This window comes from Flavobacteriales bacterium (assembly GCA_016715895.1).
Taxonomy (GTDB): Bacteria; Bacteroidota; Bacteroidia; order Flavobacteriales_F; family PHOS-HE28; genus PHOS-HE28.
On the sequence record JADJXH010000004.1, the window covers coordinates 459,811 to 690,496 of the forward strand.

A 230,686-nucleotide genomic window follows, 5' to 3' on the forward strand; every position below is an offset into this window, starting at 1 on the left:
CCGTCCTCGACGACACCGCCCACACCGGCACCACCCTCACCGTGGCCGGCTGGGTGCGCACCTTCCGCAACGACCGCTTCATCGCCCTCAACGACGGCAGCACCATCCGCAACCTGCAGTGCGTGATCGACCAGCAGAAGGTCGATGCCGACACGCGCGCCCGCTTCACCACCAGCGCCGCCGTGCAGTGCACGGGCCTCATCGTGGAGAGCAAGGGCAGCGGCCAGCGCGTGGAGATGCAGGTGACCGCCGTGGAGGTGCTGGGCGACAGCGATGCGGAGAAGTACCCCATCCAGCCCAAGAAGCACAGCCTGGAGTTCCTGCGCGAGAACGCCCACCTGCGCTTCCGCACCAACACCTACAGCGCCATCTTCCGCATCCGCCACCAGGTGAGCTTCGGCATCCACGAGTACTTCGACCAGCAGGGCTACAACTACTTCCACAGCCCCATCATCACCGCCAGCGATGCCGAGGGAGCGGGGGAGATGTTCCGCGTGAGCACGCTGGACCCGAAGGCCCCACCGCTGAACGAGGCGGGTGAAGTGGACTTCAAGGAGGACTTCTTCGGCGCCGAAAGCCGCCTCACCGTGAGCGGTCAGCTGCAGGCCGAACTGGCCGCGCTGGCCCTGGGCAAGGTCTACACCTTCGGCCCCACCTTCCGCGCCGAGAACAGCAACACCGCGCGCCACCTGGCCGAGTTCTGGATGATCGAACCCGAGGCCGCCTTCATGGACCTCGCGGGCGACATGGACCTCGCCGAAGGCCTGTGCAAGCACCTCATCGCCCGCGTGCTGAAGAACAGCTTGGACGATCTGCAGTTCCTGGATGCGCGGCTGAAGGAGGAGGAGGCCCAGAAGCCGAAGGAGCAGCGCAGCGAGCTCGGCCTCATCGACCGCCTGAAGTTCGTGCTGGAGAACCCTTTCGAGCGGATCACCTACACGGACGCCATCGACATCCTGCTGAAGAGCAAGCCCAACCAGAAAAAGCAGTTCCAGTTCCCGGTGGAATGGGGCATCGACCTGCAGAGCGAGCACGAACGCTACCTGGTGGAGAAGCACTTCAAGAAGCCGGTGATCGTCACGGGCTATCCGGGGAAGATCAAGGCCTTTTACATGCGCACCAACGGCCCCGGCGACTTCGGCTACAGCGACAAGGGCACCACCGTGGCTGCCATGGACGTGCTCTTCCCCGGCATCGGCGAGATCATCGGCGGCAGCCAGCGCGAGGAGCGCCTCGATGTGCTGGAAGCGCGCATGAAGGAGATGCATGTGCCCGCCGAAGAGCTCTGGTGGTACCTGGACACACGCCGCTTCGGCACAGTACCGCACGCCGGCTTTGGCCTGGGCCTTGAGCGCTTCGTGCTGTTCGTCACAGGCATGGGCAACATCCGCGATGTGATCCCCTTTCCGCGGACGCCGAAGAGCGCGGCGTTCTGAGAAAGATCGACCGTGCCGAACGCGATGGCTTCACAAGCACCCTCTCCTGCCCGCATGGTGCGCCCTGTCCGCTGGGTGCTCGTGCTCTGCTTGGGGGCTGGCGCTCTCGGGCCGGTCGAAGCGCAGCATCACCAGGGGTCCGAGCCGCCCAACGCATACCGGCAGGACGACAGCACGCGGTGGGACCGGGCCATGCTGGCGAACGACCTGCAGTACAAGGGGCTCCTGGGTTCGTTGGACTTCCCATTGGCGGTGGGGGTGTGGCCGGTGGAGCCCTACGAAACACCCGGGAACGGCAGCACCCTGGTGGAGTGCTTCGTGGAAGGGCAACGGGTGGTGGGTCGTGCGCTGCACGTGGGCCGAGGACCCCATAATGAGGCCGCCTTCGGGAACAGCGACCTGCAGGACGAGGTCGTGGCCGTGATCCTCGTGGCCACGGACACCCCGGACGACGAGCATCGTTCCATCGCCATCTCACGCAACCACCCGAACTATCTGGCCGAAGGCCGCTTCACCACCACCACGGCCGGGAACATCGACTGGATCACCATGCACCTGGCGGATCGCAGCGCCTACGCCATCGTGAACATGCGTTTCTTCGATCTGCACGCGGGCCGCCTGATCCTTGTCGCCCCGCGCCCCGATGGGACGCTTCGGTTCCTGCAGCGCGAACTGTCGATGCTCTCGCACACCCAGGTGGAGGCGTTCGTGGCGGGGCTTTCGGAGGCCCCGGAGCTGGTCTCGTTCTTCCGTTGACCGACCCATCCGGTGCACCTTGTTGGTCACCAGCATGCGGAACATCCGCGTTCGGATCCCCCTTCGAGAAGAATGGGTCCACATGCGGGCTGGCACTGGTTCTCGTGCGTGGGTGATCGGGGCCCAGCGCAGAGCCGGAGTGACCAGCCGGCCTGACCGCCTGACGATCAAGGGGTAACATCCAGGGTCCCGCCGCCACGAGGCCATGGTCGCCTGGCGTCATACCATGGTCTCGCGGCGTCATACCATGGTCTCACGGTTTCACACCATGGTCTCACGGCGCTATAACATGGTCTCACGGCGTCACACCATGGTCTCATGGCTTCATACCATGGTCTCACGGCATCATACCATGGTCTCACGGCATCACACCATGGTCTCACGGCATCACACTATGGTCTCACGGCGTCACACCATGGTCTCACGGCATCATACCATGGTCTCACGGCGTCATACCATGGTCTCGTGGCGTCACACCATGGTCTCACGGCATCATACCATGGTCTCACAGCGTCACACCATGGACTCGCGGCGTCGCACCATGGACTCACGGCATCATACCATGGACTCGGGGCGTCACACCATGGTCTCATGGCATCATACCATGGTCACATGGCGTTGTCCTATGGTACAACGAGGAAGCAGCACCAGCCATCTGCCCGGCCCGGCCTGACCTCCCTACCACGCACCGACCGACCAGCAGACCCACAAACCCAACGCGGCCCGGACCAAGGACCCGGAACCCAGGGCCATTCGGCCGCCGGAGGCGGAGGGGTCAGCAGGTCAAAAGGCCTGGTGGTCGGCTGAGGCTACATGGTCTTGGGCTGGGGCTCCCGGTCCTTGGCCGCCGGAGGCGGAGGGGTCCGGGTAGCGCCGGCTCACCGATCACACCCGATATGGAAGACACGGGATCCCTGTCCAAGGCGCTGCTTCCTCCTACTTTCACCCCGTGCCCCGTGCCGAACCCGCCCAGCTCCAGGCCTTCCTCACCAAATGGGAGGCCTCCGGCGCCGCCGAGCGCGCCAACGCCCAGCTCTTCCTGGCCGAGCTGTGCGATGTGCTCGGGGTGGACCGCCCCCAGCCCAAGACCCCGGACGAACGCGCCAACGCTTACGTGTTCGAGAAGGTGCTGGTGACGGCCAGCGGCAGCTCCAACTTCATCGACCTCTACAAGCGCGGGTGCTTCGTGCTGGAGACCAAGCAGGGCGCCGACAAGGACAAGGGCACCGCCTTCAGCGCCGAAGGAGAGGAACGCCTGAAACAGCGCAAGACCGGCCACGGCATCCGCGGCACCAAGGGCTGGGACGTGGCCCTGTTCAAGGCCAAGGAACAAGCCCAGCGCTACGCCCGCTCCTTGCCGAAGGAGGAGGTGACCGATGGGCGTCCGCCCTTCCTGGTGGTGGTGGACGTGGGGCACAGCTTCGCCCTGTACACGGACTGGAGCCGGATGGGCGGGGAGTACGTGCCCTTCCCCGATCCCAGCAGCTACCGCATCCGCCTGCGTGACCTGGTGCGCCCCGAGGTGCGCGAGCTGCTGCACACGGTGTGGACCGATCCGCTGGCCCTGGACCCCGGACGCCGCAGCGCCAAGGTCACACGCGACATTGCCGACCGCCTGGCCAAGCTGGCCCGCAGCCTGGAGGGCAAGCACCCGCCCGAGGCCGTGGGCGCCTTCCTGATGCGCTGCCTGTTCACCATGTTCAGCGAGGACGTGGACCTGTTGCCGCATGGCAGCTTCACCGCCCTACTGGGGAGGCTGAAGGAGGACCCCAGCACCTTCGCCCCGGCGCTGGAGAACCTGTGGGGCACCATGAACACGGGCGGCCTCAGTCCCATCCTGCTGAAGAAGCTGCCCCGCTTCAACGGGGGCCTCTTCGCCCATGCCGATGCCATCGCGCTGGACGCCGACCAGATCCAACTGCTGATCGAGGCCAGCACCGCCAACTGGAAGGATGTGGAACCGGCCATCTTCGGCACCTTGCTGGAGCGTGCCCTGGACCCGCGCGAACGGCACAAGCTGGGCGCCCACTACACGCCACGCGCCTACGTGGAGCGGCTGGTGAACCCCACCGTGATCGAACCCCTGCGGGAGCAGTGGAAGGGCGTACAGGTGGCCGCGTTGCAACTGGCCGACGAAGGCAAGGACAAGCAGGCCCTCCAGGAAGTGGAGGCCTTCCTGCACCACCTGGCCACCGTGAAGGTGCTGGACCCCGCCTGCGGCAGCGGGAACTTCCTCTATGTGACGCTGGAACTGCTGAAGCGCCTGGAGGGCGAGGTGCTGAACACCCTGCACGATCTGGGTGGCACCGCCAAGCTGGAGTTGGAAGGCGTGATGGTGACCCCCGCCAACTTCTTCGGCATCGAGCTGAACCCGCGCGCCGCGGCCATCGCCGAGCAGGTGCTGTGGATCGGCTTCCTTCAGTGGCACCTGAAGACCCACGGCAACTTGCAGAACCTGCCCGAACCCATCATCAAGGACCTGCACAACATCGAGAACCGGGACGCCGTGCTGGAGTACGACAGCAAGGCCGAGCAGCGCGATGCCAGCGGCCAGGTGATGACGCGATGGGACGGACGCACCACCAAGCCGCACCCCGTGACCGGTGAGGAGGTGCCCGACCCCGAGGCCCGTGTGCCGGTGTACAGCTACGCCAACCCACGCCCGGCCCAATGGCCCACTGTGGACTACATCGTGGGGAACCCCCCGTTTATTGGCACAGCGCGCATGCGCGAAGCCTTGGGGGATGGGTACACGGAAGCCCTGCGCGCCGTTTACCCGAACGTGCCGGACAGTGCGGATTTCGTGCTGTTCTGGTGGGACAAGGCCGCCGAACTGGTGCGCACCGGCAAGGCCAAGCGCTTCGGCTTCATCACCACCAACAGCCTGCGGCAGACCTTCAACCGCAAGGTGATCCAGCACCACATGGGGCAGAAGAAGCCCATCGCCCTGGCCTTCGCCATCCCGGACCACCCGTGGGTGGACAGTGCCGACGGCGCCGCCGTGCGTGTGGCCATGACGGTGGGCGTGCCGGGCACCGGCCATGGTATGCTCCAGCGCATCGTGAAGGAAGTTGCAGTGGATGTGGACGAAGCAGCGGAAGTGATCCTATCGCAGCAAGTGGGGAAGGTGTTTGCCGATTTAACGATTGGTGCTGATGTGGCAAATGCCTTACCCCTCCGCTCCAATGCGGGTATATCAAATCGAGGTGTCTTGCTAGTGGGGGATGGTTTTGTGGTTACTCCTGAGGCAGCAAAGGAATTAGGGCTGGAAAGAAGACCCGGCCTTGATCATTACATCCGTCCATATTTCACTGGCAGGGACTTGGCCCAACGGCCCAAAGGCAATTTGGTTATAGACCTCTATGGACTATCGCGCGAGGATGTCTTCACATTATACCCTGAAGTGTATCAACGGCTTGACCAATTGGTGAGACCAAGTAGGGAGCAGAACAGAGATAAGTTCCGTCGGGAGAACTGGTGGATGTTTGGACGAACCCATGAAGCATTGAGGCATTCCATCAATGGGCTGAACCGGATTATCGTCACGGCGCGCACGGCTCGCCATAGAGTATTTCAGTTCTTGCCCGGTGGATCACGACCTGAAAGTGAAGTTGTTGTCATCGCCACTGGGGATGCCTGGATATTGGGCGTATTGTCTTCAAATATTCACGGACCATGGGCACTTGCAGCTGGCGGATGGATGGGAATGGGGAATGATCCACGCTACACGCACTCAAAGTGCTTTGTTCCATTCCCATTCCCCGCCTGCCCCCCCGCCCAACAGGCCACCATCCGCGACCTGGCCGAGCAGCTGGATGCGCACCGCAAGCGCCAGCAGGCCCTGCACCCCACGCTCACCCTCACCGGCATGTACAACGTGCTGGAACGGGTGCGTGCCATGGAGGAGCGCAACGCAGGGCCGCAGAGCCGCAAAGGCACGCAAAGCGGGGGGGGGGGGGGGGGGGGGGGGGGGCCCCCCCCCCCCAAGGAGAAGCAGATCTACGAGCAAGGGCTGGTGGGCATCCTCAAGGAGCTGCACGACCAACTGGACGCCGCTGTGGCCGATGCCTACGGCTGGCCCGCCGACCTATCCACGGACGAGATCCTGCACCGGTTGGTGGAGCTGAACGCCGAGCGCGCCGCCGAGGAAGCGCGCGGGCTGGTTCGTTGGTTGCGGCCGGAGTACCAAAGCCCAGACGCAGGCGCAGGGGCAAGCGGCAGGCAAGAGGTGATGGAGGTGGAGGAGGATGCTCCAGCTCCTGCCCCTGCGCCTGCCTTGCAACCATGGCCCAAGGAGCTGCCCGCCCAAGCGGCCGTGCTCACCACCGTGCTGGCCACCCTCACCACACCGGCCACCGTGGCGGAGATCGCCGCCCGCTTCGAGGGCAAGGCCACGAAGAAGCGGCTGGAGGAGGTGGGTCGGTTGCTGGAGACATTGGAGGCCTTGGGACGCGCCAGGCGCGAAGGCGAGCGGTGGTGCGGGGTGCAGTGAACGCTTCCCGGAAAGCGGGCGGTGCGCAGCACCGGGGTCCCTGCGCGTCAGACCCGTTCAAGTAACTTGCGACCATGATCAAGAAGGTGCACATCCGCAACTTCAAGACGCTGAAGGACCTGGCCTTTCCGTGCACCCGGATGAACGTGTTCATTGGTGACACCAGCACGGGGAAGTCCAACATCCTGGAGGCGCTCACCTTCTTTTCCCGGGGCGCTTTGAACGGAAACAAGTTCGATCAACGGTTGATCCGTTACGAGAAGCCGGAGGACCTCTTCGCCATGCACGACCTTTCGGAGCCTGTTGTAGTGGATATCGGGGCGCTTCGGATGGAGCTGGGCTATTCCATGGGCACATTCCACTTGGGGTTCTCCGAGCTCAAGCGCCCCGGAACCAAACTCAAGCCCTTGCCAGGTTCAACCATGGATGGCTTCGGAAACTTACCAGCACGCTCACCCCTTCAATTCAGGACACCGGTCCGCCGCTACGAGTACGTGGCCGATGCGCCGTTCGGCCCGAACATGTTCAAGGAGCTCGAGCCGCCGTACGGGTCCAACCTGCCCGGCCTGCTGGCGGCGAACAAGCCGCTCCGAACGGACATCAACAACCTGCTTGCCCCTACGGGCATGCGGTTGAAGGTGAACCTGACGGACACTACGCTGATGGTGGTGCGCACCGTGGACGAGGATGTGGAAGAGCAGCTGCCCTACCGCATCGTATCGGACACCTTGAAGCGCTATTTGTTCCTGTACACCATCCTGGCCACGCACAAGGGCTACACCCTGCTGCTGGACGAGCCCGAACAGAACGCCTTTCCATTCTATGTGAAGCACACCGGGGAGATGATGGGCTTCGACAAGGACAACCAGTACTTCGTCACCACCCACAACCCGTACCTCTTCCGGTCCATCGTGGAGAAGACCCCCATGAAGGAGCTGTCCGTCCTCATCACCCACATCGGCCCTGACGGGTATACCCGGCTGAAGCGGCTCACCCCCACCGAGCTTGGCCAGCTGCTGGACATGGACGTGTTCTTCAACCTGGATCGGTTCGTGAAGCCATGAGCCCGGTGATCGTGGTGGAATGCGACAACGATGAGCTGTTGCTCCGGCTCCTGGGCGTGCCGCGCAAACGCATCCGGCACGAGGGCAACCGCGAAGAGGTGGTGAAGCATGTGCTCAAGCAGGACCCGAAGCTGTTCGTAGGGTTGATCGACGAGGACCCGGGCACCACGCACGGGCACCAGCGGCGCAGTTTCAAGAACGGTGTGGACCGGTACGGGGTGCTTCGCGCCGCGCACGGCGAACGCCAGCTGGTGGTGCTGCGGCCCACCTTGGAAGGCTGGCTGATCGCTGCGGTGCATGCCTGCGGCGGCCGGATGAGCGCGTTGGACAAGGGCCTCAGCGACGATCGGTACCAGCTTCACCGGCAGTTCTCTCCCCGGGGCGATCAGCGGATGAAGAAGGTGGTGGCGTACTTGCAGAAGAAGGGCTCCAAGCACCTGGTGGAGCTGCGCAAGGCACTGGCGAAGGATTGATGGCCACCTTCCTCACCGCCACCGACAGCAGCGCCGCCATCGAGCGTGTGATCCGCGAGGCGAGCGGTGCGCTCACCCTGATCAGTGCGTTCGTCTTTCCCCGCATTGTACACCTGCAGCGCTTGCAGGATGCTGCGGAGAGCGGCGTGGAGATCACCATCCTCTTCGGCAAGAAACCCATGGACCAGGGCGTGTTCCGCGATCTGCGCGAACTGCCGAACATGCGGCTCTACTTCCTGAAGGAGCTGCATGCCAAGTGCTACTTCAACGAGCAGGAGGGCGTGGTCACCAGTTTGAACCTGCTGGGCGGCTCCGAGCGGAACAACCGCGAAATGGGCGTGCTGCTGCGGGCGGATGCCGATGCAGAGGCTTACGCGGCCATGTGCAAGGAGGCGCGCAGCATCGTACGCGTGGCGGACCTCATCCACAGCACCGTTCCGGACCGCAAGTTGGAGGCGCCACGCAAGGAATGGGACCAACGCGTACAGGCCATACCCGCTTCGCTCGATGCCGAGGGGCAGGCGTTGAGCAGCATCGACAAGGTGCGTCGCAAGCATCCACGGGCCTACCAGCGCTGGACCCCAGAGGAGGATGCGCTGATCCTGGAGATGTTGGACAAGGGCATGGCGCGGCTCGCGATCAGTGAGGTCCTGCAGCGGCAGCCGTCGGCGATCGCGTACCGGATCCAGCGGTTGCGGCCGTGAGCTTGAACCGGGCGCCCCCCGCACAACCCCTCCTCGCCGGTCGTTACTTGGCACCGCTGTGCGCCATGCCCGCTGTTGACCCCCACCCCGCCCTCGCCGCCGCCGCGGCCTACATCCGCACCCTGGTCGACCCCGACGAGGAGAGCCTGCGCGGCCTGATGGACCGCTGTGCGGTGCGCACCGTGCCACGCCGTCACTACCTGAGCCGCAGTGGCGACAGCATCGACGAGGTCCACTACATCCACCAGGGACTTGTGCGCGTGGTGCTGGTGGACCGCGGCGGAACGGAGCACACCAGCCACCTGGCCTACGAAGGCCTGCGGTTCGCGGAGTACACCGCCTACCTCACCCGCACCCCGGCGGCCTACGAGCTGCAAGCCCTGGAGGACACCACGGTGGTGGCGATGCCGCGCGCGGCGATCGAATGGGGCTACGCCCACATGCGCGGCGGTGAGCGGCTGGGCCGGCTGGTGGCCGAGCAGTACTTCATCTACCTGGACCGGCGGGTGCGCGGCCTGCTCACCGTGCCGCCGCAGGAGCGCTATGCCGAGCTCACCCGCATCTTCCCCGGCGTGCACGCCCGGGTGCCGCAGCACATGCTGGCCAGCTACCTGGGCATCACCCCCGAATACCTGAGCCGGATGAAGCGCGCCGCCCTGGGCCGATCCTGAACCTAGGTCAACGTTCCGCGGGGCACCGCCGCCGGTGCTTTGCGGCATGCAACACCCGACCGCCCCCCGCCCCTTGTGCCTGCTCACCGGTGCCTCCTCGGGCATCGGCAGGGAACTGGCCGCTGCACTCGCCGCACGCGGCATCGACCTCATCCTGGTGGCCCGCCGTCGCGACCGGCTGGAGGAACTGGCCACCGCCTTGCGCGCGCAGCACGGCATCGCTGTGCATGTACGCCCCGCCGACCTCAGCGACCCGCACAACGCCGAGGCCCTGTACCGCGCGGTGTCCGCCGAAGGCCTGCAGCCGGAGCTGCTGGTGAACAACGCCGGCATGGGCCTGCACGGCCCGTTCGTGGACACCGACCTGGAGGCCGAGCTGCGCATAGTGCGGCTGAACATGGGGTCGCTGGTGGTGCTCACCAAGCTGGCGGTCGCCGACATGCGGGCGGCGGGTCGCGGCCGCATCATGAATCTGGCCTCGCTGGTGGCGTTCTGGCCCTTCCCGCGCTTCACGGTGTACGCGGCCACGAAGGCCTTCGTGCTCAGCTTCTCGGAGGCCCTGCGCGCGGAGCTGGCGGGCAGCGGCGTCAGCGTCACCGCCCTGTGCCCGGGCACGGCGGACACCGAGTTCACCACGCCCGCCATGGCGGCCACCAACGCCTACAGCGCCAACCCGCCGATGGATCCGAAGGTGATCGCCGCACGCGGGGCCGAAGCCCTGCTGCAGGGCGAGGGCACCGTGGTGGTGGGCCTGCGCAACCAGCTCATCGCACAGACGCCCCGCTTCACACCCCGTGACCTGATGGTGCGCATCACGGGCCACCTGAGCAGCCCGCGATGACGGCGCATGGACCGCACCATTTCGCGGGAACGGTGTTCACTTTGCCGCGCCCACCCATCCGGCGAACACGACCATGATGAAGATCTACCACCTGGCCACCTGCACCACCTGCCAGCGCATCCTGAAGGAGATCCCCAGGCTCAAGCGCTTCGAGCTGCAGGACATCAAGACGCAGCCCATCACGGCCAGGCAGCTCGACGAACTGAAGAAGATGGCGGGCAGCTACGAGGCGCTGTTCAGCCGCGTGGCGCTCAAGTACCGCGCGCTCGGCCTGAACACCATGACGCTCACCGAGAAGGACTACCGCGCATACATCCTGCAGGAGTACACCTTCCTGAAGCGCCCCGTGGTGGTGATCGGGAAGGACATCTTCATCGGCAACGCACCGAAGGTGGTGCAGGCGATGGTGGCTGCGAGCGCCGAAGCCAGGTAGACGGGTTCGTTGCGTCCGTGGCAACGGGCGTGGCGGATGCGCAAGGCGGCGAAGACCCGGGGTTGACGCGGACGGGAGACCTGTGATCCCGCGCCACACGACCACCGCGGCTCACTGGTCGCATACGCACCGCACCGACATGCCGTACTCCCGTTCGATGTTGTTGCGCAGCACTCCGGTCTGCGTATGGTTCAAGCCGCGATACCAGGCCTCCGGCGTGCCCTGGTCCGTGGCCGTCCACATGACGAACTGCTCACTGAGCGTGGTACCGAAGGCACCGAGCGAGCGCAGCGAACCGGGCCGGGCGTCGAACCCCGTGGCGCCGAACAAGGGATGACCGGTGAGCGCATCAGGGGACCAGAGCTGAACCGAACCCGCCAACCTGCTTCCCTGGCCCTGGGAGCCCCGATAGCCCACTGCGTCCGCCTGGGACGACGACATGCCCAGGAAGCGCTCCATCCGCTTCACCTCCTCGTCGCTGGGCAGGTGCCATCCGTCCGGGCACACCCCTTGAACGCCGCTCGGGTCCGCAGCGCTGCCCGCGGCACCCTGCATGGCGGCCGGCCAGTTGTACAGCACTCCGTAGTTCTGGTACTCCGCTGTGCCCATGGCGGCGTTCACATCCGTGCCCATGTATCCATGCACGTAATAATACCAACCCGTGGTGCTTCCGGCGTTGCCGGGATACACGATCGGCAGGTAGCGCAGGTTCCCGGCCATCCAGCACTGATCGCCGATCATCACGGCCGTATAGGTGTTGCCGTCCCGCGCATCCTCGAAGGTCCACGTGGTGAGGGGGGCGATGTGGGCCGTGTCGATCGTGCTCAGCTCAAGGCTCTCGACCGTACCGTCCATGAGGCGGATGTGCATGGCGGGCGACATCCCCTGTTCGAAGCTGATGCTGTCGATGGTGGTGGTGGGATGGGCGACCACGCCGCCCCCGAGGAGGTGGACGCGGTGCTCATGCTGTGCGACGGCGACGATGCCGGCCAGGGCGATCGCTGCGGAAGTGGTGGTCCAACGGAGATTCATTGCACAAGGATCGACGTGGTGAGCACAAGATCGCGGCCGGTGGCCCGGAAGAGGAACAGGCCGGCGCCCAGGTGATGCGGATCGTAGACGAGGGTGCTGCCGGCGTCGGGCTGGTCCGGCAGGCGGTCCACCACACGCCCCTGGGCATCCAGCACCTCCACGATGAAGGGCGCACCCCCATCGGGCAGGGCCACGAGCACAGGCCCGTCCGCCGGATTGGGATGGATGGTGAGCGCACCGCGCGCCGGCCGATCGGCCAGCCCCGTGTTGATGTCCGTGAACGCGTAGGAGCGCACGTCCACGAACGCGTGCGACACGGTGGTCCCATTGAGCAGGTGGATCTTCATCGTCGCCCCATCGAACTTGATGCTCCGGATGTCCGGGGTCGGGTACAGCTCCACGGTGCCGTTCATCAGCTGGAGAACAAGGTCCTGCGCGCGGCCTGTGCGCGGCACGAGCGCCAGGGCGAACAACAGGACGATCAAGAGGGTGCGGGTCTTCATCGCGGATGGCTTCGCGCCAAAGATGGGGCATGGGGACGCATCCGGCACCCCGGCCGCGTGCGCCTTCAGCACACCTGCCCACGGCGATCATCGACATCCGCAGCTGTCGCACCAAGGGCGGTGATGGTGCGTTCCACCGGCCGGCGATCACCCGTCAGGGTCCCAGCATCCGCTCGATCGCCGCCTTCGTCCCCTCATAGTCCGCATCGTCGCGCGCATAGGCGTCCTGCAGCTCCCGCGCACGCATCAGCAGGGACCGTGCCGCCGCGGGATCACGTTCCAGCAGAGCCTCTCCCAGCCAGGCGTGAAAGGAATACTCGTTCGGATAGAACGTGATGGCCTGGCGCAACAAGGCGATCACGTGATCCGGGTGGCCGCCGTTCTCCAGGCGGGACAGCAGTCCATTGGCCTCGGCAAGGTCCCATGGCAGGGTGCCGCCCAGGAAGGACCACGAAGCCTCCAGCTCCTTCACCAATTGCGCCGGTGGCGGCGGCACATGCAGCAGCGCGTAGTTCTCGTCCACCGGCGCCAGGGAATCGCGCAGTGCGTAGGGCCTGAAGAGCGTGGCCAGCAGGTCGGGGAAGGCGATGATGGGCAGGGAGGTATGGCCCGCGCTCGGGTACTCCTTGAAGAACACCCGGTCGCCCGCGCGGGTGGGAAGCGCATCGTGCATGGCCCTCGTCAGGCCCGCATGGTGACCGCCATCCTTGAACCGTTCCGGTCCCCCGACGGCCAGCAGCACCCGCTCATCCTTCGCGTGTTGCAGGCGCTCCATCACCAGGGGCAGCGAACGGTCCACCTGGTGCAACGGCGACAAGGCGATCACCGCATCGAACGCCGCGGGTGCCGCCAGGTAGGCGTAAAGAGCGAAACTGGCCGAGAAGGAGTGCCCCACCAGTACGGTGATGTCGCCCGGGTGATAGGGCGTCAGCAGCCCGGGCAGCTCCTGCGTGAGCATGGTGAGCAAAGGCGTGGTCGGCTGCGTGATGCTGTCCGGCGCGCACTCCTTCACGCGGTCGGCGTGGGGCACGGTGATCACGATGGCCTGGGGCACCTCGTGGGTGTACTGCAGGAAGCGGATGTCGTTCAGGGCCGGGCCGATGAACCACTCGTGCTGCCCATCGAGCAGGATGAACACCGGCATGCGGACCTCAGGACCCGCGAGCCGGTGGAACTCGGGCAGGTGCACCAGCACGGTGCGCTCGGTACCGAAGGCTTCCGAAGTGAAACGGAGGGTGTCCGTACGCTGGGCCGGTGCCAGGTTACAGGCCCCGGCGAGCAGCAGGACGATCGACCAGCGCATGGCGCAAAGTTGCACCGATGCCCGGCCCCCAACGGTTCCACCGCCCGTAAATTCGCCCCGCGATGTTGAAGCAAGGCCTTTTCCAGAAGCTGCAGCAGAAGCTGAGCCCGCAGCAGATCCAGCTGATGAAGCTGCTGCAGGTGCCGACGGCCGAGCTGGAGCAACGCATCAAGCAGGAGATGGAGGAGAACCCGGCCCTGGAGGAGGGCGAGGACGGCGCCGACGAGGAGATGCCCACCGAGGAGCAGGCCATCGCCGAGAACGAGGACAGCGCCATCGACGGCGAGGAGGCGGGCACCGACGACCGGGACGAGATCGACCTGAGCGACTACTTCCCGGACGACGACACGCCGGACTACAAGCTGCAGGTGAACAACCGCAGCGCCGACGACGAGGAACGTGAGGTGCCGCTGGCCGGAGGCACATCCTTCCAGGAGGCCCTGATGCAGCAGCTGGCCCTGCGCGACATCGACGAGCGCACCGAGCTGCTGGGGCAGCACCTCATCGGCAACCTGGACGAGGACGGCTACCTGCGGCGCGACCTGGCCAGCATCGTGAACGACCTGGCCTTCACCCTGAACATGAGCACGGACACCGCGGAGCTGGAGCGGGCGCTGCGCGAGGTGCAGGCCCTGGACCCCGCGGGGATCGGCGCGCGCGACCTGCGCGAGTGCCTGCTGCTGCAACTGGAACGGCTCCCGCGCGAGGTGGACACCATCACCGCCCGCGAGGTGATCGCCAGGCACTTCGAGGCCTTCAGCAAGAAGCACTACGACCGCATCGTGGAGCGCATGGAGATCACCGAGGAGGACCTGAAGGCCGCCGTGGACGTGATCGTGCACCTGAACCCCAAGCCCGGCAACACCGCGCGCGACACGACCAAGCCTACGCAGGAGATCGTGCCCGACTTCCAGGTGCTGTCCATCGACGGGCAGCTGGAGCTCACCCTCAACGGGCGCAACGCGCCCGAGCTGCGCATCAGCCGGCAGTACCGCGACATGATCGCCGAGTACCAGCGGCACAAGAAGGACAAGGAGCAGCGCGAGGCCCTGCAGTTCATCAAGCAGAAGCTCGACGCCGCCAAGTGGTTCATCGACGCCATCAAGCAGCGCCAGCACACCCTGCTGGTGACCATGGAGGCCATCATGGAGCACCAGCGCGACTACTTCCTCACCGGCGACGAGACCAAGCTGCGGCCCATGATCCTGAAGGACATCGCCGAGAAGGTGCACCTGGACATCAGCACGGTGAGCCGCGTGGCCAACAGCAAGTACGTGCAGACGAACTACGGCACGCTGCCGCTGAAGTACTTCTTCAGCGAAAGCCTGAGCACCGAGAGCGGCGAGGAGGTGAGCACCCGCGAGGTGAAGAAGATCCTGCAGGATGCCATCGATGCCGAGGAGAAGCGCAAACCACTGACGGACGACGAGCTCACCGCCCTGCTGAAGGAGAAGGGATACAACATCGCGCGCCGCACCGTGGCCAAGTACCGCGAACAGCTCAACATTCCGGTCGCCAGGCTGAGGAAGGAGCTATGAGTGGCGAGATCCGAGCAGCGAGTGCCGTGTGGAATGCCGCCCTGAGCAGAGTCGAAGGGCGCATTTCCACTCGCCACTCGTCACTCGCCACTCACCCCTGACCCATGCGCACCCTCGCCCAGGTCCTCTCCATCGTGCTCCACCCGGTGGTGATGCCCCTGCTCACCCTGGTGCTCGCCTTCCGGCTCGACCCGCACATCAGCTTCTTCCTGCCCCCGCCCGTGCAGTGGTTCACCTTCGGCATGGTGGCGGTGATGACGGTGGTGTTCCCCGTGTCCAGCACCGTGCTGCTGTGGCGCAGCGGGGCCATCAGCGGGCTCACCATGCCGCTGCGGGAGGAGCGCGTGGTGCCGCTGTTGATGACGATGCTCTACCTGGGCATGTGCCTGTACCTGCTGCACCGGGGGCCGCATCATCCGGCCACCTACGCGCTGTTCACCGGCGTGCTGCTCGCCGTGGCCCTCACGCTGGTGGTGACGCTGCGTTGGCGGATCAGCGCGCACATGGTCGGCATCGGTGGTCTGCTCGGCGCGCTCAGCGGCCTGCAGATGCTGCATGGCACCTTCGCGCCGTTGGAGCTCGCGGTGCTCATCGTGCTGGCGGGTGCGCTGGGCTCGGCGCGTCTGTTGGTGGGCGGCCATACCGCGGGCCAGGTGGCCGCAGGCACGGTGCTCGGCTTTCTGAGCACGTGGACCTGCGTGGTGCTGGGGATCCAGCTCTAGTCGTCGATCAGCGCCAGCTGCGAAGGCGGTGCCCCTTCATCGCGTACCACCCGATGAACAGGTAGCACGGCACCAGCAGCACGTAGGCCAGGCGATCGCCGAGCACGGGCGCATCGGCCGGTCCCACCAGCGACCCGTACACCTTGGGAAGCAGCGCACCGCCCGCGATCGCCATGATCAGCAGGGCCGAGGCGGTCTTCGTGTGCCGGCCCACCCCCTCGATGGCCAGCGGCCAGATCGCCGGCCACATGAGCGCATTGGCCAGGCCCAGCAGCGCCACGAACAACACGCTCAGATACCCCGACGTCAGCACCACCAGCAGGCTCATCCCCACACCGGTGATGGCCGAAAGGGTGAGCGCCGTGGACTGCGACAACAGCCTCGGGATCGTGGCGATGCCGATCAGATAGCCCAGCACCATGGCGCTGAGGGTGAAGGCCGGGAAGTACTTCGCCCGGTCCAGCGGAATGCCCTGGCTCTGTCCGTAGGTGGCGATGGTGTCGGCCGCGATCACCTCCACCCCCACGTACAGGAAGAGGGCCAGCACGCCCAGGACCAGCTGCGGATAGGCCAGCACGCTCGCATGGCCCGGCGTCCCTTCGGCATGCGTGGCCTCCTCCTCGGAGGCGATCTCCGGCAGCGGCGACCACCGCACCAGCACCGCCAGCAGCAGCAGCACGAGGGCCATCACCGTGTAGGGCATCACCACCCGGCCGCTGAGGGCCGCGAGCTCCAGGGCCCGGGCCGCGTCATCCATGCCCGCCAGCCGCGCGATCAGCGCGTCCGCGTCCTTCAGCACGATGGCGGCGAGCACCACGGGGCCCAGCACACCGGCCACCTTGTTGCAGATGCCCATGATGCTCATCCGCTTCGCCGCGCTCTCGATCGGTCCCACGATGGTCACGTACGGGTTCACGGCGGTCTGCAGCAGCGTAAGGCCCGTGCCGATGATGAAGAGGCCGGTGAGGAAAAGGCCATAGGCGCGCGTGTGGGCGGCCGGGATGAAGAGCAGCGCGCCGGCGGCCATCACGAGGAGACCCGTGATCATGCCGCCCTTGAAGCCGGTGCGCTTCAGCACCCAGGAGGAGGGCAGCGCCATCACCGTATAGGCGAGGTAGAAGGCCATGGTGACCCAGAAGGCCTGGTCAAGCGTGAGCTCACAGGCGATCTTCAGGTAGGGGATCAGCACGCTGTTGAGCCAGGTGACCGCTCCGAAGACGGCGTAGAACACGCCGAGCAGCACGACGAGCTGGGTGGCATTGCGCGGTTGCGACATGGGGTCGGGGGATGAGGACGAAGGTGCCGGGAGGCTGCGTGGCGCCCACGGCGAAGCGCGGGCAGTTGTCCACCGCACGGCCCGGATAACCGGTCAGGACCGGTCACTGGCCGGCAGGGTCCGCTGCCAGCGCCAGGCATCGGCCAGGGCCTCCTGCAGCGTGCGCTCCGCCTTCCAGCCCAGCACGGAGACGGCCTTGCGCGGGTCGGCATAGACCTCGGGCACATCGCCCGCCCGGCGCGGGCCCAGGGTGTGCGGGAGCGGCCGGCCGGTGACCGCCTCCAGCCCGCGCACCACCTCCAGCACACTGCTGCCACGGCCGGTGCCCAGGTTGAACACCTCGCAGGTGGCCTCCTGCCGGGCTTTCGCCCAGGCCAGCGCCTTCACATGGGCCTGCGCCAGATCCACCACATGGATGTAGTCGCGGATGCAGGAGCCATCGGGCGTGGGGTAGTCCGTTCCATGGATCACCAGCCGGTCGCGCAGCCCGGCGGCCACCTGCGTGGCGAAGGGCACCAGGTTGTTCGGCACGCCCAGGGGAAGCTCACCGATCAAGGCACTGGGATGCGCGCCGATGGGATTGAAGTACCGCAGCAGCACCACGCGCCATGCGGGCTCGCTCGCGACCAGGTCGCGCAGGATCCGCTCACCGATCACCTTCGTGGAACCATAGGGGGACAGGGCGTTGTCGTCGGGCGCATCCTCGCCGACCGGAAGCTGGTCCGGTTGGCCGTACACGGTGCAGGAGCTGGAGAACACCAGCGTGCGCACGGCATGGTCACGCATCACCTGCAACAGGGCCACCAGCGATCCCACGTTGTTCGCGTAGTACTTCAGGGGATCATGCACGCTCTCCCCCACGGCCTTGTCCGCGGCGAAGTGCACCACGCCATCCACGGGGCCCTCCGCGCGGAACACCGCGTCCAGCGCCTGCCGGTCCGTGCAGTCCACCCGGTGGCAGGTGGGGCGGGACCCGATGAGCTTCGCCAGTCCGTCGAGCACGCGCGCTTCGGAGTTCCGCAGATCGTCCACCAGCACGGGAACATGACCGGCAGCGGCCAGCTCCACCGCGGTGTGCGATCCGATGTAGCCCGCACCGCCGGTGACGATCACTTTACCCATGGGCGCAAGATAGCCGCATGCGCCGCCGCACATTTGCCGCATCATGCCCCTGCCGCGTCCACGGAACAGCACGCTCACGATCGCCGCGCTGATGCTGGTGCTCACCGTGCTCCAGGTGCGGTGGGGGTGGTTCGGCGACAGTGGGTATGAGTGGGAGCGCATGGTGCGCAGCGATGTGCGCGGCTACTATGGGTATCTGCTGGCGGTGTTCATCCGCGGCGATCTGGGGCACGAGCCTGCGGACCCCACGTACGTGCATCACACACCGGACGGCACGCTGAACAAGTACTTCGCCGGCACGGCGGTGATGATGGCGCCATGGTTCGCGGCCGGCCATGCGGTGGCCCTGCTGAGCCCCGACGCGCCCAAGGACGGCCGCAGCGGATGGGAGTACATGGCCATCGGGCTCGGGGGTCTGGTGCACGTCCTGCTCGGCCTGCTGCTGCTGCGCGCGTTGCTCACCGGCCTCGGCGTGCGGGACACGGTGGTCGCGTGGGTGCTCACGGCGACCGTGACGGCCACACCCCTGCTGCAATACGCCACCCTGCAGCCGGGATGGTCCCACGTGCACTCCTTCCTCGCCTTCGCCGCTTTCCTCTACCTGGTCCATCGCCTGGCGGTGGCGCACCGCATGCGCTGGCTGGTCCTGCTCGGCGCGGTCTTCGGGCTCATCGTGCTGATCCGTCCGGTGAACGGACTGGTGCTGCTGGCCGTGCCCATTGTCGCGGGCGACCGCACAATGGCGATGGTCCGTCGCGTCCTGGGCCATCCCCTGCATCTGGTGGCCGCTGCGATCGCGTTCAGCGCGGTGGTGGCCGTTCAGCCGTTGCTGTGGCATGCCCAAACGGGCCATTGGCTCGAGTGGGGCTATCGCGGCGAGGGCTTCCACTGGGACCGTCCGGAGGTGTTCCGCGTGCTGTTCGGCTTCCGCCGGGGCCTGTTCCTCTACGCCCCGGTGCTGCTGCTCGCCGTGGCCGCCCTGTTCGCGCTCCTGCGCCGCTCACCGGTGGTCGCCGGATCCGGCCTGGTCTACTTCGCGGTGAACACCTACGTGATCGCCAGCTGGTGGATCTGGTACTACGGCAGCGGCTTCGGCAGCCGCGTGTACATCGAGCATCTGGCGGTGCTCGCGGTGCCCTGGGCCCTGGCGTTGACGCATGCGGGGCGGCGCGGGTGGGATCTGGCGCGCGCGTTCATGCTGGCCTGCATCCTGCTGCACGGGTTCCAGTACTGGCAATACCGCCATCTCATCCTCCACCATGAAAGCATGGACCGGCACAAATACGCCTGGGCCTTCGGCCGCACCGCACGCGCGGACATGGACCGGCTCGGCGGCAACTACCAGGCCCCGCCCTTCCACCCGAACGGGATGAGCCTTGTGCTGAAGGCCTACACCAACCTCGAGGAACCAAGCCCCCACTGGGTCGGCGGCCGCATCGAAGCGCGGCCCGAGGCGGTCAGCGGCCGGCATGTGTGCGTGTATGATGGGGACGAGCCCGGCATCACCTTCATCGCACGGGCGGGGAGCATTCCCACCGGACGCGCTCTTCATCTGGAAGTGACGGCCATGCGCTACGAGGAACGTGCGGGCGACTCCTTCACCATGCAGGGCGTGATCGCCGTGCAGGGGGCCGGTGGGGTGCCCACCCACTACGAGCCCTTCCGCATGAACCTCCTCCCCGGCGAACACGACCGCACCTGGGCCCGTCTCTGCTATGCGATCCCCCTGCCCCCGTTGCGCGCGGGCGAGGAGGTGCGCTTCTCGTTCCGGGACCCGCACCGCACCGCGCGCATGCTGGTGGATGACCTGCGCGTGAAGGTCTTCGCGGTGGATCCGTATTGAAAGGAAATGCCGCCCCCGCTCCTGGCCGCTCCTCCTGTACGTGTTCGCAGGACCTGTTCGGCCTCTGGTCCTGCCGCCTGATGTCGTGGGCCCAGCAGGATTTGAACCTGCGACCAAGGGATTATGAGTCCCCTGCTCTGACCGCTGAGCTATGGGCCCGATGAGCTCGGCGAATGTACAGGCGCAGCGCTACCATGGCCCGGGTGAATACCTTGCCCGCATGTGGCGGGGAGCGCCGTGGTCACGCCTGATGCTGGTCCTCCTTGGGATACTGCTTGCGGCCGCCTCCGTGCGGTGGCGCATCCTGGGTGACGAAGGGAACGCCTGGAAGGATGTGATCATCAGTGACGGCGCCGGGTATCATGCCCATTGGGCGATGCTCCTCGAACCCGGGGCGCTCCACACCCTCGAAGCGCGGGAAGATCACCTGGTCCCGGCCGGGCACGGAGCGGTGATCAAGTACATGGTGGGCACCCCCCTGATGCAGGCCCCCATGATACTGGTGGCGCACGCGATCGGTCTTGCCGTCCACGCACCGCCCGATGCCCGGGCCTTCCGGTATCAGATCGCCCTGGCGGTGGCGGGCGTGCTCTGGACCCTCATCGGGCTGGCCGCGCTGCGGGCCCTGTTGCTGCGCATGGGCTTCCCGGACGGGGCCGTGGCCATATCGCTGCTCATCGTTCTGGCCGGCACCGGTCTCGTGGTGCACACGGTGATGTCACCCGGCATGTCGCATCCCTGTTCGTTCGCGGCCGTCGCCCTCTTGCTGCTCGGCGCGCACCGCGCCTGGCACGGCTCCAGCGTGCGATGGACCATCGCTTCAGCGGGGCTGTTCGCCTTGGTCGTCCTGGTGCGACCCGTGAACGGCATCGTGCTGCTGGCGCTGCCTGTGGTGACCCTCGGCGGATCGGTCGAGCCGGCGCGGTGGTGGCGCCACGTGGGGCGCAGGGCGCTGCTGCCCGGCATGGCGCTCTTCGCGGCCCTGGCGGCCATCCAGCCCACGGTATGGTGGCTCCAAAGCGGGGCCTGGTTCGTTCGTCCTTACAGCGGCGAAGGGTTCCTCTGGTGGCGGCCACAGGTGTGGAAGAGCCTGGCCGGCGCGCAGAAAGGGCTGTTCTTCCATTGGCCCCTGCTGCTCCTGGGACTGCCCGGGGCATGGCCGATCTGGCGTTGTTCCCGGCCCGCTGCCATCGCATTGGTCCTGCATGCCGTGGCCATGATCTACCTCACCAGCGCATGGTGGAGCTGGGAGTACGGCGACAGCTACGGGCCGCGACCCTATCTGGATCATCTGGCCATCGCCGCCATCCCCATCACCGCCTTCCTGGGGTCGTTCACCGGCCGCGCCTCACAGCTTGTCCGCTGGTCACTGGTCCCGTTCATCGCGCTGCAGCTCTTCCACGCCTGGCAATACACCGTGGGCATCATCCATCCCTTCAACATGGACCGCGAGAAGTGGAAGGCGATCCGGTTCCGCACGAACAGCCACTGGCGGGGTGCGCTCGGCGGAGACCTGGAACCTCCGCCCTACGCACCGTGCGGCCTGGAGATGCTGACCGGAACCTTTGCCCGGGCGGGGACGCTGGCCTCCCCCTGGGTGGAGCATGCGGCCACCCGTCCGGATGCCGCTGGAAGGACCCGCTTTCTCGTCAGCCCGGAGCACCCGTTCGGCCCCACGTTGCGCGTGGGACCCGAAGCCCTGCCCACCGGACGTGCCTTCCACCTGGAGGTCTCCCTGCGCCGGGGTGAGCCCTTGCCGGGCAGCAGCCACGATGCGTTGGTGGTCACCACGTTGGGCACACCCGGTGCATCTCGGGTCCACTATGCGTTCCGGCTGAACGACCTTCCGTTCGCCTCATCGTGGCGCCACTGGCGCTATGCCTATCGCATGCCGGCCGCGCAGCCCGGCGAACACCTGTCATGGTATGTTTGGCAGCCCGGGAGCGGCGAGTTCCTCCTGGACAGCATCTCCGTTCGGATCATGGCCGTTCGGCCGTGCGAGTGAACATGGACCTTTGCGCGCGATGAGCCGCTCGATCGAGACCGTTCTGCTGGACCTGGGCGGTGTGCTCATCGATGTGGACTACCACCGCACGGCCACCGCGTTCAATGCGCTGGGGTTCGACGGCTTCGAGGCCCTGTACAGCAAGGCGCAACAGGACCACCTGTTCGACGGGTTCGAGGTGGGGGCCCTGTCTCCCGATGGATTCCGGTCGCGCATTCAGGCCCTGCACGGGAAGGGCATCACGGCCGAGCAGGTGGATGCCTGCTGGAACGCCATGCTGGGCCGCATCCCGCAGGAGCGGATCGACCTGCTCCGCCGGTTGCGCGAACGCCACCGCCTGCTGCTGCTCAGCAACACGAACGCCATCCATGTGCCGGCCTTCGAGCGCATCATCTCCACGCACAACGGCATCGCGGACTTCCGAGCGCTCTTCGACGGGGCCTACTACAGCTGCGAGATCGGCCTGCGCAAGCCGGATGCGGCCGCCTTCCACCACGTGCTGGAGCGGCACGGCGCCGATCCGGCGCGCACCCTCTTCATCGACGACAGCATCCAGCACGTGATCGGGGCACGGGCCGCAGGGCTGCACGCGGAGCACCTCGACCTGGGGCGGGAGGACGTGCTCGCGATGGTGGAGCGGTTGGGACTGCTGGCCTAGGTCGGCGGTCTTACAACCGGCGCCATGGGCGATGGGATCCGCCAAGGACCGATCCATGGATCCGCTTTCAAGGCATCGCGATCGATCAAGGCGACGCCATCGATCCGGTCATTCGTAATGGTAGCGACAGGATAAGATGACCACCTTCCTGTCCGCTCGGCCGCCGCTCACCGCGTACACCAGCCTATGCTCGCCATCGATCCGCCGCGACCAGGTGCCCGCGAGTTGATGGCGCAGCGGCTCCGGTTTGCCCAGGCCTTTGAAGGGGTCACGGCGTATGTCCGCGATCAATGCGCGAATGCGCTCCGCCTGTTCCACATCGGCATCGAGCCAATAGCAGAAGTCCTCCCAGCCGTGCGCCGTGAACTCCAGGCGCATCCGCTCAAGAGCGCTTGTTGAATTCCTTGGGCGCCACCACCTCGCCTCGCTTCAACTGGGCCAGGGACTCCTCGAGCCGCTCGCGGTTCTTCTTGGATGATAGCAGGTAATTGGTCTCCACCAGCGCGTTGTACTCCTTCAACGGAAGGATCACCACAGAGTCGTTCTCATCAGCGCTGCGTGAGACCACGATCACCTCGAATGACTTGGTCACACGGTCGAGGTAGGTCTTCATCTTGTCGCGAAGGGTGGTGACCGGAATGGCGATCATGTCGGTGTTCTGTACGTGCAAACGTACGAAATTACGGGATCACGGGCCACGCCCAGGCTCCTCCGCGCGCCAATTACCTGCTCACCTCCTGGCTGCTTTGCGCTTCGCCTTCGGCAGCGGCAGCGCGTCGCCGATACGTAACAGCAGCCCCGGCAGGCTGCGGTCCCCGGTGATGAACTCCTCCGGTACAAGGTAGTAGGGCTTGGAGCCCGGGTAGGCCGGCGCCCGTTCGCACCGTCCCTCCAGCGCAGCGCTCTCCGGCATGATCTTCACGAAGAGCTGATCGTCGCAGATGAAAGCCACCGGCTTGCCGTCGGCGTAGAGCGCGAACTCACCGAACATCGGCCGCACCGTGAACCGCTCGGGGTGACCCAGATGCTCCAGAACGAACGCCGCGGTGTCCTTGCGCGTGGCCATGATCAGCGCTGCTCCTGGCACAGCTCCACGAGCACGCCGTTCGCGTCCCTGGGGTGCACGAAGCAGACCAGCTTGTTGTCCGCGCCGGGCTTGGGCTCATCGCTCAGCAGGGTGAAGCCCTCCGCTTTCAGCCGCGCCATCTCCGCACGGATATCATCCACTTCGAAGGCGACATGGTGGATGCCCTCACCGCGCTTCTCGATGGCTTTGGCAATGGGGCCATCCGGACGCGTGCTCTCCAGCAGCTCGATCTTGTTGGGCCCCACCTGGAAGAAGCTCGTGAGCACGCCCTCGCGCTCCACTTCCTCGCGCTTGTACGGGGTCACGCCCAGCAGCCGGGTGTAGACGGCCTCGGCGGTGGTCAGGTCCTTCACGGCGATGCCGAGGTGCTCGATGCGGATCATGCGTGCTCAGGAATGCGAAAGCCCCCGGAACGGCCGGGGGCTTGAGATCGGAGGGGCCAGCTGTGTCATCGGCGGCATCCCGCTGAAGCGGGACAGGTCCTGCGGAAGGTTCCGCGGTTCAGCGCTTGATGAAGGTCTCGCCCATCTTGTTGTCGTAGTTCAGGTAGTAGAGGTCCTTCTTCAGGGAGGCGATGTCGATCTTGTTGGCGTAGCCGCGCTTCACGATGTTGCCGTACTGGTCGTAGATCTCGTACAGCGTGTTGGCCGAGAAGAGGATCTCCTCCTTGGGCTTGGGCGGGCTCCAAGTGACCACGGCCACCGAGGGGTCAGTGAACTTCACCGCCTCGCTGTAGCGGCTGCGCTTGGACATGTCCACCTGCTTCACGCGGAAGGTGTTCTCGCCGCTGTGCGGGGTCACCTTGAACTCGTACTTGTGCTCGCCGGGGGTGCCGATGCCCATCACCTCGCCCACCTTCACCCACTTGTTCCAGCGCTTCTGTTCCACCACGTAGGGCAGCTCGCCGGTCTCGTTGGTCGCGGTCCAGGTATAGAGCCCTTCCGGGGAGATGGACTGCTGCACGATGTCGAAGGTGCTCTTGGGCTTCAGCACCTCGGGGTTGAGCACCACGGGGGTGCAACCGTCCTTGTGCTTGATCTTCACGGTGATGGCATCGCCGAGCTTCAGCCCGTAGTTGCCCAGGTCCACCTCGAACGCGCTGGAGTTGATCTCGTCGGTGGCGATCTGGTCGTTCACGGTGACCTCGAAGACGCAGAAGCCCACCCCGGCTTCGGAGAAGGGGTTCTGCACGAAGAGGTTCTTGCCCTGGTAGCGGCCTTCCACAACGATGACACCCGCCCAGGAGGGCAGGCAGACCAAGGCGGCCAGGGAGAGGAGGGCGGTGCGCATGTCCGTACGGGTCTGAAGAGCTGACAATGATACGAAGTCCGGCGCGTTCCGGTGCTCCGCGGCCTGTTTACGGCGTCAGCGGCAGGGGGTTACCCCGCTTCAGGAGGCCGGGGCCGGCGCCACGGCGGCCACCATGCGCCGCACGTCCTGCTCGGTGAACCGACCCTCGGGGTCGTCGCCCACCTCGAAGGTCCGGCCCGCCACCCGCACCACCTTCACGAAGTGCACGAACACCAGGTCCTGGTCGGGGTAGCTGCTGCGGTACATCAGGTGGTCGGGGCCCTCCTCCACCACCTCATGCTTCAGCAGCATGTCGCGGTCCAGCGTGGCCTTCACCCGGGACAGGTCGCCTTCGGCCTCCACGATGTCCAGAGCGAAGTGGTCCCCGGCCCGCACCTCCAGGATGCCGGCCTCCTCGTTCCAGCGCACCTGCGGGGCCTGGCCTCCGAGCAGCTGGGCATCCGGCGGGGTCACCAGCAGGGGCACGTCGTGGGCGGAAAGGTCGATCGCGGCCGGTGCCTGCGTGCTATCGACAGCGGGGGGCGTGGCGTCGCCCTGCCCCCCCCGGTCCCCACAGGCGGTGAGCAGGAGCGGGACGATCAACAGGCCGGTCCGGATGTGCTTCATGGTGCGAAGCTACCGGGGCGGCACCTGCGCGTGCCGCCCCGGTGGCTCCGATCTGTCACCGATCGGGTGTGGACCGCGCGCTACGGGATCTGCTCGCTCCGCGTGGCCGTCGGCACCGTGCCCCCGATGTTCACCAGGATGGGATCCCGGTCGTTGGCGCTGCCGGCGTACTTCACCTGGCCGTTCAGGTTCACGTCCTCCGGGTGGTAGCCATTGGCCACGGCCGTGGGCACCGTGCCTCCGATGCGGACCAGGATGGGGTCGCGGTCGTTCGACCCACCGGCGTACTTGATCTGCCGGTTGAAGGTGACATCACCCGCCCAAAGTGCACGGATGGAACCCACGGTCTTGCGCGCATTGGTCCCGAAGGTGCCCGTCGCCGGGGCCGTCAGGTCCACGGTGGTGGCCGTACCGCTCAGGGCGAGCGCAGGCGTGGCCATCGCGCCCAAGTGGTTCCGGTGCCTTACGGCCACGAAGTAGTCGCCCGCCGACAGGGTGAAGCTCACCGGCGACGTGCCGTCGATGGCCACCACATCCCCATCGCGCTGCACCAGGGCCGCCTTGCTGGCCACCACGGTGGCGCTGTTCAGGCTGTTGCGCAGCTCCACCACCACCCAGTCCACGATCGCGTTCGCGTCTGTGACGGCGAGCACCGGCGCCGTGGTGGCGCCGCTCGGGGTGCCCACGAACGGATAGCCCAGGGCCGTGTACGGCTCGTTCAGCGGAAGCAAGCCCGCCGCCCGCAGGTCATCGTTCATCAGGCCCGTGCCGGTGTTGTAGGCGCCCTCCAGGAAGACCCTGGCCGCCACCTTCACGTCAGCCTGCACCAGCGTGGGGATCAGGCACCAACCGTTCAACGTGCCGACATCCTGCGTGGCCACGTCCTGCACACGCAGGATCCAATCGCCCTCGAACACTTCGCCATCAAAGGCCGCCAGCGATTGCGCCGGCACCACGAACAGGTTGTTCATCGGGCAGGTGGTGCCCACGTTGCCGTTCACGCCCGTCTGATCGAACTCCACCACGATGTTGTCGCTGTTGGTGCAGAGGCCGCTGTTGATCAGGTTCACCAAGGTGCCCGCCGGGCTCTCGAGCGACAACCGCAGGTCCGACGAGTAGGTGTGCGTGATGTTCACGAACACGTTGAGGTCGCTCAGCGTGGCACCGCCCTGCGAAGGCACGGTGATCGTATTGCTCACCGTCGCGTTGTCCGTGATGGCCGAGGTGCTCGTGCTGTTGAAGGTGGTGCACGCCGCACCCGGCACGTTGCAGTTGGCCACCACACCGGTGTAGGTCACATTGCACTGGCTGAACTGGTCGTGCACCAGCACCACGGACACGGCGTTGCCGCTGGCATACGGACCGTAGGGCCCGTAGACGCCGGTGGTGGTGGCGTTGCCCACGGTGGCGGGCGGGTTTGGACCGCCGCCATCCGGATCGATCTGCAGGGTGACGCTGGAGGCGCTGCCCAGGGAGCCGAGGTTGATGCTGACGGTGTACTGGGTGCTGCCCTGGCAGGTCGTGCTCAGGGTCGCCGCAGGAGGAGTGCACAAGGGCGGGGTGAACGAGAAGTTGAAGATGCGGGTGGTCCAGGCCGAGGCGGCGTTGTATTGCGCCGTTCCCCAGAAGCCGCCCGTGACCGGGTCCACGTCCAGGGAGTTGTAATCCCCGTAGCGGTTGCTGCTGTTGGCGGCGGCGCCGGCCACGATGGTGGTCTCCGCGAAGGTCATCTGGCCCAGCGGATCGCTGGCGCTGCGCCCCGTGTACCGGATGCCCGGGAACACCGAGCCGCTGCTCACGTTGTAGGCCAGACCGATGTCGCCCGCGGCATTGATGGAGATGCAGCCCATCCAGCGGCTGGTGGCGTCCGGGGAATACGTGCCCTGCTGGTGGATGGCCCAGGGGTTGGCGATGGCGCCCGTGCGACGCAGCTCATACCAGCGCACGCCGGCCCGGTCGGTGCCGGTGACGTCGGTGACGTGGTTGCACACGATGGTCTCGTGCGTGCCGAAGTTGCGGTACTGGGCCCGGTTCATGATCACCTCGCGCAGCGGGTCCAGGTTGGTGTTCGAGCTGGGTTGATCGATGCAGGAGAAGGAGGTGTAGCCGCACAGCTCGGTGTCGAAGGGGTCCGTGAGCATCAACTGCGGCCCGGCCAGCACGCTGTTCGCCGGGGTCGTGAAGTCGAGCGTCAGGGTCCATAGCTCCAGCCGGTCGGCCGGTACGCTGGCGCTCCAGGCATCATCGGCCATGCGCATCACCATCGCCGGGGCGTTCGCCGGGGGTGCGGCCCCGCCCTCAAAGCTGATGGGCGTGGTGGCCTGGAAGCCGATGGTCGGATAGTCCGGTGTGGTGAAGCGCTGCGAGGTGGCGGACAGGCCGGCGAGCATCCGCGTGCGGTCCAGCGCGTAGATCGGGCAGCCCGTGCCCTCGTTGCTGGTGATGATGTAGGCCGTGGGCCATACGCCGTACTTCGGGTAGTCCGGGAAGCTCGGTGCCGTGAAGCTGTAAGCGTACCAGGTGCCCAGCGGGTCGGCCGTGGTGGACACGCACATCACCAACCGGTTGCCGCTGGAGGAGAACTCGCTCATGAGCCAGCGATCGGCCAGCGCATCGTACAGCACGATCGGATCGCCCGCACCGCCGTATGTGGTGATGCCTCCGATGGCGTTGATGAAGTTGTCCAGGTAGGTCTGCGGCCCCAGGGGGTTGCCGCTCTTGTCGTAGATGCGGAAATAGGCGCCCGAACCGCCGTTGATCATCTGGATCACGTGGTTGGGACCCACCTCCAGGCAGGGATCGCTGGGGTTCACGCCCGTATTGCCGATGCCATTGATGGTGAGGTCGAGCGCGCGACCGCTGGTGCGCGAGCCGTCCGCGCGCTGCCACGCGGGGTCCTCGCCGAGCGGCAGGGCCTTGGGGTTCAGGCGTTGGTGCATCCGGGCCTCCTTGGTGCCCTTCGGCTCGGGCCGGATCAGCCAGCCGTTGGCATCGCGCACCGGTTCGTCCGGGAACACGCGCGTGCTGTCCCAATCGCGGTAGGCCATCGTCTCGCCCAGGAACTCCAGCGGGAGCACCTCGGCATTGTGCAGTTCAACGAACTCCTGAGCCGGCACCAGCACGCCAGGAAGGAGGAAGGAGAGGAAGAGAACGGAACGAAGCTTCATGCGCATCAAGTGGGATGGACGGTGAACAAGGGTGCAAAGGTCCGGAACCCGGCCGCCCAGCGCAACGATCCAGGTCACCGTCCGGTTCAGCACATGGGAACGAGCGACCGGTGGGGGATCCGGGACGATGGATCGATGGCGGTCGTAGCGTCATTCCGACACCAGCACCCGCAGGCCCTCGCTGTGGCCACCGAACTCCGGGGCGTACATGCAGGTGGCCGAGGCGATGCCCTGGCTGAAGTCGCCGGCGTGGGTGGCGCGCAGCGCGTAGCTGAACACATGGGTGCCGGCCGGCAGGCGGTCGATGAACAGGTCCATCGCCGCATCGCGGATGCTCTGGTAGTGGCCCAGCCCGCTCTGGACCCGATAGCCGCTCAGCACATCCACCGGCTCCAGGCCGGCCGCACGCAGGTCCTTCACATGCACGAAGTCCAACGGCCGATCGGTGCGCAGCACCAACCGCACCACCAGTTTGTCCCCGGGCCGCACCGCCACGCCCGGTCCGAGCTCCACGAGCTCCGGCCCACGGTCGCCCGGACGCTCCAGCATCACCTGTCGGGTAAGCTGGAAGGGCGAGCTGCCACCGCCGAGGTCCGGCGGCGTCACCCGGTCCATCCGCTCGAAGTACTGCCAGTAGAGGGCACCCCACGAGGGCCGGTCGGCACGCTCGGTGATGGTCACTTCGCCCAGGGCGGGTTTCACGTCCTCCCCGGACCAGGTACGCTCGAAGGTGCCGGTCCCGGCCTCGCGGTGCTGCGCGCCCACCATCTGCCCGCCCACGCGGATCTCCGGGCCTTCACCCTCCTCGAGCCAGGCGTCGCCGGTGAGCAAGAGGGCGTGACAGGCCTCCGCCGTGGCCGTGGTGGTGCCCCAATCGGTGGTGCGCTTCAGCTGCAGCAGGTGCAGGCGCAGGGCGTTCACGCTGGCCGCATCCCCGGCCACCTCGTGGAAGGCCTCGATCATGCGCGCATGCAGCTCGGTCGGGAAGGCCCACGGATCGACCCCGCGGCGGAAGTCGGACCAGTACATGCCGAGCTCATCGCTCTGCACCGCGCGCTGGCGCAGGCTCTCCACGATTCGGGCGGCATCGGTGTGCCGGTCGAAGCGGTGCAGCACCAGGGCCAGCAAGGCTTGGTCGTGCAGCCCGTAGCCCTGCCAGCTGTCCGCGGCACGGTCCAGCAGCCATTGGGCCGCACCACCCGCCGCACCGTCGAGGGCGATGCGATGGAAGAAGCTGCGCGCGTAGAGGTAGTGGAGGTCGCTGTGGTCGGGGCGGTAGGCGGCCAGTGCGTCCTTGTCCAGCTCGCGCTGCCGACGGCGGTGCTCACGCAGCACCTCTTCGTCCAGCCAGTTCACCGCCCGGCCGAGCATCCGTTGCACCGGTCCATCGGCGCGCGGATCGGCGGCGCCCACACGGTCCAGATGGCCCATGCCGGCCACCACATGCTGCGTCACCCAGCGGCTGGGCATCATGCCCGCCCACCAGGGCCAGGCCCCGTTGGGCAGTTGCATCTGCTGCAGGCGGCGCATGGCCTCATCCTCTTCGCGCGCCATGCGGTCCAGGTCGAACAGCTGCGCGATGCGCTGCCGGCGCGTGCGGTCGTCGCGCGCATCCATCACCCACGGCGTCTCCGCCAGCAGCACCTGCTTCAGGTCGGCATTGCGCTCCAGCGCGCTGGCGAACGCATCCGGACCGGCCTGCCGCCAGCGCTCGAACACCTCGCGGATCGCAGGACGCTGGGCCACCACATGGGCCGCGAGCCGGTTGGCGTAGTAGCGGCTGAAAAGCTGTTCGGCGCATTCGTGCGGGAACTCCATCAGGTAGGGCAGCGCCTGCACGGCGAGCCAGGCCGGGTTCGGCGTGTACTGCAGCCGCAGCAGGTGGTTCCGGCGCGTGCTGGTGCGGTCGTTCGGTGTCGCGGTGAAGAGCTTGTTCAGCGTGAACGTGCGCGTGCCGGGGCCCTTCATCCATAGCGGCAGGCGCTCGGTCACCAGCACCTGGTCGGTGAGCACCGGCAGCACGCGCTCCTCCCCGTCCGCCGCCACGATGGTGCTCTGCGGACCCGGGCGGCCGGTGGCGGTGATGCGCACGCCCACCGCGCCCACCCCTTCGGGCACGGCGATGCTCCAGGCCACCACGGCGCTCTCGCCCTGGGAGGCGATGAAGACCTGCTCCGATGCGTCCAGCCCGAAGGCCGTGTTGAGCGGCGCGTTGGTGGCGGGGTCGTAGAGCGCGAGCGCGGCCAGGCCTTCGGCGCGGCCGGGCTCGGTGACGTTCACCTTCGCGGTGAGCACCATGCGGTCCCCGGCGCGCAGGAAGCGGGGCAGGTTGGGCACCACCATCAGCGGCTTCACGGTGCGCACGCTCCGGGCCAGCTGCGCCAGCTGCAGGTCCGGCGTGTGGGCGAGGCCGAGCAGGTTCCACCGGGTGAGCGCATCGGGCACAGTGAAGCGCAGCACCACGCTGCCATCGCGGTCCGTCAGCAGGTCGGGCAGGAAGAAGGCCGTCTCGCGCAGGTCACTGCGCAACGGTGGTGCGTCAGCGGGGCGCTCTCCCCGTGCATCCGTGTCCTTCGGCGCCTCTTCGCCCTTCTGCTCGATCACCCCGCCGCTCACATCCCCGAAGTTGGCCGGCACACCGCCGGTCACTGCCTCGACCTCTTTCATAGCTGCTTCGCTAGTGACCGTCCCTCGCTGCCCTTCATCCCTTTCAATGAGCGCTACTCGATACTGAACGACCTCTACTTCGGCGAGGTCCGCCCATCCTTGATGCCCCGTGAACCCATGGGTCTCCAGCTGCGGGTACACGCGGACGGCACCGGGCGGCGGTGTAAAGGGACGCCACACCTCCACCCCGCCGCTGGTGCCGAAGGGCGTGGTGCGCTGCCAGCCCAGCCGTATGTCGGTGCGGGGGTGCACGTCCATCACCCAATCGTGCGGCACGAAGTGGTCGAGCGAGGCGTCGTACATCGTGGCGAGCAGCTGGGCGGCCACGGCGTTGCCCTTGGCCCCGCGCAGCTTCAGCCGCCACTCCTCCCGATCGCCGGGTCGCAGCTTGTCGCGGAAGCTCATCCACTCCACCTGCAGGTCCTTGTTGGTCCACGGCACATCGATGGGCACGGTGCGGGCGTGCACGCGGCCGCGCTCCACGCACAGCAGGTGCACAGCGAAGCCGCCCCGGTCATCCTCGCGCACGGGCAGTTCCACACGTTGCTGGCCGCGGCTCAGCATCAAGCGTCTGCTCAGGGCTTTCACGCCGTCGCGCTCCACCTCCATCAGCACGCGCGCACCGGGCAGCGCCGAGCTCAGCAGCAGCACGGCCTTCTCTCCGGGCTCGCAGCGCCCCTTCACCACCTCCACGTGGAAGGCTTCCCCGGCGAAACCGGTGTGCTGCACCGCGGGATCGTAGAGCGTCACCACGGAACGCACGCGCACGGTGTCGCCATCCTCGTCCAGGGCCAGCAGCTCGATGCGGTAGGTGCCCACATCCCAGGTGCGTGCGTCGGGCAGGGGCAGTGCGCGTCCGCCCGCGCGGTGGCCGTTGCGTGCGTACACCGCTTCGGCCACGGGCCAGGTGAGCGGGTCGGCCGCATCGCCGAACGCGTCGTCCGGAAAGCGTTGCTCATGCACGGCCCGTTCGAGCAGCGCGCGGTCGGACCGGGGCAGCAGCCGCTCGCGGTACGGCCGCGGCGGGGCCTGCAGGCGTTGGATGCGGATGTCCACCGGCACGTCCACCTCCTGGCCGTTGAGGTTGCGCACGCGCAGGTCGATGCTGTCCAGTGCGCTGCGGTCCACCGCTTCGCCGAGGCGCAGGTCGATGGTGATGCGGCGGTGCGCGAGGTCGAAGGTGGTGCTGCCCTGCTGCGGCTCGCCGGAGCGGTCGGTGACCACGGCCTCCACCGCGAAGTGGAAGGTGGGGTCGGCGTCACGCGGGAAGGCCGGGTCGGCGGGTGCGATGAAGCGTGCGGTGAAGCGGCCCTGCGCGTCACAGGTGGCGGTGCCGGTGGCCACCTGGGTGGCGCGGCCCCACGGCAGCCCGCGCCAACCGAAGCCGCACCACCACGGCATCCGGGGCGTGCGCTGCACGGTCCAGCGCACGGTGGCGCCGTCGAGCGGAACGCCCGCATAGCTCGTCGCCGTGCCCGTGAGCTCCACTTCACCGTTCAGGCGCGGCTGTCCGGCCAGGGGATCGAAGCGCACCTCGAAGGTGGGCCGCTTGTACTCCTCCACGCGCAGCTGCGCCGAGCCGTGCTCCTCCTCGATCCGCATCACCCCGGTGAGCGCTCCGGTGGGCGCGGTGAAGCGCGCGACAACCGCGCCATAGGCATCCGTGGTGAACGGCACCGTGTCCACCACCTCGCCGTTCACATCGTGCAGGCGGAGCACCCCGCGGTGGCCCGCGCGCACCATCACCTCATCACCCCGCTTCACGGTGACGATGCCCTTCACGTGGATCTCCTGCCCCGGGCGGTAGATGGCGCGGTCGGTGAAAAGGAAGGAGCGCAGGCTGTCCATGGACGGAGGATCGCCGTTCCACCAGCGGTACCCCGCATCGGCCATCCAGCGGTCATCGCCCTGCTCCAGCACCAGCACCTGCCGTCCGTTGGCGGGGTTGAACGCGGGCTGTGGCCGTCCATCCGCATCGGTCACCGCTTCGCCGAGCTTCACCGGCGGGTTGGTGCCCGAGCGGTCGCCGTAGAGGCTCACCTTCACCCCCGGGAGCGGCTCACCGGTCCAGCGGTCCATGACCAGCACCTCCTGATCGGGACCGGCGCTGCGCTGGGCCAGCGCGAAGCGGGTCACCTGCACGTGTGTGAACGCGATGCGGTCCTTGCCGGCGGCGAAGCGGGCGCTGTCGCTCACCAGGATGGCGTAACGGCCGGCCGGCAGCCCGTCCACCGGTAGGTCCACGCGGTGCGGGTTCAGGTCGCCGTCATCGGGCAGCGCCAGCGTCCAGCTGCGCACGGGCCGCTGCTGCAGCAGCCACTCCTGGTGGTCGCGCTGCCAGCGTCGGTCGCGACCGGGTTCCTGAGGGTCCTTCACCACCCGCAGCCACACCCGCGGCGTATTGCGGTACCGCAGGCTCAACAGCAGGTCGCGGCCCGGCATCGCGGCCTCCTCGCTGCTGACGTCAAGCTCGTGATCGAGCAGCTGGGCCCGCAGCACGGCGGCGTTGCGCGCGCCGGTCGAGCCCGGGAAGCGCGCCATGGCCTCGTCGCACAGGGCGCGGGCCGTGCGCCGTTCGTCGCGGTGCGCCTCGCTCACCAAGGGGTCGTAGCGGTCGGCGCGGCCGGCGTGCCACTGCGCCATGGCCAGCGTCACCTCGCTCCAGCAGCTGTCCTCGGGCACGCGCGTCCGCAGGGTGTGCAGGGCGTTCAGGTAGAGCGAGTCGGCGTTCGGGAGTGTGCTGTGGGCGCGCACGTGGGCCAGGCGTTCCAGCGTGGCGTCCACCAGCGCGTCCGGATGGTCGTCGCTCATGTGCGCGCGCTCCAGGCGCTGGTGCAGGCGCATGGCCATCAGGCCCCAGGCCCCGGTGTCCGCGTGGACGAAGGGCTTGAACACGAAGTCGTCGAAGAGGGCGAAGTGGCGCGGGTCGTTCAGCTGGAAGGCATCGGCGGGCTCGGCCAGCCGCGTTTCGGGGTTGCGCAGCAGGTCCAGCGCGCGGTGGCCCAGCAGGTCGAAGAGCGTGGGGCGCAGGGCGAGGGCCCCGGCGGTGGCTTCACCCCGGGCGGTGGGCACGGTGCGCAACAGGCCACCGAGGTCGGCGGTGGCGAAGGCCTTCAGGCTGTCCAACGGCTCCAGGGAGCGATGCACATGCCGCAGGATGTGCTGCATGTAGGTGGCCTGCGACCAGGTCTCCGGATCGGCGGGGTCATCGGCGGTGCGCCCGCGCTCCAGCACGCGCCAGCGGTCGTCGCTGTAGGCGTTCCACCAAGCCTCGGCCAGGGCGCTGTGCAGCAGGGGCACCAGGGGCAGCGGGGCGCCGGCGGCCGTGAGGCTGTCGGTGGTGCGGTCCAGGTCCTGCAGCACCTGCAGGCGGGCGGTGCCGGTGATTTGCCGCAGGTAGGCCCGCCGCATGTGCGCGGTGAACTGCAGCAGCGCATCGCCGGATCCCCGGGATTCGGCCAGCAGCCTGTCGGTGGCGGTGAGCGCATCAGCATAGCGCCCCTCGCGCATCAGGGAGTCCACCATCGCCCAGCGGGGGTCGGGGCTTGTGGCGCGGCTGCGCAGGTCGCTGCGGCCGCTGCGGCAGCCGGCGGACCACAGGAACGAGAGGAGCAGAAGAAGCAGCGGGATCCTACGCACGGCGGCCATCAGCGCCGCGGCCACGCTGGTGCGGCGCCGCGGCGCACAAAGGTGGGGACGAAGGTGCAGTGGAAGCCGGATCCGCCTCACGCGAACCGCGCAAGGTCCACCTCGGGATCCAGCGGCTTGCCGTCGAGCAGGTGGTCCAGCAGGTGTTGCGCGCACCAGGGGGCGAGCAGCACGCCTTTGGAGCCGAGGCCGTTGAACGCGGCCTGGTGCGCAGCGACGCGGCCCAACAGGGGTCGGCGGTCGCTGGCGGTGGGCCGCACACCGGACCAGTGGTCCAGCACCTGGAAGGCCTCGACCCCCGCAGGTTCCAAGGGGGTATGCAGCAGGAGTTTGTGCAGGCGGCGCAGCAGGTCGGCCCGTCCGGCGGGGGTGGGCCCGCTCCACACATCGTCCCAGTCGTAGGTGCTGCCCACGCGGTAGTCATCACCGCCCAAGGGCAGGATGAAGCCCCCGCGGTGCACCAGCACGCCGAGGCCCAGTCCAGGCAGGCGCACCGTGAGGCGTTCCCCGCGCACGGGCACCAGGCCCTTGAGCGCGGCGAAGGGCCCGGCGCACCACACCAGGAGCGGTGCGGTATGCCCGAAGAGGTCCGCCCCACCCGCGATGGAGCGCACATCCTCGGGTCCCACGCCACGTTCCTCCAGGATGCCCTGCTCGCGCCAGAGCGCACGCCAGGCGGTGAGCAGGCCGGCCACGTCCACCCAGGCGGCGCGCTTCACCTGGCCGTGGCCGTAGGGCTGGTCCACACGCTGGAGGCCGGGGTCCGTGCAGGTCTCGATGCTCAGGTAGTGGCCCACCTCGGGATCGTTCATGCGCACGCGCCACTCGCCGGCCTCCTTGGCGCTGGGGAAGACCTTCACCAGCGGCAGGGGGTGCCAGAATTCCCGTCCCAGGTGCAGGCCCGCTTCGCGGTAGAAGGCGCCGGCGATGGGCAGCAGTTCCGGGGCGCGCCAGCTGAGCAGGGTGCGGCGCAGGGCCACGGGGTTCACCAGGCCGGCGGCCACCCACGAGGCGCGGCCCTCGCGGGGCTCATCGAACAGGCGCACGCGCAGGCCGCGGCGCAGCGCGGTCTCGGCCAATACCGATCCGGCCAGGCCCTGGCCGACGATGAGCAGGTCGTGGGAGAAGGAGGCGGACAAGCGTACAAAGATGGGGCATCACGCCGCCATCAGCCGCTGCATGCGTTCGAGCAGGAGCTCGTTGTCGCAGGGCTTCTGCACCAGGTCATCGGCGCCGGCGCTCCGCACGGCGGCGATCAGGTGCGGCTGCTCGTAGGCGGTGAGCACCAGCACCGGCACGGTGAGGCCCCGGGCGCGCAGGTCCTCCACCACCGCAAGACCGTCGAGGTGCGGGAGGCCGATGTCCACCACGATCAGGTCGGGAAGGCCGCTTTCGAGCAGCGCGTGCAACCCACGGGCATCGGCCAGGGCGCTCACGCGCCAGCCGTTGCGCAGCATCCGGTGGGTGAGCAGCGTGCGCACCAGCGGATCATCCTCGAGCAGCACGACATGGGGCATGGCAGCGGGTCTTGTGCCCGGTGCTACGCGATGCGGTGGGCGGGTGTTACAGGCGGCCGGTGAGCCACTTCACCACATCGTTGCCGTTGGCGAAGAGGATGAGGCCGAGCAGCAGCACCATGCCCACCATCTGGGCCACCTCCAGCACCTTCTGGTTGGGCGTGCGGCGGAAGACCATCTCGTAGAGCAGGAACACCACGTGGCCGCCGTCGAGCGCGGGGATGGGCAGGATGTTCATGAAGGCGAGGATGATGCTCAGGAAAGCGGTCATGTTCCAGAACACCTGCCAGTCCCAGGTGGGGCTGAAGAGGCCGCCGATGGAGCCGAAGCCGCCCATCTGCTTCACCCCGCTGGCGCTGAAGAGCAGCTTCAGGGAGCTCACATAGCCGCCCAGGGTGTTCCAGCCGTAGGCGATGCCGGCCGGGATGGACTCCAGCAGGCTGTAGCGCTCCTTGGCGAAGGTGAAGTAGGCCTCCGGCGGACGGTTGCCCACGCCGATCAGGCCCTGGTCGCTCACCTGCACCGGCAGCTGCAGGGTGTCGCTGCCGCGCAGCACCCCCAGGGTGGCCTGCTGCCCCTTCAGTTCGCCGACGGCCTCGCGGAACTGGGCGAACCACGGGGTGGGCGTGCCGTTCACGGCGATCAGGCGGTCGCCCTTGCGCAGCTCGCTGTCCTTCGCCGTGCCGTCCGGGAGGATGGTGTCCACGAAGAAGGGCACGCAGGGGGTGAAGAGCGTCTTCTCGTTGCGGTCCAGGATGCGGTCGGCCACATCGGTGCTGAGGGTGATGTCCATGGTCCGGCCCTGCCGGTCGATGGTGAGCGTGCGCGCCTCGTCGATCAGGATGGCCCGGCCGAGCTCCTCGATGGAACGCACGGTGTGCCCTTCCACGGCGAGGATGCGGTCGCCATCGGCCACGCCCTGCTCCTTCATCACGCTGCTGGGATGGAGCCCGTACGTGACGTTCTCCAGCGGCAGGTAGTCACGGCCCCAGGTGAAGAGCACGGCGATGTAGATGAGCATGCCGAGCAGCAGGTTCACGGTGACGCCGCCCACCATGATGATGAGGCGCTGCCAGGCGGGTTTGGCGCGGAACTCCCACGGCTGGGGGGCCTGCGCCATCTGCTCGCGGTCCATGCTCTCATCGATCATGCCGCTGATCTTCACGTAGCCGCCCAGGGGGATCCAGCCGATGCCGAAGACGGTGTCGCCGATCTTGCGCTTCCACAAGGCGAACTTCCAATCGAAGAAGAGGAAGAACTTCTCCACGCGGGTGCCGAAGAGGCGCGCGGGCACGAAGTGACCCAGCTCGTGGAGCGTCACCAGGATGCTGAGGCTCAGGATGAGCTGGCCGGCCTTGATCAGGAATTCCATGCGGGGCTTGCCCAGGTGCGGGCGCTGCGGCGGGTCTCGTCATCGGAGGCCACCAGGTCCTCCAGCGTGGGCCGCGGTACAAAGGTCGCCTTTACGAGCCGTTCCTCGATCAGGTCGCTCATCTCCAGGAAGCCGATGCGGTCCTGCAGGAAGAGCTCCACGGCCACCTCGTTGGCGGCGTTGAGCACGCAGGGCGCGTTGCCACCCCGCGCGAGGGCGTCCAGCGCGAGCGCCAGGTTGCGGAAGGTGCCCAGATCGGGCGGCTCGAAGGTGAGCGCGGGATACTTCGCGAAGTCGAAGCGCGGCCAGGTGGTGCCCAAACGGTCCGGGTGGGCCAGCGCGTACTGGATGGGCAGCTTCATGTCCGGCAGGCCCAGTTGCGCCTTCATGCTGCCATCGTGGAACTGCACCAAGCTGTGGACGATGCTCTGCGGGTGCACCACGATCTCCACCTGCTCGGGCCGCAGGTTGAACAACCACTTGGCCTCGATGGCCTCCAGGCCCTTGTTCATCAGGCTGGCGCTGTCGATGGTGATCTTGGCCCCCATGTCCCAATTGGGGTGCTTTAGCGCCTGCGCCTTGGTGACGGTGGCGAGCTGTTCGCGCGTGCGGCCGCGGAAGGGCCCGCCGCTGGCGGTGAGCACGACCTTCTCGATCGGGTTGTGCCACTCGCCCACCAGGCACTGGAAGATGGCGCTGTGCTCGCTGTCCACCGGCAGGATGTTGACCCCCTTGGCGCGGGCCGCGGTGGTGACGAGCTCGCCGGCCACCACCAGGGTCTCCTTGTTGGCCAGGGCGATGGGCTTGCCGGCCTCGATGGCGGCCAGTGTGGGCTTCAGCCCGGCATAGCCCACCATGGCGGTGAGCACCATGTCGATGTCGGCCATGGCCACGGCCTGAGCGATGGCCTCCTCGCCGCCGTAGACCTTGATGCCCTGCGGGAAGAGGGCATCCTTCACCCGGCCGAGCTGCGCGGTGTCGCCGATCACCACGGCGTTGGGGCGGAAGGCCAGGGCCTGCGCGATGAGCAGGTCGGCGTTGCGGCCGGCGGTGAGCAACTCCACGCCGAAGCGGTCGGGCTGCTCGCGCACCACCTCCAACGCCTGGGTGCCGATGCTGCCCGTGCTGCCCAGAATGGCGATCCGTTTCTTCATCGTTCTGGTCTCCACCGATGTCTGCGCACATGCGCGCATGGCAGATGGTCACATGTGCCCATGGCCTGCTGCGTGGCGCAAAGATCGGGCTTGGGCGCTGCTGGTGCATGCGCGACCTTTGGGAAAACGCTGCACATGCGCCTCCTGCCGATCATCCTGTTCGCATCCATCCTGACGGGCCCACTGCGCGGCCAGGACGCCGCCTACCTGGCGCAGTTCGACGCGTTCCAGAAGGCCAGCGGCACCGAGGCGATGCAGCGCAGCGCCATGGAGGCGATGATGGACGTGCAGGAGCAGGACCCCGATGTGGACAAGGAGTTCCTCAAGCGGTTCCGCAAGGAGGTGCTGGGGCGGCTCGGCGAGCTCAACGCGGAGATCGCGGTGCTGTACTACGAGCGCTTCAGCCTGGAGGAGCTGCAGGAGATGACGCGCTTCTATGAAACCCCGCTGGGCCGCAAGCTCGCCCGTGAGAACCCCGGTCTCGTGGAAGGCTCCACGCGCATAGGCGCGGCCTGGGGCCAGCGGGTGGCCACCGAGGTGCTGGAGGGCATGCGCTGAGGTTCAACGCCCCGCCGCCGCACGCCGCAGCCGGTCGTTGATCGCACGGCCCAATCCTTCCTCCGGAAAACGCTCGGCGACGATCACCTGGCAATCGCTCGTATCCAGCTCGCGCAGCACGGCGAAGAGATGCCGGGCCGCAGCGGCCAGATCGCCCTCCGGCGAAAGCACCTCGCAGCGGTGGGCGGGGTGCTCGCTGCGGAAGCTGATGACGCCCACGGCACGCCCGGCAAAGCGGCGGAGGAGGGCCGGCACGTCACCCACATGCACCGGCTTTCGAGGCGCATAGTGGCTCTCCAACATCCCGGGGGCTTGCGGTCGGGCGTTGGTCGGGGCTTGATGGACGGGACCCACCACCTCCTCGATCGCTTCCACGGGCACACCGCCCGGTCGGTACAACACCCAATTCCCCTGCCAACCCAGGATGGTGCTTTCCACACCCACGGAGCAGGGCCCGCCGTCCAGGATGTAGGGGATGCGTCCACCGAGCTGGTCCAGCACGTGTTGCGCCGTGGTGGGGCTCACGTAGCCGAACGGGTTGGCGCTGGGCGCGGCGAGCGGAGCGTCCAGGGCGTTCAGCAGGGCACGCGTCATCGGGTGAGCGGGCATACGCACGGCCACGGTGTCCAGTCCGCTGGTCACCAGATCGGGCACGCCAGGGCGCTTCGGCAGCACCAGGGTGAGCGGTCCGGGCCAGAAGCGCTCGATGAGGGCCTCGGCTTCAGGGGGTACGTGGGCCACCTGGTCCAGCTGCTGCCGGTCGCGCACATGCACGATCAGGGGATCGAAGGCGGGCCGCTGCTTCACGCTGAAGATGGTGAGCACGGCCTCCTCGTTGAAGGCGTCCGCCGCCAGTCCGTAGACGGTCTCCGTGGGAATGGCCCCTACGCCCCCCTGCTTCAGCAGCTGCGCGGCATGGGCCACATCGGTGCCGATCGTCGTCGTCATCGCGGGGCGAAGTTCCGCACCACCCGGGGAACCGACCGCCCCGTTCGTTGTTCCTTCGTCCGATAGGCCCCCCCGACCCATGCGCACACGCCATCCCCTGTCCTTCCTGCTCGTCGCCATCACGCTCACGGCGCAGGCCCAGGTGCCGGACGACTTCATGCAGTTCAACGCACAGCGCGAACGCACGAGCGCCAGCAGCATGTTGGTGCTGGGCGGCTGGGCGGTGGGCAACCTGGTGGCGGGCGGCGTCGGCATGGCCACCACGCCCTCGGGCAGCGAGGCGTTCCACTTCCACCAGATGAACGCGGCCTGGAACGTGGTGAACCTGGGCATCGCGGTGCCGGCCTACCTGGGCGCGAAGAAGCGGCTGCGCGGTCCGTCGACCTTGGACATCCCCGGCACCTTCGACGCGCAGCGCAAGGTGGAGGCCGTGTACCTCATCAACACCGGGCTCGACCTGGCCTACATGGGCGCCGGGCTGTGGTTGTGGGAGAACGGGCGCGGCGATCCGGCGGCCAAGCGCAGCGAGATGTTCCAGGGCTTCGGCACCTCCTTGCTGCTGCAGGGCGGATTCCTCTTCGTGTACGACCTGGCCAACTACATCGTGCACGCCCGCCATTGGAAACGGTCGCGCGCCGGCCTCTGGCAGCATCTGCAGTTCAACGGCACCAGCATCCGGTACGCCTTCTGAACAGCACGGTCGGTCACCGGGAACACCCTCCGCGACCGCCCCACCGACCCGGCCGAACACCCCGCGTTACCTTGTCCGCACCGACCATGATGCGCCACCTTCTCCTGGCCACTGCGGTGGCCCTGTCCGCCTCGTTGAGTCACGCGCAGCGGAAGCCTGAACGGCCCGCGATCGACACGCTCAAGGCCGACCAGCTCAGCGGCCTGAAGTTCCGCTCCATCGGCCCTGCCTTCATGAGCGGCCGCATCGCCGATGCGGTGATCCACCCGACGAAGCCCAACACCTGGTACGTGGCCGTGGGCTCCGGTGGTGTGTGGAAGACGGTGAACGCCGGCACCACCTGGAGCCCGGTCTTCGACGGGCAGGGCAGCTATTCCATCGGCTGCATCACGCTGGATCCGCAGGACCCCGAGGTGGTGTGGGTGGGCACCGGCGAGAACGTGGGCGGCCGGCACGTGGGCTTCGGCGACGGTGCGTACCGCAGTGCCGACGGCGGCAAGACCTGGAAGAACATGGGGCTGAAGACCAGCGAGCACATCAGCCGCATCGTGGTGCACCCCAACGACCCCAGCACGGTGTGGGTGGCCGCGCAGGGCCCCCTGTGGAGCAAGGGCGGCGAGCGCGGGGTGTACCGCAGCACCGATGGCGGAAAGACGTGGAAGCGCACGCTCGGCGATGACGCGTGGGTGGGCGCCACCGACCTGGTGATCGATCCCCGCGATCCGAAGCTGCTGTACGCGGCCACCTGGCAGCGGCACCGCACCGTGGCCGGCTACATGGGCGGCGGGCCGGGTTCCGCCATCCACCGCAGCACCGACGGCGGAGAGACGTGGACGAAGCTCGAAGGCGGGCTCCCCGGCGGCAACCTCGGCAAGATCGGCCTGGCCCTCTCGCCGCAGAAGCCCGATGTGCTCTACGCCGCCATCGAGTTGGACCGTCGCACCGGCGCCGTGTACCGCAGCGCTGACCGCGGCGCCAGCTGGACGAAGATGTCCGATGCGGTGAGCGGCGGCACCGGCCCGCACTACTACCAGGAGCTCTACGCCTGCCCGCACCAGTTCGACCGGCTGTACCTGGTGAGCAACACCACGCAGACCTCCGACGACGGCGGGAAGACCTTCCGATACATGAACGTGGACACCCGGCACGTGGACGATCACGTGGTGGTGTTCCGCAAGGATGACCCCGAGTACCTGCTCTTCGGCTGCGATGGTGGACTGTACGAGACCTTCGACCGCGGGGCCACCTGGCGCCACATCGGCAACCTGCCCGTGACGCAGTTCTACAAGGTGGCCGTGGACGATGCGCTTCCCTTCTACAACGTGTACGGCGGCACGCAGGACAACAACACCCAGGGCGGCCCGTCGCGCACGGACAACGAGCACGGCATCCGCAACAGCGACTGGAGCGCAGTGATCGGTGGCGATGGGCACCAGCCCGCCACCGAGCCCGGCAACCCCGACATCGTCTACGGCCAGTGGCAACAGGGCAACCTGATGCGGCACGACCGGCGCACCGGCGAGAACGTGTACATCCGTCCGCAGGCCGCACCCGGAGAGCCTTGGGAGCGCAGCAACTGGGACGCGCCCATCGTGGTGAGCCCGCACGATCCCGCCACCATCTACTTCGGCACCTACCGCGTGTGGCGCAGCACCGACCGCGGCGACAGCTGGACCGCGCTCTCCGGCGACCTCACCAGCGGCACCGAACGCATCCGAACCAACTTCTTCGGCACCACGCAGGGCTGGGACAATCCGTGGGACCTCTACGCGATGTCGGAGTACGCCACGATCACCTCGCTCGCCGTGTCGCCCGTGCAGAAGGGTCTCCTCTATGCCGGCACCGACGATGGCGCCATCCAGGTGACCGAGGACGAGGGGAAGAGCTGGCGCCGTGTGCCCCTTGGCGCGCTGCCCGGCCTGCCGGCCACCGCGTTCGTGAACGACATCAAGGCCGACCTCTTCGACGCGAACACGGTGTACGCCGCGTTCGACGACCACAAGAACGGTGTGTACCGGCCCTTCCTCTACCGCAGCACCGACAAGGGCCGCACGTGGACCAGCATCACCGGCGACCTGCCGCAGCGCACGCTCGTGTGGCGCGTGGTGCAGGACGAGGTGAAGCGCGACCTGCTCTTCGCCGGCACCGAGTTCGGCGTGTACGTCACCACTGACGGCGGCAAGCGCTGGCTGCAGTTGAAGGGAGGTCTCCCCACGATCCCCGTGCGCGACCTCGCCATCCAGCGGCGCGAGCACGACCTGGTGGCCGGCACCTTCGGCCGTGGCATCTACATCCTCGACGACTACCGCGCCCTGCGCGAGCTGAACGACGACATGCGCAAGGCCGAGGCCACGCTCTTCGCGCCGCGCACAGCGCACTGGTACAACCCGCGCTCCCCGCTCGGTGGTGGCCGTGCCGGCTCCATGGGCGATGCGTTCTTCACCGCACCCAACCCACCCTTCGGGGCCGAGCTCACCTACCACCTGAAGGACGCCACCAAGAGCCTGAAGGACCAGCGCAAGGAACGCGAGCAGGAACGCACCAAGGCGAAGCAGCCGCTCAGCGTACCCGCGTGGGACTCGCTGGAGACCGAGCTGCGCGCGTTGGACCCCAAGGTGTGGCTGGTGGTGACCGATGCGAAGGGCGAGGTGGTGCGCCGCGTGGAGGCCACCAACGCGAAGGGCTTCCAGCGCGTGGTGTGGGACCTGCGGGCCGCTGCGCGCAACCCGGTGACCCCCGGCAATGCGGAAGGCTCGCCCGCCGGCAGCCTGGTGGCCCCCGGCCTGTACGGTGCACAGCTCTTCAAGCAGGTGGATGGCGCGCTCACGGCCATCAGCGCACGCGTGGACGTGCGGGTGGAACCCTTGATGAAGGGGACCCTGCCCGGAGCGTCGCCCGAGGCCGTGGCCCTGTACGCCCGCGAACAGGATGAGCTGTTCGCCCGCGCCCACCGCATGGAGCAACGCTTCCGCGCGGCACAGGAGCGAAGCACGCTGCTGCTCGCCGCCTATGGTCGGGCACCACGCACCGATGAGGTGCTGCACCGCGAGCTCATCGCCCTGCGCGACACCCTCCAGGCCATCGACATCACGTTGAACGGCAGCAAGGCGCGCGCACAGGTGGGCGAGGAACGGGCAACACCAGGCATGCGCGACTTCCTGTGGAACGCGGCCGGCGGGGCGAGTGCGCTCACCTATGGACCCACGGCCACGCACCGTGCGAGCCGCACGCACGCCGAGAACCTGCTTGCGGACCTTGAACGCCGGGTGAACGAAGCCTATGGCAAGGCCGATGCCCTCGAGCCGCGCGTGCAGGCGCTGGGCGCACCGGCGCTGAAGGAACGGTAGGGCTCACCCAAGGCCCTCCACGTACCGCCGGTCGTTCGCCAGGCGCGGCACCTTGCTCTGCGCGTCGTTCATCCCACGCGCCTTCATCCAGGTGGCGAAGGACCCGCGTGGCCGCGAACGGACCACCAACGGACGCAGCACCTTGCCGGTGATCAGGTCCTTGTAATACGGGTTGCGCTTCTGCAGCGCCTCATCCATGATCGTGGCGAACCGCGCCATGTCCGCAGGCTGTGCGGCGAACTCGATGTGCCACTCGTGGAACGGAAGTCCTTCGGCGGGTGAGAGCTGCGGCGCCACGGTGAACTCCGCCACTTCGCAGGGCACCGCGGCGATGGCGTCCTTCAGCGCGCCCTCCACCTCCTCGGCGATCACGTGCTCACCGAAGGCGCTGGTGAAGTGCTTGGTGCGGCCCGTGACCTTGATGCGCGGTGGCGTGAGCGATACGAACTTCACGGTATCGCCGATCTCGTAACCCCAGAGCCCGGCGTTGGTGTAGAGCACAAGGGCGTACTGCGTATTCAGCGCCACCTCGGCGATGGAGCGCGGTCGGCGGTCGTTGCCCTGCATGGGCACGAAGCCGAAGTAGATGCCGTTGTCGAGCACCAACAGCAGGCCATCGTCGTTGTCGAGGTCCTGGTAGGCGATGAAGCCTTCGCTCGCGGGGAAGAGCTCCACGCTCGGCACGCTGCCACCGATCAGCGCTTCCATGCGGCTGCGGTAGGGCGCGTAGTTCACGCCGCCGTACACGAACAGCGAGAAGTGCGGGAACACCTTCTTCACCGTGGCCTTGCCAGTGCGCGAGAGCAGCCGCTCGAAGTACATCTGCACCCAGGCAGGGATCCCGCTGATCAGACGCATGTCCTCCTGCATCGTCTCGCCCACGATGGCCTCCACCTTCGTCTCCCAGTCGGGGATGCTGTTGGTGGCGAACGAGGGCATCCGGTTCTTCAGCAGGTACTTCGGGACGTGGTTCGCCACGATGCCGCTGAGCCTTCCCATGGGGATCGCGCCCTTGCGGTCGAGCACGGGGCTGCCCTGCAGGAAGATCATCTTCCCGTCCACGAAGTCGGCGCGGCCGCTGTGCGCGATGTAGGCGAGCAGGGCACGGCGCGCGCTGCCGATGTGGTTGGGCAGTGAGTGATGGGTGATGGGGATGTACTTGGCGCCGCTGGTGGTGCCGCTGGTCTTGCACAGGTACAGCGGAAGTCCCGGCCACAGCACGTCCTTGTCCCCGGCGACGATGCGATCGATGTACGGCCGGAAGCCTTCGTAGTCGCGCAGTGGCACGGCTTGCACGAGGCCGGCGTGGTCGTGCACCTGGTGCAGCTTGTGGTCGCGACCGAAGGTCGTGGCCCCGCCGAGCTCCACCAACTGCCGCAGCACACCCAGCTGCGTGGCGACAGGGTCCATGGCGCGTCGCATCACCGCGTTGGTCACGAGGCGGGCGTAGGGCTTGGCGATGGCGCTCTTGAGGCTCATGTCCAGGGACAGGGGAAGGAGCGTGGGATGCAAGCTTCCTGCGCCCGCGCCTTGGTTCTCACTTGAACACCATATAGGCCTGCGGGTCGATGGCCTCCCCATCAAGCCACAGTTCAAAATGCAGGTGAGGTCCGGTGCTGAGCTCCCCACTGTCACCCACGATCGCGACGGCCTCACCGGCCTTCACCTTGTCGCCCACCTTCTTCAGCAGCACGCTGTTGTGCTTGTAGACGCTCACCAGATCACCCCGGTGCTGCAGGTGCAGTACATGGCCGCCGTCGCTGGTCCAGCTGGCGAGCGTCACGGTGCCGTCCAAGCAGGCCTTCACGGCCTCGTCCGCCTTGGTGACCACGTCGATGCCGAAATGGCCCTGCGCCCGGTCGAAGGTGCTGGTGACGATCCCGCGCAGGGGCGGGAAGAAGAACACGCCGGCCAATGCGCGGCGCTCACCCGCCGGACCCGTGGCCTCGGACAGCGCGTAGGCCTCCTCCTCCTTGACCTTGAGGCGGAGCAGGCTGTCCTTCAGCCCCGGACGAAGGTCCTCCGCATTGGGCACCTGCTTCACGGCCCGCAGGCGGAAGCTGGTGTCCGCAGCGACCTCTCCGCGCAGCACGCGTTGCAGGTTGGCGATGTACAGGGCCTGTTCCTCCAGACGGTGATCGAGCGAATCGGCGAGCAGGGTGCTGCGGTAGGCGTTGATCTTGGTTTCCTGGTCCGAATACCCCGGGATGTAGCGCTTGAGCGGAGTGAGCACGATGATGGCCGCCACCATCAGGCCGTGCAGCGTGAAGGCGGCGATGGCCAGCAGCAGCACGTTGAGCCGCGACAGTCGGATGCTGAACCGTTCCTCGAAGGTGCGGTCGTTGATCAGCAGCAGCCGGTACTTGCTCTTCAGCTTGCGCAGCACCTGCTTGCGCGGACGGGGAGCGGTGGGCTCGGCCATGCGGACAAATATCGGCGTGACCAGGGCCCTTCGGTACCTTCAGCGCCGCGATGGACCCCGGACGGAAAGCCCTGATGCTGGTCACCGCGGGCGCATGCGCGTTGCTGCTTCTTCCCGGGCTGGTGCGTGAGGGCATGTTCATGGACGGCATGCTGTACACCGTGGTGGCCCACAACGAGGCCCGCGGCATCGGCACCTTCTGGCAGCCACGCTTCAGCCAGCTGGGCCTGGCGAACATGGACACCTTTCACGAGCACCCACCACTGGGGTTCGGGATGCAGGCCCTGTGGTTCCGGACGTTCGGGAGCGCCTTCTGGGTGGAGCGCGCCTATGCGCTCACCACCGCCCTGCTGATGGTGGCGCTCCTGCTCGGGATCTGGCGCGAGCTCACGCGCGGCGATGCACGCATCCGTGGCCTGGGGGCCTGGCCCGTGCTGTTGTGGGGCATCGTGCCCCAGGTGTTCTGGTGCACGCACAACAACATGTTGGAGAACACCATGGGCCTGTTCACCACGGGCGCCCTGTGGTGTGCGCTGCGCGGCCTGCGCACGGGCTCCATGGCCCTGGCGGTGGGTGCCGGCTCGCTGGTGTTCCTCGCCACGTTCACCAAGGGCGTTCCCGGGCTCTTCCCGCTGGGGGCTCCGTTCCTCTGGTGGCTGTTCACCCGGCAGGGTGGCGTGCGCAGGATGGTGCTGTTCACCGTCGTCCCGGTGGTCACGGTGGTGCTGGTGTACCTCGCCCTCTGGCAATGGCCCGACGCCCGTGCCAACCTTGAGCCTTACGTCGAGGCCCGCCTCATGCACAGGATCGCCGCCAAGCCCACGGTGGAGCACCGCTGGCAGATCCTGCTGGACCTGTTCAACTCACAGCTTGGCCCGATCATGCTGGCCGGGGTGCTGGTGCTTGCCGCTGCACGTGGCGCGTCCGGGCCGGCCACCGGCCGCCCCGCGCTCGCCCTGATGGCCATCGGGTTGTCCGGCGTGGCCCCCATGATGCTCACCCTGGTCCAGAAGTCGTTCTACAGCGTGCCGGCCTTTCCGCCGATCGCCCTGGGCCTGGCCCTCTGGAGCGCGCCGGCACTGGAGCGGCTGCTGGAGCGTATCGCCCTGCGCCGGGGCCTCGCCCGAGGGCTGTCCGTCGCCGGCGGAGCGGCCCTGTTGACCGCTCTGGCGACCTCGGTGCTGCTCTGGGGCCGACCGGGGCGCGATGCGGACATGCTGCACGACGTGGCCCGCATCGGGGCCACCGTACCGCAGGGCACGCTCGTCGGCTGCGCCCCGGAGCTCTGGGAGCAATGGAACCTGCAGGGCTACCTGCTGCGCTACCACGACATCTCCCTGGACCCGCACGGCCGGCCGCACAGCTGGTTCCTCGCGCCGGTGGGGAATGACCTTCCTGGGGAATGCCACCCGGAGGGAACGGCACTGCGCACCCTGCGACTGGCCCGCTGCACGCATGGGTCGGGGGCGATGAAATAACTTCGCCCGTTCGCAGTTGATGCTCCCGTGAAGCGGATCCCCGTCCACCTCGCCGCTCTTGTCGTGCTCCTGGCCCTCCTGGCCGGTGGGTGTTCCAAGGAGAAGGACCGCTTCCTCAACCGGGCTTACCACCGTCTCACCTCCCGGGACAATGGCTGGTTCAACGCCAATGAGAAGCTCAAGGAGACCGTGGACGGCATTGAAAGGGCCTATATCGACGACTTCGACAAGATGCTGCCCCTCTTCGTGTACGGCACCGAGGATCAGGCCAAGGGGGCCGGCGGCGACCTGGAGAAATGCATCGAGAAGTGCTCGCTCGTGATCGAGCGGCACAGCATGGACATCAAGGGCAAGCAGCGCAACAGCTGGATCGACGACGCCTACTTCGTCATCGGCCGCAGCTACTTCTACAAGCGGGCCTGGTTCGATGCCCAGCGCACCTTCGACTACATCGGCCGGCGGTTCAAGGACCAGGACAGGCAGTACGAGGCCAAAGTGTGGCTGGCGCGCACCCTGATGGAGACCGAACAGTACGCCCGGGCCCAAAGCACCCTGGACGAGGTGAAGGAGGTGAAGGAGCTGCCGAAGCGGTTCCCGCATGACGAGCTCGCCGCGGTGCAGGCCGACCTGGACCTCCGGCGCGGCAAGGTGGACGATGCCATCATGAACCTGGAGCGGGCCGTGGACATCACCAAGGACCGGCAGCGTCGGGTGCGGTGGACCTTCATCCTGGCGCAGCTGTACCAGGTGAAGGGCATGGACGACCGCTCGATCGCGGCCTACAAGCAGGTCACGCGGATGAACCCGCCGTACGAGCTGGCCTTTCACGCCCAGGTGTTCCAGGCGCTCGCCTTTGACCGGGGCGACAGCAAGGCCTTGCGCAAGATGCTCAACCGCATGCTGCGCGACGACAAGCACGTGGACCACTTCGACATGATCCACTATGCGCTGGCGGACATCGACCTCAAGGAGAACAAGGACAGCAGCGCCATCGCGCACCTCAAGCGCAGCGCCTATGTCAGCACCAACGACACGCGCCAGAAGGCCAAGACCTGGCTGCGCCTGGCCGACCTGTACTTCGACGACCGTGCCTACCCGGATGCGCAGCTCTACTACGACAGCACGAGCACCCTGCTGGCCGAGGAGCATCCGCGCTTCGAGGAGGTGGCCACACGCGCGGAGGTGCTCGGCGAGCTCGTGGAACAGCTCAACATCATCGCGCGGGAGGACAGCCTGCAACAGCTGGCGGGGATGGACCCCGAGGAGCGCGAGAAAGCCATCAAGCGCCTGATCCGCGAACGCGAGAAGGCCGAGGCGGAGAAGGAGGTCGCCGAACGGGAGGCCCGGGAGGCGGAGGCCGCAGGAACGGCCGCACCGGCGCGCCCCGCCACACCGGCCGGCGGCGGTTCAGGGGCCTGGTACTTCTACAACCCCCAGCAGCTGGGCCGCGGGCTCTCGGAGTTCAAGAAGAAATGGGGCAACCGCCCCTTGGAGGATGACTGGCGCCGCCGCGACAAGAGCGGGTCCGCCATCGCGCAGGAGGAGCCTGAGGAGGCTGGCGAGCCCACCGCCGAGGGCACCGAGGGCGAGGGCAAGGAGGGTGAACCCGAATGGAAGGACCCCGGGTTCTACCTCAAGGACCTGCCCACGAGCGACACCGCCCTGGCCGCTTCCAACGCGAAGATCTGTGAGGCGATGTACCGCAGCGGGATGATCTACAAGGAGAAGCTCAAGGATACCGACAACGCCATCGAGAGCTTCGAGACGCTGATCAACCGCTTCGAGGAGTGCCGCTTCACCCCCGAGAGCCACTATCAGATGTACCGCATCTACCTGGCCCGGGAGAAGAGCGGCAGCTTCATCGATTTCGGAGGCAGCACCTCGCAGGCCTATGCCAACATCATCCTGGAGCGCTGGCCTGACAGCGAGTTCGCCCGGCTGGTGCGCGATCCATCGTTGCTGGAGGGCGGCGAGGCCCGGCGCAAGGTGGAGGCCGCCGAGTACGACCAGCTCTACCGCGAGTTCCGCCAGCGCAACTACCTGCTGGTGATCTCCACCTGCAATCAGGTGATCACCAACGAGCCCCGCAACCACCTGCTGGGCAAGTACCACCTGCTGAAGGCCATGGCCATCGGCGGCACGCGTGAGCTCTCCGCCTTCCGCACCGCACTGCAGGAGGTCAAGGACAAATTCCCCGCCACCGAGGAGGCCAAGGCCGCCGAGGACCTGCTGGCCGTCCTGGACCGCCAGGCCACCTCCGAAGGGGCGCCTGCGGAACAGGGCAAGGCCCCGACGAACGCCAGTTCATTCCGTATGGACCAGGGTCCGCACTACATCGCGCTCATCCACCCCAACAGCGCGGGCGACATCAATACGGTGAAGACGAAGATCAGCGACTTCAACCGGCGCTACTTCCCGGGCCGCAACATCCTCATCGAGAACACCATCCTGGACGCCGAGCAGCAGGTGGTGGTGCTGCGCCTGTTCGATGACAAGGCCGCCGCCATGGCCTACTACCATCAGTTCCTCGGCGACGTGGGCATGTTGGGCGGCATCAATGACCAGGGGCATCCCATCTTCGCCATCAGCCCGGACAATTACGCCCAGCTGTACAAGAACAAGGACGTGGACGCCTACGCGGCCTTCTTCACCCAGAACTACCTGCCCAAGCAGTAGGCTTCGACCGGTGGCTTGGTCGGATCATCTGAGCCGTTAACTTTGTCCCTGACGATCAGGAACCTGTACGCGATGGCCCTTTTCCAACCCGATAAAAAGTCCGAGCCCATGAACAAGGCCGCCGAACCGGTGAACACCGGCAAGATCAACAGCATCATGGAGGGCACCTCCATCGAGGGGGAGATCCGCAGCGACAGCAACCTGCGCATCGACGGCCGGGTGAAGGGCACCATCAACGTGCGCGGCCGGCTCATCGTGGGGCAGACCGGGGTGATCGAGGGCGAAGTGAGCTGCCAGAGCTCCGACATCGAGGGCACCCTGGTCGGCAAGGTCAACTGTCAGGACCTTTTGAGCCTGAAGGCCACCGCCAAACTGCAGGGCGACATCAACACCAAGAAGCTGGCCATCGAGCCGGGGGCGGTGTTCACCGGCAACTGCAGCATGGCCGGGGGTGTGGTGAAGGAGATGGACCCCGTGCGCCTGCGCACCGAGACCGCCCGTCAGGAGGGCGCGCCCGCACAAGCCGTCCGTTGACCGCCCGCCGATGACCCAGGGGCGCCGCACCTCCCCCCTGGTGCCCGTGCTGCTGTTCACCGTGGTCTGTGGCGCGTGCACAGCGCTCGTCGTCCGGCTGGCCGGCCTTTCCTTGCACTGGGGCTATGGAGCCGTCCTCATCTATTTGGGCGGCGTGACCCTGCTGCTTCATCTCTGGCAGGAGCGCGCAATGGTGAATGACCCCAAGGGCTTCGTACGGCGGTTCATGGCGGGCCTCATGCTGAAGATGTTCGTGAGCATCGTGGCGGTGGCCGTGGTCCTGCTCACCCTGCCCCGGGCACAGGCCGTGCCGCTGGCGCTGGCCTTCGCCTTGCTCTACCTGGCCTTCCTGGGCTTCAGCACCGGCCGGCTGGTCCACCTCTCGCGTCGTCAGCCCGCTTCCTGATGGGCACCGCTCCCCGGGGCCGGAGGTCTGACGAGGCGCGCAAAGGGGTCAACGCCTATCTCCGCTACAGCGCGCTCGGCCTGCAGATGGCGGGCATCATCCTAGCGGCCATCTGGGCCGGACGCTGGCTGGACGGGCGCATCGCCCTCCGGTTCCCGGCCTTCACCCTGGCGTTCGCCCTGCTGGGCATCACCGGGGCCATGATCTTCCTCTTCAAGGAGACCCGGCGCTGATGTCGGCCTTCGACTGAATTGCTGCGGATCGCTACCTTCGCGGCCGCAAACGGGACGGACCCCCACGCCTGATGTCGCTGAAACCCTTGCTGCGCCACGCTTTTCTGATCACGGCCACGCTCCTTCTGGGCCGTTCCACCGCGCAGCACAGCTCCCCGGACAGCATCGCGCATCACGCCACGATCACCGTGGACGGTGACGCGCATGCCACCTCCCCGCCCGATGAGGGCCATGGTGCTTCGGAGAAGTTCAACGCCGGAAAGCTCATCATGGACCACATCGGCGATGAGCACGGTTGGCACCTCTGGGGCCACACGAGCCTGCCCCTGCCGGTGATCCTGTACACCAGCGGGCGCGGCCTGAGCCTCTTCAGCAGCAGCCGGTTCGACCACGGGCACAAGACCTACGGCGGGTATGCGCTGCACGAGGGGCAGGTGGTGGCGGTGGATGCACCGGACGGCTCGGACGCGCATCACGCCGGGGTGAACGAGGAGCTGACCGCCGCCACGGTGGACCTGAGCATCACCAAGAACGTGGCCACCCTGCTCATCGTGTCGGCCCTTCTGCTGTGGATCTTCATCAGCGTGGCCCGGGCCTACACCCGCCGCGCCGGCCAAGCGCCGACCGGCCTGCAGAACCTGGTGGAGCCCATCATCCTCTTCGTGCGGGACGACCTGGCCAAGAGCGCCATCGGGCACCGGTACGAGAAGTACCTCCCGTACCTGCTCACCGCCTTCTTCTTCATCTTCTTCAGCAACCTGCTGGGCCTGGTGCCCTTCTTCCCGGGCGGCGCCAACCTCACGGGGAACATCGCCGTCACGGTGGTGCTGGCGGTGATCACCTTCCTGATCGTCACCTTCAGCGGCAACAAGCATTACTGGCATCACATCTTCGCCATGCCGGGTGTGCCGGGCTGGGTGCTGGCGATCCTGACGCCGGTGGAGATCCTGGGCATGTTCCTGAAGCCCTTCGTGCTGGCCATCCGACTGTTCGCCAACATCACGGCGGGCCACATCATCGCGCTGAGCTTCTTCAGCCTGATCTTCGTCTTCGGCGAAACGAGCGCGGGCGCCGGCTATGGCGTGGCCATCGGATCGTGGCTGTTCACCGTGTTCATGTTCATGCTCGAGCTCCTGGTGGCCTTCATCCAGGCGTACGTCTTCACCTTCCTGTCGGCCATGTACATCGGTGCCGCCGTGGAGGAACCCCATCATCACTAGAAACCCGAACTCCCTTAAACCCGCACTCCCATGTTCCTCTCCGTTCTCCTCGACCTCGGCGTTGGTTACGGTATCGCCGCCCTCGGCGCCGGTCTTGCCGCCCTCGGTGCCGGTGTGGGCATCGGCCGCATCGGTGGCGACGCCGTGCAGGCCATGGCCCGTCAGCCGGAAGCCATGAACGACCTGCGCGCCAACATGATCCTCACCGCCGCGCTGGTGGAAGGTGCCGCCTTCTTCGCGATGGTGGTGGGCCTGCTGGTGGTGCTGAAGGAGATGCCGGCCGCCGTTTAAGGCCGCGCCCCGTCGTCCAACCCCGAACCCGCAGCCATGACCGTCCTGGCCAGCCTTGTGAACCCGTCCATCGGCCTCATCTTCTGGATGACGCTGACCTTCGTGACGGTCCTGTTCCTCCTCGCCAAGTTCGCCTGGAAGCCCATCCTCAACGGGCTCAAGGAGCGTGAGGCGTCCATCGCGGACGCCCTCAACGAGGCGAAGCGCGCCCGTGAGGAGATGGCCTCGCTGAACGCGAAGAACGAGGAGCTGATGCGGCAGGCCCGTGAGGAGCGCGAGCTGCTGCTCAAGGAGGCCCGCGACATCCGCGACCGCGAGATCGCCGAGGCCAAGGGCAAGGCGAAGGCCGAGGCGGAGGCCCTGCTCACCAGGGCCCGCGCCGACATCCAGAACGAGAAGAACGCCGCCCTCACCGAAATGAAGAATCAGGTGGCCGAGCTGAGCATCCTGGTGGCCGAGCGCATCCTGCGGGAGAAGCTCGCCGACACCAAGGCCCAGCAGTCCCTGGTGGACAAGGTGATGGCCGAAGCCCAGCTGCGCCGCTCATGAACATCGCACCGGTCGCCTACCGCTATGCACGCTCCGTGATGGAGCTGGCCCTGGAAAAGGGGCAGCTGGACGCGGTGCAGGGCGACATGCGCCTGGTGGCCGGCACGTGCGCAGCGAGCCGCGACCTGCAGGTGCTGTTGAAGAGCCCGGTGGTGAAGCCCGACGCCAAGGGCCGCATCCTCGAGCGGATCTTCGGCGGCAACGTGGGGCCCATCACGTCCAGCTTCATGGGCATCCTGGTGCGCAAGGGCCGGGAGGTACTGCTTCCCCATGTGGCCGAAGCGTTCAACGAGCTCTACAAGCTGCACAAGGGCATCGTCTCGGTTCAGGTGACGAGCGCCGTGCCCCTGGACGACAAGGCCCGGGCACAGGTGCGCGCCATGGCCGAGTCCCGTCACCCCGGGCGCACCATCGACCTGCAGGAGCTGGTCGATGCCGAGCTCATCGGCGGCCTCAACATCCGCATCGGCGACGAGCAGGTGGACGGCACGGTGAGCCGTCGCCTGGCCGATCTGCGCCGCGAATTCTCCAAGAACCCGTACATCCCCGCGATCTAACGCCTCTAGACCCCTCCTCCGCCAAGGCGATGGCGGCATTGACATGGCCGAAGTGAAACCCGCCGAAGTGTCGGCGATCCTCAAGCAAGAACTCGCCGGCTTCCGCTCGGAGGCCGAGCTCGAAGAGGTCGGTACCGTCCTGCAGGTCGGCGACGGCATCGCGCGCATCTACGGACTGAAGGGCGTGCAGAGCGGTGAGCTCATCGAGTTCACCAGCGGGCTGCGCGGCATCGTGCTCAACCTGGAGGAGGACAACGTCGGCGCCGTGCTGCTCGGTCCGAGCGTGGGCATCAAGGAGGGCGACACCGTGAAGCGCACCAAGCGCATCGCCAGCATCCGCGTGGGCGAGCAGATGGTGGGCCGCGTGGTGAACACCCTGGGCGAACCCATCGATGGCAAGGGGCCCATCGGAGGCGAACTGTTCGAGATGCCCCTGGAGCGCCGCGCCCCGGGTGTCATCTTCCGCGAGCCCGTGAAGGAGCCGCTGCAGACGGGCATCAAGGCCGTGGACGCCATGATCCCCATCGGCCGCGGCCAGCGCGAACTGATCATCGGCGACCGCCAGACCGGCAAGAGCACCGTGGCGATCGACACGATCATCAACCAGAAGGAGTTCTTCGAGGCGGGCAAGCCGGTGTACTGCATCTACGTGGCCATCGGCCAGAAGGGCAGCACCGTGGCGGGCACCGTGAAGACCCTGGAGGAGAACGGGGCCATGGCCTACACCACCGTGGTGGCCGCCAACGCCAGCGACCCGGCCCCGATGCAGTTCTACGCGCCCTTCACCGGTGCCGCGATCGGCGAGTACTTCCGCGATACCGGCCGCCCGGCGCTGATCGTGTACGATGACCTCTCCAAGCAGGCCGTGGCCTACCGCGAGGTGTCGCTGCTGCTGCGCCGCCCGCCCGGCCGTGAGGCCTACCCGGGCGACGTGTTCTACCTGCACAGCCGCCTCCTGGAACGCGCGGCCAAGATCACGGGTGACAACAAGGTGGCCGCCCAAATGAACGACCTGCCCGAAAGCCTCAAGGACAAAGTGAAGGGCGGTGGATCGCTCACCGCGCTGCCGATCATCGAGACGCAGGCCGGCGACGTGTCCGCCTACATCCCCACCAACGTGATCTCCATCACCGACGGGCAGATCTTCCTGGAGAGCAACCTCTTCCTGAGCGGTGTGCGCCCCGCCATCAACGTGGGCATCAGCGTGAGCCGCGTGGGCGGCAACGCGCAGATCAAGAGCATGAAGAAGGTGGCCGGTACGCTGAAGCTCGATCAGGCCCAGTACCGTGAGCTGGAGGCCTTCAGCAAATTCGGTTCGGACCTCGACGCCGCCACCAAGGCCGTGCTCGACAAGGGCGCGCGCAACGTGGAGATCCTCAAGCAGGGCCAGAACAGCCCCATGCGCGTGGAGGAGCAGATCGCCATCATCTACTGCGGCACCAAGGGCCTGCTGAGCAAGGTGCCGGTGAAGAACGTGAAGCAGTTCGAGGCCGAGTTCATCACCATGCTGCGCAACAAGCACAGCGACGTGCTGGCCGCGCTGAAGAAGGGGGATTACAACGACCAGATCACCGGCACGCTGGAGAAGGTGGCCGCCGACCTGGTGAAGAGCCTGGACAATTAAATGCAAGTGATGAGTAGCGAGTAGCGAGTGGTGAGTGCTGCCACAGAATGCAGCACTCACCACTCGCTACTCGCCACTCGATACTCCCCGCAACCATGCCCAGCCTGAAGGAGGTACGCAGCCGGATCGTCTCGGTGAACAGCACCAAGCAGATCACCGCCGCCATGAAGATGGTGAGCGCGGCGAAGCTGCGTCGGGCGCAGGACGCCATCCTCCGCATGCGGCCCTATGCCGAGAAGCTGCAGGCCATCCTGGGCAACGTGAGCGCCACGTTGGATGCGAGCGAAGGCCGTTACGCCCAGCAGCGCGAAGTGAAGCGGACACTGCTGGTGGCCATCACCAGCAACCGCGGCCTGGCCGGCGCCTTCAACACGCAGGTCACGCGCGTGGTGCGCCGGCTGGCCAATGAGGCCGGGCACGAGGTGCACGTGCTGTGCGTGGGCAAGAAGGCCCTCGATGCCTTCCGCCGCACGCCGATGAACCGGCCCGAGCTGCCACAGGACCTCGCCGGCCTGTTCGATGGCCTGAGATTCGACAAGGTCGCCCCCGTGGCCGAGCTGCTGATGGAGCGCTTCACCGACGGCACCTACGACAGGGTCGTTCTGGTCTACAACCGCTTCAAGAACGCCGCCACCCAGGTGGTCACCACCGAGCAGTTCCTGCCGGTGCTGCCCACGGCCGCGCCCGCGGATGCGAAGGCCTCCACCGGCGAGTACATCATGGAGCCCGACCGGCGCACCATCGTGGAGGAGATCATTCCCAAGAGCCTGAAGATCCAGCTCTACAAGGCCCTGCTGGACAGCTTCGCCGCCGAGCACGGCGCGCGCATGACGGCCATGCACAAGGCCACCGACAACGCCGATGCGCTGCTGAAGGACCTCAAGCTGTCCTACAACAAGGCCCGCCAGGCGGCGATCACCGGCGAGATCCTGGAGATCGTGGGAGGAGCGGAAGCGCTGAAGGGCTGATCGTTCCGGTCCGGACCCTGACGAAAGCTAGTTCACGGGTTGGAGCTGCCGACGGGCTGATGCCGTTGGGCTCTGTTGTGGATCCCGCACGAACAGGTCAGCACAGCCGTCGGGTACCGTGCTCAGGGCGCCAGGACCAGCAGCTTCGTGCGCTGTGTATCCGCACCATATTCCCACTGAAGAAGGTACACACCCTGACCCGCGAGCAGATCGATCCGCAGTTCCGCACCGGGCCCCGATCTGCTCCTCTGGATCAACTTGCCGTTCATATCCCAAAGGCTCACCTCCATGCCTTCCATGGATGCATTGGAAAGGTCCTTGATCCATACATGGTCGGTCGCAGGGTTCGGAAACGTGATGATCGAGCGGGGAGGCTTCGGAGGCGCCCGTCGGATCACAAGTCCTGCCGCACAGGTTGAATCAAAAGCGCTCTCCAAGATCCGCATGCATCCGCTCTGCGACGGTCCGAACCTGATCCACCCCAGACAATCCCGGTCCCCGCGCTTGATCTTGAACAGGAGGTGATCATACCCCAGCGATGGCGACGAACAGGCCCAACCGGAGCTACCCTCCGGACCAGCCATGTAGAAGGGGGCGGATCCTTGCCAGTGGTACGTGTCACTGATGCTGTCCCCCTCCACGAAGAAGACCTGGGTGCATGGCGCCGTGAAGGAGGAGTCCTGATGGTGGTGGGCGAACAGCAAGCTGTCGTTCGGACTCCCGAAGCCGCGCCAATAATTCCAACAACAACCCTGATGAACCGGGGTGAACCACGTTCTGCAGGAAACAGAGGCGTCCGGTAGTGTGTCCCGGTCCACATCGAGGCCGGTGGAACCAGCTGGATCATTGACGATGATGTCCCTGTTGAAGTAGGTCCAGACCAATTGGGCCGGAGCGTCACGGGACCACATGGATAAGAGCAGTGCGATCAGCATCGGCCCTGCCCACCGGGTGGATGTCAGATGTGGTCCCATCATCCTATGTCCAAGTTAGTGAACAGGAACGCAGGTCGATCGGTGTGGGACGGAGGGCCCATGCGTTGACCGTACGCCTGGTGGGCATCGCTTGACCGATCGCGGGCCGATGCGATCCGCGGGCTTGAACATTCACACCATGCAACGGCGTGCTGCCCAGTGGACCGTTCTGGGCTGTTCGCTCATCGTGTCCCTGTCCACCGGGGCTGGGTTTCCATACGGACCGAGGCAAGCGGCATCGCCTACCGCTGCAGCGGGTTCCAGCGGGTCGCGGGCGCCACGATCCGGGCGGGGGAGACCGGGCCGTAGGCCATCCGACGGACCAGCCCATCCATCGACCAAGGCGCACATTTCATCGACCGGACGGCCGGAACGTTCGTCGGACTTGACACGCGGCCCCGGATCCCGGAACCTTTGTCGAACCTATCCGACGCGGTTGCGTACAAGCGTGCGCGAACGGGAACCCATGACGATCCGCCTATCCACTGTAGGAGTCTTGATGTTGGTCGCCCGTGTCAACGCGCAGACCGGTCCGGGCGGGGTCGGCACCGCGGCCAACAACGTGCTATGGCTGAGCGCCGATGCGGGCGTGAACACCACCGGGGCCGCGGTGAACAGCTGGAACGACCGCTCGGGCAATAACAACCACGCGGCCTATCAGGCGGGGCAGCCTGCGCAGCGTCCTTCCTTGGTCGCATCCTCGCAGAACGGGTATCCAAGCATCGACTTCGACGGGGTGGATGATGAGCTGCTGGTGAACGATGCGGCCTCGCTCGATCTGAACGGCTGGGACTTCTTCCTGGTGAACGCCGTGGACGCCGCCAAGAACAACAACGCCTGGTTCACCAAGAGCACGAGCACCACATGCAATTACGGCTGGTGGAGCACCTCCACCAATGCGATGCAGATGCCGATCTACGACATCTTCACGCTGTTCAATGCCCCCTCCACCGTGGCCAACGTCACCGGTGCGGCCTTCACGCTGGAGCAATACACCAACAATGTGTTCTTCGGGCTCTTCCCCTCGCGCACCGTGTACCGCAACGGCGTCAGCATCTACACGGACCTGAACCTGCTGCAGCTGCCGCAGCACAACAACCAGCCGTTGCGGATCGGCAACGCGGCGGGAGCGACGGGATGGAACCTGGACGGTGATATCGCGGAGCTGGTGCTGTTCAACAGCCGGGTGAACAGCGCCCAGCGCGTCATCATCAGCAACTACCTGGCCGCCAAGTACGGCCTGGTCCTGGGTGCGAATGAAGTGTACCGGATGGACAATGCGGCCTCCGGCGACTACGACCATGAGGTGGCCGGTATCGGCCGCATCGACGCCGGCAACCAGCACACCAGCGCGCGCGGGAGCAGCATCGTGCACATCCATTCCCCGAGCAACCTGGGCAACAACGAATTCCTGATGTGGGGCCACAACAACGACATCCTGGGCACCTGGGGGTCGGTGGACCTGCCGGCCGGGATCCAGGGGCGGTGGTTCCGCGTGTGGCGGGTGAGCGAACTGAGCCCCACGGGCGCTGTTGTGGACGTGGGCAGCGTGACCATGGACTTCGACCTGAACGCCTTCAGCCCCATCGTGGCCGCCGACATCCGGTTGCTGGTGGACACGGACAACGACGGGGTGTTCGCGGACGAGACCCCCATCGGCCCTCCGACCGCCATCGGCGGCGGCATCTACCGGTTCAGTGGCATCACCCAGCTGGCGGACCAACGCCGCTTCACGCTGGGCACGCTCAACACCACGTCCACACCGCTGCCTGTGGAACTGATCGCGTTCGAGGCCGAGGCACACGACCCGGAAGGCATCGCCCTCACCTGGAGCACGGCCACCGAACGCAACAACGCACAGTTCGACATCCTGCGGTCCACGGACGCGGCCAGCTGGCAGGTTCTGGCCCGTGTGGAGGGTGCGGGTGACAGCCAGGAGCAACACGACTACCTGTGGTGGGACACGCGACCCGTGACCGGGATCAACTACTACCGGCTTCGGCAGACGGACCACGATGGCAACGCCACGGACCTTCCGGTGCGAACCGCGTGGTGGTCCACGGGTGCGGGACCGGTGGTCTTCCCCAACCCCACCGATGGCGCGGTGGAGGTGTTGGTCCGGGACGACACGCCCGTGGTGGTGGTGGTGCTTGACCCCCTCGGTCGCGTGGTCCTGCAGCGGACGGCCCCGGGCGCCGGGCGCCTGGGCATGGACCTGGGCGGACTTCGCGACGGCACCTACACGCTGCGCTGCGTGCAGGGCGAGCGGATGAGCGTGCTGCGGGTTGTGCTGCAGCGCTGAGGTGCATCGTACTTTGGCGCGGGCCTTGTGACCCCGGGAGCGCATGCGCCGGATCCTCCTTCCGCTGATGGCCGGGCTGCTCCTGTGCCTGTTACCATGGTGGATCCCCGGACCATCGGAGGACAGCACGCTTGAACATCGGGCCGAACGTCTGCAGCGCCGCATCACCGCGGCCGATGCCGAATTGCAGGCGCAGGTGGAGCAGTTGGCCGCGGACATCGCGCACGAACCCGTGGAGCGCGTGGCGGCCGCACGAGGGTCGCGGTTGGTGGAGCTGGCCGAACACCATGGCATCGAGCTGTACGTCCTGCGGAACGACCGCCTCGTGTGGTGGACCGGCCGGTCCCCGGCGGAACGGAGCGCCCTGGCCCACAACCTGGCGGGCCACCTGCGCCTGCCGGACGGCATCTACCTGCATCGGTCCAACACCCGGGCCGACGTGGAGGTGCACGGCCTTCGGCAGGTGTGGTACGCCCCGCCCATCGAGAACCGCTACCTGGAACGCGGCTTCCATCCAGGACTTGAGGCACCGGCCGGCGTGTGGGCGGAGGCCGGTCCCGGTGTGGGGCCCGTGATCCGCGATGGACGGGAAGCGGTCATGTTCCGCGCGGTGGCCGGTGGAGGCGGATCGCAGGGCGAAGGTTGGCCCCTCGCCCGTTCCCTGGCGGTCGTCCTCGGCATGATCCTGCTGGTGATCGCCGGCCGGCGCCTGGCCGTGCACATCGGGCGATCGCACGGTGCCTGGGCCGGTACGGTCGCGTTCCTCGCCCTGTTGGGGGCGCTGCGGTGGATGGGCATCGCCGTGGGCACCCTGCCCGACCAGGGCCTGTTCATGCTCTTCGACCCGGGACTCTACGCCAGTTCGGCCTGGCTGCGCTCCCTGGGCGACCTACTGATACAGTCCATCCTGCTGCTGCTGGCCGCGGTGCATGTCCGCGATGCGTTCGTACGCGGGCACCTGCCGAAGGGCCTGCGTGGGCGCATGGCCGCGATGGCCCTGGCGTTCGGCCTGCTGTTCCTGGGCGATGAGCTTGCGACCGTGGTGCACAGCGTGGTGAGCGACAGCCGGATCGAACTGGACCTGCGTCACATCGAATCCTTCGACCGGTACAGCCTGCTGGCCCTGGCCGCGGTGGCCCTGTTGTTCGCTGCGTGGTGCCTGTTGGCCGAACTGTGGTCGCGCCTGGTCCGCACGCATTCCTTCGCGCAGAGCCTGGTGGGGCTGGCACTGGCCTTCGCCCTACTTGCCGCCATCCGCGTGCTGGGCCCGCCTCAGAGCCTGCTGGAGGCCATCTGGGCGCTGCCCCTGCTGCTGTTGGCCCTGGCGGTGCGGCATCGAAGGCCCGGGTTCACCGAGGCCGTGCTCACCCTGGCGGTCATCGCGGCGCTGAACGCCCAGGTGATCGGCGATGCGGTGGAGGCCCGCGAGGAACGGACCCGACAGGCGGTGGCCGAGCGGCTCCTCACCCAGGAGGATCCCGTGGTGGAACTGCTCTTCCGTGAGGTGGCCCCCGCCCTCCGCACCGATCCCGCCCTGTATCAGCTGCTCACCGACACGACGACCTGCACGGCGGCCGACCTCGACCGCACGGTCCGGCAGGAGCGCTTCACCGGCTATTGGGAGCGGTATGATGTGCGCCTGTTCGCCTACGGCACGGACGGGCGTCCGCGCTGTGCCACCGACGCCGCCCTGCCCACCGCGGGCGCCGACCCGTTGACCGAAGGGCTCCGGGTGCTCGCTGCTGCGGACATGCCCGACCTGCATCAGGGCACGGACGATGCCGGACGCACCTACCGCCACGCGCGCCTGGCCGTGATGCCGGCGGACACCTTGGAGCCGGCGCAACTGGTGCTGGAGCTCCACCCCCGCCTGGTGCCCGAGGGCCTGGGCTTCCCGGAGCTGCTCCTCGCCGGCCGCGATCCGCTGGACCAACGCGTGGAGCGCTACGAACGCGGCCGCTACAAGAGCGGTCAACTGGTGGAACAGGTGGGCGCGGGCCGCCTGCCGGTGCTGTGGGACAGCCTGCGCACGGTGCCCGATGTCCGCGCCTACGGCGATCCGGCCCGCTCCCTGGTCGTCCTGCGCGTTCCGCCCACGAGCTGGTTGGACCGCGCCACAGGGTTCAGCTACCTCTTCGCCTTCCTCAGCCTGATGCTGGCCGCGGCCATCGTGGTGCGCACACTGGTGCGCAACCAGGGACTTCCCGTGCTCACCATTTCCGGCAAGGTGCGCCTGGCCCTGGTGGGATTCACGCTGCTGGGGCTGGTCTTCTTCGGGCTCGGGGCGCGGCGCCTGCTCGAGCGCTCCTACGAGGAACGCAGCACCACCGCGCTGCTGGAGAAGACCCGCAGCGTACACGCCGAGCTGCAACGCCGATTGGACGGGGTGGGGCCCCTGAAGGGAAGCACCGACGCCTACCTGGACCACCTGCTCGGACGACTGAGCAATGTGTTCTTCACCGACATCCATGTGTACCGCCGCGACGGCCGGCTCCTGTCCTCCTCACGTCCGCAGCTCTTCAACGCGGGCCTGCTGGGCCGCCGCATGGACCCCGCCGCCTACCTGGAGATGGTGCTGGGCGGTGCGAGCGCGTATGTGCATGACGAATCCCTGGGCAAGGCGCTGCACCGCACGGCCTACATGCCGCTGCGCGACGATGAGGGCGTGCTGCTGGGCTATCTGGGTCTGCCCTCCTTCGCCGACCAGGCCCAGCAGGACCGCGAGCGCGCCTCGGTGCTGGTGGCGGTGGTGAACCTCTTCGTGCTGCTCTTCGCTCTGAGCATCGGTGTGGCCGTGTTCATCAGCAACTGGACCACACGCCCGCTGGACCGCCTGAAGGAAAGCCTGGCGCGCGTGGCCCTCACCGGGGCCAACGTACCCCTGCGCTACCGCGGCGAGGATGAGGTGGGCCGCCTGGTGGAGGTGTACAACCGCAAGGTGGAGGAGCTGCGCGCCAATGCCGAGAAGCTGGCGCGCAGTGAGCGCGAAAGCGCCTGGCGGGAGATGGCGCGGCAGGTGGCGCACGAGATCAAGAACCCGCTCACGCCCATGAAGCTCAGCATCCAGCAGTTCCAGCGCAGCTGGGACCCCGCGGCACCCGATGCCCGGGAGAAGCTCGAGAAGCTGAGCACCGGCCTGGTGCAGCAGATCGATGCCCTGAGCGGCGTGGCCAGCGCCTTCAGCCAGTTCGCGCAGATGCCCGCCGCCCGCCCCGAACACCTCGACCTGCGCGAGGTGGTCCGGGCCGCGGTGGAGGTCTTCCACGCCACCCCTGGCACCTCGATCGTGGTGCACGAGGCCCCCGAGCTCATCGTGGAGGCCGATCGCGAACACATGCTGCGTGTGCTGAACAACCTGTTGAAGAACGCCGTGCAGGCCATCCCCGAAGGGCGCGAAGGCCGGATCGAGGTGAGCGCCCGGAGCGTGGATGCTCACGCCGTGCTCGAGGTGCGCGACAACGGGGACGGCATCGCGCACGAGGTGCGCGAACGCATCTTCACCCCCAGCTTCACCACCAAGAGCAGCGGCATGGGCCTGGGCCTGGCCCTGGTGAAGCGCATGGTGGAGCAGGCCGGCGGCCGCGTGTGGTTCGAGAGCGAAGAAGGCGCCGGCGCCAGGTTCTTTGTGGCGCTGCCACTCCTGCGCTAGGCCGGTACATTTGGCCTTCGTCACTCCGGGCCCGACCCGGGATCGTCCCGACCCCAATGAGCTACACCAACCTCCTGGTGTCCGATGCCGAAGGCATCCGCACCATCACCATCAACCGCCCCGACCAGCTCAACGCGCTCAACCGCGCCACCATCGACGAGCTGGACCGCGCGCTGAACGAGGCAGAGGCCGACCGCAGCGTGCGCGTGCTGATCATCACCGGCAGCGGCCCCAAGGCCTTCGTGGCAGGCGCCGACATCAAGGAGTTCGCGCACTTCAGCGTGGAAGAAGGCAAGGCTTTGAGCGCCGATGGTCACACCAAGCTCTTCGACCATGTGGAGCGTCTGAACAAGCCCGTGATCGCCGCGGTGAACGGCTTCGCCCTCGGCGGCGGACTGGAGCTGGCCATGAGCTGCCACTTCCGCGTGGCCAGCGACAACGCCAAGCTGGGCCTGCCCGAGGTGGGCCTCGGGGTGATCCCTGGCTACGGCGGCACGCAACGCCTGGCCCGCCTGGTGGGCAAGGGCAAGGCCATGGAGATGATCTTCCTCGGCGGCGCGGGCATGATCAAGGCCGACGAGGCCCTGCAATGGGGCCTGGTGAACCACGTTGTTCCGCAGGACCAACTGCTCGCCAAGTCCAACGAGCTCGCAGCGACCATCGCGAAGAACAGTCCCACGGCCCTAGGTGCCGCCATCCGCGCCGTGAACGCCGGCTACGAGCCCGGTGCCAACGGCCTGCAACGCGAGATCGAGGAGTTCGGTAAATGCTTCGGCACCGCGGACTTCAAGGAGGGAACGAGCGCGTTCATGGAGAAGCGGAAGGCGAATTTCACGGGGGAGTGATGACACGTGCATTCATTGAACGCGTTCGAAATCGATGGTGGCTTTTCGGAATCGCCGTTTTAGGACTATTCGTGCTTCTGTTCTTGAATTACAAAGGAAAATCTACAATACTCGGAAGCTGGAATGTTGAGAATAGCACAATGGAAATACCAAAAAACAAAATAAGCTTCTATGGCGATGGTCGATTCATTTGGTCATTTTCTCAGAATGGCGATGGGCTGATAATGAGTGGTAATTATCATTTACTCAATGATACCTTAAGATTAAATATTAACTCTCCCAAAACTGAAAATGTTCTCTGGCAAATTGAGTTCTATGATAACAATACAATGATTCTAACTAACAAAGCCAAGCGGTTCCTTTTCACACGAGATTGACCGCCGACCGCATGGCTCGACAAGCTCACTCTGAATCGACCCATGCTTGTTGCCCGCTACCAAAGCATGATATCTTCGAGTTGACTCCCAAGCCATGAGCAAGAACACCTCCATCCTACTGGGCGACCACTTCGAAGCCTTTGTGGCCAGGCAAGTGAAGTCCGGCAAGTACACCTCGCTGAGCGGCGTGATCCGCGCGTCGTTGCGACTGTTCGAGGTGGAGGAAACGAAGAAGGAAAGCCTGATCAAGGAACTGAAGAAAGGAGAGCGCTCCGTCTTCATTGCGGAATTTGATGGGGAGTTGTTCCTGAAAGACCTTCACCGAAAGCACCTCGGATCGGACTGGAACTGAGTGCCCACCGTGTCTGGTGCATGGGGCGCTGATCGAGGCGTTCCTCTGCGATCTATCCCCAGCCCCGCGCTCACAACTTGTCCAAATGGGTAACGTCCATCATCACCGGCATGCGACCTTCGTTTTCGAAGAAGAGTGGACCTGAGCGACATGATGTTCTCCGATCACTCATCTGTGTTCATCCGTGTTCATCTGTGGTTGAACTGACGTGAGCGCCCTCCGCAAACTCGCCGGCCAGACGGCCATCTACGGGCTCAGCAGCATCGTTGCGCGCTTCATCAACTTCCTGCTGGTGCCGCTGTACACCAGCACCTTCGTCTTTGAGCCGGCCGAGTATGGGGTGGTCACCGCGCTGTATGCCTGGACGGCCTTCCTCAACGTGGTGCTCACCTTCGGCATGGAGACCACCTACTTCCGCTTCGCCACGAAGGACCACGTGAAGGACAACCCCGACGGTGGCCGGGTGCTCTACGCCACGGCGACCTATGGACTGCTGCTGCCCGCGCTGCTCTTCATGGCCTTGGGTGGTGTCTTCTCCGGCCCAATCGCCGGCGGGCTCGGTTTCGGTGCCTACGCGAGCTCGGTGCTCGTGCTCGTGTTCATCATCGGCATCGATGCCATCACCACCATCCCCATGGCCCGGCTCCGCCAGCAGGGCAGGCCGTGGAAGTTCGCCGCCATCAACCTGCTCAGCGTGGCGGTGAACGTGGGCCTCAGCGTCTTCTTCATCCTGTACTGCATGAAGCAGTACAACATGGGGCAGAGCAACGCCCTCATCGATGCGGTGTACGACCCCAACCTCGGCGTGGGCTACGTCTTCGCCATCAACCTGGCGGCCACCGCGGTGAAGCTCCTGGTGCTGCTGCCTTCCTTCCCCGTGTTGCGGGCACGGGAGCCGCAGTTGCTGCGGGCCCTGTACGCCTTCGGGGCACCGCTGATGATCGCGGGCCTGGCCGGCATGGTGAACGAGACCGCCGACCGCGTGATCCTCAAGTACCTGCTGCCGGCGGACGTGGCCGATGCGGAGATCGGGATCTACGGCGCGTGCTACAAGCTGGCCGTGCTCATCACGCTCTTCATCCAGGCCTTCCGCATGGGGGCCGAGCCCTTCTTCTTCAGCCACGCCAAGGAGAAGGACAGCAAAGAGACCTTCGCCCGCATCATGAACGTGTTCGTGGCCGTGTGCATGAGCGCCTTCCTGGTGGTGATGCTCTTCATCGACCTGTTCAAGTGGTTCATCCCCAACCCGGCCTACCACGCCGGCCTGCGCGTGGTGCCCATCCTGATGCTCGCCAACGTGTTCCTGGGCATCTATTACAACCAGAGCGTGTGGTACAAGCTCACCGACCGGCCGCGCGTGGGCAGCACCATCAGCATGATCGGCGCGGCCATCACCATCGTGCTGCTCTTCGCGCTGATCCCCTCGCTGGGCTACATGGGTGCGGCCTGGGCCACCTTCATCTGCTACGCGAGCATGGCGGCCATCAGCTATGCCTGGGGCCAGCGGCACTACCCGATCCCCTACAACGTGAGCCGCGTGCTGCTGTACATGGCAGGAGCGGTGGTGTTGTGGTGGGGGGCGGAGCAGGTGCCGCTGGAAGGGGTGTTGAAGTACGCGGTGCGTATTGTGGTGGTGGCCGGATACACCACTATCGGGTGGAGGCTCGAAAGATCGATCGCGTCCAGCAATTGAAACCCGTTAACGACGACGCGGATCTAAACGCCAACCACAGACGTTGTTCCTGTCATCTCCTTCGGGTGCGCCTGCTCTCTCCAGGACCACATCAACGAACGTGATCATCCCCGAGCGTACACTGATGCCAGTGAACTCTTTGCGTTCGTATCCATCAAGCTCTGCAACCAACGTGTACATCCCCGGTGGGACATCGGCGAACTCAAAGCTCCCATCCAGCCCCGATAAAGCGCGCGTCACAACCGAGGAGGTACTGTCCAGCACAACGAGAGTCACGGCATCAAGCAGCTGACCAGTTCGATGCTCTTTGGTCTTCACTCGCAGGCTGCTTGACTGCGCCCAGCTGTTGCCGACAATGAGCCACGCTCCGAGCACTGCACAGATCCTCTGAAAAACCCTCCACGTCCTCATCCCAACGTGCTCCAGTACAGGTCGATCGCTTCCTTGATGTTCTTCATCACCTCCTCCATACTGTCCCCTTGGGAATGACAACCCTTCAGCTCGGGGACATAGGCGAAGTAGCCGTCCTTGTCGTGCTCGATGATGACCTGAAGCGTGTGGTTCACGGCCATCAAAGTTAAGGAGGGCCCAAGGCCACGCGACCTTCGTCTCCCTATCGTTGGATGTGGAACCGGGCCGTGCAAGCACGCTCCGCTCCGGTCATTCGGATGAAGTAACAGCCGTTCACGAGGTCGCGCACGTCGATCCACTGCTCGTTCCCCGCGCTCATCCGCACCTCCCGAAGGGTCCTGCCCAACGCATCCAGGATCAGCAGCCGGTCCGTATTGGGCGTGGCGCCGGCCCAGCGCACGCACAACCGATCATCCGCAGGCACGGGGAAGACTTGCATGGTCGGCGGGACGAGCTCCGATGGGATGCCGGTGAACACCCCGAGCGTATCCCACGTGAGGAAGAGGCGAGGCGGTACCGAGCCGGAGTACATGTCCTTGGTGCCGAAGGCGAGGTAGCCGCCAATGGCTTCCACGATGCTGGAGCCCAGGTCGTTCAACGAGTCGCCGTATGACCGTGACCACAGCGAGTCACCGGTTGCCGAGATCAGCGTGACACAAAGCTCCCGCTTGTTCGGCGATTGCCAGGTGCCGTGCGTGCCCACGGCCAGGTAGGTGCTGTCCGGCAGCGCCAAGACCTGCTGGAAGCGCGTGGCATAAAGCCGGTCCCAGATGACCTGGCCCAACGTGTCCAGGTGGAGCAATCGGCTCTTGGAGAAGTCGGGGCTCAGCAGCATCAAGAGCCCGTTGTCCGGGGTGGTGATGAGATCGAGCGGGGTGCAATAGGAGGTGTCGGTCACGAAGACCACGCTCTGTGGGACCCCGTTCACATCCACCTTCTCCAGTTGCACGAAGAGGCTGTTCTGCCCCACGGTGTCCAATGCCGAGGCCGCGATGTACCGACCTCCATCGAAAGAGGCCGTGCCGTGCTCATAAGTGTAGTACTTGTCCGCCTGGTTATAAGTGGTCACCGCCAGCGTATTACCCAGCGCATCGAGCGTGTAGTGCTCGAACCAGTTGGGCGCGTCGTACCCGATCTGGATGTTCGGCTCCTGCGTATCGAGCGCCAGCAGGTGGATCTCCTGCGAGGGGGTTTCCCACGCATCGGCAAGAATGCGCGAACAGGGTTGATCATACTGATGCCACCACAGCACGTTACCGGCCTGGTCGATCTTGAGCGCGAACACCTGCGGCATGGGTCCGTTCGCATTCGCGAACCCGCAATAGGTCCACGAGGCCGCGGCCGTGCCAGCGACCAGTGTGTTCCCATCCATGAGGTCCACAACATGGGAGATGGCACTGGGAATGATCGCGTCGATGCGGCGGGTCCAAAGCGTGTCGCCCGTGGGGAGCACCTTTACCAGATAGGTGGCGATGGCCCAGTCCTCGAACGGGATGCCGCTGCCCGGCGTCCATTGGCCGTGGATGCTGCCGCACAGCAGCAGGTTACCGTCGCCGGTGCGGTGCATCACGTGGGAGTACACCCGGTGGCCTGGATACGGGTACTGGTTCGACCAATCGACCCACTGGGCCGACACGGGTGCGGCCAGCAGCACAGCGGGAGCAAGGCGGAGCATCGTGCGAAGCAGCGTTCCCATGGGGTCGGTTTTCACGAAGCTACCCGTTGATGGGTCAACTCGTGAAGGGATCCGACGGAACTTTGCAGCACCATGTCCAACACGACCACCGCGACCACCGAGGTCCGCGTGACCAACAAAGGGAGGCACCCCCTGCCCCAGTACGCCACGCCGCATAGCGCCGGCCTCGACCTGCGCGCCAACCTGGATGCGCCGATCACCCTCGCTCCCGGCCAGCGCGCCCTGATCCCCACCGGCCTCTTCCTGGAACTGCCCGAAGGCACCGAGGCCCAGGTGCGGCCCCGCAGCGGACTGGCCTTCAAGCAGGGCATCACCGTGCTCAACAGCCCCGGCACCATCGACGCCGACTACCGCGGTGAAGTGGGCGTCCTGCTCATCAACCACGGTACCGAGCCCTTCACGGTGAACGATGGGGAGCGGATCGCCCAGTTGGTGGTGGCCCGGTACGAGCGGGTGGTGTTAATGGAGGTTACTGACCTGGCCCTGTCGGAACGTGGGGCGGGCGGCTTCGGGCATACTGGGCGGAAATAGGCACCTTCGCGGCCTGAACAGGAGCCCCGGCGAACGGCGGTCGTTCCAACGGGCTCAGCGCGACACTCCAGAGCGGAATGAAGATCATCGTACCGATGGCGGGCATGGGCAAGCGGATGCGCCCGCACACCCACACCACCGCCAAGCCCCTGCTGCCCATCGCGGGCAAGCCCATCGTGCAACGCCTCGTGGAGGACCTGGCCGCCGTGGCCGGCGAGCCCGTGGAGGAGGTGGCCTACATCGTCCATCCCAGCTTCGGGGCCAAGGTGGAGCAGGGCCTGGTGGCCATCGCCGAAGCGATCGGGGCCAAGGGCAGCATCCATTACCAGGAGGTGGCGCACGGCACGGCCCATGCCATCCTCTGCGCGGAGAAGGCCCTGAACGGCCGCATCATCGTGGCCTTCGCCGACACCCTCTTCCGGGCCCAGCTGAAGCTGGACAAGGACTGCGACGGGGTGATCTGGGTGAACAAGGTGGACGACCCGCGGCCCTTCGGCGTGGTGAAGCGCGATGGCGACGGCATCATCACCGAGTTCGTGGAGAAGCCGCAGGAGTTCGTGAGCGACCTGGCCATCATCGGCATCTACTACTTCGCCGATGGCGAGCGCCTGCGCAAGGAGATGCAATACCTCATCGACAACGACATCAAGGAGAAGGGCGAGTACCAGCTCACCAACGCCATGGAGAACATGAAGCGCAAGGGTGCGCGCTTCAAGGCCGGTGCGGTGGACGTGTGGATGGACTGCGGCAACAAGAACGCCATGGTGGACACCAACACCCGGGTGCTCGGCTTCCTGAAGGACGAGAAGGGCCTGGTGAGCCCCCAGCTGAAGAACACCCACAGCGTGGTGATCCCCCCCTGCTTCATCGGCGACGGCGTGGAGCTGGTGAACAGCGTGGTGGGTCCGAACGTCTCCATCGAGGCCGGCTCCTCGGTCACGGGCAGCGTGGTGCGCGATTCGATCCTGCGGGGCGGCGTGCGTGTACAGGACGCCGTGATCGCGAACAGCATGATCGGTGAACGCGCCATGGTGACCGGCCGTGCCATGGACCTGAGCCTCGGGGACGACGCCACGGTGGGGTGACCGGCCGCCGGATGTGCGACCTTTGTACCCCCTGGCGGGATCGATGTCCCCGGCTATCTTGAGCCGGCCACCCCGCATCCGCCACCCCTCGACCCGATCCCGCATGCGCCATCCCCTTCCGATCCTGAGCCTGCTGGTGGCCCTGGCCACGGCCTGTGGGGGTACGCGGCAGGCCACCGTCGCCCCATCGGGCGGCGGCCACGGTGAGCCCGGCGACCACACCCAGGCCAGCGACCAGCGCGCCCGGGTGATGCGCCTGTTCATGGACGCCACGCAGGCCCGGTTGAACGGCCAGCCCGGCAAGGCCATCGCCCTCTTCGAACAATGCATCAAGCTGGACCCCGGCAACCACGCCGCCATGTTCGAGCTGGCCAAGCTGATGCACATGCAGCAGCGGCCCGCAGAGGCGCTCACCTGGGCGAAGAAGGCGCAGGCCGCCGACCCGGAGAACATCTGGTACCGCTTCCTGCTGGCCGACCTCTACGGGCAGTACGGCCAGCTGGACAAGGCGTCCGAGACCTTCCAGGGCATCGTGGACAAGTGGCCGGAGCGGCACGAGGTGCGTTTCCAGCTGGCGCACACCCTCGCCATGGACGGCCGCACCGACGAGGCGCGCAAGGTGTTCAAGGACATCCGCACCCACCTGGGCAACGGCGAGGAGGTGGTGACACAGGAGTACGGCATGCTGGCCAATGCGGGCAAGCTGCAGGAGGCCCGCGAGGTGCTGGAGACCGCGCTGAAGGACGATCCGGACAATGTGGCCTACCTGGGCATGCTCGCCGAGCTCTACGACGAGATGGGCGAGGGCGACAAGGCCCTGGAGCTGTACCGCCGCGTGATGGAGGCCGATCCGGATGACAGCATGACCCGGCTGGCGCTGGCCGAGCACTACTACGCCAAGGGCGAGATGGACCCCGCCTTCGAACAGCTCGGTCTGGCCTTCGGCGACCCCGACCTGGAGGTGGACCCCAAGATGCAGGTGCTGCTCGGCTTCTTCGAGATGACCACCAGCGGCAGCGGAGCCACGGACGACAGCAAGGACCTGGTGCGCCGGGCCTACACGCTGATCGACATCCTGGAGCGCACGCACCCCGAAAGTGGAAAGCCCAGCACCATCCGCGGTGATTTCCTGATGCGCGATGGCAGGATGGCCGAGGCCCGCGACGCCTTCCGCAAGGCCCTGAACTACGAGAAGGACAAGTTCCCCATCTGGATGCAGGTGTTGCAGATGGACCTGCAGGCCGCGGACCATGCCGCGCTGCGCGACGACGCCCGTGCCGCCACCGAGCTCTTCCCCACAAGCCCCGAACCCTGGCTGTACCTGGGCATCGCCGAGGCCCAGTTGAAGGCCTACGACCCGGCCATCGAGGCGCTGGTGACGGGCCGCGACCTGGTGGTGGACAACGACCCGTTGCTGGCCTCGTTCTGGACCAGCCTGGGCGACGCCTACCACAGCGCCGGTCGCCACGACCGCAGCGATGAGGCCTTCGACCAGGCCCTGCGGCTCGACCCGCGCAACGCCACCACGCTGAACAACTACGCCTACTACCTGAGCCTGCGCGGCGAGAAGCTCGAGCGCGCCCGGGAGATGAGCGAACAGAGCAACAAGCTGGCCCCGGGCCAGACCTCCTTCGAGGACACCTACGCCTGGGTGCTGCACCGCATGGGTCGCCACGACGAGGCACGCACCTGGATCGAGAAGGCCCTGGCCAGCGGTGGCGCCACCAGCGGCGAGGTGGTGGAGCACTACGGCGACATCCTCTACGCCCTGGGCGATCATGCCGGCGCGGTGGAACAGTGGCGCAAGGCACTGGCGCTGGGCGGTGCCAGTGAGGCCATCGGCAGCAAGGCGAGCTCCGGCCGGCCCGCCGAATGAACCTGCGGCCCATGTTCCGGCCCGCCGTCCGCCTCCTTCACCGCACCCTCGGCCTTCTGCTGCTCCTCGGCCCGGGCTGTCGCCCGGTGAAGCAGGTGTTCCAGGCCGACCGCGAGCTGCCCCTGCGTTCCGCCGAGAAAGTGGTGGAGAACGCGCTCGCCGCCCTGCCCGCCGAGGTCCGCCACTTCAGCGCCAAGGCCGATGTGGACCTGGTGATGCCCGATGCCTCACGCTCCTTCCGCAGCACGGTGCGGCTCGTGACCGACAGCGCGCTCTGGGTGAGCATCACCCCGGCGCTCGGCATCGAGGTGGCCCGTGCGCTGGTGACCACGGACAGCGTGAAGGTGCTCGATCGCCTGAAGGACACCTACTTCGTGGGCGGGCGGGACAGCGCCTGGGCACGGTTCGGCATCGACCCCGACCTGGACCTGCTGCAGCAGGCGCTGTTGGGACGACCCATCGGACTGGACCCCCGCGAGAAATACCGCGTGGACCGGGAGAACGGGCACTACGTGCTCACGAGCCGGGAGAAACGACGCTTCGTGCGGGCCGCGGAGGACATCCTGCCCGGGGACACCCTGACGGACGACCGGGACATGAAGGAGCGTCGCCTGGAGCGCACCTTGCGCAAGGCGGGCGAGCGTGAGGCGATCGTCTTTCGCTACTGGGTGGAGCCGGACAGCTTCAGGGTGGTGCGTGTGCTGGTGAGCGACCTGGCACGCGATCAACAGGCCGATGTGCGTTATGAGGACATCGGCACGGGGGATGCCCCCCCCTTCCCCCATCGCATCTCCCTTTCTTTGTCGGACCCGGTACGTCATGCCTCAGGCAGCCTTCAGCTCTCCCGGATCGACACCGTCGGGCCGCTCCAGCTCCCGTTCCGGGTGCCGGAGAAGTTCGCTCCGATGCCGTAGGCGCCTGCTGGCGGCCTTGCTGCTGCTGCTGCTGTTGATGCCCGGGGCGGCGCAGGACCGCAGGAAGCTGGAGAAGAAGCGGGATGCGCTGGACAAGCAGATCAGGACCACCAACACCCTGCTGGAGCAGGCGCGCAAGGAGCAGCAGAGCGCCGAGCGGCAGCTGCAGTTGCTGGACCAGCAGCTGCGGACCCGCCAGGAGCTGATCGCCACCCTGGGCGGCGAGGTGCGCGAAGCGGACCAACGGATCGCCGAGGACGAGTCGGTGGTGAAGGCCTTGGAGGAGGACCTCGAGGTGCTGAGCGACGAGTACGGCCGCATGTTGCACTACGCGTATCGCAACCGCAGCGCCTACGACCGCCTCAGCTACCTCTTCGCCGCCGAGAGCTTCCAGCAGGCGTGGAAGCGCAGCCGCTATCTGGACCAGCTCGCCGAGCACCGGCGCCGGCAGGTGGAGCAGATCACCGCCACGCAGACCGACCTGGCCGCGCGGATCGCCGCGCTACGCGAACGGCGCAACGAGAAGACGGCCCTGCTCAGCGAACAGCAGCAGGAGCGCGCGCGGCTCGACCGCGACAAGGACGGCCGTGAAGTGACCCTCGCCCAGCTGCGCAAGGAGGAGAGCCGCCTGAGGAGCACCCTGCGCAAGCAGGAGGGCCAGCGCCGCGACCTGGACGCCGCGATCCGCAAGGCCATCGAGGCCGAGCTGAAGCCGAAGACCGGCGGATCCTCAGGCAAGGGTGGCAAGCTCGACCTCACCCTGACCCCGGAGGCGCGCGAACTGAACGCCGATTTCGAGAAGAACAAGGGACGCCTGCCCTGGCCCGTGGCCAAGGGCGTCATCACCAGCCGCTTCGGCAAGCAGCCCCACCCGGTGCTCAAGGGCATCGTGATCGAGAACAACGGCATCGACATCACCACCGAGAAGGGCGCCTCGGTGAGGGCCTTGTTCCGCGGGGAGGTGAGCAGCGTGATCGTGATCCCCGGTGCCGGCAAGGCGGTGATCGTCACCCACGGCGCCTACCGCACCGTGTACAGCAACCTGCGCGAGGTGTCGGTGGCCAAGGGCCAGAAGGTGGACACCAAGCAGACGCTGGGCTCCGTGCTGAGCGAGGAGGGCACGGCCGTGGCGCACGTGGAGATCTGGAAGGTGACGGCCGACGGCCTGGTGAAGGTGGACCCGTCGCCCTGGCTCGCACAGCCCTGAAGGGAAGCCCCGATCGGGCTACTTTTGCCACGGCCAGCGCCCCACACCACCGGACGCCCGCCCCAACGACCATGAAACTCGGCATGTGGGAGATCATCCTCATCGTTCTGGCGCTGCTGCTGCTGTTCGGCGGCAAGAAGATCCCCGAACTGATGCGCGGGCTGGGCAAGGGCATGAAGGAGTTCAAGGACGCCCAGAAGGGCGACGCACCCTCCGACGAGAAGCGCTGAGCCCACGTTCCCGCTGATGCGCCCCACCCGCACCCTGCGTGAGGCCCGCGAGGCCATGGCCGCCGGGGCCACGGTGCGCGCCCTCACCGAAGCGGCGCTGGCCGAGGCCCGCCGGCAGGCGCACCTCAACGCCTTCCTGGAGCTCTTCGAGGAGAGCGCCCTGGCCCAGGCCGACCGGGTGGATGCGGCGGTGCGCGCAGGCACGGCAGGGCCGCTGGCCGGTCTGATGCTCAGCATCAAGGACAACATCTGCTACAAGGACCATCGGGTGGGGGCGTCCAGCCGCATCCTGGAGGGCTTCACCAGCCTGTACAGCGCCACGGTGGTGGAACGCCTGCTGGCGGCCGGCGCCGTCATCATCGGCCGCACCAATTGCGACGAGTTCGCCATGGGCAGCAGCAACGAGAACAGCGCCTATGGCCCGGTGGCCAACCCCCTGGACCCCAAGCGGGTGCCCGGTGGCTCCAGCGGCGGTGCCGCAGCGAGCGTGGCCGCGGGGATTGTGCATGCCGCCCTGGGCAGTGATACCGGCGGAAGCATCCGCCAGCCCGCCTCCTTCACGGGCACGGTGGGCCTGAAGCCCACCTACGGCCGCGTGAGCCGCTACGGCCTCATCGCCTTCGCCAGCAGCTTCGACCAGATCGGGCCCTTCGCCCGCACCGTGGAGGATGCCACCGCCGTGTACAACGCCATGGCCGGGCAGGACCCCTTGGACAGCACCACCAGCAGCCGCCCCGCCCCGCCCATCACGCTGAGCGAACCAGGGCCGCTTCGCATCGCCTACTACCGCGAATGCGTGGAACGGCCGGGTGTGGCCCCGGCCGTCCGCGAGGCCATGACCGCCCTGGTGGAGCGGCTGCAGGCCGAAGGCCACACGGTGGAGCCGGCCGAGCTGCCGCTGCTGGACCATCAGGTGCCCACCTACTACATCATCGCCACGGCCGAGGCCAGCAGCAACCTGGCCCGCTTCGACGGCATCCACTACGGGCACCGGAGCAAGGCCGCCCAAGGGGTCGAGGAGACCTACCGCCTGAGCCGCAGCGAGGGCTTCGGCCCGGAGGTGCAGCGGCGGATCCTCCTGGGCACCTTCGTGCTGAGCGCCGGGTACTACGATGCCTACTACGCCCAGGCCCAGCGCGTGCGGCGCCTGATCCGTGACGCCACCCTGCGCACCCTCACCGACCACGACCTGATCCTGCTACCCACCTGTCCCATCACGGCGTTCGAGCAGGGAGCCCTGTCGGCCGACCCCATCGCCATGTACCTGCAGGACATCTTCACGGTGCAGGCCAATCTCGCCGGCAACCCGGCCATCAGCGTGCCTTTGGGCACCGATGCCGGGGGGCTGCCGTTCGGGGCCCAGCTCATGGCGGCGCCCTTCGGGGAGGAGGTGCTGCTGCGCGCCGCGTCACACCTGCTGCCACGCTGACCGGCAGGGGGTTATCCACAGCCTGTTGGATCAGGGCCGATCCGCTACATTTGCCCTTCGTTTTTCGGACCACCACACCCTGTGGACGCGCAACGGGAACATACCATCGAGTTCGTCGGGCTGAAGGACGGTCTGCACGACTTCCGGTTCGCGTTGGATGATGCGTTCTTCGCCGCTGCGGCGGACGAGGAGCTGCACGGCGGGGCCTGCACGGTGGACGTGACGCTGGACAAGAGCCCGAACCTGCTGGTGGCCGATTTGCACATCACCGGCACCGTGCGCATGGACTGCGACCATTGCAACGCCCCGCTGGACCAGCCGGTGGACGGCAGGTTGCGGCAGGTGTACCACCTCAACGGCCGCCAGCGCTTCGATGGCGACGATGACGTGATCGGCCTGGACCCGGCCGACCATGCCATCCAGTTGAGCCATCCGATCTACGAATGCCTGCGACTGACGCTGCCGGCCCGGCGGGTGCACGCCCCGGGCGGGTGCGACCCGGCCGTGGACGCCATCCTGAACGAACAGCACGGTGGACCGGCGGGGAACGACCCGCGCTGGTCCGCATTGAACGCCTTGAAAGACAACCGCTGACCTGAACTCCTGAGCCATGCCCAATCCGAAGCGACGCCATTCCAAGACCCGCACCATGAAGCGGCGCACCCACCAGCGCGCCGGCACCCCCACGGTGAGCAAGGACCCCAACACGGGCGAGATGCACCTGCGCCACCGCGCCTACAAGGTGGGCGATGACCTGTACTACCGCGGCAAGGTGGTGGTGAGCGGCTCGGCCGCCGAGTGAACCTTCCGGTGACCATCCTTCGCGCCTGCCGGCCACGATGAGGATCGGACTGGACATCATGGGCAGCGACCATGGGCCGGAGGTGCCCATGAAGGGGGCCGTCATGGCCGCCCGCGAGCTTCCGCCCGACGTGCGCCTGGTGCTGATCGGCGACCCCGAGGCCATCCACACCGGGCTGGCCCGCGAAGGGGCCGACCCCGCCGCGTTCGAGGTGGTGGCCAGCCGCAACGACATCACCATGCAGGACAGCGCCACCAAGGCGCTGCAGACCAAGCCGGAGAGCAGCATCAGCCTGGGCTTCGGGCTGATGAAGGCCGGCCGGCTGGATGCCTTCGCCAGCACGGGCAACACCGGCGCCATGCTGGTGGGCGCCGTGCTGAGCGTGAAACCGATCCCGGGCATCATCCGCCCCTGCATCCCCAGCGTGGTGCCCAAGGAGAACGGCAGCTACGGCATCATGCTCGACGTGGGCGCCAACGCCGACTGCAAACCCGATGTCCTCACCCAGTTCGGCCTCCTGGGCCATCTCCTGGCCAAGCACGTCTACCGCATCGACACCCCCAAGGTGGCCCTGCTCAACATCGGTGAGGAGGACAAGAAGGGCAACGCCACGGCCCTGGCCGCCTATGCCCTCATGAAGGAGCAGTCGCAGTACAACTTCATCGGCAACGTGGAGGGCCGCGACCTGTTCAACGACAAGGCCGATGTGATGGTCACCGATGGCTTCACGGGCAACATCGTCCTGAAGGCCGTGGAGGCCTTCCACGACCTGCTGAAGCTCCGTGGCGTGCACGAGCCCTTCTTCGACCGGTTCGACTACGAGAACTATGGCGGCCTGCCCGTACTGGGCGTCAACGGCAACGTCATCATCGGCCACGGCATCAGCAACGAGGTCACCATCAAGAACATGCTGCTCTTCACCCGCGAGGTGGTGGAGAGCCGCCTGAACGACCGCATCCGCGAAGCGCTGGTATGAGCCGCCGCATCACCGCCGCCGTCACCGCCGTGCATGGCTGGGTGCCCGACCGGGTGGTGAGCAACCACGACCTGGAGCACATGGTGGACACGAACGATGCGTGGATCACCGAACGTACGGGCATCAAGGAGCGCCGCATCATGGACCGCGGCGTGGGCACCTCGGAGGTCGGGGTGCGCAGCGTGCGGGCCCTCTGCGAAAAGCGCGGCATCGACCCCCTGGAGATCGACCTGCTGATCTGCGCCACGGTGACCCCCGACCACCAGTTCCCGGCCACGGCGAACATCATCTGCGACCGGATCGGCGCGAAGAACGCCTGGGGCTTCGACCTGATGGCGGCCTGCAGCGGATTCCTTTACGGCCTGACGGTCGGCGCCCAGTTCATCGAGACCGGCAAATACCGCAAGGTGGTGGTGGTCGGCGCCGACAAGATGAGCAGCATCATCGACTATCAGGACCGGGCCACCTGCATCATCTTCGGGGATGGCGGCGGCGCGGTGCTGCTGGAGCCCAACGAGGAAGGCCTCGGTGTGCTGGACAGCCTGCTGCATGCCGACGGATCGGGCTGCCAGTTCCTGCATCAGAAGGCGGGCGGCTCGGTGAAGCCGGCCACCATCCGAACGGTGGAGGCCCATGAGCACAACGTGTTCCAGGAGGGCAAGTCGGTGTTCAAGTTCGCCGTCACCAACATGGCCGACGTGAGCGCCCAGGTGATGGAGCGCAACGGGCTGACGGCGGCGGACGTGACCTGGCTGGTGCCGCACCAGGCCAACCTGCGCATCATCGACGCCACGGCCCGCCGCATGGGCCTGGACGACAGCAAGGTGATGATCAACATCGGCCGGTACGGCAACACCACGGCGGGCACGCTGCCCCTGTGCCTGTGGGAGTGGGAGCCCCGGTTGAAGAAGGGTGACAACCTGATCCTCAGCGCCTTCGGTGGTGGATTCACCTGGGGGGCGGTGTACCTGAAATGGGCCTACGGGGGGTGAACCCCGGGACGTGATACATTGGCGGTCCTTTGGCGGACGACCGACCGCCGGACCGGTTGAACGAACAATGAGCGAACCGATGAACCTAGCGCAGATCCAGGAGCTGATCAAGTTCGTCGCCAAGAGCGGCGTCAGCGAGGTGGAGATCGAGCAGAAGGACTTCAAGATCACGATCAAGACCCCGGCGGGCAAGAAGGAGGTGCAGGTGATCGCCGCACCGGCCCCGGCCTATGCACCGCCCGCGCCCGTGGCGGCGGCACCCGCTGCGGCACCGGCACCGGCCGCACTCGCGGCGCCCGCACCGGCCAAGGAGGAGAGCCGCTACGTGACGGTGAAGGCGCCCATGATCGGCACCTTCTACCGCGCACCCGGCCCCGGCAAGCCGGTGTTCGTCAACGTGGGCGACACCATCGAAAAGGGCAAGCCCATCTGCATCATCGAGGCCATGAAGCTCTTCAACGAGATCGAGAGCGACGTGAGCGGCAAGATCGTGAAGGTGCTGGTGGACGATGCCAAGCCGGTGGAGTACGACCAGCCGTTGTTCCTGGTGGATCCGTCTTAGTGAGCCGCAGAGGCGCAAAGACGCTGAGAAGTCCATATTGCCTGATGGAACCGCCGATGAGCACGCACTGAGGTCAGCATCCCCCGCGCCTCTGCGCCTCTGCGGCCAATGCCCCCGCTGATGTTCAAGAAGATCCTCATAGCCAACCGCGGCGAGATCGCCCTGCGCGTGATCCGGACCTGCCGGGAGATGGGCATCCGCACGGTGGCCGTCTACAGCACCTCCGACAAGGAGAGCCTGCACGTGCGCTTCGCCGACGAGGCCGTGTGCATCGGCCCGCCGCCCAGCAAGGAGAGCTACCTGAACATGCCGCGCATCATCGCCGCGGCCGAGATCACCAACGCAGATGCCATCCACCCCGGCTATGGCTTCCTGAGCGAGAACGCCAAGTTCAGCAAGCTGTGCCAGAAGCACGGCATCAAGTTCATCGGCGCCACGCCCGAGCAGATCGAGGCCATGGGCGACAAGGCCACCGCCAAGGCCACCATGATCAAGGCTGGTGTTCCGGTGGTGCCCGGCACCGAGGGCCTGGTGACCGACATCGCCGTGGCCAAGAAGGAGGCCAAGCGCATCGGCTACCCGGTGATCCTGAAGGCCACGGCCGGTGGCGGCGGCAAGGGCATGCGCCTGGTGTGGAAGGAGGAGGAGTTCCAGGAGGCCTTCGAGAAGGCCAGCCAGGAGGCGGGCGCCGCCTTCGGCAACCCGGGGATGTACATGGAGAAGTACATCCTGGAGCCCCGCCACATCGAGATCCAGATCGCCGGCGACCAGTACGGCACCTTCTGCCACATGAGCGAGCGCGACTGCTCCATCCAGCGCCGCCACCAGAAGCTCGTGGAGGAGACGCCCAGCCCCTTCATGACCAAGGCGCTGCGCAAGAAGATGGGCGAGGCCGCCATCAAGGCCGCCGCCAGCGTGAACTATGAAGGCGTGGGCACCGTGGAGTTCCTGGTGGACAAGGACCGCAACTTCTACTTCATGGAGATGAACACGCGGATCCAGGTGGAGCACACCATCACCGAGGAGGTGATCGACTACGACCTGATCCGCGAGCAGATCAAGATCGCGGCCGGCATCCCCATCAGCGGCCTCAACTACGAGCCCACGCGCCACAGCATCCAGTGCCGCATCAATGCGGAGGACCCCTTCAACAACTTCCGTCCCACGCCCGGCCGGATCACCAGCTACCACAGCCCCGGCGGCCACGGGGTGCGGGTGGACACCCACGTGTACGCCGGCTACACCATCCCACCGAACTACGACAGCATGATCGGCAAGCTGATCGTGAGCGCGCAGACGCGGGAGGAGGCCATCACCAAGATGGAACGCGCACTGAGCGAGTACGTGATCGAAGGCGTGCACACCACCATTCCCTTCCACCTGCAGCTGATGCAGAACGAGAAGTTCCGCGCCGGGGAGTTCACCACGAAATTCCTGGAGGACTTCGAGATCAAGCGGCCGGGCTGAAGCCCGAAGGAGCGGCATCGTCGGTGCCGGGAACGGCCGTCACCGCCTCGGATGGACGCGCTACTTTCACCGCATGCGGTGGTGGATCCTGCTGATCGCGGCTCACATGTCGGTCGCGCTGTGTGCGCAGGAAGCGGCAGCGGACCGGGTGGAACCCGCCACCATCACCATCGGACCGGGGCTGGGACTTGATTTCGGCGGCCTGGGCGTGCAGTTGAGCGGCCGGCCGGTGCCGATGCTGAACCTGCTGCTGGGTGTGGGCTACAACCTGAACGGGGCCGGCATCAACGCCGGGGTGGCCTGGCGCATGCTGCCCCACAAGCGGTTCTGCCCCTACCTGGTGGGGCTCTACGGCTACAACGCGGTGATCGCGATCCGCGGCGACGAGGACAACACGCGGACCTATTATGGGCCAACGGCCGGGGTGGGCCTGGAGATCCATCCCAAGCGCCGCAGCGGGCACCTGCAGCTCGCGGTGTTCCTGCCCTTCCGCTCGGCGGAGTTCCAGGATGACCTGGACCGCGTGAAGGCCGATCCGGTGATCGACCTGCGCACCGAACCCCTACCGATCGCCTTCTCCCTGGGCTACCACTTCGGGCTGTGAGCCGGGCAGGGACAGGCGGCGGGCGGTGAGCCCATGTGGCGTGGCCTGCAGCAGCAGGGCCCGCGAAGCGCCCAGGTCGCGGAGCACCTGCATGGCGTCGGCCTCATCGGCCACCGGCCGGGTGTTGCGCCGGGCGTACCACTGCAACTGGGGCTCGGAAGGGACCCCCTGCAGGAGCACCACCTCCTCCGGCCGCGCGAGGTGGGCGATCACACGGCCCTGCTCCATCGCCATCGCGTACGGAGCGCCGGTGGCCCGGCCATCGCCGGGGCGGTTGAGCCGGGAGTAGGCGAGAACGCCCAACAGCGCCGTGGCGGCCAGTGGCCAGATGGCCCGTATCCGGTGTTGTTCGGCAAGGCCCAGCAGCCCCCACGCCGCGGCCGTGCACAGCACGAAGCCGAGCTTGAGCAGCGCGAACTCGTGGATGGCGTAGCGCGTGAACACCAGCAGGTAGAGCAGGCCCGGAAGCCCGGTGAGCAGCAGCACAGTGCGCAGGGGCCGCCACTGCGGACGGGTCAGGAAGACCGCGCCACCGAGGAGCAGCAGCAACGGCCCCCAGGCGGTGATCGCGTTGCGGCCCATGTGCTCCAGCCCCTGCCCCACCGTGGCCGAGGCCTCCCCGGGCATCACTCCGCGCTCCGCGTAGCGGTGGAGGTAGTAGGCCCACAGGTCCTCCGCCCCCACCACGGAGGCGTACAGCCCCAGACAGAGCCCGGTGACCAGGGCCGCGATGAGCACCAGGGCCAGCGCGGCGCGCATCCATACGGCCGCACCCTCCCGCTTCCACCGCACGAGCAGCAGGCCGGCCATCACGGGCACCACGAAGGCCGCCACCCATTCGGTGGCCGCCAGGGTGGCGCCAGCCGCCAGCAGCGGCAGGATGTGTCGACCGGAGGGCCGGTCGGCGCGCCACAGCCCCGCGAAGGCATAAAGGCAGCAGGCCCAGGGCAGCTGCGCGGCCATGTCGCTCATGTACACGTTGCCGTGGTACCACAGGGGCGCCGGCATCAGCAGGTAGAGGGTGGCGGCCGAAATGCCCAGCGCCCAGCGCCGCGGATCCGGTGCCCACATGCGCGCCAGGAAGGCCATGAGCAGCCAGGCGGTGAGGGCGTGCAGCGCGAGGTTGAAGGCCTGCAGGGCCAGGGGGGACGGCGTGGTGCCGGTGAACGCGAACACCGCCGCCGGGGCCCAGTAGGCCAGCGGCAGGTGCGATAGGTAGTAGTAGATGCCGTCCTGTTCCGTGAGCGCGTAGTGCAGACCGATCACCCCGCGATCGCCCGGGTTCGGCCAGGTGACGGCGGGGCAGCCCTGGTGCTTCAGGAAACCGTCCTGCCGCCACACCTCCTGGACGATGAGCACGAGCGCCGTGCAGAACTCGTGGTTCTTGCTCAGCGGGCGGTCCAACTGCGGAAGGCGCACCAGCACGCTGAGGAGGACGGCGGCCAGGAAGGCGGGAAGCACCCAGCGTGGGGCCTTCATGCGGGCGGGGCGGGGTCGGTCGGTGCCGCACGCCGGCGGAGCTCCAGCACGTCCAGCAGGTCCTTGGGGCGCCCGCTCTTCACCTTGCTGGCGATCAGGTCGTCGAGGGCCAGGACGTGGTAGCGGGCGACCGGAACACCGGCGATCTCGCCGAACACGCAGCGTTCCCACGCCTCACCGAAGCTGCAACCGGGGTTGAACCGGGTGATCAGCTCGATCTCCTGCTCGGGGGAGATCTTGATGGTGATGTTCTGCTCGGCATCCAGCACCTTCACCGGCAGTTCCTCCACGCCGTAGCCAAGGGTGTGGAGGACCTTGAGCAGGATGTCGAAGTTCGCCTTGGACGGTTCGATCCACAGGTCCACGTCGGCCGAGTGGCGCTTGTAGCCGTGGTGGTTCACGGCAGCCCCGCCGACCAGGATGATCCGCAGGCCGAGGGCGTGGGCCTGGGCCAGGAAGGCGTTCACCTCAGCCTCGAACTTCATGCGAGCGCTTCCGGATGATGAAGTTCCCCTTGGCCTCTCCTCGCTCGTGCTCAGCGGGCGGGTTCCGCTCGATGTCGCGCAGGAAAAGCACCAGACGCTCCCACGGCGTCAGGGCCATGAACTCCCGTTCGCGCCGGGCGTTGCTTTCCTCCTTGGTCTCGAAGCGGATCTCGGGTCTGCCGGGGACGGCCATGGACCCGAAGTTACACGCTCGCCCGCACGCCCTTCTCCCCCAGCATCACCTTCACCGCCGCGATGAGGGCCTTGTCGTCGAAGCCGAACTCGGCATGGAGCTCGGGTGGATGTGTGGCCTGGTTCGGCCGGCGGGTCCGAGCTCAGGTCGGGATCAGCACCCGCTGTTGCTCCACCAAGGCCCGGAAGCCCGGGTTGGTGGTCTTCAGGTCGATCACGTCCACGGCCATGGGCAGATCGCTTTCCGCCAGGTCGTCGCGCAACAAGGCGAGGGTCCGCGGATCGATGGGGGAATCCCCTTCCAAGGCCAGATCGAGGTCGCTGAACGGCCGCGCAGTATCCTTTACCCGCGAACCGAAAGCCCAGGCCTTTGCGTTTGGCACGTGCGCGCTCAGGATGCTGCGCAGCGATCGCAGATGTTGCGGTTCAAGATCAAGCATGTCGCTGCTTCAATTCGGCCAGCAGGTGCCGGGCATCCTCGTTGACCTCCTGTGCATGCAACATCACTGCTGAACCGCATCCTACGAAGGCCAACAGCACATGCAGTTGCAGTCTACCCGAACAACCTGACCTGTATTTCCAGGAGCAGGCCATCACCTAGGGTTACGCGCTCACCCGCACCCCCTTCCGCACGCCCTTCTCCCCCACCATCTCCTTCACCGCCGCGATGAGCGCCTTGTCGTCGAAGCCGCATTCGGCGTAGAGCTCGGGCTGGGTGCCGTGCTCGATCCAGCGGTCGGGGATGCCCAGCCGCTTCACGTGGGCGTGGTAGCCGTGGTCGGCCATGAACTCCAGCACGGCACTGCCCATGCCGCCCTGGATGGCGTGGTCCTCGATGGTGACCACCTGCTTGAACTTGGCGAAGACCTCGTGCAGCAACAGCTCGTCCAGCGGCTTCACGAAGCGCATGTCGTAATGGGCCACGCTATAGCCTTCGGCTTCAAGCGCATCGATGCCCTTGGCGGCGATGTTGCCGATGTGGCCGATGGAGAGCACGGCGATGTCGGTCCCGGAACGCAGCTTCCGCCCGGTGCCCACCTTGATGGCCTTGAAGGGCGTCTTCCACTCGGTCATCACCCCCTCGCCGCGCGGGTAGCGGATGCTGAAGGGGCCCTGGTCTGGCAGCTGGGCGGTGTACATCAGGTCGCGCAGCTCCTCCTCGTTCATCGGGGCGCTCACCACCATGTTGGGGATGCAGCGGAAATAGGCCAGGTCGAAGTTGCCGTGGTGCGTGGGGCCGTCGGCACCCGCCAGACCGCCGCGATCCAGGCAGAACACCACGTTGAGCTTCTGGAGCGCCACATCGTGCACCACCTGGTCGTAGGCGCGCTGCATGAAGGAACTGTAGATGTTGCAGAAGGGCACCATCCCCTGTGTGGCCATGCCGGCGCTGAAGGTGACCGCATGCTGCTCGGCGATGCCCACGTCGAAGGCGCGGTCGGGCATGGCCTTCATCATGATGTTGAGCGAGCAGCCCGTGGGCATGGCGGGCGTCACGCCCACGATCCTCGGGTTCTTTTCGGCCAGCTCCACGATTGTGTGGCCGAAGACATCCTGGTACTTGGGCGGCTGGGGGCTCTTGGGCACCACCTTGATGATCTCGCCGGTCTCCTTGTTGAAGAGCCCGGGCGCGTGCCACACGGTGGCGTTGCCGGCCTCGGCGGGCGCGTAGCCCTTGCCCTTCACGGTGATGGTGTGCAGGATCTTGGGGCCGGGGATGTCCTTCAGGTCGCGCATCACCTTCACCAGCCGCTCCACATCGTGGCCGTCCACCGGGCCGAAGTAGCGGAAGTTGAGGCTCTCGAACAGGTTGCTCTGCTTGAGCAGGGCGCTCTTCACGGCGTTCTCCACCTTCTGCACGATGGCCTGGGCGTTGGGCCCGAACTTGCTGATGCGGCCCAGCAGGTTCCACACCTCGTCCTTCACCTTGTTGTAGGTGTGGCTGGTGGCGATGTCGGTGAGGTACTCCTTGAGCGCACCGACGTTGGGGTCGATGCTCATGCAATTGTCGTTGAGCACCACGAGCATGTCGGTGCCGGCGCCGCCCGCATGGTTCAGCGCCTCGAAGGCCTGGCCGGCGGTCATGGCGCCGTCGCCGATCACGGCCACCACCTGGCGGTCCTGCTCGCCCTTGAGCCTGCTGGCCACGGCCATGCCCAGCGCACCACCGATGCTGGTGCTGCTGTGGCCCACGCCGAAGGTGTCGTACGGGCTCTCGCTGCGCTTGGGGAAGCCGCTGAGGCCCTTGTGGATGCGGTTGGTGTGGAACACCTTGCGCCGGCCGGTGAGGATCTTGTGTCCGTAGGCCTGGTGCCCCACGTCCCACACCAGCTGGTCGTAGGGCGTGTTGAACACGTAGTGCAGGGCCACGGTGAGCTCCACCACGCCCAGGCTGGCGCCGAAGTGGCCGCCCTTGACGCTCACCACGTCGATGATGAATCGGCGCAGCTCATCGCACACCTGCTCCAGCTGGGGCTCGGACAGGGTGCGCAGGTCGGCCGGGAGCTCGATGCGCTCGAGCAGGGGGTAGGTGCCGGGGGGCTGTTCCACGCGGTGGGGGCGATGGGTGAACAACAAAGGTAGCGGAAGGGCTGTTCGCGGGCCGGACCATGAACGGCATGGTGTGGGCGATCGGTATGCGCGGGGATGCGGGTGCGTGCACCGCTCCATACATTAGCGCCCGCTCGACGGAACCCTCCGGCGCCCCACGGATGTCGAACCCCCAGGATTACCTGCCCATCGCGCTGCAGACCCTCATCGCGGTCGGCTTCGTGGTCACCACCCTGCTGCTCACCGGCAAGATCGGCCCCAAGCGGGCCGGCAAGCACAAGGAGGAGAACTTCGAGTGCGGCATCGAGCAGTACGGCAACGCGCGCAGCCCGTTCTCGGTGAAGTACTTCCTGATCGCCATCCTGTTCGTGCTGTTCGACGTGGAGATCATCTTCCTCTACCCGTGGGCGGTGAACTTCAAGGACCTGGGGATCGTTGGCTTCGTGGAGATGGTCCTCTTCATCTTCTTTGTGGTCGCCGGCCTGTTCTACGTGATCCGCAAAGGGGCCCTGGAGTGGGACCGTTGAACCTGGAACCATGAAGCAGGACGCCCTCACCCCCCGCCCCACCCTCGGCAAGCCCACCATCGTGCCCTCGCCCGAGGGCCATTCCGGCCCGGGGTTCATGACGGTCTCCCTGGAGAAGGCCGTGGGCCTGGCGCGCAAGAACAGCATCTGGCCGCTGCCCTTCGCCACCAGCTGCTGCGGCATCGAGTTCATGGCCACCATGGGCGCCAACTACGACCTGGCGCGGTTCGGCATGGAGCGGCTCAGCTTCAGCCCGCGGCAGAGCGACCTGCTGATGGTGATGGGCACCATCGCCAAGAAGATGGCCCCGATCCTGCGCGACGTGTACACGCAGATGGCCGAGCCCAAGTGGGTGCTGAGCGTGGGCGCCTGCGCCAGCAGCGGCGGCATCTTCGACACCTACAGCGTGCTGCAGGGCATCGACCGGGTGATCCCGGTGGACGTGTACGTGCCCGGCTGCCCCCCGCGCCCCGAACAGATCATCGACGGCATCCTGAAGATCCAGGAGCTGGTGGGCCAGGAAGGCATGCGCCGCCGCTACAGCAAGGAGTACGAGGAACTGTTGAAGAAGTACAAGATCGATTGAGCGTGCCCGCCTTCACGATACAGGCCGAACGGGATCAGCTGGTGGTGGACCGGCTGCGGGCCGCCTTCCCCGATGGGATCGTGGCCGATGAGCAGTTCCACGACATGCGCTGCATCACCGTGCGCAAGGATGTGCTGCATCCGGCGCTGCGGTTGCTGCGCGACGAGCTGGACTTCAACTTCCTCACCACCCTGTGCGGCATACACCACCCGGGGGGCGAGGGCGGTGAGGAGCGCCTGGGCCTGGTGGTGCACCTCAACAGCTTCCGCAACCGGCACCGCATCCGCCTGAAGGCCTACACGACGATGAAGGACCCGGTGTTCCCCACCTTCACCGACCTGTGGCCCACCACCAACTGGATGGAGCGCGAGACCTGGGACTTCTTCGGCATCCACTTCACCGGCCACCCCAACCTGAAGCGAATCCTCAACATGGAGGACTTCCCGGCCTTCCCGCTGCGCAAGGACTACCCGCTGGAGGACCCCACGCGCGAGGACAAGGACAACACCATGTTCGGCCGATGAGCACCCCGATGCGCCCCGACCACTGGCAGCACGACCTGGTGAAGGCCGGCGAGCACAAGGAGCTCAACGTCCTGAACCTGGGCCCCACCCACCCCGCCACGCACGGCATCTTCCAGAACGTGCTGACGATGGACGGGGAGTACATCCAGAGCGCCGAACAGACCATCGGCTACATCCACCGCGCCTTCGAGAAGCTGGCCGAGCGCCGGCCCTTCTACCAGATCCCCACCATCACCGACCGGCTCAACTACTGCAGCTCGCCCATCAACAACATGGGCTGGCACATGACGGTGGAGAAGCTGCTGGGGATCCAGACGCCCGAACGGGTGGACTACCTGCGCATCATCGCCATGGAGCTGGCGCGGATCGCCGACCACATCATCTGCAACGCGGTGATCGGGGTGGACACCGGGGCGCTGACGGGCTTCACGTACATCTTCCAGGACCGCGAGCTCATCTACGACATCTACGAGGAGATCTGCGGGGCGCGGCTCACCACCAACATGGGCCGCATCGGCGGTTTCGAGCGCGACTTCAGCGAGGCCGCCTGGCGCAAGATCCGGCACTTCCTGGATCACTTTCCCAAGAAGCTCAAGGAGTTCGAGAGCCTGCTGGTGCGCAACCGCATCTTCATGGACCGCACCATCGGCTGCGGGGCGTTCCCGCTGGAGCGCGCCCTGGCCTACGGCTTCACCGGGCCCAACCTGCGGGCCTGCGGGCTGGACCACGACGTGCGGGTGATGGACCCGTACTGCAGCTACGAGAAGTTCGACTTCACCATCCCCATCGGCACCGGCGGCGACACGTACGACCGCTTCATGGTGCGCCAGCGCGAGATGTGGGAGAGCCTCTCCATCATCCGCCAGGCCGTGGACAAGCTGGACCGGATGTCCGACAAGACCACCTACAAGGCGGACGTGCCCGAGTGGGTGCTGCCGCCCAAGGAGGCCGTGTACAACGAGATGGAGGCCCTCATCTATCACTTCAAGATCGTGATGGGCGAGAGCGCGGTGCCGGTGGGCGAGGTGTACCACTGCGTGGAGGGCGGCAACGGCGAGCTGGGTTTCTACCTGGTGAGCGACGGCGGGCGCACCCCCTTCCGTCTGCACTTCCGCCGCCCCTGCTTCATCTACTACCAGGCCTTCCCCGAGATGGTGAAGGGCATCATGTTGAGCGACGCGATCCTCACCATGAGCAGCATGAACGTGATCGCGGGCGAACTGGACGCATAGGCCCATGCACCGCAACGACGCAGCGGTCGCAACGGAACCGCAACGGACCGTGGAGGAGAACGATCTCGCTACCCGGGTGCTCGACGCGGCGTTCAAGGTCCATCGCGCATTGGGCCCCGGCCTCCTGGAAAGCGCATACGTGCATTGCCTGCTCCATGAACTGAGGATGACCGGGCTGTCGATCCTTCATCAGCATCCGCTGCCCTTGCGTTACGGCGATGTACAGTTGGATGCGGGCTATCGGTTGGACCTGTGGGTGGAGAACAGGCTGGTCGTCGAGGTGAAAGCGGTCGAAGAGCTTCATCCGATCCACACGGCCCAGCTGCTCACCTACCTGAAGCTCACGGGCAACCGGCTCGGATTGCTGATCAACTTCAACGAGAGCCTGCTCAGGGACGGTGTCCGCAGGATCGCCAATGGAATGCCTCAATGAAGCTGCGTTCGTCGTTGCGTCCGCTGCGCCGCTGCGGTGAAAGAACGGGCTCTTCCGGCTGGACCTCGAACGTTTATTTTGTCGCCTAGATGTCGGTCCGCCTCACGCCAGTCACCACCACCGAAGGGGTCGCTCCCTTCACCTTCAGCGAGCACGCGCTGGCCGAGTGCCGCGCCATCATGGCCCGCTACCCCGAGGGCCGCACCAAGAGCGCGCTGATCCCCATCCTGCACATCGCGCAGGCCGGCAACGACGGCTGGCTCAGCGTGCCCGCGATGGACGCGGTGGCCGTCCTGCTGGGCATACAACCCATCGAGGTGTACGAGGTGGCCAGCTTCTACAGCATGTTCAACCTGCGGCCGGTGGGCCGGCACGTGCTGGAGATCTGCCGCACCACCCCGTGCATGCTGCGCGGCGGGGATGCGCTCATCGCCCACGCGGAAAAGAAGCTCGGCATCCATGTGGGGGAGACCACCCGGGACGGGCTCTTCACCCTGAAGGCCGTGGAATGCCTGGGCAGCTGCGGCACGGCACCGATGCTGCAGTGCGGCGCCACCTACCATGAGGACCTCACCCCGGAGGCGTTCGACGCGCTGATCGAGCGGCTGCAGGGAGCCTACACGCGGAGTAATTACACGGACCGATGAACATGCAGTGGCGAGTAGCGAGTGGTGAGTGGCGCGCCTGCCTTGGGCAGCTGCCACTCGTCACTCGCTGCTCATCACTCGCTACTCGATAACCCATGGGCCGCAAGCTGCTGCTTGAACACGAGAACGTCCCGGGCATCCAGGGGCTGGAGGTGTACCGCGCCAAGGGCGGCTACCGCAGTGTGGAGAAGGCGCTGCGCACCATGAGCCCCGAGGCCGTGGTGGAGGAGGTGAAGAAGAGCGGCCTGCGCGGCCGCGGCGGCGCGGGCTTCCCCACGGGCATGAAGTGGAGCTTCCTGGCCAAGCCGCCCGGCGTGCCCCGCTACCTGGTGGTGAACGCTGACGAGAGCGAGCCCGGCACCTTCAAGGACCGCTACCTCATGGAGCGGATCCCGCACCTCCTCATCGAGGGCATGATCACCTCGAGCTTCGCGCTCGGGGCCAACCTCGCCTTCATCTACATCCGTGGCGAGTACTTCTACGTCAGCCGCATCCTGGAGCGGGCCATCGACGAGGCACGCGCCGCCGGATGGCTCGGCCGCAACATCCTGGGCACGGGCTACGACCTGGAGATCCACGTGCAGGTGGGCGCCGGCGCCTACATCTGCGGGGAGGAGACGGCGCTGTTGGAGAGCCTGGAGGGCAAGCGGGGCAACCCGCGCATCAAGCCGCCCTTCCCGGCGGTGAAGGGGCTTTACGAGTGCCCCACGGTGGTGAACAACGTGGAGACCATCGCGGCGGTGGTGCCCATCGTGAACGACGGCGGCGAGGAGTACGCCAAGATCGGCGTGGGCCGCAGCACGGGCACCAAGCTCATCAGCGCCGGCGGCAACATCAGGCGGCCCGGCGTGTACGAGATCGAGCTCGGCGTCAGCTGCGACGAGTTCATCAACAGCGACCAGTGGTGCGGCGGGGTGGACGGCCGGGCCTTCAAGGCGGTGGTGCCGGGCGGCAGCAGCGTGCCCATCGTGCCCTACGAGCTCTTCCTGCGCACGGCCGCCGGGGAGCCGCGCCTGATGACCTATGAGAGCCTGAGCGACGGAGGCTTCGCCACCGGCACCATGCTGGGCTCGGGCGGCTTCTACGCCTACAACGACGCCCAGTGCATCGTGCGCAGCACCTGGAACCACACCCGCTTCTACCGCCACGAGAGCTGCGGCCAGTGCAGCCCCTGCCGCGAGGGCACCGGGTGGATGGAGAAGGTGCTGCACCGCATCGAGCATGGCGAGGGCCGCATGGAGGACATCGACCTGCTGTGGGACATCCAGCGGCGGATCGAGGGCAACACCATCTGTCCGCTGGGCGATGCCGCGGCTTGGCCCGTGGCCAGCGCCATCCGCCACTTCCGCGACGAGTTCGAGTTCCACGTCCGCCACCCGCAGAAGGTGAAGGACCCGCGCCACTTCGAGAAGGAGCCGTTCGTGCGCAAACCCAAGCCCGCAACGGTCTGAGCCATGCCGAAGGTCACCATCGACACCATCGAGATCGAGGTCCCCGAGGGTACCACGATCCTGCAGGCCGCCCGCATGATCGGCGAGCGCGACACCGCGCATCGCCACGTGGTGCCGCCCACGATGTGCTACTACAGCAAGCTGAAGACCAGCGGCGGCTATTGCCGCACCTGCATCGTGAAGGTGACCAAGGGCAGCGACAAGGACCCGCGCCCCATGCCCAAGCCGGTGGCCAGCTGCCGCACGGCCGTGATGGACGGCATGGTGGTGGAGAACACCACCAACCCCGAGCTGCTCGACGCGCGCAAGGGCGTCACCGAGTTCCTGCTGATCAACCACCCGCTGGACTGCCCCATCTGCGACCAGGCGGGGGAGTGCCACCTGCAGGACCTGGGCTATGAGCACGGGCTCAGCAAGAGCCGCTACCAGTTCGAGCGCCGCACCTTCGAGCCCATCGACATCGGCGACACCATCAAGCTGCACATGAACCGCTGCATCCTGTGCTACCGGTGCGTGAAGGTGGCCGAGCAGCTCACCGACGGCCGGGTGCACGGGGTGATCAACCGCGGCGACGTGGCCGAGATCAGCACCTACATCCAGGAGGCGGTGGACAACGACTTCAGCGGCAACATGATCGATGTGTGCCCCGTGGGCGCGCTCACGGACCGCACCTTCCGCTTCGCCAGCCGGGTGTGGTACACCAAGCCGATGGACGCGCACCGCAAATGCCCCACCTGCAGCGGCAAGGCCGTGCTGTGGATGAAGGGCAACGAGGTGCTGCGCGTCACGGGCCGCAAGGACCAGTGGGGCGAGGTGGAGGAGTTCATCTGCAACGCCTGCCGCTTCGACCACAAGGACGTGAAGCACTGGACCGTGGAGGGCCCGCGCACCGTGGACCGCCACAGCGTGATCGGCGCCAACCACTACGAGCTGCAGCTCAAGCAGAAGCTCCTCACCAAGGCCGCCCCGGACAGCACCCCGGTGGGCCGGCCGCAAGAACTCCCCGGCGCATGATCCCCACCGTGATCTTCCTGGTGGCGCTGCTGCTGGTCACCCTCGGGGTGGCCGCCTACGCCACCTACGCCGAGCGCAAGGTGGCCGCCTTCATGCAGGACCGCATCGGACCCGACCGTGCGGGCCCCTTCGGCCTGCTGCAGCCCATCGCTGACGGGGTGAAGATGATCATGAAGGAGGACTTCATGCCGGCCTCGGCCAACCGCTGGCTCTTCTTCCTGGGCCCGGCCATCGCCATGACCACCGCGCTGCTCACCGGCGTGGTGATCCCCTGGGGCGGCACGCTGGACCTGGGCGGCACGGCCTTCAAGCTGCAGGTGGCCGATCCGGACATCGGCATCCTCTACGTGTTCGCCATGGTGAGCATCGGGGTGTACGGCATCATGCTCGGCGGCTGGGCCAGCAACAACAAGTACGCGCTGTACGGCGCCATCCGCGCCGCCAGCCAGATGGTGAGCTACGAGCTCACCATGGGCATGAGCATCGTGGCCCTGGTGATCCTCACCGGCAGCCTCAGCCTCAACGACATCGTGGAGCAGCAGCGGGCCGGGCTGTGGAACATCGTGTACCAGCCGCTGGGCTTCCTGCTGTTCGTGATCTGCGCCTTCGCCGAGTGCAACCGCGCCCCCTTCGACCTGCCGGAGTGCGAGACCGAGCTGGTGGGCGGCTACCACACGGAATACAGCTCCATGAAGCTGGGTTTCTACCTCTTCGCCGAGTACGTCAACATGTTCATCAGCAGCGCGGTGATCAGCACCCTGTTCTTCGGCGGCTACGACGTGCCCTTCCTGGACGGGCTGGGGCTGCCGCAGAACGTGACGGTGATCCTGGGCACGGTGGCGCTCTTCCTGAAGATCACCTTCTTCATCTTCCTGTTCATGTGGGTGCGGTGGACACTGCCGCGCTTCCGCTACGACCAGCTGATGGACCTGGGCTGGAAGAGCCTGATCCCCCTGGCGATCCTCAACGTGCTGCTCACCGGCGTGGGCTACTACCTGAAGAACGGCATCTGAGCCATGGCGACCCCGATCACCCAGCCGCTGACCAAGCGCTCCCAGGTGGTGAGCGAGAAGCGGATGACCCTGATGGAGCGGATCTACCTGCCGGCCATCGTCAAGGGCATGGGCATCACGCTCAAGCACTTCTTCCGCCTGCGGAAGGCCACGGTGAAATACCCCGAGCAGCTGCGGCCCATGAGCCCGGTGTACCGCGGCATGCACGTGCTGAAGCGGGACGAGCAGGGCCGCGAGCGCTGCACCGCCTGCGGCCTGTGCGCGGTGGCCTGCCCGGCGGAGGCCATCACCATGGTGGCCGCCGAGCGGAAAAATGGCGAGGAGAAGCTGTACCGCGAGGAGAAGTACGCGGCGGTGTACGAGATCAACATGCTGCGCTGCATCTTCTGCGGCGACTGCGAGGACGCCTGCCCCAAGGAGGCCATCTTCCTCACGGACCGCCTGGTACCCACGGACTACACGCGCGGCACCTTCGTGTACGGCAAGCAATGGCTGGTGGAGCCGCTGGACCCCGCCCTGCGCGTGGATGTGAGCAAGCGGCAGCCGAAGGCGGTGGCCGAATTCAAGAAAGACCGCAACTTCGCGCACAATCGTTGAGGCGCACGCCGGCATGCTCACGCTCTTCTACCTCTTCGCGGCGATCTCGGTGCTGAGCGCCCTGGTGGTGGTGGCCGCCCGCAGCCCGGTCAACAGCGTGATCGCGCTCATCGTCTGCTTCCTCAGCATCGCCGGCCACTACATCCTGCTGAACGCGCAGTTCCTGGCCGTGGTGCACATCATCGTGTACACCGGCGCCATCATGGTGCTGTTCCTCTTCGTCATCATGCTGCTCAACCTGAACAAGGCCACCGAACCGCAGAAGTCCCTCGCCACCCGCGTGGCGGCGGTGGTGACGGGCGGCCTGGTGCTGCTCACCCTGCTGGCGGCCGTGCGCCACGGCATCAGTGTGGAGCCCGCGAACGGGTTCGACATCGGCACCGGCCTGGTGCGCAGCGTGGGCCGCAGCCTCTTCAATGAATTCCTCCTGCCCTTCGAGGTCAGCAGCGTGCTCTTCCTCAGCGCCATGGTGGGCGCGGTGATGCTGGGGCGGAGGGAGAAGAACCCGCAGGCCGCATGAACGAGGTGGTGAGCGCGATCCGGCTGGTGCCCCTGGAGCATTATGTGATGCTCAGCTTCGCGCTGTTCAGCATCGGCCTCACCGGCGTGCTGTTCCGGCGCAACACCATCATCATCCTCATGTGCCTGGAGCTGATGTTCAACAGCGTGAACCTGCTGCTGACGGCCTTCAGCGCGCACCACAGCGACCCAGGCGGACAGGTGTTCGTCTTCTTCATCATGCTGGTCGCGGCGGCGGAGGTCACCGTAGGCCTGGCCGTGCTGGTGATGATGAAGCGGAACGTGGACAGCGTGGACATCGACCAACTCAACCGCCTGCGATGGTGAGCGCCCAGCTGCTGGCCCCCCTGGTGCCCGCCCTGCCGCTGGCGGGTGCGGTGCTGATCGCCGCGCTGCGCCGCCGCCTGAGCGGCCACACCGCAGGGATGCTGGCCACCGCGCTCATCGGCGGCTCCTTCCTGTGCAGCGTGCTGCTCTTCCTGGGCTTCGACCCGGCCGGCGGCGCGCAGGTGGCCCACCTCTTCGACTGGATCCGGGTGGCCGACATGCGCATCGGCCTCGCCTTCCAGGTGGACGCCCTGAGCCTGACCATGATGCTGATCGTGACGGGCGTGGGCACGCTGATCCACCTCTACAGCATCGGCTACATGCACGACGATCCGCGGCAGAGCACCTTCTTCGCCCTGCTGAACCTGTTCACCTTCGCCATGCTGCTGCTGGTGATGGGGGCCAACTACGCGGTCACCTTCATCGGCTGGGAGGGCGTGGGCCTGTGCAGCTACCTGCTGATCGGCTTCTGGTACACCAACCCCGCCTACAACTACGCCGCGCGCAAGGCCTTCGTGATGAACCGCATCGGCGACGTGGGCTTCGTGCTCGGCCTGGCGCTGGTGTTCCAGGTGTTCGGCACGCTGGACTACACCGCAGTGATGGAGCGGGCGGACGGCTTCGCCACGGGCGCCCCGGCGATCACGGCCATCACCCTGCTGCTCTTCGTGGGCGCCATCGGCAAGAGCGCCCAGCTGCCGCTGTTCACCTGGCTGCCGGACGCGATGGCGGGCCCCACGCCCGTGAGCGCGCTGATCCACGCCGCCACCATGGTCACGGCCGGCATCTTCCTGCTGGTGCGCAGCAGCGCGTTGTTCGTGCTGGCGCCGCTCACGCAGGACGTGGTGCTGGTCACCGGCCTGGTGACCGCCCTCTGCGCCGCCACCATCGGGGTGTTCCAGAACGACATCAAGAAGGTGCTCGCCTACTCCACCGTGAGCCAGCTGGGCTACATGTTCGTGGCACTGGGCCTGGGGGCCTTCAGTGCGGGCCTCTTCCATGTCACCACGCACGCCTTCTTCAAGGCGCTGCTCTTCCTGGGCGCCGGCAGCGTGATCCACGCGCTGGGGGGTGAGCAGGACATCCGGCGGATGGGCGGCCTGCGTAGCAGCACACCCGCCACCTACCGCACCTTCCTGGTGGGCACGCTGGCCATCGCGGGCATCTTCCCCCTCAGCGGCTTCTTCAGCAAGGACGCCATCCTGGCCCATGCCTACCAGTACAGCCCCTGGATCTATGCGCTGCTGGTGGCGGGCGCGGTGCTCACCACCTACTACATGTTCCGCCTGCTCTTCCTGGTCTTCTTCGGCAGCTACCGGGGCCAGGCCCATCCGCACGAGAGCCCTGCGGTGATGACCGCGCCCCTGTGGGTGCTGGCCGTGCTGAGCGTGGTGGGAGGCGCGCTGAACCTGCCGCACGTCTTCGGCGGGCAAGAGCCGATGAAGCACTTCCTGGCCACCGCCGCGTCCGGCGTGGGCCTTGAGCAGCTGCACCTGAGCGCTCTGCTGGAGTGGTCGCTCATGGGCTTCAGCACGGCGGTGGTGCTGCTCACCATCTGGATCGCCTACGGCCGCTTCGCGAAAAAGGCCACCCTGGACCCCGAGGCCGACGCCCTGCCCGTGCCCCAGCGCTGGGCCGCGCGCAAGTGGTACCTGGACGAGCTGTACGAGCGCCTGTTCGAGAAGCCTTACGGCTGGCTGAGCACCAACCTCTCCGCCCTGCTCGAGCAGCGGGTGATGCAGCCATTGATGGTGGGCGTGGGCACCACCACCGAACGCCTGGGCGACCTGCTGCGGCGCGCGCAGACCGGCAACATGAGCACCTACCTGTTCGCCATGGTGGCGGGCCTCCTGATCTTCCTGTTCCTCACCCTCAACGGCCTGTGATGCTGCTCGCCGCGCTGCTGCTGCTCCCCTTCGCCACCGCCACCCTGCTGCTGGTGGCGCGCCCCGAAGCGCAGGCGCGCCTGCTGGCCATGGCCAGCACGCTGGTGACGGCCGTGGTGGTGCTGCTCCTGTGGGCGGGCTACGCCGGCTCCGCCATCACCGTGGTGGACCGCGACTGGGTGCCCGCGATCGGCCTGCGGCTGGTGCTGGGCTACGATGGCATCGCCCTGCTGATGCTGGTGCTCACCGGCCTCATCTTCCCCTTCATCATCGGGGCGGGCTTCAAGCAGCAGCACGACCGCCCCGCCACGGTGAACGCCCTGCTGCTCTACGCACAGAGCTTCCTCTTCGGGGTGTTCGCCGCGCAGAACGCCTTCCTCTTCTACATCTTCTACGAGCTGGCGCTGGTGCCTGTGTTCTTCCTGCTGCTCTTCTGGGGCGGTGAGCAGCGCCGGGCCGTCACGATGCGCTTCTTCATCTACACCCTGCTGGGCGGCCTCAGCCTGCTGTTCGGCCTGGCGTGGTGCGTGCTGCAGACGCCGGCGCCGTACAGCGCCGACTTCACGGCCCTGCACGCGCTGCGACTGGGGAGCGAGGTGCAGGTGTGGCTCTTCTGGGCGCTCTTCCTGGCCTTCGCCATCAAGCTGCCCATCTTCCCCTTCCACAGCTGGCAGCCGGACACCTACACGGTGGCACCGCTGCAGGGCACCATGGTGTTGGGCGGCGTGATGCTGAAGATGGGCCTGTACGGGATCCTGCGCTTCGTGATGCCGATCGTCCCCGAGGGCGTGGTGTTCTGGCGCGACCTGGTGATCGGGCTCAGCCTGGCGGGCGCCCTGTACGCCGGGGCCATCGCCTTCCGCCAGCGCGACCTGAAGCGGTTGGTGGCCTGGAGCTCCCTGAGCCACGTGGGCCTGCTGTGCGCCGGGCTCTTCGCCTTGAACAGCTACGGGGTGAGCGGTGCGTTCTACCAGGCCTTCGCCCATGCGGTGCTGCTGGTGGGCCTGCTGTACCTGGTGGGCGCCATCCACGCCCGCACCGGCACCCACGACCTGGGCGCCATGGGCGGCCTCAAGCTCCGCACCCCGCGCCTGGCCGCGCTCTTCCTGCTGGTGCTGGTGAACGCCGTGGCCCTGCCCCTCACCCAGAGCTTCGTGGGCGAGTGGCTCATGTTCAACGGCCTCTGGCAGCACAACGGCTGGATGGCCTTCGCGGCCGCCTGCACCATCGTGCTGGGCGCCATCTACATGCTGTGGGCCTACCAGCGCGTGATGCTGGGCCCCGACAGCGGGGGCCCCGCCGTGGCGGACGCCGACCAGGACGACCACCTCTACCTGGTGCCGCTCATCGCGATCAGCCTGTTCCTGGGCGTATACCCGGGCCCGGTGCTGGACCTGCTGGAGGCCCCCGTGCAACTGATGCTCAACACCCTCACCGCCCTGAACTGAGATGAGCGCGCTGATCCTGACCTCGGTGCTGGGCGTGCTGCTGCTCTACCTCGGCGTGTTCGGCAACAAGCGGCTGCTGGCCCCGGTGGCCGTGCTGGGCCTGCTGGGCGCCATCGCCCTGATGGCCTCCGGCTGGTACATGGACGTCGCCTTCTTCGCGGACATGGTGCGCTTCGACGGCACGGCCACGGCCTTCAACATGGGCCTCACCGGCCTCACCATCCTCCTCTTCCTCTTCGGCGTGGACTACTACGCCCGGATGGAGCGTGATGTGGCGGAGCACTATGCTTTGATGGTCTTCTCGCTCGTGGGCGCCTACCTGCTCACGAGCTACACCAACCTGCTGGTGCTCTTCCTGGGCATCGAGGTGCTCAGCATCCCGCTCTACATCCTGGCCGGCGGCAAGAAGACCAGCTACCGGAGCGGCGAGGCCAGCTTCAAGTACTTCCTGCTGGGCTCCTTCGCCACGGCGCTTTTCCTGATGGGCATCGCGCTGGTGTACGGCGTCAGCGCCAGTTTCGACCTGGGTCGTGTGCAGGAGGTGGCCGAGGCGCAGGGCAGCGCACCCTCGCCGCTTTTCCTGATGGGCCTGTTCTTCATCGCCATCGGCCTCTCGTTCAAGGTGGCGGCCGTGCCCTTCCACTTCTGGAGCCCCGACGTGTACGAGGGCGCCCCCACGCTGGTCACCGCCTTCATGGCCACGGTGGTGAAGATGGCCGCCTTCGCCGGCTTCTTCCGCCTGGTGCACCTCACCGGCCTGCCGCCCGCGCTGGCCAACACCCTGCTGGCGATGACCGTGCTGACCCTCTTCGTGGGCAACATCGTGGCGCTGCGGCAGACCAACTTCAAGCGCCTGATGGCCTACAGCAGCGTGGCGCACACGGGCTTCCTGCTGCTGGTGGTGCTGGGCAATGCGGCTTCCGGCATCAGCACCCTGTTCTACTACACCCTCACCTACGGCCTGGCCACCGTGGGCCTGTTCGTGGTGATGGTGCTGGTGAAGCGCGCGGCCAACGGCAGCGAGGAGGTGCGCAGCTTCCGCGGACTGTACCAGGCGAAGCCCTGGCTGGCCATCACCGCGCTGCTGCTGCTGCTGAGCCTGGCGGGCATCCCGCTCACCGCCGGCTTCGTGGCCAAGTACCAGGTGTTCCTGCTCGCCCTGCAGGCGGGCTTCCTCAAGACCACCGTGTTCGCCGTGGCCATGGCCTTGGTGGGCATCTACTACTACTTCGTGGTGGTGCGCGAGGCCTTCACCGCGGATGAGCAGCCGCTCGATGTGCAGGTGACCCCGCTCAACGGCCTGGTGGTGGTGCTGTGCGGCATCGCCGTGGTGGCCCTGGGGGTGTGGCCGGTGGTGTTGCCCTAGGGGCGATCAGGTCCTGGGGCGCTGAAACCGCTCCCGGTACGCCTTCTCCAACCCCTCCCGGTGCTCCGGCGCCGCGATGCCGATCAGGGCCCGGGCGCGCTGCTGCAGGTTCTTGCCGTAGAGGTAGGCCACACCGTGCTCGGTGACCACGTAGTGCACGTGGGCCCGGGTGGTGACCACGCCGGCGCCTTGCTTCAGGAAGGGCACGATCTTGCTGGCACCCGTGCCGGTGGTGCTGCACAGGGCGATGATGGGCTTGCCGCCCTCGCTCAGGGCCGCCCCGCGCATGAAGTCCATCTGCCCGCCCACACCGCTGAACTGGTAGGTGCCGATGCTGTCCGCGCACACCTGGCCGGTGAGGTCCACCTCGATGGCGCTGTTGACGGCCACCACCTTGGGGTTCTCGCGGATCACCTTGCCATCGTTGACGTACTGCGCGTCGAGGAAGGCGAAGAAGGGGTTGTCGTCCACCAGGTCGTAGAGGCGGCGGGTGCCGAAAGCGAAGGCGGTGGCCACCTTGCCGCGGTGCTTCTTCTTGTACTTGTTGGTGACCACGCCGTTGCGCACCAGGTCGATGATGCCGTTGGAGCACATCTCGGTGTGGATGCCGAGGTCCTTGTGGCCGCCCAATGCGCCCAGGATGGCGTCGGGGATGGCGCCGATGCCGAGTTGCAGGGTGCTGCCATCCTCCACCATGGCGCTCACCAGCTCGGCCACGCGGCGCTCCTTGGGCCCGATCTGCGCGGCGTAGTCCACCTCGGGCAGCGGGTCGTTCACCTCCACCAGCGCGGCGAAGCGGCTGATGTGCACATGGCCGTCGCCGAGGGTGCGGGGCATGTTCGGGTTCACCTGCGCGATCACGGTGCGGGCGTTGCGCACGGCGCTGCGGGCCACGTCGACGCTCACGCCCAGGGAGCAGAAGCCATGGCGGTCGGGCGGTGACACATGCACCAGGGCCACGTCGAGCGGAAGGATGCCCTTCTCGAACAGGCGGGGGATCTCGCTGAGGAAGACCGGGATGTAGTCGCCGTAGGGGCCGTCCACCATGCCCCGCATGTTGGCGCTGACGAACAAGGCGTTCAGGTTGAACGGGCCCTGCACCTCGGGCCGGTCGAAGCCGAGGTCGCCGAAGGTGCTGATGGCGGTGAGCTCCACGTCATGGAGCTCGGTGTGGCGGTCGAGCAGGGCATGCACCAGGCGCACCGGGGTGGCGGCGCTGCCGTGGATGAAGACGCGGTCGCCGCTGTGTACCAGACGCACGGCCTCGGCGGCGGACATCCAAGGGAGGGACATGCCGCAAAGGTCGGGGTGCGCAGTGGTCCGCGGGCCGGATGATGGTCCGAGGGGTCTCCACGGTCGCTCGCGGTTCCAAGGGTGGGGGTTCCCCTGGCCCTCTATTTATTTTCCATGGAATATATTTGCAGGCGAAATGAACGAAGCCCTCTGGACCGCTGTTCCAGGATCGGGACCGAACACGACAGCACCATGGACCGCAAGGACTTCCTCCGCAAGAGCCTCCTGGGTACCGGCATGTTGGTGGGCGGCAGCGCGGCCGCCAGCCTCATGCAGAACGACATCGACGAACTGCGCCCGCTGGACCCGGTCGGCTTCGACCACCTTCCGCCCACCCCCCCTGAACGCATGGCCAACATGATCCTTCACCGCGCCAGCGAGCGCGGCACCGCCGACCACGGCTGGCTGAAGGCCAACTTCAGCTTCAGCTTCGCGAACTGGTACGACCCCACCCGCATGCACTTCGGTGTGCTGCGCGTGATGAACGACGACATCATCGCGGCGGGCAAGGGCTTCGGCACGCACCCGCACGACAACATGGAGATCATCACGATCCCCCTGAAGGGCGCGCTGCAGCACAAGGACAGCATGGGCAACACCAGCATCATCAACGCCGGCGATGTGCAGGTGATGAGCGCCGGCACGGGCATCCTGCACAGCGAGTTCAACCCCTATGCGGACCGGGATGCGAACACACTGCAGATCTGGCTCTTCCCCAAGAAGCGCCAGGTGACACCGCGCTACCAGCAGTTGACGCTGGACCCCAAGGACCGCGTGAACAACTGGCAGCAGGTGCTAAGCCCCAACCCCGATGATGCCGGTGTGTGGATCCACCAGGATGCCTGGTTCCACATCGGCAACTGGGATGCGGGCCGGAAGACCACCTACGCGGTGAAGCGCACTGGCAACGGCGTGTACGCCTTCGTGATCGAGGGCAGCGCCACCATCGAAGGCCAGCCCCTGGGCAAGCGCGATGCCCTGGGTGTGTGGGACACCGACACCCTGCACATCGAGGCGGGCCCCAACGGCGCGGAGATCCTCCTGCAGGATGTGCCGATGCAACTCTCGTGATCCCTACCGAACAGATCGTACGGGCGGATCATGATCCGCCCTCAACAAACATTGAAACACAACGAAAACCATGGAAACAGCGACCGCCACCACCACCAAGTGGGCCATCGACCCCAGCCACAGCGAGATCCAATTCAAGGTGAAGCACCTGATGATCTCCACCGTCACGGGAAGCTTCAAGGAGTTCGGCGCCGAAGTGGAGCTCGAAGGCGATGACCTCAACAACGCCCAGGTACGCTTCTGGGCGAACACCGACAGCATCTTCACCAACGACGAGAAGCGCGATGGCCACCTGCGCAGCGGCGACTTCTTCGAGAGCGGGAAGTACCCCAAGCTGAGCTTCACGAGCACCCGCATCGAAGGCAGCGGCAGCACCTGGAAGATGACCGGCGACCTCACCATCAAGGATGTGACCAGGCCGGTGACGCTGGACGTGGAGTGGAGCGGCGTGGCCAAGGACCCCTGGGGCAACACCAAGGCCGGCCTGAACCTGAGCGGAAAGCTCGACCGCAAGGAGTTCGGCCTCACCTGGAACGCAGCGCTGGAGGCCGGCGGCGTGCTGGTGAGCGACGAGGTGCGCATCCTGGCCGAAGTGCAACTGGCCAAGCTGGGTTAAGCCCGGACGATCACGATCCGGTGAAAGGCCTGCTCCGGAAGGGGTGGGCCTTTCATTTCGGCATGTCGCCGATCAGGGTATCTCCGTGAGCAACTCCTTGATCTCTCTGTCCGAAAGCGTTGAGCGTTCCCCCTTGTGATATATGCTGAACAGGTAGACGACCTTATCGACCACTTGTACATAGGTCATCACACGGGCGCCACCGGACTTGCCTTTGCCCAATGAGGTTATCGACAGCCTGATCTTGTAGATATCGCCACCCAGCGAGGTGCCAGTGGTGGGTTCTTCCGCGAGTTTCGCGAAGAGCTTCTTGAGGTCGGCTCCCAACGACGGCCACTTCTTGGCCAGGCGTTTAGCCTCACGATCGAAGTTGGGCGTAGTGCGAACGCTATAGCTCATCGAGAAGCTCGCGGGCGGGGCGTCCTTCCAGCTTTCCAGCCTTGATGCGCCTCACTTCCTCGGCACCTTTTCGAATGTTGGTTCGAACCACCTCGTCATCATCACCCAAGTCCTCCACCTTCACGAAGTCGAGCGCGCGGATCAACTCCAGGAAGAAGTTGAGCTTGCTTTCCTTGACCTTGAGGGTGATCTGTTTCATGGATGAGAACTGGTTCTGCCGAAGACCAAAGATAACAGGCCAGTGGTGCGACTGACCGACGAGGTGCGCATCCTGGCCGAAGTGCAACTGGCCAAGCTGGGTTAAGCCCGGACGATCACGATCCGGTGAAAGGCCTGGTCCGGAAGGGGTGGGCCTTTCGCATGGAAGAGCCGTACGGTTCGCATCTTGCAGCATGGCCACCCCGCTGACCACCACGGACGTCCTCGACCTGCGTCGCACACTTCCCCGGGCGACCGGGGAGGAACGGCGCAGCCTGCTGCAGGCCGCCTTGGAACGCCCGATCCGCTCCCCCAAAGCCCTGAAGGAATGGCATGACCTGCTCCTCTTCCTGCTGGCCCATCCGGCCGATGTGGACGAGCACCGCATGGTGGCCACGGCCCTTGCGAAGGTGGGCGGGCAGGGTCCGATCAGCGCGCAGCTGGTGAACAGCGGGCTCGCCGGTGCGCCGACCCAAGGGATCTACAGCCTCTCCCTGGTGCGCTGGATGCTGGCACGGTGGGCCGCACACATGCGGCTCGTCTCCGTGGAACAGGAGCTGGACGACCTGCGCGAGACCCTCCGCCCCCTGCTGCCCCAAGCCGAGCAGGAATCCGTGGACATGCCTGCCGCCGACGGCCCCGACCTGCTGACCGTGCTCTTCGGCCCTGATCCGCGCCGTCAGCTCCGTGCCCTGGTGAGCACCCTGGACGGGCTGCCCGCGACCGAAGCGCTGCGCGAGTCGCTGTGGGCACGGATGATGATCACCGTGGCCGTGGAGGGTGCGCCCGGCCTGGACCTGACCACCGCGCGGGCACCATCGGCCCCGCCGTTCTGCCATCCGCAGGGGTTGAGCAAAGGCGTGGACCTGCAGGCGGAGCTGGCGCGCGCGGTGCCTCCGCCCGTGCGGCTCACACACGCGCAGCAGCAGGGCCTCATCGATACCGCCAGGATCGTGCTGGCCGTGCAGGAACGCGAGACCGACCCGGTGACCTGGGCCGGCGCGGTGGAGCTCTTCGACCTGGGCCGGGGCCTGCGCATCGCGCTCTTCCACCTCGATGTGCCGCACCGCCTGCCCTTCGACAGCTACGTGGGCTTCATGGCCTTTCGCAATGGGGTGCCGCTCGCCTATGGTGGGGCGTGGATCTTCCCCGGCCGCAGCAAGGTGGGCATCAACGTGTTCCCCGCCCTGCGCGGCGGCGAGAGCGCGTGGTTCTTCGCCCAGTTGCTGCGGCTGTACCATCAGCGCTTCGGCGTGGCCTGCTTCGAGGCGGAGAACTACCAGCTGGGGCATGGCAACGCCGATGGCCTCAGGAGCGGCGCCTACTGGTTCTACTACCGGCTGGGCTTCCGGCCGATGACCGCCTCGTTGCGGCGCGTGGCGGAACGCGAGTTCAGGAAGCTCGCATCGCGCAAGGGCCATCCGGTGCCACTGAAGCTGCTCAAGGCGCTGGTGGCCGAGGGCCTCGAACTTCCGGTGGGTGCGCAGGACGGGCCCGTGCTCGACACCGCCTCCCTGTCAGCGGCCCTGCCAGCACATGTGGCCGACCACCATGGCGGCGACCGGGTGCTGGCCATGCGGCGGGCGCTGGAACGGCTGTGCCGGTGCCTGCCGGTGGGCGATCGGAAGGAATGGACACCCGACGAGCGCGCCGCCCTATACCTCGTGGCGCTGCCCTTGGACCTGATCCACGACCTGGAGGACTGGAGCGCCGCGGAACGGAAGGCGTTGGTGGCGCTGATCAAGGCCAAGGGCGAAGCCACGGAAACGCGCCTTCAGCGCCTGTTGCAGCGGCATGCCCGCCTCCGCGCCGCCTGGGCGAAGGTGGCCCGGTGACCGATGTCACTGCTCCCGGGGCGCCCCCGTGCCCAGCTTGGTGGTCCCAAACCCGAGCACCATGGCCAACGCCCACTACGACGTACTGATCATCGGCGGAGGCACGGCCGGCATCATGACGGCCGCGCAGTTGCATCGCAAAGACCGGAAGCTGCGCATCGCCATCCTGGACCCCGCGCGCGACCACTGGTACCAGCCGGCCTGGACCTTGGTGGCCGCAGGAACCTTCGAAATGAAGGACACCCGGCGCGATGAAGCAACGGTGGTGCCCGAAGGGGTGGAGCTCATCCGCGAGGCTGCCGCCGTCTTCGAGCCGGAGGCGAACACGGTGCGCACCACGAACGACAAGGCCTACACCTACGGCCACCTGGTGGTGTGCCCGGGCATCAAGCTGGACCTCGATGGCTTGCCCGGCCTGCGCGAAGCCCTGGCCACGGAGGTGGTCTGCAGCAACTACATCGACCCGGAGAAGACACGGCGCGTAATGCAAGGCTTCAAGGGCGGTGTGGCGGTCTTCACCCAGCCGTCCACACCCATCAAGTGCGGCGGCGCACCACAGAAGGCCGCCTACCTGGCGGACGAGTTCTTCCGCAGGCGCGGCGTGCGCGACAGGACCAAGCTGGTGTTCGCGACGCCCGGTTCGGTGATCTTCGGTGTGCAGCCCTTCCGCGCCGCGCTGGAGGATGTGGTGCGCAAGAAGGAGATCATCCTGAAGACCTTCTACAATCCGATCCGCATCGATCCGGCGAAGCGGGAGATCCATTTCAGGTGGAGCAAGCCCGGCGACAACCACTGCGTGATCACCGAGGAGCAGGGCCTGCCGGAGAAGATCGAGGGCGAGAGCACCATCGTGATGAAGTACGACATGCTGCACCTGGCCCCGCCGCAGAGCGCACCCGACTTCGTTCGGCTTTCGCCGCTGGCCTACGCCGACGGGCCCAACAAAGGCTGGCTGGAGGTGGACATCCACACCCTGCAGCACAAGCGCCACCCGAACATCTTCGGGCTGGGCGACGTGGCCGCGCTGCCCACGGCCAAGACCGGCGCGGCCATCCGCAAGCAGGCCCCCGTGGTGGTGGCCAACATCCTGCAACGCATCAAGGACGGCGCGCTCAGCACCGAGCAGTACAGCGGCTACAGCAGTTGTCCACTGGTGACGGGCTACGGCAAGATGCTCCTGGCCGAGTTCAAGTACGACAACGTGCGCGACAGCGATCCGCTGCTGAGCAGGTTGTTCGACACCAGCAAGCCCTTGTGGAGCATGTGGGTGCTGAAGAAGTACATGCTGCCGTGGCTGTACTGGAACCGGATGCTGAAGGGGACGATGTAACGGTGCAAGCCGCCCGGCTATCTTCGCGGCCCCGTAGAAGGCCGCGATGAACAAGCGTTTCCCGCAGTACGACGAGCTCGACCTGCCCAGGCTCGCCGAGGAGGTGTTGACCCAGTGGGAGGCCGAGGACACCTTCGGTCAAAGCCTGGAGCTACGCAAGGACGCGCCGCCCTTCGTGTTCTACGAGGGTCCGCCCAGCGCCAACGGGCTGCCCGGCATCCACCACGTGATGGCGCGCACCATCAAAGACATCTTCTGCCGCTACCAAACGCAGAAGGGCCACCGCGTGGACCGCAAGGCCGGCTGGGACACCCACGGCCTGCCCATCGAGCTGGGCGTGGAGAAGGAGCTGGGCATCACCAAGGAGGACATCGGCAGGACCATCAGCATCGAGGAGTACAATGCCGCGTGCAAGAAGGCCGTGATGCGCTACACCGATGTGTGGAACGACCTCACCCGGCGCATCGGCTTCTGGCTCGACCTGGAGAAGCCCTACGTCACCTACCACACGAAGTACATCGAGAGCGTGTGGCACCTCTTGAAGCAGCTCCATGACCAGGACCTGCTCTACAAGGGCTACACCATCCAGCCGTATTCCCCCGCAGCGGGCACGGGCCTCAGCAGCCACGAACTGAACCAACCCGGCACCTACAAGCCGGTGAAGGACACCAGCGTGGTGGCGCAGTTCAAGGTGAAGCACGATGCCAATAGCGAGTGGCTCTTCAAGGACGCGTTCGGGGATGTGTTCATCCTCGCGTGGACGACCACGCCGTGGACCCTGCCCAGCAACTGCGCGCTCACCGTGGGCCCCAAGCTGGACTACGTGCGCGTGAAGACCTTCAACCCCTACACGCACGCGCCGCAGACCGTGGTGCTCGCGAAGGCCCGGTTGAACTCGTACTTCAAGGAGGAGAACAAGGTTGAGACCACTGCATTCCCCCCTTCTCCTTGGGAGAAGGGGCCGGGGGATGAGGCCAAGAAGGATGGCAAGAACATCCCGTGGAGCATCCTCGATGAGTTCTTCGGTCACCAACTCGAAGGCATCCGCTACGAGCAGCTGCTCCCGTACGCGGCACCGGAGGGCGGCGACGCGTTCAAGGTGATCGGCGGCGACTTCGTGACCACGGAGGACGGCACCGGCGTGGTGCACACGGCGCCCAGCTTCGGTGCGGACGACCAGCGCGTGGCGCGCCAGCACGGCATCGGTTCACTGACGTTGGTGGACCTCCGCGGCCGCTTCAAGCCCGAAGTGACCGACTTCGCGGGCGAGTACGTGAAGGCCGAATACCTCAGCGCGGAGGAGCAGGCTGCGGAAGCGAAGAAGCAGGGGCGCGACAAGTACCTCAGCGTCGATGAGCGCATCGCCATCAAGCTGAAGACCGAGGGCCGCGCCTTCAAGGTGGAGAAGTACGAGCACAACTACCCGCACTGCTGGCGCACCGACAAACCCGTGCTCTACTACCCGCTCGACAGCTGGTTCGTGCGCGTGACCGCGAAGAAGGACCGGCTCATCGCGCTCAACAAAACCATCACCTGGAAGCCCGAGAGCACCGGCACCGGCCGCTTCGGCAACTGGCTGGAGAACCTGCAGGACTGGAACCTCAGCCGCAGCCGCTACTGGGGCATCCCACTGCCCATCTGGCGTACGGAGGACGGCAGCGAGGAGCTCTGCATCGGTTCGTTGAAGCAACTGAAGGAGGAGATCGCCCGCAGTGTACAGGCAGGCATCCTGCCTGCCGATCCGTACGCTGCCTTCGTTCCCGGCGACATGAGCGATGCCAACTACGACCGCATCGACATCCACCGTCCGTATGTGGACCACATCGTGCTCGTTTCGCCCAGCGGCAAGCCGATGCACCGCGAGACCGACCTGATCGACGTGTGGTTCGACAGCGGCGCGATGCCCTACGCGCAGTGGCACTACCCCTTCGAGAACGAGGCCACCTTCAAGGAAAAGTTCCCCGCCGCCTTCATCGCAGAAGGCGTGGACCAGACGCGCGGCTGGTTCTACACTTTGCACGCCATCGCCACGCTCACGCAGGACAGCGTGGCATACAAGACCGTGGTGAGCAACGGCCTGGTGCTCGACAAGGTGGGCCAGAAGATGAGCAAGCGACTGGGCAACGCCGTTGATCCGTTCAAGACGCTGGACCAGTATGGCGCCGACGCGGTGCGCTGGTACATGATCAGCAACGCCTCGCCCTGGGACAACCTGAAGTTCGACGCGGAGGGCATCACGGAGGTGCAGCGCAAGTTCTTCCGCGCGCTCTTCAACACCTACACCTTCTTCGCGCTCTACGCGAACATCGATGGCTTCTCCCCTTCTCCCCGGGAGAAGGGGTCGGGGGATGAGGGGCATTTCACCGAGAGCGATCGCTGGATCCTCTCGCGCCTCAACAGCGTGCTGAAGCTGGCCGATGCGAGCTACGCCGATTACGAGCCCACCATCGCCGCGCGCGCCATCCAGGACTTCGTCGTGGAGGACCTAAGCAACTGGTACGTGCGCCTCAACCGCCGTCGCTTCTGGAAAGGCGAGCTGGGTGCGGACAAGAACGCCGCGTTCAGCACACTGCACCGCTGCCTGGAAGTGATCGCGATGCTGAGCGCGCCCATAGCGCCCTTCTTCAGCGATCGCCTGTACCGCGACCTGAAGGGCACGAGTGTGCATTTGAGCGATTGGCCGAAGCACGACGAGTCGCTCATCGACACCGAGCTTGAGCAGCGCACCGCGCTCGCGCAGAAGCTCACCTCGCTCGTGCTCAGCATCCGCAAGAAGGAAGGGCACCGCGTGCGCCAGCCCCTGCAGAAGATGCTGGTGCCCGTGACCGATGCGGCGATGCGCACGCGCCTGGAGGCCATCCGCGACCTCGTGCTGAGCGAGGTGAACGTGAAGGAGCTCGTGATCCTCGACGCCAGCGAGAGCAAGCTCACCAAGAAGATCAAGCCCGACTTCAAGAAGCTGGGCGCCCGCATGGGCAAGCTGATGAAGAGCGTGGCCGCGGCGGTGAACGCGTTCTCGCAAGCGCAGATCGCCGAATTGGAGGCGAACGGCCGCATGCAGCTGAGCGTGGAGGGCCAGGAGGTGGAGCTGCTGCGCGACGATGTGGAGATCACCGCTGAGAACGTGCCGGGGCTGAGCGTGGCCAGCGATGGGCCGCTCCCCGTGGCGCTCGACATCACCCTCACGGACGAGCTGGTGCAGGAGGGCATCGCCCGCGAGCTGGTGAGCCGGATCCAGACCCTGCGGAAGGAGAGCGGTTTCGAGGTGACGGACCGGATCCAGATGCGGATCGGGGCTGGTGCGGAGGGGGCGGTCGCCGCCGCCGTGGCGCGTTTCGGGGCCTACATCACGGCCGAGACCCTCGCCTTAACCCCTGTGGCTCAGCTGCTTGACGACCCCGGCGGGTTGCCGGGCGCCGTGGTGCACGCCGTGGACCTGGAGGATGGGGTGGGGTGCCGGATCGCCTTGTCCCGCGTGGCCTCGTAAGCGGCAAGGGGCTTATATTCGCGGATCCTTAAACCGGAGGGTCGCCATGGCCAAGAAACCCACCCCCAAGCCCGCGCCGAAGAAAAAGGCCGCCAAGCCCGCCAAGTCGAAAGGTCCTGCCAAAGCGGGAAAGGCTGCGAAGCCGGCCAGGAAGGCCGCACCGAAGAAGCCGGTGAAGCCGGCCTCCTCCAAGGCTGTGGCGGGCAGGAAGGCCGGCGCCAAGCCGGCGGCGAAGAAAGCCGCGCCGAAAAAGGCCGTGAAGACCGTGGCGAAGAAGGCCGCCCCTTCCAAGAAGGTGAAGCCCGTTGCGAAGAAGGCCGCGCCGGCCAAGAAGGCGAGCGCCAAACCGGCCCCGAAGAAGCCCGTGGCCAAGAGGGTGGTGGCCAAGAAACCCGTTCCTGTGAAGAAAGACCTGACCAAGAAGCCCGCTGCCGCTCCGAAGCCTGCCGCCAAGCCCGCCCCGAAAGCCGCCGTGAAACCGGCGCCCAAGGCGGTGAGCAAGCCTGCACCCGCACCCAAACCGGCCCCGGCCCCGAAGGCCGCACCCGCGCCCAAGCCCGCACCGGTGGCCAAGGCCCCGGCCCCCAAGCCGGCGCCCGCGAAACCCGAACCCAAGACGCGCTCCTCGGCCAAGGCGGCCGCCGTGAAGGAGGAGAGGTCCTCCGCTCCCGTGGTCCGGATGAGCGGAGCCCCCGTGATGCCCAAGGCCGCCCCGATCGTCAAGAAACAAGTGTCCACTTTGGAATCCGCCGACAAGGAGCGCTACAGCGATGAAGAGCTCGAGGAGTTCAAGCAGATCATCCTCAAGAAGCTGGAGGAGGCGCGCAAGGACTACGACCTGCTGAAGCAGACGCTGGCCAACACCGACAACAACGGCACGGACGATACGAGCCCCTCGTTCAAGATGATCGAGGACGGCAGTGAGACGCTGAGCCGCGAGGAGACCGCCCAGCTGGCCGCGCGCCAGGAGAAGTTCATCAAGCACCTGGAGGACGCGCTGCTGCGCATCCGCAACAAGACGTACGGCATCTGCCGCGTCACCGGCCGCTTGATCAGCAAGGAGCGCCTGCGCCTGGTGCCGCACGCCACCCTGAGCATCGAGGCCAAGCAGCAGATGGGCAGCTGATCGCCCGGGCATCAACCCCGAGGGCGTGAAGCGTGCGATGCTGATCACCGCACTGGTCCTTCTGGCGGACCAGGTGCTGAAGGTGTGGGTGAAGCTCACCTTCTACTACGACAGCGCCATCCCCATCCTGGGCAGCAAGGGCTACCTGCACTTCATCGAGAACCGCGGCATGGCCTTCGGGCTGGAGTTCGGCGGCGACACGGGCAAGCTGCTGCTCACGCTCTTCCGCATCGCGGCGGTGGTCGTGATCGCGCTCATCATCCGCAACGCCGTGCGCAAAGGCGCCTCCACCGGGCTGGTGGTGAGCCTGTCGTTGATCCTGGCCGGCGCGCTGGGCAACATCATCGACAGCACCTTCTACGGGGTGCTCTTCAGCGCCAGCACGCCCTTCCAGAAGGCGGTGCTGCTGCCCGAAGGGGGCGGCTACGCGCCGCTGCTCCACGGGGCGGTGGTGGACATGTTCTACTTCCCGCTGTGGGAAGGGCGGTTGCCGGCCTGGCTGCCGGTGTGGGGCGGCCAGCACTTCGTGTTCTTCCGGCCGGTGTTCAACCTGGCCGATGCGGCCATCACGGTGGGCATGGCGCTGTTCATCCTGCAGCAGCGCAAGCCCGCCCACGCAGCGCCGGAAGAGGCCCCGCCCACGTCCGGGCCCGCGCCCGGTGAGCCCCCCGCACCGGAGCGCGCTCAGTAGCTCGTATCGATCCGCAGGCCGAAGAGGCCCTGCATGCCCACGCCGCTGCGCACGCCCACCCCGGGGAGGTCCCAGAAGGTGACCATGGGCCGCAGCTCGTGATAGAGATGCACCATGCGCCAGAAGCCGCGCTTGCGGCCCAGCCGCAGGTCGATGCCCAGCGGGATGTAGCCGCCATACCAGGCCCCGTCACCCTGGGCGTAGCGCTCGCTCCGCGTCTCGTCCGTGAGCTCCTGATAGGCCAGCTCGCCGTAGCCGGAGGCGCTCTCCAGGCCGCGGTCGATGCGCTCCTCCACGGTGATGGCGCTGTTGAAGGCCGCCCCGCCCAGTGCACCGATGCCGCCGAAGAAGGTGACGCGGTTCGTGTTCCGTGTGCGGAAGAGCAGGCTGGCATCGAAGGCGATGAGGCTGGCCTGGAGCCCGGCGGTGAGGGTGCTGGTGCGCACGCTGTCCACGGCATAGGCCTGGCCGGTGACCACGGAGGTGAGCGTGTCGTACGCGGCCCGGTCGGTGCGCGACCAGCTGGTGCCGGTGGTGACGCCCGGCACAAAGACGTAGCCCAGGCGCAGCTCGGGTCCCCGGCGCCGGCCGTCCGCCTTCACCCGCCCGAGCACGAGGCCGAGGTCCATGGCGATGCTCACGGAGCCGTAGCCCTGCACGAGCAGCTGTTCCTGGTGGCCGCTGAGGTCCTGGCCCAGGATCCGCGAGTTGTCCGTGATGCCGCGGAGCTCGGTGAGGGTGAGCGGGGTGAAGGTGCTTCCCAGGCCCCCGATCGCGGCCTGGCCGTAGGCCACCACCGGTGCGTTGGCGCTATCGGGCATCTGGGCCACCACGGGCAGGGCGACGGTGAGCAGGGCGGGCAGGGCGAGGAGGCGGTGCAGCATGGCGGGAAAGCGATGGAACACCAAGGTAGGGCCATCGGTTCGCGGCGCCGATGACGGGCCTCAGGTGGTGACCGGTGTGATCAAGGCGTGGGAACGGGCCTGCCGGCCGCCTCCTGTCGGCGCATCCACCTGGGCTTTCGGGGCGGGCCCCACGTGAACGCATAGCCCATGCGGAAACCGATGTAGGCCAGGTGACCGGAGAAGGTGCCTGTCGAAGGGGAAGGGCCTCCAGCATATATGGAGTACGCTCCCTCCCAATAGGTGGTCCCGGACAACCGACCCTCCAGGGCGACCGTGAGCCGGTCATGGTTGGCGAGGCGGTACGAAGACTTGAGCTCGAGGCCGAACATGGGCCACCAGTCGGCACCGCGCACACCCAGAGCTGCGGAGAACACGTAGATCCTACCCGTATCTGTGAGTGCAGTGTGGCCGATCGAGGTCCCCGTACTGGAACTCACGCCAGGATTGACGCCCAACTCGAACGCCGCATCCAGGCGCCAACGCCTGCCCACGATCACCGGGAGTCCGGCCGTGGCCATACATTCCATGTAAATGATGGCGGCATTGAGCCGTTTCAAACCGGTCAAGCGTGCTGTGTTCGACCCCGGTGGATTGCCATGCGCCGGGTCGTCCACCTGCCCTTCTGCGCCGAAGTAGGGCTGGGTGACATCCACACGTGCACCCAAGGACCAGCCCTTATGCATGAAGTGCTCGTACCCAAGCCCGAAGTTCCACTGACGGAATCGAATGAACCTGGCCGCACGATCCGGACCACTGGTGGAGCTGATCGACGGTGGAAGGGACCAGAACCGGCCCACCGAGATCCCGAGTGCATTGTTGGCCCACATGCCGCGCACCGGATCCTGAGCTGCCGCACCGAGGGACCCCGAAAGAAGGACCGCACAGAGCGCACACCGTAGGGATCGCTGCGATCCGCTCATGGACTTACTCGATATCGCGCAAGTGCCTCGGCACATTGCCCGGACCGAAGCCCATGGCGTAGTGCACCTTCAGGCCGATGTAGTTCAACCCCTGGTTCCACGTGCCCCGGCTTTCACTGGTGGTGCCCGGATAGGCCAGATAGGTACCGCTGTTGAAGTCGTCCACCCACGACCACTGCACGAAGGCCGTCACCCCAAGGCGGTTGGTGTTCCCGAACTGCCACTCCTTGCCCAGCCCCAGGCGCAACAAAGGCACGAAGCCGTTGCGGTGCTCGGAGGTCATCGTGAAGATGTTGTAGCGGATGTCCGGCTGATCGCGGGTTTGAACGCTGCGAGACCCGAAACGCGGATAGAAATCCAAACTGGACCAGCCCAGCCCAAAGCCGACATGAACATAGGGTAGTTGCGGACCTCGCGATAGGCCGAGATCACCGCCGGCCCAGAACACCGCCAACCCCATCCGTTCCGGGGAATAACCTTCCCGTTGTGAAGGATAGTCAACACCATAAACTTCCTTGGCGTTGATCTGCCATCTGAAAGTGAATGGGAGCCGAACGTACTCCAAGTCCACCCCGAGTGCCAGCCTTCCGCTCCAGACCCGTTCCCGAATACCCACGGACAAGCCATAGCCCATAGCGTGGCGGCCGCTCATCAGGTCGTAAGGCCCGCTCTGGTGGTCGAACTGGACCGCGCCGCCATTGAGGACGTTCCCGGAGATCACCACCGCCTTGGAAGGCTCGCTTTGGGCGCAGGCGGTGCCCGGTGCGAGCCCATAGAGCGCCAAGACGGCGCAGGAGATGGACCTCCAACTGAACATCTCTGCCAAGATAATGCAGGGTGGATCAGACCTCGCGCAACCGATCGGCGGACGAACCCCTCAGGTGCCAGGGATGAGAGCGCTCGCACCCCGGTCCGCCAACAGCCCCCGGGCCACCAGCAGCTCCGCGATCTGCACCGCGTTGGTGGCGGCGCCCTTGCGCAGGTTGTCCGCCACGATCCACAGGTTGAGGGTGCGGGGCTGCGTGTCGTCGCGGCGGATGCGGCCCACGAACACCGCGTCGCGGTCGTGCGCCAGCAGCGGCATGGGGTACTCGTCCCTCGCGGGATCATCCAGCACCACCACGCCCGGGGCCTCGCGCAGCAGGCGGCGCACCGCGTCGAGCTCGAACTCACGCGCGAACGCGATGTTCACCGCCTCGCTGTGGCCGCCGGTGACGGGCACGCGCACAGCGGTCGCCGTCACGCGGATCGACGGGTCCAGGATCTTCTTCGTCTCGTTCACCAGCTTCATCTCCTCCTTGGTGTAGCCGTTGTCGGTGAACGCATCGCAGCGCGGGATCACGTTGCGGTCGATCGGGAAGGGATAGGCCATGTCGCCGCGGATGCCCTGGCGCTCGTTCTCGAGCTGCTGCACGGCCTTCATGCCGGTGCCGGTGACGGCCTGGTAGGTGCTCACCACCACGCGCTCCACGCCGTAGGCCCGGTGCAGCGGGGCCAGCGCCATCACCAGCTGGATGGTGCTGCAGTTCGGGTTGGCGATGATGCGGTCATCGGCGCAGAGCACATCGCCATTGACCTCGGGCACCACGAGCTTCTTGTCCGGGAACATGCGCCAGGCGCTGCTGTTGTCGATCACGGTGCAGCCCACCTCGGCGAAGCGCGGGGCCCACTCCAGCGAGGTGGCGCCCCCGGCGGAGAACAGGGCGATGGCGGGGCGGGCGGCGATGGCGGCCTCCATGCCGATCACGGGCACATCCTTGCCGCGGAAGCGGACCGAGCGGCCCGCGCTGCGGTCGCTGGCCACCGCCAGCAGCTCATCCACCGGGAAGCCGCGCTCCTCGAGCACCTTGAGCATCACCCCACCGACCAGGCCGGTGGCACCGACGACCGCGACCTTCATGCTGTTCACTTCACGTTCAACGCGGGTCGAAAGTACTACCTTGCCTCGCACGCTGAAGTCCATGATCCGCGCCACGTTCCGCGCCTTGTCGGGGTCGTTCGCCGCACTGGCGACCTTGGTCGCGTCCGGCCAGTTCACCGACGACTTCAACGACAACGACTTCACCAACGGGCCGGTGTGGAGCGGCGATGCCGCGCTCTTCGTGTGCGTGGGCGGCCAGCTGCGCAGCAACAGCCCCGGCGCGGCCAACTACCACCTGAGCACGCCCAGCACGCAGGCCACGGCGGCGCAGTGGGAGTTCTTCGTGAACCTGAAGTTCAGCACCAGCGGGGCCAACTACGCCGACGTGTACCTGATGAGCAGCGCGGCCGACCTGGCGAGCGGGGTGGACGGCTACTACGTGCGCATCGGCGGCACGGCCGACCGCGTGGAGCTCTTCCGCAGCGATGCGGGCACGGGCACCTCGCTCATCGCCAGCGCGGACGGCATCGTGAACAGCAGCAGCGACAACCCCTTCCGCATCCGGGTGAAGCGCGATGCCGCCGACCTGTGGACGCTGGAGACCGACGACGGCGCCACCGGCACCTACACCCTGGCCGGCAGCGCCACCGACGCCACGCACGGCAGCTGCACGCACTTCGGCATCCGCATCGAGCAGAGCACGGCCGCCAGCCCGGTGAACAACCACTTCTTCGACGACATCAGCGTGGGGCCGATCCCCGTGGACCTGACGCCGCCGTCGATCGTGAGCGTGACGGCCACCAGCGCCACCACCGTGGACGTCTCCTACGACGAACCGCTGAACGGCGCGGCGCTGGGCAGCTTCGACATCCTGCCCGCCATCGGGGTGAGCGCCGCGGTGCTGGACGGACTGGACCCCGCGCTGGTGCACCTGACGCCGGGCAGCCCGCTCACCAGTGGCAGCACCTACACGCTGGCGGCGAACGGGGCCGAGGACCTGGCGGGCAATGCCGCCGGCGCCAGCAGCACGGACTTCAGCTACTTCGTGCCTGATGAGGCGCTGCCGGGCGAGGTGGTGATCAACGAGATCTTCGCCGACCCCACCCCCGCGGTGGGCCTGCCGGAGGCCGAGTTCGTGGAGGTGTTCAACACCAGCACCACCAAGACCTTCGACCTGGGCGGCTGGACCCTGAGCGACGGCGGCACACCGGCGGCCCTGCCGTCCGTGCTGCTGCCCCCCGGCACCTTCGCCATCCTCACGGACGACGCCAGCGCCACCCTCTTCGCCGGCTTCGGCACGGTGGTGCCCATCGCCGGCTTCCCCGCGCTGAACAACGACGGCGATCCGCTGACCCTGCGCGACGACAACGGCCTTTCCATCGACACGGTGACCTACGCGCTGGCCTGGTACGCCGATGCGGTGAAGGACGACGGCGGTTGGAGCCTGGAGCGCCGCGACCCCACCACGCCGTGCAGCAGTGCCGCCAACTGGACGGCCAGCACCGCTCCGCAGGGCGGCACGCCCGGTGGGCAGAACAGCGTGTTCGCCATCGTGCCCGACACGCAGGCTCCGGCGCTGCAGGCGGCCCAGGTGCTCGCGCCGGACCAGGTGCGGCTGCTGTTCAGCGAGCCGATGGACCTGGCCTCCCTGGCCGCCGGCACCTACACGCTGGACCCGCCCGTGGCGGTGACCGCCGTGGTGGTGGAGAACGCGCTGTCCGTGCGGCTGGACCTGGCCACCGCGCTCACCGTGGGCCAGCTGTACACGGTGTCGGCGGCCAACGTGCAGGACTGCCCGGGCAACGCCATCGGCACGGCGAACACCGCGCCATTGGCCCTGCCGGAAACGCCGGCCGCCGGCGATGTGGTGATCAACGAAGTGCTGTACGACCCGCGCACCGGCGGCAGCGACTTCGTGGAGCTCTACAACCGCAGCAGCAAGACCCTGAGCCTGGCCGACCTGGTGCTGGCCAACGAAACGGACGGCCAGATCACCAGCCCGCTGCCGGTGAGCACCCAGCCGGTGCTGCTGCTGCCCGGGCAGTACGTGGTGGTCACCGAGGACCTGCCCTACCTGCTGAACGCGTACCCGCAGACCGTGGCGGAACGGGCGCTGCAGACCGACCTGCCCAGCTACAACAACGGCGAGGGCGTGGTGGTGCTGCTGACCGCCGGGGGCGACACCCTGGAGCGCTTCGCTTACGATGACGACCTGCACTTCGAGCTGCTCAACGACATCGAGGGCGTGAGCCTGGAGCGGGTGGACCCCGCGCGACCGGCGGACGACCGCACCAACTGGCACAGCGCAGCGGAGCTGGCGGGCTGGGCCACGCCGGGCTTCCTCAACAGCCAGTTCAGCGAGGCGCCCCAGGCCTCCGGCACGATCACCATTGAGCCGGCCATCTTCAGCCCGGACAACGACGGCTATCAGAACCTGCTGACGGTGAGCTACCGCTTCGAGCAGCCCGGCTTCACCGGCAGCCTCACGGTGTTCGACCTGGCGGGACGCCCGGTGCGTGAGCTGCTCAACAATGCGCTGCTGGGCGTGGAGGGCGCGGTGAGCTGGGATGGCATCCGCGACGACGGCAGCAAGGCCGGCATCGGCCCCTACGTGGTAGTGCTCGAGGCCTACGACCTGCAGGGCGAGGTGGAGCGCTTCCGCCGCACGGTGACGCTGGCGCACCGGTTGAACTGATCTCCGCGCGCCTTGGTGAACGGAGAGGGTGGTCCGACCCTTCGCCCAGGGCCGAATTGTGGAGACAGGTTATGCCCATGTGACCCGGGCATCAATTTCTTGCCCTGCGCACCTTTTTCCGGGGATCGGACGCGGGAGCATGGGTATGCGCGCTACTTTCGATAACCGCGCGCTACAGGTCACGATCCCGAAGCATATGACCATGAAGATCACCACCTACGCCCTGCTCGTCATTGCACTCTCGGCCGGAGCACCTCCTGTGTACGCTCAGGTCGATTGTTTGGGTGTACTGGGGGGCACTGCGTTGCCAGGCACGCCCTGTGATGACAACGACCCGACCACATCGGATGATATCTGGTACCCGCAGTGCAGCTGCCAAGGTGTTTGCGATCCCGTCGGCCCCGCGTGTGACGATTTTAACCCCTACACAGGGAATGATTGGATGACGACTTGCGGGTGTTTTGGCTACTGCGATACATGGCCATGTGACGACGGGAACCCCTATACCACCGGGGACCAGTATTGGCCGCAATGGTGCTTTTGTGAGGGCTATTGCACAGACCCTGTGGGTTCCCCTTGCAATGATGGAGACCCCTTGACCATTGGCGAGTTCTTGAACGGTTATTGCGAATGCGTCGGCGGCTCGAACATGATCAGCGGCCAGGTCTTCCTCGATCTGGACCTGGACGGCGTATTCAGTGCCGGGGATCAGCCCCTCCCGAACCGCACCATTCAAGTCGGGCCGGGTTACCGGTACACCGTCAGTGATCAGGCCGGGGACTTCTACATCATCGTTCCTTCTGGCAGCTATGCGCTCACGGTATACCCGGGTAGTTTTGATGTGCAAGCCCTGGCGCCGCCTGTGGTCAGTGTGATCGGGCAGGGGCTGATCAGCAACGGCCATGCGCTGGCTATGAACGCCACTTCCCTGGAGCCCGATCTGGCTATATACGGCTGCCTATCACAGCCATCCCCAGGTTTCCCCAGTACAACATACCAGTACGTCCGCAACCTTGGGACCACCCCCACGGATGGTTCCATGACTTTAACTTACGATAACCAATTGACGTACCTGGGTGCCACTGGCGCACCTAGTGTTGTCGCCAACACCGTAACCTGGGGCGTGCCGATACTACAACCTGGAGAGTACCATCTTGAAAAGGCCCATTATCAGACGCCGATCGGAACGCCCTTGGGCACTCCGCTCACCCAGGTGAGCACCGTGCTTACCAATCCTCCTGACAACGTGCCTGGCAATGATCAGAGGACGTGGAACGGGATCGTGACCGGTTCATTCGATCCGAACGACAAGCAGGTCACGCCCTCAGTGCTCACACCACAGGACGTGGACGACGGAACCCGGGTGGAGTACATGATCCGGTTCCAGAATACCGGTACGGCACCGGCGCAGAACGTGCGCATCACCGACGAGCTTCCCCAGCAGGTGAACGCCTCCACCTTCGAGTTCATCGGTAGCAGCCATCCCTGCCACATCAACTTCCAATACGGGGTGCTGGAATTCCTCTTCGACGGCATCATGCTGCCGGACAGCAATGCCAGCGAACCGGATAGTCATGGCTTCGTGCTGTTCAGCATCAAGCCCATGAGCACATTGCTGGCGGGTGATAGCGTGTGGAACCGTGCTTATATCTACTTCGACTTCAACGAACCGGTGATCACCAATGCGGCGACCTTCCGGGTGGAGACCAGCACGATGGTGCAGGAAGTTGAGGCGGGGGGCATGACCGTATGGCCCAATCCGGCGATGGACGTGCTGCAAGTGGCCGCGAACACTTCGCAACCCGTGGACCTCATCATCGTCGACCTGAGCGGCCGTGTGGTCCGGCGTATGGAGGAGGCTGCGGCCAATGGTGTACTCACCGTGCCGCTCGCGGACTTGCCGGATGGGCTCTACACCGTTCGGATATCGAGCAATGGGCGGACGAGCAACGAGCGCTTCGTGAAGATGCGATGACCGCGATAGCCGGCTCGTTGGCCGGATCTTGTTCCACCGGCATTTCAAGTCTTCGACCTGACCGGCCACGCACTGCGGTTATACGGGACGGCAGTGCTGGTTCCACCGGTTGAACTGAACGCCCTACCCGGCCGCAGCCTTCGCCGCCTTCTCCAGTTTCTCCAACCGCTCCACGATCTTCTCCAGGTTGCGGAAGTGGATGTAGCTCTTGCGGTACTTGTTCGCCTCCCACGCCGGTGAACCCATGTAGGCCTCGCCCGCCTTGGTGTCCTTGCTGATGCCGCTCTGCGCCGCGATGATGGTGCCATCGGCGATCTTCAGGTGACCGATGATGCCCACCTGCCCGCTGAACATGCAGTTCTTCCCGATCTTGGTGGAACCGGCCACCACGCCGCCGGCCGCGTAATAGGTGTTCTCGCCCACCTCCACGTTGTGCGCGATGTGGATGAGGTTGTCGAACTTGACGCCCTTGCGAAGGATGGTGCTGCCCAGCGTGGCGCGGTCGATGGCGCAGTTGGCGCCGATCTCCACATCGTCCTCGATCACCACGTTGCCGATCTGCGGGATCTTCTCCGCCGCGTTGGGGCCGGTGGCGAAGCGGAAGCCGTCGCTGCCGATCACCGTGCCGCTGTGGATGATGCAGTTGGCCCCCACCACGCAGTCGGAATAGATGGTCACGTTGGCGAAGACGGTGGTGTTGTCCCCGATGGTGACGTTGTCGCCGATGTAGGCCTGCGGATAGATCTTCACGTTGTGGCCGAGCCGGGCGTTGGCGCCGATGTAGGCCAGCGCGCCGATGTAGCAGTTGTCACCGTGGGTGGCCCCGGGCTCGATCACGGCCTGCGGGGAAATGCCCTTCTTGTCGAGCTTGATCGTGTTGTACATGGCCAGCACCTTGGCGAAGGCCGCCTGTGCATCGGCCACGCGCACCAGGGTGGTCTTCACCGGAGCGGTGAGCGCGAAGGCCTGCCCGATGATCACCACGCTGGCGGTGGTGCCGTACACGTACTGCGTATAGGCCGGGTTGGCCAGGAAGCTCAGTGAGCCCGGTCCGCCCTCCTCGATCTTCGAGAGGCGGCTGACGGTGGCGTTGGGGTCGCCTTCCACGGTGCCGTGAAGGAGCTGGGCGATCTGTGCGGCGGTGAACTGCATGGCGGGATGTGTGGTGCCAAGGTAGGAGGGAGTGGCGAGTGGCCTCCCACAGGACCTGCACACCGAGTGGGGAGTGGCGAGTTCGGCCTTCGGCCTGCGAGTGGCGAGTGGAACGCCCCTTGGCGAAGGGTCTGTTAGATAAAGTGTGTCATCATCGTTATTGCTGATGATGTTGATGTTGTTGGGTTTTGAACGAGGGGGTCCGGGGGAGACTCAGAACCTGTTGATCGGTGTTGATCGCCTGTGGATCGAAGCGTGGGCCGAAGAGCAGGCGTAGCTCGGCGGCTATCTCCTCCAAGCGAAGATGGGCTTGGCGGCCATTTTCTCCACGATGCGCTGCTGGGCCAGATAGAGCAGCTTGAGCAGGGCCATGTCGTTGTCGAAGACGCGCTTGGTCTTGGTGTACTTGCGCAGCTGAGCGTGGAAGCCCTCGATGGGATTGGTGGTGTAGATGAGCCGCCGGATGCGCTCGCTGTAGCGGTACTGGCTGGCCAGCAGCGGCCAGTTGGTGTGCCAGGAGCTCACCGCCTGCGGGTAGCGTTCCCCCCATTTGTCGCTGAAGACCTCCAGGGCATGCAGCGCTTGCTGCTCACCAGGGGCCCGGTAGATGGCCCGCATGTCCTTGACCACCTCCTTGTAGTGCTTGTAGCTGATGTACTTCAGGGTATTGCGCACCTGGTGCACGATGCAGAGCTGGATATCGCTCTGTGGGTACACCAAGGAGATCGCGTCGGAGAAGCCGCTCAGGTTGTCGATGCATGCGATCAGCATGTCCTCCACGCCGCGTTGGCGCAGGTCGCCCAGCACGCCCAGCCAGAACTTGGCCCCTTCGCTCTGCCCCACGTACAGGCCCAGCAGGTCCTTGTGGCCATCGGGGCCAACGCCCAAGGCGGTGTATACGGCCTTGTTCACCACGCGCCCTTCCTGCTTCACCTTGAAGTGGATGGCATCGAGCCACACGATCGCGTAGCGCGCCTCCCAAGGGCCGCTGCCGCCAGGTCTGTACATCGGCGATCACCTGGTCGGTCACCGCGCTGATCGTGGCCTCGCTCACCTCGATGCCGTACAGGTCCCGCACATGGTCGCTTATGTCGCGCTGGCTCATCCCAAGCCCGTAGAGCTTGATGATCTTCATGTCCAGCTCGGCGTTCAGCACGCGCTCGCGCTTGGGCAGCAGCACCGGGTCAAAGGTTCCCTCACGGTCGCGCGGCGTGGCGATCTCCACCTCTCCGTGGGCGGTCTTCACCCGCTTGCGCCCATGTCCGTTGCGCCGGTTACCTCCAGGCGGCTCCTCGGCCAGGTGAGCGCTCAGCTCGCCCCGTAGCGAGGCCTCCATCAGTCGCTTCACCAGCGGGGTCAGCACCCCATCGCTGCCGCTCAAGGGCTTGCCCAGTAGCAATTGCTTCATGGCCTCCTTCTCGAAGGCTTCGTAATCGAACTTGTCCGTCTTGTCCTCCATGGGTCAGGTGTTGAAGTTCGCAATCCGGCCTGACACACTTTACTGAACAGTCTCCCGGAAGGCCCCCGCCCCCGGCATCCCGTGCCCCGGCCCCGCCGGGGCACACCCGGTGGCCCAGGGCCCGGGCCCGTGCACCCGCCGGCCCGCCGCACCCGCCCGGCCTTCAGCCCAGCAGGCCGGCCTGCCGCAGCTCCTCCTCCCGCACCCGCCGCAGCGTGTCGAACAGCCCCAGCGGCACCTCCAGGTACAGCGCGATGCGTTCCATCTCCCAGAAGTACGGCTTGTTCACCCCGTTCTCCAGCTTGCTCAAGCGGCTCTGCTCCATGTCCAGCGCCCGCCAAAGCTGCGTTTGGTTCCAGCCCTTGCACTCGCGCAACAGCCGGATGCGCCCGCCCAATGTGTTGCCCAGTTCCATGCGCCACGGCCCCGGAATGGGATCGGCGGCCGCATTTCAAAGATGGGCGCTGTCGGAAGGCGTTGACAGGCCCGGGCCCTTCCGGTTTCCACCGGCGATCGTGCACAGGCCGCGGAGCGGAGGGGTTCAGGGGCCGCAGGCCTTGGTTTGAACGCCTCTTGGCTGCGCCACCTGGAAGACTTGAACCCTTGTGACCGGACCCTTGATGCTTGTGCCTTGATCCTTGAGGCTTGAAGCTTGAGCCTTGAAGCTTGTACCGGCCGCCGGAGGCGGAGGGGCTTTCAGGTATTCAGGCCCCAGGCCTCTTGGCTGCGCCGCCTTGTCCTTTCTGACCTGGGCCAATGAGGACATGTATCTCGGACTGCTGGATCAGTTGCGATCCTCAGAGAACACGCCATTCAAGATCTGCAACACAGCCTGCACGCTCATCGCCATGCGGTAGGTCCAATGGCCATAACCGCCATTGGCGTTCACCGCATTGCACCACCGCTCAGCTGCGGCCTTCTTGATGTCCTTCAGGTCATCGTGACCCTTGGTCTCGATGATCAGATAGCGCTCCTCTTCGATGTCGAGCCGGATGATGAAGTCGGGCACATACTCGTGCTGCTCGCCGTTGTGGATGTAAGGAATACCGAATCCGAGGCCGGCATTCTTCACCCAGCTCCGAACGACTTGATGCGTATCGATGAAGTAGCCCGCGTTCTGTTCCCAGCGCTTGGTATCCGCCACGAGGTAGTTCACATGGCTTTTCACGGTCTCGCGCACGTCTCGGGCGGTCCAATAGTCCACGTCGGCGGTGGAACCGGGACCGCGAGAATCCTTCAGCAGCGGGAGTTCGGGTGCATCACCGGCCTGTTCATCGCCGTTGAGGTGTTGGTGCAGCACTTCCACCATCCAGCCGTAGTAGGGAGAAAGGAACAAGTCCAGGACACTGGCAGGGGCGACGATCCGCACCTTGTTCTCGATGTACCACAGCACCTCCTTCACCAACTGTGGGAAGAGTTTGTGCGCAGGTAGGTCGGTGTGGCCTTGACCGGCGTAGAGCTTCGTGATCTGTGCGGCCACATCGAAGGCCAGCTCCTGGACGCGCTTGTTGCCGCGGAAAGGGTTCAACGAGATGTCCTTCAACGCGCCTGGGCCGGAGAGGCTCGGTCTTCCACTGTTCGAGGGGATCAGTGCCTTGGCTTGCACCTCGGGAGGGATCTCGCCTGGCCGCAGGACCAGTTGCGGCACGCGGTCCCTATCCAGCACGATGCGGTTGCGGATCTGTTGGATGTAGCCCTCCACCCGCGGGAACGTGATCTTCAGGTGTGCCCGTTCGGGGAGCGCCCGCACATGCTTCTTCTTGGGCTGGGGCTTATCCGATGAACCACCTGTGGCCTTGAACGGCACCACTTGGAAAGGCACACCGAAGATGGTGGCCACCTCTTCGCTCAGGAATCCGTTCTCGTCCACGGCATAGCTCGCGCGCCGCAGCCCACGGCCCACTACTTGCTCGCAGAGCAACTGCGACTGGAAGGGTCGCAGCCCCACGATGTGCGTCACCGTGTTGCAGTCCCAGCCTTCGGTGAGCATGCCCACGCTGACGATGCAGCGCACATCGCGACCGGGCGGATGCAACGGACGGTCCAGCTTGTTCGCGAGCTCCACGAAGCCTTCCGGATAGATGGCCCTGCCCTGTCCGTCCCGCGGCCAATCCACCTTGCCGACCGTGTCAAGGGTGAAGCGCATCCAGCGCTTCTCGTCGCTGTCGCTGTTGTCACTGTCCGTATCGCGCACCACCTTGCTATGGACCACGATGGTGTACTTCGCATCGGCGGTGTTGCGGAATGCATCCAGCTTCGACGAGGGGATCCCTGCCGGGTTCACGCCTTCGCCCAGCCAGGCGCCCACCACATCGGCCAGCTTTGTGTTCTTGCAGACCAAGATGAAGACCGGCGGGCGCAGCTCCTGTGGATCGGCCTGCCATTCCCGCCATTTCTGCTCCCATAGGCCGCCCAGCATGGCGATGGGCGTGTTGGCCCATTTCAGGATGGCCTCCGGTTTGGGATTGGCCCGCTTGCCGCCACGTTCCGTGGCTGACAAGCGACCGGGCGTCAAGATCCAGTCCCAGATGTTGAAGTAGCCGGGCACTTCAGCACCCGTGCTGTCGCGCACGGCGAGCTGTGGGATCTTCACTAAGCCGCTCTCGATCGCATCAATGAGGCCGAAGTCACTGACCACCCACGGGAAGGGGCGGTTGGCATCCTGACCCACACGGTTCAGGTAGTAGGGCGTGGCGCTCAGGTCCACACAGAAATTGATGCCGCGTTGCTTGGCGATGCGGTCCAGGCCGGAAACCCAGGTAGTCGCCTCTTTCTTGCTCTCCTCCCATTCCTCATCCTCCTCGTCGTCGTCATCGAACAAACCGTCCAGCGGCTCTTCCTGCCGGATGCGATAGGCGTGGTGGGCCTCGTCATTGAAGACCAGGATGTTCTGCTTGCCACCCACGCCGCGCAGCACGCGGTTCACCAAGGCGGTGTCGCTCTCCACGTATTTGGTGGAACGGACGCGCAGGGTGCCATCCGTTTCGGGGTCGCCTTCCACCACTTCGAGCAGCCCGTTGCTGATCTGCTGGAACAGGGTCTCACGGGTAAGCCAGCGAGTGCCGCGCTTGGTGTCGTTCTTCTCGCCGATCTTGATTGTTTCGCGTGTCTCCACCTCCACGCCGGCCTTCACCACGCGGCCGCCATCGCCATGCGTTTCCGGTGTGCGGGGCTCGAAGACGTGCCAGTTGGTGTAGATCACCTTGCCCTGGTTGAGAATGGGCATCAGGTGGGCAGGCACCAGGTCGCGCGTTCGATACAGGCTGCTTTCGCCCAACGCAGGATCCAGCTCGCGCAGCCGGTCGCGGATGGTGACGTTGGGACACACCACCAGCACCACATCACTGAAGCGTGCATCGCCCCGGTCGTTCACCTTGTTCAGGATGCTCCATGCGGCCAGCATGCCCATCACCGTGGTCTTGCCGCTGCCAGTAGCCATCTTGCAGCAATAGCGCGTGAAGCCGCTGTAGCCGTTGGCCACTTCCTCCGGGCCGGGCTCATCGCGCGGCACCTCGATGCCTTGGCGGAAGTCCGCGCGGGCCTCCAACAGGAAGATGACGGTCTCGGCCGCTTCCAGCTGCGCGAAGAAGAGGTTCTGCTTGCGGCCTTCGCGGCGCCAGTGTTTCAACAGGTCGTAGGTGGTGCGCGTAACGCCCGGCCAGCCCTGTTCGCGCCAGGCCTTCATGCGCTCGCGGATCAGGTTCACCCGCTTCAGTTCGATGAGCACACCGCCCTCGTGCTGGCTCTTGCCGGGTGGGCGGTACCAGTAAGTGGCCGGGCGCCTCCCGGGCCGTCGCTCCGCAGGCTGACCCTCCAGGATCCACCAATGCTCCTGCGGCTCGTCGTAAGGCCGGTTCAGGATGGGGCTGGCTACCTCGAAGTTGGTCATCGTTCAACGCAGCAACAAGAGGGTGGACAACGGGATGGATATGATTCGGGGATCATCCGATGCCGGGGCATCCTCCAGGGTCACCATCACGCCGAACGGCGCATTGTACACGCTCTTCTCCATGAAGGCCCGAAGACCCTTGGAGTCGGCGTGATCGATGCGATGCCGGTACTTCACTTCCACCGGGATACGCTGCTCGCCGATGGTGAGCACGAAATCCACTTCGGGTTCGACACCGCGTTCGGGGAAGTGCCGGACCGAAAGCCCGTACATGCTGGAGAAGAAATAGCCCGCCACGCTCTCCGCGATGCGTCCGGCAAGGTCGTGCAGGTGCGGACTGGCGCGAAGGCCTTCCGGAGTGAGCGGGATGGATTCGTTGAGCCAGGCAGCGCGCAGTCCGTGGTCGCAAAGGCAAAGCTTGCTCCCCCCACGACGCTTCTTCAGGCGCAGGTCCAAGGGTTCCACCAGCCGCAACAGCAGGGTGCCATCGAGGAATTTCAGATAGTTGAGCACCCGGATCCAGCCGATGGAGCTGTTCATGCTGGCATGGATCTCCTGCAGGTAGGTGCTCTGCTTGGGCGCCTGCCCTACATACACACAAGCCAGGCGGAACACTTCCGCCAGGAGGTGCTCATCGCGCTTCTGGCCTCTCGGCCCCAAGCGCAGGTCGTGCTGGATGGCCCTGCGAACCACGGTCTCTGTGAGGTGCTCGGCCACGCTGTCCCACGGCTCATCCGGATCCAGATGGGCGAAGGGGTAGGCACCCCGTTCGCTGAAGGTGGTAAAGACCTTGTCGCGCAATGCTTTCTGCCGCTCCCCGAGCGAATGCAGGTCCTGCCAAAAGGCCTTTTCCTTCAGCTGGCCGAAGCCGTTCTCCGGAAGCGCAGCTTGTAGTTCGCCCAAGCCGCGCAGGGTTCCGATCTCGCGCAGCAGCAAGGGCCCCATTTCGATCATCCGTATCCGGCCCGCGAGGCTGTCCCGGCCAGCTTCGATGCGGAGGGCTGAACTGCCGGTGACCACCGCCCGCACCTTGCCGATGTCGAGCAGGTGCTTCAGCTGCGGCGCCCAGTCGCCCAGGTTCTGTAGCTCGTCGAGGAAGAGCACGAAGGGCTTCTCCTCCACGGCGGCCTGGTTCATGGTGGTGCCTGCGATGGTGCGTGAGAACCAATGCACCAGGGCGATCAGCGGCATGTCAAACTGCGACAGTGCAGGCAATTCGTCGAACTGCAGGCGCAGGATCCGCGAGGGCTCCACACCGCTCTTTAGCTCGGCGTCGATCAGTTGGTTGAGCAAGGTGCTCTTGCCGATCTGGCGCGGACCGCGCAACACCACGCTGGGCACCACGCCACTGCGCAGGTGCCGTTGGATGCTGTTGAACGCCCAGCGCTTCACGGGGCGCAGGCCGGCAATGCCTTCCCCCCGCCACCACGGGTTCTGGTCGCGAATGGCGATCTCCAGGTCGATGGGCAGGGTGATATCAGGGCCGTGCATGCTCATCGCTTCGCTTCAAGTTCCTTCACCACCAACAATTCATTCCCTCTGGGGTCGATCACCTTCACGGCCACCTGCTTGTGCTCGCCGGCGGGGAACGGCGCGCTGAGGGTGCCGGCCAGGTGGTCCCACACGGTATCGGCGAAGTCGGCGCGCAGGGCCCGCTTCAGGTTATCCCACGCGCCGGTCTTGGGGAAGAAGGCCTGCCGCACGCGGAACACCAGCCCGTTATAGTCCGTGTCCAGCAGCCAGCAGGGCACCTCGCTGCCGTTGATGTGGGCGTTCTCCATGGTCACGGGATCGAAGGTGTCCAGGCCGGAAAGCTCCACCTCGAAGAGCAGCTCCTCGTGCACCTCGCCCTTCTTGGGCTTCACGGGGCGCACCTCGGCATCGGGCAGGCCGCAGAGGCTGAAGACCTGGCTGCTGCGCATGTTCTTCAGCAGGTCGCCCATCTGCAGGTCCATGGTGGCCTGGTGCCAGGTGGCGGGGATGCCCACCTGACCGGCCTTTTCGATGAACTCACGCGCCTTGGGGTCGATGCCGAAGCCGATGACGAATAGCTGGCTGTAGTTCTTCAGCTCGGCCTCGCGCCAAGCCTCGCGCACCAACCGCTCGCTGAGCGGACCGTTCTCGGGGCCGAAGAGGATGGCCACGGGCTTGTCCTCCCCGTTGGGGATGATGGCCTCGGCGCTCAGCGCCATGGTCTTGGCCGGCTCGCGCACGTTCTTCAGCGATACCTTCTTGTTGCCCGGCAGGCTCAGCACCGGTGCGCGGCGCAGCACCTCGATCATGCGCTGTACATAGGTCTGGTGCTGCGCGCTCTGGATGCCCGGTGTCTCCGGATCCTCATCCAAGGCCTCGGCTGTGGGGATGGTGGCCTCCACCGTGAAGGGACCCGTTACGCGCGTGAGGCCGCTGACCTTCTCGGGGCGGTCAACCAGCACTTCCTCCTTCGGCGGCTCGTTGTTGGCGATGCTCTTCAACGTGATGTGCGGCACGATTCCGCCCACCTCTTCGCCCTTTTTGTTCTGCTTGCGCTTGTACACGAAGCCCCCGGCCGGCCCGCGCTGGGCATCCATCAGCTCGTAGAAATCGAAGGTGGCCGTGAGCAAGCGTTGCCGCGCCAAGGCCAGGGGCACCCGGCTGGTATCGATGGTGATCCAGCGCCTTCCCCATTGCTCGGCCACAAAGGCAGTTGAGCCACTTCCGCAGGTGGGGTCGAGGACGAGGTCGCCAGGGTCAGTGGCTAGCTGAACACAACGGCTGATGACCTTGTAACTTGTTTGAACCACATAGATGGGATCGGGGTCCCCGTGAATGTCGTCCCATACATTCGAGAGGGACACAAATGGCCAATCATCCCAAAATACTAATCCGCCCAACGACTGACCTCCGCCATCGAATAACCTGTTCGCTTTGGCGAGTCTCCCCATACCAACTTCTGGGTCAGGATCAAATGTCCAGTGACGGTTCTTGCCGCAAGAGAATTTCTTTCCGTTGAACTCATAGTCCCGACTTCTTTCATTCTCATCCTGACTTACCAAAGGGTAGTTAACCCGCGCCCATCTCCATCCATTGGCCAGCATATTCTCAGCCTCGCCTTCATTGAGTTGAGCGATTCTGCGCATATCCCATTCCGGCGAAATCAGCGTGTTGAATTTGGGATCGCTATCAGGGTTCCGGCGCTTCAGAAAGAGAGGTCGACTCTTAACCCTACTGCGATCACGTGCATACCAGAGGATGTAATCGTTAACGGGATCTGTCGGAGTTGTGGCACTCTTCTTCTTGAACACTATGGTGACGACGCCATTATCCATACCAAACACCTCATCCATCACTTCCCTCACATGGTGCAGGTTTTCATCACTGATCTGCACGAAGATGGAACCGGTGGGGCTGAGCAGGTCGCGGGCCACCTTGAGGCGGTCGCGCAGGTAAGTGAGGTAGCTGTGCAGGCCCAGTTCCCAGGTATCGCGGTAGGCCTGCACCATTTCGGGTTCGCGCGTCAGGCTCTCGTCCTCGTTGTGCTTCACATCGCGCTTGCGCACAAAGGGCTGGAAGTTGCTGCCGAACTTCACCCCGTAGGGCGGGTCCATGTAGATCATCTGCACCTGGCCGGCGAGGTGCTCGTACTGGAGCAGGCTGTTCATCACCACCAGGCTGTCGCCCAGGATCATGCGGTTGGTCCAGTTCTCGGCATGCTCGTAGGCATGCACGGCCTGGTCGGCCAGGCTGCGTTCCTCCACGCCGAAGAGCTGGTCGAAGAGGTCGGTCTGCTGGTCCTTGCGGTGGCCTTTCAGCGTTTTGATGATGGCCTCGGTGCTGAGGCGCTCGTGTACGAAGAGGGGCACGGTGGGCACGCTGAGGCGGGGCTTCTCGGCCTTGCCGGTCCACTCCAGAAAGGGCTGCTGCATGCGGCGCAGCTGGTCCACGGCATCGCGCAGGCCGCGCACCTCGGCCAGCACGCTGCCATCGGCGCCCCGGTATTGCTGGGGATGGGGGAACTGGTGGGGCGGCTCCAAGGCGGCGGCCTCATCAATGCGGGCCATGAGCCATTCGGCCAGTGGGCGGGCGGGGTTCTCGTCCCACTGCAGGGTGGGGGCCAGGCTGCTGTCGTAGCGGTAGGTGGCGGCCTCCTTGCGCTTCTTGAAGTGGGCCTGCACGCCGATCTCAGGCCGCACCAGGTTGCTGCTCTCGGGGTGCTGGTACTTGCTGGTGCCGCTGCTGGACTTGGCGCGGGCGCTCTTGGTCTTTGCTTTCGCAGGTTCCGGCTCGGGGGCGCTGAGGGCGAAATCGGCCTCGGGTTCGGCGGCCGTGCTTTCGCCGTTGCTTCCGGCGGTACGGGCCAAACTTCCGCCCCGTCCGCGGCCGGCCACGGCCACCCCTTTGGCAATGAGCCCGGTCTTGGCCTGCTCGTATCGGGCATCGTCCCAGCCAAGGGTCTGGCGGGCCTTGCCGTTGCCGATGGTGGAGCCGTCGGTGGGGAGGAGTGCGAGGAGGGCTTGTTCGTCGGGTTGCAGATTCGGTTCGGCCATGACGGGGTGAAAATAGGGGTACTGCTTGTCAAAACTTGTCGGCGTGTAGCACCCCGCTGCCGCGGAAATGCGATCCGTTCCATAGCCGTGGATCGCACTACGCGGCATCGTGCTAGTACCATATCCCCACCTAGCCCGCCATCCCTACCATCAGCCCTACGCACAAGGCCAATTGCTACCAAGGCTGAGGGTCTCCAGATCTTCGGATGGGAGGAAGAAGTTGAGCAGGCCGGTGAGGTAGCGTTGCAAGGTGCCCATTGCCTATTGGCCTCCAGGCCTATGGATGGTGGTAGTCGGGGCGATCTAGCCCCTACCATTGGCGAGCTAGCTTGGAGGCATGGCCTAGCTTCGGTAGTCCGGTTGAGCCAGGCAGATGCCTCTCCTATTTTGGCTTGAGGCCTACCGGCCCCAACTGAGCCCCGTAGCGGACAGTCCTCAGAACTACTCGATTGATGGACTTCACTTCAACCAAACCCTGCGCGACTGGCTTACCGAAAAGGGCGATGTTGGGGACTATTTTAGCGCGTTCATTCTCATGCATCTGTGGTATAAGTCGATGGGAGATTCCGTACACGGTTTCAAACGGAATGGCTCCAGTGCGCAATATGCTGAAATACGATGGGAATGCTAAGCCATCAAAGCCAGCGCCTTTGGCAGCCCTGGCGATCCATCGGGTAACGGGATAGGAATGTTCACCGGCGAGGAAGAGCATATGGATCGCGAGGTCGAGACTTTCAAATTCTGATACATTCTCCTCTATCAGGAGTGTCGTTAGATCCAGAAGGTGTAATGTCCGCGACGGTTGGAGAGACGCAACGAATAACTCATCCTCAGCTGCCACTCGACATTCATGTAGGCATAGCTCCATATCCTTGGACGCATACAGCACCGGATGTCCTTTAGAATCAAGTCGACCCGTACCATTATACTCTCTTGGCGCGCTGTCGTACTCAGCCGGATCATCCGGCGTTGGAACATTCTTTCGAACTCGGAACACCATTTCCGATGTGGTTAGGTCAACCCTTGGGTATTCCTTGACAACTCGTTGAACGATTCGCGCTCTCTCTCGCAACCGTTGAAGCGCTTTGAGAGGCTCTATCTCACCGAACATCCAGTAGCGCGGGCCATAGTGGAACAGGCCGATCCCAAGTGTCCTTTCCAGTAGTCGGATGTCCGCATCAAGCCATAGAGGTCCCTTGACAGATGGTTCATGCCTATCATTAAATTGAATTGCTGGATACCCGCCGTACCGAGTGCGCTGTATTGAGCCTCTAACAAAGAAGCGATGTACCAAGGCGATTCCGAGGTCCTGAGTCAGCTTCTTTCCTTTGAATGAGGCACATTGGGGGCAGGCGCGCATGTCAGTTAGACCGATCGCTTGCGCGTCAAGCTTGAGGCCGTGGTCACCGAAACACTCTGAACAGAGAACGACTTGGTTCATAATGCAAAGAGAATATTCCTGTTGTCGATCGACTGCCTTCTGCTCCTTCTGCTGCTTGTGACAGCCAGCGGCGGTGGGCGTGTGCGTCCCGCGTGGCGCCATCCATAGGGCGCTCTCGCCCGTGAGCTCTCCAGGAGCCAAGTCAGGGTTCTTGCTCAGGCGGACCGGAGGCCCCATGGGCACCAATACTCGGAACGGACGTTCTTCCTGTGTTGGCGCTCGGGTCCACCCGAGTCCCAGACGAGCGCTTGGTAGTGCTGCAACTGGCTGGAGCCGAGTATAAACGTCGTGGAACTTGCTCCTCTTCGGGCCTTGTGGTTCGTGTCCGGGATACTGGTGATCACCGGCTACGCCTTCCTGGTTTACTGCGCCGGTACGCGCGATGTGCACTCGGTTGGTGCTGTGCGATAGCGAGGGGAAGGAGCCGTGATCGGTCAGGCACCTTCGTCCCGCGCTTCTGGTCGGCCCACCGCCGGCGGGAGTACCGTGCCGCGATGAAGGGTCGGGGATGGCTTCCTCCATTGGATCACCCCATCTACGGCACGGATGCCCTGCTCGTATGGGAACCACGTGTTCTGCCCGTTGATGGGGTCGTGCCAGATGATCATCGTGTAGGCATGGGAGAACTGGAGCTTCCGCGCGGCCATCTCAGGTTGCATTGCTACGTTCAGTTCCTGAAAGCTCGAGGGGGCGGAGTAATACATGATCCCCTCCACTGGTGCCGTCGGCTCGTAGCCAGCGATCAGGCCGAGCACGCGGTCCGCGTAGTAGTTCGAGATCATGTACTGGCGATGGTTGTCAATCTCCAGCCGCGCGAACGCTTCGGAGAAGAAGGTCAGGTCGTTGTAGGCCTTTTCGTCGTTGATCATCCCACGCACATGCTCGGCCTGCTTCTCGATCTTGTCCATCTGGAAGCGCAGGTTGAGCGCCTTGATCATGTCATTCACCATGAACGACCGCGTGTAATCCACGGGTAGCGGGATCTGGCAGAAGTCGATCGGTGCAATAGCCTTCCACGCACCAACAACGGCCATCGCTGGTTTCCCCGAGAGGATCAGTTCCATGTTCTCACCCTTTGCGTACGTCTCCACGCAGGCCGTGTGAGGGTTGAGGGATCCATAGAAGATGGATTGGTGCCGCTTATTGACGCGCCCGTGTTCGCGGATCAAGTGGAGCTTACCCTTGGGGATCGCATCAATATCGGAAACCTTGCTCCAACGGGACTGATGGGGCTTGACCAGCCTCGCACGGTAGATCCAGTTGATCAAGCTTGTCCCTTGCTTGAACTCGTGGGGTTCGTTCTTGAACAGCCGCTGGTAGATTGGGAGGTTTGGGAAGTAGGCGTTCAGGATGTCGCGGACGGTCTCGTAGGTCACGCCATCGGCGGTAAGGATCTCCCTTATGGCATTCGGGTCGGTGAGACTGGCGATCATCATCTCCAAAGGTACCTCAGCGGAGGGCGGGTATTTTTGCTGTGATGCCCTACCGCCTCACCTCGCGCTCCAACATCTTCAACGCCATCCGCCTATACGTGGACAGGATGGGATGGAACACAAATGGGTTCACGCCTATACAGGTCGCCAACGCCGGCATCTGGCGGAACCCTCGGACCATCATGACGTTCATACCCAAGCACTGCCACACGCCCACGCTCTACTTCCGCCGCGTCAAGAAGGGCGGGGGCTATGTGTACTTCGTCCTCGATCAGTGGATGTTGCGGGTGTGAGGATCATCCGATGAAGCCCGTAATGGCGCACATATTCAGCGCGGGCCGGCCCGAGCGAGAGCAGGCCGGTCTGTTTTTCCTGAACCGGTGCTCGCGTTGGACCATCGGTCAGTTTAGACCTGGCCCTGCCGTGAACGACCGGCGTTGGCGGCGGCACAGGCACCGGGAGAACCGATGGACGGATCAACTCGGGTACACGTGACCCCACGCGAACACAGGGCGCGGGAGCACTGCGCCATGCTACCCGGCGAACCTAGGCTAGCAGCACCGATGCCGCCGCCTGGAACGCGGCGATCAAGGAGCTGCTGGAGGGCGGGCCGGTGGACCGGCAGGGGGTGAAGAAGGGGGCGCGGAATGGGGGGAGGTGAGGGGCATGGAGGCGGCGCAGCAATGGAAACACGGCCTGCACCAGCAGATGGTTGTTCGATGCAGGCCGCCAGGGGTTGTTCGCCGATGGTCGTGTGAGCTGTCATTCCGGGCTTGACCCGGAAGCGCGCAAAAGGCCGGAACGACCACCGGAACAATTCATCGCAATGGCATTGTATCTTGTTATCCTTCAGTAACTTAGCCGCAGGAACAACGACCGGAACGAACACCTGCGGAACCGTGGCCCTGTCCCCAGCATTCTACACCGACCCGGCCGCCATGGAGCCGCTCCATCCGGAGGACCCCAGCGGGGAGTTGGAGGAACTGGCCACCACCTTGATCGTGGAGTCGGCCAAGCTCTCGAGTGCGCTGCATCCGCGCACCCGCGCTGCGATCGCGGAGCTGGTGCGGCCCATGAACAGCTACTACAGCAACCGCATCGAAGGGCACGACACGCACCCCATCGACATCGACCGTGCACTGCGCAACGACTACTCGCAGGACAAGAAGAAGCGCGACCTGCAACAAGAGGCGGTGGCGCACATCAACGTAAGTGCTGCGCTGCGAAGGGGCGAACTGTCGGGGGATCATCTTGACCCATCGAGCACGGCTTTCATCAAAGGGCTGCACAAGGCCTTCTATGGTCACCTGCCCGATAGCTTCCTGACGGTGACCACCAAGGAAGGCGGCACCCGCCAGGTGGTACCCGGTGAATTCCGCACGGAAGAAGTGGAAGTGGCGCGGCATGTGGCACCGGCCAGCGCGCGCATACCCCTGTTCATGGAGCGCTTTGCTGAAGTGTATGACCACCGGGGCAAGTTGAACACATCGCGCACCGAACGCGTGATCGCCATCGCCGCCGCACACCATCGTTTGGCATGGATACACCCCTTCCTCGATGGCAACGGCCGGGTGGTGCGCCTGTATTCCGATGCGTGCTTCATGGCCGAGGACCTGGATGCAGGCGGCATCTGGTCCATTGCGCGTGGCCTGGCCCGCAGCCACGACACGTACTACGAACACCTCGCCAACGCCGATGGTCCCCGCCGGGGTGAACGCGATGGGCGCGGCAACCTGAGCATGGCGGGTCTGGTGGACTTCTGCCGGTACTTCCTGCGAACGGCGATCGACCAGGTGACCTTCATGCACGGTTCGCTCGCGCTCGGCACCCTGGAACGACGGCTGGATGCCTACGTGCACCGCATGGCGGCCGATGGGCGCATGAAGCCGGAGGCCACCTACATCTTGAAGGAACTTTTCCTGCGCGGCAGGCTCACCCGGCCCGATGCCGAACGCATCACTGGCACGTCGGAGAAGACGCTGAAGAAGACCACGGATGAATTGATCGCACTGGAGCTGATGACCGCTCGCAAGGAAGGCATCACCGTGGTGTTCGAGCCCCGCTATCCGCTGCACCTCTCGCCCTACATCCTGCCAAGCCTCTATCCCGAAGGCAAGGAAGCCGAACTGATGGCCGGCTTATGACCACCCGACCCGAAGCCCTCCTCGAAGCCGAGCTGGTGGCCCAGTTGTAAGCACCCCCAGTTCGCACCCCGTGGTGTACTGGAGGTTCGGTTCGGTGTTGGGGACCTCCTCTTGGACCGTGGGGGACGTCCGTGCGTGAGCAAGGGCCAGGTGTGAGGTGGGAACGGCACGCTGTATGGGCGTCACGTTCCCGGTAGCGGAAGCGCCCGTCCCGCACCCCGGTGGTGTCGTGCGCCCCCCGCCATTACCATTCCTTAACACACCCGCCGAACCGATCGCCCATTGGTTCGTTTCATTTGCAACCGTTTCCAACGCAACCATGCCCACCTCGTCCATCGGTTATTGGAGCTCGGTGCTGGCCCACCAGTACTTCGCGCGGCTGCAGGAGAAGCTGGCGCACCTGGACATCAGCAGCTGGTTCTACGTGCTGCTGGTGATCGAGGAGGGGGCGGGCCGCCTGAGCCAGCAGGAGCTGGCCGACCGCCTGCTGCTGGACAAGGTGAGCATGACCCGCGCGCTGGACCACCTGGGGGAGAAGGGCCTGGTGGAGCGCTGCGCCTGCGCGGGCGACCGCCGCAAGTACCTGGTGAAGCTGACGCCCAAGGCGAAGCCCGCCGTGAAGGCCGTGCGCGCCGCCTATGCGGAGCTGAACGAGGAGGCGCTGCAGGGCCTGCCCCAGGCCGCCCGCGCCGCCTTTCTGCGGCAGCTGATGGCCGTGGTGGACAACCTGCGGCCCGAGGGCCCGCCCGTGCCCGTGACCCACAAACGCCTACACGCCTGATGCGACCGGACCCGATGCTGCTTGCCGCGGTGCTGCTGCTACCCGCCTGCGGGCCCAACGAGGAGGCCGCCGGGGGCGGCGGCGCCATGCCCCCCATGGCCGTGGGTGTGCACGTGCTGCGGGGCGAGCCGCTGGACGACGCCCTGGTGGCCACGGGCACCCTGCTGGCCAACGAGGAGGTGCAGCTGGTGAGCGAGCTGGCCGGCCGCATCACCCACATCGGCTTCGAGGAGGGCGGGCGTGTGGACGCCGGGCAGGTGCTCTTGCGCATCAACGACGACGAGCTGCAGGCGCAGCTGCGCAAGGCCGAGGCCGGCCTGCGGCTGGCGGTGGAGGACGAGGCGCGCAAGGCGCAGCTGCTGGCGGTGAACGGCCTGAGCCAGGAGCAGCTCGATGCGGCGCGCACCACCGTGGCCGGGCTGCAGGCCGATGTGGACGACCTGCGCGCGCGCATCGCCAAAAGCGTGATCCGCGCGCCCTTCGGCGGCCGCGTGGGGCTGCGCAGCGTGAGCGAGGGCGGCTTCGTGGCGGCCGGCACGCCCATCGCGCGGCTGCACCAGACCGACCCCATGAAGGTGGAGTTCGCCGTGCCCGAGCGCTACGGGCGCAGCCTGGCGCCCGGCTCCGCCATCACCTTCACCCTGGAGGGCGATACGGCCACCTACACCGGCGCCGTGTACGCGGTGGACCCCAGCGTGGACGCCGCCACCCGCACGGTGAAGGTGCGCGCGCGCACGGGCAACGCCCACGGCCGCCTGATCCCCGGCGCCTTCGCCAGGGTGCAGGTGCGGCTGCAGCGCATCCCCGACGCGCTGGTGATCCCCGCCGAGGCGCTGATCCCCGATATCCAGGGCCAGAAGGTGCTGCTGATGAAGGGCGGCACCGCCGTGAGCGCCCGCGTGCAGCTGGGCCTGCGCACCGCCGAGCGCGTGCAGCTCACCAGCGGTGTGCAGCCGGGCGACTCGGTGATCGTCACCGGCCTGCTGGCCCTGCGCGACGGGGCGGCGGTGCGGCCCTTGGGCGGACAGGCGGAGAAGAAGGCGAATGCGGAGAAGTGAATGGTGAACAGGTGAATGGTGAATGGTGAATGGCGAATGGTGGATGGTGAATAGCGAAAAGGTGAGTGGCGAACAGTCAATGGTGAACAGGGGAGATCGAATGGCGAACGATGAGCATCCAACCGGGGTGGAGACTGTTCAGTAAAGTGTGTCAGGCCGGATTGCGAACTTCAACACCTGACCCATGGAGGACAAGACGGACAAGTTCGATTACGAAGCCTTCGAGAAGGAGGCCATGAAGCAATTGCTACTGGGCAAGCCCTTGAGCGGCAGCGATGGGGTGCTGACCCCGCTGGTGAAGCGACTGATGGAGGCCTCGCTACGGGGCGAGCTGAGCGCTCACCTGGCCGAGGAGCCGCCTGGAGGTAACCGGCGCAACGGACATGGGCGCAAGCGGGTGAAGACCGCCCACGGAGAGGTGGAGATCGCCACGCCGCGCGACCGTGAGGGAACCTTTGACCCGGTGCTGCTGCCCAAGCGCGAGCGCGTGCTGAACGCCGAGCTGGACATGAAGATCATCAAGCTCTACGGGCTTGGGATGAGCCAGCGCGACATAAGCGACCATGTGCGGGACCTGTACGGCATCGAGGTGAGCGAGGCCACGATCAGCGCGGTGACCGACCAGGTGATCGCCGATGTACAGACCTGGCGGCAGCGGCCCTTGGAGGCGCGCTACGCGATCGTGTGGCTCGATGCCATCCACTTCAAGGTGAAGCAGGAAGGGCGCGTGGTGAACAAGGCCGTATACACCGCCTTGGGCGTTGGCCCCGATGGCCACAAGGACCTGCTGGGCCTGTACGTGGGGCAGAGCGAAGGGGCCAAGTTCTGGCTGGGCGTGCTGGGCGACCTGCGCCAACGCGGCGTGGAGGACATGCTGATCGCATGCATCGACAACCTGAGCGGCTTCTCCGACGCGATCTCCTTGGTGTACCCACAGAGCGATATCCAGCTCTGCATCGTGCACCAGGTGCGCAATACCCTGAAGTACATCAGCTACAAGCACTACAAGGAGGTGGTCAAGGACATGCGGGCCATCTACCGGGCCCCTGGTGAGCAGCAAGCGCTGCATGCCCTGGAGGTCTTCAGCGACAAATGGGGGAACGCTACCCGCAGGCGGTGAGCTCCTGGCACACCAACTGGCCGCTGCTGGCCAGCCAGTACCGCTACAGCGAGCGCATCCGGCGGCTCATCTACACCACCAATCCCATCGAGGGCTTCCACGCTCAGCTGCGCAAGTACACCAAGACCAAGCGCGTCTTCGACAACGACATGGCCCTGCTCAAGCTGCTCTATCTGGCCCAGCAGCGCATCGTGGAGAAAATGGCCGCCAAGCCCATCTTCGCTTGGAGGGAGATAGCCGCCGAGCTACGCCTGCTCTTCGGCCCACGCTTCGATCCACAGGCGATCAACACCGATCAACAGGTTCTGAGTCTCCCCCGGACCCCCTCGTTCAAAACCCAACAACATCAACATCATCAGCAATAACGATGATGACACACTTTATCTAACAGACCCCCGGGGTGGGCGAACGGCGCGTAGTCCAAGGAGCCACCATTCACCAACTCCCATTCGCCATTCACCCCGGGACTTTGCACGCATGACCATCAGCTCCATCAGCATCAACAGGCCCGTGCTCGCCACGGTGATCTCGATCCTGATCGTGCTGTTCGGCGGCATCGGCTTCACCTTCCTCGGCGTGCGCGAGTACCCCAGCGTGGACCCGCCCATCATCACCGTCACCACCAACTACGTGGGCGCCAACGCCGATGTGGTGGAGAGCCAGATCACCGAGGTGCTGGAGGAGAGCATCAACGGCATCGCCGGCATCCGCACCCTCACCAGCGTGAGCAGCGACGGCCGCAGCACCATCACCGTGGAGTTCGAGCTGGACGTGGACCTGGAGGCCGCGGCCAACGATGTGCGCGACCGGGTGAGCCGCAGCGTGCGCAACCTGCCCGCCGATGTGGAGCCCCCCATCGTGGCCAAGAGCGATGCGGACAGCAGCCCCATCCTGTCGATGACCATCCAGAGCGACCAGCGCAGCCTGCTGGAGCTCTCGCAGATCGCCAACGACAACTTCAAGGAACGGCTGCAGACCATCCCCGGGGTGAGCGCCATCAACATCTGGGGCGACAAGAAATACAGCATGAAGCTGCTGCTGGACCCCGTGAAGATGGCGGGGCTGGGCATCACCCCGGCGGACGTACGCGCAGCGCTGGACCGCGAGAACGTGGAGCTGCCCGCCGGCCGCATCGAGGGCTTCCGCACCGAGCTCAGCATCCGCACCCTGGGCCGCCTCACCACGCCTGAGCAGTTCAACGACCTGATCCTGCGCGATGCCGGCGGCCGCGTGATCAAGCTCCGGGACGTGGGCGTGGCCGAGCTGCGGCCCGAGAACGAGCGCAGCCTGCTGCGCGGCAACGGCGGCGTGCCCCAGGTGGCCGTGGCCGTCACCCCCCAGCCCGGCAGCAACTACGTGGCCATCGCCGACGAGTTCCACAAGCGCGTGGCGCAGATCAAGAAGGACATGCCCGCCGACCTGCGCTACACCATCGCGCTGGACACCACCGTGGGCATCCGCGCCGCCATCCTGGAGGTGGAGGAGACCATCCTCATCGCCTTCGGCCTGGTGGTGCTCGTCATCTTCCTCTTCCTGCGCGACTGGCGCACCACGCTCATCCCCGTGGTGGCCATCCCCATCTCGCTCATCGGCGCCTTCTTCATCATGTACGTGGCGGGCTTCAGCATCAACATCCTCACGCTGCTCGCCATCGTGCTGGCCACCGGCATCGTGGTGGACGATGCCATCGTGGTGCTGGAGAACATCTACGCCAAGATCGAGGGCGGCATGGACCCGATGCGCGCCGGCCACGAGGGCAGCCGCGAGATCACCTTCGCCATCATCAGTACCACCATCACGCTGGCGGCGGTCTTCCTGCCCATCATCTTCCTCAGCGGGCTCACGGGCCGCCTCTTCCGCGAGTTCGGCATCGTGGTGGCCGGCTCGGTGCTCATCAGCGCGGTGGTCTCCCTCACCCTCACGCCCATGATGAGCGCGCGCATGCTGCGCCGCAAGGAGAAGCACAGCCGCTTCTTCGAGGCCACCGAGCGCTTCTTCGACCGGCTGGCCGCCGCCTATCAGCGCTCGCTTGCGCGCTTCCTGCGCCGCCGCCGCTGGGCCTTCGCCATCATGGGCGCCAGCGGCGCGCTCATCTGGGCCGCGGGCGCCCAGCTGCAGAGCGAACTGGCCCCCATGGAGGACAAGAGCCGCTTCATGGTGCAGAGCACCGCCCCGGAAGGCACCAGCTTCGAACTGATGAACGCCTACCTGGCGAACATCATCGAGGTGGTGGACACCCTGCCCGAGCGCCAGGCCCTCATCAGCGTCACCGCACCCGGCTTCGGCACCGCCAGCAGCACCAACAACGGCTTCGTGCGCGTGGCTTTGGTGCCGCCCGGCGAGCGCAGCCGCACACAGGACGAGCTGGCCAAGGCCGTGATGGCGAAGATCCAGGGCTTCAACCTGGCCCGCAGCTTCGTGATCCAGGAGCCCACCATCGGCGGCTCCCGCTTCACCCGCCTGCCCGTGGAGTACGTGATCCAGGCGCCCGACTTCGAGCGGCTCCGCGCCGTGATCCCCGCCTTCATGGAGAAGGCCGCGCAGGACAAGACCTTCCGCGTGGTGGACCTCAACCTCAAGTTCAACAAGCCCGAACTGAACGTGGAGATCGACCGCGACCGCGCGCGCGCCATGGGCGTCACCATGCAGGACATCGCCGAGACCCTGCAGCTCTACTTCAGCGGCCAGCGCTACGGCTACTTCATCATGAACGGCAAGCAGTACCAGGTGATCGGCCAGGCCACGCGCGACAACCGCGACGCACCCATCGACCTCAGCAGCGCCTACGTGCGCAACGACAAGGGCGAGCTCATCCAGCTGGACAACCTGGTGCGCCTCAGCGACCGCAGCACCCCGCCGCAGCTCTTCCGCTACAACCGCTATGTGAGCGCCACCGTGAGCGCCGACCCCGCCGAGGGCTACACCATCGGCGACGGCATCGCCGCCATGGACCGCATCAAGAAGGAGGTGCTGGACGACAGCTTCAGCACCGCGCTGGGCGGCGTGAGCAAGGAGTTCGCCGAGAGCGGCAGCAGCCTCCTCTTCGCCTTCCTCCTGGCCCTGGTGCTCATCTTCCTCATCCTCGCCGCGCAGTTCGAGAGCTTCATCGACCCGCTGGTGGTGATGCTCACCGTGCCCCTCGCCCTCGCCGGCGCCGTGGTGAGCCTCTGGCTCGGTGGCCACACGCTCAACATCTTCTCGCAGATCGGCATCATCGTGCTGGTGGGCCTGGTCACCAAGAACGGCATCCTCATCGTGGAGTTCGCCAACCAGCGCAAGGAGCAGGGCCTGGGGAAGATGGACGCCGTGCTCGATGCCGCCGTGCAGCGCTTCCGCCCCATCCTCATGACCAGCCTGGCCACCATCCTCGGCGCGCTGCCCATCGCCCTGGGCCTGGGCGCCGCCGCCAGGAGCCGCGTGCCCATGGGCGTGGCCATCATCGGCGGGCTGCTGTTCGCGCTGGTGCTCACCCTCTACGTGGTGCCGGCGCTCTACAGCTACATGAGCCGCGAGCGCAGCGCCGAACCGCCGCAGGCCCCCGCCGCGGACCACGAACACGCACCGCACGCATGAGGGCCCCCGCCACCATCGCCGTCCTCCTCCTCGCCGCCACCGCCGCGGCGCAGGCGCTCACCGCCGAGGAGGCCGTGCGCATCGCCGTGGAGCAGAACCACGGCATCCGCATGGCGCGCCTCGATGCCCGCAGCGCCGAACTGATGAACACCGCCGGCAACGCCGGCATGCTGCCCACCCTCGACGCCGTGGGACAGTACAGCATCGACAACAGCGCCACCACGCAGACCTTCTTCAGCGGCGAGGTGCGCGAGCGCGACAACGCCGACCAGCGCGTGCTCAATGCCGCCGTGCAGCTCAACTGGACCGTCTTCGACGGGCTGGCCATGTGGGCTGCCAAGGACCGGCTGGAGGCCCTGGAGCTGATCGGGCAGACGCAGCTGCGGCAGCGCATCGAGGCCACCGTCTACGAGGCGCTGGCCGCCTACTACCAGCTGGTGCAGCTACGCCGCGCCATCGCCGTGCAGCAGCAGGGCGTGCGCATCAGCCGCGAGCGCCTCGCCATCGCGCAGGCCGCCGAGCGCATCGGCAGCGGCAGCGGCCTGCAGGTGGTGCAGGCGCGGCTCGACCTCAGCGCCGACAGCGCCGCCGTGCTCGACCTGCAGGTGCAGGAGGCTGCGGGCGCCGCCCGCCTCAACGCCCTGCTGGGCCGCGACCCCGCCACCCCCGTGGAGGTGGCCGCCGAGGTGCCCGCCCCCGCGCCCCTGGAGCTGGCCGGGGTGCAGCTGGCCGCCCGGCAGGCCAACAGCGACCTGCAACAGGCCCGGCAGCAGCGCATCGCCGCCGACCTCAGCGTGAAGGAGCTGCGCGGGGCGCTGCTGCCGCAGGTGGACCTCTTCGCCAACTACGGCTACACGCGCAGCACCAGCGCCGTCGGCATCCTGCAGAGCAATCAGGCGCTCGGTCCCGACTACGGCGCGCGCATCCGCATCCCCCTCTTCGCAGGCCTGCAGGGACGCAGTGCGATGCAGGTGGCGAAGGTGGAGCGGGAACGGGCGGAGCTCGGTACCCAGCAGGCGGAGCTTGGCCTGGAGGAGCGCATCCTGACCACTTGGACCGCCTATGCCACGGCCGGCCGGCGCGTGGCCCTGGAGGAGCAGAACCTCGAAGGGGCCCGCACCCAGAGCACCGTCGCCCTGGAGAGCTACCGCCTGGGGGCCATCACCGCCGTGGAGCTGCGCGAGGTGCAGCTCGCGCTGGTGAGCGCCGAGCAGCGCCTGTTGGTGGCCCGCTACGAGGCGAAGCTCGCTGAGCTGCAGCTCCAGTGGCTGGCCGGCAGGCTGGTGTAGGTGGGGTCACACGCTCAGCCAAGTTCCGGTCGAAGCCGTTCGATCCGCTGATCCGCCGATCGTCCCCCGCGGGACGGTGCGCTGCGGCACACCCGCCTCACCCCCGTCCGTGCGTGGCCAGCTTGCGCACCATCTCCTGCGTCAGGGCGGAGGCATCGGGGCCGTAGGCGTTCACGAGGGTGCCCCGGATGCGCCCATCCACGGAGCGGATGGCGTACACGATGCTCTGGTCGTCGGGGTCGTTCATGCCCTCGAAGCGGTGGAACTCATCGATCTCGAAGGCGGCCGGATCGAGGCTGAGGCCATGGGCCGTGCACACGAGGCAGTGGCCGCCCAGGGTCAGGTCGTCCGTGTAGCCGCGGCGCTGCAGGTCGTCCACGGCTTCGGAGAGGGTGGCGTAGGTGGGCATGCGGAAAAGGTACGGCAGGGTGCGGGGGCCTGGGATGCGGGGCGGGCGCGCTTCACGGGGTGGGCTGATGTCCGCTGTGCGGTCCTGCTCGTGTGCGCGCCGCATGGCGACCACGCCCTCCGGCAGCGCCTCGCGGACGCCCGTGATGCTGCCGAAGCGGGTGAGGAGCTTTTGTGCGGTGCCGGGAGAACCGCGCTTCCGTAGCTTTGGGTTCCTCAACACGGCCCGATGAGCACCGACAGCATGCGCCTGGAGTTGATCCGCTGGTTGAGCCAGGTGGACGACAAGGGGCTGTTGGCATCGCTGCTCCACTTCAAGCAGGCCAACGAGGCCCACGACTGGTACGACAGTCTGACGGCCGAGCAGCAGGCGGCCATCGCCGAAGGCGAGGCCGACATCAAGGCCGGCCGTGTACGCTCTTCCGCCGAAGTGTGGAAAAAGTATGGCCGCGCTCCGAAGCGTTGAGTGGACCGCCCGTGCCGAGCGGGACCTGGACCGGTTGTATGCCTTCGTGATCGAATGCTGGAGCCAGCGCGAAGCGGATCACTTGCTGGACATGGTGCAGGAGTTCGAGGCGCTGATCGCCCGCTGGCCGAACGGGTTCAAGCGAAGCCAACGGAACAAGCACTACCGGCTGGGCTTCGTTCACCGGAACACCTCGGCGGTGTACCGCGTTTACCGTGACCGCGTAGTGATCGTGGCCATGTTCGACAACCGGTCGGATGCGACGTGGTAGAACGATCCGATGATCAGAAAATGATCCCTGGGCGATGCACTACCTGAAGACCAAGCATCACGCCCGATCGAAGCGCGCATTGCATTTTCTGATCATATGATCCGCTAATTTTCTGTCCGGGGCCTCGCGCTGGCTATTGCGCGGCGGCAAGCCCTCGCAACACCGCCTCCGCCTTCTTCGCGCCCACCACGGCCGCCACATCCTCCGGCAGGGCCTCGCGGATGCCTTTGATGCTGCCGAAGCGGGTGAGGAGCTTCTGGGCGGTGCCGGGGCCGATGCCGGGGATCTCCTCCAGGCCGGTGCGGATGATGCGCTTGCTGCGCTTGCCCCGGTGGTGCGTGATGCCGAAGCGGTGCGCCTCGTTGCGCATGTGCTGGATCACCTTCAGCGAGGAGCTGCGCTTGTCGATGTGCAGCGGGACGGGGTCGCCGGGGAAAACGATCTCCTCCAGTTTCTTGGCGATGCCGATGATGGCCACCTTGCCGCGCAGGCCCAGCCGTTCCAAGGCGTTGAGCGCGGCGCCCAGCTGGCCCTTGCCGCCATCGATGACGATGAGCTGGGGCAGCGGTTCGCCCTCGGTGATCAGCCGGCTGTAGCGGCGCTCCACGGCCTCCTCCATGCTGGCGAAGTCGTCCGGCCCCTCCACCGTGCGGATGTTGAAGTGGCGGTAGTCCTTCTTGCTGGGCTTGGCGTCCTTGAAGACCACGCAGGCGCTGACGGGGTCGGTGCCCTGGGTGTTGCTGTTGTCGAAGCACTCGATGTGGCGCGGCAGCTCGGTGAGGCGCAGGTCCTGCTGCAGCTGCTCCAGGATGCGGGTGGTGGCCCCCTCGGGGTCGGTGAGCTTCTCCTGCTTCTGCTTGTCCAGCATGAAGTAGCGGGCGTTGCGCTCGCAGAGCTCCAGCAGCTGCTTCTTGTCGCCGCGCTGCGGCACCGTGAAGCGCACACCGGGCACCTCGATCTCCGGCTCGAAGGGCGCGATGGCCTCGGGGGCCAGGCTCTTGTAGCGCTGGCGCAGTTCGGCGATGGCGGCCTGCAGCATCTCCACGTCGCTCTCATCGAGCTTGCGCTTGAGTTCGATGGTGATGCCGTGCACCACCGCGCCGTCGATCACGCGCATGTAGTTGACGTAGGTGCTGGCGGTATCGCTCACCAGCCCGTAGCAATCCACGTCGCCGATGTCGGGGTTCACCACGATGCTCTTGGCGCGGTACTGCTCCAGACGCTCCAGCTTCTGGCGGTAGTCCTCGGCGGCCTCGAACTCGAGCCGCTCGGCGTGATGCTGCATCTGCTCCTTCAACACCTTGATGAGCCCGCTCACGCGCCCCTTCACGATCTGCAGCACCTGTTCCATGTTGGCGTCGTACTCGGCCTGTGATTGCAGCCCTTCGCAGGGCGCCTTGCAGTTGCCGATGTGGTACTCCAGGCAGCGCTTGAACTTCTTCTGTTCGATGTTCCTCGGGGTGAGGTCGTAGCTGCAGGTGCGGAGCTTGTAGAGCTTGTGCACCAGGCCGAGCATGGTCTTCATGGTGCGCACACCGGCGTAGGGGCCGAAGTAGGCGCTGCCGTCGTCCTCGGGGTTGCGCATGCCCTCCACGCGGGGGAAGCGCTCGTTGCGGATGCGGATGAAGGGGAAGCTCTTGTCGTCGCGCAGGTTGATGTTGAAGCGCGGCTGCAGCTCCTTGATGAGGCTGTTCTCCAGCAGCAGCGCCTCGAACTCGGTGGGCACGTGGATCACGCGCAGGTCAGCGATGCGCTTGACCAGCAGGCGCGTCTTGCCATCGGGGTGGTCCTTGGCGAAGTAGCTGCCCACGCGGTGGCGGAGGCTCTTGGCCTTGCCCACGTAGAGGATCTTGCCGTCGGCATCGAAGAACTGGTACACGCCGGGGGTGTGCGGCAGCAGGCGGACCTTCTCGCGGATGTCGATGGACATGCAGGGCGAAGATCGGGAGGAACGAGTGGTGAGTGGCGAGTGGCGAGTGACGAGTGGAATGCCCCCTCTTCCGGCGCGTTTCGCCAAGGGGCGTTCCAGAGACTGTTCAGTAAAGTGTGTCAGGCCGGATTGCGAACTTCAACACCTGACCCATGGAGGACAAGACGGACAAGTTCGATTACGAAGCCTTCGAGAAGGAGGCCATGAAGCAATTGCTACTGGGCAAGCCCTTGAGCGGCAGCGATGGGGTGCTGACCCCGCTGGTGAAGCGACTGATGGAGGCCTCGCTACGGGGCGAGCTGAGCGCTCACCTGGCCGAGGAGCCGCCTGGAGGTAACCGGCGCAACGGACATGGGCGCAAGCGGGTGAAGACCGCCCACGGAGAGGTGGAGATCGCCACGCCGCGCGACCGTGAGGGAACCTTTGACCCGGTGCTGCTGCCCAAGCGCGAGCGCGTGCTGAACGCCGAGCTGGACATGAAGATCATCAAGCTCTACGGGCTTGGGATGAGCCAGCGCGACATAAGCGACCATGTGCGGGACCTGTACGGCATCGAGGTGAGCGAGGCCACGATCAGCGCGGTGACCGACCAGGTGATCGCCGATGTACAGACCTGGCGGCAGCGGCCCTTGGAGGCGCGCTACGCGATCGTGTGGCTCGATGCCATCCACTTCAAGGTGAAGCAGGAAGGGCGCGTGGTGAACAAGGCCGTATACACCGCCTTGGGCGTTGGCCCCGATGGCCACAAGGACCTGCTGGGCCTGTACGTGGGGCAGAGCGAAGGGGCCAAGTTCTGGCTGGGCGTGCTGGGCGACCTGCGCCAACGCGGCGTGGAGGACATGCTGATCGCATGCATCGACAACCTGAGCGGCTTCTCCGACGCGATCTCCTTGGTGTACCCACAGAGCGATATCCAGCTCTGCATCGTGCACCAGGTGCGCAATACCCTGAAGTACATCAGCTACAAGCACTACAAGGAGGTGGTCAAGGACATGCGGGCCATCTACCGGGCCCCTGGTGAGCAGCAAGCGCTGCATGCCCTGGAGGTCTTCAGCGACAAATGGGGGGAACGCTACCCGCAGGCGGTGAGCTCCTGGCACACCAACTGGCCGCTGCTGGCCAGCCAGTACCGCTACAGCGAGCGCATCCGGCGGCTCATCTACACCACCAATCCCATCGAGGGCTTCCACGCTCAGCTGCGCAAGTACACCAAGACCAAGCGCGTCTTCGACAACGACATGGCCCTGCTCAAGCTGCTCTATCTGGCCCAGCAGCGCATCGTGGAGAAAATGGCCGCCAAGCCCATCTTCGCTTGGAGGGAGATAGCCGCCGAGCTACGCCTGCTCTTCGGCCCACGCTTCGATCCACAGGCGATCAACACCGATCAACAGGTTCTGAGTCTCCCCCGGACCCCCTCGTTCAAAACCCAACAACATCAACATCATCAGCAATAACGATGATGACACACTTTATCTAACAGACCCGATGCCGGGGGCGGGGGCCTTCCGGCTCCTCCGCACCGGTGCACTGCACCACCCGCCGGCGAGCTCCACCGCGACAGGTGGGGGCCACCCGGACCACAGCCCTGGCCCTCCACCACGACACGGGTGAACCTCCAGGTCGATCGCCTTCGCCCTCCACCACGACACGGGTGAACCTCCAGGACGATCGCCTTCGCCCTCCACCACGACACGGGTGCACCTCCAGGGCGATCGCCTTCGCCCTCCACCACGACACCGGTGCACCTCCAAGGCGATCGCCTTCGCCCTTCACCACGACAACGGTGCACCTCCAGGACGATCGCCTTCGCCCTCCACCACGACACCGGTGCACCTCCAGGGCGATCGCCTTCGCCCTCCACCACGACACCGGTGCACCTCCAAGGCGATCGCCTTCGCCCTTCACCACGACAACGGTGCACCTCCAGGGCGATCGCCTTCGCCCTCCACCACGACACCGGTGCACCTCCAAGGCGATCGCCTTCGCCCTTCACCACGACAACGGTGCACCTCCAGGACGATCGCCTTCGCCCTCCACCACGACACCAGTGGACCACCGGGACCACCACCTTGGACCCCGCGGAAGAGCGACCCGCCGGGCGGGTGAGGCCACCCGGGCGCGCATCGGGTTACGCCCGGCGCCACTTATTCTTTCGGGCATACGGCGTGCGCAGGCCTGCCATCGACGCCAGCTCCCGAATGTGCGTTCCATGCCATTCCGCATAACCCGCACGAACATGCCCCCTGTACCGATCCCCTGGCGTAACACGGCCCGGATCGCTCACAACAACGGCGTCGCTCCACCGGGTCCACGGAGCGGAACCCATGAAGGCGAACATCAAGTTGAACCTGTTCGATCTGACCCCCCTGCGAGCGCAAGCCCTGCTGCGCAACGTGGCGGAGAAGTTGGACGGGAACGCGAACTTCCCCAGCCCGCCGACGTCGGCGGCGGACCTGGCGGCGAAGGCGGACACGCTGGAGGCGGCCATCCTGGAGGCCATCAATGGCAGCCAGGCGGCACGTGCGGCCCGCGATGCCCGGGTGATGGAGGTGCGGGGCATCCTGCGCAGCGTGGCGGACTATGTGCGGATGGTGGCCCAGGGCGATGCGGCGAAGCTCACCACCAGCGGCTTCGAGCTGGCCAAGCGGCCCGAACCGGTGGGCGTGCCCGGCACGGCGCGGGACATGCGGGTGCGCATGACCAACAGCAAGGGCGCCTTGGAACTGCGCTGGCGCACGGTGCACGGGGCCCGCGGCTACCAGGTGTGGATGACGGCCAGCGACCCCAACGTGGAGGCCAACTGGGAAGCCATCGGCTACACCACCAGGGCCAGCCACCTGGTGACGGACCTGGAGAGCTACAAGGCCTACTGGTTCTGCGTGAGCGCCATCGGTGCCGCGGGCGAAGGCCTGCAGTGCGACCCGGCCATGGGCCGCGCCGCATAAGCGGACCCCCGCGTGGCCCCGCGAGCGGGGGGCCACCCACGCGTCAGGCACAAGGGCCCCGGCTTCGGTCGGGGTCCTTGGCGTTGGGGGGGTGGTGACGAACGGTGATCGCGGTGACGGCGGCGCCACCGCCGCACGCCCCCCCCGGGTAGCTTTGGGCATGGCCGGTGCCGAGCGCTGCCCGTACTGCGAAAGCACGCGCAGCCTGCTGATGGGGCAGGTGTTCTGCTCGCGGCATGCGGGCATCGACATGCGAGCGCTGGAGAGCGGCACGCTGTACATCCGCACCCGCCGGCTGGAGGAATGCGCCGACCACGTGTCGCGCCTCAGCGTGCGGCTGATGCTGAACGGGCGCCAATGGTACCGGGTGGGCGGGGCGGACCGGGTGGTGCACGCGGAGAACTACCTGGTGGTGGACCAGGGGCAGCACTACCGCACGGCCTTCGGCGGCGACCAGGAGCAGGAGATGCTGATGGTGGGCTTCAGGCCCGGGCTGGCGGCCGAGGCGCTGCGCGCGCGGACGGCCACCGCCGAACAGCTGCTGGACGACCCGTGGCACCACGGACCGGACCCGCTGTTCGGCGACGCGCTGCACCCGATGGACGCCACGGTGCACGCGCTGTTCGCGCAGCTGCACGGGCTGGTGCGGGCGCCCGCCGGCACGGTGGACCCCGCCGGGGTGGATCCCCTGCACGAGCGGCTGCTGGAGCATCTGCTGGACCTGCGCACGGGCCAGCGGGCGGCGGCCGACCGGCTGCCGGCGCTGCGGGCCGCCACGCGCCGCGAGCTGTGGCGACGGCTCACCACCGCACGCGACCATGCGCACGCGCACCTCCACGAGCCGCTCACCGTGGCCCAGCTGGCCCGCGTGGCCTGCCTCAGCGAGCACCACTTCAAGCGGCTGTTCCGGCAGGCCTTCGGGCGGCCGCCGCACGCCTACCTGCAACAGCTGCGGCTGGAGCGGGCGCGCCAGCTGCTGCGCGGCACCGACCTGCCGGTGCACGCCGTGGCCACGGCGGTGGGCCTGGCGGACGCCAGCTCCTTTGTGCGCAGCTACCGCCTGCACCACGGGCGCACCCCGGGGGCCGAGCGGCGCTCCGCTGCCTGAACGACCCCGACCGCTGCCCAGACCGCACCCGGGAATAGCACACCCCGCACATGCCCGCCGGCCGCCGATGCGGCACCTTGGCCCCACGCCGGTCCTGAACCCCGGCCCCACACGCGCATGTACGGAACCCGCACCCGACCCACCACCCCTTCGCATCCGCACCTCACCCCCCTGCTGCCCGCGCTGCTGCTGGCCCTGGCCTGGCCCTACCGCGGTCCGGCGCAGACGCTGCTGCCCCAGCAGGCCATTCCCGTGGTGGGCGACACCTTCCGCTGGCACAGCGTGGACGACGACCAGAACGTGATGCCGGGTGCGGCGGGCATGGGGGTGCTGTGGGACCAGAGCGCCCTGCAGCTGGTGCCCACGGCCTACGCGGTGCAGGCCTGCATCGACCCGCAGGACGCCCCGCTGATCGCCGCCTACCCGGCGTGCGACCATGTGATGCGGTGGACCCTGAGCCAGGACCCCGGCTATGAGGTGTTCGAGTACCGCGCCACCACGGACAGCGGCCTGGTGGACCTGGCCGCGCACGGCCCGGTGCTCACCTACGTGCACGACGATCCGGAGCTGAACATCCCCGCCCCGCTGCCCCTGGGCGACACCGTGGCCGACCCCTTCTGCTACACCTCCAGCGGCCTGGGCGTGGCCTACCACTTCTGCGGCATGCGCCGGCACACGGTGGATGGCGAGGGCACCCTGGTGATGCCCTACGGCAGCTTCCCCGGCGCCCTGCGCGTGCACACCTGGGGCTACAGCGTGGCCTACAACGGTCCGGACACCAGCTGGGTGGACACCTACCGGTGGTGGGTGCCCGGGGTGCGCTGGCCGCTGCTGCGCCACAGCACCTTTACAGCGACCAACGGCAGCACCTCGGTCACCGTGAACGCCCTCAACGGGATGGATGCCGTGGGCCTGGTGGAACGACCGGGTGCTGCCGCGCTGGCCGCGCCGAACCCCTTTGCGCACCGGGTGCGCGTGCGGCTGCCCGCCCCCGCCGGCACGGGCGCGCTGCTCACCGTGCGCACACCGGACGGCCGCGCGGTGCACCGCGAGCCCTGGCCCGCCGGCGCCGATGCGCTGGAGCTGGACGGCACCGCCCTGCCCGGCGGCCTGCTGCTGGTGCACATCACCACGCCCCACCGCACCTTCGCCCTGCCCCTGATCCACCACCGCTGATGCCCCTGTTCCGCACCCCCCTGCTCCTCGTTGCGCTGGCGCTGGCCCCGGCCTGCACCGCACAGCCCGCCACCGACCTGCCCCGCCGCGTCTTCCTCGGCATCCGCATGGAGAACCTCACGGACGACCTGCGGCGCATCATGGGCGTGGGCGACACGCGCGCGGTGCTGGTGAGCGAGGTGCTGCCCGGGGGCTCCGGCGAGGCGGCGGGGTGGAAGCGGGGCGACCTGCTGGCGGAGCTGGGGGGCGTGGGCGTGGGCGCCACCGACGCGGGTCTGTTAGATAAAGTGTGTCATCATCGTTATTGCTGATGATGTTGATGTTGTTGGGTTTTGAACGAGGGGGTCCGGGGGAGACTCAGAACCTGTTGATCGGTGTTGATCGCCTGTGGATCGAAGCGTGGGCCGAAGAGCAGGCGTAGCTCGGCGGCTATCTCCCTCCAAGCGAAGATGGGCTTGGCGGCCATTTTCTCCACGATGCGCTGCTGGGCCAGATAGAGCAGCTTGAGCAGGGCCATGTCGTTGTCGAAGACGCGCTTGGTCTTGGTGTACTTGCGCAGCTGAGCGTGGAAGCCCTCGATGGGATTGGTGGTGTAGATGAGCCGCCGGATGCGCTCGCTGTAGCGGTACTGGCTGGCCAGCAGCGGCCAGTTGGTGTGCCAGGAGCTCACCGCCTGCGGGTAGCGTTCCCCCCATTTGTCGCTGAAGACCTCCAGGGCATGCAGCGCTTGCTGCTCACCAGGGGCCCGGTAGATGGCCCGCATGTCCTTGACCACCTCCTTGTAGTGCTTGTAGCTGATGTACTTCAGGGTATTGCGCACCTGGTGCACGATGCAGAGCTGGATATCGCTCTGTGGGTACACCAAGGAGATCGCGTCGGAGAAGCCGCTCAGGTTGTCGATGCATGCGATCAGCATGTCCTCCACGCCGCGTTGGCGCAGGTCGCCCAGCACGCCCAGCCAGAACTTGGCCCCTTCGCTCTGCCCCACGTACAGGCCCAGCAGGTCCTTGTGGCCATCGGGGCCAACGCCCAAGGCGGTGTATACGGCCTTGTTCACCACGCGCCCTTCCTGCTTCACCTTGAAGTGGATGGCATCGAGCCACACGATCGCGTAGCGCGCCTCCAGGGCCGCTGCCGCCAGGTCTGTACATCGGCGATCACCTGGTCGGTCACCGCGCTGATCGTGGCCTCGCTCACCTCGATGCCGTACAGGTCCCGCACATGGTCGCTTATGTCGCGCTGGCTCATCCCAAGCCCGTAGAGCTTGATGATCTTCATGTCCAGCTCGGCGTTCAGCACGCGCTCGCGCTTGGGCAGCAGCACCGGGTCGAAGGTTCCCTCACGGTCGCGCGGCGTGGCGATCTCCACCTCTCCGTGGGCGGTCTTCACCCGCTTGCGCCCATGTCCGTTGCGCCGGTTACCTCCAGGCGGCTCCTCGGCCAGGTGAGCGCTCAGCTCGCCCCGTAGCGAGGCCTCCATCAGTCGCTTCACCAGCGGGGTCAGCACCCCATCGCTGCCGCTCAAGGGCTTGCCCAGTAGCAATTGCTTCATGGCCTCCTTCTCGAAGGCTTCGTAATCGAACTTGTCCGTCTTGTCCTCCATGGGTCAGGTGTTGAAGTTCGCAATCCGGCCTGACACACTTTACTGAACAGTCTCACCGACGCGGTCTTCGCCGAACTGGCGAAACACAGCACCGGCGCCTCGGTGGCCTACCGCCTGCTGCGCGACACCAAGCCGGTGACCGGCACGCTGAAGCTGATGGGCTGGCCGGAGGAGCGCTATGCCGACCTGCGCGTGGAGTACACGGCGCACCCCACGGTGAACGGCACGCAGCGCGCCATCCTCACCCGGCCGCGCACGCGCCAGCTGGACCGCGCGCCGCTCGTGGTCTTCATCGGCGGCATCGGCTGCTACTCGCTGGACGCACCCCTGGACACCGCACGCAGCGAGGTGCAGCTGCTGAACCGCCTGAGCCGCATGGGCTACGCCTGCGCCCGGCTGGAGAAGCCCGGCATCGGCGACGCCGCGCGCAGCAGCACCGCCTGCAGCGCGGTGAGCTTCATGGACGAGATGACGGGCTATGCCGGGATGATCGCCCAGTTGAAGCGCCGCGCGGACATCGACAGCACCGATGTGACCATCATCGGCCACAGCATGGGTGGGCTCTTCGCACCGCTGGTGGCGCAGCGCACCGCCGTGCAGCGCATCGTGGCCTACGGCACCATCGGCAGCCCCTTCCTGGAGTACCTGCTGAAGACGCGGCGCACCATCGGCGAGGCCTACGGCTGGGAGGCCGAACGCACGGACGACTTCATCAAGGCCTATGGCGAATGCGCCACCTGGTACTTCGCCGATGGCCTCAGCACCGAGGCCGTGGAAGCGAAGAAGCCCGGCTGCGGCGAGCTGGTCGGCATCTTCGATGCCCGCTCCCGCGCCTACAACGACGAGCTCTATGCGGTGAACATCCCCTCCGCATGGAAGGGCTTCACCGGGCGCACGCTCCTGCTCTGGGGCGAGGCCGACCACATCGCCGCGAAGCACGACCACGAGCTGCTGCGCGACCTGATCGACGCGAAGAACCCCGGCAGCGTCACCTTCCAGGTGGTGCCCGATGCCGACCATGGCATGAACCAGGCGGACGACTTCCGCGCCGCCGTGGCCGGCGAAGGGCCCTACCAGCCCGGTGTGGGCCGGGTGATCGCCGACTGGATGCGCAGCACGCCATGAGGACCGCGGCGGGCATCGCGGTGCTGGTGGGGTTCACGACCATCGTGCACGCCCAGGCGGGACCGCGTGCCGTGCTGGACGACTTCACCACCGGCCACCTCGCGCTGGCCCCGGAACCCTTCGCGCTGGACCTGCGCGAACGCCTGGCCCTGGTGCCGAGTGACAGCGTGCTGGCGGCGCAGGAGCGCTTCTTCCGCGAACAGCAGCACCGCTTGAGCACGGTGGAAGCGCACGGGGCGACGCAGGAGGAAGGCCTGCTGCTGGACCTCGCCCGGTTCGAGACCGCGCACCAGCTGGAGCGCATCGCGCTGGAGCGGCGCTGGACCGCGGCCGGTCGCCCGATGCCCGTGAACGGCGTGCACGACCTGCCGGACGCGGCGGACTGGTACCGCCTGCTCGTGCGGCGCTTCACCGGCTATGCGCGCACGCCGCAGGAGCTGATCGCGTTCGGCGAAGCGGAGGTGGAACGCTGCCACCGCGCGATCGAACGGCTGCACGCGCAGCTCGGCGGCGCACCCGGGCCCGCGTGGATCACCGACAAGGCGGAGATGCTGTGGCGCTTCGCCCGGCTGGACAGCACCGTGCGCGCGCACCTCGCCCACCTCGTCGGGCCGGTGGAGGTGCCGCCCGTGGCCGCCATGGAATGGCCCGGGGCCGATGCGCACACCCCGCCGGGCATCTACCTCTCCCGCGACGACAATGCCTATGGCGCGGACGTGTTCCAGTTCAACTTCCACCTCGGCCGCTTCGATGCCCGGGCCCTGGACTGGATCTACCTGCACGAGTCCATCCCCGGCCACCACCTGCAATGGAGCCTGCGCCAGGCCACCGCGGCTGACGACCTGCGCGTCCACCTGCTGTACCCCGGCAACTTCGAGGGCTGGGCCTGCTATGTGGAATACGCCGGGAAGGAGCTGGGTGCGTACGCGGATCCCGTGCAGGAGCTCGGCAAATGGGAATGGGACCTGGTGCGTTCCGTGCGTGTGGTGCTCGATGCGGGCATCCACGGCCTTGGGTGGTCCCGTGCGGAAGCGATGGCGTATTGGGAGCGGCACATCCCGGGCCGGCCTGATCTGGCGGAACGGGAGGTGACCCGCGTGACGCACTGGGCGGCGCAGGCCCTGAGCTACAAGGTGGGCGCCGACGCGATCCAGCGCCTGCGCGACCGCCTTGCGGAAGCGCTGGGTCCGCGCTTCGATGCGGCCCGCTTCCACCGCACCTTCCTGGACCTGGGCATGGTGCCGCTGCCCGTCGCCGAGACGCACCTGACCAGGACCCTGAGCCCATGACCATGAGGACCGTGAAGCCCCTGCTCGTGCTGATCCCGTTCGCCGCCTGCGTGTTCCCTGACCGCGGGCCGGCCGCCTCCGATGCGCCGGTGGCGCACCCGGCCGATACCGTGCTGCTGCACGAGGCCGGCGTGGAGAACGCCTATCCCCGGCTCTCGGCGGACGGCCGGCGCATCCTGTACCAGAGCGACCGCACGGGCACCTGGCAACTGTTCATCATGGACCTGGCCACCGGCGCGCAGCAGCGCATCACGCACGATGCCCACAACAACAACTTCGTCGATTGGAGCGCGGACAACGAATGGGTGGCCTTCGTGAGCGACCGCGACGGCAACGAGGAGATCTACCGCATGCGCACCGATGGCAGCGCGCTGGAGCGGCTCACGGACCACGCCGCGCGCGACATCCACCCCTACTTCAGCCCCGATGGGCGGTACCTGCTGTTCAACAGCACGCGAGGGAACGGCTCGCTGGACGTGTACCGCCTCGACCTCGGCTCGCGCGAGGTGTTGCGCCTCACCGACACGCCGATGGAGGAGACCTGTGCGCGGTACGCACCGGACATGAAGCACATCGTGCTCCTGCGCAACGACGCGACCAGCGACGACGTGGTGATCCTCGACCTCACGACCGGGCTGGTGGACAACCTGACGCGCACGCCGACGGTGACCGATGGCTGGCCGATGTACAGTGCGGACGGCCGGTGGATCTACTACAGCACCATGGCGGGCGGCCGGCACAGCATCCACCGCGTGCATCCGGACGGTACGGGGGACGAGACCCTCACACACGCCGCACCAGGCGAGGAGGATGGGCGCGCCTTCATCGGCCGGGATGGGAAGACCCTGATCTACAACAAGCGGCACCACGGCGCGATCGACATCCGCCGGCTGGTCATCGACATCCCCTGAGCCATGAGGATCCCCGTCCTCTCACTGGCCCTGATAGCGGCGCTGACCCTTCAGGGCCAATACAGTGGCGACAATGTGCGCTACATGAACATCGCGCTGGAAGAACTGCCTGACGCGCTCAGAAAGGACCCGGGCAGCCTGCTCCTCGATGTGCGGTCCGTGGCCGAGTTCGGGGACACATGCCCGAATGCCGGTCTGAAGATCGGCCGCTTTCGCGGCGCGGTGAACATCCCGACCGATTCGTTCGCGTCCAACTATGAGCGGCTCATCCCTTACCGCCACCGGACCATCTACGTGTACTGCTCACACGGTCAGCGTAGCCGTCACGTGAGCAACCAGCTGGCGGATAGCGGCTTCACGAAGCTCAAGAACGTCAACGCCGGTCTGAGCCGGTTCTGGCACGAACATCACCACATGAGCGCGGTCCGGTCCCTGGTCGAGCGCGAGCATCCGGACATGCTCATCAGCACCACCGAGCTATGCGCCAAGCTCCAGGAAGGTGCGCTCGTGGTGGACATACGACCAGACTCGGTGTTCCACGGTCTTGGTCCGTACGAGGTTCAACGGGCTCGGGGTCGTGTCCGAGGGGCGCTGCATATCCCGTTCGAGATGCTCGAAGCGCGTGCTGTTGAGCTGCCGCAGGACCGGCCACTGATCTTCATCGATGCGAACGGTGACCACGCACCTTTGGCCGCCAGGCGAATGCGCGAAAGGGGGCACCCCCTGACGCACGCACTGTTCGGCGGGTTCGACGTGTTCCGCAACACAGGCCACGACTATTTTCCGTGCGCGGACAAGATCCTGTTGCGACAGGTTCCATACAAGGTCATCCCGATCGAGGGCCTGGACATGGCCGCGGTAACAGCCAGCGGTGGTGTTGTCTTGGATATCCGTTCGGCCGAGGAGTTCGAGGGCAGGCACGAACGGGTCCGGCTGAACTTGGGTCGACTACGCGGGCCGATCAACGCTCCACTGGATGAGATCCTGGCCGGTCGCGCGCCTGCGGACTTGAACAAGGAAACCCCGGTTCTCGTGATGGGGCGGATGGGTGCTGACACCTACAAAGCGGCCAATGCGCTGCACGCGCGTGGTCACAAGGACGTCACTGTGTTGGACGGAAGCATATGGCACTTGCGCTGGCACGCGCACAACTTCGCGGGCAAAGAACACATGGAGGAGTTGGTCGAGCGGCCACCCTACGGTCCGTGAGACCGCTCCGTGATGGGCCGTGGCTCCAAGAACCTGTCTTGACCGCGCGCTGCCCACGGGTTGGACAGGCACCACCATACCGGCGGATCGAGGGGACCGAGACCACACGCGAGCTTTGCCCCCGTGCCGTCCATCTCCACGCTCCTCCCCTACCACAACGCCGCCGCCACGCTCGACGCCGCCATCGCCAGCATGGCCGCGCAGACCTTCGCCGACCAGGAGCTGCTGCTGATCGACAACGCGAGCACGGATGAAGGCCCCGCCATCGCCCGCCGATGGGCCGATCGCGATCCGCGCATCACGCTGCTGCAGGAGCCCCGCCTCGGCATCGCCTACGCGCTCAACACCGGCCTGGAGCAGGCCCGGGGCCGGTACATCGCCCGCATGGACGCGGACGACATCAGCCACCCCGAACGCCTGGCAAAGCAGCGGGCCCATCTGGAGGCGCACCCGGAGATCGGCGTGCTGGGCACGGCCACGCGCTTCGTCAGCACCATGCCCGAGCACCGCGGCATGCAGGCCTTCGTGCAGTGGCAGAACGCCCTGCTGACCCCGCACGACCACTCCGTGAAGCGCTTCGTGGACGCCCCGCTCGCGCACCCCACGGTGCTGTTCCGCAGGCAGCTGGTGGAACGCCACGGCGCGTACGACACCGGTCCGCTGCCCGAGGACCACGAACTGTGGCTGCGCTGGATGGACGCGGGTGTGCGGATGGCCAAACTACCGGAGGAACTGCTGACGTGGAACGACCATGCCGAACGGCTCAGCCGCACCCACAGCAACTACGGCATCGACGCCTTCTTCGGTACCAAGGTGCGGTGGTTGGCGCGCTGGCTGAAGCGCACCCTGAACGGCCGTGCGGTGATCGTCGCGGGCACAAGCGCCTTGTGCCGGCAGCGCGCGCAGCTGCTCGCCGCCGAGGGCATCGCCATCGCGGCCTTCACCGACGTGAAGGCGCGTGCGGTGCCGGGCCACGCCTTCGTGCCCAGCGATGCGCTGCCGCCCGCGGGGGAGGCCTTCGTGGTGAGCTTCATCAGCCAGCGCGGGGCCGGCGATCGCATCGCGGCGTACCTCGGCTCACGCGGCCTGGTGGAGGGCACGGACTTCGTGCTGGCGGCCTGACGGCCCGCGCGCCGCACGCTGTTCCTTTGCGGCATGGAGGCCACCCCGCACACGCACAGCCTGGACCGCATCGCCGCGCTGCGCACGGCGTTCGAGCGGGGCGTGCTGCGCGATCCGGCGGTGCGCGCGAAGCACCTGCTGCGGCTGGCCGGCGCGCTTCACCGCCACGAGGACGCCGTGCTGGAGGCCATGCGGGCGGACATGGGCAAGCCGGTGATGGAGGCGTACATCGCCGAAGTGGGGGTGCTGGGCGAGGAGCTGCGGAACGCGGCCCATGAGGTGGCCCGGTGGGCCGCGCCGCGCCCGGTGCCCACGCCGTTGAAGCTGCAGGTGAGCAGCAGCACCGTGCACCCCTGTCCCCTGGGCGTGGTGCTGGTGGTGGCGCCCTGGAACTACCCGCTGCTGCTGGTGCTGGGTCCGCTGGCGGCGGCGCTGGCCGCGGGCAACTGCGCGGTGCTCAAACCCAGCGAGGACGCCCCGCGCACGGCGATGCTGGTGGAGCGCCTGGTGCGCGAGGCCGGCCTGCAGGAGCTGGTGCATGTGGTGCAGGGCGCGGGCCGCGAAGTGCTGCCCCCGCTGCTGGACGCCGTGCGCTTCGACCACGTGTTCTTCACCGGCAGCGCCGCCGTGGGCGCGCGCATCGCGGCCCAATGCGCGCCGAAGCTGGTGCCCGTCACCCTGGAGCTGGGCGGCAAGAGCCCCGCCATCGTGGACCGCAGCGCGCACTTGCCGGGCGCGGTGCGCCGCATCGCCTGGAGCAAGTTCTTCAACGCGGGACAGACCTGCGTGAGCGCCGACCATGTGCTGGTGCACGCCGATCGATACGACGCCTTCCTCCAGGCCTTCCGCGCGGAGGTGGAGCGCATGTTCGGTGCCGACCCGCAGCGCAGCCCCCACCTGGCCCGCATCGTGAACGACCGGCGCTGGCAGGTGCTGCGCGGGCACCTGGACCACGGGACGGTGCACCTGGGCGGCGGCCACGACCGCAGCGCGCGCTACATCGCGCCCACGGTGCTCACCGACGTGCCGCTGGACAGCCCGCCGATGCGCGAGGAGATCTTCGGCCCCCTCCTGCCGGTGCTGCCCTGGCGCGACCGCGACGAGCTGGCGGCGCTGACCGCGCGCAACCCCGAGCCGCTGAGCGCCTACCTCTTCGCCCGCGATGCGGGGCTGGAGCGCTGGTTCACGCAGGAGCTGCCCTTCGGCGGTGGCTGCATCAACGACACCATGGTGCACTTCGGCAATGCGCACCTGCCCTTCGGCGGGGTGGGGCGCAGCGGCTTGGGGCGCTACCACGGGCGCGCGGGCTTCGACCGCTTCAGCAACCTGAAGGGCGTGATGCACAGCAACGACCGGCTGGATCCCGGCGTGCGCTACGCGCCCTACCGGCCCTGGCAGCTGAAGGTGCTGCGCCGGCTGTTCCGGTGACATCCGTCACCAGCCGGACCCAACACGCGTCGGGAGCTTTGCGGCATGCTCCACCGCTCCGCCTCCATCCGCCTGTTCGTGCTGTTCCTCACCGGGACCCTGATCCCCGCCACCGATGCACAGATGATCGGAGACCGCATGCTCGCCCTGGAGGAAGTGACGCTGGCCGGAATGCCCGGCCTGCAGTCCTTCGCGTGGGGCACGCACAACGGGGAATGGTTGCTGATCGGCGGCCGCACGGACGGCCTGCATCGTCGCCAGCCGCCGGTCGCCTTCCTGGCGTCGGACAACAACACCAGCGCGTGGGTGGTGGCGCCGGCCACGGGCCAGGTGTGGTCGGCCTCGCTCAGCACCCTGCCCACCGGCCTGTTCGAGCAGCTGCAGAGCACCAACATGGAATACGTGCAACGCGACAGCATGCTCTACATCGTGGGCGGCTATGCGTACAGCGCCACGGCGGGGGATCACATCACGCACGACCGCCTGGCCGCGGTGCATGTGCCCAACGCCATCGCCGCCATCAAGGCCGGGGCGCCGATCGCGCCGCACTTCCGTCAGCTCACCGATGCGCGCATGGCCGTCACCGGCGGCTATCTGGGGCGGCACAACGACCTCTTCCTGCTGGTGGGCGGCCAGCGCTTCATCGGCCGCTACAACCCGATCGGTCCGGACCATGGACCGGGCTTCGTGCAGGAATACACCAACGCCATTCGCCGCTTCCGCATCGCGGACGATGGGGTGGGCTTGGCCATCACCGACTTCAGCGAGACGGTGGACACGGTGAACCTGCACCGCAGGGACTACAACCTGGTGCCGCAGGTGTTCCCGGACGGCACGCACGGCTTCACCGCCTTCAGCGGTGTGTTCCAGTACGTGGACGATGTGCCCTGGCTGAACACCGTGGACATCACCGACAGCGCGTACACGGTGGTGCCCGGCTTCGAGCAATGGCTGAACCAGTACCACACGGCCCACCTGCCGATGCACGACGCCACGGACAACAGCATGCGCACGGTGTTCTTCGGCGGCATCGGCCGCTACCACTACGTGAACGGCGTGCTGGTGGACGACCCCGATGTGCCCTTCGTGAACACCATCAGCCTGGTGACGCGCGCGGCGGACGGCACCATGACCGAGGAGGCCATCGGCACCATGCCGGGCCTGCTGGGCGCCAGCGGGGAACTGATCCCGGCGCCGGGCCTGCCGATGACGGGGCATGACGTGGTGCACCTGGACCAACTGCCGCCGGACAGCGTGCTGCTGGGGCACATCGTGGGCGGCATCGAAAGCACGGGGGAGAACATCTTCTTCATCAACACCGGCGCGGAGAGCGAGGCCAGCACGCGGCTCTTCCGCGTGTGGCTGCTGCCGGTGGCCTCCACGGTGGTGGCGCCGAACGCGCAGGAGGAGCAGGTGTTGCTGCTTCGCCGGGCCGAAGCGGACCGCCTGATCGCGGTGCTGACGATGCCTACCGGGGCGCGCACCGTGGTGGACCTGCTGGACAGCGCCGGGCGGCGGGTGAAGCGGATCGCGGAAGCCCAGCTGCCCAAGGGCCGTCACGAGTTGGCGGTGGACCTGCGCGACCTGGCCCCGGGGGCGTACACCGTGGAGGTGCGCACCACGGACGGTCGGTGGAGCGCCCGCTTCGTGCGCTGACTCAGCCCAGCACCTGTTCGGCGCGCTTGGGCCGCAGGCGGTCGCGCACCAGCCGCAGGTGGGCCTGGTCGCACTCCAGCGTGGCGGTGACGCGCACGGGCAGGCGGGTGACCCAGTGCCGGTGGCCGGTGATGCCCTCGCGCGCGCAGAACTCGTCCACATGATGCAGGAAGTGCTCCGCGGTGGCGGGCGCGTCGGGCCCGAAGAAATCCCAGTGGAAGCGGAGCAGGGGCATTGAGGCGGGTCGGCTACTTTGCGCAAAGGTGGACACGGTGCTCTACTTCCTGGTGGCCGCGGTGGCCAGCTTCATCGGCTCGGTGCAGGCCGGTGTGGTGAACACCGCGGTGCTGGCCCATACCGTGAAGTGGGGGCGTACAGCGGGCCGGCGCATGGCCGTGGGCGGATCCATCCCCGAGTTCGTGTACGCGGCCGTGGCCTTCTGGGGCGCGGGGCGCCTGGTGGAGGCGCTGGGCCTGGGTGCGCGCGGCATCACCCTGGTGATCTCGACCATCCTGCTGGTGCTGGGGCTGTACTTCGTGTTCCTCTTCCACCCGCGGCCCGCAGCGCCGGGCGAGGACAAGCTGACGGGCGACCTGCGGCGGGGCGTGCTGCTGGGCCTGGCCAACCCGCAGTTGCTGCTCTTCTGGTGCGGGGTGCGGCTGATGGTGATCGCCTGGGGAATGACCGGCGAAGGGGTGCTGGACCTGCTGGCCTTCGCGCTGGGGGCCTTCACGGGCGCCATCATCCTGCTCCTGATCCTGGTGCGGCTGGGGGTGAAGGCCCAGGAGAGGCTCTCGCCGAAGGGGCTGCGCGTGCTCTTCCGCAGCATCGGCGCGTTCTTGCTGGCCAGCGGCTGCTATGGCCTGATGCGGGCGGGAGGCTGGGTGCCGTGAGGCGCTACGCCAGCCGGTCGCTCAGCAGCCGCATCTCCATCAGCGGCGCCATACTTACCAGGACGCGGGTTCAGGGAAAAACCTTGTAGATATCTCTGCGGTCCGCGATCCGCGCGAGAACGATCCGGCCACCGGTCAAATAAAACCCGATGCGATGATCACCAACCCGGATCCGAAAGGCGTTCGGCTCCTGTTCAAGCTTCTTCACATGCCTGATCACCTGCGGTGTACGGGCATCCTTCACTTCCTGGATGACACGAGCAATGCGTCTAAGGAGCATCGGGTCCTGAATGCGCTTCAGGTCATTGGCGAAACTCTTGAGGTACTCCACCTCCATCAGCGACGAAGCAGCTTCATCACGGCTTCCTCCGAAACTTTCTTCGTCCGATCGGCCTTCCGCATAAGGATGGCAAGCCCCATGTCGAGCACATCTTCTTCGGAAAGCCGATGGCTTTTCATGCCCATGCGAAGCACCAACCGTTGGAGCAGGTCCGCCTCTTCAGCGTTCTTCGGCCTGATCAACAAGGCCCCATGATCTTTTACCATCGTTCAAAGTTACGCGAGCCGGTCGCTCAGCAGCCGCATCTCCATCAGCGGCGCCATCTTCTCGTACAGCATGCGGTAGGTGGCCTCGGTGATGGGCATGTCCACCTTCACGCGCTGGTTGATCTCGTGCACGCACTTGACGGCGTAGTAGCCCTCGGCCACCATGTTCATCTCGAGCTGGGCGGCGCGCACGCTGTAGCCCTTGCCCACCATGGTGCCGAACTCGCGGTTGCGGCTGAAGGTGCTGTAGGCCGTCACCAGCAGGTCGCCCAGGTAGGCGGGCTCGTTGATGTCGCGGGCGATGGGGTGCACGGCGGCCACGAAGCGCTCGATCTCCTGGATGGCGCGGCTCACGAGCACCGCGCGGAAGTTGTCGCCGTAGCCCAGGCCCACGCTGATGCCGGCGCACACGGCGATCACGTTCTTGAGGATGGCCGCGTACTCGGTGCCGTAGATGTCGTCGCTGAGCGTGGTCTTCATGTAGCGCCCGTTGAGGGCGGCGCCCATGGCCTTCGCCCGCTCCGGGTCCGGACAGGCGATGGTGAGGTAGCTGAGGCGTTCCATGGCCACCTCCTCGGCGTGGCACGGACCGCAGATGACGCCGAAGTCGTGCTCGGCCACGCCCCAGTGCCGGAACAGGTATTCGCCCACGATCTGGTTGGTCTCCGGCACGATGCCCTTCACCGCGCTGAAGAGGGTCTTCCCCTTGAGCTCGGCGGGGTCCAGTTGATCGAGGGTGGCCTTCAGGAAGGCGCTGGGCACCGCGAGCACGAGCACCCCGGCATCGCGCACCACCGCATGGATGTCGCTGTCCATGGCCAGGCGGTCCACCTCGAACTGGGCGGCGCTGATGTAGTCGGGGTTGTGGCCGTATTTGGCGATGTGCGCGATGGTCTCCGGGCGGCGCACCCACCAGCCCACGCGGTCGGCGTTGGCCGAGAGCAGCTTCACCAGGGCGGTGCCCCAGCTGCCGGCGCCGATGACGGCGATGCGTTGCGCGGTGCTCATGCGCGGCGAAGATCGGTCTTGTCCGGCACCCGCAAGGGCGATGCCCCGGCAGCGGGCTCCGTTCAGAAGGTCACGTCCACCACCACCTCCTGCCCCTCGCGCAGCACGGCCACCGGCGCGGTGTCGCCCTTCTTGAACTGGCCCAGGGCCTTCATGTAGCCCATCATGTCGGCGACCTCCACGGCGCCCATGCGCACCACCACGTCACCGGCCTTCAGCCCGGCGGCGGCGGCGGGCTTGCCCTCGCTCACACCATCGATGCGCATGCCCTTGCCGTCGTACATGTAGTCCGGCACCACGCCCAGCGTCACCTTGAAGCGCGGTGTGCTGGCGCTGTCGGCGTCCTGGGTCTTGGTGAAGGCCAGCCGGCCGTCATCGTTCAGCGTGGTGATGAGGCTTTCGATGTAGCGGGTGACGCGCAGCATGCCGTCGTAGTTGATCTTCGCCTCATCGTCGCCGGGCTTGTGGTAGTCACCGTGCGTGCCGGTGAAGAAGTGGATGGCGGGGATGCCCTGCAGGTAGAAGCTGGTGTGGTCGCTGGGGCCGATGCCGCTCGTGGTGGTCTTCATCTTGAGCGCGCCGGCCTGCACGCGGTCCACCTCATCCCAGGCGGGCGAGGTGCCCACGCCGTTGATGCCGATGCTGCTGTCGGCCTCCAACCGGCCCACCATGTCCAGGTTGATCATGTAGTTGAGCTCGGCCAGGGGCACGGTGGGGTGCTTGGTCCAGTAGTTGGATCCGAACAGGCCCTTCTCCTCGCCGCTGAAGGCGATGAAGAGGTAGTCGTTGGCGCGCGCCTCGTCCAGCTCGGCGAGGTCGCGGGCCAGCTGCAGCATCACGGCCACGCCGCTGGCGTTGTCGTCTGCGCCGTTGTGGATGGCGGGCTCGCCGCGGTGCAGGCTGCCCTCGTCACCGAAGCCCAGGTGGTCGTAGTGCGCCCCGATCACCACCACGGTGGGTTTGCCGTTGTCGAGCATCCCCAGCACGTTGTGCCCGGTGCTGGTGGGGCGCTCGATGGTGACGGTGAGCGAGACCGGGTTGCCGTCGCGCACCAGCTCGGTGTGGCGGTCGCCCTTCAGGAACACGACCGGCACGGGCAGCGGCCGGGCCTTGGCGCGCAGCGCGGCCGAAGGGTCCTCCACGGCCTTGTCGTCGTTGTAGAAGAGCACGCAGCTGGCGCCCAGTTCCACGGCCTTGGCGGCGCGGAGCTCCAGGTCGTGGTAGGCCAGGAACTTCGAGTGCGGATGGATGCCATCGGGCGAACCCACGGCGATGGCGGCGCACTTGCCCGTGAGGTCGAGGTCGGCGAAATCGTTGCGCTCCAGTTCGGGCGCGTGGATGCCGTAGCCGCAGCGCACCACGGTGGACAGCACGGCGCCGCTGCCCGAGAAGGACAGCGGGTGATACTGCTCGTTGATCGCGAGCCGTTCGCGGCCCAGCTGGAACACCTGCTTGTCGCCGAGCACGGGCTGTGCGGCGAAGGTGAAGGCCTGGCGGTAGGTGGCGCTGTCGCCGTAGGGCATCAGGCCGATGGAGGCCATCTTCTGCGCGATGTAGTCGCCGGCCAGGCGTTCGCCCTTGGTGCCGGCCTCACGCCCTTCCAGCAGGTCGCTCGCCAGGTACTGGACGTCGTACTTCATCTGGTCGCGCGCCTCCTGGTCGCTGAGCAGCTGGGCGTGCAGCGCGGGAGCGGTGAGGAGGAGCGTGGCGGCGATCGCGAGGCGCATGGGTGGGGAATGGGGCCGCAAAGGTACTGGCACGGCCAGGGGTGCGCACCTTTGCGCCATGCGCCTCCCGATCCTGCCCCTGTTGTTGGCCGCCCTGATGGGGGGCTGTGCGGAGACCACGCCGGAGGACCGCACGGTGCCCACGCCGGGCGGCCGCTGGACCGACGCGCGCCTGCAGGCCGTGCTGGAGGCCCAGGACCATCGGCGCACGGCGGACCTCTGCGCGCTGCTGCAGGACAGCGTGGCCGGTGTGCGCGAGGCGGCGGCGCTGGCCCTGGCGAGCGTGCAGGACAGCGCGGCGCGCCCCTGCCTGCTGGCCGCCCTGCGCGATGCGGATGCGACGGTGCGCGGAGCGGTGGGCCTCGCCCTGAGCGGAGTGGCGGACAGCATGGCGCTGGCCGCCCTGCTGGCGGTGGCGGAACAGGAGCAGGATTCGATGGTGCGGGCCGGGCTGTTCGGCGTCGGGTTCGCCGCGGAGCTGCGCCTGCGGAAGCATGATCCCGACTGGTACATCAGCTACCTGGAAAGCGACCACCGCAGCATCCGCAGGCGCGCCGCACAGACCCTGTCGCGCCTGCCCCGCGAAGTGCTGGCCCCCACGGCCGCCAGCGTGCTGCACGCCGTGCAGGTGGAGCGCGACCCGGCCGTGCGGCAGTTCCTCGTGGCCTCCCTGAAGCACCACGCCACGCGCGGGGTCACCGACACCTTGCGCCGCCTGGCGGAGCACGACAGCATGCCGCAGATCCGCATCGCGGCCGTGCGGGCGCTCGGGGCCAAGGAGGACACGCTGCTGGCACCGCTGCTGCTGGAGCGCGCCACCACCGACCCGGATCCCGGTGTAAGGCAGGTGGCCGTGGAGCAGCTGCAGCGCTATCACGTGCACCTGGACGGCGATGCCATCTGGAAGGCGGCGCAGGAGAGCAGCGACTACCGGGTGAAGCTGCCGCTGTACGGGCTGGTGATGAAGCACGCCGGTCCGGAGACGCGCGTGATCTGCCGCATGCTGATGGAGAGCATGCGCCGGCAGGACCTGGGGCCCTACCTCAACGCGGCCTTGATCACGGCGGTGGGCCCCACGCTGCCGCAGGACACCCTGCTGGCGGTGGTGCTGGGAGACCGGCCCGCCGTGGAACGCCAGGCGGCGCTCACCGCGTCCATGGCGCAGTTCCAGGAGAAGCTCAAGGCCGGCGAGATCGACCAGGCGGGCCGGGACAAGTGGCTGGTGGGGCAGCTGCGGCAGGTGCTGGCCAGCGGGGATGCCGGGCTCATCGCCGCCGTGTGCGACCGGCTGGCCGAGGAACGGCCTGAATTCCTGCGGCAGCTGCTCACGGGGTCCGTGGTGGCCCGTGTGCGCGAGGCGCTGCATCCGGTGCGCGACCTGGAGACGCTGCAGCTGCTGGACCAGGCCCTGGCCCGGCGGGACGGCCGCGAGCCACCCGTGCACGCCGCGCCCCCGTTCAACCACCCGATCGATCGGGCGCGGCTGGGCCTGCTGCGCGATGGCCAGCGCTACCGCATCGTCACGGCCAAGGGCACCATCGTGCTGGCGATCGAGCCGGCCACCGCACCGGGCAGTTGCGTGGCCTTCGACTCGCTGGTCACCGCGGGCTATTACGATGGCAAGGCCTTCCACCGCATCGTGCCCAACTTCGTGGCACAGGGCGGCTGCCCGCGCGGCGACGGCTTCGGCGGCATGCGGTGGACCCTGCGCACCGAGGTGGGGCCGCGGGGCTTCGTGGAGGGCGCGGTGGGCCTGGCCTCCGCGGGACGCGACACGGAGAGCTGCCAGTTCTTCATCATGCTCTCCGCGGCCCCGCACCTGGACGGCCGCTACACGCGGTTCGCGCGGGTGATCAGCGGCTTGGAGGTGGCCCGGCGGCTCGAGGTGGGGGATGTGATGACGAAGGTGGAGCGGGTGCGGTAGGCGCAGTACGGACGATATCAGGGAACGTGGCTCCATCTGCCGCACCTGGTCCGGGCAGTTGACCAGCGGGCGATCATGGCCGATGCTCCACCAACAGCTGGTTCAGGCGATCGGCGAGCTGCTGGTGCCTGAGGCCGTAATTGTCCGGTAGCGCAGCGTGGTAGCCGGTGATGGCGGTGGTCCAGGCCTGCATGCGCGTGTGCTTCGACCGGTGCTTCGATCCCTCCATGAACAGGATGCCCACCATGCGGTGCCGCTGCCGGAACGGGCCGTGCCACTGGGTCCATTCGGCCACCCCGAAGCGTTCGATCTCCGACCAAGCGTAGTGGTGGCTGCGCAGGAAGGTCTTCACGTAAATGCCCCTTGAGGTCGCGACCAAGCGTGCCGAGCCCGGGATCAGCTGGATCAAGGACACCACCGCGCCAAGCCCGAAGAAGATCACGCTGAACCAGCCGACACCGCGCTTGAACGGCTCATCCGCGTGATGCGCCATCCACCAGCCGGCCACAACGAACAGCAGGCAGATGAACAACACGCGCAGCCATTTCCACGGCCGTGGTGTCAACACGAGGAGGGGATGCTCCTGGGAGGACACGGAACGAACACAGGCAGGATGCCTGTGCGACCTTACTCGAACTTCTCCGGCCGCATCTGCGGAAAGAGCAGCACCTCCTGGATCGCAGGGTTGTCCGTGAGCAGCATCACCAGGCGGTCCATGCCGATGCCGATGCCGCTCGTGGGCGGCATGCCGTACTCCAAAGCGCGCAGAAAATCCTGGTCGATGTACATGGCCTCGTCATCACCGCGCTGCTGCAGCTTCAACTGCTCCTCGAAGCGCTCGCGCTGGTCGATGGGGTCGTTGAGCTCGCTGTAGGCGTTGGCCACCTCGAAGCCGGCCACGAAGAGCTCGAAGCGCTCGGTGAGGCGGGGGTCCGTGCGGTGCTTCTTGCACAGCGGGCTCATCTCCACGGGGAAGTCGGTGACGAAGGTGGGCTGGATGAGCTCCGGCTGCACCAGCGCGCTGAACAGCTCGTCGATCAGCTTGCCCTTGCCCATCATGGGCGCCACCTCGATGCCGTGCTGCACGCACAGCCGGCGCACGTCCTCCTCGTCCATCGCCAGCACATCGGCACCGGTCTTCTCCTGGATGCTGCCGCACATGGTGATCCGCTTGAAGGGTCCGGCGAAGCTGATCTCCCTGCCCTGGAAGGTGGCGGCGGGCGCGCCGTTCGCGGCGATGGCGGCACGGCTGAACACGCCTTCGATGAAGTCCATCATCCACCGGTAGTCCTTGTAGGCCACGTACAGCTCCATCACCGTGAACTCCGGGTTGTGGGTGCGGTCCATGCCTTCGTTGCGGAAGTTGCGGCTGAACTCGAACACCCCGTCGAAGCCGCCCACGATGAGGCGCTTGAGGTAGAGCTCGTTGGCGATGCGCAGGAAGAAGGGCACATCGAGCGCGTTGTGGTGCGTGACGAAGGGGCGGGCCGCGGCGCCACCGGGGATGGCCTGCAGCACCGGGGTGTCCACCTCGATGTAGCCGGCCTCCTGAAAGGCGCTGCGCATGGCGTCGAAGATCCGCGCGCGCTTCAGGAAGGTGTTCTTCACGTGGTGGTTCACCACCAGGTCCACGTAGCGCATGCGGTAGCGCTGCTCGGGGTCGGTGAAGGCGTCGTGCACCTGGCCCTGCTCGTCGGTCTTCACCACCGGCAGGGGCCGCAGCGCCTTGCTCAGCACAGTGAGCTGCTTCACGTGCACGGTGATCTCTCCGGTGCGCGTCCTGAACACATGCCCCTGCACCCCGATGAAGTCGCCCAGATGGAGCAGGTGCTTCCACACCTCGTCGTATAGCGTCTTGTCCTCGCCGGGCGACACCTCATCGCGGGCCACGTAGATCTGCTGGTCGCCGGTGTGGTCGCGCAGCACGGCGAAACTGGCCTTGCCCATCACGCGCACGCTCATCAGGCGGCCGGCGATGGTCACCTGGGCGGGTTCCCCCTCCTCGGTGAACAGGCCCTTGACCTGCAGGGCCGTGGCGGTCACCGGGAATTCGGCGGCGGGGAAGGGCTCGATGCCGAGGGCGCGGAGCTTCTGCAGCGCCTCGCGGCGCACGAGCTCCTGATCGGAGAGGGCGTGGGACATGATCGGAAGGAAAGGGCCGCGAAGTTACCGGGTGCGGCCGGACGGTTCAGAGGAGCCGCAAGCCTCTGACCATCCGGAACTCTTTCCGGTTTCTCCTTGCGTGCCAGGCCGACGATGATGCCGGTGTCGATCAATACCGCCGCCATGCGCGCTCCCTGATCTTCTCCAGGTCGATGTCCCGGTCAGCCCAAATGCCCCAGAACTCGTTCAGTGCATCCTTCTTCACCTTGTCCTCCCGATCAATGAACTCGGATATCATCGCGGAGATGCTCGTCTTCCGCCGTTTGCTCAATGCCCGCGCCTTGCGCTTGATGCGTTCATCGACGAGCAGGGTGAGCTTGGTCTTCATGGCACGTACGGATGATCCAATGTACGTACGCGGTATCCAGGGAACAACCCGAGGACCCTGGGAAGCGTATGAGCGGCCTAATTTCGACCCGCCAACGCCACATCATCCCTGCCGGGGACCGGCATTCCACGCATGCACACGCTCATCGACGCTTTTCCGAAGCAACTGAAGGAAGCCCTGGAGATCGGGCGCAAGGCCCAGCTGAGAACCCCGGGCGACCCGTACGGCAACGTGGTGGTCACCGGCCTGGGCGGCAGCGGCATCGGCGGACGCATCGCCGCGCAACTGGTGCACAAGGAGGCCCGGTGCCCCATCGAGGTGTACAACAACTACTACCTGCCGGGCTATGTGGACCACAAGAGCCTGGTGATCGCCTGCAGCTACAGCGGCAACACCGAGGAGACCCTCGCCGCCATGGAGCAGGCCCTGGGCAAGGGCGCGCGCGTGGTGGTGATCACCAGCGGCGGCACCATGCTGGAGACCGCCAAGGCCAAGGGGCTGGACCACATCGTGATCCCCGGCGGCAATCCGCCCCGCACCATGCTGGCCTACTCGCTGGTGCAGCAGTTCTTCGTGCTGCATCACTTCGGCATCATCGGCGACGGCTTCGAGGGCGCGATACGCAGTGCAGCGAGCATGCTCGAGGATGAGAAGGAGGCCATCAAGAAGGCCGCACAGGCCCTCACCGAACAGCTCTTCGGCAAGCGCCTGGTGATCTACAGCGAGGCCTCCACCGAGGCGGTGAGCATCCGCTTCCGGCAGCAGGTGAACGAGAACAGCAAGGAACTGTGCTGGCACCACGCCATCCCCGAGATGAACCACAACGAACTGGTGGGCTGGGCCGGCGGCACAGACGACATCGCGGTGGTGATCTTCCGGCACAAGGAGGACCACGAGCGCAGCCAGATCCGCATGGAGATCAACAAGGAGGTGTTCCGCCGATACACCCCGCACATCCACGACGTGTGGAGCCGGGGCGACACGGCCTTCGCACGGCAGCTGTACCTCATCAACCTGGGCGACTGGGTGAGCTATTACTGGGCGGAGAAGAAGGGCGTGGACCCCACCGAGATCGCGGTGATCAACATGCTGAAGGGGAAGCTGGCGGAGGTGAAGTGAGTGGCGAGCGGCGGCCCACAGGCTGACGCACCGAGTAGCGAGTGGCGAGTGGCGGCCCACAGGCTGACGCACCGAGTGGCGAGTGGATCCCTCCCGGGTTTCACGAGACTGTTCAGTAAAGTGTGTCAGGCCGGATTGCGAACTTCAACACCTGACCCATGGAGGACAAGACGGACAAGTTCGATTACGAAGCCTTCGAGAAGGAGGCCATGAAGCAATTGCTACTGGGCAAGCCCTTGAGCGGCAGCGATGGGGTGCTGACCCCGCTGGTGAAGCGACTGATGGAGGCCTCGCTACGGGGCGAGCTGAGCGCTCACCTGGCCGAGGAGCCGCCTGGAGGTAACCGGCGCAACGGACATGGGCGCAAGCGGGTGAAGACCGCCCACGGAGAGGTGGAGATCGCCACGCCGCGCGACCGTGAGGGAACCTTCGACCCGGTGCTGCTGCCCAAGCGCGAGCGCGTGCTGAACGCCGAGCTGGACATGAAGATCATCAAGCTCTACGGGCTTGGGATGAGCCAGCGCGACATAAGCGACCATGTGCGGGACCTGTACGGCATCGAGGTGAGCGAGGCCACGATCAGCGCGGTGACCGACCAGGTGATCGCCGATGTACAGACCTGGCGGCAGCGGCCCTTGGAGGCGCGCTACGCGATCGTGTGGCTCGATGCCATCCACTTCAAGGTGAAGCAGGAAGGGCGCGTGGTGAACAAGGCCGTATACACCGCCTTGGGCGTTGGCCCCGATGGCCACAAGGACCTGCTGGGCCTGTACGTGGGGCAGAGCGAAGGGGCCAAGTTCTGGCTGGGCGTGCTGGGCGACCTGCGCCAACGCGGCGTGGAGGACATGCTGATCGCATGCATCGACAACCTGAGCGGCTTCTCCGACGCGATCTCCTTGGTGTACCCACAGAGCGATATCCAGCTCTGCATCGTGCACCAGGTGCGCAATACCCTGAAGTACATCAGCTACAAGCACTACAAGGAGGTGGTCAAGGACATGCGGGCCATCTACCGGGCCCCTGGTGAGCAGCAAGCGCTGCATGCCCTGGAGGTCTTCAGCGACAAATGGGGGAACGCTACCCGCAGGCGGTGAGCTCCTGGCACACCAACTGGCCGCTGCTGGCCAGCCAGTACCGCTACAGCGAGCGCATCCGGCGGCTCATCTACACCACCAATCCCATCGAGGGCTTCCACGCTCAGCTGCGCAAGTACACCAAGACCAAGCGCGTCTTCGACAACGACATGGCCCTGCTCAAGCTGCTCTATCTGGCCCAGCAGCGCATCGTGGAGAAAATGGCCGCCAAGCCCATCTTCGCTTGGAGGGAGATAGCCGCCGAGCTACGCCTGCTCTTCGGCCCACGCTTCGATCCACAGGCGATCAACACCGATCAACAGGTTCTGAGTCTCCCCCGGACCCCCTCGTTCAAAACCCAACAACATCAACATCATCAGCAATAACGATGATGACACACTTTATCTAACAGACCCGGTTTCACTCGCTACTCGTCACTCGCTACTCGTCACTCGCTACTCGCCACTCTCACCCCGACCTTTGCCCCTGTGAGACACGTCCACTTCCACGACTTCGGCGTCATCGACTACGCCACGGCGTGGGACCTGCAGAAGCGGCTCTTCCAGGAGACCATCGACATCAAGCTGGCCAACCGCGCGCTGCCTGCGGATGAACAGCGGCCGACCGAGGACCACCTGCTCTTCTGCGAGCACAACCACGTATACACCCTGGGCAAGAGCGGCAAGCAGAGCCACCTCTTACTGAACGAACAGGGCTTGCGCGACAAGGGCGTGCAGTTCTTCCCCATCGACCGCGGCGGCGACATCACCTACCACGGGCCGGGGCAGCTGGTGGGCTACCCCCTCTTCGACCTCGACCATCATTTCACGGACATCCACCGCTTCCTGCGCACGCTGGAGGAGGCCGTGATCGGCACGCTGGAGGCCTATGGCATCAAGGCCGGCCGCCTCGAGGGCCTCACCGGCGTGTGGCTCGATGCGCAGGACCCCTTCAAGGCCCGGAAGATCTGCGCCTTCGGCATCCGCGCCAGCCGCTGGGTCACCATGCACGGCTTCGCCTTCAACGTGAACACGGACCTCAGCTACTTCCAGAACATCGTGCCCTGCGGCATCGCCGACAAGGGTGTCACCAGCCTGGCGCAGGAACTGGGCGGGCCGGTGGACATGGACCAGGTGAAGCAGCGGATGAAGCTGGAGCTGGCCGACCTGTTCGACGTGGAGCTGGTGGGGTGAGCTGCTCCGCGTTCGCGCCGGCCTCGCCCGAGGGCCCTACCTTCGGCCATCCCTGTCCGCCATGCGCCTGTTGAAGAAGATCCTGCTCTGGACCGCCGGTCTTGTCGTGCTGCTCATCGTCCTGGCCTACGCCACCGGCAACGGGCACATCCCCCGCGGTGTGCGCTACACCTACCTCATCGGTCGCACCGCTCCGGAGATCGACGACCGCGACTTCTTCCCCTACAGCACCATCCCGGCCACCGCGCCACAACCCTGGCCCCAAGGCGCACGCTACGGACATCTTTCGCTCAAGCCCGAACAGGAGCAACAGCTCAAGGACCTGTACAGCGTGGGCTTCGCCGTGTTCCAGCACGACAGCCTCATCTTCGAGCAGTACTGGAACGGCTGGGACGCGGACAGCGTGAGCAACAGCTTCAGCGTGGCCAAGAGCTACGTGAGCGTCCTCACCGGCATCGCCCTCAAGGAGGGGGTGATCAGGAGCGTGCAGCAGCCGGTGGGCGACTTCCTGCCCGAGTTCACGGCGATGGACCCCTGCCACGGCGCGATCACGATCGAGCACGTGCTGACCATGAGCACCGGGCTGGACTGGGGCGAGAGCGGCGCCGACCCCTTCAGCGACAATGCCAAGGGCTACTACGGCACCGACGTACGCGCACTGAGCCTCGACCAGCCCTGCCGCATCCCTCCGGGCCGGGAGTTCGACTACATCAGTGGCGCCACACAGATCATGGCCGAGGTGCTGGAGGCCGCCTGGAAGCGGCCCCTCGACGAGCTGGTGGCCGAGAAGCTCTGGGGCCCGCTGGGCTGCGAGCATCCGGCGTACTGGGGCAAGGACAGGGAGGACGGGGACTTCAAGGCTTTCTGCTGCCTCTACGCCACGGCGCGCGACTTCGGCCGCATCGGGCAACTGTACCTGGACAGCGGCATGTGGAAGGGCCGCGAGATCGTGCCACGCGACTTCTTCCTGGCCTCGGTGACCCCCGCCAAGGTGATGGACAAGGGCCGGCCCAACGCGCGCTACGGCTACTTCTGGTGGCTCGCCGAACTGGAAGGGAAGCCCATCCACTACTGCCGCGGCTTCCACGGCGAGTACGTGGTGGTGATCCCGCACGAGGACCTGGTGCTGGTGCGCACCGGCATGAAGCGCGAGGAGGTGAACGAGGAGGGCCACCCGCAGGACGTGTTCCACTGGATCGCCATCGCCCGGGAGCTGGCCGGGCGCAAGGGCTGACGGGCGATGCGCAAGGACATCCATCCCCCCAAGGTCGAAGGCGTGGCCATGGCCGTGGTGCGCGAGCCCGACCCCGAAGGCGTGGAGGGCTGGTACGTGTACCTGGTGAACCGGAACGACTACGCCCTGGAGAACGTGCTGATCAGTTCGCGTGGTTATGGGGAGCTGGCGGGTGAGGCGCGGCGCACCAGTGAGATGCGTCACTTCCTGGACAAGCTCGGCCCGCGAAGCTGGGCACGCATCGAGCCCATCATGGAGGAGCTTTTCGGCCTCAACAATCAGTACTGGCTGAGCTTCTACGCCAACGGGCAGCTGCACGACAAGAAGTACATCTTCCTGCCGGAGAGCATCCAGGAGGCCAACTTCACCCCGCTTCCCCTGATGAAGGTGCGCGGGGTGATGATCGAGTGAGCACCGCACCGATGCCACGCCGCCGCCTGCTGCTCCTGTTCACGCTGCTGCTCGTGGCCCTCGCCGCCGCGCTGGCCCTGCTGCGGCCCGAGGCCGTGAAGCACGAGCTCCGCGACCTGCGCGAGGCCGTGCGCAGGCCCGCAGGCCCCGCCGCCACGGACCTGTCCACCGAACGCACCGCCCCCGTCACATCCGATGGCCGCACGCTCACGACCAACGACCCGGCGCCGTTCGACCGGCCGCTGGCCGCGCGCTCCGGTGCGTCCATCACCCTCGGCGGCCGCACCCTGAGGCCCAACCTGTACTTCGACATGGAGACGTCCGCGGACAGCACCATGCTGGTGAGCACGTTCGCACGGAGCGGCCGGCGGTCGATGCTGTTGAAGGCCTCCGAGGAGTACGGACCCGCCATCCGCCGCCGCGCCGGAGACGTGGGCGCTCCGGTGACCTCCATCGCGGCGGGGCTGTGGTGCCGCACGGACGACCCCGGCCTGGTGATCGTCACCACCGTGCACCGGGGCGACGAACAGCTCGCCTGGTACGGCAAGGAGCTGCGGGCCCACGAACACACCCCCGGCGTGTGGCAGCGCGTGCAGGGCGAATTGTTGCTGCGCGACCTGGAGGTGGCCGATGACGACGTGATCACCATCTACCTCTGGAACAAGCACCGCCACGACACCTGGATCGACGACATGGACGTGGTGTTCCGCAGCGGCGATGTGCTGGGGCGCGACAGCATCCGCGCCCACGACCTGGAGGACAGCGCGCGCACCACACGCCCCCTGCCCTTCGCCGGCGTGGAATGCCTGGGCCCGGTGGATCCCGCGCAGGCGGGCCTTCGTGGAGGGGCCGCGCCTCCGTCCGCGACCGACATCGTCGACCTGCCGACCGGGACCTTGCGGTGGCGCTACCGGCCCGGTGACGGCGTGGCCCGCCTGGTGGACGGCACGGAACAGGCCCGCTATCTGGTGCGCCCCTGGTGCGCCGCCACCGGCGACCTGCTCGGTTACGAGCGGGTGCACGTGGGCACCGAGGCGGGCGCCTTGCGCATCATCGGGTACGACGTGGACATCCTCGAGGACGGAAGCGAGCGCATCGCCAGCACACCCGCCCCGCGCGGCGCCCTGCTGCGCATCACCACCCCATGAACCGCACGCTCCCCGTTCCGCATCGCATCGCCGTGGCCATCGGCGCCGGGATGCTCCTGCTGTTCGGGGCCTGTGGCGTGCGGACCGCGCACGCGCCCGGCGCGCTGCAGGAGTTCGCGGCCCTCACCAACTGGCCGGTGAACGACACCGGTGTGGGTGTGATCACGCTCGACTACACCGATGCCCTCGACAGCGGTTTCGTGGTCCCCAGTCCGCGTCAAGTGCCCGAAGGTCGGTTCACCTTCCGCTTCACCCTTCGCGACACCACCGGCCGTGGCACGCGGTTCCACTACAAGCTCTATTACCTGAACGACAGCTACAAGTTCGCGCACACCGCGCCGGACGGCAGGCAGCATCCCTTGGCGCACGAGAACTTCTACGGCAGCTGGGAGGATGCGGGCGAGGGCTTCCGCCTGAGCCCACCGGCGACCGCCGAGGGCATCACGGTCACCGACGCGTTCCGCATCCGCGGCGACCCGCGCGACCAGCCCGAGCACCGCGACGACCGGGGCCGGCCGGCACGCTGGTCCCGCAATCCGCGTGTGGGCGAGTACGTGTTCATGCTCGTGGTGATGCCCGAGGACGACTTCGCCCGCACCGCACCGGCCGCCGAGGTGCAGGACATCCGCCGCACGGCCGAGGGCCGGCACATGGACCCGTTCTGGTACTGGATCAGCGGGCCGGGGGCGCGCTTGAAGGGGGCCGAGGTGCGCATCGCGGCCCAGCGGTTGAAGGTGGAGGCCCGCCCGCCGCTGGGTGCCGGTGTGCATGTGCGGCCCGAGCATGCCGCCGACCGTTCAGCCTTCTCGGCCACCTGCGGCGACGACCCGGCGCTCGCGGCCCAGGCACCCTTCGAGCAGTTCATCCACTACGTGGACGCGAGCACGCGCTTCGCCAACATCCCGCTGATCGCGGACGTGCTCAACAACGAATACACGCCGGCGGACCACGACCGCTACCGGTGCTTCTTCCCCACGGACCAGCTGGTGGGCCTGCGTCCGATGGTGGCCCGCACCCCGTGCAGCACAGTGCGCAGCGACCCGGAGCGCCACGTGATCGAGCTGCGCAACCCGGCGAGCACCGATGGCGACTGGCGCAAGGAGAACGTGGGCATCCGGTCGCGGCACGGCCTGGCCTATGGACGCTACCGGGTGAAGTGCAAGCTCACGCGGCTGCTCAACGACTCGGACATGTGGGTGGGCCTCACCAACGCCATCTGGCTCATCTACGACGGGGCACCGGGCGGCCTGCGACGGCCCTGCCTGAAGGACGGCTACATGGCCAACTACTACGGCGGCGACAACGACCAGCGCGTGCCCCGTGTGGCCTATTCGGAGATCGATTTCGAGATCCTCAAGACCCCCTCCTACTGCCCCGACCGCGCCTTCCCGCCCACCTACCCGCAGCAGCTGGCCCTGCCGGACGACCGCAACGCCTGGACCTACAGCACCAGCGACACGCGCACCGACGGCCGCGGCATGATCACCGTGGCCTGCACCAACTGGGACATGGCCTGCCACGATGCGGAGGACTTCGATGTGGGCTGCCACGCCATCGAGAAGGACGGCCGCACCTACGTGAACCACCGCTGGGACCACAACTACCGGGCGCTGACCCAGAAGACCGAGGCGCTGGACAGCGAGCTCTTCGGGGGCGACCACTACTGGTTCGAGATCGACTGGCGGCCGCAGGAGATCTTCTGGCGCATCGGCCCCGACCTGGAGAAGCTGCGTACGGTGGCCTACATGAACAACACGGTCACCGAGGTGAGCAACGTGCAGATGCACCTGATCGTGACGCAGGAGTGGCACAACACCCGCTGGTGGCCGGGCACGCCCTTCGACCAGGGCTACATCCCCTTCCCCGCCAGGGACCTGGTGGGCGAGGTGCAGGAGGTGATCATTGATTGAGGGCGGGTGCCTCGCTTGACGCCCGGAAGGCCGGGATCGCATGCAGCGAAGCGGGGTCGATGTCGACCCCGAACCGGTCCCTATCCATGGGGTAGTGCATATCCTGCAGCCAGAAAGGCAATTGCTCCCACGCGGTTCCCTCGGGGATGGGTTCGCACGGGAGCATCATGACCGGAGCTCCACCGTCGGAGGCGCTGATCAACAGCGTTTCGAACGGCACACCCCAATCGCCCACAAGCCCATAAGCGGCCTGGTCCGGTGCGGTGAAGTACCGCACGCCCCCTCCGGAGGACCGGCCATCCTCCACCACCTGTTGCAGCCGGGCAAGGCGATCCTCATAGCGTGCGGCGGCGGTGGCGATCGCACCCGACTTGACGACCAGCACGATCACCAGGATGGCCGTCATCAGCGCTGCGGAACGATCGCCATGTGCTTTTCCGGCATGGCCAAGCACCCAGGGGAGCACCACCAGCAGCGCGGAGGGCATGATGCTCTTGTCCATCATGATCTCCTGCTGGCCATACGGGGATGAAAGGAAGGTCACCACGAGATACGCCGGGAAGGCCGCGGCCGCGACAGCGGCATGCAGGTAGTGGCGGGAACGCAGCAGTGCCATGACCCCCAGGAGCAGGAGCACGACCGGAAGGATGTAGAACTTGCCCGGAAGCAGCAACCCATCCAGGAAGTAACCAGTGGACGCGAGCTCCGGGATCCGACCCAGGTCCGTCAGGCCGTTGCGCAGGTTGGTGCTGAACTCCAGCTCATACGCACTGGGCGGGAACCATGTCCTGTAGTTCATGGCCCAGAGCAGGCAGACCAGCATGGCCGAAACAGGAAGGGGCCACGAGCGCCCGGGCAACAGGAAGGCGAAGAGCGCCATGAACAACACGAAGGCGAACGCCGTGGGATGCACCATCAGCGTGGGGATGAGCAGGACAAGGCCCACAGCCAGGGTCCACGGTCTCCTGCCGACGCCCTTGTTGAACGCCCACTCCCAGAACGCCAACACCAGGAACGGATAGGAAAGCAGGTAGTGGGCCTCCAGCACCATGCCATAGAAGGACGTGTGCATGCAGAGCACGGTGGCCAAAGGCATGGCCATGGCCACCACCAGTGACCGAAGGACATGCACGCCCGTCACGAAAATGAGGTACGGAACAAGGACATGGGCGACGGATGCGACGATCAGCAGGGTTCGGGTTCCCAGACCAAGGCCGGCTCCTGCCTTGACCAGCGCCTGGGGAATGATCGCGGAGTAGCGGTAGGCTTCGATCTTGAACGCCGGGTCGTTCAGCCAGCTGAAGACCTGATAGGCCGAATCGACATGGGCGATGCGCAGGTCCCAGTGCCACCAGGAAAGCAGAAGCAGGAACAGGAACAGGCCATGCCCGACCAACACGACCGGGCTTCCGACCAGCGCGAGCTTCCTGTTCATGGGCGGGCTTGAACGATGACGGTGAATTCCTTCAGCTCCACCACAGCGCCGCCGGGGACCCACCAGTACAGCTGGTCCACGATGCCGTCGCCGCGACGGGGCACGCGGACCGATGTGTTGAACGGACCGCTCCCCAGATCGGCCTGGTGGTAGCGCAGTCTCACCCCTTCCGCATCGGTCTCGGTGAACACCAGATGTGCTGTCGTTCCATCGGGGATCACGAGCTCCCCGGCGATGCGCAGCTCATGAAGCACAGCGCCATCCTCCGGCACCAGGTCGTCCAGGGCAAGTGGATACTCGCCGTGGAGGCAACGCATGCGACCATCCGGGCAGGCGTTGAGCGCATCGCGCAGCCGCTGGGGAAGTTCCTCCGAACGGTCGAGGTCGATGAGCGTATCCGGAACGGGCCATCGTGCGCTGGGTCGGCGCTCGAAGAGGTACACCTCGAAGGGCTGACCACCGGCATGGAAGTGCTCGGGCTCCTGCCGGCTCCACCCGCGCAGCACCGTGAAGCCCGTGTCGCCCATCAACTGGTCAAGCTGTATTCCGCCCTCGTTCGGGCCCATCCGGGAATCCCAGCAGATCAACTCCCCTTCGGCCAGTCCAAGGTCCTTGCGCTCATCGTCCAGCCGCCAGAAGGTGGGCGTCCGCGTGCTGTCGAACAGGTCGCGGTCCAGGGCGAAGGCCAGGTAGGGCTGCGCCAGAGCAAGACGCCGGGCCGTGAGCACATCCGAACGAAGGAACGCGGCGGCCTCATCCATCACCAGTTCGGGCACGGTCTTCCTGACCGGCAGATCGGTGCGATGGTAGGCCTCGGCCAAGGCGGACACGCCCAGCAGCAACACGGCCAGGGACCGCGCGCGGGGCGAAAGCGCGCGAAGCACCGGTGCGGAGCCATCCACGGCCACAAGGACCAGGAAAGGGAGCACGGTGGCCATCACCCGCAGCAGGCCGAAGGAGCCGTTCGTGCCACGCCACCAGATCCACGAGTGGATGAAGGTGATCGCGAGCACGGGCGCCAAGGCCAGGGAGAGGATGAAGATGCTTCGGCGGTGCTCATCCGATCGTTCGCGAAGGGTCAGGGCCAGGGCGATCGAACCGATCGCCGCCGCCACCAGCAGTGGCACACCGGCGATGTCCCGCGCATGCGCCACGTAATGCCAGAACGACCCCTTCCCATAGAAGTCAACACTGTGTTGGTAGGGATGCTCCTTCAACAACCAGAACACATCATGCTTCACAAGGCCACCCAGAAGGCTCATCACCACCGTGCCCGCGGCCAGCCAGGGAAGAGCGCGCCAAGCACCGCACCGGACGAACCAAAGCACCAGAAAAGGAAGAAAGCCAACCCATTCGGGTCGGGCGAAGGGCAGCAACGAGGCCACCAGGGCCGCCGACCTCCATCGGTCCTTCCAGGTGAGCCAGAGCGTCCAGGCCGCCACCGCTCCGAACAGGACCTCGGTCATCCCCGCCACGGTCACCTGCAGGTACATCGGGGCCGGCAACAGCAGGACGGGTACGAGCCAGGAGGCGCCTGGAGATCGCTCGACCGTGATCCGCATCAACGGCCAGGCCGTGAGCGCAAAGAGCAGGGCGTTCAGGAGGGCCATGCCCCATGCACCGAGCTGCGCGAAGGGCATGGCCAGGAAGGTGTAGAGCGGCTTGGCCCACAGGTCGAGCAACACGTGTGGATGCTCCGGAGCGTACCGGGCGAACAGGTAATGGAACACACCATCCCCGGGCTCCGGCGTTGCAGGCAGGAACACACGGAGCAGTACAGCGCCCAGTGCGAGCAGAAGGACCAGGGCCACCGGGCCGAACCCCGGCGTGGGCGGGTCCAAGGTGCGCTCAGAGGCCATACTTGATGATGCACCAGATGGCGCGGAAGCCGTCCTTCCAGCCGATCTTCTTGCCCTCGGCGTAGGTGCGGCCGTAGTAGCTGATGCCCACCTCGTAGATGCGGATGCCCTTCACCCGGGCCAGCTTCGCGGTCACCTCCGGCTCGAAGCCGAAACGCTGCTCACGCAGATCAAGCCCCTTGGCGATGTCGCTGCGGATCAGCTTGTAGCAGGTCTCCATGTCCGTCAGGTTCAAATTGTTGAACGCGTTGGACAGGAAGGTGAGCACCTTGTTGCCGATGCTGTGCCAGAAGAACAGGATGCGGTGGGGATGGTGGCCCATGAAGCGCGAGCCGAACACCACATCGGCGAAGCCCTCCACCACGGGGCGGAGCATCAGGTTGTACTCGCGCGGGTCGTACTCCAGGTCGGCGTCCTGCACGATGAGGTGATCCCCGGTGGCCTCGCGGATGCCCCGGTGGATGGCGGCACCCTTGCCCATGTTGCGCGGCTGCTCGTAGAACCTGATCCCCAGGGACGGATGTTCGTCCATGTAGGCCCGCACGGCGGCGGCCGTTCCGTCGCTGCTGCCGTCGTTCACCACGATCACCTCTTTGCCAATGCCGTGATCCAGCTCCACTGCGCGCACCTTGTCGAGGATGCGGTGGATGGTGCGCTCCTCGTTGTAGGCAGGAATGATGATGGAGAGCACGACCGGCGTCGCGCCGCACCGGGGATCAGAGAACGCAGGTGCCATGATACCGGTGTTCATGGTTCCCTTCTTCCACCGGAAGGCCTCAGCTGCGGTCCGTTCTCGTTACGCGCCCACGGCGCGTCCTCGATCAGTACGATGAACGCGAACATGGGGATCAACCACAGCACTCGTGACTGCAACCGCGGGTCCACCACAGCAAGGGACGATGTGACAGCTGCGTTCGCGACCGCCCACGCGATGATCGCCTTGAAGAGCATACTAAGACTGCGGTGATGCAGCCATTGGTCGCGGCGGAAGTACAGATAAACCAATGAGACCAGGAGGACGAAACCAACAAGCCGGTTCGCCCAGTCAAGATCCTTGAAGTCCTCCCGTTGCTGCCTGCTCATCCGATATCTGGAGAATTCCCGTTTAAAATGGTTCCCGATATGGAAGAACGGGCTGGTGCCCGGTCCATAGCTGTGCAGCCCTACACCCGCATCATACTGGAACAACTGCACGAGCGTGGCGATCAGGGCCGATCGCGCATATCCTTTCATGGCCTGGTGATCCCTGAGGATATCCTGCATCAGCGGTGCAAGAACTGAATCGCCCTGGGACAAGGATAGGCCTTCCCTCGCAAGGATGCCCTTGTCCGACCAAAGCATGGAGCCGGCGTCGGATGGAAGGTCATCCACATAGGGACAGAGCCGGTATGGCCTATCCCCGCAATTTTTCCTGAGGAATCGCTCCATCACACCATCCTCGCACAGCCGTCCCGCCAGGAAGACATTGCCTGCACGCGATAATGCGGGAGGTTTTCCATCCTTCATGTACAATGCAGCAATAAAGATCGGAGCGATCAATGCAAGCAGCGGTGGCGAGTAGATCCTCCAAGAACGCCATTGTCGACGCTCCTTCGGTTGAACGAAGACGATAAGGAGCCATGCGCACCATGAAGCCAACAGAATAAAAATATGCGAGTTGTGACTGATCAGGGATAAAAGAACAATAATATGGAGAAAGACCAAGGCGGGGGTCCGTAAGGGAGTTTCGGAAAAGATCAAGTACGAAGCGAGGAAAAGGACCGGCGTGAGGAAGTCGGCCATGATCTGCACCGTATACCAGGAAAGGGAGGTTCCGACGGCGAGGAGCACCATGAGCAGGTCGTGCTTCCGAAGAAGGTCCCGTGGTTCAGCCATGCTGCTGCGGAGCACCAAAAGAACGAGCCAGCTGACCAAAGCCCCTTGGACGAACGGAACGGTCCACAAGGTCTCCTGCCAGGTAATGGCCCGAAGGAACAACGAGTAACCAAGCGGACGGTCATCCAGTTGTTCCAAGGTGATCGAGGCTCGGACGTAAGCACCGGAATCGGCATACACAAGTGGGTATCCGTTCACGAACGCCAGTGTGGAGAGCACCGCACCCCATGCCAGATGCCGGAGGGTCGGCCGAACGAGAGCGAGGCGCTGACCCATCAATCAACCCTGTTCAGCCAGCTCTCCGTGAATGCTGTGACCACGGAACAGCCCTGCTGTACAAGAACAGGACCGTTCACGGATGAGCGGGACGCTGAAGGTCGGAGGGGTTGGGCCTTGGTGATCATCACAAGGCCAAAGCTGTGCGAAATTGTTGTGCTTGCAAGGTCCTGACCACGCGGGATCCAGTGGTGCGCGTCCAGGATGGCGACCCCGCCCCGGCCACCTCCACCGGCCGATCGAAGCGATGTGCGCGGCTTCGGCGCAGCCTTGGCGGTTCTCATGAGGGCTGTGTGGATCCCGAGGGTCCTCCTGCACGAACATGATCGCGCAATGAACCACGGTGCGTACCAAATGTAGAGGACCGCATCACATGCGCTCCGCTCGCGCCATGGAGCTGAGCGCATGGATGTGGATGCCCTTGTGCCGCCCCAACGGTCGGGTGAGGTAGGGCTTCACCACCGGGTCGTCCAGCCAGCGGTCCTGGGCGAACAGCAGGTAACGGGCCCCGCGTTCATGGAGGCGCTCGAAGGTGCCCGGGTCGCTCCAGTCATGGCCGTAGTTGGTGAACCCTTTGCGCCCCATCAGATACAGGGAGCCATTGATGGTGTGGTCATCCAGGAAGATCACCAAGGCGTCCTTGGGGATGTGCAGGGAATCGAGGACCGGCCCAAGGTCCAGTGTGCCCCGTAGATCGTAGTGGTCCATCGCGCTCCAGAACGGCAGCTCGTGCCTGTGGTGGATGGGCAGGACCTCGGACGGGTCGATGGGCATCCGCTCCGCATAGCGCATCCGCATGTTGTTGGCCGCATAAGCCACGTTGTACACGAGCAGCAAGGCGAACACGGACTTGGTCCGGATGGACCCGAACAGGGCCGCATGATCACGGCGCAGCCACCAGAGAAAGGTGGTCCAGAGCACCAGCGGCAGGATCAGCGGGTTGATGAAGTAGTAGTCGTGGCCGTCCACGGCATGGAACCAAAGGAGGGTGTAGGCGAGCACGCCGGCGAGCATCAGGATGTTCAGCAGGGCCACGGGGCCGGGCAGGCGGCGCACCTGAACGGCCAGCGCCACAAGGGCCGCACCGAGCACCAGCCAGACCGTGGTGTCGAACACCTGGAACACCAGGATCCGCGTGCCGAAGGTCCAGGCGCGATGCACCTCCTCCGGTGTCATGTCCCAAATGGGCCAGATGCTGTTGAACGTGTACCGCCCGTTGTGTCCGTCATTGTAGCTTTCGGCATAGGCGTACCAGGCAAGGACGGCGACCACCGACAGGACCGCCCACGTCCACGCTGGCCAGGCGGCGGGAAACAGCTTTCGGTGTTCGGCGAACCGGGAGGGCATCAGGGTGGCCGCCAGCAGGATGGCCAGGATGGCCACCAGGCTGATGCCGGCGCTCACCTTCAGCAGGGCGGCCAGGGCGAAGGCGCACATCGCCAGGGCCCACCACCGCACGCGTCGTTCCTGGGCGTGCCGCACCACGAAATACCACCCGATCAACACCAGGTCGAGGGCGGGCACATCGGTGAGGAACCCCATGCTGTAGTACACGATGATGGGCGAGGCGAACAGCAGGAGCGCCGAGGCCACGGCCCAGAACGCATCGTCAAGCACGCGGCGCAAGGCCAGGTACAGGGCCCACGTGGCGGCGAAATGCAGCAGGATGCCGAAGAGGCGGTACACGAATTCGTTGGGTCCGGTGACCTTCCACACCTGACCCACGACCCAGTACAGCAGCGGGAACTCCCCCGCGCTGTTCCCGGAGTACCCGTCATCCGCAATGCGCGCATGGATCTCCGGTTCGAGGAACGGCCGCCCTCTCCGGTAGTTCTCCGTGATGGACAGGCAGTCCGTCTGCCGCCACAGGTGGCAGGGTGCGGGACGGGTGTGCAGCACGCGTCCTCCTTCATACACGGAGAACATGAGCAGAAAACCCAACGCCAGCAACCACCCCGGACCGGGTCGCGGACCGCTGGCGAACGGGACCCGCATCGCGCCGCTCCTCACACCGCCATCTCCGGCTCGTTCCCCGTGGCCACCAGCCGGCCCTCCGTCTTGGCGCGGATCTCCTCCACGCTCACCCCCGGGGCCCGCTCACGCAGCACGAACCCCTCGGTGGTGATGTCGAACACGCCCAGGTCGGTCACCACCTTCCTCACGCAGCCCACGCCGGTGAGCGGCAGCGTGCAGCGCTGGAGCAGCTTGCTTTCGCCGGCCTTGTTGGTGTGCAGCATCACCACGATGATGTTCTGCGCGCTGGCCACCAGGTCCATGGCCCCGCCCATGCCCTTCACCATCTTGCCAGGGATCTTCCAGTTGGCGATGTCGCCGTTGTCGGCCACCTCCATGGCGCCCAGCACGGTGAGCTGCACCTTCTGCGCGCGGATCATGGCGAAGCTGGTGGCGCTGTCGAAGATGGCCGCGCCCGCCTTGAGCGTCACCGTCTGCTTGCCCGCGTTGATCAGGTCGGCATCCTCCTCGCCCTCGACGGGGAAGGGCCCCATGCCCAGGATGCCGTTCTCGCTCTGCAGCTCCACGTGGATGCCGGGCGGGATGTAGTTGGCCACGAGGGTGGGGATGCCGATGCCGAGGTTCACGTAGAAGCCGTCGCGCAGCTCGCGGGCGATGCGCTGGGCCATCTGTTCCTTGGTGAGCGCCATGGGGTCAGGGCTGTATGCGGTGGATGTGCACCTGCACGCGGCCGAACTGAACGGGCCTTCGCGGTGCGTTCCAAAAGTAGAGCACATGCCGCACCGCACCGGGCACGGGCCGCAACACACGCCACGCCGTGAAGTGCTCGCCCCGCCAACGCGGTCGCTGCAGCGCGGGGCGCACCTCCTCATGCGCCAGCTCGCGGCCCAGGCTGTCCAGGGCCACGATGGCCAGCACGAGGTCCTGCACCGGTCCTTCTGCGCTCAGCGTGCACGACACCTCCACGGCGCGGGGTTCCGTTCCGACCGGCGTCGACAGCAGGTCGAAGTAGGCCTTCGGACGCAGCGGCGGATCCACCATCAGGCTGTCGACGGGCGTGAGCATCAGTGGCCGCGCACGACGCATCAGATGCAGGCCGGTCCCCTCATGCACGTCCTCCACGACAAAGCCCTGTCGCGCGGCCTCGACATGCCGGCCATCCGCGATGCGGACATCGTGAAGGCCTTCCGGGAAGTCGGTAGTGTGCGGGACCGGCGACCCGAACGGCCGTCCGTTCAGCGGTACGGAGAAGCCGAGCTGGTGATAGGCGCCCACCACCGGCGTGCGGCCCAGCCGCCGTTCGAGGGCCGCGATGCGCGTCAGGAAACGGTCGGGCACGCTCTGCTCGGCCCACAGCGCCGTGTGGTCGAAGTTGAGCCCGGCCAGCGTGCGCAGCGGGAACCACAGCAGCATGATCGCCGCGTAGCGTGCCCGGGGTCGTTGTGCGGACCACACGTCGGCCCCATGTCCGGCGACAAGCAGCCACAGCGGCACCAGATGCAGCCCGGCCCTGTCCTCCGCATGGTTGACATCGAGCAGCTCGGCCATGCCCACACGCATCAAGGCGTCGGCCAGCAGCAGGCCGGTGAGCACGGCCAAGGGGGTCGCCCAGGTGCGGCGGCGCACCACGACCACCGCGGCGACCAACACGACGAGCATCACCGCAGCGCGCCAGGACCATCCGTCAGCCCCGAGCACCCAACGGCAGAGGGAGCCCACGGTGACGGCCACGAAGCCCTCCGTGCTGCCATGGTACAGCAGTCCCTGCGCCCGCAGGTCGAAGGCATGCCGCACAGCGAACAGGAACGGCAGCAGGCCCAGGAGCATCCAAAGGGCCAGCTGAGCGCGGCGTTGCGGTACACCGCAGAGCAGGATGAGGCCCAACGCAGCGAGCACCACGCCCCATAGGGGGATCAGGGCCAGCACCGCCGCGTTGGCCAGCAACAGACCCGCCAGGGCTTGCGTCAGCGCGCTCAAGCTGCGCTCGGGCATCCACCGCAGCAGGCCATCGAGGGCCACGGCGAGGAAGGCCAGCTCCAGCGCATAGCCGCGGAACAGGGCGAAGAACTCGAAGGCGAACGGGCAGGCCAGTAACGCGGTCCAGGTGCACCAGCGCACGGTGCGGTCGCGCAGGCCCCGGCCCAGGCGCCACACGCACCAGGCGTAGAGCGGAAAGGCCAGCAGGCTCCCCAGCCGTGCGGTGAACACGGTGGTGCCGAAGAGCTGCACGACCAGCGTGCCGATGGCCGAGCTCAGGAGGTGGTTGTTGGCATCGGGGTGGGCCTGTGGAGGCAGGAAGATGCCGGGTTCCGCATACCAGTAGAGCGAGGCGCACTCGTCGTGCACGAAGGGCACGGTGGCTGCGCGCACCATCAGGACCGCCCACAGCGCGAGCGTGGCGAGCTGGTAAAGCCGTTCGTCGCGCCGAACGTTCGCCATGCGGCGGGGTTGGCCGGTCAGCCGCGCTTGCGCACGGTGCGCTGTTCGATGCGCTTCTCGTACCGTTCGCCTTGGAAGATGCGGTGCACGAAGATGCCCGGAGTGTGCACGTGGTCGGGCTCCAGCTCGCCGGGCTCCACCAGTTCCTCCACCTCGGCCACGGTGATGGTGCCGGCCATGGCCATCATGGGGTTGAAGTTGCGGGCCGTGTGGCGGTACACGAGGTTGCCGAGGCGGTCGCCTTTCCAGGCCTTCACCAGGGCGAAGTCGGCGCGCAGCCAGCGCTCCATCACGTACATGCGGCCATCGAACTCCCGGGTCTCCTTGCCCTGTGCCACCTCGGTGCCGTAGCCGGCCGGGGTGAAGAAGGCCGGGATGCCCGCCCCTCCGGCGCGGCAGCGTTCGGCCAGGGTGCCTTGCGGGATCAGTTCCACCTCGAGCTCGCCGCTCAGCATCTGGCGCTCGAACTCGTCGTTCTCGCCCACATAGCTGCTGATCATCTTCCGGATCTGCTTGGTCCGCAGCAGCAGGCCGAGGCCGAAGTCGTCCACGCCCGCGTTGTTGCTGATGCAGGTGAGCCCCTTGACGCCGCTGCGTACCAGGGCGGCGATGCAGTTCTCGGGGATGCCGCACAGCCCGAAGCCGCCCACCATCAGGGTCATGTCATCACGGATGCCTTCGAGGGCCGCATCGGCATCGGCCACCACCTTGTTCATGCTCATGGCGCAGGGAATGCGGCGAAGATAGCCGGACGCCCCGGCCTGTCGGGCTCACTCCCACGTGGGGCCATCATGCTCGATGGGGCCCTGTTGCAGCCGTCCGCGGCAGTCGAGCAGCTCGGTGTCGAACCCGGCGGGCCGCTCGAAGTCGGCGGTGGACAGGCCGATGGTGCTGTCGGCGTACACCTTGTTCATGAAGTAGCCATAGATCGGCAGCGCCATGTTGGCGCCCTGACCCTTGTCGGTGCTGCTGAAGCGCACGCTGCGGTCCTCCGCGCCGGTCCACACGCCGGTCACCAGGTCGGGCGTGATGCCGATGAACCAGCCGTCGCTGTTGTTCTGTGTGGTGCCGGTCTTTCCGGCCATCGGCGCCTTGATGTTGGCGTACTTGGCGCGGGCTCCACCGCTGCTGCGGATGCGCATGCCGGTGCCCACCACCTTGCCGGTGCCCCGGTTGTAGGCCCCGTCCACCACGCCCTTCAACAGATTGAGCATGATGTAGGAGGTCTGCTCGTCGAGGGCCTCCTCGGTGCGCGGCACCAGGTCGAAGATGGTGTTGCCGTTCTTGTCCTCCACGCGCGTGAAGAGCACCGGCTCGATGTACACGCCCTTGTTGGCGAAGGCCGCAAAGGCGCTGGTCATCTCCATCAGGGTGAGGTCGGCCACGCCCAGGCAGAGGCTGGGCACGGGCTCCAACGGGCTGTTGACGCCCATGTGCCGCGCCAGCACGGTCACCGCCTCCGGGCTGTACTGCTTCATCAGCCAGGCGGTGATGGTGTTGATGGAATTGGCCAGCGCAAACTTCAGGGTGACCAGGCCGCCGTACTTGGCGTCGCTGTTCTTGGGGCACCAGTCCGGCTGACCCTCGGGCATGTCGAAGCATACCAGCTGGTTGGGCAGCTCCTTGCAGGGGTCGAGGCCCTCGCGGATGGCGGTCGCGTACACGAAGGGCTTGAAGGTGGACCCCACTTGTCGGCGGGCCTGCTCCACGTGGTCGTACTGGAAGTGCTTGAAGTCGATGCCGCCCACCCAGGCCTTCACGAAACCGGTGCCCGGGTCCACGCTCAGCAGACCGCTCTGCAGGAAGCTCTTGTAGTAGCGGATGGAGTCCATGGGGCTCATCACCGTGTCCACCTCGCCATGCCAGCTGAACACACGCATGGGCACGGGCTTGTCGAACAAGGCGGGGATCTCCTTCTCGGGGACCACCGGCCACCAGGTGTCGCAGCCGCCGAGCTCGGGCCGGCAGTGGAATTGCATGTGCCCTTCGTGCATGGTCCGTTCGATCACGCGCGCCGGACGTTCGCAGTTGGGGCACTGTTTGCCCGTGAGGTTCCGGTAGCGCACGCTGCGCTTCATGGCCGCCTCCAGGATGCCGGCGATCTCGTCCTCGCTCACGCGCCAATCGAACGGCCGGTTCTTCTTCTTCGCCAGGTCCTTGAAGAGGTCGGGCTGCAGCTCGCTGCGCAGGTGCTCGGCGAGCGCCCACTCGGCATAGGCCTGCATGCGGGGGTCCAGCGTGGTGTACACCTTCAGGCCATCGGTGTACAGGTCGTAGGCTTTGCCATCGGCCTTGGCGAACCGGAGCTTCCCCTGCTCGTCGGTGGAGGCCAGCAGGGCCTGCAACCTGGAACGCAACACTTCGCGGTAGTATGGGGCCGGACCCTCGGCGTGGTCGATGCGCTGGAACCGCAGGCCCAGGGGCAGGGCCTTCAGGGAGTCGTAGGCCGCGCGGTCGATCATGCCGGCGCGCTCCATCTGGGCGAGCACCACCATGCGGCGGTGCAGGGTGGTGTCCGGTCGGCGCACGGGATTGAAGAGGGCCGGGTTCTTGCACATGCCCACCAACAGGGCGGCCTCCTCGATGCGCAAGCTGTCGGGACCGGTGTTGAAGTACACGTGCGCCGCACTGCGGATGCCCACCGCCTGGTTGATCCAGTCGAAGCGGTTGAGATACATGGCGATGATCTCATCCTTGGTGTACTGGCGCTCCAACCGCACGGCGATGATCCACTCCTGGAACTTCTGGAAGATCCGCCGGAAACTGCTGGCCGGCTTTTCGGTGAACAGCATCTTGGCCAGCTGCTGGGTGATGGTGCTGGCACCGCCCTTGCTGCCCATGTACACCGCGGCGCGGGCCGTGCCGCGCAGGTCGATGCCGCTGTGCGCGCGGAAGCGCTCGTCCTCCGTGGCGATCAGGGCGTTCACCACGTGGGGGCTGATCTGCTCGTACTTCACCGGGATCCGGTTCTCCCGGTAATACTGGCCCATCAACGTGCCATCGCTGAAGAGGATGGCCGTGGCCAGGTCGCTTCTGGGGTTCTCCAGGTCCTCCGTGCCGGGCAGGTCACCGGCACCCGCCAGCAGCAGGGCGGAGACGACGGCGAGGACCGGGCCGACCAGCACCGCCCAGAGCAGGAGGGGCAGCAGGCGGCGCTTGCGCGGAGCGCTCATGGCGGACGAAGTTAGCGGCGGGCCTGAGAGGGGCTGATGCTCACGCCCACATCGAGCACCCCATGAAGGGTGTCATGCCGCATCGCCTGCTCCAGCCGCAGGCAGTAGCGGCCCGAACGCGGAAAGCGGTCGCCCAGGCGGTACAGGATGTGGGCCTGGAACCGGTCGGCGAAGATGTAGCCGGTGCCGCGGCCGTACCACTGGCCCATGGGATCGGCCAGCTGGCACTCCACCGTGTCGCGCAGGACCCGTCCCGTCGGGTCGGTGAGGTCCACGAACAGGTAGAGGTCGTTGTAGGGATAGTCGCCCGTGTGACGCACATCGATGTACACGTCATGCGGGCTCACCGTGTCCGTGATGCCGAAGCAGAAGGTGGGCGCGTACGCGTTGTGCCAGCCGTGGGCAGGGAGCGGCACATCGCTCTGGTAGATCTCCGGCCGGCCGCAGGCCACCAGCGCCACCAGCAGGAGAAGCGGAAAGGCGGCGCGGTTCACGCCTGCGGTGGTTGAGCGGGCGGCGGGCCGCCGGGCTTGTCCGGACGCGGCCCGCGATCGCGGCGTCCGCGCCGGTCACGGCGTCCACCGCGCGCCCCTCCCTCACCCTGGGGGCGGGGGGCCGCCTGACGGGGTTCGGCACTGCCGCCTTCCGGTTTCGCGCGGGAAGGAGCCCCCTCACGGGGCCGGTCGCGCTCCTTTCGCTTCTTGCCACCGCGCTTGCCCGCGCCGCGGGACTTCATCTTCTGGTCGAAGCGGGTGAGCTCGTCCTGGCCAACGACGTTCTCGTAATCGGGCACCTTCTCCTCGGGCACGGCCGGAGCCGCCACCATGTTCAGGTCCACCTCGGGCTCGATGCCCTGTTTGTTCTGCGCCAGAATGTCGCGCACCACCTCCACGGGGAAGGAGGCCATGATGAAGGGCTCTCCCGGGCGCTTGAACCCGTAGAACATGCGCTCGGTGAAGATGTCGGTCTTGATGTGGGTGCCGGTGCCCTGGCGTGTCTTGAGCTTGGCGTTCTGGGAGGGGTAGCTCTTGATCGCCTCGATGTACATGTCCAGCTCGTAGTTCAGACAGCACTTCAGCTTGCCGCACTGGCCGGCGAGCTTCTGGGGATTGAGGGCCAGCTGCTGGTAGCGCGCCGCGCTGGTGGTGACGCTGCGGAAGTCGCTCAACCAGGTGCTGCAGCACAGTTCGCGGCCGCAGCTGCCGATGCCACCGATGCGTCCGGCCTCCTGCCGGGCACCGATCTGCTTCATCTCCACCCGCACGTTGAAGCGGTCGGACAGGCGGCGCACCAGGTCCCGGAAATCGATGCGCTCCTCGGCGGTGTAGTAAAAGGTGGCCTTGGTGCCATCCCCTTGGTACTCCACATCGGTCACCTTCATGTCCAGCCGGGCCTCGCGCGCGATGACCCGGGAGGCGAAGAGCGTTTCGTTCTCCAGGTCGCGGGCGGCATGCCAGCGGTCCAGGTCCTCCTGCGTGGCCTTGCGGACCACCTTGCGCAGCTCGAACGTGTCCTGAGCCTTCTCCTTGCGGGCCATCTGCGCACGCACCAGTTCTCCCACGAGGCTCACCACCCCGATGTCGTGGCCCGGGCTGGCCTCCACCACCACGGCGTCACCGGGCACCACGCCGAGCGAGGGCGGGCAGCGATAGAAGGTCTTCCGCGTGTTCTTGAAGCGCACCTCGACCGCATCGAAGGGCTGCTGGCCCTGGGGCAGCGGTACGCCCGTGAGCCAGTCGAAGACCCCCAGCTTGTTGCAGCCGCTGGTGCTGCAATAGCCATTGCTCTTGCACCCGGCCGGCTTGCCGTCGGCCCCGCTGCTGCAACTTGCACATCCCATTCCTCTGGTGCTCTGATGATCGCGCTGCGGCTCATGGCCGGATGGGCGCGGCACGAAGATAACCGGCGGAGCCGGGTGCGGGCGCCCTCACGCGCGCAACGCGCGATGGACGCTGTAGCTCAGGTCCATGAAGAGCACCTTGGGGTTGGCGTTGCGCTCCAGGTGCTGGTGCGCGGACTCCAGTTCGTGCCGCAGCTCTTCCGCGCGCGGCTCGGACAGCATGGCGGCGAAGCGGCGGATGAACTCCTCCTCCTGGCCCACCGCACGGACCAGTCCGGACGCTCCGGCCGCGTGCAGCAGGCTCATGCGCACCAGGTGCAGCCCATATCGCATCAGGCCCTTCTGCCGCTCCCGACCCATGCGGGCGAAGTGCTCGGCGAACTCGGCCGCCTCGTGGATCTTCAGGCCATAGCAGGCGCGCATCCAATCGCGGAAGAGCACGAAGAGCTCCTCCTCGCTCTTCTCGGCCATGGCCACGGCCTCCAGCAGATCGCCGGCACTGCGCACCGCGCAGGCGCGCGCCTCCTCGGGCTTCAGGTCCGGGTAGCGCTCGGCAAGCGCTTGCGCCACCTCCTCCTCCTGCAAGGCGGGCACTTTCACCAACTGGGCACGGCTCAGGATGGTGGGCAGCACTTGGTCGATGGACGAATCGACGAGTATGATAGCGTTCATCGGCTCAGGCTCCTCCAGTAGTTTAAGTAGTTTGTTCGCACATGTGTCATTCATCCGACTCGCTATCCAGATTAAAACGACCTTATAACCTCCTAGCATAGATTTTCTACTCAAATATTTTGCAATCTCGCTTGATTCATGGTTACCAATAAGACCTTGCTTTTTTTCCCCATCAAGTCTATCATACCAAATATTTTCATCGAGAAATGGTTCTTTATTGACTGCTTCTCGCCACAGTGCAAGCTGAGCTGTCCATTCGCGTAAAAACAATCCAATATTTTCCTTGTCTCTAGCTTTACTTGAAACTATTGAAGGAAACATAGTATATAAATCGGGATGTGACAAATTGTCCACCATTTGGCAACTAGAACAAACCCCGCAACTCTCAACAGGGCCTTTATGCTCACAAAGGAGATACTGGGCATAACCAAGCGCAAGTGGAAGTGCTCCACTTCCACGTGGCCCAAGAAAGAACTGCGCATGTGGTATACGGCCCTCTCGAATGTTCCCAATTAGCTTGGCCTTAAAGTTAGCGTGTCCAACTATTTGACTGAAGCGCATAGGACGAAGGTATGAGGACAGGGTCACCCACGCACAACGGCTTGTCGAGGTCCACCTGAAGCCCACCGCACCAACACAATGAGCAGCCAACTGGCAGAGGTCAATAATTTCGCGCCTTGTTCGCCGAAGCGTCACATCGCGAAGGCGTCAACCATGTTCACCATGGACACCTTCTCCTTCGCCGGCAAGAAAGCCCTCGTGCGCGTGGACCTCAACGTGCCCCAGGACGCCACCGGCAAGGTGACGGACGACACCCGGGCCCGCGCCATCGTGCCCACCGTGAACAAGATCCTGAAGGACGGCGGCAGCGCCATCCTCATGAGCCACCTGGGCCGCCCCAAGGGCAAGGTGAACCCGGCCATGAGCCTGAAGCCCGTGGCCGAACACCTGAGCACCTTGCTCGGCAAGCCCGTGCTCTTCGCCACCGATTGCGTGGGCGCCGATGCCAGGGCCAAGGCCGCAGCACTGAAGCCCGGCGAGGTGCTCGTACTCGAGAACCTGCGCTTCCACCCGGAAGAAGAGGGCGGCGACGAGGCCTTCAGCAAGAGCCTGAGCGAGCTTGGCGATGTGTACGTGAACGACGCCTTCGGCACGGCCCACCGCGCCCACGCCAGCACCACCATCGTGGCGAAGTTCTTCCCCAAGGACAAGCTCTTCGGCTATCTGATGCAGGCCGAGATCGACAGCGTGGGCAAGGTGCTCGGGAACCCTCAGCGCCCCATGACCGCCATCGTGGGCGGCAGCAAGGTGAGCAGCAAGATCGAGGTGCTGCAGAACCTCATCGGCAAATGCGATGAGCTGATCATCGGTGGCGGCATGGCCAACACCTTCGTGAAGGCCATGGGCGGCCAGACCGGCGCCAGCCTCGTGGAGGACGACCTGCTCGACACCGCGCGCGGCATCATCCAGGAGGCCGGGGCCAAGGGCGTGAAGCTCCACATCCCCACGGACGCCGTGGTGGCCGACGCCTTCGCCGAGACCGCCAACACCGACCAGTGCGCGGCCAACGCGGTGCCTGATGGCTGGATGGCCCTGGACATCGGCCCGAAGAGCATCGAGGCCTGCCGCACGGCCATCCTGCGCAGCAGGACGCTGCTGTGGAACGGCCCCATGGGCGTGTTCGAGATGAAGCCCTTCCAGCAGGGCACCATCGCCATCGCGCAAGCCGTGGCGGAGGCCACCAGCAAGGGCGCCTTCAGCCTGGTGGGCGGCGGCGACAGTGTGGCCGCGGTGAACCAGTTCGGCCTGGCCGACCAGATCAGCTACGTGAGCACCGGTGGTGGCGCGATGTTGGAGTACTTGGAGGGGAAAGTATTGCCGGGGATCGCGGCCATACAAGGGTGAGGGAACACCTGTCGCGTGCGAGATGGACATCCGAATGGACCCCATCATCCCCGCGGACATCAAGCACCTCCACTGCGGCCTGTCGCATCCGGAGGTGATCGGCGCAGCCTGATCGATCCCGTTGAAAAAGCTGGTTTCCCAGCTAACCAGCTTCCCGGGTCATGGCCATCCGCGTATCTTCGGGTCATGAAGATGACCTTTGAACTTCCGCCGGACCTCGTGACCCGCCTGAAGCTGAAGGCCGCGCAGGACGGCGCCAAGCTGAAGGACCTGATCGCGGAGGCCTGCCGCCGTCTGCTGGCCGAGGAGGCGAGCCCCCGAAAGCGGAAGCCCCAGGGCAGTCCCTTCCCGGTGATCAAGGGGGGCAAGACGAAGAGTGCCGCTGCCCTGTCGCCGGACAGGGTGGATGAACTGCTCTGGGGTGGTGGCCGATGAGCAAGCCCTTCCTCCCCGATGTGAACGTGTGGCTGGCCTTGAGCCTGGAGGCGCATCCGCTGCACGCGACCGCCATGCGGTGGTTCGATGCGGCCCGGCCCGGTTCCGTGCATTTCTGCCGATACACCCAACAGGGCACCCTGCGCCTATTGACCACGGCGGCGCTCACCACCCCGCTCGGTCTGCGACCGCTCACCAACAAGGCCGCCATCAAGGCGATGAAGGCCATGCTCGATGATCCTCGCATCGCCTTCGCCGAAGAGCCGGTCGGGTTGTACCCCGCTTGGACGGAACTCGCCTCCTCCTCCTCCGCATCACCGAAGCTCTGGATGGACGCCTACCTCGCCGCGTACGCGCGGACCGGTGGCTATGCGCTGGTGACCAACGACCGTGGACTGAAACAGCTCGCGCAAGCGGACGTGTTGTTGCTGAAGTGATCCCGATGATCGCCCTCCACCCCATCACCCCCGCGGACATCACGCACATCCACCGCGGCCTGTCGCACCCGGAGGTGATCCGCCACTACGCCGTGCGCTTCATGACGCTGGAGGCCACGCAGGAGCAGATGGATTGGTATGCCACCATTGAGCGCGAAGGCACCGGGAAGTGGTGGGCGATCCGGTCCACGGCGGATGACACCTTCCTCGGGGCCATCGGCATCAACCACATCCACCCGGAACACCAGCGCTGCGAGCTGGGCTACTGGCTCCTGCCCGAGCACTGGGGCAAGGGCATCATCAGCAAGGCCATCGGCCAGGTGCTTCATCACGCCTTCCACACCCTGGGCCTGCACCGGGTGGTGGCCGAGGTGGAAACGGAGAACCCCGCCAGCGCCCGGGTGCTTGTGAAGAACGGCTTCCGCCACGAAGGCACCCTCCATGAATGCGAAAGGAAGGACGGGCGCTGGATCAGCCTCGACGTGTACGCGAAGCTCGCCCCGGGTCGACCCTGAGGGTGGAAGCGCTATCTTCGTCTCACCCACGGACCCGGCAGCACGCATTGCGCTGTCGATCACCCCACAGGACCAACATCTCCGCATGGCCGATTCGTTCAACAAACGCGAGCAGGAAAAACGCCGTCAACAGAAACAGGAGGAGAAGGAGCGCCGCAAGGCCGAACGCAAGGCCAACAGCGCCGGCGGTGGACTGGACAACATGATCGCGTACGTCGATGAGTTCGGCCGGATCACGGATACACCTCCCGATCCCACGAAACGGCAGGAGATCAAGGCCGAGGACATCGAGCTGGGGGTTCCACGCCGTGAGGATGTGCCCCCCGAGCCGCTCACGGGCCGGTTGGACCGCTTCGACGAGGGGCGGGGGTTCGGCTTCATCCAGGACAACGGCTCGCGTGAACGCTATTTCGTGCACATCAGCGCCATGCTGGAGGAAGTGCGCGTGGGCGATCAGGTCACCTTCGAACTGGAGCGTGGCCCCCGCGGCATGAACGCGGTGCGCGTGAAAAAGACCTGAGTCGCTGGCCGGGCGACCGCGGCGGTCCGACCCCGGGGGGGGTGCCACTCACCGCTCCATGCGCACCTGCTCCTCCACGGTCTCCACGACCCGACCCAGCCATTTGGCCTCGCCCAGCGCGGGGATCACCATCGGAGCGAAAGCACGGAGCGGAGCCGCGAGCACCGATCCATCGAGCGCCTCGCGCACGACGCTCCAGCGCGTGCCCTGCCAGGCGGCCAGCAGGTTGATGAGCACGCTCAGCACGAAGGCCTTGCGCACCAGGGCAAAGGCCATCCCGGCCACCTTGTTCGGCAGGCTGAGCTGCGCCGCATCGATGGCCATGGTGAGCGCCCGGCCGAGCAGATGAACGACGAGGAGCACCAGCAGAAAGGTGACCAGGAAGCTCAACGCCTCCTGAGCGGGATCGAGACCGAGCCGAACGGCCAACTGGTCGTTGAGGTGGATCCCCGCCCAGATGCCCGCCACCCAGGCCAGCAGACCGGCGAGCTCGCGCACGAAGCCATGCAGGAACCCCTGCAGGGCAGCGATCGCCAGCAGCGCCACCAGCACCCAGTCCACCCAGTTCATGCCGTGAATGTGGGGAATGTGACCAAGGTAGCAATGCAGGCGGCCCGATGGCATCTTTGCCCGCCCATCGACCCGGCCGTTCCCCGTTCCCCAACCCTAATCCCTGCCGTGGACCTCACGTTCGAGAAGCGCTGGCGCGATCTGCTCAAGCACATGGAGCAGCGGTTCGGTGCGCCCGTCGACCTCAATGGGCTCATCTTCCTCGTGGGGGTTCAGGAACTGGGGCAGCATGCCCGCGAGTTCAAGAAGGACGAGAAGGTGAACCTGATGCACATCGGCATCTGCGTGCTGCTATTGCCCTACGGGTACTACCGGGAGCTGGGTCGCGATGCGGATGGTTGGCCGCATTTCGAGCGGGCGCGCGACCTGCCGCCGCTCACCGACAAGGAGCAGGAGCGCCTGATGAAAGAGGCGCTGCTGGACTACTTCGACCACTGATCACGGCTGCCGGGCGGTCATTGCGCACAACCACTGTCCACTGTCGCGCGCCGGCCAGCGCCGGGGCACTGTCCACTTACGGCGTCACCGGTACCAGGGTCACCTCCTCCTCGGCGGTCTCCTCCTCCACGATCTTGATGATGCCTTCGCCCACCGCGCTGTCCTTGAAGCTCACGATGTCCAGCACGGCGAAACCGGCCTGGCCCTGCTCGTAGAAGCCGGTGTAATCGAACTCCACCCAGCCATCGTTCCCGGTGAGCTTCTCCTGGGTGAGGCGCGTGGGGTCGCCCAGAGGATACACGGGGTCCGCATAAAGCTTCACATAGGCCTCCGGCACCGCGCTGCCGTTCTGGTCCTGGATCCGGATGCGGGCGATGGTGGGTTTCTCCTTGTTGCAGGAGGGCAGCAGCGGCCAGCAGAGCAGGAGCCCCAGGGTCATCACCGGGACACGGAAGGTCGATCGGCTCATCGCAGTACTTTTGGGCGCCTGGCCAGCCATGGCCCGGCGAACCTCAAAAGTAGCGTCCAAAGCGATGTTCCTGCAAATCAACCCGGCCAAGCTCACTGTCGCGCTCGCGATCCTGATGCTCCCGACCACCCTGTCCGCACAGAACGACAAGGGCACCAAAGGCACCACCAAGCGTCCCCGCGTGGAAGTGCGCACGACCCTGGGGACCATGGTGGTGGAGCTGTATAACGAAACGCCGCAGCACCGCGACAACTTCCTGAAGCTGGTGAAGGAGCACTTCTACGACAGCCTGGTCTTCCACCGGGTGATCCCCGGCTTCATGGTGCAGGGGGGCGACCCGGACAGCAAGCGGGCCGCGGCGGGCATGCCACTGGGCATGGGCGGGCCCGGGTATACCGTGCCGGCCGAGATCCTGCCGGGTCTGTACCACACCAAGGGCACCCTGGCGGCGGCCCGGCAGGGCGACCAGGTGAACCCCACCAAGGCGAGCAGCGGCAGCCAGTTCTACATCGTGCAGGGCCGCACCTACCAACCCCAGGAAATGGACATGATCGCCAAGCGCAACGCCACGATGGGCACACCGGTCACTTATGACGATGCGGCCAAGGCCCGTTACGCGAGCGTGGGTGGCGCCCCGCATCTGGATGGTGCATACACCGTGTTCGGCGAAGTGGTGGAAGGACTTGACGTGGTGGACAAGATCGCGTCCGTGCAGCGCGATGCCCGCGACCGTCCCGCCGAGGACATCCGCATGTGGATGAAGGTGCTGCCATGAACCTTCTGGAGCGCATCACCGCGCTGGAGGCCGAACTGCAGGCCGCCACAGCCGACACGGCCGAGGCGGTGGAGCGCTTCCGCATCGCGTACCTGGGTCGGAACGGTGCCGTCACCGCCCTGTTCGACGACTTCAAGCAACTGGCCGCCGAGGAGAAGAAGGCCCTGGGCCAGCGCCTCAACCAGCTCAAGCAGGCCGCCCAGACCCGGCTGGAGGAGCTGAAACAGGGCGCTGACCATCAACGTGACGAGCGCGCCGGCGTGGACGACCCCACACGGCCGGCGGCGCTCGACCCCGCCGGCAGCCTGCACCCCATCACCCTGGTGCGTCGACGCATCGTGGACATCTTCGCCCACATCGGCTTCACGGTAAGTGAAGGCCCCGAGGTGGAGGACGACCACCACAACTTCGGCGCGCTGAACTTCCCGCCCGAACATCCGGCGCGCGACATGCAGGACACCTTCTTTGTGGAAGGCACCTCCGATGCGACGACCCGCGATGCGTTGGCGCTCCGCACACACACCAGCAGTGTGCAGGTGCGCGTGATGGAAGGTCAGCGTCCGCCCATCCGCACCGTGAGCCCCGGACGCGTGTACCGCAATGAGGCCATCAGCGCCCGCGCGCACTGCATGTTCCACCAGGTGGAGGGACTTTACGTGGACAAGGGCGTGAGCTTCGCCGAGCTGAAGGGCACCCTGGACCACTTCGCCAAGGCCATGTTCGGCCCCGAGGTGGTCATCCGCATGCGTCCCAGCTATTTCCCGTTCACCGAGCCCAGCGCGGAGGTGGACATGAGCTGCACCATCTGCGGCGGCTCGGGCTGCGCGGTGTGCAAGCACAGCGGATGGGTGGAGATCATGGGCTGCGGCATGGTGGACCCCGCCGTCCTCAGCACGTGCGGGATCGATCCGCAGGTGTACAGCGGCTTCGCCTTCGGCATGGGTGTGGAGCGCATCGCCCAGCTCCGTTTCCGGGTCCCCGACCTGCGCCTCTACTGGGAGAACGACGTCCGCTTCCTGGAGCAGTTCAGCGCAGAGGCCTTCCGCCATTAGTGGCTCCGGCATGCAGCCCCCCTCCGGATCCGACGCCCAGGTCAACGGACCGGCCAGCTCCGCCCATGCCACGGACGTGCTGATCGTGGGCGGCGGCCCCGGCGGGTGCACGGCGGCGCTGCGGCTGGCCCGGCACGGGGTGCGCACCATACTGGTGGAGAGGGCGGTGTTCCCGCGGGACAAGGTGTGCGGTGATGCCCTCAGTGGCAAGGTGATGCGGGTGCTGGAGCGCGTCGACCCTGCCCTTGTGGATCGCGTGAACGCCGACGCCCGTCGCCTGCCCAGCTGGGGCGTCACCTTCGTGGCGCCCGGCGGCAAGGCACTGCGCGTGCCCTTCTCCCGCAACACCGGCGTGGGCGAAGCCCCGGGGGCCATCCTGCCCCGGCTGGCGTTCGACGCCATGCTCTTCGATGAGGTCAAGCGCAACGAGGCGGTGCGGGTGCTCGAAGGCGCGCAGGCCACTGCCTATGAACGCAAGGCGGACGGTTGGCAGGTGGAGGTGCGCCGGAACAACGCCGAGCGGTGCACCATCCAGTGTCGCCTGGTGCTGGCCGCCGATGGGGCCAACAGCCAGTTCGCCCGCCACGTGGCCGGCCTGCCCATGGAACCGCGGCACCAGGCGGCGGGTGTCCGTGCCTACTACCAGGGGATCACCGGCCTTGATCCGCAGGGCTTCATCGAACTGCACTTCCTGAAGGAGCTGCTGCCCGGCTATCTGTGGATCTTTCCCCTGCCAGGCGGGAGGGCCAATGTGGGCCTGGGGCTGCGCAGCGATCATGTGCGCACCCGCGAACTGGACCTGAAGGCCGAGCTGCAGCGCCTGGTCTCCACACACCCCACCCTCAGGCACCGCTTCGTGCACGCCCGGATCGAGGGCCCTGTGCAGGGCATGGGGCTGCCCCTGGCCAGCAAGCGCCACCCGTTGAGCGGCAACGGCTATCTGCTGATCGGCGACGCCGGGCACCTGATCGACCCCTTCACCGGGGAGGGCATCAGCCATGCGATGATCAGCGGGTCCCACGCGGCCGACGTGGCGCACGAGGCCCTGCACGCAGGCCGCACGGATGCCGCCTTCCTCAAGAGCTACGATGGGCGCGTGTGGAAAAGGCTGGGCCAGGAGCTCGCCATCAGCACGCGCCTGCAGGACCTGGCGCACCAGGCCTGGCTTTTCGACTTCGTGGTGAAGCGCGCCAACCGCAACCCGGCGCTGGCGGACACCATCAGCAGCATGTTCACCGACCTCGACCTGCGCTCCCGGCTCAAAAAGCCGGGCTTCTACATGGATCTTGTGCTGGGGCGGTCGTTCACGGGATGACCCAGCGCGCCACCCTGCGCTCACCGTTCACCTCCAGCACGGCGAAGTAGCTCCCCGCCAACCATCCGGGCGTATCCAGGCGGATGGTCGATCCGCCCGGCGCGAGCGAGACCCGCTGTTCAAGAAGGCATCGGCCCAGCGCGTCGAAGCAGCGCACGGTGCCCGACCCCGTCATCCGCGTGGCCACCTGGAGCTGCACCGCGTTGGGCAGCACCGTTGCCGCCAGCTCGGTGAGCGGCACCTCGGGCAACTGCACCAGGACGACCTTCTGCCGGTCCGTCGCGCTCAACCCATCCAGATCCGCCGTGCCACCATCCAGGGTGATCACCCACTTCATGTCCTGGGCATAGCTGTTGCCGTTGAACACGGATGAGCCGGGGGCGAAGCGGAGACGCGCTCCCGGACCAAGCCGGGTGTGCAGGTCCTCGCGGGTGGAGGCGCCCGGGCCTTCCATGAGCACCACCGTGCCGTGCATCACCAGCTCCGCCCCGCTGCCCACCACCACATCACTGCCGGCCAACAGGGCGAGCATGCCGCGGCCATCGCGGCCATAGTGCAAGGTCGATCCCGGGGCCACCTCCAGGGTGCTGCCCCGTCGGAACAGGAAACACGAGCGCTGCCCTTCGAACCCCAGGTGGCCGGCCTGGTGCACATAGCGGTCTCCATGCCCCCAGAACAGCTCGACGATCTGCCAGGAGAGGCAGAGGTCGGCCCCGTTGTTCACCACGGTGAGCGGATGGTAGATGCTGTCGTTGTTCAGCACCGGACCGCCACGGAGCTGGGTGAAGGGCTGGAAGTTGAATCCCGTAAATGGCTCCAGGGTGAGTGTGACCGGTGTCGGCTGGCTGACGTTGGGCAGGGGGGTGATGTCCAGATAGCTCACCTGGTCGGCGGAAGGATAGGTGGTGTCCTCGTACATCACCAGGAAGTTGAAGCCGTTCACCGGCCACATGGTGAAGCTCGAAGGACCGGTCTGGAACTGAGGGAGGTCCGCCTCGACCAATTGATCCAGTGCACCTTGTTGCAACAGGTCATTGGCCGATGGCCAGTACAGCCGGTATTGCTGCCCGGGCCCCGGGGATGCGAGCGTGAACTTGAGGACAAGTTCGCGCAGCGCGTTGTCCGCAAAACCCTCCGTAGGCACGCACACGGAGAAGGGTGAGCCGAACTGGCCGGAACCATAGCTGCTCTGATACCAACGCAGGTCGCTTCCCGTACCTGTGCTGTCGGGAATACGCACCGCTGCCCGGATGCCGGTGCACATCCCTTCCGTGCAACCAATGCCCGCATCGACGGTCGTGCCGGGCAACGGGTATCCATCCAGCGCGATCACGTACTCATTGTCCGCCGTCAACGGGATCGCAGTGGTTGAATCCAGCAGCAGACGTAGGAACACCGGCCGCGCAGGGTCGGCGTCATCAAAGTCGATGCGGGCTTCCACACCGCCACCGCTCACGTGGGCCAATGGGATGCAGGCGGTGCTGTCCCGCGGACCATCCCAGGTATCATCCACGGTCTGATACGCCTCCCAGCCGGCATAGCAGAGCAGGCTGACGGAGGTGTCCACCGGGCAGGGTCGTGTCACCGTGTCGCTGGGCTGCAGGCCGGGTATCAGCAACTGTGCCTGCGCAACGAGGGGCAGCAGGACGAGCACACCAGCGGTTCTTCGGCTCATGGGTGTGGAGCTCCTTGAAGATGCGCTCTCGTACCGTATCGCTGCCTGCGATGTTCACCGCACCCGCCGCGCCACCAGGAACCAATCCCAGGGGTACGGGGCGCTCATCCACGCGGGAGGGTCGATGAACTCGGTGTCCCAACCGTACTCGAGCTTCTCCACCACTTCCACCACGAACCCGCGTTCCGCGAGGAGCGCCTCGAGCTCTTCGGCCATGAAGTGCTTGGTGGGCACCCCGTCGATGGGGACGATGCCATGCGCCCATCCGGTGCCCTCCGGCAGGGCCTCCCGCTCGGCCTTTATGGGGTCCATGCCCATCCGCTGGTTGAGCTGCACCTGGCGGAGCGTGGAGAGCAGGGCCGAGCCCAACGCGGGGACCACCAGGACCAGATGGCCACCCCGCTTCACGCTCTGGCAGGTGTTGCGCACGATGCCCGCCCGCATGGCCGCATCGGCATTGAGCCAGGTGTTGATGCAGAGCACCAGATCGCCCTGCGGATACCCCTTGCGGTCCTTCGACAGGTCGGCGTGCACGTAGCGGATGTTGGCATGCGCACCGCAGGCCTCTTCCGCCACCGCGAGACAGGCACTGCTCACGTCAACGGCGTACACCCGACCAAAATGCCCGGCGAGCAGCGGCAGGGTGCGGCCCACACCGCAGCCCAGATCAGTGGCGACCGCGTCGCGGCTGGCGAAGCGTTCCACCGCCTCCGTGATCAGTCCCTTGTGGTCGTTGGCCGGTACGTTGAAGATCTCCTCCTCGAACGTGGTCGCCACCTGGTCCCATTCCTGTTCATGCATGGTGTGCGGTTCCTTGGCAGATCAAGGTACCCTTCATGCATCGGGCGTGCGGGTGGTGGCTCCATCACCTTTCCACGATCGAAGGTGGACGACGGATGGCGACGAGCCCATACCTTGTGAGGAAGATCGTCCGGATGCGCCCGTTTTTTCTTCCGATGCTTGCCCTGGTGTTCGGCGGTCAGCTGATCGCCCAGGGCACGTGGACCACGCTGAACATCCCGCCTTCCGGACGCCACGACGACGTCTTCTTCATCAACGATACGGTGGGCTGGGCGGCGGGCGGACCGGCCGGCACCATCCGACGGACCGAGGACGGTGGCGCCACCTGGACCCTGCAATACACGGCCGGGCAATACCTGCGCAGCATCGAGTTCATCGATGCGCTGCACGGCTACTGCGGGTCGTTGAGCGGTTCCTTGTTCCGCACCGTGGACGGAGGGGCCACATGGACCGATGTGGCCCCGCTGATCAGCCCTCAGCCACCGGGCATTTGTGGGCTCTCAGCACCGACGCCCACCACCATCTACGGGGTGGGGCTGTGGGCCTCGCCGGCCTATGTGGTGAAGAGCAGCGATGGCGGTCTGAGCTGGACATCGATCGACATGAGCGCGCATGCGACGGCATTGGTCGACGTGCATTTCACGAGCGCGGACACCGGCTTCGTCACCGGCACGGCGGCGCCTGCGGGCAACGGCGGCGTCATCCTGTACACCATGGACGGCGGGCTCAGCTGGCAGCCGAGGCATCTCACCGGCGTCGCCTCGGACATCGTGTGGAAGATCCAGCGCCTGGATGCCGACCACTGGTACGCATCGGTGTACAGCGAACCGGTGAACGACGACACACGCCTGCTGCGCAGCACTGATGGCGGCCAGACCTGGAGCACCATCGTGGCGGCCACCAGCTACACCTATGTGGAGGTGGTGGGCTTCATGGACACGCTGCGTGGCTGGGTGGGCGGCGGAAACCTGCTGTACGGCACCACCGATGGTGGGCTCACTTGGGCGCTGGAGAACGTGGGCAACAACTACAACCGCTTCTTCCGCCTCAGCGATTCACTCGCGTACATGTCCGGCACATACATCTACAAATACACGGCGGATGTCAGCACCGGTGTGGTCGATCGGAGCGAAGCACCGGACTACCATGCGCTCAGCGCCTCGCCCACGCTCACCGATGGGACTTTGGTCGTCGATCTGCGCCTGGACCGCAGCACCATCGCGGACCTGATCGTGCTGCGGGCGGACGGCGGTTTGGTGCGGCGCCTGCTGCATGCGCATAGCGCCCTGGGCGAGCACCGCTTCACCGTGGACCTGGCCCGGGAGGCCGCGGGCACCTACACCGTGGTGCTGAGGACCAACGAGGGGCTGCGCTACGTGAAAGTGGTGTTGGTGGAGAGGTAGCGCTATGCCTGACACTGAGTTGTCCGAGGACACCACTATCAGCCTCTACTTTCGTCTTTGAGATACCATCTGTCGTGAAAGCGATCGTCTCTGCCCTGATGGCGCTCATCCTGACTGCATACGGGCATGCACAGATCCCCTCCGTGGGCTGGACACGCTCGCTTGGAAGCGGCTATTCGGACGCCGGGCACTTTATCCATCAGTTGCCCGACAAGAGCTTCTTTCTCGCAGCGACGAGCAATTCCGCAGATGGACAACTCGGCAACACCTCAGGGCCAGCCAACGGGGAGGTGGTATTCATCGGCCTCGACAGCTTGGGACAAATGCAATGGGGAAACCGCATCGGTGACCTCGGCCTCGTTCAAATCATGCATGGCGCCGTGATGCCCGATGGGAACTTTGTCTTCGCCGGTAGCATCTACGATGCAGGGCAGGTGATCATCGATAGCTGGGGCGACGAAGATCTCTGGATCGTGAAGGTCACCCCCGCCGGCTCTGTAATCTGGGAGCGCTTCTATGCTGGCCTTGTGGACCAGAACGACCAGGGGATCCATGTAGCCGCTCGACCGGATGGGGGTTGCTTCGTTTCCGGATTCCGCGGACAAAACGACTGGGAAGCGTGGGTCATCGCCTTGGACAGCGCTGGCACTGAACTCTGGGAGAACACTTATGGCGGCAGCTCCATTGACATTGGTCAATCCATTATAGCTACTGCGGATGGCGGTGCTCTTCTCGCGGGGTGGACCGGATCCAGTGATGGCGACGTGAGCACGCCGCTCTATGGCCAATACGATGGTTGGCTGGTGAAGCTCGATGCGAACGGGGATATCGAATGGGACCGCACGTATGGCGGTTCGGCCGTGGATCAATTCCACGACATCCGTGGCTTGTCGGGCGGGGACTACCTTGTCCTTGGCACATCGAACTCTTCCGATGGAGATCTTCCGCAGAACCACGGTAACTGGGATGTGTGGCTCATGCGCGTGGACGCCACTGGTGCGATCATATGGAGCCGTTCCTACGGCGGAAGCCTTCCGGATAGTCCGTCGGACATAATCCCATATCAAGGAAACTACCTAATCGCGGGAAGCACCACCTCATCCGATGGAGATGTTAGCGTTTGCTACGACGTGTTGGTGAACCAGGCGCCCTATGGTGGCGGGGATGGCTGGCTCCTATTGGTGAACCCTAATGGTGACCTGCTCTGGGAGAAGTCCGTGGGCGGAAGTGATGGAGATCTCCTCTACGCACTTGCGCCTACTGACGATGGCTTCGTCGCGACTGGGATATCAATGTCGGCGGACCATTTCGTTCCTGGGAACGTGGCCTATCAGGACATCTGGACCGTGCGGTTCAACGGAAAGAGCACCCTGCTCTCTGGCACGCTCTACGTGGATGCGGACAACGATACCAGCATCAGTGTTGGTGATCCGCGTATCGGTGGGCGGCTGGTGGAGCTGAGCAACAATGCCGAACTAGCGCTTTCAGAACCCAGCGGCCATTATGAGTTCGCGGTGAACGGCCCGGCCCAGCACACCATCACAGGCCCAACGATCGCGCACTTCACACAAGAGCCAGCCACGCACTCCCCAAGCATTACGGGCAATGAAACAGCAGTGAGCGGCCTCGACTTCCGGTACACGGCCATGGTACCAGCGCAGGATCTCCAGGTCTTCCTCACACCCGTCTCAGCTTTCCGTCCAGGCTTCCCCGTCCGCTACGATGTGCTCTGCCGCAACGTGGGAACGACGAGCGTTGGCGCAGACCTCAGCCTCGCGCTCGATGATGGCCTCGACTTCGACTCCGCGTCGATCGCACCAGGAAGCATCAATGGCAGCATGCTCACATGGGCACTCGGACCGCTGCTTCCGCTGCAGAACATCCAACTCGCCGTGTACTGCACGCAATCCATTGGGGACACACTGGGAAGCCCGGTGACCACCACGGCGGAGATCACGCCCATCGCAGGCGATCTTGTTCCCGGGGACAACACCGTTACCACGAACAACTGGGTCACCGGCTCCTTCGACCCCAACGACATTCTGGTGGAACCGACCGAAATTCTCGTGAGCACATTGGCCGATGCCGTTCTGGACTACACGATCCGGTTCCAGAACACAGGCACCGATACGGCATTCACCGTTGCTGTGGAAAACCACCTGCCAGCGAACGCGTACTTGCCCAGCTTTGAGCTCATCGACGCCTCGCACCCATTGGCGCTGACCTACTACGACTTCGATCACAAGATGCGCTTCCAGTTAGACAACATCCTGCTGCCGGACAACAACGTGAACGAATTGATGAGCCATGGTTTCGTCCGCTACCGCATACGGCCGCGTACCGATCTCCTTGTCGGGGATTCCATCCGGAATACCGCCGCGATCTTCTTCGACCTCAATGCCCCGGTGATCACGAATTCGGCGCGAACAGCGATCATCACCACCCCGGATATCACCGCGGCGGATGCGGTCGCGCAGATGCACCTGATGCCCAATCCGGCGGCTGATCATGTTCTGCTTTCCGTGGAAGAGGACTTGGTCGGTGGCCTGCTCCAAATGCGCGATGCCAGCGGACGCGTGGTATTCCAGGAGAAGATTTTATCAACCCGGCAGACGTTCGATCTCTCCCGCTTGGCCGATGGGCACTACTTGTTGATGGTGCGCGCGGATGGCGCAGCACATTGGTGCAAACTGATCAAACAGACGCGTTAGGCCGGGCTCAGCTTCAGCATGTTCGCCATGCCCTTCTCGGCGATTGGCATGCTGGCGATGTTGATCACCAGATCACCCTTCTGCACCTGGTTGCGGCGGCGCAGCAGGTGCTTGATGTCGGCGATGGTGTGGTCGGTGCTGACGGTCTTGTCGTAGTAGTGGGCCCGCACGCCCCACACCAGGTTCAGCATGCACAGGATGGCGGGGTTGCTGGTGAAGGCGTAGATGTTCGCCTTGGGGCGCATGCTGCTGATCTTGAAGGCGGTGTATCCGCTGTGCGTCATCGTCACGATGGCCTTCACCGGCATGGCCTCGGTCATGCGCACGGCGGCGATGCTGATGGCGTCGCTCACGGTGCGGTCATTGCTCTCCAGCGGCGGGTTGGGCACGTTGTACATGCCGTCGGCCGTCTCCATCTCCACAAGGATGCGGTTCATGGCCTTCACCACCTCCACGGGGTGCCTGCCCACGCTGGTCTCGGCGCTCAGCATCACCGCGTCGGCATGGTCGAGCACGGCGTTCGCCACGTCGTTCACTTCGGCGCGTGTGGGCGTGATGTTGGTGATCATGCTCTCCATCATCTGGGTGGCCACGATCACCGGCCGGTGCATGGCCAGGCAGCGTCGGATCAGGTCCTTCTGCACCAGCGGCACCTTCTCCATGGGGATCTCCACACCCAGGTCGCCGCGGGCCACCATCAGGGCATCGGCCTCCCGGATGATGTCGTCGATCTCCAGCAGGGCTTCGGGCTTCTCGATCTTGGCGATCACGCGGGCGTGCTTGTCCTGGGCACGGATGATGTGCTTGAGCTCGATGATGTCCCGGGCGCTGCGCACGAAGCTCAGGCCCACCCAGTCCACGTTCTGCTCCAGCGCGAAGTCCAGGTCCTTGAGGTCCTTCTCCGTGAGGCAGGGCAGGCTCACCTTGGTGTTGGGCAGGTTGAGGCCCTTGTTGGCGCTGAGCGGACCACCGTGGATCACGCGGGTCGTGACGCGGGAGCGGCCGTCGGTGGCCATCACCTCCAGGCGGATCTTGCCATCGTCCAGCAGCGCGATCTCCCCGGGCTTCACGTCCTGCGGGAACTGGGTGTAGGTGGTGCTCACCAGGCCGGAGCGGCCCTTCACCGGCTCGGTGGTGATCACCAGCTCGCTGCCGTCGGGCAGGTCGATGGCCCCGTTCTCCATCTCGCCCACGCGGAGCTTGGGGCCCTGCAGGTCGGCCAGGATGGCGGTGTTGAGCCCGAGCTCTTCGTTCAGGGCGCGGATGTTGGCGATGAGCTCCCGGTAGAAGTCGTAGGAGCCGTGGCTGAAGTTCAACCGGGCCACGTCCATGCCGGCGCGCATCAGTTCGCGCAGCACCTCCGTGGAAGCACTGGCCGGGCCGATGGTGGCCACGATCTTGGTCTTGGGGTCGTTCGGGGACATCGGTCTCACTGCAGGAGTTTGTGGCCGGCACGCAACTGGTCGAAGGGCACCGGATAGGCGGCCAGAACGAACTCCGCGGCGCGTACGCGCTCCAGCAGCTCCTCGGGCGCCTCGGGCACCTGCTCGTCCACCACCAGGAAATAATCGGCTGAACGCTGGTCCTTGATCAGAAGGCCGGCGCCCCCGCGATTGTTCACCAGGGTGTAGCGCACCTGGGTGTCGGGGTCGTCGTGATCGAAGGCGGCATGGCGCGACGTGCCCTCCGCGGAGCTGTCCAGGATGTCGCGGTCCCGGCGGGCCAGGGCGATCCCCAGGCTCAGGTTGAGGGACCAGCACAACCGGTAGTCGTTCACATGGCTGCTGATGCCGATCACGTGCACCTCGGGATCGGGCTCCACATCAAGGCGGATGCGCGTGGTCTTGGCCATGGACGGTCAAAGGTAGTCCTGCGGCGAAGGGCGGTCCCGGTGAATGCACGAAGGCCTGTGCACCGGCCGCTGTTACTCGTCGCCGCCGACCGTGGCGCGGGGCGCCTTCTGGTCGGTGCCGCTCTCCCGGGGCTTTCTGCCGCGGCCCCGACCGCGGCCCCGGCCACCGCTGCGGCGTTTCTCCATGGCGCGGAAGGCCGCGTCCGCCGCTTCCTGTTCGGCTTTCTTCTTGCTCGGCCCACGACCGCTTCCGCGCACATCGCCATCCACCTTCACCTCGCACAGGTAGGTCTTGCCGCGGCCACCGCGGCCGCCTTCCTCGGTGATGTGGAAATCCACGCGCTTCCTGTGCTTCTGGCCCCACTCCAGCAGGCGGCTCTTGTTGTCGCGGTCCTCCTTCTCCAGCTCGCGCAGGTCGTACTGGCTGGTGATCAGCTTCACGATCGCCTTGCGCGCCCGCTCGAACCCCTGCTCCAGGTAGATGGCTCCGAAGATGGCCTCCAACGCGTTGCCGGGCACGCTGGTCTCGTGCCCCCGGGTGACGTTGCTCTCCATCACCTTGCTGATGTCCACCCGGTGGGCCAGCTCGCTCAGCTGCTGGCGGCTCACGAGCTTGCTGCGCATGCGGGTGAGGAAGCCCTCCCCTTCCTTGGGATAGCGTTCGAACAGCAGGCTGCCGACCACGGCGTCGAGGATGGCATCGCCCAGGAACTCGAGCCGCTCGTTGTCGGGCAGATCGGGCCGGTCCTCGGGCACGGCGCTGCTGTGGCGGAGCGCCTGTTTGTAGAGGGCCAGGTCGGTGGGGCGGAGGCCGAAGGAGCGCTTCACCCAGGCCAAGATCCGCCGGTCCTCGGCAGAGGCGCGGGCACGGAGCAGCAGCGAGCGTATCAAGCGGGCCTAGCGGTACTTGCGGAAGATCACCGCGGTGTTGTGGCCGCCAAAGCCGAAGGTGTTGCTCATGGCGGCGTTCACCGTGCGCTGCTGTGCCGTGTTGAACGTGAAGTTCAGCCGGGCGTCGATCTCGGGATCGTCCGTGAAGTGATTGATGGTGGGCGGCACCGTATCGGTGTGCACGGCCATGATGGCGGCCACGCCCTCCACCGCACCCGCGCCGCCCAGCAGGTGCCCGGTCATGCTCTTGGTGGCGCTGATGTTGAGCGCGTAGGCGTGCTCGCCGAAGAGGCGCTGGATGGCCTTCACCTCCTGCGGGTCGCCGATGGGGGTGCTGGTGCCGTGGGTGTTGATGTAGTCGATGTCGGTGGGTGCGAGGCCGGCGTCCTTCAGCGCGAACTTCATGCACAGCTCGGCACCCAGCCCCTCGGGGTGGGGTGCGGTGATGTGGTACGCATCGCTGCTCATGCCGCCACCGATCACCTCGGCGTAGATCTTGGCGCCCCGCGCCAGCGCGTGCTCCAGGTCCTCCAGCACGATGGCCGCCCCACCCTCGCCCAGCACGAAGCCGTCGCGGTCCTTGTCGTAGGGACGGGAGGCCGTGGCCGGGTCCTCGTTGCGGGTGCTCATGGCGTGCAGCGCATTGAAGCCGCCCACTCCCGCCTCATAGATGGCGGCCTCGGAGCCGCCCGTCACCACGGCCGGGCACAGGCCCAGACGGATGGCGTTGAAGGCGTCGATGAGGGCATTGTTGCTGCTGGCACAGGCGCTGGCCGTCACATAGCTCGGGCCGCGCAGGGTGTGCTTCATGCTGATCAGCCCCGCCGCGCTGTCGGCGATCATCTTCGGGATGAAGAAGGGATTGAAGCGCGGGGTGCCATCGCCCTTGCCGAAGCCGATGCACTCGTCCTGGAAGGTCTTCAGCCCGCCGATGCCACTGCCCCAGATCACCCCTACGCGGTCGCGGTCCAGCGTGTCGGAGAGCAGCCCGCTGTCGGTGATGGCCTCGTCGGCGCACACCAGGGCGAACTGGGCGTAGGGGTCCGTCTTTCGGGCCTCCTTCCGGTCCATGAACGCCTCGGGGTCGAAGCCCTTGACCTCGCAGGCGAAGCGGGTCTTGAACTTCGACGCATCGAAGCGCGTGATGGGCGCGGCGCCGCTCCGGCCGCTCACCAACCCCTCCCAGTAGGCGGCAAGCGTGTTGCCGATGGGGGTGAGCGCGCCCAGACCGGTCACAACAACGCGTCTGAGCTGCATGGGGAGAGCCCGATGGGCCCGGGCTTACTTCGCGTTCTTCTCCACGTAGTCCACGGCCTGACCCACGGTCTGGATCTTCTCGGCCTGGTCATCGGGGATGGCGATGTTGAACTCCTTCTCGAACTCCATGATGAGCTCGACGGTATCGAGGCTGTCAGCGCCAAGGTCGTTGGTGAAGCTCGCCTCCATGGTGACCTCGCCCTGGTCGACCCCGAGCTTGTCCACGATGATCGCGATGACCCTGGATTTGATGTCCGACATGACAGTGTCGTTTAGTTGATGAGGGTGCAAAGGAAACACTTTTTCGATGCGGCCTTCTTCACCGTGGCGAGAGGTAGGGCACCAATACTTCCGTGAGCGGCTTCCGCACCAGGTCCGGCACGCGGCAGTCGGGGGCCGCAAAGCCCATGGGTATCAACAGGTAGGGCCGCTCGTTGGCCGGTCGGTCCAGCAGGCGTGCCAGGAAATTCATGGGGCTGGGCGTGTGCGTCAGGGTCACCAGGCCCGCATGCTGAGCGGCCGCCAGCAGCACCCCGCAGGCCAGCCCCACGCTCTCCTCCACATAGTAGTGCTTGCGGCGCGCGCCATCGGCATCTTGGCCGTGCACCTGCTTGAACACCACCACCAACCAGGGCGCCGTCTCCAGGAAGGGCTTGTGCCAGTCGGTGCCGAGCGGCGCCAGGTCGGCGAGCCATTCATCGGACATGCGGCCATGGTAGCTCGCATGCTCCTCCGCTTCGGCCGCCTCACGGATCCGGCGCTTCAGCTCCGGGTGGCCCACCAGGCAGAAGGTCCACGGTTGCTTGTGCGCGCCGCTCGGGGCTGTGGCGGCCGTGGCGATGAGCTCCGCCATCAGGGCGCGCGGCACCGGCCGGTCGCTGAAATGACGGACGCTGCGTCGGCGGGCCATCAGTTCGTGGAAGGCGACCGCCCTGCGATGCATCTCCTCCATGGGGAGCTCGACCGGGCGATGGGGCACGGTGGGGGGTCCGTCAGGGCTGCTCATGCTCCGAAGGTCGGTGCTGGCCGGGAGTTGCGCACCTTCGCGGGGTGAAGCGCATCGCCATCCTGGCCTCCGGCGGCGGCAGCAACGCTCAGCGGCTCATTGAGCACTTCCAAGGCTCCAGCGCGGCCGAGGTGGTGCTGGTGGCCGGCGATCGACCGGAGGCCGGCGTGTTCACCCGGGCGTGGGAGCTGGGCGTGCCCGGCTACCGCTTCACGCCGGCGCAGTTGCGGGATGGCACGCTGCTGCGCGAACTGCAGGACCTGCACATCGACCTCGTGGTGCTGGCCGGCTTCCTGCGCCTGGTGCCTGCGGACCTGGTGCGTGCCTTTCTGGGTGGGATCGTCAACATCCACCCCGCCCTCCTGCCCCGTCATGGTGGCCGGGGCATGTGGGGCCACCACGTGCATGCGTCGGTGCTGGCGGCCGGCGACGCCGAGAGCGGCATCACGATCCATCTGGTGAACGAGCGCTACGATGAGGGCGAACACCTCTTCCAGGCCCGATGTCCCGTGCTGCCTGGCGACACACCGGAGACCCTGGGCCGGCGCGTCCTGGAGCTGGAGCATGCGCACTATCCCGTGGTCGTGGAGAACCTCGTGAAGGGCCTCGCCTCCTAGCCGGCGGCCGGCGACCGTTCCGTACCGTGCACGGACGGTGGACAAAGGGCGATGGCCCGCGGCGCGTTCCTTTGCGCTCCGGCCCATGTCGGGATGGAACAGATGCAGCTTGACCCCGCCCAGATCGGAAAGGCCTTCCTGGTGCTCTTCGCGGTGATCGACATCGTGGGGGGCATCCCGCTGATCCTGCAGGTGCGGCAGAAGGCCGGGCGCATCTACCCGCTTCGGGCCACCTTGGTGAGCCTGGGCATCATGGTCACCTTCCTCTTCGTCGGTGAAGGCATCCTGCGCGTGGTGGGGGTGGACGTCCGCTCCTTCGCCGTGGCCGGTTCGTTGGTGCTGTTCTTCATCGCCCTGGAAATGACCCTCGGCATCAGGCTCTTCAAGGAGGACACGTCCGCCCCGGGCCTGCCCAGCGACGACCCCAAGGTGTACAGCATCGTGCCGCTGGCCTTCCCGGTCATCGCCGGCGCGGGCACCATCACCACCATCCTGTCCCTGCGGGCCGAATACGCGCCGGTGAACATCCTGGCGGCCATCGTGCTCAACATGGGGCCGGTGCTCCTCGTGCTCTTCCTCACCACCCGCATCGAACGGCTGCTCGGCCGCGTGGGCCTGATCGTCATCCGCAAGGCCTTCGGCGTCATCCTGCTCGCCATCAGCGTAAAGCTCTTCACGGGCAACATCACCTACCTCTTCCCGGTGCGATGAGCGTCCAGGTGACCGCCTACACGGACGGCGCGGCCAGTGGGAATCCCGGCCCGGGCGGCTACGGCGTGGTGCTCGAGAGCGGCAGCCACCGGCGCGAGCTGTGGGGCGGTTACCGCCACACCACCAACAACCGCATGGAGCTGCTGGCCGTCATCGTCGCGCTGGAGGCCCTCAAGCGTCAGGGCATGGAGGTGACCGTGGTGAGCGACAGCAAGTACGTGGTGGACAGCGTGGAGAAGGGCTGGGTGTTCGACTGGGAGAAGAAGGGCTTCGCCAAGCGGAAGAACCCCGACCTGTGGCAGCGCTTCCTCCGGGTGTACCGCCGGCACAAGGTGCGGTTCCACTGGATCCGCGGCCACAACGGACACCCGCAGAACGAGCTGTGCGACCGCCTGGCGGTGGCCGCGCGCGAGCAGCCCGGCCTGCCGGCGGACGAGGTGTACGAGCAGCTTGGCGAAGGCGGTTGAGCCCGGCCTCCCGGCCACACCCTATTTTCGTCCGCCATGCCACGCAAGCTCTACGCCCACATCAACCAGAACAGCACGCCCGTGGTGCTGGAGCGCCGCACACCCGATGGGCCGTGGGTGCCCGAAGGCACGGCCGACCCGGACATCAGCGCGGCGGGAAAAGGCACCTTCAGCGTGCTGGTGGAGGGCCGCTCGGTACGCGCCACGGTGGTGAAGGAGGACCGCGCGGCGGGGCTGGTGAAGCTGCGCATGGGCGGCAAGCTGTACACCGTGCGCGTGGAGGACGAGCGGGCCCGACTGGTGCAGGCCCTCGGGCTGGACAAGGCCCGTGGCGGTGTGGTGCCCGAACTGAAGGCCCCCATGCCCGGACTGGTCCTCAATGTGCTTGTGAAGGTGGGTGATGTGGTGAGGAGGAACGATGCCCTTCTGGTGCTGGAGGCCATGAAGATGGAGAACCTGATCAAGGCCCCGGGCGATGCGGTGGTGACCCAGGTGCATGCCGTGCAGGGCAAGGCCGTGGAGAAAAGCCAGTTGTTGCTCAGCTTCGGCCCCGTGGTCTGACGGAGTTCAGCGACCCATCGACCCGGAGCGATCGGCGCGGTGTTCGCTACGCCGCCCGGCCCGACCTACCTTTCGCTCATGGACCGCAAACGCTTTCTCACCCGCTCGCTGCAGGCTGCCGCCGGCGTGGCCCTGGCCCCGGCCGTGCTGCGCGCCTCGGGATCAATGCCCGGTGGGCTGCTGTTCACCCAGGCGCCCCTGCCCTACCCGTACGAGGCACTGGAGCCGCACATCGACACGCTCACCATGCAGATCCACTACGGGAGGCATCATGCGGCCTACGTGAAGAACGCCAATGAGGCCCTGGCGGCCGAGGCCGTTCCGGCCACCACCGCCGAGCAGCTCTTCGGCACCATCGGCGGGGTGAGCACCAAGCTGCGCAACAACGCCGGCGGGGCCTGGAACCATGACCTGTTCTGGAGCAGCATGGCGCCCGGCAAGGGCGGGGAACCAACGGGCACCGTGGGCGATGCGATCAACGGGGCCTTCGGGTCGTTCGGGAAGTTCAAGGAGGTCTTCGCCGAGGCGGCCATGAAGCGCTTCGGCAGCGGGTGGGCCTGGCTGGTGGTGCGCGAGGGGGAACTGGCCATCGGCAGCACGCCCAACCAGGACAACCCACTGATGGACCTGAGCGAACTGAAGGGCCGACCGCTGCTGGGACTGGACGTCTGGGAGCACGCCTACTACCTCAAGTACCAGAACAAGCGTAACGAGTACGTGGCCGCCTGGTGGAACCTGGTGAACTGGGACGCGGTGGCCGGGCGGATGGGGTGAGGGTGTGCCTCAGTCCTCCACCAGCTCGATGTCGAAGTCGACCAGTTCCACGAACTGCTGCACGCGCTGGTCGATGTCCTCGCGGGTGATCTCCGCCAGACGCTCGATGCCGAACTTCTCGCAGGTGAAGCTGGCCAGCGCACTGCCCACGATGATGGCGCGCTTGAGGTTGTCGAAGCTGTGGTCCTGCGTGCGGGCCAGATAGCCGATGAAGCCACCGGCGAAGGTGTCGCCCGCGCCGGTGGGGTCCACCACGTCCTCCAGCGGCAGGGCCGGCGCGAAGAACACCCGGTCGGGCCCGAAGAGCAGGGCACCGTGCTCCCCCTTTTTCACCACCAGGTACTTGGGGCCCATGGCCAGGATCTTCCCGGCCGCCTTCACCAGGCTGTGCTCCCCGCTCAACTGGCGCGCCTCGGCATCATTGATGGCCAGGATGTCCACCCGCTGGATCACGCGCTTGAGGTCCTCCAGGGCACTGTCCATCCAGAAGTTCATGGTGTCCATCACCACCAGGGCCGGGCGTTCAGCCATCTGGTCCAGCACCTTGGCCTGCACCTTGGGGTCCAGGTTGCCCAGCATCACATACGGAGCCTGGGTGTAGGCGGCGGGCAGCTTGGGGTCCAGGTCCAGCAGCACGTTCAGCCGGGTCTCCAGCGTGTCGCGGCTGTTCATGTCGTAGTGGTAGCGGCCGGCCCAGAAGAAGCTCTCCTTGCCCTCGAGCACCTCCAGGCCGGAGAGGTCCACGCCACGGCGGCGCAGGTCGTCCATCACGGCCGTGGGGAAATCGTCGCCCACCACGCTCACCAGCCCGATCTTCTCCAGAAAGATGCTGGCGGCCAGGGAAATGTAGGTGGCGGCGCCACCCACGGTCTTCTCCGCCACTCCGAACGGGGTCTCAATGCGATCAAAGGCGACGGTGCCAACAGTGACGAGTTGCATGGGGGCTCAGGTTGAAAAGAAGGAAGGCCGCATGATGCGGCCTTCGCTAGCTCCCCGGGCTGGACTTGAACCAGCGACCCCATGATTAACAGTCATGTGCTCTAACCAGCTGAGCTACCAGGGAAGGTCTCCGTTGGAAAACGGAGCGCAAATGTAAGCCGCTCGTCGGCATTGGCCAATAGCTGGCCGCTGTAGCGGGGGAAGGGGGCCTTCCCGCCACTTGCTGACCACCCGCCGCCACTTGCTCATCCCGCCTATGGAAGGCCTGGGGGCCGCGGCAGTTTTGACCCATCGAACGCCAACGACCCCTCCCCATGAACGCCCGCCTCCTTCTCGCCACCGCCGCCACCCTCCTCGCCGCCAGCTGCCTCTTCGCCAGCAAGCAGGTCACCTTCCACGGCAAGATCGAGACCCTCGACGGCGGTGCCCGCCGCACCACCCTCCTGGTGGAGCGCGCCGATGGCTCCCTGGACAGCATGGTGGTGGCCGGCAACGGCACCTTCAAGCTCCGCGTGGAGGCCGACAGCCGGCTCCGCCTCACCTTCCGCCAGAACGGCTACATCACCAAGGTGGTGGAGGTCAACACCCTCAACGCCTTCCCCAAGTTCAAGAACGAGAACGACCGCGAGGTCCGCTTCTCCGTGGAGCTGATGCCCCAAAGCCCCGCCAACGACCTGGCCTTCGCCGCTCCGGTGGGCCACATCACCTTCACCAAGGGCAGCGGCCTCATGAAGGTCCACTACGACCACACGCTGGTGACCCTTCCCGCTGCGGACGTCACCGCGGCGCGCTGATGAACGTTCAGAACGGGACGGGGGTCCTGTGAACGATGGAGGGGCTGCCTGCGGGCGGCCCTTCCGCTTTGGGGGGGGTGTCTGCCTCTGGACGCGTTCCCGCCACTTGCTGACCACCCGCCGCCACTTGCTCATCCAGCCTATGGAAGGCCTGGGGGCCGCGGCAGTTTTGACCCATCGAACGCCAACGACCCCTCCCCATGAACGCCCGCCTCCTCCTCGCCGCCGCCGCCCTCCTCGCCGCCAGCTGCCTCTTCGCCAGCAAGCAGATCACCTTCCACGGCAAGATCGAGACCCTCGACGGCGGTGCCCGCCGCACCACCCTCCTGGTGGAGCGCGCCGACGGCTCCCTGGACAGCTTGGTGGTGGCCGGCAACGGCACCTTCAAGCTCCGCGTGGAGGCCGACAGCCGGCTCCGCCTCACCTTCCGCCAGAACGGCTACATCACCAAGGTGGTGGAGGTCAACACCCTCAACGCCTTCCCCAAGTTCAAGAACGAGAACGACCGCGAGGTCCGCTTCTCCGTGGAGCTGATGCCCCAAAGCCCCGCCAACGACCTGGCCTTCGCCGCTCCGGTGGGCCACATCACCTTCACCAAGGGCAGCGGCCTCATGAAGGTCCACTATGACCACACGCTGGTGACCCTTCCCGCTGCGGACGTCACCGCGGCGCGCTGATCACCTTTCAGAACGGGACGGGGGTCCTGGAACGATGGAGGGGCTGCCTGCGGGCGGCCCTTCCGCTTTGGGGGGAAAGCAACAGGGGCCGCTCCTTTCGGAACGGCCCCCGCCTCGATGGGATGAGGGGTTACGCCGCCTTGGCGCCGGTCGCCAGCAACTGGAAGTCGTTGAGCACGACCTCGCTCACCTGGCGCTTCTGCCCGTCCTTGCCTTCGTAGCTGCGGTGCACCAGGCGCCCTTCGAGCACCACGCCGGTGCCCTTGCGGAGCATGCGCTCCACCATCTCGGCCGTGCGGCCCCAGGCCACCACGGTGTGCCACTGGGTGGTGCTCACACGATCGCCGTTGGCGTTGCGATGGCTGCTGTGGGTGGCCACGCTCATGCGGGCCACTTTGCGTCCTTGCGCGATCTCGCGCACTTCCGGATCGTACCCGAGGTGACCGATCAACTGCACTTTGTTCTTCAGGGTGTTCATGACCTCGTTGGGTGTTTGGGGTGATGAGGGTTCGTTGGATCCTTGGGGAGGGTGATCAGGCGGCGGCCTCCACGGCGGGTTCGCTCTTGTTCACCACCTGGAACTCGCTGAGCACCACTTCCGTGATGTAGCGCTTCTGCCCGTCCTTGCCTTCGTAGCTGCGGTGCACGAGCTTGCCCTGCAGGGCCACGCGGCTGCCCTTGTGCAGCAGGTTGCCCACCTGTTCGGCCTGTGCGCCCCAGGCCACCACCGTGTGCCACTGGGTGTCGGTGATCCGTTCGCCGCTCCGGTTGGTGTAGCTCTCGCTGGTGGCGACGCTCATGCGGGCCATGCGGCGTCCGCCGCTCACTTCCTTGATCTCCGGGTCGTTGCCCAGGTTGCCGATCAGCTGCACAAGGTTCTTCATCGTGTTCATGGTCTCAGGTGTGTTTGAGGGGTTGTGTGTTCGTTCGAGGCCGGCTTGTCGTTGAAGCCGCTGCAAACCTTCACCCCTCGATGACCGGGACTCGGTAAGTCGTCATTTGTATGCGACAGCAGTCGTTTGCCACCGTTTGTTGGACGGCTACTGGTTCGCGAAAAGAGCCTGATCTCCAGTACCTTGCCGGGCATTCGTGCCCGTTGATCCCCCGGCAGGCAGCGGAAGTGCCGATCGGGACGTCAACGGCTAACGGAAACCACCGGACCGGTGCGTGAACTCACCGAGCGCGAGCTGGTGGAAGGCTGCCTGCGCGAGGATCGTCGCTGCCAGGAGGCCCTCTACAAGCGGTATGCACGGCGCATGTACGCCGTGTGCCTGCGCTATGCCCGGCACGAGCTGGAGGCGCAGGACATGATGCAGGAGGGCTTTGTGCGGGTGTTCGACAAGCTCGGTGGCTTCCGCCAGGACGGCTCCCTGGAGGGATGGGTCCGCCGCATCATGGTGCACACGGCCATCAACCAATACCGGCGCAAGTCGTTCCAGCAGGAGCGCATCGGCCTGGAGAAGCTGCCGGAGGACCCTGTGGCGGCCACCGCGTTGGCCGAGCTGGGTGAGCGGGAGCTGCTGGCCCTGGTGGCCGGGCTGCCGGACGGCTACCGGACGGTGTTCAACCTGTTCGCCATCGAGGGCTACGACCACGCGGAGATCGCGGCCATGCTGGGCTGCGGGGAGAGCACCTCGCGCAGCCAGCTGGCCAAGGCGCGCCGCATGCTGCAGGAACGCATTCACGCCATACACCTGACGACCCATGAGGGAAAGGCATCCGATCGATGACATCTTCCGCCGCGGCCTCGCCGCCGCCGAGCAGGAGCCCCCTGCCGCCATCTGGGAGGGGGTGATGCGCCAGCGCGCGGGTCGCCGACGCCTGCTGGTGATCTGGCGACGCATCCGCTGGATCGGCCCGCTGGCCCTGATGGTGGGCGCTCCCGCGCTCTGGTGGGCCCTGTCCGAGGCCCCGACCCCTCCAATTCCGACCCCTGTGCAGGCGTCCGCCGCGCATGCCGGCGCCCCGGATGCACCCGCTGGGCCCAACACGACCCATCCGGGATCACCTGCGCATGAGGCCACGACACCTGCGGCGGAACAGACCCCGGATGCCGCACCCACGGTCCGGTCCGCGACCCACACGCTCTCCCCGGACCCCGGGAAGGAGCCGGCCAGCCGCGGCGATCGGGCCCGGAGGTCCACCGCCCGGCAGGGCTCGGACCTCGCCGGGGCCGCACACCTGAACCCTGGGGACGGCGAGGGGTCATCCGGCGCTCGAACGGTCCATGAGCGTGAGCGGACGTCCTCGACGAGCGCCTTCGGCGGTTCGGTCCGAGGCGCCGTGATCGCTGCGGAGGGCACGAAAGCCGGCGATGCGCAATGGCTGTCGGGACGGCGCTCGGCCTTCGTGCATGGCGTGCCCGTGAGCGCACCGATCGCGCGTGGCGTTCCTGACAGCTACGTGCTGCCTCGCGCGGACTGGTGGGTGGCCGTGATGGCCGGGCGGTTCGACCGGACCCGCCGCTGGCAGGGCACCGACCCCGAACTGGTGGGCGCTCGGGCGGCCGTGGAAGGACACGCCGGAGAATGGCACCTGGGCTTGTGGGCCGGTCGCCGTTGGCGATCGGGCAGCTGGTTCGGCGTGGGGATCGAGCATACCGGAGGTCGCAGCGCTTATGAACGATCCGACCGGAGCCAGCAGGTGAACGCCTTCGTGAACACCAGCATCGCCGTATTCGAGAACACGGTCCTGGCCACACAGAGCGATACGCTGTTCGTGGTACGGGAGCGGTCGGAGACCACGGCGATCACGGGTCGTTCGTCCACCTGGCGCGTGCCCCTGCTGCTTGGATGGGAGGGCGGGGTGCGCCGTTGGATGTTCGGCGCCCACCTTGGGCTGGCCCTGGAATGGCAGCGCATGCGCGATGGATACCTCTTCCTCGAAGAGGTGACCGAAGGGGGCGCGGTGGTGCAGCGGGCCGAGCGTGTGCGCGATGCGGACCGCTCCTTCGGCCTGGTCTCCGCTCAACTGGCACTGGATGGTGGGTTCCAACTCACCGAGCACGTACGGATCATTGCCGGACCGGTCTACCAGACCGGCCTGGGCATGGTCTTCGGACAGGGGGCCGTGCAGGCCCTTCCCACACGCCTTGGCGCACAACTGCGGCTGCGCGTCGATCTTCCCCACCGCCAACGATGAACGGAACACCACGTACGCGCTTGAGGATGGCACTGCTGATAATGGTGCCCCTGCTTGGCGTTCGCAGCCTGGCGCAGCCCCAACCGTGCGGTGCCGATGTCACCGTGCAGGTGACCGCCACCCCCACAGGCCCCAACGCGTGGTCGCTGCTGGCCTCGGTGGACGGGGCGCTGGCCGTGTACACGTTCAACTGGGACGCCGGCGACGGCCAGGGGACCTCGGCGGGGAGCACCACCTTCGACCACACCTTCAGCGCACCGGGCACCTACCTGATGTGCGTGAGCGTGGACGTGCTGGACCAGCAAGGGATCTTCTGCACGGCCACCGGCTGCACGGTGGTCAACAACAGTGGTCTGCCCCCCTCCGTGTGCGACACCACCGATCTGCAATTCGCCGGCAGCTTCGACAACGGCACCTTCACCTTCGCCCTGGAAAGCATCATCACCACCCCCATCACGGGCATCACCTGGGACTTCGGCGATGGCGCGACCGGCTCCGGGACCATGGTCTCGCACACCTTCGCGGGCAACGGGCCGTATGCCGTGTGCATGACCGCCACGTTGCTCGATGCGGTCCTGCAGGACAGCTGCACCGTGCAGACCTGCAATTGGGTGTACTTCGGACCCGATACCATCCCGTGCGGGCAGGTCCTTCAGCCGGATTTCGATCACCTGATCAACGGGAACACCGTGGCCTTCATCAACACCTCGCTGACGTCGGGCGCGCTGCCGGACCTGCTGTGGGACTTCGGCGACGGCACGAGCAGCACGGAGGTCCAGCCGCTCCATACCTACGCACTGCCCGATCTCTACACCGTGTGCCTCACCGTCACCATCGATGGTCCGCTCGCCCCCGACACATGCTCATTGTCCGTGTGCCTGCCCGTGCACCTGATGCCCTTGGTGGGACTCGAAGAGGAGGTCGAACAGGCCTTCAGCGTTTCACCCAACCCCTGTGCGGATGTCCTGATCGTGCGCTCCCCAACGGGTCCGGCTTCGTGGTCCGCCGACGTGCTGGATGCCCAGGGCCGGCGCTGCTGGACCGGAGTTTTGGGCGGTGGCCTGGACCATGTGGATGTCGCACGCCTGGATGCCGGGGCCTACCTGATGCGCCTCACCAACGGCCAACGTGCGCGGACCTTTCACTTCCTGAAGGAGTGACCCCGGGCGCCCCGCACAGCCCTGGCGACGTCATAGCGGTCACAGGTCCTGAAGCCCCCAGTCATGATGTTCCGCCTCCTCGCCGCCGCCCTTCTATCAGCGCCCCTCGTTGCCCAGGCCGGTCCCTGTGACAGCCTCAGCGCCGACTTCCAGTTCACCGCCCAGGGCACCACCGTCATCTTCACCCCCAACGTCTTCGACAACACCTGGGGATACCACTGGGAGTTCGGCGATGGCTCCAGCGACTGGTCGCCCATCTCCACCCACATCTACCCGGGGCCCACCGTCTTCCAGGCCTGCCTTACGGTGTGGACCTGGGACCCCCTGGCCCAGGACAGCTGCTTCGCCACTTCCTGCCAGATCATCGACCTCACCGCCGGCAACCCCTGCGCCCAGCTCCAGGCCGGTTTCTTCGCCAACACCTTCCCACAGGGCGCCCAGTTCTCCAACGCCACCACCGGCACCGGCCTCTCCACCACCTGGAACTGGGACTTCGGCGACGGCAGCACCTCCAGCGACCCGCAGCCCTTGCACAATTATGCCCTGCCCGGCACCTACACCGTCTGCCTCACGGCCATCAGCATCTACCAGCAACCCGGAGGAGGGGTCTTCACCTGCGTGGACACCATCTGTGAGCCCGTGACCGTGCCGGCAGGCGGGGGGTGTGACAGCACGTATGTGGCGACCTTCACGGTCCTTGTGACAGGAAGCGCGGCGTCCTTCTCCGGGGCCAGCACCCTGCCAACCATCGGGTGGCTTTGGGACTTCGGGGATGGGACCACCGGAGGGGGGCAGAACACGCAGCATGTCTTTCCCGGGCCCGGCGCGTACTATACCTGCCTGTCCGCTTGGTATTGGGAGCCCCTGGCGCAGGACACCTGCTGGGCCTCGTATTGCCAATGGGTCAGTATCGCCTCCACCACGGCGTGCGACAGCCTGTTCGCGGTGGACTTTGTCTGGACCGGTGTGGGCACGGCGATCGCGGTACAGAACAGCACCCAGGCCAACGGACCCATCCTGTCGGTGACCTGGGACTTCGGCGATGGCACCGTGGCCACGGGCGGTTCGGCGGCGCATACGTACGCGGCCCCGGGCACCTACCCGGTATGCATGACCGTGGTGGGTCTGGACCCCTGGTCGCAGGACAGCTGCATCGTGACCCATTGCGAGAACGTGCTCGTGGGGGGCCTGGCGATCGGTGATCCCGCGGAGGGTGCGATGCCGACCTTGATGCCACAACCGTTCACCGAACGACTGGTGGTGGCCGGGATCTCAGGCACCCGTGCGGTGGTGGAACTGGTGGATGGCATGGGGCGGATCGTGCTGCGTGGGGTGGGGATGTCGGGTTCCGGACTTGAGCTGAACACCAGCGGGCTTGCTCCCGGGGCCTACACCGTACTGATCACGGTCGATGGCCATACGTGGCGGTCGCGTGCGCTGAAGGCATGGCGTTGACGGCGGGGCTCTCCTATCTTGGCGCCCCAACCGAGACCGCGCCGATGAGCACGCGCAAGACCATCCTGGTCCCCACGGACTTCACCAAAGTGGCCGACTGTGCCATGAACCACGCGCTGAAACTGGCTGAGCGGGTGGATGCCGGAGTGACGCTGTTGCACATCGTGGACAAGGCCGCCCACGCCGATGAGGCCCGGACCAAGCTGGACATGGAGGCCAAGCGCGCCACGCAATGGCGCACCTCCGTGAAGGTGGAGACCCTCGTGCGCGTGGGCAGCGTGTATGAGGACATCGGCGAGGCCGCCGCGGAGATCGGGGCCGCGATGATCATCATGGGCACTCATGGCATGCGCGGCATGCAGTTCATCACCGGAAGCCGGGCGTTGCGGGTGATCACCAACAGCACCGTGCCCTTCATCGTGGTGCAGGAGCGCAACATCAAGTCGGACGGCTACCGGGACATCGTGGTTCCCCTGGACCTGCACAAGGAGAGCCGCCATAAGCTGAGCATGGTGGCCGATATGGCCAGGTACTTCAACAGCAAGGTGCATGTGGTCGTGCCCAAGGAGAGCGACGAGTTCCTGCACAATCAGCTGCACAATCACATCCGCTTCGCCGGCCAGTTCCTGCGCGAGCGGGGCATCGAGCACGAGGCGCACATCCTTCCGGAGGACAGCGATGATTTCGTCAAGGGGGTGATCCGCTACGCGGTGAAGGTGGACGCGGACCTCATCGCCATCGTGAACATGTTGCAGAACAGCCTCTTCGGTGTACTGGGGGTTCCGAACGAACAGGAGATCATCACCAATGAGCCGATGATCCCGGTGATGTGCATGAACCCGCTGAACAACACCACATCGGACATGCCCATCTGGGGGCCCTAGCGGTCAGGCGCGCATCCCGATCACCAGGATGTCGTCCACCTGTTCGTGGGCGCCCTTCCAATCCATGAAGGCTTCGAGCAGGGCGCGCTTCTGCGCCTCCAGCGGTTCGTTGCTGATGGCCACGAGAAGCTCCCGGAACCGGCGGTAGAGGAACTTCTTGCCCTTGGGTCCGCCGAACTGATCGGCGTACCCATCACTGAAGATGTACACGACATCGCCCTCCTGCAGCTGGATGCGGTGGTCGGTGAAGGATTGCCCGTGGAGCTCGAAGCCGCCGATGGGGATCTTGTCCGGGGCGTACTGGATCACGTCGCGATCGCGCACCAGATATAGCGGACAGTTGGCCCCGGCATAGTCGAGCGTGCGCGTTCGGGGGTCGTAGACACAGAGCGCCATGTCCATGCCATCGCGCACCATGGACTGGTCGCGGTCCTTGTGCAGGGCGTCGAAGGCGATGCGGTTCAGCGCACGCAGGATGGCACTGGGGCGCAGGGCATCGCTTTCGCGCACCGCCTGGTTGAGGCCGTTGTGGCCCACCAGGCTCATGAAGGCGCCGGGGACGCCGTGGCCCGTGCAATCCACGGCGGCGAACACTGTGCGGTCGGCGACCCGCTCGAACCAGTAGAAATCGCCAGAAACGATGTCCTTGGGACGGTAGAAGACGAAGGAGCGCGGCAGCAGTTCGCGGATCTTGCGCTCCGGCGGAAGGATGGATTCCTGCAGGCGCTTTGCATAGCGGATGCTGTCGGTGACGTTCTTGTACAGCTCCACCACCTTGCGGCTCTGGCGCTCCACCTCCTCCTTCTGGCGCACCACCTCCTCCGTGCGCTCACGCACCTTCTGTTCCAGAATGCGCTCGCGTTCACCCAGTTCGGCGCGCATCTTCAGCAGCGCGTGGCCCAGGACGTCCTCCTCGCTCAGGGGTTTGTAGTCCGCATCGAAATCGCCGGCGGCCACGGCGTGGCTGAAATCGGTGGTGCGCTTGAGGCCCTCGATCAGGCCCATGAGGGCGCTGGTCATCTCACCGATCTCGTCGTTGCCGGTGCGGATGCGGCCCCGCGGGAACACGCCCCGGCCAAGGCCCAGGAGCACCGTGCGCAATCGCTGAACGGGCCCCACGATGCCCCGGATGATGACCACCGCCACGATGAGGCCGACGGCGATGAGGCCCATGCCCAGATAGAGCACGAAGAACTTCAGCGAGTCAAAGCTCCGGATCATGCCGCTGCTCAGCTGGCGGCGCTTGCTCTCCTGCATGGCCAGCAGCACATCGAGGTCGGCCAGCACCTTGTCGGTCTGCTCGTCCAGGGGCCCGCCCTCCTCGGCCAGGTCGTTGCGCTCCAGGAAGATCAGCGGGTCGCTGTAGCTCTCCATGTCCGGCAGCATCTCCTTGATTCGGGCATGCAGCAGGAACATGGCGTCCATCTCGCCGAACACGCGGTTGGCCAGTTCGACCTCCTCGCGGTCCCAGTTGGCCGACAGGGTGTCGATGCGGTCCAGCAGCGCCGGCAGGTCCTCGCCGGTCACCTCCACCAGGGAGGTCTTCTCGCGGGCGTCCGGGCGGCTCTCCACCAGGGCCCAGTGCTTGACGAGCATGTGGGCGTTCACCACCAGGTTGCGCAACCGCACCAAGGCGTCCACGCTGGGGCTGTACACCTGGTTGATCTCGTCGTTGATCTGCCGGCTGCGCTCCAGGGTGCGGTTGGTGAGCAACAGGACCAGGGCGGCGAAGAAGATGAACAGGCCGAAGCCCATTCCGATCTTCCTGCCGATGGTCATGCGCAGCCTGGCCATGGCGGTCAGCGGTCCTCCTCCGGACCCAGTTCCTCGAAGAGTTTGCGGTAGTGCTCGGAGCGCTCGGCGTCCTGCAGGCTGTAGTAGATCCCCTCCAGACCAAGGAGCGTTTCGCGGCGCCCGGGGTTCATCTGGAAGGCTTTGAGCATGTACGGGAGGGCCTGGAGGAAGAACTCGCGGCTCACCTCCTGGATGCGCTGCAGGCTCGGGATGTCGTACTCGGCCCCCACCCGCTGGATGTTGTACACGCCCCGGTTGTAGTAGAGCGTGGCCAGGTTGTAGTTCGCTCCGTAGTTGCCGGTGTCCATGCGCAGCACGAGCTGGTAGGTGGCCACGGCCTTGTCGTACCACACCAGTTGCTCCCGGTCCTGGTTGTAGAGCTTGGTGTACACCGTACCG

Annotated in this window: 202 protein-coding genes, 2 tRNA genes and 5 pseudogenes (2 of these 209 running past the window's edge); 124 read left to right on the top strand and 85 right to left on the bottom strand. The window is 66.2% G+C overall.

All coding sequences use genetic code 11. The features are described 5' to 3' along the window. The 9 genes from asnS to IPM49_10575 form a co-directional block, all read left to right on the top strand. Positions 1-1,436, top strand: partial view of an asparagine--tRNA ligase gene (asnS, locus tag IPM49_10535; protein MBK9274959.1) — the 3' portion only. Its footprint begins 22 nt before the window's first position; only the last 1,436 of its 1,458 coding nucleotides appear in the window; the start codon falls outside the window, past its left edge; it ends in the stop codon at positions 1,434-1,436. Between the two features lie 54 nt (positions 1,437-1,490). Beyond that, complete coding sequence (locus tag IPM49_10540; GenBank protein MBK9274960.1) at positions 1,491-2,192, top strand: hypothetical protein; 702 nt, start codon at positions 1,491-1,493, stop codon at positions 2,190-2,192. A 910-nt stretch (positions 2,193-3,102) separates the two neighbouring features. Then, entirely contained in the window at positions 3,103-6,684 is a 3,582-nt protein-coding gene (locus tag IPM49_10545; GenBank protein ID MBK9274961.1) for a class I SAM-dependent DNA methyltransferase, read from the top strand. A gap of 74 nt (positions 6,685-6,758) precedes the next feature. Beyond that, on the top strand, positions 6,759-7,748 hold the full coding sequence (locus tag IPM49_10550) for an AAA family ATPase (GenBank protein MBK9274962.1): 990 nt from the start codon (positions 6,759-6,761) through the stop codon (positions 7,746-7,748). Continuing rightward, positions 7,745-8,221 (top strand): hypothetical protein, encoded by a 477-nt coding sequence (locus tag IPM49_10555; protein ID MBK9274963.1) that lies wholly within the window; start codon positions 7,745-7,747, stop codon positions 8,219-8,221. The genes IPM49_10550 and IPM49_10555 overlap by 4 nt, the downstream gene beginning before the upstream one ends. After that, entirely contained in the window at positions 8,221-8,925 is a 705-nt protein-coding gene (locus IPM49_10560) for a hypothetical protein (protein MBK9274964.1), read from the top strand. The genes IPM49_10555 and IPM49_10560 overlap by 1 nt, the downstream gene beginning before the upstream one ends. Positions 8,926-8,990: 65 nt before the next feature. Beyond that, the gene (locus tag IPM49_10565) at positions 8,991-9,596 is read left to right on the top strand and encodes a Crp/Fnr family transcriptional regulator (protein MBK9274965.1); all 606 of its coding nucleotides are present in this window, start codon (positions 8,991-8,993) and stop codon (positions 9,594-9,596) included. Between the two features lie 46 nt (positions 9,597-9,642). After that, complete coding sequence (locus tag IPM49_10570) at positions 9,643-10,437, top strand: SDR family oxidoreductase (protein MBK9274966.1); 795 nt, start codon at positions 9,643-9,645, stop codon at positions 10,435-10,437. Positions 10,438-10,510: 73 nt separating this feature from the next. Beyond that, positions 10,511-10,870 carry a hypothetical protein gene (locus IPM49_10575; GenBank protein ID MBK9274967.1) on the top strand — a complete coding sequence of 120 codons (360 nt, stop codon included), beginning with the start codon at positions 10,511-10,513 and terminating at the stop codon, positions 10,868-10,870. A gap of 111 nt (positions 10,871-10,981) precedes the next feature. On the opposite strand, the gene IPM49_10580 is transcribed toward IPM49_10575, so the two are convergent. From IPM49_10580 to IPM49_10590, 3 genes are all read right to left on the bottom strand, one after another. Beyond that, positions 10,982-11,902 (bottom strand): hypothetical protein, encoded by a 921-nt coding sequence (locus IPM49_10580; GenBank protein MBK9274968.1) that lies wholly within the window; start codon positions 11,900-11,902, stop codon positions 10,982-10,984. Beyond that, positions 11,899-12,405 carry a T9SS type A sorting domain-containing protein gene (locus tag IPM49_10585; protein ID MBK9274969.1) on the bottom strand — a complete coding sequence of 169 codons (507 nt, stop codon included), beginning with the start codon at positions 12,403-12,405 and terminating at the stop codon, positions 11,899-11,901. The genes IPM49_10580 and IPM49_10585 overlap by 4 nt, the downstream gene beginning before the upstream one ends. Before the next feature lie 154 nt (positions 12,406-12,559). Next, positions 12,560-13,708 (bottom strand): hypothetical protein, encoded by a 1,149-nt coding sequence (locus IPM49_10590; protein ID MBK9274970.1) that lies wholly within the window; start codon positions 13,706-13,708, stop codon positions 12,560-12,562. A gap of 62 nt (positions 13,709-13,770) precedes the next feature. Between IPM49_10590 and rpoN the strand changes: the two genes are divergently transcribed. After that, positions 13,771-15,246, top strand: coding sequence for an RNA polymerase factor sigma-54 (gene rpoN, locus IPM49_10595; GenBank protein MBK9274971.1), 1,476 nt, complete (start codon positions 13,771-13,773; stop codon positions 15,244-15,246). Between the two features lie 104 nt (positions 15,247-15,350). Beyond that, positions 15,351-15,968 carry a hypothetical protein gene (locus tag IPM49_10600; protein ID MBK9274972.1) on the top strand — a complete coding sequence of 206 codons (618 nt, stop codon included), beginning with the start codon at positions 15,351-15,353 and terminating at the stop codon, positions 15,966-15,968. Between the two features lie 7 nt (positions 15,969-15,975). Here IPM49_10600 and IPM49_10605 read toward each other — a convergent pair whose 3' ends face one another. Together IPM49_10605 and galE are read right to left on the bottom strand one after the other, a co-directional pair. Next, positions 15,976-17,244 (bottom strand): sugar MFS transporter, encoded by a 1,269-nt coding sequence (locus tag IPM49_10605; GenBank protein MBK9274973.1) that lies wholly within the window; start codon positions 17,242-17,244, stop codon positions 15,976-15,978. A gap of 93 nt (positions 17,245-17,337) precedes the next feature. Beyond that, positions 17,338-18,366: a UDP-glucose 4-epimerase GalE gene (gene galE / locus IPM49_10610; protein ID MBK9274974.1), complete on the bottom strand. Its 1,029-nt coding sequence runs from the start codon at positions 18,364-18,366 to the stop codon at positions 17,338-17,340. 43 nt (positions 18,367-18,409) lie between these two features. Here galE and IPM49_10615 point away from each other — a divergent pair, with 43 nt between their 5' ends. Further along, a complete protein-coding gene (locus tag IPM49_10615; protein ID MBK9274975.1) occupies positions 18,410-20,209 on the top strand; it encodes a hypothetical protein in 1,800 nt (599 codons plus the stop codon). A gap of 86 nt (positions 20,210-20,295) precedes the next feature. Here the strand turns inward: IPM49_10615 and IPM49_10620 are convergent. Further along, positions 20,296-20,368: transfer RNA gene (locus IPM49_10620), tRNA-Ile, on the bottom strand. Positions 20,369-20,429: 61 nt separating this feature from the next. Between IPM49_10620 and IPM49_10625 the strand changes: the two genes are divergently transcribed. After that, positions 20,430-22,214, top strand: a complete 1,785-nt coding sequence (locus IPM49_10625; protein ID MBK9274976.1) for a hypothetical protein — start codon at positions 20,430-20,432, stop codon at positions 22,212-22,214. A gap of 19 nt (positions 22,215-22,233) precedes the next feature. Beyond that, on the top strand, positions 22,234-22,872 hold the full coding sequence (locus tag IPM49_10630) for an HAD-IA family hydrolase (protein MBK9274977.1): 639 nt from the start codon (positions 22,234-22,236) through the stop codon (positions 22,870-22,872). Positions 22,873-22,980: 108 nt separating this feature from the next. Here IPM49_10630 and IPM49_10635 read toward each other — a convergent pair whose 3' ends face one another. From IPM49_10635 to IPM49_10690, 12 genes are all read right to left on the bottom strand, one after another. Next, positions 22,981-23,250 carry a Txe/YoeB family addiction module toxin gene (locus tag IPM49_10635; GenBank protein ID MBK9274978.1) on the bottom strand — a complete coding sequence of 90 codons (270 nt, stop codon included), beginning with the start codon at positions 23,248-23,250 and terminating at the stop codon, positions 22,981-22,983. A 4-nt stretch (positions 23,251-23,254) separates the two neighbouring features. Continuing rightward, complete coding sequence (locus IPM49_10640; GenBank protein ID MBK9274979.1) at positions 23,255-23,521, bottom strand: type II toxin-antitoxin system Phd/YefM family antitoxin; 267 nt, start codon at positions 23,519-23,521, stop codon at positions 23,255-23,257. An 81-nt stretch (positions 23,522-23,602) separates the two neighbouring features. Next, entirely contained in the window at positions 23,603-23,938 is a 336-nt protein-coding gene (locus IPM49_10645; GenBank protein ID MBK9274980.1) for a TfoX/Sxy family protein, read from the bottom strand. 2 nt (positions 23,939-23,940) lie between these two features. Further along, a complete protein-coding gene (mce, locus tag IPM49_10650; GenBank protein ID MBK9274981.1) occupies positions 23,941-24,342 on the bottom strand; it encodes a methylmalonyl-CoA epimerase in 402 nt (133 codons plus the stop codon). A 118-nt stretch (positions 24,343-24,460) separates the two neighbouring features. Then, positions 24,461-25,249, bottom strand: coding sequence for a hypothetical protein (locus IPM49_10655; GenBank protein MBK9274982.1), 789 nt, complete (start codon positions 25,247-25,249; stop codon positions 24,461-24,463). Between the two features lie 99 nt (positions 25,250-25,348). Then, the gene (locus IPM49_10660) at positions 25,349-25,876 is read right to left on the bottom strand and encodes a hypothetical protein (GenBank protein MBK9274983.1); all 528 of its coding nucleotides are present in this window, start codon (positions 25,874-25,876) and stop codon (positions 25,349-25,351) included. A gap of 80 nt (positions 25,877-25,956) precedes the next feature. Then, positions 25,957-29,049 (bottom strand): proprotein convertase P-domain-containing protein, encoded by a 3,093-nt coding sequence (locus IPM49_10665; protein MBK9274984.1) that lies wholly within the window; start codon positions 29,047-29,049, stop codon positions 25,957-25,959. A 144-nt stretch (positions 29,050-29,193) separates the two neighbouring features. Next, positions 29,194-35,439, bottom strand: a complete 6,246-nt coding sequence (locus tag IPM49_10670) for a hypothetical protein (protein MBK9274985.1) — start codon at positions 35,437-35,439, stop codon at positions 29,194-29,196. Further along, positions 35,436-36,497: an FAD-dependent oxidoreductase gene (locus IPM49_10675; GenBank protein MBK9274986.1), complete on the bottom strand. Its 1,062-nt coding sequence runs from the start codon at positions 36,495-36,497 to the stop codon at positions 35,436-35,438. Before IPM49_10675 ends, IPM49_10670 begins: the two co-directional genes overlap by 4 nt. Before the next feature lie 18 nt (positions 36,498-36,515). Then, positions 36,516-36,875, bottom strand: a complete 360-nt coding sequence (locus IPM49_10680) for a response regulator (protein ID MBK9274987.1) — start codon at positions 36,873-36,875, stop codon at positions 36,516-36,518. A gap of 46 nt (positions 36,876-36,921) precedes the next feature. After that, positions 36,922-38,247 carry an RIP metalloprotease RseP gene (gene rseP, locus IPM49_10685; GenBank protein ID MBK9274988.1) on the bottom strand — a complete coding sequence of 442 codons (1,326 nt, stop codon included), beginning with the start codon at positions 38,245-38,247 and terminating at the stop codon, positions 36,922-36,924. Beyond that, positions 38,235-39,440, bottom strand: a complete 1,206-nt coding sequence (locus IPM49_10690) for a 1-deoxy-D-xylulose-5-phosphate reductoisomerase (protein ID MBK9274989.1) — start codon at positions 39,438-39,440, stop codon at positions 38,235-38,237. The genes rseP and IPM49_10690 overlap by 13 nt, the downstream gene beginning before the upstream one ends. A gap of 96 nt (positions 39,441-39,536) precedes the next feature. Here IPM49_10690 and IPM49_10695 point away from each other — a divergent pair, with 96 nt between their 5' ends. After that, positions 39,537-39,959, top strand: coding sequence for a DUF2059 domain-containing protein (locus IPM49_10695; GenBank protein ID MBK9274990.1), 423 nt, complete (start codon positions 39,537-39,539; stop codon positions 39,957-39,959). A 3-nt stretch (positions 39,960-39,962) separates the two neighbouring features. Here the strand turns inward: IPM49_10695 and IPM49_10700 are convergent, their stop codons facing one another. After that, positions 39,963-40,907 carry a threonylcarbamoyl-AMP synthase gene (locus IPM49_10700; GenBank protein MBK9274991.1) on the bottom strand — a complete coding sequence of 315 codons (945 nt, stop codon included), beginning with the start codon at positions 40,905-40,907 and terminating at the stop codon, positions 39,963-39,965. Between the two features lie 79 nt (positions 40,908-40,986). Between IPM49_10700 and IPM49_10705 the strand changes: the two genes are divergently transcribed. Continuing rightward, positions 40,987-41,598: a hypothetical protein gene (locus IPM49_10705; GenBank protein ID MBK9274992.1), complete on the top strand. Its 612-nt coding sequence runs from the start codon at positions 40,987-40,989 to the stop codon at positions 41,596-41,598. An 86-nt stretch (positions 41,599-41,684) separates the two neighbouring features. Beyond that, positions 41,685-44,945 carry a glycosyl hydrolase gene (locus tag IPM49_10710; protein MBK9274993.1) on the top strand — a complete coding sequence of 1,087 codons (3,261 nt, stop codon included), beginning with the start codon at positions 41,685-41,687 and terminating at the stop codon, positions 44,943-44,945. Positions 44,946-44,948: 3 nt separating this feature from the next. Here the strand turns inward: IPM49_10710 and IPM49_10715 are convergent, their stop codons facing one another. Beyond that, positions 44,949-46,424 (bottom strand): GH3 auxin-responsive promoter family protein, encoded by a 1,476-nt coding sequence (locus IPM49_10715; protein ID MBK9274994.1) that lies wholly within the window; start codon positions 46,422-46,424, stop codon positions 44,949-44,951. A 58-nt stretch (positions 46,425-46,482) separates the two neighbouring features. Then, positions 46,483-47,367, bottom strand: coding sequence for a peptidoglycan DD-metalloendopeptidase family protein (locus IPM49_10720; protein ID MBK9274995.1), 885 nt, complete (start codon positions 47,365-47,367; stop codon positions 46,483-46,485). A gap of 50 nt (positions 47,368-47,417) precedes the next feature. Here IPM49_10720 and IPM49_10725 point away from each other — a divergent pair, with 50 nt between their 5' ends. The 11 genes from IPM49_10725 to atpG all read left to right on the top strand — a co-directional run bounded on the left by IPM49_10725 (position 47,418) and on the right by atpG (position 57,903). Beyond that, positions 47,418-48,845, top strand: coding sequence for a glycosyltransferase family 39 protein (locus tag IPM49_10725; GenBank protein ID MBK9274996.1), 1,428 nt, complete (start codon positions 47,418-47,420; stop codon positions 48,843-48,845). Positions 48,846-48,872: 27 nt separating this feature from the next. Further along, positions 48,873-51,521 (top strand): tetratricopeptide repeat protein, encoded by a 2,649-nt coding sequence (locus IPM49_10730; GenBank protein ID MBK9274997.1) that lies wholly within the window; start codon positions 48,873-48,875, stop codon positions 51,519-51,521. A gap of 108 nt (positions 51,522-51,629) precedes the next feature. Further along, complete coding sequence (locus tag IPM49_10735; protein MBK9274998.1) at positions 51,630-52,055, top strand: polymer-forming cytoskeletal protein; 426 nt, start codon at positions 51,630-51,632, stop codon at positions 52,053-52,055. A 10-nt stretch (positions 52,056-52,065) separates the two neighbouring features. Further along, complete coding sequence (locus IPM49_10740; protein ID MBK9274999.1) at positions 52,066-52,461, top strand: hypothetical protein; 396 nt, start codon at positions 52,066-52,068, stop codon at positions 52,459-52,461. Further along, positions 52,461-52,694 (top strand): AtpZ/AtpI family protein, encoded by a 234-nt coding sequence (locus tag IPM49_10745; protein ID MBK9275000.1) that lies wholly within the window; start codon positions 52,461-52,463, stop codon positions 52,692-52,694. Before IPM49_10740 ends, IPM49_10745 begins: the two co-directional genes overlap by 1 nt. A 71-nt stretch (positions 52,695-52,765) precedes the next feature. Then, positions 52,766-53,914, top strand: a complete 1,149-nt coding sequence (atpB, locus tag IPM49_10750) for a F0F1 ATP synthase subunit A (protein ID MBK9275001.1) — start codon at positions 52,766-52,768, stop codon at positions 53,912-53,914. A 30-nt stretch (positions 53,915-53,944) separates the two neighbouring features. Then, entirely contained in the window at positions 53,945-54,205 is a 261-nt protein-coding gene (gene atpE, locus IPM49_10755) for an ATP synthase F0 subunit C (protein MBK9275002.1), read from the top strand. A 36-nt stretch (positions 54,206-54,241) separates the two neighbouring features. Next, complete coding sequence (atpF, locus tag IPM49_10760; GenBank protein MBK9275003.1) at positions 54,242-54,754, top strand: F0F1 ATP synthase subunit B; 513 nt, start codon at positions 54,242-54,244, stop codon at positions 54,752-54,754. Further along, positions 54,751-55,311: an ATP synthase F1 subunit delta gene (gene atpH / locus IPM49_10765; GenBank protein MBK9275004.1), complete on the top strand. Its 561-nt coding sequence runs from the start codon at positions 54,751-54,753 to the stop codon at positions 55,309-55,311. Before atpF ends, atpH begins: the two co-directional genes overlap by 4 nt. A 43-nt stretch (positions 55,312-55,354) precedes the next feature. After that, positions 55,355-56,935: a F0F1 ATP synthase subunit alpha gene (locus tag IPM49_10770; GenBank protein MBK9275005.1), complete on the top strand. Its 1,581-nt coding sequence runs from the start codon at positions 55,355-55,357 to the stop codon at positions 56,933-56,935. A 95-nt stretch (positions 56,936-57,030) separates the two neighbouring features. After that, on the top strand, positions 57,031-57,903 hold the full coding sequence (atpG, locus tag IPM49_10775) for an ATP synthase F1 subunit gamma (GenBank protein MBK9275006.1): 873 nt from the start codon (positions 57,031-57,033) through the stop codon (positions 57,901-57,903). 122 nt (positions 57,904-58,025) lie between these two features. Here the strand turns inward: atpG and IPM49_10780 are convergent, their stop codons facing one another. After that, the gene (locus IPM49_10780) at positions 58,026-58,838 is read right to left on the bottom strand and encodes a T9SS type A sorting domain-containing protein (protein ID MBK9275007.1); all 813 of its coding nucleotides are present in this window, start codon (positions 58,836-58,838) and stop codon (positions 58,026-58,028) included. A gap of 538 nt (positions 58,839-59,376) precedes the next feature. Between IPM49_10780 and IPM49_10785 the strand changes: the two genes are divergently transcribed. The 5 genes from IPM49_10785 (at position 59,377) to IPM49_10805 (ending at position 68,095) form a co-directional block, all read left to right on the top strand. Further along, positions 59,377-61,179 carry a T9SS type A sorting domain-containing protein gene (locus IPM49_10785; protein MBK9275008.1) on the top strand — a complete coding sequence of 601 codons (1,803 nt, stop codon included), beginning with the start codon at positions 59,377-59,379 and terminating at the stop codon, positions 61,177-61,179. A gap of 43 nt (positions 61,180-61,222) precedes the next feature. Next, complete coding sequence (locus tag IPM49_10790) at positions 61,223-64,828, top strand: GHKL domain-containing protein (GenBank protein ID MBK9275009.1); 3,606 nt, start codon at positions 61,223-61,225, stop codon at positions 64,826-64,828. 56 nt (positions 64,829-64,884) lie between these two features. Next, on the top strand, positions 64,885-65,673 hold the full coding sequence (locus tag IPM49_10795) for an enoyl-CoA hydratase/isomerase family protein (protein ID MBK9275010.1): 789 nt from the start codon (positions 64,885-64,887) through the stop codon (positions 65,671-65,673). A 471-nt stretch (positions 65,674-66,144) separates the two neighbouring features. Further along, on the top strand, positions 66,145-66,402 hold the full coding sequence (locus tag IPM49_10800; GenBank protein ID MBK9275011.1) for a type II toxin-antitoxin system ParD family antitoxin: 258 nt from the start codon (positions 66,145-66,147) through the stop codon (positions 66,400-66,402). Between the two features lie 208 nt (positions 66,403-66,610). After that, on the top strand, positions 66,611-68,095 hold the full coding sequence (locus IPM49_10805; GenBank protein MBK9275012.1) for a polysaccharide biosynthesis C-terminal domain-containing protein: 1,485 nt from the start codon (positions 66,611-66,613) through the stop codon (positions 68,093-68,095). Between the two features lie 6 nt (positions 68,096-68,101). Here IPM49_10805 and IPM49_10810 read toward each other — a convergent pair whose 3' ends face one another. The 3 genes from IPM49_10810 to IPM49_10820 all read right to left on the bottom strand — a co-directional run bounded on the left by IPM49_10810 (position 68,102) and on the right by IPM49_10820 (position 70,202). Further along, positions 68,102-68,413 carry a carboxypeptidase regulatory-like domain-containing protein gene (locus IPM49_10810; GenBank protein ID MBK9275013.1) on the bottom strand — a complete coding sequence of 104 codons (312 nt, stop codon included), beginning with the start codon at positions 68,411-68,413 and terminating at the stop codon, positions 68,102-68,104. A gap of 89 nt (positions 68,414-68,502) precedes the next feature. Beyond that, positions 68,503-68,667 (bottom strand): type II toxin-antitoxin system HicB family antitoxin, encoded by a 165-nt coding sequence (locus IPM49_10815; GenBank protein MBK9275014.1) that lies wholly within the window; start codon positions 68,665-68,667, stop codon positions 68,503-68,505. A gap of 41 nt (positions 68,668-68,708) precedes the next feature. Continuing rightward, entirely contained in the window at positions 68,709-70,202 is a 1,494-nt protein-coding gene (locus tag IPM49_10820; protein ID MBK9275015.1) for a hypothetical protein, read from the bottom strand. 72 nt (positions 70,203-70,274) lie between these two features. Here IPM49_10820 and dut point away from each other — a divergent pair, with 72 nt between their 5' ends. The 14 genes from dut (at position 70,275) to IPM49_10890 (ending at position 82,877) form a co-directional block, all read left to right on the top strand. After that, positions 70,275-70,733, top strand: coding sequence for a dUTP diphosphatase (gene dut / locus IPM49_10825; GenBank protein ID MBK9275016.1), 459 nt, complete (start codon positions 70,275-70,277; stop codon positions 70,731-70,733). Between the two features lie 77 nt (positions 70,734-70,810). Then, the gene (locus IPM49_10830) at positions 70,811-71,818 is read left to right on the top strand and encodes a nucleotidyltransferase (protein ID MBK9275017.1); all 1,008 of its coding nucleotides are present in this window, start codon (positions 70,811-70,813) and stop codon (positions 71,816-71,818) included. Positions 71,819-71,921: 103 nt separating this feature from the next. Then, the gene (locus tag IPM49_10835; protein MBK9275018.1) at positions 71,922-73,694 is read left to right on the top strand and encodes a tetratricopeptide repeat protein; all 1,773 of its coding nucleotides are present in this window, start codon (positions 71,922-71,924) and stop codon (positions 73,692-73,694) included. Positions 73,695-73,705: 11 nt separating this feature from the next. Continuing rightward, positions 73,706-74,608, top strand: coding sequence for a DUF4292 domain-containing protein (locus IPM49_10840; GenBank protein MBK9275019.1), 903 nt, complete (start codon positions 73,706-73,708; stop codon positions 74,606-74,608). A 16-nt stretch (positions 74,609-74,624) separates the two neighbouring features. After that, positions 74,625-75,815: a peptidoglycan DD-metalloendopeptidase family protein gene (locus tag IPM49_10845; GenBank protein ID MBK9275020.1), complete on the top strand. Its 1,191-nt coding sequence runs from the start codon at positions 74,625-74,627 to the stop codon at positions 75,813-75,815. A 71-nt stretch (positions 75,816-75,886) separates the two neighbouring features. Beyond that, positions 75,887-76,045 (top strand): twin-arginine translocase TatA/TatE family subunit, encoded by a 159-nt coding sequence (tatA, locus tag IPM49_10850; GenBank protein ID MBK9275021.1) that lies wholly within the window; start codon positions 75,887-75,889, stop codon positions 76,043-76,045. A 16-nt stretch (positions 76,046-76,061) separates the two neighbouring features. After that, a complete protein-coding gene (gene gatA, locus IPM49_10855; GenBank protein ID MBK9275022.1) occupies positions 76,062-77,474 on the top strand; it encodes an Asp-tRNA(Asn)/Glu-tRNA(Gln) amidotransferase subunit GatA in 1,413 nt (470 codons plus the stop codon). Between the two features lie 81 nt (positions 77,475-77,555). Next, complete coding sequence (locus IPM49_10860) at positions 77,556-78,068, top strand: DUF177 domain-containing protein (GenBank protein MBK9275023.1); 513 nt, start codon at positions 77,556-77,558, stop codon at positions 78,066-78,068. Between the two features lie 16 nt (positions 78,069-78,084). Then, the gene (rpmF, locus tag IPM49_10865; GenBank protein MBK9275024.1) at positions 78,085-78,276 is read left to right on the top strand and encodes a 50S ribosomal protein L32; all 192 of its coding nucleotides are present in this window, start codon (positions 78,085-78,087) and stop codon (positions 78,274-78,276) included. Between the two features lie 37 nt (positions 78,277-78,313). Further along, positions 78,314-79,252, top strand: a complete 939-nt coding sequence (gene plsX, locus IPM49_10870; protein ID MBK9275025.1) for a phosphate acyltransferase PlsX — start codon at positions 78,314-78,316, stop codon at positions 79,250-79,252. After that, a complete protein-coding gene (locus IPM49_10875) occupies positions 79,249-80,244 on the top strand; it encodes a ketoacyl-ACP synthase III (GenBank protein ID MBK9275026.1) in 996 nt (331 codons plus the stop codon). The genes plsX and IPM49_10875 overlap by 4 nt, the downstream gene beginning before the upstream one ends. Positions 80,245-80,323: 79 nt before the next feature. After that, the gene (accB, locus tag IPM49_10880) at positions 80,324-80,806 is read left to right on the top strand and encodes an acetyl-CoA carboxylase biotin carboxyl carrier protein (GenBank protein ID MBK9275027.1); all 483 of its coding nucleotides are present in this window, start codon (positions 80,324-80,326) and stop codon (positions 80,804-80,806) included. A 120-nt stretch (positions 80,807-80,926) separates the two neighbouring features. Next, positions 80,927-82,273 (top strand): acetyl-CoA carboxylase biotin carboxylase subunit, encoded by a 1,347-nt coding sequence (gene accC / locus IPM49_10885; GenBank protein MBK9275028.1) that lies wholly within the window; start codon positions 80,927-80,929, stop codon positions 82,271-82,273. Positions 82,274-82,346: 73 nt separating this feature from the next. Next, the gene (locus IPM49_10890) at positions 82,347-82,877 is read left to right on the top strand and encodes a hypothetical protein (GenBank protein ID MBK9275029.1); all 531 of its coding nucleotides are present in this window, start codon (positions 82,347-82,349) and stop codon (positions 82,875-82,877) included. Here IPM49_10890 and IPM49_10895 read toward each other — a convergent pair. The 5 genes from IPM49_10895 to IPM49_10915 form a co-directional block, all read right to left on the bottom strand. Then, positions 82,836-84,356, bottom strand: a complete 1,521-nt coding sequence (locus tag IPM49_10895) for a hypothetical protein (protein MBK9275030.1) — start codon at positions 84,354-84,356, stop codon at positions 82,836-82,838. The genes IPM49_10890 and IPM49_10895 overlap by 42 nt on opposite strands. Next, positions 84,353-84,841: a hypothetical protein gene (locus tag IPM49_10900; protein ID MBK9275031.1), complete on the bottom strand. Its 489-nt coding sequence runs from the start codon at positions 84,839-84,841 to the stop codon at positions 84,353-84,355. The genes IPM49_10895 and IPM49_10900 overlap by 4 nt, the downstream gene beginning before the upstream one ends. After that, a complete protein-coding gene (locus IPM49_10905) occupies positions 84,825-85,034 on the bottom strand; it encodes a hypothetical protein (GenBank protein MBK9275032.1) in 210 nt (69 codons plus the stop codon). The genes IPM49_10900 and IPM49_10905 overlap by 17 nt, the downstream gene beginning before the upstream one ends. Before the next feature lie 142 nt (positions 85,035-85,176). Beyond that, a complete protein-coding gene (locus IPM49_10910; protein MBK9275033.1) occupies positions 85,177-85,473 on the bottom strand; it encodes a nucleotidyltransferase domain-containing protein in 297 nt (98 codons plus the stop codon). A gap of 163 nt (positions 85,474-85,636) precedes the next feature. Further along, positions 85,637-87,703 carry a 1-deoxy-D-xylulose-5-phosphate synthase gene (locus tag IPM49_10915; protein ID MBK9275034.1) on the bottom strand — a complete coding sequence of 689 codons (2,067 nt, stop codon included), beginning with the start codon at positions 87,701-87,703 and terminating at the stop codon, positions 85,637-85,639. A gap of 41 nt (positions 87,704-87,744) precedes the next feature. Between IPM49_10915 and IPM49_10920 the strand changes: the two genes are divergently transcribed. The 15 genes from IPM49_10920 (at position 87,745) to IPM49_10990 (ending at position 101,153) form a co-directional block, all read left to right on the top strand. Continuing rightward, positions 87,745-88,110: an NADH-quinone oxidoreductase subunit A gene (locus IPM49_10920; protein ID MBK9275035.1), complete on the top strand. Its 366-nt coding sequence runs from the start codon at positions 87,745-87,747 to the stop codon at positions 88,108-88,110. Positions 88,111-88,120: 10 nt separating this feature from the next. Continuing rightward, entirely contained in the window at positions 88,121-88,696 is a 576-nt protein-coding gene (locus IPM49_10925; GenBank protein MBK9275036.1) for an NADH-quinone oxidoreductase subunit B, read from the top strand. Between the two features lie 2 nt (positions 88,697-88,698). Next, on the top strand, positions 88,699-89,220 hold the full coding sequence (locus IPM49_10930; GenBank protein MBK9275037.1) for an NADH-quinone oxidoreductase subunit C: 522 nt from the start codon (positions 88,699-88,701) through the stop codon (positions 89,218-89,220). Beyond that, positions 89,217-90,452 (top strand): NADH-quinone oxidoreductase subunit D, encoded by a 1,236-nt coding sequence (locus IPM49_10935; GenBank protein MBK9275038.1) that lies wholly within the window; start codon positions 89,217-89,219, stop codon positions 90,450-90,452. The genes IPM49_10930 and IPM49_10935 overlap by 4 nt, the downstream gene beginning before the upstream one ends. A gap of 49 nt (positions 90,453-90,501) precedes the next feature. Beyond that, the gene (locus IPM49_10940; protein MBK9275039.1) at positions 90,502-90,885 is read left to right on the top strand and encodes a GxxExxY protein; all 384 of its coding nucleotides are present in this window, start codon (positions 90,502-90,504) and stop codon (positions 90,883-90,885) included. Positions 90,886-90,974: 89 nt separating this feature from the next. Then, positions 90,975-91,532 carry an NAD(P)H-dependent oxidoreductase subunit E gene (locus IPM49_10945; GenBank protein ID MBK9275040.1) on the top strand — a complete coding sequence of 186 codons (558 nt, stop codon included), beginning with the start codon at positions 90,975-90,977 and terminating at the stop codon, positions 91,530-91,532. A gap of 95 nt (positions 91,533-91,627) precedes the next feature. Next, the gene (gene nuoF / locus IPM49_10950) at positions 91,628-92,983 is read left to right on the top strand and encodes an NADH-quinone oxidoreductase subunit NuoF (protein MBK9275041.1); all 1,356 of its coding nucleotides are present in this window, start codon (positions 91,628-91,630) and stop codon (positions 92,981-92,983) included. A 3-nt stretch (positions 92,984-92,986) separates the two neighbouring features. After that, positions 92,987-93,997 carry a (2Fe-2S)-binding protein gene (locus tag IPM49_10955; protein MBK9275042.1) on the top strand — a complete coding sequence of 337 codons (1,011 nt, stop codon included), beginning with the start codon at positions 92,987-92,989 and terminating at the stop codon, positions 93,995-93,997. Continuing rightward, a complete protein-coding gene (gene nuoH / locus IPM49_10960) occupies positions 93,994-95,010 on the top strand; it encodes an NADH-quinone oxidoreductase subunit NuoH (GenBank protein MBK9275043.1) in 1,017 nt (338 codons plus the stop codon). The genes IPM49_10955 and nuoH overlap by 4 nt, the downstream gene beginning before the upstream one ends. A gap of 3 nt (positions 95,011-95,013) precedes the next feature. Beyond that, positions 95,014-95,607, top strand: coding sequence for an NADH-quinone oxidoreductase subunit I (locus IPM49_10965; GenBank protein MBK9275044.1), 594 nt, complete (start codon positions 95,014-95,016; stop codon positions 95,605-95,607). Between the two features lie 13 nt (positions 95,608-95,620). After that, on the top strand, positions 95,621-96,127 hold the full coding sequence (locus IPM49_10970; GenBank protein ID MBK9275045.1) for an NADH-quinone oxidoreductase subunit J: 507 nt from the start codon (positions 95,621-95,623) through the stop codon (positions 96,125-96,127). Next, positions 96,124-96,453 carry an NADH-quinone oxidoreductase subunit NuoK gene (gene nuoK, locus IPM49_10975; protein MBK9275046.1) on the top strand — a complete coding sequence of 110 codons (330 nt, stop codon included), beginning with the start codon at positions 96,124-96,126 and terminating at the stop codon, positions 96,451-96,453. Before IPM49_10970 ends, nuoK begins: the two co-directional genes overlap by 4 nt. Beyond that, a complete protein-coding gene (gene nuoL / locus IPM49_10980) occupies positions 96,450-98,339 on the top strand; it encodes an NADH-quinone oxidoreductase subunit L (protein ID MBK9275047.1) in 1,890 nt (629 codons plus the stop codon). The genes nuoK and nuoL overlap by 4 nt, the downstream gene beginning before the upstream one ends. After that, positions 98,339-99,787 carry an NADH-quinone oxidoreductase subunit M gene (locus IPM49_10985; GenBank protein ID MBK9275048.1) on the top strand — a complete coding sequence of 483 codons (1,449 nt, stop codon included), beginning with the start codon at positions 98,339-98,341 and terminating at the stop codon, positions 99,785-99,787. The genes nuoL and IPM49_10985 overlap by 1 nt, the downstream gene beginning before the upstream one ends. Before the next feature lies 1 nt (position 99,788). Then, on the top strand, positions 99,789-101,153 hold the full coding sequence (locus IPM49_10990) for an NADH-quinone oxidoreductase subunit N (GenBank protein MBK9275049.1): 1,365 nt from the start codon (positions 99,789-99,791) through the stop codon (positions 101,151-101,153). 6 nt (positions 101,154-101,159) lie between these two features. On the opposite strand, the gene IPM49_10995 is transcribed toward IPM49_10990, so the two are convergent. Beyond that, positions 101,160-102,446 (bottom strand): acetyl-CoA hydrolase/transferase family protein, encoded by a 1,287-nt coding sequence (locus IPM49_10995; protein ID MBK9275050.1) that lies wholly within the window; start codon positions 102,444-102,446, stop codon positions 101,160-101,162. Positions 102,447-102,638: 192 nt separating this feature from the next. Here IPM49_10995 and IPM49_11000 point away from each other — a divergent pair, with 192 nt between their 5' ends. Further along, positions 102,639-103,517: a pirin family protein gene (locus IPM49_11000; protein ID MBK9275051.1), complete on the top strand. Its 879-nt coding sequence runs from the start codon at positions 102,639-102,641 to the stop codon at positions 103,515-103,517. A 70-nt stretch (positions 103,518-103,587) separates the two neighbouring features. Further along, positions 103,588-104,133 carry a YceI family protein gene (locus IPM49_11005; GenBank protein ID MBK9275052.1) on the top strand — a complete coding sequence of 182 codons (546 nt, stop codon included), beginning with the start codon at positions 103,588-103,590 and terminating at the stop codon, positions 104,131-104,133. A 72-nt stretch (positions 104,134-104,205) separates the two neighbouring features. Here IPM49_11005 and IPM49_11010 read toward each other — a convergent pair whose 3' ends face one another. Both IPM49_11010 and IPM49_11015 read right to left on the bottom strand, forming a co-directional pair. Further along, complete coding sequence (locus IPM49_11010) at positions 104,206-104,532, bottom strand: type II toxin-antitoxin system RelE/ParE family toxin (protein ID MBK9275053.1); 327 nt, start codon at positions 104,530-104,532, stop codon at positions 104,206-104,208. After that, positions 104,522-104,731 (bottom strand): hypothetical protein, encoded by a 210-nt coding sequence (locus tag IPM49_11015; protein ID MBK9275054.1) that lies wholly within the window; start codon positions 104,729-104,731, stop codon positions 104,522-104,524. Before IPM49_11015 ends, IPM49_11010 begins: the two co-directional genes overlap by 11 nt. 193 nt (positions 104,732-104,924) lie before the next feature. Here IPM49_11015 and IPM49_11020 point away from each other — a divergent pair, with 193 nt between their 5' ends. From IPM49_11020 to IPM49_11030, 3 genes are all read left to right on the top strand, one after another. Further along, positions 104,925-106,565, top strand: a complete 1,641-nt coding sequence (locus IPM49_11020; GenBank protein ID MBK9275055.1) for a hypothetical protein — start codon at positions 104,925-104,927, stop codon at positions 106,563-106,565. A gap of 61 nt (positions 106,566-106,626) precedes the next feature. Further along, positions 106,627-107,895 (top strand): NAD(P)/FAD-dependent oxidoreductase, encoded by a 1,269-nt coding sequence (locus IPM49_11025; GenBank protein ID MBK9275056.1) that lies wholly within the window; start codon positions 106,627-106,629, stop codon positions 107,893-107,895. A gap of 46 nt (positions 107,896-107,941) precedes the next feature. Further along, a complete protein-coding gene (locus IPM49_11030; GenBank protein ID MBK9275057.1) occupies positions 107,942-111,382 on the top strand; it encodes an isoleucine--tRNA ligase in 3,441 nt (1,146 codons plus the stop codon). Positions 111,383-111,394: 12 nt separating this feature from the next. Here IPM49_11030 and IPM49_11035 read toward each other — a convergent pair whose 3' ends face one another. Further along, positions 111,395-111,769, bottom strand: a complete 375-nt coding sequence (locus tag IPM49_11035; GenBank protein ID MBK9275058.1) for a hypothetical protein — start codon at positions 111,767-111,769, stop codon at positions 111,395-111,397. Between the two features lie 310 nt (positions 111,770-112,079). On the opposite strand from IPM49_11035, the gene IPM49_11040 reads away from it, so the two are divergent. Both IPM49_11040 and IPM49_11045 read left to right on the top strand, forming a co-directional pair. Next, positions 112,080-112,508 (top strand): TraR/DksA family transcriptional regulator, encoded by a 429-nt coding sequence (locus IPM49_11040; protein ID MBK9275059.1) that lies wholly within the window; start codon positions 112,080-112,082, stop codon positions 112,506-112,508. Positions 112,509-112,545: 37 nt separating this feature from the next. Continuing rightward, positions 112,546-113,199: a lipoprotein signal peptidase gene (locus IPM49_11045; GenBank protein MBK9275060.1), complete on the top strand. Its 654-nt coding sequence runs from the start codon at positions 112,546-112,548 to the stop codon at positions 113,197-113,199. Here IPM49_11045 and IPM49_11050 read toward each other — a convergent pair. From IPM49_11050 to IPM49_11065, 4 genes are all read right to left on the bottom strand, one after another. Beyond that, a complete protein-coding gene (locus tag IPM49_11050) occupies positions 113,193-114,083 on the bottom strand; it encodes a hypothetical protein (GenBank protein ID MBK9275061.1) in 891 nt (296 codons plus the stop codon). The two genes, IPM49_11045 and IPM49_11050, sit on opposite strands and share 7 nt — an antisense overlap. Positions 114,084-114,163: 80 nt before the next feature. Continuing rightward, a complete protein-coding gene (locus tag IPM49_11055; protein ID MBK9275062.1) occupies positions 114,164-114,787 on the bottom strand; it encodes a hypothetical protein in 624 nt (207 codons plus the stop codon). Positions 114,788-115,028: 241 nt separating this feature from the next. Further along, a complete protein-coding gene (locus IPM49_11060) occupies positions 115,029-115,808 on the bottom strand; it encodes a hypothetical protein (GenBank protein MBK9275063.1) in 780 nt (259 codons plus the stop codon). 93 nt (positions 115,809-115,901) lie between these two features. Continuing rightward, the gene (locus IPM49_11065) at positions 115,902-116,924 is read right to left on the bottom strand and encodes an aspartate-semialdehyde dehydrogenase (protein MBK9275064.1); all 1,023 of its coding nucleotides are present in this window, start codon (positions 116,922-116,924) and stop codon (positions 115,902-115,904) included. Between the two features lie 61 nt (positions 116,925-116,985). Between IPM49_11065 and IPM49_11070 the strand changes: the two genes are divergently transcribed. Both IPM49_11070 and IPM49_11075 read left to right on the top strand, forming a co-directional pair. Next, entirely contained in the window at positions 116,986-119,580 is a 2,595-nt protein-coding gene (locus IPM49_11070) for a lamin tail domain-containing protein (GenBank protein MBK9275065.1), read from the top strand. A gap of 202 nt (positions 119,581-119,782) precedes the next feature. Continuing rightward, positions 119,783-121,555: a T9SS type A sorting domain-containing protein gene (locus IPM49_11075; GenBank protein MBK9275066.1), complete on the top strand. Its 1,773-nt coding sequence runs from the start codon at positions 119,783-119,785 to the stop codon at positions 121,553-121,555. A 123-nt stretch (positions 121,556-121,678) separates the two neighbouring features. On the opposite strand, the gene lpxD is transcribed toward IPM49_11075, so the two are convergent. The 8 genes and pseudogenes from lpxD to IPM49_11115 all read right to left on the bottom strand — a co-directional run bounded on the left by lpxD (position 121,679) and on the right by IPM49_11115 (position 135,455). Further along, a complete protein-coding gene (gene lpxD / locus IPM49_11080) occupies positions 121,679-122,707 on the bottom strand; it encodes a UDP-3-O-(3-hydroxymyristoyl)glucosamine N-acyltransferase (GenBank protein ID MBK9275067.1) in 1,029 nt (342 codons plus the stop codon). 235 nt (positions 122,708-122,942) lie between these two features. Further along, positions 122,943-124,166: pseudogene (locus IPM49_11085) on the bottom strand (IS256 family transposase). 163 nt (positions 124,167-124,329) lie between these two features. Continuing rightward, entirely contained in the window at positions 124,330-124,581 is a 252-nt protein-coding gene (locus IPM49_11090; GenBank protein ID MBK9275068.1) for a helix-turn-helix transcriptional regulator, read from the bottom strand. A 369-nt stretch (positions 124,582-124,950) separates the two neighbouring features. Further along, positions 124,951-128,055, bottom strand: a complete 3,105-nt coding sequence (locus IPM49_11095; GenBank protein ID MBK9275069.1) for a DEAD/DEAH box helicase family protein — start codon at positions 128,053-128,055, stop codon at positions 124,951-124,953. A gap of 3 nt (positions 128,056-128,058) precedes the next feature. Continuing rightward, positions 128,059-129,552 carry an ATP-binding protein gene (locus IPM49_11100; protein MBK9275070.1) on the bottom strand — a complete coding sequence of 498 codons (1,494 nt, stop codon included), beginning with the start codon at positions 129,550-129,552 and terminating at the stop codon, positions 128,059-128,061. Further along, positions 129,549-132,581 carry a site-specific DNA-methyltransferase gene (locus IPM49_11105; protein ID MBK9275071.1) on the bottom strand — a complete coding sequence of 1,011 codons (3,033 nt, stop codon included), beginning with the start codon at positions 132,579-132,581 and terminating at the stop codon, positions 129,549-129,551. Before IPM49_11105 ends, IPM49_11100 begins: the two co-directional genes overlap by 4 nt. A gap of 382 nt (positions 132,582-132,963) precedes the next feature. After that, positions 132,964-133,941 (bottom strand): RES family NAD+ phosphorylase, encoded by a 978-nt coding sequence (locus IPM49_11110; protein MBK9275072.1) that lies wholly within the window; start codon positions 133,939-133,941, stop codon positions 132,964-132,966. Positions 133,942-134,456: 515 nt separating this feature from the next. After that, a complete protein-coding gene (locus tag IPM49_11115; GenBank protein MBK9275073.1) occupies positions 134,457-135,455 on the bottom strand; it encodes an RES domain-containing protein in 999 nt (332 codons plus the stop codon). Positions 135,456-135,499: 44 nt separating this feature from the next. Between IPM49_11115 and IPM49_11120 the strand changes: the two genes are divergently transcribed. From IPM49_11120 to IPM49_11150, 7 genes and pseudogenes are all read left to right on the top strand, one after another. Continuing rightward, on the top strand, positions 135,500-135,748 hold the full coding sequence (locus tag IPM49_11120; protein MBK9275074.1) for a hypothetical protein: 249 nt from the start codon (positions 135,500-135,502) through the stop codon (positions 135,746-135,748). A gap of 606 nt (positions 135,749-136,354) precedes the next feature. Next, complete coding sequence (locus IPM49_11125; protein ID MBK9275075.1) at positions 136,355-137,599, top strand: Fic family protein; 1,245 nt, start codon at positions 136,355-136,357, stop codon at positions 137,597-137,599. 319 nt (positions 137,600-137,918) lie between these two features. After that, the gene (locus IPM49_11130) at positions 137,919-138,380 is read left to right on the top strand and encodes a MarR family transcriptional regulator (GenBank protein ID MBK9275076.1); all 462 of its coding nucleotides are present in this window, start codon (positions 137,919-137,921) and stop codon (positions 138,378-138,380) included. Between the two features lie 14 nt (positions 138,381-138,394). Next, positions 138,395-139,438, top strand: coding sequence for an efflux RND transporter periplasmic adaptor subunit (locus tag IPM49_11135; GenBank protein ID MBK9275077.1), 1,044 nt, complete (start codon positions 138,395-138,397; stop codon positions 139,436-139,438). 184 nt (positions 139,439-139,622) lie between these two features. Beyond that, positions 139,623-140,845, top strand: a pseudogene (locus IPM49_11140) (IS256 family transposase). A gap of 190 nt (positions 140,846-141,035) precedes the next feature. Beyond that, positions 141,036-144,131, top strand: a complete 3,096-nt coding sequence (locus IPM49_11145) for an efflux RND transporter permease subunit (protein MBK9275078.1) — start codon at positions 141,036-141,038, stop codon at positions 144,129-144,131. Continuing rightward, on the top strand, positions 144,128-145,420 hold the full coding sequence (locus IPM49_11150; GenBank protein MBK9275079.1) for a TolC family protein: 1,293 nt from the start codon (positions 144,128-144,130) through the stop codon (positions 145,418-145,420). The genes IPM49_11145 and IPM49_11150 overlap by 4 nt, the downstream gene beginning before the upstream one ends. 97 nt (positions 145,421-145,517) lie before the next feature. Here IPM49_11150 and IPM49_11155 read toward each other — a convergent pair whose 3' ends face one another. Continuing rightward, positions 145,518-145,829 carry a phosphoribosylpyrophosphate synthetase gene (locus IPM49_11155; protein ID MBK9275080.1) on the bottom strand — a complete coding sequence of 104 codons (312 nt, stop codon included), beginning with the start codon at positions 145,827-145,829 and terminating at the stop codon, positions 145,518-145,520. A 228-nt stretch (positions 145,830-146,057) separates the two neighbouring features. Here IPM49_11155 and IPM49_11160 point away from each other — a divergent pair, with 228 nt between their 5' ends. Together IPM49_11160 and IPM49_11165 are read left to right on the top strand one after the other, a co-directional pair. Further along, on the top strand, positions 146,058-146,294 hold the full coding sequence (locus IPM49_11160) for a hypothetical protein (protein ID MBK9275081.1): 237 nt from the start codon (positions 146,058-146,060) through the stop codon (positions 146,292-146,294). After that, complete coding sequence (locus IPM49_11165; protein MBK9275082.1) at positions 146,272-146,565, top strand: type II toxin-antitoxin system RelE/ParE family toxin; 294 nt, start codon at positions 146,272-146,274, stop codon at positions 146,563-146,565. Before IPM49_11160 ends, IPM49_11165 begins: the two co-directional genes overlap by 23 nt. A 133-nt stretch (positions 146,566-146,698) precedes the next feature. Here the strand turns inward: IPM49_11165 and IPM49_11170 are convergent, their stop codons facing one another. Beyond that, positions 146,699-148,495 carry an excinuclease ABC subunit C gene (locus IPM49_11170; GenBank protein ID MBK9275083.1) on the bottom strand — a complete coding sequence of 599 codons (1,797 nt, stop codon included), beginning with the start codon at positions 148,493-148,495 and terminating at the stop codon, positions 146,699-146,701. 152 nt (positions 148,496-148,647) lie between these two features. Here IPM49_11170 and IPM49_11175 point away from each other — a divergent pair. From IPM49_11175 to IPM49_11195, 5 genes and pseudogenes are all read left to right on the top strand, one after another. Then, a pseudogene (locus IPM49_11175) lies at positions 148,648-149,871 on the top strand (IS256 family transposase). Between the two features lie 948 nt (positions 149,872-150,819). Then, positions 150,820-151,440, top strand: a complete 621-nt coding sequence (locus IPM49_11180; protein MBK9275084.1) for a fibronectin type III domain-containing protein — start codon at positions 150,820-150,822, stop codon at positions 151,438-151,440. A gap of 160 nt (positions 151,441-151,600) precedes the next feature. Beyond that, positions 151,601-152,548, top strand: a complete 948-nt coding sequence (locus tag IPM49_11185) for a helix-turn-helix transcriptional regulator (GenBank protein ID MBK9275085.1) — start codon at positions 151,601-151,603, stop codon at positions 152,546-152,548. 117 nt (positions 152,549-152,665) lie between these two features. Then, on the top strand, positions 152,666-153,724 hold the full coding sequence (locus IPM49_11190) for a hypothetical protein (GenBank protein MBK9275086.1): 1,059 nt from the start codon (positions 152,666-152,668) through the stop codon (positions 153,722-153,724). Continuing rightward, positions 153,724-154,035, top strand: a complete 312-nt coding sequence (locus IPM49_11195; GenBank protein MBK9275087.1) for a PDZ domain-containing protein — start codon at positions 153,724-153,726, stop codon at positions 154,033-154,035. Before IPM49_11190 ends, IPM49_11195 begins: the two co-directional genes overlap by 1 nt. A 68-nt stretch (positions 154,036-154,103) precedes the next feature. Here IPM49_11195 and IPM49_11200 read toward each other — a convergent pair. Continuing rightward, a pseudogene (locus IPM49_11200) lies at positions 154,104-155,326 on the bottom strand (IS256 family transposase). 102 nt (positions 155,327-155,428) lie between these two features. On the opposite strand from IPM49_11200, the gene IPM49_11205 reads away from it, so the two are divergent. The 7 genes from IPM49_11205 to IPM49_11235 all read left to right on the top strand — a co-directional run bounded on the left by IPM49_11205 (position 155,429) and on the right by IPM49_11235 (position 164,066). Then, positions 155,429-156,451 (top strand): alpha/beta fold hydrolase, encoded by a 1,023-nt coding sequence (locus tag IPM49_11205; protein ID MBK9275088.1) that lies wholly within the window; start codon positions 155,429-155,431, stop codon positions 156,449-156,451. Continuing rightward, on the top strand, positions 156,448-157,740 hold the full coding sequence (locus tag IPM49_11210; GenBank protein MBK9275089.1) for a DUF885 domain-containing protein: 1,293 nt from the start codon (positions 156,448-156,450) through the stop codon (positions 157,738-157,740). The genes IPM49_11205 and IPM49_11210 overlap by 4 nt, the downstream gene beginning before the upstream one ends. Then, entirely contained in the window at positions 157,737-158,651 is a 915-nt protein-coding gene (locus IPM49_11215) for a PD40 domain-containing protein (GenBank protein MBK9275090.1), read from the top strand. The genes IPM49_11210 and IPM49_11215 overlap by 4 nt, the downstream gene beginning before the upstream one ends. Positions 158,652-158,654: 3 nt before the next feature. Beyond that, on the top strand, positions 158,655-159,860 hold the full coding sequence (locus IPM49_11220; protein MBK9275091.1) for a rhodanese-like domain-containing protein: 1,206 nt from the start codon (positions 158,655-158,657) through the stop codon (positions 159,858-159,860). A 123-nt stretch (positions 159,861-159,983) separates the two neighbouring features. Then, positions 159,984-160,982 carry a glycosyltransferase gene (locus IPM49_11225; protein MBK9275092.1) on the top strand — a complete coding sequence of 333 codons (999 nt, stop codon included), beginning with the start codon at positions 159,984-159,986 and terminating at the stop codon, positions 160,980-160,982. 33 nt (positions 160,983-161,015) lie between these two features. Then, a complete protein-coding gene (locus IPM49_11230) occupies positions 161,016-162,410 on the top strand; it encodes an aldehyde dehydrogenase family protein (protein ID MBK9275093.1) in 1,395 nt (464 codons plus the stop codon). A gap of 45 nt (positions 162,411-162,455) precedes the next feature. Next, positions 162,456-164,066 carry a T9SS C-terminal target domain-containing protein gene (locus IPM49_11235; protein MBK9275094.1) on the top strand — a complete coding sequence of 537 codons (1,611 nt, stop codon included), beginning with the start codon at positions 162,456-162,458 and terminating at the stop codon, positions 164,064-164,066. A gap of 1 nt (position 164,067) precedes the next feature. Here IPM49_11235 and IPM49_11240 read toward each other — a convergent pair whose 3' ends face one another. Continuing rightward, positions 164,068-164,301 (bottom strand): hypothetical protein, encoded by a 234-nt coding sequence (locus IPM49_11240; GenBank protein ID MBK9275095.1) that lies wholly within the window; start codon positions 164,299-164,301, stop codon positions 164,068-164,070. A 28-nt stretch (positions 164,302-164,329) separates the two neighbouring features. Here IPM49_11240 and IPM49_11245 point away from each other — a divergent pair, with 28 nt between their 5' ends. Further along, entirely contained in the window at positions 164,330-164,959 is a 630-nt protein-coding gene (locus tag IPM49_11245) for a LysE family transporter (GenBank protein MBK9275096.1), read from the top strand. Positions 164,960-165,029: 70 nt separating this feature from the next. On the opposite strand, the gene IPM49_11250 is transcribed toward IPM49_11245, so the two are convergent. From IPM49_11250 to IPM49_11265, 4 genes are all read right to left on the bottom strand, one after another. Then, positions 165,030-165,296, bottom strand: a complete 267-nt coding sequence (locus IPM49_11250) for a type II toxin-antitoxin system RelE/ParE family toxin (GenBank protein ID MBK9275097.1) — start codon at positions 165,294-165,296, stop codon at positions 165,030-165,032. Continuing rightward, positions 165,296-165,505 carry a hypothetical protein gene (locus tag IPM49_11255; GenBank protein ID MBK9275098.1) on the bottom strand — a complete coding sequence of 70 codons (210 nt, stop codon included), beginning with the start codon at positions 165,503-165,505 and terminating at the stop codon, positions 165,296-165,298. The genes IPM49_11250 and IPM49_11255 overlap by 1 nt, the downstream gene beginning before the upstream one ends. Before the next feature lie 9 nt (positions 165,506-165,514). Next, positions 165,515-166,513: an NAD(P)H-dependent glycerol-3-phosphate dehydrogenase gene (locus IPM49_11260; protein ID MBK9275099.1), complete on the bottom strand. Its 999-nt coding sequence runs from the start codon at positions 166,511-166,513 to the stop codon at positions 165,515-165,517. 62 nt (positions 166,514-166,575) lie between these two features. Next, entirely contained in the window at positions 166,576-168,240 is a 1,665-nt protein-coding gene (locus tag IPM49_11265; protein ID MBK9275100.1) for a M28 family peptidase, read from the bottom strand. Positions 168,241-168,298: 58 nt separating this feature from the next. On the opposite strand from IPM49_11265, the gene IPM49_11270 reads away from it, so the two are divergent. Then, complete coding sequence (locus IPM49_11270; GenBank protein MBK9275101.1) at positions 168,299-170,164, top strand: peptidylprolyl isomerase; 1,866 nt, start codon at positions 168,299-168,301, stop codon at positions 170,162-170,164. 73 nt (positions 170,165-170,237) lie between these two features. Here IPM49_11270 and IPM49_11275 read toward each other — a convergent pair whose 3' ends face one another. The 3 genes from IPM49_11275 to IPM49_11285 all read right to left on the bottom strand — a co-directional run bounded on the left by IPM49_11275 (position 170,238) and on the right by IPM49_11285 (position 172,655). After that, positions 170,238-170,759, bottom strand: coding sequence for a PH domain-containing protein (locus tag IPM49_11275; protein ID MBK9275102.1), 522 nt, complete (start codon positions 170,757-170,759; stop codon positions 170,238-170,240). Positions 170,760-170,791: 32 nt separating this feature from the next. After that, complete coding sequence (gene lysS, locus IPM49_11280) at positions 170,792-172,306, bottom strand: lysine--tRNA ligase (GenBank protein ID MBK9275103.1); 1,515 nt, start codon at positions 172,304-172,306, stop codon at positions 170,792-170,794. A 130-nt stretch (positions 172,307-172,436) separates the two neighbouring features. Next, positions 172,437-172,655, bottom strand: coding sequence for a hypothetical protein (locus IPM49_11285; protein MBK9275104.1), 219 nt, complete (start codon positions 172,653-172,655; stop codon positions 172,437-172,439). Between the two features lie 132 nt (positions 172,656-172,787). Here IPM49_11285 and IPM49_11290 point away from each other — a divergent pair, with 132 nt between their 5' ends. From IPM49_11290 to IPM49_11320, 7 genes and pseudogenes are all read left to right on the top strand, one after another. Next, positions 172,788-173,774, top strand: a complete 987-nt coding sequence (locus tag IPM49_11290) for a bifunctional phosphoglucose/phosphomannose isomerase (GenBank protein ID MBK9275105.1) — start codon at positions 172,788-172,790, stop codon at positions 173,772-173,774. 158 nt (positions 173,775-173,932) lie between these two features. After that, positions 173,933-175,155, top strand: a pseudogene (locus IPM49_11295) (IS256 family transposase). A 180-nt stretch (positions 175,156-175,335) separates the two neighbouring features. Continuing rightward, on the top strand, positions 175,336-176,040 hold the full coding sequence (gene lipB, locus IPM49_11300; GenBank protein MBK9275106.1) for a lipoyl(octanoyl) transferase LipB: 705 nt from the start codon (positions 175,336-175,338) through the stop codon (positions 176,038-176,040). A 61-nt stretch (positions 176,041-176,101) separates the two neighbouring features. Then, positions 176,102-177,274, top strand: coding sequence for a serine hydrolase (locus tag IPM49_11305; protein MBK9275107.1), 1,173 nt, complete (start codon positions 176,102-176,104; stop codon positions 177,272-177,274). Between the two features lie 6 nt (positions 177,275-177,280). Then, complete coding sequence (locus IPM49_11310; GenBank protein MBK9275108.1) at positions 177,281-177,685, top strand: hypothetical protein; 405 nt, start codon at positions 177,281-177,283, stop codon at positions 177,683-177,685. Positions 177,686-177,696: 11 nt separating this feature from the next. Next, positions 177,697-178,833 (top strand): hypothetical protein, encoded by a 1,137-nt coding sequence (locus IPM49_11315; protein MBK9275109.1) that lies wholly within the window; start codon positions 177,697-177,699, stop codon positions 178,831-178,833. Next, on the top strand, positions 178,830-180,743 hold the full coding sequence (locus IPM49_11320; protein MBK9275110.1) for a hypothetical protein: 1,914 nt from the start codon (positions 178,830-178,832) through the stop codon (positions 180,741-180,743). Before IPM49_11315 ends, IPM49_11320 begins: the two co-directional genes overlap by 4 nt. Here IPM49_11320 and IPM49_11325 read toward each other — a convergent pair. From IPM49_11325 to IPM49_11380, 12 genes are all read right to left on the bottom strand, one after another. After that, on the bottom strand, positions 180,733-182,178 hold the full coding sequence (locus tag IPM49_11325) for a hypothetical protein (GenBank protein MBK9275111.1): 1,446 nt from the start codon (positions 182,176-182,178) through the stop codon (positions 180,733-180,735). The genes IPM49_11320 and IPM49_11325 overlap by 11 nt on opposite strands. Further along, positions 182,175-184,037: a hypothetical protein gene (locus IPM49_11330; protein MBK9275112.1), complete on the bottom strand. Its 1,863-nt coding sequence runs from the start codon at positions 184,035-184,037 to the stop codon at positions 182,175-182,177. The genes IPM49_11325 and IPM49_11330 overlap by 4 nt, the downstream gene beginning before the upstream one ends. Beyond that, positions 184,027-184,773 (bottom strand): glycosyltransferase family 2 protein, encoded by a 747-nt coding sequence (locus IPM49_11335; protein ID MBK9275113.1) that lies wholly within the window; start codon positions 184,771-184,773, stop codon positions 184,027-184,029. The genes IPM49_11330 and IPM49_11335 overlap by 11 nt, the downstream gene beginning before the upstream one ends. Before the next feature lie 11 nt (positions 184,774-184,784). Continuing rightward, on the bottom strand, positions 184,785-186,188 hold the full coding sequence (locus IPM49_11340; GenBank protein ID MBK9275114.1) for a hypothetical protein: 1,404 nt from the start codon (positions 186,186-186,188) through the stop codon (positions 184,785-184,787). A gap of 369 nt (positions 186,189-186,557) precedes the next feature. Then, the gene (locus IPM49_11345; GenBank protein ID MBK9275115.1) at positions 186,558-188,087 is read right to left on the bottom strand and encodes a glycosyltransferase family 39 protein; all 1,530 of its coding nucleotides are present in this window, start codon (positions 188,085-188,087) and stop codon (positions 186,558-186,560) included. 107 nt (positions 188,088-188,194) lie between these two features. Beyond that, positions 188,195-188,851, bottom strand: a complete 657-nt coding sequence (locus tag IPM49_11350) for a CoA transferase subunit B (GenBank protein ID MBK9275116.1) — start codon at positions 188,849-188,851, stop codon at positions 188,195-188,197. Positions 188,852-188,855: 4 nt separating this feature from the next. Next, the gene (locus tag IPM49_11355; GenBank protein MBK9275117.1) at positions 188,856-190,601 is read right to left on the bottom strand and encodes a hypothetical protein; all 1,746 of its coding nucleotides are present in this window, start codon (positions 190,599-190,601) and stop codon (positions 188,856-188,858) included. A 17-nt stretch (positions 190,602-190,618) separates the two neighbouring features. After that, the gene (locus IPM49_11360) at positions 190,619-191,317 is read right to left on the bottom strand and encodes a CoA transferase subunit A (GenBank protein MBK9275118.1); all 699 of its coding nucleotides are present in this window, start codon (positions 191,315-191,317) and stop codon (positions 190,619-190,621) included. A gap of 54 nt (positions 191,318-191,371) precedes the next feature. Then, positions 191,372-193,774 (bottom strand): transglycosylase domain-containing protein, encoded by a 2,403-nt coding sequence (locus IPM49_11365; GenBank protein MBK9275119.1) that lies wholly within the window; start codon positions 193,772-193,774, stop codon positions 191,372-191,374. 11 nt (positions 193,775-193,785) lie between these two features. Then, complete coding sequence (locus IPM49_11370) at positions 193,786-194,268, bottom strand: gliding motility lipoprotein GldH (GenBank protein ID MBK9275120.1); 483 nt, start codon at positions 194,266-194,268, stop codon at positions 193,786-193,788. Continuing rightward, positions 194,265-195,614 (bottom strand): hypothetical protein, encoded by a 1,350-nt coding sequence (locus tag IPM49_11375; GenBank protein ID MBK9275121.1) that lies wholly within the window; start codon positions 195,612-195,614, stop codon positions 194,265-194,267. Before IPM49_11375 ends, IPM49_11370 begins: the two co-directional genes overlap by 4 nt. A gap of 87 nt (positions 195,615-195,701) precedes the next feature. Continuing rightward, positions 195,702-196,847: a hypothetical protein gene (locus tag IPM49_11380; GenBank protein ID MBK9275122.1), complete on the bottom strand. Its 1,146-nt coding sequence runs from the start codon at positions 196,845-196,847 to the stop codon at positions 195,702-195,704. Between the two features lie 153 nt (positions 196,848-197,000). On the opposite strand from IPM49_11380, the gene IPM49_11385 reads away from it, so the two are divergent. The 5 genes from IPM49_11385 to IPM49_11405 all read left to right on the top strand — a co-directional run bounded on the left by IPM49_11385 (position 197,001) and on the right by IPM49_11405 (position 200,098). Continuing rightward, positions 197,001-198,191: a phosphoglycerate kinase gene (locus tag IPM49_11385; protein MBK9275123.1), complete on the top strand. Its 1,191-nt coding sequence runs from the start codon at positions 197,001-197,003 to the stop codon at positions 198,189-198,191. A gap of 186 nt (positions 198,192-198,377) precedes the next feature. Further along, entirely contained in the window at positions 198,378-198,626 is a 249-nt protein-coding gene (locus IPM49_11390; GenBank protein ID MBK9275124.1) for a hypothetical protein, read from the top strand. Further along, the gene (locus IPM49_11395; protein ID MBK9275125.1) at positions 198,623-199,063 is read left to right on the top strand and encodes a PIN domain-containing protein; all 441 of its coding nucleotides are present in this window, start codon (positions 198,623-198,625) and stop codon (positions 199,061-199,063) included. The genes IPM49_11390 and IPM49_11395 overlap by 4 nt, the downstream gene beginning before the upstream one ends. Before the next feature lie 5 nt (positions 199,064-199,068). After that, on the top strand, positions 199,069-199,578 hold the full coding sequence (locus IPM49_11400; GenBank protein ID MBK9275126.1) for a GNAT family N-acetyltransferase: 510 nt from the start codon (positions 199,069-199,071) through the stop codon (positions 199,576-199,578). An 85-nt stretch (positions 199,579-199,663) separates the two neighbouring features. Next, entirely contained in the window at positions 199,664-200,098 is a 435-nt protein-coding gene (locus tag IPM49_11405; protein ID MBK9275127.1) for a cold shock domain-containing protein, read from the top strand. Positions 200,099-200,146: 48 nt separating this feature from the next. Here IPM49_11405 and IPM49_11410 read toward each other — a convergent pair whose 3' ends face one another. Then, positions 200,147-200,668, bottom strand: a complete 522-nt coding sequence (locus tag IPM49_11410; GenBank protein ID MBK9275128.1) for a CvpA family protein — start codon at positions 200,666-200,668, stop codon at positions 200,147-200,149. Between the two features lie 153 nt (positions 200,669-200,821). Here IPM49_11410 and IPM49_11415 point away from each other — a divergent pair, with 153 nt between their 5' ends. Further along, on the top strand, positions 200,822-201,106 hold the full coding sequence (locus IPM49_11415) for a hypothetical protein (protein ID MBK9275129.1): 285 nt from the start codon (positions 200,822-200,824) through the stop codon (positions 201,104-201,106). 76 nt (positions 201,107-201,182) lie between these two features. On the opposite strand, the gene IPM49_11420 is transcribed toward IPM49_11415, so the two are convergent. Beyond that, positions 201,183-201,575, bottom strand: coding sequence for a hypothetical protein (locus IPM49_11420; GenBank protein ID MBK9275130.1), 393 nt, complete (start codon positions 201,573-201,575; stop codon positions 201,183-201,185). A 64-nt stretch (positions 201,576-201,639) separates the two neighbouring features. Between IPM49_11420 and IPM49_11425 the strand changes: the two genes are divergently transcribed. The 3 genes from IPM49_11425 to IPM49_11435 are packed head-to-tail and all read left to right on the top strand — an operon-like array spanning position 201,640 to position 204,717. Then, positions 201,640-202,350 (top strand): peptidylprolyl isomerase, encoded by a 711-nt coding sequence (locus IPM49_11425; GenBank protein MBK9275131.1) that lies wholly within the window; start codon positions 201,640-201,642, stop codon positions 202,348-202,350. Next, the gene (pheS, locus tag IPM49_11430; protein ID MBK9275132.1) at positions 202,347-203,402 is read left to right on the top strand and encodes a phenylalanine--tRNA ligase subunit alpha; all 1,056 of its coding nucleotides are present in this window, start codon (positions 202,347-202,349) and stop codon (positions 203,400-203,402) included. The genes IPM49_11425 and pheS overlap by 4 nt, the downstream gene beginning before the upstream one ends. A 10-nt stretch (positions 203,403-203,412) precedes the next feature. Further along, positions 203,413-204,717, top strand: coding sequence for an NAD(P)/FAD-dependent oxidoreductase (locus IPM49_11435; protein ID MBK9275133.1), 1,305 nt, complete (start codon positions 203,413-203,415; stop codon positions 204,715-204,717). Here the strand turns inward: IPM49_11435 and IPM49_11440 are convergent. Beyond that, positions 204,707-206,392, bottom strand: coding sequence for a hypothetical protein (locus tag IPM49_11440; protein ID MBK9275134.1), 1,686 nt, complete (start codon positions 206,390-206,392; stop codon positions 204,707-204,709). The genes IPM49_11435 and IPM49_11440 overlap by 11 nt on opposite strands. Before the next feature lie 54 nt (positions 206,393-206,446). Further along, positions 206,447-207,193: a methyltransferase domain-containing protein gene (locus tag IPM49_11445; GenBank protein ID MBK9275135.1), complete on the bottom strand. Its 747-nt coding sequence runs from the start codon at positions 207,191-207,193 to the stop codon at positions 206,447-206,449. A 155-nt stretch (positions 207,194-207,348) separates the two neighbouring features. On the opposite strand from IPM49_11445, the gene IPM49_11450 reads away from it, so the two are divergent. Further along, positions 207,349-208,596, top strand: a complete 1,248-nt coding sequence (locus IPM49_11450; protein ID MBK9275136.1) for a hypothetical protein — start codon at positions 207,349-207,351, stop codon at positions 208,594-208,596. Between the two features lie 74 nt (positions 208,597-208,670). Then, positions 208,671-211,307 (top strand): T9SS type A sorting domain-containing protein, encoded by a 2,637-nt coding sequence (locus tag IPM49_11455; GenBank protein MBK9275137.1) that lies wholly within the window; start codon positions 208,671-208,673, stop codon positions 211,305-211,307. Here IPM49_11455 and pyk read toward each other — a convergent pair. The 6 genes from pyk to IPM49_11485 form a co-directional block, all read right to left on the bottom strand. Next, on the bottom strand, positions 211,304-212,731 hold the full coding sequence (gene pyk, locus IPM49_11460) for a pyruvate kinase (GenBank protein MBK9275138.1): 1,428 nt from the start codon (positions 212,729-212,731) through the stop codon (positions 211,304-211,306). The two genes, IPM49_11455 and pyk, sit on opposite strands and share 4 nt — an antisense overlap. Positions 212,732-212,736: 5 nt before the next feature. Then, on the bottom strand, positions 212,737-213,159 hold the full coding sequence (locus tag IPM49_11465) for an IPExxxVDY family protein (protein MBK9275139.1): 423 nt from the start codon (positions 213,157-213,159) through the stop codon (positions 212,737-212,739). 72 nt (positions 213,160-213,231) lie between these two features. Continuing rightward, positions 213,232-213,987: a ribonuclease III gene (rnc, locus tag IPM49_11470; protein MBK9275140.1), complete on the bottom strand. Its 756-nt coding sequence runs from the start codon at positions 213,985-213,987 to the stop codon at positions 213,232-213,234. Positions 213,988-214,056: 69 nt separating this feature from the next. Beyond that, complete coding sequence (fabF, locus tag IPM49_11475) at positions 214,057-215,307, bottom strand: beta-ketoacyl-ACP synthase II (GenBank protein MBK9275141.1); 1,251 nt, start codon at positions 215,305-215,307, stop codon at positions 214,057-214,059. A 24-nt stretch (positions 215,308-215,331) separates the two neighbouring features. Then, positions 215,332-215,568, bottom strand: a complete 237-nt coding sequence (locus IPM49_11480) for an acyl carrier protein (GenBank protein MBK9275142.1) — start codon at positions 215,566-215,568, stop codon at positions 215,332-215,334. A 58-nt stretch (positions 215,569-215,626) separates the two neighbouring features. Continuing rightward, positions 215,627-216,313: a nitroreductase family protein gene (locus tag IPM49_11485; GenBank protein ID MBK9275143.1), complete on the bottom strand. Its 687-nt coding sequence runs from the start codon at positions 216,311-216,313 to the stop codon at positions 215,627-215,629. A 44-nt stretch (positions 216,314-216,357) separates the two neighbouring features. On the opposite strand from IPM49_11485, the gene IPM49_11490 reads away from it, so the two are divergent. From IPM49_11490 to IPM49_11510, 5 genes are all read left to right on the top strand, one after another. After that, positions 216,358-216,930, top strand: a complete 573-nt coding sequence (locus IPM49_11490; GenBank protein ID MBK9275144.1) for a phosphoribosylglycinamide formyltransferase — start codon at positions 216,358-216,360, stop codon at positions 216,928-216,930. 102 nt (positions 216,931-217,032) lie between these two features. Continuing rightward, complete coding sequence (locus IPM49_11495) at positions 217,033-217,641, top strand: MarC family protein (protein MBK9275145.1); 609 nt, start codon at positions 217,033-217,035, stop codon at positions 217,639-217,641. Continuing rightward, positions 217,638-218,108: a ribonuclease HI gene (gene rnhA / locus IPM49_11500; protein MBK9275146.1), complete on the top strand. Its 471-nt coding sequence runs from the start codon at positions 217,638-217,640 to the stop codon at positions 218,106-218,108. The genes IPM49_11495 and rnhA overlap by 4 nt, the downstream gene beginning before the upstream one ends. Positions 218,109-218,144: 36 nt before the next feature. Then, positions 218,145-218,669 (top strand): acetyl-CoA carboxylase biotin carboxyl carrier protein subunit, encoded by a 525-nt coding sequence (locus tag IPM49_11505; protein ID MBK9275147.1) that lies wholly within the window; start codon positions 218,145-218,147, stop codon positions 218,667-218,669. Positions 218,670-218,846: 177 nt separating this feature from the next. Beyond that, entirely contained in the window at positions 218,847-219,443 is a 597-nt protein-coding gene (locus IPM49_11510) for a superoxide dismutase (GenBank protein ID MBK9275148.1), read from the top strand. A 9-nt stretch (positions 219,444-219,452) separates the two neighbouring features. Here IPM49_11510 and IPM49_11515 read toward each other — a convergent pair whose 3' ends face one another. Both IPM49_11515 and IPM49_11520 read right to left on the bottom strand, forming a co-directional pair. Then, positions 219,453-220,382 (bottom strand): sugar kinase, encoded by a 930-nt coding sequence (locus IPM49_11515; GenBank protein MBK9275149.1) that lies wholly within the window; start codon positions 220,380-220,382, stop codon positions 219,453-219,455. Positions 220,383-220,432: 50 nt separating this feature from the next. Continuing rightward, positions 220,433-220,506 (bottom strand) — tRNA-Asn (locus IPM49_11520). Positions 220,507-220,696: 190 nt separating this feature from the next. Between IPM49_11520 and IPM49_11525 the strand changes: the two genes are divergently transcribed. Together IPM49_11525 and IPM49_11530 are read left to right on the top strand one after the other, a co-directional pair. Then, positions 220,697-221,176: a hypothetical protein gene (locus IPM49_11525; GenBank protein ID MBK9275150.1), complete on the top strand. Its 480-nt coding sequence runs from the start codon at positions 220,697-220,699 to the stop codon at positions 221,174-221,176. A 200-nt stretch (positions 221,177-221,376) separates the two neighbouring features. Beyond that, entirely contained in the window at positions 221,377-221,853 is a 477-nt protein-coding gene (locus IPM49_11530) for a hypothetical protein (protein ID MBK9275151.1), read from the top strand. 130 nt (positions 221,854-221,983) lie between these two features. On the opposite strand, the gene IPM49_11535 is transcribed toward IPM49_11530, so the two are convergent. Beyond that, positions 221,984-222,331 carry a single-stranded DNA-binding protein gene (locus IPM49_11535; GenBank protein MBK9275152.1) on the bottom strand — a complete coding sequence of 116 codons (348 nt, stop codon included), beginning with the start codon at positions 222,329-222,331 and terminating at the stop codon, positions 221,984-221,986. A 55-nt stretch (positions 222,332-222,386) separates the two neighbouring features. Next, positions 222,387-222,746 carry a single-stranded DNA-binding protein gene (gene ssb / locus IPM49_11540; GenBank protein ID MBK9275153.1) on the bottom strand — a complete coding sequence of 120 codons (360 nt, stop codon included), beginning with the start codon at positions 222,744-222,746 and terminating at the stop codon, positions 222,387-222,389. 363 nt (positions 222,747-223,109) lie between these two features. Between ssb and IPM49_11545 the strand changes: the two genes are divergently transcribed. The 5 genes from IPM49_11545 to IPM49_11565 all read left to right on the top strand — a co-directional run bounded on the left by IPM49_11545 (position 223,110) and on the right by IPM49_11565 (position 228,493). Next, the gene (locus IPM49_11545) at positions 223,110-223,583 is read left to right on the top strand and encodes a sigma-70 family RNA polymerase sigma factor (GenBank protein ID MBK9275154.1); all 474 of its coding nucleotides are present in this window, start codon (positions 223,110-223,112) and stop codon (positions 223,581-223,583) included. Next, entirely contained in the window at positions 223,558-224,994 is a 1,437-nt protein-coding gene (locus tag IPM49_11550; GenBank protein ID MBK9275155.1) for a hypothetical protein, read from the top strand. The genes IPM49_11545 and IPM49_11550 overlap by 26 nt, the downstream gene beginning before the upstream one ends. 26 nt (positions 224,995-225,020) lie before the next feature. Beyond that, positions 225,021-226,154 (top strand): PKD domain-containing protein, encoded by a 1,134-nt coding sequence (locus tag IPM49_11555; GenBank protein MBK9275156.1) that lies wholly within the window; start codon positions 225,021-225,023, stop codon positions 226,152-226,154. Between the two features lie 63 nt (positions 226,155-226,217). Beyond that, complete coding sequence (locus IPM49_11560) at positions 226,218-227,609, top strand: PKD domain-containing protein (protein ID MBK9275157.1); 1,392 nt, start codon at positions 226,218-226,220, stop codon at positions 227,607-227,609. A 44-nt stretch (positions 227,610-227,653) separates the two neighbouring features. Continuing rightward, positions 227,654-228,493, top strand: coding sequence for a universal stress protein (locus IPM49_11565; protein ID MBK9275158.1), 840 nt, complete (start codon positions 227,654-227,656; stop codon positions 228,491-228,493). A gap of 3 nt (positions 228,494-228,496) precedes the next feature. Here the strand turns inward: IPM49_11565 and IPM49_11570 are convergent, their stop codons facing one another. Continuing rightward, positions 228,497-230,287 carry a SpoIIE family protein phosphatase gene (locus IPM49_11570; protein MBK9275159.1) on the bottom strand — a complete coding sequence of 597 codons (1,791 nt, stop codon included), beginning with the start codon at positions 230,285-230,287 and terminating at the stop codon, positions 228,497-228,499. 5 nt (positions 230,288-230,292) lie between these two features. Further along, a protein-coding gene (locus IPM49_11575) for a hypothetical protein (protein MBK9275160.1) crosses the window boundary here: on the bottom strand, positions 230,293-230,686 show its 3' end. The gene runs 494 nt beyond the window's last position; 394 of the gene's 888 nt are visible here — the last part of the coding sequence; its start codon lies beyond the right edge, outside the window; its stop codon occupies positions 230,293-230,295.

What these genes read in the sequence shown, in the direction of transcription:
- IPM49_11195 (MBK9275087.1), top strand. Translation starts at nt 153,724, where the DNA reads ATGCCCCTGTTCCGCACCCCCCTGCTCCTCGTTGCGCTGGCGCTGGCC.
- IPM49_10745 (MBK9275000.1), top strand. Translation starts at nt 52,461, where the DNA reads ATGGGCACCGCTCCCCGGGGCCGGAGGTCTGACGAGGCGCGCAAAGGG.
- IPM49_10920 (MBK9275035.1), top strand. Translation starts at nt 87,745, where the DNA reads ATGTCGAACCCCCAGGATTACCTGCCCATCGCGCTGCAGACCCTCATC.
- IPM49_11255 (MBK9275098.1), bottom strand. Translation starts at nt 165,505, where the DNA reads ATGGTAAAAGATCATGGGGCCTTGTTGATCAGGCCGAAGAACGCTGAA.
- IPM49_11530 (MBK9275151.1), top strand. Translation starts at nt 221,377, where the DNA reads ATGAACGCCCGCCTCCTCCTCGCCGCCGCCGCCCTCCTCGCCGCCAGC.
- IPM49_10965 (MBK9275044.1), top strand. Translation starts at nt 95,014, where the DNA reads ATGGCGACCCCGATCACCCAGCCGCTGACCAAGCGCTCCCAGGTGGTG.
- IPM49_11445 (MBK9275135.1), bottom strand. Translation starts at nt 207,193, where the DNA reads ATGCATGAACAGGAATGGGACCAGGTGGCGACCACGTTCGAGGAGGAG.
- IPM49_11340 (MBK9275114.1), bottom strand. Translation starts at nt 186,188, where the DNA reads ATGGGTCAGCGCCTCGCTCTCGTTCGGCCGACCCTCCGGCATCTGGCA.
- IPM49_11515 (MBK9275149.1), bottom strand. Translation starts at nt 220,382, where the DNA reads ATGCAACTCGTCACTGTTGGCACCGTCGCCTTTGATCGCATTGAGACC.
- IPM49_10645 (MBK9274980.1), bottom strand. Translation starts at nt 23,938, where the DNA reads ATGGCCACGCGCAAGGACACCGCGGCGTTCGTTCTGGAGCATCTGGGT.
- IPM49_11525 (MBK9275150.1), top strand. Translation starts at nt 220,697, where the DNA reads ATGAACGCCCGCCTCCTTCTCGCCACCGCCGCCACCCTCCTCGCCGCC.
- IPM49_11350 (MBK9275116.1), bottom strand. Translation starts at nt 188,851, where the DNA reads ATGGCGCTCACCAAGGAACAGATGGCCCAGCGCATCGCCCGCGAGCTG.
- IPM49_10905 (MBK9275032.1), bottom strand. Translation starts at nt 85,034, where the DNA reads ATGGCCGTCCCCGGCAGACCCGAGATCCGCTTCGAGACCAAGGAGGAA.
- pheS (MBK9275132.1), top strand. Translation starts at nt 202,347, where the DNA reads ATGAACCTTCTGGAGCGCATCACCGCGCTGGAGGCCGAACTGCAGGCC.
- IPM49_11320 (MBK9275110.1), top strand. Translation starts at nt 178,830, where the DNA reads ATGAACCGCACGCTCCCCGTTCCGCATCGCATCGCCGTGGCCATCGGC.
- IPM49_10560 (MBK9274964.1), top strand. Translation starts at nt 8,221, where the DNA reads ATGGCCACCTTCCTCACCGCCACCGACAGCAGCGCCGCCATCGAGCGT.
- IPM49_10770 (MBK9275005.1), top strand. Translation starts at nt 55,355, where the DNA reads ATGGCCGAAGTGAAACCCGCCGAAGTGTCGGCGATCCTCAAGCAAGAA.
- IPM49_11100 (MBK9275070.1), bottom strand. Translation starts at nt 129,552, where the DNA reads ATGAGCATGCACGGCCCTGATATCACCCTGCCCATCGACCTGGAGATC.
- IPM49_10705 (MBK9274992.1), top strand. Translation starts at nt 40,987, where the DNA reads ATGCGCACACGCCATCCCCTGTCCTTCCTGCTCGTCGCCATCACGCTC.
- IPM49_11405 (MBK9275127.1), top strand. Translation starts at nt 199,664, where the DNA reads ATGGCCGATTCGTTCAACAAACGCGAGCAGGAAAAACGCCGTCAACAG.
- IPM49_10935 (MBK9275038.1), top strand. Translation starts at nt 89,217, where the DNA reads ATGAGCACCCCGATGCGCCCCGACCACTGGCAGCACGACCTGGTGAAG.
- ssb (MBK9275153.1), bottom strand. Translation starts at nt 222,746, where the DNA reads ATGAACACGATGAAGAACCTTGTGCAGCTGATCGGCAACCTGGGCAAC.
- IPM49_11420 (MBK9275130.1), bottom strand. Translation starts at nt 201,575, where the DNA reads ATGAGCCGATCGACCTTCCGTGTCCCGGTGATGACCCTGGGGCTCCTG.
- IPM49_11030 (MBK9275057.1), top strand. Translation starts at nt 107,942, where the DNA reads ATGAACAAGCGTTTCCCGCAGTACGACGAGCTCGACCTGCCCAGGCTC.
- IPM49_10945 (MBK9275040.1), top strand. Translation starts at nt 90,975, where the DNA reads ATGTCGGTCCGCCTCACGCCAGTCACCACCACCGAAGGGGTCGCTCCC.
- IPM49_10690 (MBK9274989.1), bottom strand. Translation starts at nt 39,440, where the DNA reads ATGCGCGCATGTGCGCAGACATCGGTGGAGACCAGAACGATGAAGAAA.
- IPM49_11040 (MBK9275059.1), top strand. Translation starts at nt 112,080, where the DNA reads ATGCCCAAGGCCGCCCCGATCGTCAAGAAACAAGTGTCCACTTTGGAA.
- atpG (MBK9275006.1), top strand. Translation starts at nt 57,031, where the DNA reads ATGCCCAGCCTGAAGGAGGTACGCAGCCGGATCGTCTCGGTGAACAGC.
- IPM49_11485 (MBK9275143.1), bottom strand. Translation starts at nt 216,313, where the DNA reads ATGAGCAGCCCTGACGGACCCCCCACCGTGCCCCATCGCCCGGTCGAG.
- IPM49_11230 (MBK9275093.1), top strand. Translation starts at nt 161,016, where the DNA reads ATGGAGGCCACCCCGCACACGCACAGCCTGGACCGCATCGCCGCGCTG.
- IPM49_11560 (MBK9275157.1), top strand. Translation starts at nt 226,218, where the DNA reads ATGATGTTCCGCCTCCTCGCCGCCGCCCTTCTATCAGCGCCCCTCGTT.
- IPM49_10795 (MBK9275010.1), top strand. Translation starts at nt 64,885, where the DNA reads ATGAGCTACACCAACCTCCTGGTGTCCGATGCCGAAGGCATCCGCACC.
- IPM49_11075 (MBK9275066.1), top strand. Translation starts at nt 119,783, where the DNA reads ATGAAGATCACCACCTACGCCCTGCTCGTCATTGCACTCTCGGCCGGA.
- IPM49_10820 (MBK9275015.1), bottom strand. Translation starts at nt 70,202, where the DNA reads ATGGGAACGCTGCTTCGCACGATGCTCCGCCTTGCTCCCGCTGTGCTG.
- IPM49_10740 (MBK9274999.1), top strand. Translation starts at nt 52,066, where the DNA reads ATGACCCAGGGGCGCCGCACCTCCCCCCTGGTGCCCGTGCTGCTGTTC.
- IPM49_11045 (MBK9275060.1), top strand. Translation starts at nt 112,546, where the DNA reads ATGCTGATCACCGCACTGGTCCTTCTGGCGGACCAGGTGCTGAAGGTG.
- IPM49_10585 (MBK9274969.1), bottom strand. Translation starts at nt 12,405, where the DNA reads ATGAAGACCCGCACCCTCTTGATCGTCCTGTTGTTCGCCCTGGCGCTC.
- IPM49_11315 (MBK9275109.1), top strand. Translation starts at nt 177,697, where the DNA reads ATGCCACGCCGCCGCCTGCTGCTCCTGTTCACGCTGCTGCTCGTGGCC.
- IPM49_10600 (MBK9274972.1), top strand. Translation starts at nt 15,351, where the DNA reads ATGCGCACCCTCGCCCAGGTCCTCTCCATCGTGCTCCACCCGGTGGTG.
- IPM49_11110 (MBK9275072.1), bottom strand. Translation starts at nt 133,941, where the DNA reads ATGCGCGCCTGCCCCCAATGTGCCTCATTCAAAGGAAAGAAGCTGACT.
- IPM49_10925 (MBK9275036.1), top strand. Translation starts at nt 88,121, where the DNA reads ATGAAGCAGGACGCCCTCACCCCCCGCCCCACCCTCGGCAAGCCCACC.
- IPM49_10630 (MBK9274977.1), top strand. Translation starts at nt 22,234, where the DNA reads ATGAGCCGCTCGATCGAGACCGTTCTGCTGGACCTGGGCGGTGTGCTC.
- IPM49_11120 (MBK9275074.1), top strand. Translation starts at nt 135,500, where the DNA reads ATGCCCTACCGCCTCACCTCGCGCTCCAACATCTTCAACGCCATCCGC.
- rnhA (MBK9275146.1), top strand. Translation starts at nt 217,638, where the DNA reads ATGAGCGTCCAGGTGACCGCCTACACGGACGGCGCGGCCAGTGGGAAT.
- IPM49_11090 (MBK9275068.1), bottom strand. Translation starts at nt 124,581, where the DNA reads ATGGAACTGGGCAACACATTGGGCGGGCGCATCCGGCTGTTGCGCGAG.
- IPM49_10800 (MBK9275011.1), top strand. Translation starts at nt 66,145, where the DNA reads ATGAGCAAGAACACCTCCATCCTACTGGGCGACCACTTCGAAGCCTTT.
- IPM49_11105 (MBK9275071.1), bottom strand. Translation starts at nt 132,581, where the DNA reads ATGGCCGAACCGAATCTGCAACCCGACGAACAAGCCCTCCTCGCACTC.
- IPM49_11240 (MBK9275095.1), bottom strand. Translation starts at nt 164,301, where the DNA reads ATGCCCCTGCTCCGCTTCCACTGGGATTTCTTCGGGCCCGACGCGCCC.
- IPM49_11400 (MBK9275126.1), top strand. Translation starts at nt 199,069, where the DNA reads ATGATCGCCCTCCACCCCATCACCCCCGCGGACATCACGCACATCCAC.
- IPM49_11495 (MBK9275145.1), top strand. Translation starts at nt 217,033, where the DNA reads ATGCAGCTTGACCCCGCCCAGATCGGAAAGGCCTTCCTGGTGCTCTTC.
- IPM49_10660 (MBK9274983.1), bottom strand. Translation starts at nt 25,876, where the DNA reads ATGAAGCACATCCGGACCGGCCTGTTGATCGTCCCGCTCCTGCTCACC.
- IPM49_11185 (MBK9275085.1), top strand. Translation starts at nt 151,601, where the DNA reads ATGGCCGGTGCCGAGCGCTGCCCGTACTGCGAAAGCACGCGCAGCCTG.
- IPM49_11170 (MBK9275083.1), bottom strand. Translation starts at nt 148,495, where the DNA reads ATGTCCATCGACATCCGCGAGAAGGTCCGCCTGCTGCCGCACACCCCC.
- IPM49_10835 (MBK9275018.1), top strand. Translation starts at nt 71,922, where the DNA reads ATGCGCCATCCCCTTCCGATCCTGAGCCTGCTGGTGGCCCTGGCCACG.
- IPM49_11180 (MBK9275084.1), top strand. Translation starts at nt 150,820, where the DNA reads ATGAAGGCGAACATCAAGTTGAACCTGTTCGATCTGACCCCCCTGCGA.
- IPM49_11210 (MBK9275089.1), top strand. Translation starts at nt 156,448, where the DNA reads ATGAGGACCGCGGCGGGCATCGCGGTGCTGGTGGGGTTCACGACCATC.
- IPM49_11535 (MBK9275152.1), bottom strand. Translation starts at nt 222,331, where the DNA reads ATGAACACCCTGAAGAACAAAGTGCAGTTGATCGGTCACCTCGGGTAC.
- IPM49_11250 (MBK9275097.1), bottom strand. Translation starts at nt 165,296, where the DNA reads ATGGAGGTGGAGTACCTCAAGAGTTTCGCCAATGACCTGAAGCGCATT.
- IPM49_10555 (MBK9274963.1), top strand. Translation starts at nt 7,745, where the DNA reads ATGAGCCCGGTGATCGTGGTGGAATGCGACAACGATGAGCTGTTGCTC.
- IPM49_10875 (MBK9275026.1), top strand. Translation starts at nt 79,249, where the DNA reads ATGAGCCGCCGCATCACCGCCGCCGTCACCGCCGTGCATGGCTGGGTG.
- rpmF (MBK9275024.1), top strand. Translation starts at nt 78,085, where the DNA reads ATGCCCAATCCGAAGCGACGCCATTCCAAGACCCGCACCATGAAGCGG.
- IPM49_11165 (MBK9275082.1), top strand. Translation starts at nt 146,272, where the DNA reads ATGGCCGCGCTCCGAAGCGTTGAGTGGACCGCCCGTGCCGAGCGGGAC.
- IPM49_11555 (MBK9275156.1), top strand. Translation starts at nt 225,021, where the DNA reads ATGGCACTGCTGATAATGGTGCCCCTGCTTGGCGTTCGCAGCCTGGCG.
- IPM49_10605 (MBK9274973.1), bottom strand. Translation starts at nt 17,244, where the DNA reads ATGTCGCAACCGCGCAATGCCACCCAGCTCGTCGTGCTGCTCGGCGTG.
- IPM49_11050 (MBK9275061.1), bottom strand. Translation starts at nt 114,083, where the DNA reads ATGCTGCACCGCCTCCTCGCCCTGCCCGCCCTGCTCACCGTCGCCCTG.
- IPM49_11330 (MBK9275112.1), bottom strand. Translation starts at nt 184,037, where the DNA reads ATGGCCTCTGAGCGCACCTTGGACCCGCCCACGCCGGGGTTCGGCCCG.
- IPM49_10995 (MBK9275050.1), bottom strand. Translation starts at nt 102,446, where the DNA reads ATGTCCCTCCCTTGGATGTCCGCCGCCGAGGCCGTGCGTCTGGTACAC.
- atpF (MBK9275003.1), top strand. Translation starts at nt 54,242, where the DNA reads ATGACCGTCCTGGCCAGCCTTGTGAACCCGTCCATCGGCCTCATCTTC.
- IPM49_11545 (MBK9275154.1), top strand. Translation starts at nt 223,110, where the DNA reads ATGTACGCCGTGTGCCTGCGCTATGCCCGGCACGAGCTGGAGGCGCAG.
- IPM49_11220 (MBK9275091.1), top strand. Translation starts at nt 158,655, where the DNA reads ATGAGGATCCCCGTCCTCTCACTGGCCCTGATAGCGGCGCTGACCCTT.
- IPM49_11115 (MBK9275073.1), bottom strand. Translation starts at nt 135,455, where the DNA reads ATGATCGCCAGTCTCACCGACCCGAATGCCATAAGGGAGATCCTTACC.
- IPM49_11335 (MBK9275113.1), bottom strand. Translation starts at nt 184,773, where the DNA reads ATGGCACCTGCGTTCTCTGATCCCCGGTGCGGCGCGACGCCGGTCGTG.
- IPM49_11070 (MBK9275065.1), top strand. Translation starts at nt 116,986, where the DNA reads ATGATCCGCGCCACGTTCCGCGCCTTGTCGGGGTCGTTCGCCGCACTG.
- IPM49_10695 (MBK9274990.1), top strand. Translation starts at nt 39,537, where the DNA reads ATGCGCCTCCTGCCGATCATCCTGTTCGCATCCATCCTGACGGGCCCA.
- galE (MBK9274974.1), bottom strand. Translation starts at nt 18,366, where the DNA reads ATGGGTAAAGTGATCGTCACCGGCGGTGCGGGCTACATCGGATCGCAC.
- IPM49_10625 (MBK9274976.1), top strand. Translation starts at nt 20,430, where the DNA reads ATGTGGCGGGGAGCGCCGTGGTCACGCCTGATGCTGGTCCTCCTTGGG.
- IPM49_10635 (MBK9274978.1), bottom strand. Translation starts at nt 23,250, where the DNA reads ATGCGCCTGGAGTTCACGGCGCACGGCTGGGAGGACTTCTGCTATTGG.
- pyk (MBK9275138.1), bottom strand. Translation starts at nt 212,731, where the DNA reads ATGTCCCCGAACGACCCCAAGACCAAGATCGTGGCCACCATCGGCCCG.
- IPM49_11160 (MBK9275081.1), top strand. Translation starts at nt 146,058, where the DNA reads ATGAGCACCGACAGCATGCGCCTGGAGTTGATCCGCTGGTTGAGCCAG.
- lysS (MBK9275103.1), bottom strand. Translation starts at nt 172,306, where the DNA reads ATGTCCCACGCCCTCTCCGATCAGGAGCTCGTGCGCCGCGAGGCGCTG.
- rseP (MBK9274988.1), bottom strand. Translation starts at nt 38,247, where the DNA reads ATGGAATTCCTGATCAAGGCCGGCCAGCTCATCCTGAGCCTCAGCATC.
- IPM49_11570 (MBK9275159.1), bottom strand. Translation starts at nt 230,287, where the DNA reads ATGGCCAGGCTGCGCATGACCATCGGCAGGAAGATCGGAATGGGCTTC.
- IPM49_10735 (MBK9274998.1), top strand. Translation starts at nt 51,630, where the DNA reads ATGAACAAGGCCGCCGAACCGGTGAACACCGGCAAGATCAACAGCATC.
- IPM49_10590 (MBK9274970.1), bottom strand. Translation starts at nt 13,708, where the DNA reads ATGCGCTGGTCGATCGTCCTGCTGCTCGCCGGGGCCTGTAACCTGGCA.
- IPM49_11010 (MBK9275053.1), bottom strand. Translation starts at nt 104,532, where the DNA reads ATGAGCTATAGCGTTCGCACTACGCCCAACTTCGATCGTGAGGCTAAA.
- IPM49_11145 (MBK9275078.1), top strand. Translation starts at nt 141,036, where the DNA reads ATGACCATCAGCTCCATCAGCATCAACAGGCCCGTGCTCGCCACGGTG.
- IPM49_10815 (MBK9275014.1), bottom strand. Translation starts at nt 68,667, where the DNA reads ATGGCCGTGAACCACACGCTTCAGGTCATCATCGAGCACGACAAGGAC.
- IPM49_10790 (MBK9275009.1), top strand. Translation starts at nt 61,223, where the DNA reads ATGCGCCGGATCCTCCTTCCGCTGATGGCCGGGCTGCTCCTGTGCCTG.
- IPM49_11390 (MBK9275124.1), top strand. Translation starts at nt 198,378, where the DNA reads ATGAAGATGACCTTTGAACTTCCGCCGGACCTCGTGACCCGCCTGAAG.
- IPM49_11375 (MBK9275121.1), bottom strand. Translation starts at nt 195,614, where the DNA reads ATGGGATGTGCAAGTTGCAGCAGCGGGGCCGACGGCAAGCCGGCCGGG.
- IPM49_10985 (MBK9275048.1), top strand. Translation starts at nt 98,339, where the DNA reads ATGCTGCTCGCCGCGCTGCTGCTGCTCCCCTTCGCCACCGCCACCCTG.
- IPM49_10890 (MBK9275029.1), top strand. Translation starts at nt 82,347, where the DNA reads ATGCGGTGGTGGATCCTGCTGATCGCGGCTCACATGTCGGTCGCGCTG.
- IPM49_11095 (MBK9275069.1), bottom strand. Translation starts at nt 128,055, where the DNA reads ATGACCAACTTCGAGGTAGCCAGCCCCATCCTGAACCGGCCTTACGAC.
- IPM49_11005 (MBK9275052.1), top strand. Translation starts at nt 103,588, where the DNA reads ATGGAAACAGCGACCGCCACCACCACCAAGTGGGCCATCGACCCCAGC.
- nuoK (MBK9275046.1), top strand. Translation starts at nt 96,124, where the DNA reads ATGAACGAGGTGGTGAGCGCGATCCGGCTGGTGCCCCTGGAGCATTAT.
- IPM49_10720 (MBK9274995.1), bottom strand. Translation starts at nt 47,367, where the DNA reads ATGGCCGAGCCCACCGCTCCCCGTCCGCGCAAGCAGGTGCTGCGCAAG.
- IPM49_10570 (MBK9274966.1), top strand. Translation starts at nt 9,643, where the DNA reads ATGCAACACCCGACCGCCCCCCGCCCCTTGTGCCTGCTCACCGGTGCC.
- IPM49_11235 (MBK9275094.1), top strand. Translation starts at nt 162,456, where the DNA reads ATGCTCCACCGCTCCGCCTCCATCCGCCTGTTCGTGCTGTTCCTCACC.
- IPM49_11360 (MBK9275118.1), bottom strand. Translation starts at nt 191,317, where the DNA reads ATGAACAAGGTGGTGGCCGATGCCGATGCGGCCCTCGAAGGCATCCGT.
- IPM49_10540 (MBK9274960.1), top strand. Translation starts at nt 1,491, where the DNA reads ATGGTGCGCCCTGTCCGCTGGGTGCTCGTGCTCTGCTTGGGGGCTGGC.
- IPM49_11415 (MBK9275129.1), top strand. Translation starts at nt 200,822, where the DNA reads ATGGAGCAGCGGTTCGGTGCGCCCGTCGACCTCAATGGGCTCATCTTC.
- IPM49_11325 (MBK9275111.1), bottom strand. Translation starts at nt 182,178, where the DNA reads ATGAACAGGAAGCTCGCGCTGGTCGGAAGCCCGGTCGTGTTGGTCGGG.
- IPM49_11290 (MBK9275105.1), top strand. Translation starts at nt 172,788, where the DNA reads ATGCACACGCTCATCGACGCTTTTCCGAAGCAACTGAAGGAAGCCCTG.
- IPM49_10780 (MBK9275007.1), bottom strand. Translation starts at nt 58,838, where the DNA reads ATGCTGATCGCACTGCTCTTATCCATGTGGTCCCGTGACGCTCCGGCC.
- IPM49_10615 (MBK9274975.1), top strand. Translation starts at nt 18,410, where the DNA reads ATGCCCCTGCCGCGTCCACGGAACAGCACGCTCACGATCGCCGCGCTG.
- atpE (MBK9275002.1), top strand. Translation starts at nt 53,945, where the DNA reads ATGTTCCTCTCCGTTCTCCTCGACCTCGGCGTTGGTTACGGTATCGCC.
- IPM49_10680 (MBK9274987.1), bottom strand. Translation starts at nt 36,875, where the DNA reads ATGCCCCATGTCGTGCTGCTCGAGGATGATCCGCTGGTGCGCACGCTG.
- IPM49_10895 (MBK9275030.1), bottom strand. Translation starts at nt 84,356, where the DNA reads ATGAAGGCCCCACGCTGGGTGCTTCCCGCCTTCCTGGCCGCCGTCCTC.
- IPM49_11395 (MBK9275125.1), top strand. Translation starts at nt 198,623, where the DNA reads ATGAGCAAGCCCTTCCTCCCCGATGTGAACGTGTGGCTGGCCTTGAGC.
- nuoF (MBK9275041.1), top strand. Translation starts at nt 91,628, where the DNA reads ATGGGCCGCAAGCTGCTGCTTGAACACGAGAACGTCCCGGGCATCCAG.
- IPM49_10655 (MBK9274982.1), bottom strand. Translation starts at nt 25,249, where the DNA reads ATGCGCACCGCCCTCCTCTCCCTGGCCGCCTTGGTCTGCCTGCCCTCC.
- IPM49_10700 (MBK9274991.1), bottom strand. Translation starts at nt 40,907, where the DNA reads ATGACGACGACGATCGGCACCGATGTGGCCCATGCCGCGCAGCTGCTG.
- IPM49_11435 (MBK9275133.1), top strand. Translation starts at nt 203,413, where the DNA reads ATGCAGCCCCCCTCCGGATCCGACGCCCAGGTCAACGGACCGGCCAGC.
- IPM49_11155 (MBK9275080.1), bottom strand. Translation starts at nt 145,829, where the DNA reads ATGCCCACCTACGCCACCCTCTCCGAAGCCGTGGACGACCTGCAGCGC.
- IPM49_11190 (MBK9275086.1), top strand. Translation starts at nt 152,666, where the DNA reads ATGTACGGAACCCGCACCCGACCCACCACCCCTTCGCATCCGCACCTC.
- IPM49_10970 (MBK9275045.1), top strand. Translation starts at nt 95,621, where the DNA reads ATGCTCACGCTCTTCTACCTCTTCGCGGCGATCTCGGTGCTGAGCGCC.
- accC (MBK9275028.1), top strand. Translation starts at nt 80,927, where the DNA reads ATGTTCAAGAAGATCCTCATAGCCAACCGCGGCGAGATCGCCCTGCGC.
- IPM49_10725 (MBK9274996.1), top strand. Translation starts at nt 47,418, where the DNA reads ATGGACCCCGGACGGAAAGCCCTGATGCTGGTCACCGCGGGCGCATGC.
- IPM49_10565 (MBK9274965.1), top strand. Translation starts at nt 8,991, where the DNA reads ATGCCCGCTGTTGACCCCCACCCCGCCCTCGCCGCCGCCGCGGCCTAC.
- IPM49_10840 (MBK9275019.1), top strand. Translation starts at nt 73,706, where the DNA reads ATGTTCCGGCCCGCCGTCCGCCTCCTTCACCGCACCCTCGGCCTTCTG.
- IPM49_10955 (MBK9275042.1), top strand. Translation starts at nt 92,987, where the DNA reads ATGCCGAAGGTCACCATCGACACCATCGAGATCGAGGTCCCCGAGGGT.
- IPM49_10665 (MBK9274984.1), bottom strand. Translation starts at nt 29,049, where the DNA reads ATGCGCATGAAGCTTCGTTCCGTTCTCTTCCTCTCCTTCCTCCTTCCT.
- dut (MBK9275016.1), top strand. Translation starts at nt 70,275, where the DNA reads ATGTCCAACACGACCACCGCGACCACCGAGGTCCGCGTGACCAACAAA.
- IPM49_11000 (MBK9275051.1), top strand. Translation starts at nt 102,639, where the DNA reads ATGGACCGCAAGGACTTCCTCCGCAAGAGCCTCCTGGGTACCGGCATG.
- fabF (MBK9275141.1), bottom strand. Translation starts at nt 215,307, where the DNA reads ATGCAGCTCAGACGCGTTGTTGTGACCGGTCTGGGCGCGCTCACCCCC.
- IPM49_11440 (MBK9275134.1), bottom strand. Translation starts at nt 206,392, where the DNA reads ATGAGCCGAAGAACCGCTGGTGTGCTCGTCCTGCTGCCCCTCGTTGCG.
- IPM49_10710 (MBK9274993.1), top strand. Translation starts at nt 41,685, where the DNA reads ATGATGCGCCACCTTCTCCTGGCCACTGCGGTGGCCCTGTCCGCCTCG.
- IPM49_11015 (MBK9275054.1), bottom strand. Translation starts at nt 104,731, where the DNA reads ATGAAACAGATCACCCTCAAGGTCAAGGAAAGCAAGCTCAACTTCTTC.
- IPM49_11270 (MBK9275101.1), top strand. Translation starts at nt 168,299, where the DNA reads ATGCGCCTCCCGATCCTGCCCCTGTTGTTGGCCGCCCTGATGGGGGGC.
- IPM49_11410 (MBK9275128.1), bottom strand. Translation starts at nt 200,668, where the DNA reads ATGAACTGGGTGGACTGGGTGCTGGTGGCGCTGCTGGCGATCGCTGCC.
- IPM49_11260 (MBK9275099.1), bottom strand. Translation starts at nt 166,513, where the DNA reads ATGAGCACCGCGCAACGCATCGCCGTCATCGGCGCCGGCAGCTGGGGC.
- IPM49_11285 (MBK9275104.1), bottom strand. Translation starts at nt 172,655, where the DNA reads ATGAAGACCAAGCTCACCCTGCTCGTCGATGAACGCATCAAGCGCAAG.
- IPM49_11380 (MBK9275122.1), bottom strand. Translation starts at nt 196,847, where the DNA reads ATGCGCTTCAGTCAAATAGTTGGACACGCTAACTTTAAGGCCAAGCTA.
- IPM49_11550 (MBK9275155.1), top strand. Translation starts at nt 223,558, where the DNA reads ATGAGGGAAAGGCATCCGATCGATGACATCTTCCGCCGCGGCCTCGCC.
- IPM49_10900 (MBK9275031.1), bottom strand. Translation starts at nt 84,841, where the DNA reads ATGAAGTTCGAGGCTGAGGTGAACGCCTTCCTGGCCCAGGCCCACGCC.
- tatA (MBK9275021.1), top strand. Translation starts at nt 75,887, where the DNA reads ATGAAACTCGGCATGTGGGAGATCATCCTCATCGTTCTGGCGCTGCTG.
- IPM49_10915 (MBK9275034.1), bottom strand. Translation starts at nt 87,703, where the DNA reads ATGGAGCGGTGCACGCACCCGCATCCCCGCGCATACCGATCGCCCACA.
- IPM49_11020 (MBK9275055.1), top strand. Translation starts at nt 104,925, where the DNA reads ATGGCCACCCCGCTGACCACCACGGACGTCCTCGACCTGCGTCGCACA.
- IPM49_10830 (MBK9275017.1), top strand. Translation starts at nt 70,811, where the DNA reads ATGAAGATCATCGTACCGATGGCGGGCATGGGCAAGCGGATGCGCCCG.
- IPM49_11215 (MBK9275090.1), top strand. Translation starts at nt 157,737, where the DNA reads ATGACCATGAGGACCGTGAAGCCCCTGCTCGTGCTGATCCCGTTCGCC.
- IPM49_10910 (MBK9275033.1), bottom strand. Translation starts at nt 85,473, where the DNA reads ATGCTTGATCTTGAACCGCAACATCTGCGATCGCTGCGCAGCATCCTG.
- gatA (MBK9275022.1), top strand. Translation starts at nt 76,062, where the DNA reads ATGCGCCCCACCCGCACCCTGCGTGAGGCCCGCGAGGCCATGGCCGCC.
- IPM49_11065 (MBK9275064.1), bottom strand. Translation starts at nt 116,924, where the DNA reads ATGAAGGTCGCGGTCGTCGGTGCCACCGGCCTGGTCGGTGGGGTGATG.
- mce (MBK9274981.1), bottom strand. Translation starts at nt 24,342, where the DNA reads ATGATCCGCATCGAGCACCTCGGCATCGCCGTGAAGGACCTGACCACC.
- IPM49_10715 (MBK9274994.1), bottom strand. Translation starts at nt 46,424, where the DNA reads ATGAGCCTCAAGAGCGCCATCGCCAAGCCCTACGCCCGCCTCGTGACC.
- IPM49_11305 (MBK9275107.1), top strand. Translation starts at nt 176,102, where the DNA reads ATGCGCCTGTTGAAGAAGATCCTGCTCTGGACCGCCGGTCTTGTCGTG.
- IPM49_11055 (MBK9275062.1), bottom strand. Translation starts at nt 114,787, where the DNA reads ATGCATAAGGGCTGGTCCTTGGGTGCACGTGTGGATGTCACCCAGCCC.
- lpxD (MBK9275067.1), bottom strand. Translation starts at nt 122,707, where the DNA reads ATGCAGTTCACCGCCGCACAGATCGCCCAGCTCCTTCACGGCACCGTG.
- IPM49_10640 (MBK9274979.1), bottom strand. Translation starts at nt 23,521, where the DNA reads ATGATCGCCATTCCGGTCACCACCCTTCGCGACAAGATGAAGACCTAC.
- IPM49_11505 (MBK9275147.1), top strand. Translation starts at nt 218,145, where the DNA reads ATGCCACGCAAGCTCTACGCCCACATCAACCAGAACAGCACGCCCGTG.
- IPM49_11465 (MBK9275139.1), bottom strand. Translation starts at nt 213,159, where the DNA reads ATGGCCAAGACCACGCGCATCCGCCTTGATGTGGAGCCCGATCCCGAG.
- IPM49_11565 (MBK9275158.1), top strand. Translation starts at nt 227,654, where the DNA reads ATGAGCACGCGCAAGACCATCCTGGTCCCCACGGACTTCACCAAAGTG.
- IPM49_11265 (MBK9275100.1), bottom strand. Translation starts at nt 168,240, where the DNA reads ATGCGCCTCGCGATCGCCGCCACGCTCCTCCTCACCGCTCCCGCGCTG.
- IPM49_11480 (MBK9275142.1), bottom strand. Translation starts at nt 215,568, where the DNA reads ATGTCGGACATCAAATCCAGGGTCATCGCGATCATCGTGGACAAGCTC.
- IPM49_11450 (MBK9275136.1), top strand. Translation starts at nt 207,349, where the DNA reads ATGCTTGCCCTGGTGTTCGGCGGTCAGCTGATCGCCCAGGGCACGTGG.
- IPM49_10550 (MBK9274962.1), top strand. Translation starts at nt 6,759, where the DNA reads ATGATCAAGAAGGTGCACATCCGCAACTTCAAGACGCTGAAGGACCTG.
- IPM49_10990 (MBK9275049.1), top strand. Translation starts at nt 99,789, where the DNA reads ATGAGCGCGCTGATCCTGACCTCGGTGCTGGGCGTGCTGCTGCTCTAC.
- accB (MBK9275027.1), top strand. Translation starts at nt 80,324, where the DNA reads ATGAACCTAGCGCAGATCCAGGAGCTGATCAAGTTCGTCGCCAAGAGC.
- IPM49_11310 (MBK9275108.1), top strand. Translation starts at nt 177,281, where the DNA reads ATGCGCAAGGACATCCATCCCCCCAAGGTCGAAGGCGTGGCCATGGCC.
- rpoN (MBK9274971.1), top strand. Translation starts at nt 13,771, where the DNA reads ATGTTGAAGCAAGGCCTTTTCCAGAAGCTGCAGCAGAAGCTGAGCCCG.
- IPM49_11135 (MBK9275077.1), top strand. Translation starts at nt 138,395, where the DNA reads ATGCTGCTTGCCGCGGTGCTGCTGCTACCCGCCTGCGGGCCCAACGAG.
- IPM49_11130 (MBK9275076.1), top strand. Translation starts at nt 137,919, where the DNA reads ATGCCCACCTCGTCCATCGGTTATTGGAGCTCGGTGCTGGCCCACCAG.
- IPM49_11150 (MBK9275079.1), top strand. Translation starts at nt 144,128, where the DNA reads ATGAGGGCCCCCGCCACCATCGCCGTCCTCCTCCTCGCCGCCACCGCC.
- nuoH (MBK9275043.1), top strand. Translation starts at nt 93,994, where the DNA reads ATGATCCCCACCGTGATCTTCCTGGTGGCGCTGCTGCTGGTCACCCTC.
- IPM49_11025 (MBK9275056.1), top strand. Translation starts at nt 106,627, where the DNA reads ATGGCCAACGCCCACTACGACGTACTGATCATCGGCGGAGGCACGGCC.
- plsX (MBK9275025.1), top strand. Translation starts at nt 78,314, where the DNA reads ATGAGGATCGGACTGGACATCATGGGCAGCGACCATGGGCCGGAGGTG.
- atpB (MBK9275001.1), top strand. Translation starts at nt 52,766, where the DNA reads ATGTCGCTGAAACCCTTGCTGCGCCACGCTTTTCTGATCACGGCCACG.
- IPM49_11355 (MBK9275117.1), bottom strand. Translation starts at nt 190,601, where the DNA reads ATGGCGAACGTTCGGCGCGACGAACGGCTTTACCAGCTCGCCACGCTC.
- atpH (MBK9275004.1), top strand. Translation starts at nt 54,751, where the DNA reads ATGAACATCGCACCGGTCGCCTACCGCTATGCACGCTCCGTGATGGAG.
- IPM49_11385 (MBK9275123.1), top strand. Translation starts at nt 197,001, where the DNA reads ATGTTCACCATGGACACCTTCTCCTTCGCCGGCAAGAAAGCCCTCGTG.
- IPM49_10580 (MBK9274968.1), bottom strand. Translation starts at nt 11,902, where the DNA reads ATGAATCTCCGTTGGACCACCACTTCCGCAGCGATCGCCCTGGCCGGC.
- IPM49_11425 (MBK9275131.1), top strand. Translation starts at nt 201,640, where the DNA reads ATGTTCCTGCAAATCAACCCGGCCAAGCTCACTGTCGCGCTCGCGATC.
- IPM49_11365 (MBK9275119.1), bottom strand. Translation starts at nt 193,774, where the DNA reads ATGAGCGCTCCGCGCAAGCGCCGCCTGCTGCCCCTCCTGCTCTGGGCG.
- IPM49_10785 (MBK9275008.1), top strand. Translation starts at nt 59,377, where the DNA reads ATGTTGGTCGCCCGTGTCAACGCGCAGACCGGTCCGGGCGGGGTCGGC.
- IPM49_10575 (MBK9274967.1), top strand. Translation starts at nt 10,511, where the DNA reads ATGATGAAGATCTACCACCTGGCCACCTGCACCACCTGCCAGCGCATC.